Here is a 220,109-nt window from a genome sequence, read left to right as displayed (position 1 = left end):
TCGCTGATGGTCTATTCCGGATTCCGCTTCGTGCAGGCTGCCGCGGAACGCAAAATTCCGATTGCAGCAGTCAATCTCGGCCGCACCCGCGCCGACGATCTCCTGACGCTGAAGGTCGAGGAGCGCTGCGAGTCGGCGCTTGCATTCCTGCTCTGATCGCGCAGGCGTCGAACACGTCTTGCCTATTGCATAGGTGCCAAGCAGAATAGTCAGGCGCGGCGTTGTCCTCGTCGTCCATGGCATGGAAATTGCTGCGCTTTCGACCTCAGTCTTGACGATCAGCGCGGAGAATTTGGAATGCTTGAGGGAGCCGAGGTGCGGCTTGCCGTCGATATCGGTGGCACATTCACCGATATCGTGCTGGACGTGGGCGAGGCGCGCAAGACGCGCAAGGTGCTGACGACGCCGCAGCGGCCCGAGCAGGCGGTGCTGGACGGCATGCGCCTCATCCTCGCTGACGCGCGCGCGCATATCAGCGACATCGACGTCTTCATTCACGGCACCACGCTCGCGACCAATGCCATCATCGAGCGGCGCGGCGCGAAAACCGCGCTGATTGCGACGGAGGGCTTTCGCGACGTGCTCGATATCGGCACCGAGAGCCGCTACGACCAATATGACCTCAGCATCGACAAGCCGAAGCCGCTGGCGCCGCGCAGTCTGCGCTTCACCGTCCCCGAGCGTATCGACGCGCACGGTGCCGTTCGGCTCCCGCTGGACGAGACTGCTGTGCGCGCACTCGCGCCGAAATTGCGCGAGCGAGGCGTCGAGAGCGTCGCGATCGCCTTCCTGCACTCCTACGCCAATCCCGAGCACGAACGCCGCGCTGCCGCGATCCTGGGCGAGGAGATGCCCGGCATCTCCGTGACCGTGTCGTCGGCCGTGTGTCCGGAAATTCGCGAGTATGAGCGCACCTCCACCGCGGTTGCGAACGCCTATGTGCAACCCCTTATCGACGGCTATCTGGCCCGCATGGCGGACGCCTTGCAGGTCGAGCAGTTCCGCGGCGCCATCTATCTCGTCACCTCCGGCGGGGGCGTCACCTCGATCGAGACGGCGCGGCGCTTTCCAGTGCGTCTCGTCGAGTCCGGTCCGGCTGGCGGAGCGATTTTCGCGGCGCAGATTGCGGCGCGTCTTGGCGAGACCAAGGTGCTGTCCTTCGACATGGGCGGCACCACCGCAAAGATCTGCCTCATCGAGAAGTATCAGCCTGAGACCTCGCGCGTGTTTGAGGTCGATCGCGCAGCGCGCTTCCTCAAAGGCTCCGGCCTGCCGGTGCGCATCCCCGTGATCGAGATGGTCGAGATCGGCGCCGGCGGCGGCTCGATTGCCCATGTCGACGCGATGAAGCGCGTCACCGTGGGTCCGGAAAGTGCGTCATCGGAGCCGGGGCCGGCCTGCTACGGCCGCGGTGGCCAGCGTCCGGCCGTGACCGATGCGGACGTTGCGCTCGGCTTGATCGATCCCGACGCCTTTGCGGCGGGTACTATCAAGCTCGACCCGGAGCTTTCCAAACAGGCGCTGCTGCGCGATGTCGGCGAGCCGCTCGGCCTGTCTGCGGAAACCGCCGCTTATGCCGTGCACGAGGTCGTCTGCGAGAACATGGCGAGCGCGGCGCGCGTGCATGCGGTCGAGCGCGGCGCCGTGGTCGGCCAGCACACGCTGATCGCGTTCGGTGGCGCTGCACCGTTGCATGCGGCGCGCGTCGCCGAGAAGATCGGCGTCTCCCGGGTGATCGTGCCCTCGAATGCCGGGGTCGGATCGGCCGTCGGATTCCTCGCGGCGCCCATCGCTTACGAGCTGGTGCGCAGTCGTCATGTCCGACTCGATGATTTCGACACCGAGGCGGTCTCCGATCTCTTGCAGGAGACGGCGACCGAAGCGCGTGCGCTGGTCGAACCCGGCGCCGCCGGTGCGCCCGTGCGGGAGCGGCGCGCCGCTTTCATGCGCTATGTCGGCCAGGGCCACGAGATCTCGGTCGAGCTGCCGAACCGGCGGCTGACGACCGCAGATCTCGCCGGCCTGCGCCAGAAATTCGAGGCGGATTATGCTGCGATGTTCGAGCGGCCGATCCCGGGGGCGGCGATCGAGGTGTTGAGCTGGTCGGTGCTCGCGACCACCGAGGCGCGCAATCCAGCCGCGGTCGCGGCCGTCGCGCTCAAGCCCGCCGGAAAGGCAGCCGGCAGCCGCAAGTTCTTCGATGGCCGCGCAGGCGAGGTGATCGAGATCCCGCTCTATCGCCGCGAAGACATGGCGCCCGGCGCGACCATTGCAGGCCCTGCCGTGATCGCGGAGGACGAGACCTCCACCTTCGTCTCGACCAGTTTTGACGCCCATATCGATGGTGCCGGGAGCATCGTCATGGAACGAAAGGCGGCCTGATCATGAACAAGGCAAGCGGCGCGAGCCTGATCGACCTCCAGATCATGTGGCACCGGCTGATCGCCGTGGTCGAGGAGCAGGCGCAGGTCCTGCTCCGTACCGCCTTCAGTCCAATCGTGCGCGAATGCGGCGACCTCTCTGCCGGCGTGTTTGACCTCAAGGGCCGCATGCTGGCGCAGGCGGTGACCGGCACGCCCGGCCACGTCAATTCGATGGCAGAATCTGTCAAGCACTTCATCGCCCACTTCCCGCTTCAGACGATGAAGGAAGGCGACGCCTACATCACCAACGATCCGTGGATGGGCACCGGCCATCTCAACGACTTCGTCGTCACCACGCCGTGCTTCAAGGATGGCAAGGTCGTCGCACTCTTCTCTTGCACCAGCCATCTCATGGACATCGGTGGCATCGGTTTCGGTCCCGATGCCACCGACGTGTTCATGGAGGGGCTCTACATCCCCATGCTGAAGCTGATCGATCAGGGCGTCGTCAACGAGACGCTGATGGCGATGATCCGCACCAACACGCGGCTGCCTATAGACACCGAGGGCGACACCTATTCGCTCGCGGGCTGCAACGACGTTGGCTGCGAGCGCCTGGTCGAGATGATGACGGAGTTCGGCATCGATACGCTCGACGAGCTCGGCGACTACATCTGCGAACGCTCGCGCGAGGCCGTGCTGGCCGAGGTCGCGAAACTTCCGAAAGGAAGCTGGCGCAACACCATGGTTGTCGACGGCTATGACGCGCCGGTCACGCTTGCCGCGACCTTGACGATTTCGGACAAAGGCATTCACGTCGATTTCGACGGCACCTCGGCCGCCTCCAAGTTCGGCATCAACGTGCCCTTGTCCTATACCACGGCCTACACGGTGTTCGGCCTCGGCTGCGTCGTTGCCTCGCAGATCCCGAACAACGCCGGCTCGCTCTCGCCGCTGACGGTGTCGGCGCCGGCGGGTGCGATCCTCAATGCGCCGAAGCCGGCGCCGGTGGCCTCGCGCCACATCATCGGCCAGATGTTGCCCGACGTCGTGTTCGGCTGCCTGCGCCAGATCATCCCCGAGCGCGTGCCGGCCGAAGGCACCTCGTGCCTGTGGAATCTCAACGTCCGCGGACAGACGCGAAGCGGCGCCGGCGGCAATTACGGGTTCTCGATGGCGGTGACCTCCAATGGCGGCACCGGTGCGCGCTTCGACAAGGACGGGCTGTCGGCCACCGCCTATCCCAGCGGTGTGCGCGGCACGCCGGTCGAGATCGCAGAGACGCAGACGCCTTTGATCTTCTGGCGCAAGGAGCTGCGTCCGGATTCCGGCGGAGCAGGGCGCACCCGCGGCGGGCTCGGTCAGATCATCGAGGTCGGCAGCGGCGTCGATGCCCCGTTCGACATTCTCGCCGCGTTCGACCGTATCGATCATCCGCCGCGCGGTCGTGATGGCGGCAAGGACGGCGAGGCCGGCTATGTCGGCCTGAAGTCTGGAAAGAAGCTGCGGGGCAAGGGCTTTCAGCAGGTGCCGCCCGAGGATCGACTGGTGGTGCTGACACCGGGCGGTGCCGGGATCGGCGCGCCCATCGAACGCGATCGAGCGGCCGTCAAGGACGATGTCGAGAGCGGCCTCGTGTCTGCCGACAACGCGGTTGCAGTTTACGGGTACACGCGGTGACGCGTCAGGCGTCGCGCGCGTAGCGAACGGAGGGGTGCAATGATCACGCGACGAAGCTTCACCGCGGGCGCAGCCACGCTGCTTGCGGCCGGCCACATCTCCACTCGCGCCCGGGCGGCGGGCGTGAGCTGGGACATGTCGACGGTCTGGCCTGACGGCAATTTCCACACCCAGAACGCTTTTGCCTTCGCCGAGGAGGTGAAGAAGCAGAGCGGCGGCACGGTCAACATCACGGTGAAGGCCGGCGGCCAGCTCGGCTTCAAGGGCCCCGAGCATCTGCGCGCCGTGCGCGATGGCCTGGTGCCACTCGCCGACGTCCTCAACATCCAGCAGGTCGGCGACGAGCCCTTCATGGGCGTCGAGAGCATCCCCTTCCTGTGCGGCTCGATGGACGAGCTGAAGGTGCTGCACAAATATGTGCGGCCCGAATACGAGAAGGTCGTCGCCCGCAACAACCAGAAGATCCTCTACATCGTGCCGTGGCCGACGCAATATCTGCATCTCAAGGTCAAGGTCGCCAACGTCGAGGGCCTGAAGAACATCAAGATCCGCGTCCCCGACAAGAACGCCGTCGACATGCTGAACGCGATCGGCATGGCCGCGGTCATGATTCCCTGGGGCGAGACCATCCCTGCGCTCGCTTCCGGCGCGGTGGCCGGCGTCTCGACGTCGTCGGTGTCGGGTGTCGACGGAAAATTCTGGGAGTTCCTGAAATACGTCTACCCAACCAACCACGTCTGGTCGTCGCAGATGCTCACCGTCAATCTCGATTCCTGGAAGGCGCTCAGCGCCGATCAGCAGCAGCTCATCGCCGGCATCGCCGGCAAGATGGAGCCGGGCTTCTGGGCCAACTCGCTCAAGGCCGATGTAGACAGCCTCAATCGTCTGAAGGAGGGCGGCATGGAGGTGGTGCCGGTCTCGGACGCGATGATGACCGACATTCGGGCCAAGACCGCGCCGCAGCTCGACGCGTTCCTCAAACGCGTGCCGGCAGCCGACAAGCCGGTGCGGGCTTATCTCGCCGAAATGAAGCGTGGCTGATGGTGAAGGCGTCGTGAGCGTCTCGCCCGAAGCTCCGCAGAGCCTCAATGCAGCGGCGCCGGCGCCGCTGCGCATCCTGCTCGACGGCATCGACCGCCTCGGCCGGCTCGACGGCTGGATCGGCGGCGGCTGTCTGTTGATGCTGGCACTGCTGATGCTGTGCGAGGTCGCAACGCGCTTCCTCTCGAACTTCTTTTCATTCTTCCCGCCGTCGATCTCGATCGCCTGGGAATACTCGTCCTATCTGATGGCGGCGTCCTTCACTTTTGGCGCCGCGATGACGCTGCGTGTCGGCGGTCATATCCGAGTCGTCCTGCTGCTCAAGAACGCGCCGGCCTCGGTGCAGCGCGTACTCGAGGTCCTGTCGGCGGCTGCCGGCTTCGCTTTCATGGCGTTCCTGACCTCAGCCATGGCGAAGTTTGCCTTCGGCGCCTATGTGCGCGGCCAGGTCTCGACCTCGAGCGATACGCCGCTATGGTTTCCACAAGCCGTCGTTACGTTCGGCATGCTGCTCTTGACGCTTCAGTTCCTGGCGCGCGCGATCCAGGCCGTGCTCGGCCTGCCGCTGGAGGATCACCGCATGAAGGCCTCGCCCGTCGAATGATCGCCCACGCGCCAGCCTCCGGACAGCGGATCCCATGACCATCGAAGTCGTTGCCCTTTTCGTGATCCTGTTCGCGTTGCTGGCCTGCGGCGTTTGGATCGGCCTGACGTTGGCGCTCACCGCGACGCTGCTGCTCGCGATGTTCCGCTCGATCCCGCTCGACAAGCTGCTGCCGCAATATGCCTGGAACATCCTGACCACGCAGGAGCTGCTGGCGCTGCCGCTGTTCATCCTGATGGGCGAGCTGTTGTTTCGTACCCGCTTGTCGCGTTCGCTGTTTCAGGGACTCGCGCCGTGGGCTGGGCTTTTGCCCGGTCGCCTGCTGCATGTGAACGTGATCGGCTGTACCATCTTCGCCGCGATCTCAGGCTCGTCGGCCGCGACTACGCAGGTGATCGGCCGCATGTCGCTCAACGAGCTGCTGCGCCGCGGCTATTCGCGCGACATCGCGATCGGCTCGCTCGCCGGCGCCGGCACGCTCGGCTTCCTGATCCCGCCGTCCAACATCATGATCATCTACGGCGTGCTCGGCGACGTCTCGATTTTGAAACTGTTCACCGCCGGCGTGCTGCCCGGCTTCTTGCTCGCCGCCGCCTTCATGGCCTGGGTGATGCTGCACACGAGCCTCAACCGCAGCATGGTGCCGGAGACGGAAGCAAAGCTTTCGCAGTTGCCCTGGAGCGAGCGCTTTGCGGCGCTGAAGGATCTTGCGCCGGCCCTGTTCCTCATCGTCTGTGTGCTCGGCTCCATGTATGGCGGTCTCGCGACCCCGTCGGAAGCTGCGGCTGTCGGCGTCCTCGGCGCCGCGCTTGTCGCATGGGCGCAAGGAGCGATGTCGCAGCAGGTGATGCGGGACGTGCTGATCGGCTCGGTGGTCACCTGCTCGATGATCGCGCTGATCGTGCTCGGCGCCTCGATCCTCGGCAACGCGGCTGCCTTCCTCGGAATCCCACAGGCGATTGCCGCCTTCGTGAAGGGCTTGGGCCTGTCGCCCTTCATGCTGATCGTGGTGCTGGTCGTCTTCTATCTCGTCCTCGGCTGCTTCCTCGACGGCTTCTCGATGATCGTGATGACGCTGCCGATCGTGCTGCCGATCGTGAAGGCGGCGGGCTTCGACGAGATCTGGTTCGGCGTCTTCCTGGTGCTGGCCGTCGAGATGGCGCAGATCACCCCGCCGGTCGGCTTCAACCTGTTCGTGATCCAGGGCCTGACCGAAGATGGTCTCGGCTACATCGCCCGCGTGACGATGCCCTATCTGATGATCATGATCGGCTTCGTGCTGCTGCTGACGCTGTGGCCCGGCATTGTCACGCTGCTGCCGCGGGTGCTCTACGGATAGATTCGCGCCGTCCCGGCAGCTGTCGGGACGGCATTTCGATGCCTCAGGCTTACGCCGCGGCCTTCTTCCGCGCGAGCTCGGCCTTGTACAGCTCGAACTCCTCCGCGATCGCGCGTGCGATCGAGGGCCGCTGGCGCAGGCCCTCGTAATAGGCCTTCAGGTTCGGCCATTTCGCGAGCTCGATCGGCGGCGTCGCCATGGTCCAGTTGATGACCGTGACGAGATAGGCGTCGGCGACACTGAAATGGTCGAGCAGGAATTCACGTCCCTTGAGATGATTGTCGAGATAGTCGAGCCGCGACAGGTTCTTCTCCAGCGCATAGGCCTTGGCCTCCTGCGGCGCCTTGCGGTCGAGCAACGGGACGAACAGGGCTTTGTGCAGCTCGGTGCCGACAAAGCAGAGCCATTGATGCAGCCGCGTGCGCTCGATACCGGCGGCGGCGCCGAGGCCGGATTGCGGAAAACGATCGGCGACATATTGCAGGATCGCGGCGTTCTCGGTCAGCACCACGCCCTCGTCCGTGCGCAGAGTCGGCACGAGGCCAATCGGGTTCACGGTGCGGAAGTCGGAGCCGTCGCTCAGCACTGTCTTGGTCGGCGGATCGACTTCGAGATAGTTCGCTTCAGCGCCAGCTTCGTACAGCGCGACGCGGGTCGCCATCGAGCAGGCGAGCGGCGAGAAATAGAGATCCATCTGTAGCCTCCTGGGGCAATTCGTTCTGGGGTGTCGCTCAACCTGGCCAGATTGATTTTTATACTGTCTTGCATAATATAAGGCCGGTCAAGGATTATCTTGCGAAATGGTACAAAAATCGAAGCCGCCAGTTTCTGCCAGTGGACCCAGGCGCCGCGGCCGGCCGCGTGCCTATGAGCCCGGCGTCGCGCTTGGCAGGGCGCTCGACCTGTTCCGCAAGCAGGGCTTTGCCGCAACCTCGCTGGACGATCTCAGCGAAGCCACCGGCATGAACCGGCCGAGCCTCTATGGGGCGTTCGGCGACAAGCGCGAGCTCTACATCAAGAGCTACCAGCGCTACCGGGAGGAAGCGCGCGCGTCGATGGCGGAGATCTTTCGTCAGGAAATGCCGGTGCGTCAGCGCCTCGAGCGCATCTTCGCCTCCGCGCTAAACATCTATCTTTCGGGCGACACTGGTCCGCGAGGCTGCTTCACGGTGGTGACTGCGGCATCCGAGGCAGTGAGTGATCCCGAGATCCGCGCCATGGTGCTCGACGGTCTCACTGAACTCGACAAGGCCTTTGCCAGTTGCTTCCGCCGCGCCAAGGAGAAGGGCGAACTGCCTGATAGCGCCGAGCCGGCGGTGCTGGCGCAGGTCGCATCCGCGACCGTGCACACGATCGCCATCCGCTCCCGCGCCCACGTTCCGCGCAAGGAGCTGGAGGCGATCGTAAGCGGCGCGATCGACGTGATGGTGGGGACTGGGGCCAAAAACTGAGCCGTCCGGTGCAGGCCGGGACCATATCGAGGGTGAGGCGCGGTCGTGCGTCTTGCCAAACCGGACGGAGCGCTAATACCCTCTCGCCCGATGCACCACGTTCTCCAGCACGCCGCCCGCTTCGAACCGCGCGATCTGCTCGGCGACGTAGGCCGAGATCGCATCCGCGTCAGTGTCGGCCGCATTGTGCGGCGTCAGCAGCACCTTGGGATGGGCCCAGAACCGGCTATCCGCTGGCTGCGGCTCCTGGACGAAAACGTCGAGCGAGGCGGCGCCCAGCGTGCCGTCATCGAGGCAGGCCAGGATGTCGGCTTCGTTCTGCAAGCCGCCGCGGCCGGCGTTGATCAGCACCGGCGCGCCGAGCGGGCTGCTGCGGTTGAGCTTTGTGAAGACGTCGCCGTTGAGGATGCCGTGCGTGTCAGGCGTCAGCGGCAGCAGGCAGACCAGGATGTCGGTCGCGCGCAGGAACGCGTCGATTCCGGCTGCGCCGTGGAAGCATTCCACGCCCTCGATCGCGCGCGGGCTGCGGCTCCAGCCGGTGACGCGGAAGCCGAGCCGGCGCACCACGTCGGCCGCATCACTGCCCAGCGTGCCGAGCCCCATGATGCCCACTGTGACCGCGCTTGCAGGCCATTGATAAATCGGCTCCCAGCGCTTCTCGCGCTGGCACTGGCGCAAATAGAGTTCCTGGCGATGGTGCATCAGCACATGTAGCACGACATATTCAGTCATGCGGTTGGTCAGGTCGGGCACTGCGACGCGCACCAGCGGCACATCGGGCAGGCTCCTGTCGGCCATCAGCGCGTCCACGCCGGCGCCCAGATTGAAGATCGCACGCAGATTGGGGAAGGCACCGAGATCGCCCGGCACCGGTTTCCACACGGCGGCATAGTGCACCTCGGCCGGATCGAGCCCCGCATCAGGCAGCAGCACCACGGGACGGCCGCCGCAGACCGTCTCGAACCGGGTCTTCCAGCGCTCCGGCAGCCAGTTCTGCTGCGTGCTGTTGATCAGGACGGCCAGTGTGCCCAGGGTCATTCGAAGTGCCTCGTCGAGTTCCGCTTGAGAAGGCCCTCCTTGGCACGATCTGCCGGATTTTTCTTGCAAATTTTTTCCGCAGCCCTGTCGGGGCGAGGCATATTGGCGCGTCTTTAGAACAGACGAGGGAAGTGTCGCCTATGCTTTATGCCATTCTTTGCTACCACGATGAGGACTTCGTCGGCTCCTGGAGCAAGGACCAGGACGAGGCCGTGATGAAGAAGCTCGCCGTGGTGCAGGAGAAGCTCACCAAGCAGGGCCGGCTCGGGCCGGTGGCGCGGCTGTTGCCGACCACCGCGGCGGCGACGCTGCGCAAGGAAGACCCGCCGCTGGTGCTCGACGGCCCCTATGCGGAAACCAAGGAGCAACTCCTCGGCTTCTACATCGTCGATTGCAAGAACCTCGACGACGCGCTCGATGTCGCCCGCGACCTCGGCGCTGCCAATCCCGGCGGCGCCTATGAGGTGCGCCCCGTCGGCGTGTTCAGGCCCGGAGGGATCTGACGTGAGCGAGGCCGACACCGGCTGGATCGAGACTGCGCTGACCTCGGCGCGCCCTCAGGCGGTCGGCGCCCTGCTGCGCTATTTCCGCGATCTCGACACCGCCGAAGAGGCCTTTCAGAACGCCTGCTTGCGCGCGCTGAAAACCTGGCCGCAGAATGGGCCGCCGCGCGATCCCGCAGCCTGGCTGATCATGGTCGGCCGCAACGTCGCGATCGACGAGGTCCGCCGCGCCCGCAAGCAGCAACCGCTGCCAGAGGACGACCAAGCGATCTCCGATCTCGACGACGCCGAGGGCGCGCTCGCGGAGCGGCTCGACGGCTCGCACTACCGCGACGATATTTTGCGCCTGATGTTCATCTGCTGCCATCCGCAGTTGCCGGCGACGCAGCAGATCGCGCTGGCGCTGCGCATCGTCTCCGGTCTCACCGTGAAGCAGATCGCGCGCGCCTTCCTGGTTTCGGAAGCCGCAATGGAGCAGCGCATCACCCGCGCCAAGGCAAAGGTCGCCGACGCCGGCGTACCCTTCGAAGCGCCCGGCGCGGTCGAGCGTTCCGAGCGGCTCGCCGGCGTCGCGGCAATGATCTACCTGATCTTCAACGAGGGCTATTCGGCGAGCGGCGAAACCGCGGAGCTCCGCAAGCCGCTGTGTGAAGAGGCGATCCGGCTGGCGCGGCTGCTGCTGCGGCTGTTCCAGAGCGAGCCGGAGATCATGGGCCTGACGGCGCTGATCCTGTTGCAACATGCGCGCAGCGCCGCCCGCTTTGCCCCGGACGGGTCGCTGATCCTGCTGGAGGACCAGGACCGTTCGCTGTGGAACGGCACCATGATCGCGGAGGGCCTTGCCCTGATCGACAAGGCGATGCGCCACCGCCACAGCGGGCCCTATCAGATCCAGGCCGCGATCGCCGCGCTGCATGCGCGGGCACCGACGCCAGAGGAGACCGACTGGACGCAGATCGACCTGCTCTACGGCGCGCTCGAAGTGCTGCAGCCCTCGCCGGTGGTGACGCTCAACCGGTCCGTCGCGGTCTCCAAGGTGCGCGGACCGCAGGCCGCGCTGGACCTGATCGAGCCGCTGGCGCCGAAGCTTGCCAACTACTTCCATTTCTACGGCGTGCGCGGTGCCTTCCTGATGCAGCTCGGCCGCAACGACGAGGCCCGCATCGCCTTCGACCGCGCCATCGCACTCGCCAACACCTCCGCGGAAGCCGCCCACATCCGCATGCATCTCGATCGCCTGATCCGGGACAGCCAGCCGAAGCCGAAGGAAAGCGCCAAGGCGAAATAGGGCGCAAACCGTCGCGGTCGTCATGCCCGGCTTGTCCCGGGCATCCCTGTCTTGCCATCGGCGTCGAAGAACGTGGATGGCCCGGCCATGACGTGGGGCGGGCAGCGTGCCAAAAATTTCGTTTCGATCTTGTCGGCCGGGGCCTCGCTCGTTCGTCCTATACCTGTACCCCGGGAGCCATTCCATGCTGAAAGCCATTGCCGTCATCGCAATCGTCCTCGCGGCCGGAATTGCGGCCGTGCTCGTCTTTGCCCTGACGAAACCCGACACATTCCGTGTCGAGCGCACTCTCACCGTGAAAGCGCCGGCCGACGCGATCTATCCGCAGGTGGCCGATTTCCACCGCTGGACCGCCTGGTCGCCCTACGAGAGCCGCGATCCCGCCATGAGGCGGACCTTCGGCGGAGCCGCGGAAGGCAAGGGCGCGACCTATGCCTGGGACGGGAACAACAATGTCGGCGCCGGCCACATGGAGATCCTCGAGGCGAACGCGCCTTTGAGGCTCCGCATCAAGCTTGATTTCGAGCGCCCGTTCGAAGGCCACAACAGCGCCGAGTTCACCTTTGTGCCGCAAGGTGATGCCACACTGATCACATGGGCGATGTATGGTCCGGCCCCGTTCCTGTCCAAGCTGATGCAGGTGTTCATCAACATGGACAGCATGATCGGCAAGGATTTCGAGGTCGGCCTCGTCAGCCTGAAGAAGCTCACGGAGAAACAATAAGTCTCACTGGAAGCGAAGAGGAGAGAAACGATGCTCAATCCCTATCTGTTCTATCAGGACACCTGCGAAGCTGCGTTCAACTATTACGTCAAGGTTCTCGGCGGCAAGATCGATGCGATGATGCGCGCCTCGGACGCGCCGCCGGAGGTGCCCGCCTCGCCCGGGCGCGAGAAGATGATCATGCATGCGCGGATGTCGCTGCCCGACGGCAGCATATTAATGGCCTCCGACGCGCCGCCCGAGCATTTTCAAAAGCCACAGGGCTTCTCGATCTCGCTCACGGTCAAGGACCCCGGGGATGGCGAGCGCAAGTTCAACGCGCTCGCCGACGGCGGCAGCGTCACCATGCCATACAGCAAGACGTTCTGGGCCAAGGGTTTTGGCATGTGCGTCGACAAGTTCGGCATTCCCTGGATGGTGAACTGCCCGGCGGAAGGAATGTGACAGGCGCGATCGCCCACATGATCGATTGAATGTGATCCCCTCTCTCCAAAGCCGCGGGAGAGGGGACACATACACATAATGGATCGTACGGAGCGCGGAGCCGCTCCGTCACGCGCGGATCGGCCGTTCCCTCTCATCGGATTGATCCGGTCACGTCCGCGCCCGCCGGCGACGCTTGCACGCAGCGAGGGCAGATCACGAGCTTCGTGCCGAGCTGCCTGTCATTCTCCGCTTCGATCTCGTCATGGACCGCCCACCACGCCTCGGAGTATGGCCGCAGGGTGCCGAGCACGCGTTCCCGCTCCCGATTGGGATCATTTGCCGCGGGGACGGGATTCGTTGCGTGCCGTTTCGCGATGTGAGGGCGGTTCGGGCGTCTGTTGGGGTCTTGGCCGAGGCCATCCCACGCGATCGGGCGACGCTCCTGCGCCGGTGCGACTGCGCATCCAAGCAGCGTTGTGCAGGAAGTGAGCAAGATGAAGCCATGTCGTATCATGCCGGACCCGAAGTTCGGTGCGCGATGCGCAAGATCCGCGCGGGAAAACTTGCATCGCGTCGGTCAAATGGAACTTAAGGCAAACCAGTTGGCCGGCATGGCCGAGGAATGAATTGACGATTCGCATCACTTTGCGCGAGCAGTGAGGCCGCTTCGTGAAACGATGCGGACTGCATCGCACAACAATTGACGCAATATTGGGCTGTGATCTGCACGCCAGAATCGCTATTTGTGAGTCATAAAATCTACAAACTGGGATGGACGTCACTTGGAAGGGGAGCGACCGATGGCGGCGGCGCTACAGATCAATTTTGCTCTTTGGGGGATGCTCATCTGCGTCAGCATGAAGCTGGTGCCGGTGATTCAGACTCTCTTTTGAAGCCGGCCAGCGCGTGATGGCGAACGACCCCGGTGCGCACATAGCGTGCGAGCACAGGGAACCGGCCGTATGGCCTCGGACCAGCCGAGCCAAGGGCCGTTAGAGCGGCGGCTGCCAAATTCGTCAGCGGCAGCGCGGATAGATCGCGGCGAGATCACGCCCCTTGAGCAAGAGCAACCGCGAAGTGAGGCCGCCACGGCGGCTGATCCAGTCGCGCACCGGGCCGGGATAGGCGGCAAGCACCGCGACCGATGCCTCCGGCTCGGCATAGATGTGCCCCCGCCGGTCGACCGAACGCGCGGCATGGAAGCCGAGCACCGCGCGCTTGGTGACACAGATGCGCTCGCCTGGCACGATGCTCAGCACCAGGGTGCAGGCGGACAGGCAAGGACCGTCGATCACCACGCGCTCGCCGCTCTCGCGCACCTGCTCGAACAGGTCGAGGAACGGCCCGACCTGTCCGCCCGGCGATTGGATGATGCGGATCTCCGCGGCCGCGGGCGCAGAGGCGAGCAGAGCTGTCGCGAGCAGCCAGGTTTTGAAAGTGACGCGTCGCATGGCACTCTCCGAACTCTCGACATCATAGGGTGGCAAAGCCACCGGGTCGCGCGAATGCGCGCCCGATGACAGGCTCCGCGTGCCAGCATTGGCACCGCTAGTCCGGAACGAGGGTGGGCACGGCGCGTACGCCTTTGCCCACCTTACATATCCTGTGCCTACCCGTTGCGCCGCTGGCCGCGCAGTGTCGGCAGGCCGATACCCGCCGCATCGAAGCCGCCATCAACGGCTAAAATTTGGCCGGTGATGTAGCTCGCATTTGCCGAGCACAGGAAGTAGATCGCGTCCGCGAGCTCCTGTTCCAGGCCGTAACGATTGAGCGGAATGGCGTCGTGATAGTCGGCGCGGATCTCCTGGTGTGCACCTGCTTCGCCATTGCGGTGTCGACAGGCCCCGGAGCGACCGCGTTGACGCGGATATTGAAGGAGGCGAGCTCGACCGCGAGCTGCTTGGTGAGGTGCGCCAGCCCCGCCTTGCTGGTGCCGTAGGCCGAGCGCAGCGTTGAGGCGCGCACCGCCGAGATCGAGGTGATGTTGACGATGGCGCCGCCAATGCCGTCGCGCATCAAGGGCACCGCCGCCTTCGTGCAGAGGAACGGGCCGGTGAGGTTGACTTCGAGCACGCGGCGCCAGTCAGCCTCCGACGTCTCCATCAGCGGCGCGAACACCGCGATGCCGGCATTGTTGACGAGCGCATCCAGCCGGCCGAATTGCCGTTCGAGCGCGGCCATTGCAGTGCCGACCGCAGCTTTGTCTGAGACATCGCAGGTCAGCGCCAGCGTCGCCTCGCTCTGGCCGATCTCGGCGACCGCGCGGCCGAGCAGTTCGCTCTCGACGTCGAGCAGCGCCACGCGCCAGCCCTCGGCGAGGAACTTCTTCGCGGTCGCAAGCCCGATGCCGCGCGCGGCTCCGGTGACGAGGGCGACTTTTTGTGGGGCTTGCGGCATTGGCCGATCTGTCTTTCTGTCGGAAACGTAAGCCGCACGGCGGCCCATGCCTTTTACTTTGCTTTCGTTCCGACAAGAAGGGCAACCGACAGTCAATCCCCGTCACCTCGCGGTTGCCGGGGGGGGGGGGACGGGGGATCACTTGGTGCCGCCGATGCCGCGCCTGGCCTCGGTTCACCGGCATCAGGTCTTGTCAAGTTTCCCCGCGTGGCGGATCGAGGCTTCGCAAGGTCGAGTTCTTCACGTCGGAAACTGGGGCTCGGCCGCATCGACAGCCGTTTTCGCCGAAGCCGCGGCGACTGGCTTCCAGAGCGACCAAATTATCTCCAGCTCGGTGTCGGCTCGAGGAGATCGCATTCGTCTTACTTGGGAGCAGGGGCCGGACCGGCCCCCTTCCATGCATATCACGGAGCACGTCGATGCGTTTCATGGTGATCGTCAAGGCAAACCAGGATACCGAGGCCGGCAAGATGCCGAGCACGGAGATGCTGGCGGCCATGGGCAGGTTCAACGAGGAGATGGCCAAGGCCGGCGTGATCGAGGCCGGCGAGGGCCTGCATCCGACGGTGAAGGGCGCCCGGGTCAGATATTCAGCGCGGTCGGAGGCGAGCGTCACCCGCGGTCCGTTCGATCTCTCCCCCGATCTGATCGCCGGCTTCTGGCTGATCAAGACTGCATCGCTCGACGAGGCTATCGCCTGGATGAAGCGTGCGCCGTTCGACTCCGGCTCCGAGATCGAGATCCGCCAAGTGTTTTCGGCCGACGATTTTGGCGAAGCCTTCACCCCCGAACTGCGCGAGCAGGAAGAGCGCACGCGCGCCCATGCGGCGAAAAAATAGCTCTCCGCCGCCGTCATTCCGGGGCGCGGATAGCGCGGTCCGGAATCCGTTGCGCGGCAGCAATGGTGGATGAATGGATTCCGGGCTCGTGACTTCGTCGCGCCGCGGAAATGATAGCGAATAACGAGGAACTCTCATGCGATTTATGATGCTCATGATCCCGCTCGGTTACGAGAGCGCTCCGCCGGACGTGCAGCTCGATCCAGAACGCGTTGCTGCGATGATGCGCTACAACGAGGCGCTGAAGGATGCCGGCGTGCTGATCACGCTCGACGGCCTGCATCCGCCCTCGATGGGCGCACGGGTCTCGTTTGCGACCGGCGTGCCTGTCGTGACCGACGGGCCTTTCACTGAGGCCAAGGAGGTCCTGGGTGGTTACTGGATGATCGAGGTCGCCTCGCGCGAGGAAGCGATCGCATGGGCCAAGAAGTGTCCGGCCTCGCCGAACGAAATCATCGAGATCCGGCAGGTGCAGGAGATGAGCGACTTTCCCCCCGACGTGCAGCACGCCGCCGCCGGATTCGACGACCTGAAGAAGTAGCCACAGCGGGTCGCGATGAATCGCGGCTAGCGTCAATCGATCAACAAGGAGAGAACCGATGAGCACCGAACAGAAATTTCTCGCTGTCTATCTCGGCAGCATGACGGGTACGAAAATGGCGGCCTGGCGCGCGCTGCCCGAGGCCGAACGGAAAGCAAGGGAGCAGGAGGGCATGGCCGCCTGGCACGGCTGGGTCGAGAAGCACCAAGCCGTCATCGTCGAGATGGGCGGCCCGCTTGGCAAGACCCGCAGGATCGACGCGAGCGGCATCACCGAGGTCAGCAATGCCCTGACCGGCTTCACGGTCGTGCGGGCTGCCTCGCAAGAGGAAGCTGCCAGGCTGTTCGAGAACCATCCGCATTTTGCGATCTTCCCGGGCGAGGCGATCGAAGTCATGCCCGTGCTGCCCATTCCGCAGATGTAGCTTTCGGCCGAACTTCCTTCCGGGGCCCGATACTGACGCATCGGACCGGCCTGGACGTGCGAAATACGGGTTAATGATGCCTCATCGCCGCTAGTGACCTTCACGCCCGGCTCATGTAAAAGTCGTTCACATGAGCTGGCGCAAGGAGCAACGCCGCGCCGAGCGCGGCTATCACCACGGCAATCTGAAGGAGGCCCTGTTGCAGGCCGCTCTCGGGCTGATTGCCGAGAAGGGCGCGGCCGGCTTCACCTTTGCCGATGCTGCGCGCATGGCCGGGGTCAGCGCGGCGGCGCCCTATCGGCATTTTCGTGACCGCGACGAGCTGTTGTCCTCGATCGCCCAGCGCGGCTTCGAGCAGTTCGAGGCGCGCCTGACTTCGGCCTGGGACGATGGGCGTCCCGACACGGTCACCGCGTTCGAGCGCGTCGGCAAGGCCTACCTTGCCTTCGCCCGCGATGAGCCCGCTTTCTATAACGCGATGTTCGAGTCCGGCCTGCCGGTCGATGCCAATCCGGCGCTACAGGCCGCCAGCGAGCGCGCCTTCAACATCATTCGCGCCGCCGCGGAGCGGCTCGCGGCATTGGCGCCTCCTGGCACGCCGCGGCCGCCGGCGATGATGATGGCGCTGCACATCTGGTCGATGGCGCATGGCGTGGCCTCCTTGTTTTCCCGCGGCGATGCCGCGCGACGAAAACTGCCGATGTCGCCGGATGAACTGCTCGAAGCCGAGGTGCTGATCTATCTGCGCGGTCTCGGCTTCCCAACCGATCGCCGCCCGCAGAAGAAGAGCGCCGAGCCGCCGCCGGTGCCACCGGAGGCGTCCTCCGGTTCAGGCGTGCCGCCCGGCGGCCCCTGGGGCAAGCCGAAATAAAATTGCGCAAATAATTCGGCGCCCCTGTCTGGCGGCTGGCTTGACAAAATCGCGGGATGGTCTAGCTATGTAAATGTTATTTACATTCACAACGGCGCTGATGCCGTCATGGAGATGGAAATGGCCTACACCGCTGATGTCAATCGATGGCGCGGCCCCTCGGACCAATACCAACAGTACCAGCGTCCTCACATGCTGGAGACGCCCTGGCATCCCGGCTGGATCGCCGTGACCATTCTCGGCTTCATCATCTGGTGGCCGATCGGACTTGCCCTTCTCTTTTTCACACTCGGGAGCAGAAGAATGTCGTGCTGGAGCCACCAGGATCGCTGGCAGAACAAGATGGAGAAGATGCAGTACAGGATGGACCGCATGCGCGATCGCATGGAGCGCCGTGGCTTCGGCTTTGGCTTCGGCCCGCCGTCATCCGGCAACCGCGCCTTCGACGAATATCGCGCCGAGACGCTGCAGCGGCTCGAGGAAGAGCAGCGCGAGTTCAAGGATTTTCTGACCCGGCTGCGTCACGCCAAGGACAAGGAAGAGTTCGACCAGTTCATGGCGCAGCACAAGACGCGTCCGACCCCGCCGCCGACAGACCAGCAGCAGGGTTGACACCTCTCAAAGCCTTCAGGCGCATGCCCCCAAAGTCCTGATGGCCCCGAGCCGCCCGCCTGCGCAACCCGCAGGCGGGCGGTTTGGTTTTCAGGGAAGCGCGGCGGTCAGCCGCAACGTTCAGGTCGTGGTCGCGAGCTGCGCGCGGACCGACGCCAGGAAGTGTTCGTAGGCGTGGTCCACGATTTCGTTGAGCGATCGTGTTCGCGCGAACATCGCCTTGGCCTCGGCGAGAAACTCGTCCCGGCTCGGGATCTTCGGCAGATGCAGATGCGTCAGCGCATCGACGCCTTCGTGCGCGCGGTTGAGGATGTCGTGCAGCGTCGGCAGTTGCAGCTGGGCGAGGTCGGCCCGGCGCCGCGCCGACGAGATCGCATGCGCCAAGGTCTGCGCATCGAAACGTCCGGCAAGTTCGCGGGCCGCCCGATTGATGACCCGCGAGCCGAGCGGTTGCTCGTTGCGCAGCACCTGTTCGGGCGGCGCCTTCATGTTCCAGACGACGCCGACCCACGACAAGACCTTCAGGACGTAATAGGTCACGTCGATCTCCCACCAGCGAAAGCCTTGTCGCACGCTGCTCTGGTAGGCGTGGTGATTGTTGTGCCAGCCCTCGCCCAGGGTGAACAACGCCAGCAGCCAATTGTTGCGGGAATCATCACCCGTCACGTACCGCTTGCGTCCATGCACATGGGCGAGGGAATTGATGCAGAAGGTCGCGTGATAGACCAGCACCGTGCTCCAGAGGAAGCCGACGACCAGACCTGACCAGCCCGCCACCAGGAAGCAAAGCGCTGCAAGCACAAAGGCCGGCAGCAGCTCGAGCCGATGCAGCCACATCAGCTCCGGATAAGCGGCGAAATCGGCGATCTTGACGAGGTCGGTGGCGTCGTGCTGCCGGGAAAAAATCCAGCCGAGATGGCTGTAGAGGAAGCCGCGGTGACGCGGCGAGTGCACGTCGGTTTCCGTATCGGAATGCAGGTGATGGTGCCGATGCTTGGCCGCCCACCACAGGACGCTCTTCTGCGCGCTGCTCTGCGCGAGGCAGGCCAGGATAAACTGAAACACTCGGCCGGTCGCAAACGCCCGATGTGAGAAGTAGCGGTGGTAGCCGGCTCCGATCGCAAACATCCGCACGCAATACAGTAAGACGCAGATCACGAGTGCCTGCCAATCGATGCCTGACCAGATCGCTGCAACGCAGCCGAGATGGACCAGCAGAAACGGCAGGGCGGAGGGATACATGATGTCCTCATGCTGGTCGTCGGCGGCGGTGTTGGGCGACATGTTTTCAGAGTGACCTTGAACGAAGATGATGCGTTTCGCTCCGGCGGCGCCAAAGTCGGCCGCCTGTGAAAAACCCCGCTGATGGCGTGCCACCGCGGGGTCGCGAACGAGATGCTTTGCTGGTACATTCGGCCAAAGCAGTCGGCCGAAGCTCGACGAACATATGGTCCTGAATGCCTGCTATGCAAGCACGTAGTCTCACGGAAACGGCACCGAGCGCACGCCAGGTCGAGCGCAGCGGCCGATCGCCGAGGATTTCGACCGTGCCACCGGCATGATGATCGGCGCCAATGTGGCGATCGGCGGAGGTCACAAGCCTTTCAGAACATCAGCATCGGCACGGCGTCAGGCGGCCCGCCGGTGGCTCTCGCCGCCACGATGTGGCGTGACCGGCTCCGAACTGGTCTGGCCTGGCGCGTCCAGCACCGCGACGTGATGCCGATACACCATTTCCCAGCCCTTCCATCCCGTGAACAGGAGGATACCGACGACGATGAGCGACAGCACCACGCCCCACGGCTTGACCGCAGCTTCAGTGCCTTGCGCGTAGCGGAGATAGAAGTTCACCAGCGCCAGCACGACCGCCGCGAGATTGCCGACCATGTGGTACCAGGCATCATTCAGGCGGCGGATCCGGGGCTCGCTGAAGAAGTCCGTAAAGCCGGCCGCAGCAGCAACGAGCGCCATGACGATGCCGGCTCCGATCAGCCAGATCGCGGCGCGCGCCCAGAAAGTATCGCCGGTTCCGATGAATGCCAGATCGGCGATGGGCGCGCCGACCAGGAACGCGACGGGGAATGGAATCAGCATGGGGTGCAGAGGGTGGTCGCCGACTGCGGCGGTCGTTTTGGGGTTGATGCTCATGGAAAACCTCGCAAAAATGAATTTCTGGGACAACTTTTCCGGGCGAGAGCTGGTTCCTGCAGGCACGGGACGGAGGAGGCGGAACTCCCCTGTCCCGACGCCGCGGACCCTGCCTGCCTCCATCCCCCTGCGTTGCCTGCCTTTCCCGTAGCCAAACTCGCTGGCGGTAACCCGGCATTAACCAACGCCGGGCTCTGGTAATTGCGGACAGTCGCGCCCGAAGCCGTGTCGAAGCCCATAGTTTTGACATCTTGGCGGGGAATGCAGGCGACCGGCTTTGGAAGAGCCTTTGGACGAGCCCTGCACCCCAAAAAGACAAGGCTTTGAGCGGGCTTGCCAGCCGCGCCGGTTCTAGCGCGGCTGTTGGGGAACACCGGCAGCCATTTGCTGGCCGAAGGACGTCAGGTAACGATCGCCTTGAGAGGATACTGCTTATGAATCCGGCCGACGTGGCTCAGTCAGCCCTTCCGGTTGCTGCCTCCGCCGACGTGTCGCTGATTGCGCTGTTCTGGCAGGCTCACTGGATCGTGAAGGCGGTGATGCTGGGACTTCTGTCCTGTTCGGTCTGGGTCTGGGCGATCGCCATCGACAAGATCTTTCTTTACGCGCGCACGCGGCGCTCGATGGACCGATTTGAGCAGGCCTTCTGGTCCGGCGAATCGATCGAGGAGCTCTATCGCACGCTCTCGGCCAAGCCGACCCATTCCATGGCGGCCTGTTTCGTCGCGGCGATGCGCGAATGGAAGCGTTCCTTCGAGAGCCATGCCCGCTCGGTCGCGGGCCTCCAGATGCGCATCGACAAGGTGATGAACGTGTCGATCGCGCGCGAGGTCGAGCGGCTGGAACGCCGGCTCTTGGTGCTCGCGACGGTCGGCTCCGCCGGCCCCTTCGTCGGCCTGTTCGGCACGGTCTGGGGCATCATGTCGAGCTTCCAGTCGATCGCGGCGTCGAAAAATACCTCTCTGGCGGTGGTGGCTCCCGGTATTGCCGAGGCGCTGTTTGCGACCGCCGTCGGCCTTATCGCCGCCATTCCTGCCACTATTTTCTACAATAAGTTCACCTCCGAGGTGAACCGGCAGGCCCAGCGGCTCGAGGGCTTCGCGGATGAATTTTCCGCCATCCTGTCGCGTCAGATCGACGAGCGGGGCTGACCGACGGCATGTATAGTGTGAAGGGCAAATTGGGCACCAGACCATGGGCATGAACGTCGCGAGTTCGTCCGGAGGCGGCGGGCGCCGCAGCCGGCGCAAGCCGGTCATGGCCGAGATCAACGTCACTCCCATGGTCGACGTCATGCTGGTGCTGCTCATCATCTTCATGGTGTCGGCACCACTGCTCACCGTCGGCGTGCCGCTCGATCTGCCGCAGACCCAGGCGAAAAGCCTCGAGCAGAACGACCAGAAGCCGATCCAGATGTCAGTCGACATCAAGGGCAAGGTGTTCATCAACGACGCCGAGATCGCGATCAACGAGCTGGTGCCGAAGCTCAAGGCGATCACGGACGCCCGCGGAGGGCTCGAGGAACGCATCTATCTGCGCGCCGACAAGAAGGCCGATTACGGAACGGTTGCCAGGGTGATGGGCCTGTTATCCGGCGCGGGCTTCAAGAAGCTGGCGCTCGTCACGGAAGCGGATCAGGGGTAGGCCGTGAAGGTGAAGGTCGACAAGACACTCGTTGCGTCGATTGCTCTCCACGTCCTTGTGCTGGGATGGGGGCTCGTCACCTTTAGCAGCAAGGCCTATGTGGCGCCGGAAGAGTCGCTTCCGATCGACATCATCTCCTCGGATCAGCTCGCGAAGATGATGGCAGGGCAGAAGACCGGCGACAAGGACAAGCCGAAGCCGAAGGTGGAGAAGATCGCGGAGCCCAAGCCCGAGGAAGACGCTGTCGGCAAGGTCACCGAGAAGAAAGAGCTGATCAAGACCAACTCGACGCCCGAGCCGCCGCCAAAACCCGTCGAGAAGCCGGTCGAAAAGAAGCCCGAGCCGCCGAAGCCCGTTGCCGAGGCAAAGCCGAAGGAAGAGCCGAAGCCGCAGGAAAAGAAGCCTGATCCGGCCAAGGAAGATCCGATCGCCGAGCTCCAGAAGAAGCTGGAGACCAAGAAGCCGCCGCCAAAGCCGGTTGAGCAAAAGGTCGCGGCGGTGCAGCCGCAGCAGCAGCCGAAGCCCAAGGAGCGCACCTTCGATCCCGCCCAGATCCAGCGCGACCTCGACAAGCGCGCTGCCACCCGGCACGAGCTCGCCGGCTCGACGTTGAACGCGTCGGCCTCGCTAGGAGCGGCGACGGGGACGGCCGCCAACAACGTCGCGACCTGGCGTGGTGCATTCCAAGGCGCAGTCAAGCGCTGCTTCACGCCGACCTATAACGGGCAGGATGCCGAGCAGTATGAGGCCGACATCGACATTCCCATGAAGATCGATGGATCGCTCGCCTCCGAGCCGATCGTCGTCGCGGTGAGGGGACCGTCGCGGTCGATCGCCCAGGCGGTGGCGGAGAGCGCCAAGCGCGCCATCGTGCAGTGTCAGGTCTACTCGTTCATGCCGAAGCAGCAGTACGAGAGCTGGAAGCTCATTCCCATGACTTTCGGCCTGAAAGATATGTTGTGACATCCGAACAAAAGAATTTTGCAATGAATGACGTCCGATCGATGAACCGCCGCCGCTTCATGACCCTGACCGGATCGACGCTCGCGATGCTCGGGGGCGGCCGGGCCTGCGCGCAGGGCCAGGAGCCCCGCCTTCGCATCGATCCCACGGCGTTCCAGCCGATCCCGATCGCGATCACCAACTTCGTGCCGGGCTCGCCCGCCGACGGCGACGTCGGCAACGGCGTCACGCAGGTGATCACCAACAACCTGAAGCGCTCGGGGCTGTTCGCGCCGATCGACCAGGCCGCCTTCATCGAGCGCATCAGCAACATCGACGTCGCGCCGCAATTCCAGAACTGGAAGACCATCAACGCGCAGGCCCTCGTCACCGGCCGCATGACGCGGCAGCCCGACGGAAGGCTCAAGGCCGAATTCCGCCTGTGGGACGTCGTCTCCGGCCAACAGCTCGCCGGCCAGCAATATTTCACCTCGCCGGAATATTGGCGCCGCATCGCCCACATCATCTCCGATCAGATCTACGAGCGGATGACTGGCGAGAAGGGCTATTTCGACAGCCGCGTGGTGTTCGTGGACGAAACCGGGCCGAAGGAGCGCCGCGTCAAGCGACTTGCGATGATGGATCAGGACGGCGCCAATGTCCGCTACCTGACCCGCGGCTCCGACCTCGTGCTGACGCCGCGGTTCTCGCCCAACTCGCAAGAGATCACCTACATGGAGTTCGGCCAGGGCGATCCGAAGGTCTATCTCTTCAACATCGAGACCGGCCAGCGCGAGATCGTCGGCAATTTCCCCGGCATGACCTTTGCGCCGCGCTTCTCGCCGGACGGCCAGCGCGTCATCATGAGCCTGCAGCAGGGCGGCAATTCCAACCTGTTCGTGATGGATCTGCGCTCGCGCTCGACCACGCGCCTCACCGACACGCCGGCGATCGACACTTCTCCTTCTTATTCTCCAGATGGCAGCCGGATCTGCTTCGAATCCGATCGCGGCGGCAGGTCGCAGATCTATGTGATGGCGGCGGGCGGTGGGCAGGCGCAGCGCATCTCCTTCTCCAAGGACGACACCAACGCCAGCTATTCGACACCCGTGTGGTCGCCGAAGGGCGATTACATCGCCTTCACCAGGCAAGGCGGCGGGCAGTTCGCGATTGGCGTCATGAAGCCGGACGGCTCCGGCGAGCGGCTGCTCACCTCCGGCTTCCACAACGAAGGCCCGACCTTCTCGCCGAACGGCCGCGTGCTGATGTTCTTTCGCGACCCCGGCGGCAACAGCGGACCGTCGCTGTACAGCGTCGACATTTCGGGGCGCAACGAGCTGAAGGTGCCGACGCCAGGCTTCGCCTCAGACCCGGCGTGGTCGCCGCTATTGTCTTCGACGGCGGGCCAATAAAGAGTTACGCGGTCAGACGCGCAACGTTGTCGAAAATGCGGGCAGATTTTTTCGGCTTCGCTGAGGAAAGCAAGCTTTCCTTCGCCTTGCGCTCGGCAAGGCTTGCCTAGTAGCTTGAAATATCAGCAGAAATAGGTCCGCCATTGCCGAAAAACAACTCCACTTTAACGATGTTCCCTCAGAAAGGCTTCATCTGGGTTGAGTAAAACTACGCGCCAAACAGGACGCGCGTACAGATACAAATGCAGTTCGCAAGCCAGAGCGGAGAACCTGAGGAGCAGGCCTCGCCGACGATTTCGGCGGCGCTGACCGATTCGCTGTTCGAGGCTCCTGGCACGGTGCTTACCGGCATCATCTTCTCGGCGTTCGCGGCATCCTTGACGGCGCTGAAGACGGGACAGACGCTGATTTGGGGATTTGTTCCTCTTCTCATTCTCGCAGGAGCTATACGGGCCTTCGATTTGAGCCGGTACCAGGCCCGAAAATCGGTCCTGAGCGCGGAACAAGCGGCAAATCTGCAAATGCGCTACCAAGTCGGAGCGCTCATCCAGGCCGTCGTGATTGGTCTATGGTGCTCCACGACCCTGCTGAGCAATGACGACGCCATCGCTCACATGATTGCCCTCTCGGTCACCACCGGAATCGTGGCCGGAGGAGCGGGGAGAGCTTACGGACGGCAGTCGATATTTCGTCTGCAAGCCACCTTGATATTCGGCCCGGCTGTGGTCGCGCTGGCGCTGCGCGGCACGCCCTATTACGTGGCAATGTCCGTCGTGTGCGCCGCGTTCCTGCTCTCGGTCATGCGGCTCTCCGGCAATCTGCACAAGATATTTCTGCGCGCGGTTATCGCACGCGAGCGCGAGGCTGCGCTCGCCGGCCAGTTCGACACGGCCCTCAACAACATGCCGCACGGACTCTGCATGTTTCGCATCGACGGCCAACTCGCGGTGATGAACCACCGCTTTGGCGCGATGATGGACCTGCCCGACAATCTCGCCCAGAACGGCACGAGCGTGCGCGGCGTCGTCGCCGCATGCGTCGAAGCGGGATCGATATCGGCCGCGAGCGGCGACCTGATTATTGCCGACATCGAAACCGCGCAGGCGAAGGAAATCATCACCACCGACCCCGATCCGCGAAGGAACCGTTCGCTGTCATGGACCGTCCAGCCGATGGCTGATGGCGGCGCGGTGGTACTGCTCGAGGACATCACCGAGCGGCGCAACGCCGAGGCCAGGATCAGCCATCTGGCTCGCTACGATGACCTCACAGCGCTGCCGAACCGTGTCAATTTTCGCGACGAGATCGAGCGGTTGCTCGCCGTCGCGCGGAATTCAGCGCGTCTATCCGCTCTGCTGTTCGTTGATCTTGACCAGTTCAAGCAAGTCAACGATACGCTGGGCCATCCCTGCGGTGACCAGCTCCTGTGCGCGGTGGCCAACCGTCTGCGCGAGATGCTGCGCCCCGAGGATTTCGTCGCCCGTTTCGGCGGCGACGAGTTCGTCGTGTTCCAGCAGAACCTCTCCTCGCCCGAGGACGCAGCTGCGCTGGCCCGCCGTATCGTCGAGCGGCTGAGCGAGCGCTATCGCATCGACAACCATCTGGTCGAGATCGGCGCCAGCGTCGGCATCGCACTGACCTCGCCGGATGGCACCAGCGCCGATACGCTGCTCAAGAACGCCGATATGGCGCTGTACCGCGCCAAGGCCGACGGCCGCGGCACCTTCTGCTTCTTCCGCGACGAGATGGCGGCGACCGTCGAGGCCCGCCGCATCCTCGAGCTCGACCTGCGCAAGGCGCTCGCTCACGAGGAGTTCGAGCTGTTCTATCAGCCGCTGGTCAATCTGAAATCCGGCAAGATCACCACCTGCGAGGCGCTGCTGCGCTGGAATCATCCGGTGCGCGGCACGGTCTCGCCGGTCGACATCATCCCGGTTGCCGAAGACATGGGCCTGATCGTCGATCTCGGCCGCTGGATCCTGCGCCGCGCCTGCATGGAATGCGCGAAGTGGCCGGAGGGCGTCAGCGTCGCCGTCAACTTCTCGCCGCAGCAATTCCACCAGCGGGACGTGCTGAGCGAAATCCGCTACGCGCTCGAAGTGTCGGGCCTGCCGGCGCATCGGCTGGAGATCGAGATCACCGAGTCCTCGCTGCTGCGCAACACCCAGCTCACGCACGACATCCTGTCGCAACTGCATGCGCTCGGCGTGCGCATCTCGCTCGACGATTTCGGTACCGGCTACTCCAGCCTCAGCTATCTGCACAATTTCCCGATGCAGAAGGTGAAGATCGACCGCTCCTTCCTGGAGGGCATCGACGCCGACCGGCCGCTGACGCTTTTGCGCGGCGTGGCAAGACTGTCGGCGGACCTTGGCATGTCCGTCGTGGTCGAGGGAATCGAGACCAACGAGCAGCTCGAACTGATCAGTGCCGACGGTACGGTGACCGAGGGACAGGGTTATCTGTTCAGCCGGCCGGTACCGGCGGTGCGGGTGCGCCAATTGCTCAATGCCTCGCACGGCATTCGCGGCGGCAAGGATCAGGTGGTCGCCGTATCGCGATCGATCGCCTGACTTCCAGTTCTCAATATCCCTTCGTTTCCGCTCGTTCAGCATCACCGTAGTCGTACGGGGTTAACCGTAACCGATTCAAGTCTTTGCAATTCCGTTAATGAACCATTAATCTCTACCTACTCGCAGAGGTTGTTCGGAGCGTAGAGATTGCAGATGAAGTCCGGGGCCGAACCGCAGACGGCGCTCCTTCCGCGCGGAGCCGCGCTGTTCGATCGCATCGACTATCGCCTCCTCGAAACGCCGGAGGACAATGAAACCCTGTATCGGATGCGCTACCGCGCCTATCTGCAAGCAGGACTGATCCCACCGTCCGAGTCCCAGCGGGTAACTGACCGTTTTGATAGCGCGCCCAACGTTTGGAATTTCGGCGTCTACGTCGCAGACGAGCTTTGCGCTGCCGTGCGCATCCACGTTCTGACCTCCGAATGGCGGATGTCCTACACCACGGAGGTGTTCGGCGACGTCCTGCATCCTCGCCTGGACCGGGGCGAGGTTTTTGTCGATCCGTGTCGATTTGTTGCCGATCCCGAAATGCAGCAGCGGTTCCCTGAACTGCCCTATCTGACGGTGCGGCTGCCTTTCGTAGCTTGCGAGCATTTCAATGCCGATGTCGGACTTTCGATGGTGCGGACCGATCATCAGGCGTTCTACCGCCGCGTGTTCCTGTCCGAGACTCTCACTGAGCCGCGTTCATTTCCGGGCTGGCCGACGAAGAAAGCCGTCCTGATGGCCTCGAATTATCCCAAGGTCCGGGAAAAGATCCTGACGCGTTTCCCGATCATGCGCTCGAGCGCGTTTGAGCGGCGGATGCTATTTGAACGGGGCACCCACCGGATCGCCGCACCCAGGCCGGTTCTTGTTGCCGGCGCTGTGGCCGCCCAGGCCTGATCCCTCCGCCTCGTTTGTGGTTCATGTGTTTTCAGGCGCTGGCAGCGGGGGTTCTATCCTGGTGCAAGCGCGCGTTCTGGTCATAAGCACCGCTTGCCTTCACCCTTGCGCCACATTTACAACCCATTAACCATGACGGGTGCTTTTCGCTGGTTGGGGGCATTTGACTGGCTGAGGCAAGGTTCCGTCAAGGTTGACGGAACGTTCGCTTAACCAACCCCCTGTAGACCGGACAGCAGTGGACTAACGCGAGCGTGGAGGCTCCGGAATGAAACATCCTATGCGTATCCTCCAGGGATTGAAGCTGGTCGCGGTGCTTGCTGTCGCGCTGTCGATGGGCGCCTGCGCCAACAAGAATGCTGCGACGGATGCGATGGCCAACGCGGCGACGCCGGGCAGCCAGCAGGACTTCGTCGTCAACGTGGGTGACCGCGTGTTCTTCGAGAGCGACCAGACCGATCTGACCCCGCAGGCGATCGTGACCCTGGAGAAGCAGGCGCAGTGGCTGCAGACCTATCCGCGCTACAGCTTCACCATCGAAGGTCATGCCGACGAGCGCGGCACCCGCGAATACAACATCGCGCTCGGCGCCCGGAGAGCCCAGTCGGTGCGTTCGTTCCTCGCCTCACGCGGCATCGATCCGAACCGCATGCGCACGATCTCCTACGGCAAGGAGCGGCCGGTGGCCGTCTGTAACGACATCTCCTGCTGGTCGCAGAACCGGCGCGCCGTCACCGTCTTGAACGCGAGCTCCTGACGCTTCAGTCAGGTGCCGTTCAGCTTCAGAACTCGATTATGCCGGCGCCCTCTCGGGCGCCGGTTTCGTTTCAGCATTCTGTGACGGAAACCCCTTGGTACCAGTCACATTTTTGGCGTACTCCACTTCAATGTGTGGCGCGTCGAATGTTCCGTTGCAGGCCATTTCGCTTTTGTCGTCAGGGCAAGATGTCATCCAGATTTAAGGTCTTTACCGGCACCGCGGCGATTGCCGCGCTGCTCTCTTTGTGCTCGCCCGCACTTGCGCAGTCGGTCTTCGCGCAGTCGGATGATGCCGACCCCGAGATGCGGATCGAGCGGCTGGAGAACCAGCTGCGCCAGCTCACCGGCCAGAACGAGCAGCTGCAATATCGCAACCGCCAGCTCGAGGAGCGGCTGCGGGCGCTCGAAAGCGGCGCGCAAGCCCCGCCCGGACAGGCGCCCAGCGTCGCGGCGATGCCGCCTGCCCAGATCGCACCCAGCCAAGTCGCGCCGGGCTATCGCCAGCAGCAGCCGCAACAACCGGCCGTGCAGCCGAATTACGAGCAGCCGCAGATCGCGGCTCCCGCGCCGATCGTTCAGGAGCAGCCGGCGCCTGGCGCACCGGGCACGCGCCGCCGCGGCGATGCCTTCGATCCGAACCAGAACCCGACCGCGCCCGGTGCGCCACGTGCGCTCGGCGGTGGGCAGCAGCCTATGCCGGCAGGAGCACCGGGCGGACGCGGTGCCGGCGAGCCGCTCGATCTTGCCAACACCAGCCCCCGTTATCAGCAGCAGGCCGCTCCCCCGGCCGCCCAGCCCGGCTATCCGCCGGCCCAATCCGGCTATCCCGCGCCATCAGGCGGCGCTGGCCTGACGACGCTGCCGCCCTCGGCAACGCCGCGCGACGAGTTCGACCTCGGCATCGGCTACATGCAGCGCAAGGACTATGCGCTCGCCGAGCAGACCATGAAGAATTTTGCGCAGAAATATCCGAGCGACCCGCTGCTCGGCGATGCGCAATACTGGCTCGGCGAGAGCTACTTCCAGCGCCAGCAATATCGCGATTCCGCGGAAGCCTTCCTCGCCGTCACCACCAAATACGAAAAATCGGCCAAGGCGCCGGATGCCCTGCTGCGACTCGGCCAGTCGCTCGCCGCGCTGAAGGAGAAGGAGGCCGCCTGCGCCGCCCTCGGCGAGGTCGGCCGCAAATATCCGCGCGCCTCGGCCGGTGTCAAAGCCGCGGTCGATCGCGAGCAGAAGCGGGTGAAGTGCTGACGCCTGGCGTTTGAGTCCTGACAATGCGGATGGTGCTGCGCTAAACATCGCAATCATCCGCTGACGATTTCTGGGCCGCGTCATGTCAGACGACGACAATTCTCCGATCTCGGCACGTGAGGCGAGGCGGCTGTTCGCCGGCCTCAAAACTGCGTCGGCGCTGGTGCTCGCGGTCTCGGGCGGGCCCGACTCGGTCGCGCTGATGTGGCTCGCGGCCCGCTGGCGGCGCAGTCTTGCGCGCGGCCCGCAACTCACCGTTGTCACCGTCGATCACGGCCTGCGCCCGGAAGCGGCCCGCGAGGCGCGCGAGGTCAAGCGTCTCGCCGCCGAGCTCGGATTGCCGCACCGGACTTTGCGCTGGCGCGGTGCAAAGCCGAAGACGGGACTGCCTGCCGCGGCGCGCGAGGCCCGCTACCGTCTGCTCGCACAGGCCGCGCGCGCCGTCGGCGCAAGACATGTGCTGACCGCCCACACCCGCGATGATCAGGCCGAGACCCTGTTGATGCGAATGCTCCGCGGCAGCGGACTTGCCGGGCTCTCGGCGATGGCTGGTGTCAGCGAGCGCGATGGCATCGTGCTGGCGCGTCCGCTGCTCGACGTCCCGAAGGCGCAGCTGATCGCGACCTTGAAGCGGGCGAAGGTCGGCTTTGCCGATGACCCCTCCAACCGCGACACCGCCTTCACCCGGCCGCGGCTGCGCGCGCTGCTGCCACAGCTCGCGGCCGAGGGCGGCGATGCCCGCACGCTGGTGCGGCTCGCGTCAAGGCTGGCGCGCGCCAATGCGGCGGTCGAGGTGCTCGCCGACGGCGCCGAGCGCTTCCTCCGCTTGCGGGATCGCGACGTTGCGCCGCAGGCGGGCGTTCGGAGCTTCGAGGCCTCGGCATTTGCCGCCCTGCCGGAGGAGGTCCGGCTGCGGCTCCTGCTGCGGGCCATCGACGCGCTCGGGTACGAGGGGCCGGCGGAACTCGGCAAGGTCGAAAGCCTGATGGCCGTGCTCGATCGGGCCATCGCCGCAGGTCCCCGTGCCGCCGCAAATGGCCGGCCGGTTCTGAAGCAAACGCTCGCGGGAGCCTTGATCAGCCTGGCCGGCGGGCGTATCCGCATCGCGCCGGCGCCGTCGCGGCGCCGCAAGGGCGCTTGAACTGTGTATGAACGCTGCATGAGGTCGGGATCATGACACCGGCCGGTTCGGCTCTGCGCCTCAGGCGACCTTAACCAGGCGGGAAAAACCCCGGCTCGGGCGCCATTATTTCAGCGGGAATCGCGCTAAGATGGGATAAATAGTCCCATCTCGTTCCCTTGGCAGCGACCGGGGCGGCACCTAAATTGTATGCGTCTAACCGAGAGGATTCCTTGGGATTTCCTCGCATTGACCAAAGTAACTGCCCAAGGATCACGGCCGCGATCCGCGCGACCACGAAGGAAGATCGATGAACGCCAATCTGCGCAATTTCGCCCTCTGGGTCATCATTGTCTTGCTGCTGTTGGCGTTGTTCACGCTCTTCCAGAATCCGGGTCAGCGCGCTTCCTCGCAGGACATCGCCTTCTCCCAGCTGCTGAGCGAGGTTGACCGCGGCAATGTGCGCGACGTCGTGATCCAGGGTCCCGACATCCACGGCACCTTCACCAACGGCTCCAGCTTCCAGACCTATGCGCCGAACGACCCGACGCTGGTGAAGCGCCTCTATGACAGCAAGGTGCAGATCACGGCGAAGCCGCCCGGCGACAACGTGCCGTGGTTCGTCTCGCTGCTGGTCTCCTGGCTGCCCTTCATCGCGCTGATCGGCGTCTGGATCTTCCTGTCGCGGCAGATGCAGGGTGGTGCCGGCAAGGCGATGGGTTTTGGCAAGTCGCGTGCGAAGATGCTGACCGAAGCGCATGGCCGCGTCACCTTCGAGGACGTCGCCGGCGTCGACGAGGCCAAGCAGGACCTCCAGGAGATCGTCGAGTTCCTGCGCGACCCCGGCAAGTTCCAGCGCCTCGGCGGCCGCATCCCGCGCGGCGTGCTGCTGGTCGGCCCGCCCGGCACCGGCAAGACCCTGATCGCGCGTGCGGTCGCGGGTGAAGCCAACGTGCCGTTCTTCACCATTTCCGGTTCCGACTTCGTCGAGATGTTCGTCGGCGTCGGTGCTTCCCGCGTGCGCGACATGTTCGAGCAGGCCAAGAAGAACGCGCCCTGCATCATCTTCATCGACGAAATCGACGCCGTCGGTCGTCACCGTGGCGCCGGTCTCGGCGGCGGCAATGACGAGCGCGAGCAGACGCTGAACCAGCTGCTGGTCGAGATGGACGGCTTCGAGGCCAACGAGGGCGTGATCCTCATTGCCGCGACCAACCGTCCCGACGTGCTCGATCCCGCGCTGCTGCGTCCCGGCCGCTTCGACCGCCAGGTCGTGGTGCCCAATCCTGACGTCGTCGGCCGCGAGCAGATCCTCAAGGTGCATGTTCGTAAAGTTCCGCTGGCGCCGGACATCAATCTCAAGACCATCGCGCGCGGCACGCCCGGCTTCTCCGGCGCCGACCTCATGAATCTCGTCAACGAAGCCGCCTTGACCGCCGCCCGCCGCAACAAGCGGATGGTGACGCAGGCCGAGTTCGAGGAGGCCAAGGACAAGGTGATGATGGGCGCCGAGCGCAAGTCGCTCGTCATGACCGAGGAAGAGAAGCTGCTCACGGCCTATCACGAGGGCGGCCACGCCATCGTCGGCCTCAACGTGCCCGCGACCGATCCGATTCATAAGGCGACCATCATCCCGCGCGGCCGTGCGCTCGGCATGGTCATGCAGCTGCCGGAACGCGACAAGCTGTCGATGTCGCTGGAGCAGATGACCTCGCGCCTCGCCATCATGATGGGCGGCCGCGTCGCCGAAGAGCTGATCTTCGGCCGCGAGAAGGTGACCTCGGGCGCGGCCTCCGACATCGAGCAGGCGACGCGCCTTGCCCGCATGATGGTGACGCGCTGGGGCCTGTCGGAAGAGCTCGGCACCGTCTCCTACGGCGAGAACCAGGACGAGGTGTTCCTCGGCATGTCGGTGTCGCGCACGCAGAACGCCTCCGAGGCGACGGTCCAGAAGATCGATTCCGAGATCAAGCGCCTGGTCGAGGAAGGCTACAAGGAAGCAACCCGGATCCTCACCGAGAAGCGCGCCGACCTCGAGACGCTTGCCAAGGGCCTGCTCGAGTTCGAGACGCTGACCGGCGATGAGATCGTCGACCTGCTCAAGGGCAAGAAGCCGAACCGCGAATCCGTGCTCGAGCCGACCACGCCGCGCGCCTCCGCGGTGCCTCCGGCCGGCAAGCCGCGCCCGCGCCCCGATCCGGATCCCGGCCTGGAGCCGCAGCCGCAGGCGTAAGCTGCGAACGGCAGATCGACTCGAAAAACGCGGCGGCAACGCCGCGTTTTTTTTGTTGGTCGAGCGCGCGTTCGGGAGCGGACATTCTTGCCCGTCATTGCTGTCGATGTTCAATAATTCGCTGATTGGATCGCGGTGGTCTTGGTAGCGGCGAAGGCCTTGGGAGTTTGTCCTGCCAAGGCCTGATGGGGTCTGTGGTTGTTGTAGTATACGAGATAGTCGAACAGTTCGTTGGCGAAGTGGTCGCGCCAAGGCTGCCCCGACCACGAGCAGCAGAGGAAGCCAATTGGTGGACAGGCCCGGCTCCGCCGCCAGCACGACCACGCCGACGAAGGCCAGCAGCACTCCGGCGCAGGTGGTGAGAGACGGCCGCTCGCTGAGCAGCGGCCAGGCCAACAGCACGGTGAAGGGCGTGGCGAGCTGATAGGCGACGGCCGACATACTTCCCGAGCCGAGCCCAAGGCCGACATAGAAGAGGCCGAAGTTCAAAGCGCCAAGGAAAATCGAAATGCCCGCGATAGGACGGAGCTGCTCGCGCATGGGTCTTTTGACGAACGGAACGAGCACCAGCGCGATCGCCAGAAAGCGCAGCGCGAGGAAGAAGAGCGGCGGAAACTCCGCGACGCCGACCTTGATCGCCACGAACTGATAGCCCCAGAGCAGGGGGACGGCTACCGCGCAGACGATCTGGATGGCAGACATGGCGTGTTTTCTTTCAAGACCGATTGGTTCAAATATAGGCGCACCAATTGCGGTGCGTGCCTGAAGAGTCGTCTACCTGATGAAGCGATCGAGAAGAGCGTCAGCGATGGCTTGCGACGTGGTCCTTGCCGGCGCGGTTTTGCCAACGACGCGCAGCCCCTCGACGAAACAGACGAGAATCTTGGCGGCACTCGAGGGATCGACATCCTCCGCCAACTGGCCTGCTGTCTTTGCGCGGGATAGTGCGCTCGCCACCCTGGCCTCCATCGCCCTAAAGAAGCCCGCGACGCGGCGGTTTACTTCGGAATCCTGCCCGGCTAGCTCCATGGCCGTGGCCACCAGCAGGCACCCGCGCCGGCCGTTGGCACCGCTGGTGCGCTCGACGTAGCCGGCCAGAAAGGTTCGCAGGCCGTCGATCGGCCCCTTGCGAGGGCTGAGCTCGACATCCATCCGTGCCACCGCATCGGCAATGTAGCGATCGAGCGCGCGAAGGAACAGCGAGTGCTTGTCACCGAACGCGGCGTAAAGGCTACCACGCGACAATTTTGTGGCACGAAGCAGGTCCGGCAGCGCGGTGGCGTGATAGCCGCGCGACCAGAACGCGTTCATCGCGTGTTCGACGGCGGCGTCCACGTCGAAGCTTCGCGGGCGGCCGCGAGGCAATTGCGCTAGGGGCTGGCGGCTCATGCGTGATATATAGACCGATCGGTCCTCAAATTACAAGTGGCGGCGGCCAGGCTCTAGCTCAGGAAATCCGAGGACGTCTGGTCTTATGGGAACACAGCCGGGCAACTTACGTTGGAGATCATAGCTTATCGCGGGATACTCGGAGTGCGTCCCGACATGGCGACTTTTTTGGGCGTTGAGGCCTGCGACTTGGCCGCCGCGCTTCCGGCTGCCGACGTGATCTTGTTTGGCGCTTCAGATGCCACGCCTCATCTTGCAGGTCAGACGAGCCATGCCGCTAAGGCGCCGGATGTCATTCGTCGTGCCCTGCGCCACTATGAGAGCGATCTCACCCGTTGGGATTTTGATCAAGACGCCGAATTGCTCGAATCAGCAAGCATGAAGGTCCTCGACGGTGGGAACCTGCTGACGGACCCAACAACACCCGAGAGCAATCGAGACGCGATCAGAGCAACTACACAAGCAATACTTTCCGTCGGAGCTGTCCCGCTCCTGCTGGGCGGTGATGATTCGGTTCCGATACCCTTCTTCGAGGCATTCCATAAGACCAAAGACCTGACGATCCTGCAGATTGACGCCCATCTCGATTGGCGCGATCAGCGAGACGGATCAGGCTATACGTTCTCCAGCACAATGCGGCGAGCCAGCGAATTATCTTGGGTGAAGCGCATCGTCCAAGTCGGTTTGCGGGGCATTGGCGGCTCTGGTCGCGGTGAATTTGACGATGCGAAAGCATGGGGCGCGAAGATTTTCACTGCCAGAGAGCTCCGACGTCACGGAATCGCTAGCGTTCTCGAAGAAATAGAAGACGACGGTAAGTGCCTCATCACCATCGATTGTGACGGTCTTGATCCGTCAGTCGTCCCGGGTGTGCTCATCCCTCAGCCGGGCGGTCTGCACTATTTCGACGTTATTGAACTGCTGCAAGGTATTGCGTCAAAGTCTACGATCGTCGGATTAGACGTGGTCGAGTTCGTCCCGCATCGCGATTTGCAAAATATTGGAGCAACTACTGTCGCGCGAATTATCTGCAATGCGATAGGTTGCATGCGCAAACGGGCGGTGTAGCTGCTAGCCAGCCACCTGGGCCGGACGCCATCGGCTTACGTCCTCACTTCGTCAGCACCGCCGCCGAGCCTTCGGCATTCTCCCGCACGTGGATCACCGCGATGTCATCGGTGTAGATCCGCTTCCAGCCCTTGAGCTGGTCGAGGATCTGCGGGCCCGGCGCATCGGCGACCAATAGCGTTGCGTCGATCTTGTGCTCGTCGAGCAGGCGCGGCAGCAGATCCGGCTTCTTGCCCTCCGTTGCCTTGAAGAAGTCCATGACGAATTTCTCGCCATAGAGCTCGGCGCGGCCGTCGACGAAGACGGGGATGTCGCGCGAGATCAGATAGCCGCCGAACTGATAAGCGTTGAAGATGCGCTGCACCTTGCGCTGTTCGAGCAGGTCGACCGCTGCCACCGGCGTCTGCGTCATCGTGAAGCTGAAGCGGTGGTGCCCCATGTAGATCGAGGTTGAGCTCCAGCTTGCGGCCACGATCATCAGCGCGCCGAGCGCGGTGACGTAGCGGGCCGGCCAGCGGTCGCCATCAGTGGCGTCGATCTGCGGGCGCGAAAACATCTCGCCGAGCGGCTTTGCCAACACCAGCGGCACCAGAAAGGCAAAGGCCTCGATGCTCCGGACATGCGTCAGCGCACTCCAGGTCAGGAACAGAATCAGGAAGATCCTTGGCGCCGAGAGCACGAGGCCGCGATAGTAACCGAGAGCGATCAGACCGAGCAGCGCGCCTTCGAACGAGGTGAACGTGGCGAAATTCGCCGGCATCCATTCGAAGATCAGTGACAGCAGTTCGCCGAGGCTGAGGATGTTGGTAGCACCCATCAACGTCTTCCAGCCGTAAGGCGTGCAGCAGCTCGCGACCAGGGCGCCGATGCCGAATAGCACCCAGCGCAGGAACAGTTGGAGTCGTCGTCCCTTCTCGGCATGCTCGACCGCCTCGAGCGAGATCGGGCCGATCAGCGCCAGGCCCAGCACGAAGCCGCCGTGCAAATTCGCCCAGAGCGCCATCAGCGGCAGCCAGGCCCAGGACGGCGCGCTTCTGCGGTCGGCAGCGGCCATCAAGAGGCCGACCCACGCCACCATGACGGGCAACGCCAGGATGTGCGGACGCGCCAGCACGTGATGCAGCGACAACAGCAGTGCCAGCATCGCGAACAGCACCGCGCGCGGTGCCTCGATCTGGGCGTCGAGCAGATAGACGAAGATTGCGGCCGAGAGCGCGACCCCGACCGCGGTGAGGATCACGGGCCCGGCCCAGCCCCATTGCGCATAGCAGAACGCGAACATCACCTGCGACAGCCACGACGTCGAAATCCAGGGCGCGCCCGTCCGCGTGAAGGAATAGAAGTCGGTGGTGGGCACGGCGCCGTGATCGAGGATCCATTGCCCGATCTTGATCTGCCAGAACGAGTCGGAGTCCTGAAGCAGCGTGTCGCCGACGAAGAGGAAGAAGAGATAGGCGCCGGCACCGACGCAGAGCGGCGTCAGGGCTCGTGCGCGGCCCTGCACCGCGATGCCGTTGGCAAAGGAAAGGGACATGCCGCCTCGTCGTCCTGTTGTTTCTTGTCGGTCCGAGCATGATCCGCAAAAAGTGTGTAGCAGTTTTCCGGAAAGATCATGCTCGAAACAATAACTTGAAGCGCGCTGAACGATTCATCTGGTCGCGCTTCAGTCCGAGCGGGCGGCATTGGACCACGGCGGTGATAACTTCGGGTAAACTGGCGCCGGTCAGTCTCATCTCCCGACGATTTAACCGGTTGTTTTCAATTTCGGTTTACCATCGGCCAATACACGCAAACCGCTCCGTGTTTGCGCAGTCGAATTAACTGCGGCGAAATTCTTTGCCCCTAAGTTGGGTTTCATGGTCGGGCGGCGCTGGGAAGCCGAGAAGACCAGATTCAGTTATAGCCCGTATACTCTTTGGAGCAGTCTATGAAGAACCTCGTTTCGCGTTTCGTGAAAGACGAATCCGGCGCCACCGCCATCGAATACGGCCTGATCGCCGCCGGTATCGCGCTCGCGATCATCACCGTCGTCACCAACCTCGGCAGCACGCTGAACGGCAAGTTCGGCTCGATCTCGACCAGCCTGAAGTAAGACTGGACGACTTAAGAATTTCGAGAGCCCCGTCCCCGATGGGGCTCTTTTCTTTTGGGCGATGCAGCTGCAGTCGGACGACCGCCTAAGGTGTATCGTTCAAGTCGCCCGCTTGGCAGGCGCCTCACCATGCGGCTCAAATATCCCGCCGCAAACCACTTGAGAGTCCGCCCCAGACGGACGCTTCGAAGGAGAGCTGAAGGCAAGCTTCCGCCAGGGTTTTCTTCTTACGCGCAAGGTCGCGAGAGCCAGCGGCCTTGTTTGGCTCACCGTGACGCGGGAGGTAGCTGCACCGGTGCGTCATCGCGGACGTGAACCACGGCGATATCATCCGCATAGAGCTGCTTCCACCCCGGCAAATGGTCCATAATTCTAGCGGCGGGAATGCTGGTGTTCAGCAACGTCGCATCGATCCGGTAGGTCTCGAGCAGACGCAGCAGAGTCTCCACGTTCTTGCCCTCAACGGCATCGAAGTAGTCGAGCACAAACTGCTCTCCATACAGCTCGGCGCGGCCATCGATGAAGCTCTTGATGTTGCGGGTGATCAGATAGCCTCCGATCGGAGCGGTGCTGAAGATCCGCTGCGCGTGCCGCCGTTCGAGCAGGTCGACCGCAGCCGCGGGACTCTGATTGGCAATAAAAGCATACCGGTGCGGCGTCGCATAGGAGCGGGTGATGCTCCAGCCGGCGACGACGATCACGAGCGCCGCAATTGCGGTCATTGTAAAGGAGAACCGCGGTTCTTGCGCCACAGCTCTCGTCAGTCCCAATTGTCCGGCGAACGGCTTTGCGACCACGAGCGGGGTCAACAGGGCAAAGACCTCGATGTTTCTGACGTGGGTGAGTGCCGCCCAGGTCAGGCCTAGCAGCAGAAGAATGCGGGTCCACGGCAGCGTCAGTCCGCTGCAATAGCCGATAGCGATCAAACCGAGCAGGGCGGCTTCAAACGGGCTGAACGAGCTGAAGTCGGCCGGCATCCACTCCCAGATCAACGAGAGCAGCTTACCGAGGCTGAGGATTTTCGTGGCGCCGAGAAGCGTGTCCCAGCCGTAGGGCGTGCAGCAGCTCGCGGCAAGCGCAGCAAGTCCGAACAAGGCCCAGCGCGCCGCCACTGCAAACCGGTCGTTGCGATCTGCGGCCACGATTGCATCGAGGCCAATGGGGCCAATCAGGACCAGCCCCATGACGAAACCGCCGTGAAGATTGGCCCACAACGCCATCAAGAGCAGCAACAGCCAGGAGGGCGCAGTGCGCCGATCGGCGGCCGCCAGCAACCCGCCGACAAAGGCAAGCATGACAGGCAAGGCCAGCATGTGCGGGCGGGCGAGAAAGTGGCCGACCGACATCGCGAGCAGCGGAGTGAGGAGCAGAAAGGCGCGCGCAGGTTCCAGATAGGGCTCAAGCAGGTAGACGAAAATCGCCGCAGTCACACCGATCGCGAGCGATGTCAGGATCACTGCGCCCGACCAGTTCGATGGTTCGTAAACAAGCGCGAACAGCACTTGTGACAGCCAGGAACTCGAGATCCAGGCCTCGCCGGCCCGCGTGAAGGAATAAATGTCGTTGTAGGGAAGTGCGCGGTGTTCGAGGATCCACTGCCCGATCTTGATCTGCCACAGCGTATCGGAGTCGCGCAGCATGACGTCGCCGATGCCTAGAAAGAACACGTAGACAATGGCGCCAATGCAGAACGGCATGAGCCAGCGCGCAACGCCGCGGACGGGAACGCTGCTCGTGATGGAGATCGACATTGCACTCTCGGAGTTGAATGACCACGCACAACAGCGCGTCAGCACCTGAACATGATCGCCTTTAAGTTGAGGTAAACTGGACCGGCTTGCCGCGGCCCAGCGGTGCAAGGATGCTTTTACTACTACTTGCTTGCTTGCAGCCCAGTTGCGTGGCGCTCGTATGCTCATTTGTATCTTGTCATCCACCCTGAATAGTTGTTCAGTCCTTGCGGGGCAATTTGCATCTTTCGACGTGACGAAGCGTTCGGCCGCGGGGCGTGGCTGGCGCGTGGGGACAGGAAGCGCGCCATGGTTTATCGGCGGACGCATCAAGTGGTGAAGCGCCTTGCAGCCCGGCGCAGTGCGATATTGGCGGCGGCGCGGGAGGCTGCGGCCGAAGGCGGGATGGCGGCTGTGCAGATCGCGCCGGTCGCGCTCCGGGCCAATGTTGCGGCGGGGACGGTCTACCGCTACTTCCCCTCCAAGGCCGAGCTGATCTCCGAATTGATTGCGGAGGTTTCGCGCGACGAACTCGCCGCCATCCGGCGGGCGGCCGACGGCGCGCCGGGGCCGTCCTCGGCGCTGGCGGCCGCGGTCACCACCGTGGCGGTCCATACGCTGTCGCAGCGCAGGCTGGCCTGGGGCATCTTGGCCGAGCCCGTTGATGTCGATGTCAGTGCCTCGCGCCTTGCCAGCCGCCGCGAGATCGCCGGCGAGATTGCGTCACGGATCGACGCCGCCGTGCGCGCCGGCCATCTGCCGGCGCAGGAAACCGCGCTCGCTGCCACCGCGCTGCTCGGCGCGCTGCATGAAGCCCTGGTCGGGCCGCTCGCGCCCGACAATCTCGAGGATCCCGTCAAGATGCGCGACGCGGTGCAGACGGTGACGCTGCTGGCGCTGCGTGCGGTCGGCGTCATGGACGCCCGGGCCAGGGGGCTGGTGGTGCAGCAGACGTTGCTGCCGACCGCGAAGGCGCTGGTTGGGGCGTAAATCCGCCGCGCGATCGGGGCGGAGGCCTGATTGCGCTCAGGCCGTTGCTCGAACAGGGCTTTTCGAAAGACCGCAGCACGGGCGCCGAATGGGCCTTCTACTGTGCATGGGGTTGTTTTCGCAGTTTTTGTTTGAGCAGCCGGACTCAGATATGGGCATCGCCCTCGGGGCCGACCGAGGCGATGCGCACCATGTTGGTGGTGCCGGGGATGCCGAGCGGCACGCCGGCGACAATGATGACGCGCTGGCCGGCCCGGACGAAGCCGTCCCGGAACGCGATCTGGCCGGCGCGGCCGACCATGTCGTCCTGGTCGCGGGCATCCTCGGCCACGACGCAGTGCACGCCCCAGACGACGGCGAGGCGGCGGCCGGCCGTGATGTTCGGTGTAATCGCCACGATCGGCGGCTTCGGCCGCTCGCGCGCGACGCGCACGGCGGTTGAGCCCGAGCTGGTCCAGCAGATCAAGGCGGGCAGGTCGAGCGTCTCGGCGATCTGGCGCGCGGCGTCGGCGATGGCATCGCCGGCGGTCGATTCCGGCGCGGGGCGCTGCGCCATGATCACGGACCGATAGGTCGGGTCGCGCTCGACCTCCTCGCCGATGCGGTTCATGGTCGAGACCGCCTCGACCGGGAACTTGCCGGCCGCCGATTCCGCCGACAGCATGATGGCGTCGGCACCCTCGTAAACGGCGGTGGCGACGTCGGAGACTTCGGCCCGGGTCGGCACCGGCGACTGGATCATCGATTCCAGCATCTGGGTCGCGATCACCACCGGCTTGCCGGCGCGGCGCGCCATCCGCGTCATCTGCTTCTGCAGGCTCGGCACCCGCTCCAGCGGTAGCTCGACGCCGAGATCGCCGCGCGCCACCATCAGCGCATCGGAAGCCTCGATGATGTCGGCGAGGCGATCGATCGCCTGCGGCTTCTCGATCTTGGCCATCACCGCGGCGCGGCCACGGATCATCTTCTTGGCTTCGAGCACGTCGTCAGCCCGCTGCACGAAGGACAGCGCGATCCAGTCGACGCCGGTGACGAGCGCCGCCTCGAGGTCGGCGCGGTCCTTCGGGGTCATCGCCGAGACCGGCAGGTCGGTGTCGGGCAGGCTGACGCCCTTGCGGTCGCTCATCTTGCCGCCGACCACGACACGCGTCACCGCGTGCTCCTTCGTGGTCTCCTCCGCGATCAGCCGCACCTTGCCGTCGTCGAGCAGCAGCGCATGGCCGGGCCGGAGCGCGGCCAGGATCTCCGGATGCGGCAGGTGGACGCGCGTGGTATCGCCTGGCGCCTTGTCGGAATCGAGGGTGAAGGTCTGGCCGTTCTGGAGCTGGACCGCGCCGTCACTGAAGGCGCCGAGCCTGAGCTTCGGGCCCTGGAGGTCGACCAGAATGCCGATTGGCCGGCCGTAGCTCGATTCGACGTTGCGGATCGTCGCCACCAGCTCCCGCATCTTATCATGCGGTGTGTGGCTCATGTTGATGCGAAACAGGTCGGCGCCGGCCTCGAACAGGCGGCGGATCATCGCGAGGTCCGACGAGGCAGGTCCCAGGGTCGCGAGAATCTTGATACGGCGAAGGCGCCTCATTGCTTACTTCCAGACGGGGGCGAGGGCGCTGGCGGGAGGCCAGTCGCGGGCGGCGTACCACCGGGCGGGCTGTTGGGCAAACCGGGAACCCCGCCCGGGCCAACCGTGCCGGGCAGGCCAGGTACGCGTTGCTGCGCCGGTTGTTCGTTGGCGTCGGTGAGCTGGACCGTCCAAGCCCGCTGCTCGCCGGTATCGACCTCGAAATAGCCGGTGCGGTCGTAGCCGCGCGCCAGGCAATCCTCGGTGCCGCGGATGGTGAACTCCTTGTCGCGCGAGCACATGAAGGCTTGGCCCGACCATTCACCGCCACGGTCGTAGTCGATGGCATAGATGTAATAATAGCGGGCGACCAGCGTTCCCCGCAGCAGCGTCTCGCAGGTGCGCGACGAGATGTTCCACCAGCCCTCGGTGGTCCAGCCCTCGGCGTCCTTGTAGCCCAGCGCGATTCCGACCCGGCTCGATGTGTTGTTGCAGAGGCGGAAATCGGCGGACGCCGGGCTGGTCCAGAGGCACAGCAGCGCGACCGCCAGCACCGGGACCAACCGGGCGAGCACGCAAAGGGGGGAGCGGGGAGATTCGGCGATCATTGGCGCGGAAGCTATATCAGATCATTGACGATTTGGCGTGGCGCCGCAGAACCGCCCCAAGGAGCGGTAAGGCCGGCTGCCGGCTCGTTTGCGCCGTGATATGGCAAAATCTGTGACAGGACCCACCTGATCCCGTAAGGGTGACCGCCATCGGGCGGCAGAGCACAATTCAGGGCCAAGGAATCCAGCTATGGCAATCGACGACAAAACCAGAACGGAGCTCGAGGCGGCCGCTTTCCGCCGCCTGGTCGATCATTTGAGGACACGCACGGACGTCCAGAACATCGACCTGATGAACCTCGCCGGCTTTTGCCGCAACTGCCTGTCCAACTGGCTCAAGGACGCCGCCGACGCCCAAGGCGTCGCCTTGAGTAAGGACGAGAGCCGGGAGGCCGTCTACGGCATGCCCTACGAGACCTGGAAGTCGAAATACCAGGGCACAGCCACGCCGGAGCAGATCGAGGCGATGAAGAAAGTCCATCGCCACGGGCACTGAACGACGGCCTGCTGAGTCGCGCCACACAACAGCTTTCTTCAAGCAGCCGCAGGAAGGTGTGGGCGCGCTGTGGACGAGCGCGATGCTGCCTTGAACGCCGGGAGCGCCAACCCTAAGGGTCTACCCAGCACGCGCGGTAAGGATGCCGGCGTCACCTTGTTTTTGCCAGTTCCATTGGGAGTACCAAGATGGCCACCTCCGCCGCCGTCCGCGACGACGAGCCCGCGACGAAATTTGCCAAGGACCAGCTCAAATCCATCATCGAGCGCATCGAGCGGCTGGAGGAGGAGAAGAAGGCGATCTCGGACGACATCCGCGACGTCTATGCCGAGAGCAAGGGCAACGGCTACGACGTCAAGGCGCTGCGCACCATCGTGCGCCTGCGCAAGCAGGACCCTAACGAGCGCGCTGACGCCGAGACCATTCTCGAGACCTACATGCAGGCGCTGGGGATGATCTGAGGCGCCCGGGGGCGTTGCAGCGCACCAAGCTTGGGCGAAATCCCTTCATCTGCTAGAGTGCCCGGTGAAGGGACCGAGCGATGGATGTGCCGGGACCAGAGCGCAGGCTTGCCGCGGTCCTCGCCGCCGACATGGTCGGCTTTAGCCGGCTCATGGAAGTCGACGAGGCGGGTACCCTTGCGCGCCTCAAGACCCATCGGGTCGAGCTCATCGATCCGGCCATTGCCAAGAATCGCGGCACCATCATCAAGACGACGGGTGACGGCATGCTCGCCGAATTCCACAGCGTCGTCGATGCCGTGCTCTGTGCCGCCGAGGTTCAGCGCCGCATGGCGCGGCGCAATGCCGATGTCCCGCCGCCGCGATGGATACAATTCCGCATCGGCATCAATCTTGGCGATGTCATCGTTGATCAAAACGACATTTTCGGTGACGGCGTCAACGTCGCAGCACGACTGGAGGCGCTGGCCGAGCCTGGAGGGATCTGCGTTTCAGGCGCGGTGCGCGATCAGGTGGGCGACCGGCTCGACGGAGTTCAATTCGAAGATCTCGGCGAGCAGAACGTCAAGAACATCGCTCGCCCGATCCGCATCTTCCGCATGCGGCTGGCGGAAGGGCCTGCAAGCCTGCCAGAGGCGACGAAGGCTGTTACGTCACCAACTGTCTCAAAGAAGCCGTCCATCGCCGTGCTGCCGTTCGCCAACATGAGCGGCGATCCGGAACAGGAGTTCTTCGCCGACGGTCTCACGGAAGACATCATCACCGAGCTCTCGCGCTTCCACGACCTGCTCGTCATCTCGCGAAACTCGACCTTCGTCTACAAGGGCAAGGCCGTAAAGGTCCAGGACATCGGCCGTGAGTTCGGGGTCGACTATGTCATCGAGGGCAGCGTGCGGAAAGCCGGCGGGCGTGTCCGCGTCACCGTGCAGCTGATCGACGCGGAAACCGATCGCCACATCTGGGCTGAACGTTACGATCGCGAGCTCCAGGATATTTTCGCCATCCAGGACGAGATGACCCGCGCGATCGTCGCGACGTTGCCTGGTCGCGTCGAAGCGGCAGCGCATGACCGCACCAAGCGCAAGCCGACCGAGAACATGCGCGCCTACGAATGCGTGCTGGCTGCAAAGCTCCTGCATCACCGTTCAACACGCGAGGACAACGCGCAGGCGCAGATACTGCTCAACCGGGCGCTGGCGATGGATCCGAATTACGCCCACGCTCACGCCTGGAAGGCGTGTGTGCTCGGCCAGTGCTGGATTTATGGCTGGTGCGCTGACCGCGACGCGACTTTCGAGCAGGTGGCTGCAGAACTCGAGATCGCGTTGGCACTCGACGACAATGATGCAGATGTGCACCGCATCCTCGCCGCGCTCAATCTGACGCGCCACGACTATGAAAAAGCCACTTATCATCAGGAGCGTGCGTTGGCCCTCAACCCGAACTACGATCTGGTTGTCGTGCAGCAAGGAGAGCTCCTGACCTGGCTGGGCTTGCCTGAGGAGGGCATCGACTGGATCAGGAAAGCGATGCGGCTCAACCCTCATCATCCCGAGCGATTCTGGAGCCATCTCGGTCGCGCGTATTATTGCGCGGAGAAATACGCCGAGGCCGCCGAGGCGTTTTCAAGGATCACGCGGCCCGACTATACCCATCACGCGTTCCTTGCAGCGATATTCGCGCAGATGAACAATGCCGTCGCGGCTGGCGCTCACGCCGCGGAGGTTCTGAAGCGCGAACCCGGGTTCTCGGTGGCAGCCTATCTTGCAACCCTGCACTACAAGCGCGAGATCGATCGCGAGCGTCACGAATCCGGCCTCCTCAGGGCTGGCCTGCCGGCTTGATCGATACGCGCAGGAAGAACAGGGCAGGCGAGAGCTTGGCTGGGCCGCGGCTCTCAGCGCAGCGCGGCAGTGCGCATGACGAAGGACGTCGTCTCGAGCTTGGCGGTGGCGCTACCCGAGAAACTGTCGCAGGACAGGCCCTGCATCGGGTCCTCGACAAAGCCCATCGCGATCACGGCCTGCGGCTTGACGAAATAGCGGCGCAGCGCCGCCGTATCGAGCTCGCCCATCAGCGTCACCGACATCGCACGGCTGGCGCTCGGTGACAGCATCACGATCTTGAGCCAGATGCTGTCGCCCTTGGCCGCGGAGAGCCGGGTCGCGGTTGCGATCCTGCCATCGATGCTCTTGCCGACCACGGTGTTGATCTCGGCCTGAGCGAGGCTGCGCGTCGTGGAAGCGGGACGAGCGGAGCGCGGGATCGGGGCAGAGGCGGCGACGACATTGGCGCGGTCGACCGGCGAGGCGGAAGCGGGGGCAAAGGCCAGCGCCTGATAGGCCGCGCTGGAAACGCTCGCGGTGGCTTGCGGATCGGTGGCGGCGGCAAGTGCCTGGCGCGCCTTCAACGCTGCGACCTGTGCCGGCGTCGCCTGCTGCGGCGCGGCCGGTATATCATCCCAGAAACCGCGGGCATTGATGATGTCGGCCGGGGTCTCGGGCTTGGCATCGGCAGATTTGGCGGTCGCCGGCTTGTCAGCCCCCGGCTTCGGCTTGGGTGGCGCAACGATCTGCGCGTCGGCCGAGGCGAGCTGGAGCGTTGCAGCGATCTGCGGCTTGGCGCGCGGCGTCGGCACCGGCTCGGCGGACTTGGCCGCGGCGGCGACCACGGTCGGCGTCGCCGGTTTCGCGGCCGGCGCCGGTGCGCCCTCGTCATCCTCGTCGCTGCTGGCGGCCGGAGCCGCCGACCTGCCCTTGAACAAGGCGGCGAAGAAATTGGTCTTGCTGCCGGAATCGTCGCCGCTGCCGCGTCGCTCGATCTCGGCCTTGGCGAGCTCATAACCCTTCAGCGGAACGCCGTCGGTCGGCAGATGCACTGTTTTTCCGTCCGGGAAAACGCGGGCGAGCTGGTCATGCGTCATGCGCGGCCAGTGCCGGATGCTGCCGGTATCGAGGTGCACGAAGGGCGAGCCGGAGGTCGGATAGAAGCCGACGCCGCCGCGCTGGAGGCGCAGGCCGGCGAAGCGGATCTGCTCCAGCGGCACGCCGGGGATATAGAAGTCCATCGCGTGGCCCAGCATATGCTGGCTGAAGCGCGCCACACCGGAGGAGCGGCGGCGGAGCATGGCGTTGGTAGCGGGGGAGCGGTAGGAGGAGATGATCTGAATCGGCTGCTTGCCGTCGACGTCGCGATAGACTTCCCAGAGGATGTCGAACAGGCGACGGTCCATGACCGTCTCGTCCTGGGTGCGCCAGTCGCGCAGAAAGTGATTGAGCTGCTTCAGCGCGGCTTCGTCATACCGGCCGTCTCGTTTGAAGGTGACGGTGAGGTCTTCGCCGGAATGGGTGTGATGAAAGGAGAGCGTCTTGGTTTCGTTCAGCGCGGCGGCGTCATGAACCGAACCTGCGGCAGCAAGCAGCAGTGCAGCAGCGAGGCCGATCCTGGATCCGGCCTTCACTCCCGCATGGGACAACGACAGCACAGCGAATTGGCGTGCGAGACCAGTCAGCACGTATGAGCCCACCCAGTCGACGAGCGTTCAAAATGGACTCTCCCGCCAACCCCGTAGCAGCGCGAAAGAGGATGAACGCTTTCTTAAAGCGAGAAGGTTAATTCGAGGTTGACCTTCCCGCCCCCAAACCAAGTCAGAATACAATCCTAAACGGTTGACTGTGGCAAAAAAACGCCCGCTGTCCGGGCCGAGGTTGAGGGTGGTTAACGTTAAGCGACCCCGTCCAGGGACGGGGTCGCTGATTTTATTGCAGAATTTTACAGAGGGAGCTGAGCCTCAGCGGGTAAACACCCGCTGCGGGCGGCGGCCCACCGGTGCGGGCGGCGCGGTCGGGGCTGGTGCCCCAAACAGCCGCTCGAAGAAGTTCGGTCCGGACGAGCCGAAGCCACCGCCATTGTTGGCCACCGCCACGCCAGAGGGCAGCGTCGTCGCCGGGCGCGAATAGCTCGGCTGCGAATGCGCCACGACGGCCTCGAGGTCCTTGCCGCGGTTGTTCTTCAGGATGTTGATCATGGTCGCGTCGCGGCCATAGATATCCTTGCGAAACTGGAGCTTGCCGGCGTCATCCACGAACGCGGTCTGATAGGTGATGTTGACCGGGATCGGGGTCGGGAATTTCAGGTCGATCTCGCTCTTGCCGTACATGCTGCGGACGCGCTCGGGCGTGTACTTGTCGTTCGGCATGGTGATATTGAGCAGCACGGACGCGTACTGATCCGGATTCTGCACACGCATGCAGCCGTGGCTGAAGGCGCGCTCGTCCCGGGCGAACAAATGCTTGTCCGGCGTGTCGTGCTGATAGACCAGGAACTTGTTCGGGAAATTGAAGCGGATGCGGCCGAGCGCGTTGGCTTCACCCGGCGGCTGCGAGATGTGCACCGAGCCGTCGCGGTTCTGCTCGAGCTTGAGGCCCATGCGCTGAAGCACGGTCGGGTCCTGCTGAAGCGCCGGCAGATATTCGTTGTAGACGATCGACGGGGGCACGTTCCAGGTCGGATTGACCGTGATGTACTTCATCGTCTCGGTGAGGAGCGGCGTCGCATGCGTGCCCGGTTTGCCGGTGACGACGCGGGTGGTCCAGACCTGCTGGCCCCGCTGCATCACCTTCAGCGTATAGTCGGGAATGTTGAGGATGACATAGGCATCGCCGAGTGAGGGCGCCCCGAGGTCGCGCGGCAGCCAGCGCCAGCGCTCCATGTTCACCAGCACCACGTCGATCTGCTTGTCGCGCTTGGGGGTGTTGAGTGCCTTGACGGTCTTGTCGTCGAGTATGCCAGTCGCCTTCATCTCGGCGCCGCTCTGGAATCTGCGCACGGCGTCGGCGACCGCCGCGTCATAGCGGGTGTCGTTCGCGTTCTCGGTGATGCCGAGCTTGGCGCGCAGCTGCGGCACGCGCGCATCTTCCACGACGATCTCGGCCTGCTTCTTGCCGGCCGGGGTGTATTTCAGCGCCGGACCGTCGGCGATCTCGATCAACGGGCCGCTGCCGTGGCCGCGGAGCTCCGCGAGCTTGGCCTTCAGCTCCTTATAGAGCTTGTGCGGCGGGTTGTAGCTGTCGAGCGCGGCGGACGCATCCGTCGCGGTCGTGACCTTGGCAAGCACTTCGTTCGGGTCGACCGGGTGCTCGGGATAGAGGATGTCGCCGCTGACTTGCGACCAGTGCATGCGGCCACTCTGGGCGTGCCGCGCATAGTCGAACATGCTGGCGGTGAGTTTCAGCTCGGCATCGGCGAGCGTATCGGGCGTGGTCGCGGCGGCGAAATCCGGCACCGGATAGTCGGCCGGATTGAGGCCGTCGGAGGCCGCGTCCTTCAGCCGTGCGATCACACCCTTGGCTGCAGCGGTCAGGCTGCCGCCTTGAGTCCAGACCGGCGCGAAGTCGCGCGCACCGTAAAACTTCTCGATCGCCGCGCGCTCGTTCTTGCGGTCGAAATGGCGCGACGTCTTGGCGCCGATGATGTCCTTGAGCCTGTCGGCGACCGGCTGGTCGGCAGCGGGAACGTTGCTCGCGGCCTTCACCGGCTCGGCGGCCGGAGCCGCAGCGGGGGCCGCAGGCGCGACCGGCGTTGCCGTCGCCGTGTCTGCCTTGGCGGGCTCAGATGCGGCAGGCTCGGTCTTCGCAGGTTCGGTCTTCGCAGGTTCGGTCTTGGCCGTCTCGCTCGTCGGCGCCTCAGTGGCGGGCGAGGTGGCGACGTCGGAAGGCTTGGTCTCGACTTTGTCGGGCGCCGGTGCGACTTCGGTCTTCACGGGCTCCTTCGCAGTGGCCTGAACGGTGGCGGTGGTATCGAGCTTGATGTCGGAGGCGGTTGGGGGCGGGACGTTGGCCGGCTCGGGGCGCGGGATCGCGGCCTCGATCGCGAGCTCGGCGGCGCTGCTGCGCGCCTGATCCTGCGCCAGGGCTGAGCTGGCGGACACCGTGAGGAAGGTTGCCGCGACTGTCATCAAGACACGGTCAAAGCCTGCGCGGTGGTTCAAACAGTCACGCATTGTGTCACACCCCTCGGGTGAACTGTCCCTCGTGGAACAGCTTCGTTATCGTCGCTAAATCTTCGGCTGAACGCGCCGGCCTCTCGAGAGTCGCACGCCTGCACGCAACGATTCATACGCAGACGATATACGGGCCCCGTTTTTGCGGCCAGCGCTACCCGGGACAACTCACGACAAACTGACGTCAAGGCAGCCTTTTTGGCAACGAATTATGCGCATGCCCCACGCGCTTTTCCCTGTGTCTGTCACTTCCAGGTCACGGTTCACGTCGCGACGAAATTTCACCGTGTTGCGAAGGGCTTGCGGCCTCTTCGCGGCAACAGGCAATCCGCTGTGCAGATACGGCTCAGTGCGTCTCCTCGTCGCTTTTCCCGCCATGGCCAGGCACGCCTGCTTCGTCGAGTTTGCGGTAGAGCGTGGACCGGCCGATTTTGAGGCGGCGGGCGACTTCGGACATCTGCCCGCGGTAATGCGAGATCGCGAAGCGGATGATTTCGCTCTCCATGTCCTCCAGCGGGCGGACATCGCCGCTCGCGGTCAGCATGCAGAGAGTTCCCGCCGACGGGAGGGGAGCAATCGGTATTTCGTTACCCGACACCAAGGGAGGCGCCGCGATCGGCTCGAGCATCAGTGGCGCAGTCGGAATGTCGGTTGCGGGATGCGGCTGCGAAGCGAGCAGGGGAAAATCGCCGAGGCCAAGCTGGTCGCCGTCGCTCATCACCACCGCGCGGTAGACCGCGTTTTCGAGCTGGCGGATGTTGCCAGGCCAGTCGAGCTGGGCGAGGTGAGCCACCGCTTCGCCGCTGATGCCGGTGATGGTGCGGTTCTCCTCGGCGGCAAAGCGCGCCAGGAAATGCCGCAGCAGATGCGGAATGTCCTCGCGCCGGGCCCGCAGCGACGGGATCGTCAACGGCAGCACGTGCAGGCGATAAAACAGGTCTTCCCGGAAGTGCCCCTGTTTGACCCGCTCCAGGAGCTTGCGATTGGTCGCGGAGATGATGCGCACGTCGACCTTGACGGGCTTGCGGCCGCCGACCGCCTCGACCGCGCCTTCCTGGAGCGCGCGCAAGAGCTTGACCTGCGCCGTCAGCGGCAACTCGCTGATCTCGTCCAGGAACAGCGTGCCGCCATGGGCCTCGACGAACTTGCCCATGTGCCGCTCGGTGGCGCCGGTGAAGGCGCCCTTCTCGTGGCCGAACAGGATGGACTCGACGAGGTTGTCGGGGATCGCGCCGCAATTCACGGCGACAAAGGGTTTTGCCTTACGCTCGCCGCTGCCATGAATGGCGCGCGCGAACATCTCCTTACCGACGCCGGACTCGCCCTCGATCAGCACGGGAATCGAGGAGTTCGCCGCCTTCTGCGCGGTGCGCATCACGCCTGCCATCGCCTCGGAGCGGGTGATGATGTCGGAGAAGCTCAGACGGCCCTCGCGGCTGTGACGGATGCGCTGCAATTCGCCCTTCAGTGCGGAGGCGTTAAGCGCGTTGCGCAGTGAAACCTGAAGCCGCTCCAAGCCGACCGGCTTGACGACGAAATCCGCCGCGCCGGCGCGCATCGCCGAGATCACGTTGTCGATGCCGCCATGCGCGGTCTGCACGATGACCGGGATGCTGAGGCCCGCTTCGCGGATTTTCGCCAACACACCCATGCCGTCGAGGCCGGGCATCACGAGATCGAGGATGACGCCGTCGATGGCCGGGGCGTCGGGAGCGGTGAGGGCAGCGATCGCGGCGTCGCCGGAATCCACGACGACCGTCTCGTAGCCGCATTTCTGCACCATGTTTTCGACCAGCCGGCGGGCTACAGCGTCGTCGTCGGCGATCAAAATACTGGCAGCCATGGTTTTCCCTGCACGCTACAACTATCTGTCTCGAATCGGGGCACTCTGGCCGAAGCCGATTAACGCACTCTTAAACCTTGATGCCCACGCCCGCCGTCGCGACGGTTGAACACAGGTTTCCCGCACAATGAATTCGCGCTCCAAGCTCGCTCTCAAAAAGTCTGCTCTCAAGAAGCCCGTTTCCAGCAAGTCCGCTCCCCGCAAGCCGAGCACCAGGAAATCCGCCGCCAAAGCAAAGTCCTCCAGGCCTTCCGCAAAGTCTCCGCCTGCAAAGCCTGCAAGCAAGACCGGCAAGCTTCCGGAGTGGAACCTGGCCGATCTCTTTTCGGGGATCGAGGCGCCGGAAGTGGCGCGCGACCTCGACAAGATGGATGCCGATTGCGTCGCGTTCGAGACGGACTACAAGGGCAAGCTCGCGACAGGGACAGCAAACGAAGATGGCGGAAAATGGCTCGCTGAAGCCGTGCGACGCTATGAGGCGATCGACGACCTCGCCGGCCGTCTCGGCTCCTATGCCGGCCTGGTCCACGCCGGCGACAGCGTGGACCCTGCGATTTCAAAATTTTACGGCGACGTGTCCGAGCGCCTGACGGCGGCGTCGACACATCTTCTGTTCTTCGCGCTCGAGCTCAATCGGATCGATGACGATATTTTGAACCGCGCGATGCAGACACCGGAGCTGGCACACTATCGCCCCTGGATTGAGGATTTGCGCAAGGAAAAGCCGTATCAGCTCGACGACAAGCTCGAGCAGCTCTTCCTGGAGAAGGCGCAGACCAGCTATTCCGCCTTCAACAGGCTGTTCGACCAGACCATCTCGGGCCTGCGCTTCAAGGTGGGCGCAAAAGAGCTCGCGATCGAGCCGACGCTCAATCTGTTGCAGGACCGAGACGGCGCAAAGCGCAAGGCCGCCGCCGAAGCCCTGGCGAAGACCTTCAAGGCAAATGAGCGCACCTTTGCGCTGATCACCAACACGCTCGCGAAGGACAAGGACATTTCCGACCGCTGGCGCGGCTTTCAGGATGTTGCGGATTCCCGGCACCTCAACAACCGCGTCGAGCGCGAGGTGGTGGATGCGCTTGTCGCCTCGGTGCGCGCGGCCTATCCAAAATTATCGCATCGCTACTACGGGCTGAAGGCGAAGTGGTTCGGCAAGAAGCGGCTCGCTTATTGGGACCGTAACGCGCCGCTGCCCTTTGCCGCGACCGACGTCATCGGCTGGCCCGATGCGCGGAACATGGTGCTGACGGCCTATCGCGGCTTCTCGCCCAAGATGGCCGACATTGCGGAGCGCTTCTTCACCGATCGCTGGATCGACGCGCCGGTGCGTCCGGGCAAGGCGCCCGGCGCGTTCTCGCATCCGACCACACCGTCGGCGCACCCTTACGTGCTGATGAACTACCAGGGCAAGCCGCGCGACGTGATGACGCTCGCGCACGAGCTCGGCCATGGCGTGCATCAGGTGCTCGCCGCGAAGAACGGCGCGCTGATGGCACCGACGCCGCTGACGCTGGCGGAGACCGCGAGCGTGTTCGGCGAGATGCTGACCTTCCGGCGGCTGCTGGCGCAGACCAAGAGCGCAAAACAGCGCCAGGCGCTGCTCGCCGGCAAGGTCGAGGACATGATCAACACCGTGGTGCGGCAGATCGCGTTCTATTCGTTCGAACGCGCAGTTCATACCGAGCGCAAGAACGGCGAGCTCACCGCGACCCGGCTCGGCGAGATCTGGCTGTCGGTGCAGGGCGAGAGCCTGGGGCCCGCGATCGAGATCAAGGCGGGCTACGAGAACTACTGGATGTACATCCCGCACTTCATCCACTCGCCGTTCTACGTCTACGCCTATGCGTTCGGCGATTGTCTCGTGAACTCGCTTTATGCGGTCTACGAGAATGCGGCCGAGGGCTTTGCCGAGCGCTATCTCGACATGCTTGCCGCCGGCGGCACCAAGCACTATTCCGAGCTGCTGCGGCCATTCGGGCTCGACGCCAAGGACCCAAAATTCTGGGATGGCGGGCTCAGCGTCATCGCCGGAATGATCGACGAGCTGGAGAAGATGGCCTGAGTGGCTGGCTTCTTGCGGGGCGTAAAACGTCTGTTGAACCAAGAGTCCAGCAATGTTATACACCCGTATAACCGCTGGAGGTTAGCCATGAAGATCGAGATCAAGAAGATCGGCAATTCGGACGGGTTGTTGCTGCCCCGCGAGCTTATGCAGCGACTCGATCTCAAGCGCGGGCAGCAATTGCATGTCGTGGAATTGCCCGGTGGGGGTTTTCAATTGCTGCCTTACGACCCCGACTTCGAGCGGACGATGGAAATTGCCGATGAGGTGATGGATAAGTATCGCGATACGCTCGCTGCGCTGGCAAAATAGCGGCCGGCGCATGAGTGATCCTCAGGAGCCACTCTGGGTCACCTACGAGCAGGCTGTCGCAATTCATAGCCGACAGCTCCGGCGCTTCGGTGGCGCGCCCGGATTGCGCGACGAGGGCATGCTGCGTTCGGCGCTGGAGCGTCCGATCAACAAATGGCGCTATGAACAGGCGCCAATGGAAGAACTCGCTGCAGCATACGCGTTCGGCCTCGCGAAGAACCATGCATTTGTCGACGGAAACAAGCGCATCGCCTTCATGGCGATGATGGTCTTCCTTCACAAGAACGGCGTCGCCTTCAGTCCCGCTCCCGCGGAAGCGACAACGATGATCCTCTCGCTTGCCGCGGGCGAAGTCAGCGAGCAGAGCCTGGCGCGCTGGATCCGCGACAATTGGAATTCCAAATGACCTCATTTGCGGGAAAACCGCGCCCGCGTGCCGTTGCCCTGCCCGAAAGTTTGCGGTATCCCAGCCCAACAATTCGACTTTCGACTGGGGACATCCATGGCTGACCATAGCGAAGTGGCGTACACCACCGCCGACGGCAACGACTACGTTGCGCACGAGCAGACCTACGAGGGCTTCATCAAGCTGGTGAAGTACGGCACGGCCTCGGTCGCGCTCATCGTGATCCTGATGGCGATCTTCCTCACCTGATCGATCGGCAGCTGCACACGCCAGCGGCAGCAGCTGCCCAGAAAATTTGCATACAAACCGGTCCCAGAACCGGTATCGAACGCCGCGGGAGTAACGCTTTAGTTTGCGCGCGCGCTGTCCTGCGCCGCCGGAGGCCTCATGAAGATTGCCGTTGCCAAGGAAATCGATCCGTCCGAGCCGCGGGTCGCCGCTTCGCCTGATACGGTGAAGAAATTCAAGGCGCTGGGCGCCGAGATCGCCGTCGAGCCGGGCGCCGGCCTCAAGTCGGGCCTGCCGGATTCCGAATTCACCGCCGTGGGCGCGGCCGTCAGCACTGATGCGCTGAAGGACGCCGACATCATCATCAAGGTGAAGCGCCCCGAGGCGTCGGAACTCTCGCAATACAAGCGCGGCGCGCTCGTCATCGCCATCATGGATCCCTATGGCAACGAGGCGGCGCTGAAGGCGATGGCCGATGCCGGCGTCTCCGCCTTCGCGATGGAATTGATGCCGCGCATCACCCGTGCGCAGGTGATGGACGTGCTGTCCTCGCAAGCCAATCTTGCCGGCTATCGTGCCGTGATCGAGGGCGCCGAGGCCTTCGGCCGCGCCTTCCCGATGATGATGACGGCGGCCGGCACTATACCCGCGGCCAAGGTGTTCGTGATGGGCGTCGGCGTTGCCGGTCTCCAGGCGATCGCGACCGCGCGCCGTCTCGGCGCCGTCGTGACCGCCACCGACGTGCGTCCCGCCACCAAGGAGCAAGTGGAATCGCTCGGTGCGAAATTCCTTGCCGTCGAGGACGAGGAGTTCAAGAACGCGCAGACCGCCGGCGGCTACGCCAAGGAAATGTCGAAAGAATACCAGGCCAAGCAGGCCGCGCTCACGGCCGAGCACATCAAGAAGCAGGACATCGTGATCACGACCGCGCTGCTTCCGGGCCGGCCGGCGCCGAAGCTCGTCAGTGCCGAGATGGTCAAGTCGATGAAGCCGGGCTCGGTGCTAGTCGATCTCGCCGTCGAGCGCGGCGGCAATGTCGAGGGCGCCAGGGCCGGCGAGGTCGTTGATCTCGATGGCATCAAGATCGTCGGCTACACCAACGTCGCCGGCCGCGTCGCGGCCTCTGCCTCCAGCCTCTACGCACGCAATCTGTTCTCCTTCATCGAGACCATGGTCGACAAGAATGAGAAGAAGCTCGCCGTCAACTGGGACGATGAGCTCGTCAAGGCCACTGCGCTCACGAAAGACGGCGCCGTCATCCACCCGAACTTCCAGCCGAAGGTTTAAGGAGAGTCGCCATGGAGCATGCTGCACAGGTCGTCGACCCCTTCATCTTCCGGCTGTCGATCTTCGTTCTCGCCGTCTTCGTCGGCTATTTCGTGGTGTGGTCGGTGACGCCGGCGCTGCACACCCCGCTAATGAGCGTGACCAACGCGATCTCGTCGGTGATCGTGGTCGGTGCGCTGCTCGCGGTCGGCGTCGGCATGATCTCGAGCGGCTCGGGCTGGGCGCGCGGCTTCGGCTTCGTCGCGCTCATCTTTGCCTGCGTGAACATCTTTGGCGGCTTCCTTGTCACGCAGCGCATGCTTGCGATGTACAAGAAGAAGTCGAAGTAAGCGGCCACCTCGGGCTGAAGGGACAGATGGGGACCTGAGATGAACGCCAATCTCTCTGCATTCTTGTATCTCGTGGCGGGGGTGCTGTTCATCCTGTCGCTGCGCGGGCTGTCGAGCCCGGCGACGTCGCGCCAGGGTAATTTGTTCGGCATGATCGGCATGGGCATCGCGGTTGCGACCACCCTCGCCAGCCATCCGCCTGCGGACGGCGTCGCCTGGATCCTCGTGATCCTCGGTATCGCCATCGGTGGCGCGATCGGCGCCGTGATCGCCCGCCGCGTGCCGATGACCTCGATGCCGGAACTGGTCGCCGCCTTCCACTCGCTGGTCGGCATGGCCGCGGTGCTGGTCGCCGCCGGCGCGTTCTACGCGCCCGAGGCCTTCGACATCGGCACTCCCGGCAACATCCATCCGCAGAGCCTGGTCGAGATGTCGCTCGGCGTCGCCATCGGCGCGCTGACCTTCACCGGTTCGGTGATCGCCTTCCTGAAGCTCTCCGCACGCATGAGCGGCGCGCCGATCATCCTGCCGTTCCGCCACGTCATCAACATCGCGCTCGCCGTGGCGCTGGTGTTCTTTATCGTCGGCCTCGTGCTGACCGGCAGCGCGCTCGACTTCTGGCTGATCGTCATCCTCGCCCTGGTGCTTGGCGTGCTCATGATCATCCCGATCGGCGGCGCCGACATGCCGGTCGTGATCTCGATGCTGAACTCCTACTCCGGCTGGGCCGCTGCCGGCATCGGTTTCACTCTCGGCAATTCCGCGCTGATCATCACCGGCGCGCTGGTCGGCTCCTCGGGCGCGATCCTGTCCTACATCATGTGCCACGCGATGAATCGGTCCTTCATCTCGGTCATCCTCGGCGGCTTCGGCGGCGAGACCGCTGCGGCCGGCGGCGGTACGGGCGAGCAGAAGCCCGCCAAGCTCGGCTCGGCCGACGATGCTGCCTTCATCATGAAGAACGCCTCCAAGGTCATCATCGTGCCCGGCTACGGCATGGCGGTGGCGCAGGCCCAGCACGCGCTGCGCGAGATGGCCGACATCCTGAAGAAGGAAGGTGTCGAGGTGAAATATGCCATTCACCCGGTCGCCGGCCGCATGCCCGGCCACATGAACGTGCTGCTCGCCGAAGCCAACGTGCCCTATGACGAGGTGTTCGAGCTCGAGGACATCAACTCCGAATTCGCGCAGGCCGACATCGCCTTCGTGATCGGCGCCAACGACGTTACCAACCCGGCCGCCGAAGAGGACAAGACCTCACCGATCTACGGCATGCCCGTGCTCCAGGTCTGGAAGGCCGGCACCGTGATGTTTATCAAGCGCTCGCTCGCCTCCGGCTATGCCGGCATCGACAATCCGCTGTTCTATCGCGACAACACCATGATGCTGCTCGGCGACGCCAAGAAGGTCACCGAGAACATCGTCAAGGCGATGTAGGCGGAAGCAAACGGACCGTGGCCATCAACAAAGGAATGGCACCGGTCCCGTCGCATGCCTCCCAAAGCGATGCGCGCGCAGCGTGCAGCCGGCAGGCCGCCCGCAAGGCGGCGTGCCGCTGCCGCGATGTTCCGGCCAGCCTCCGGCCCCATGTCATGAAATTGCTGCGGAGCCGTCGCAAGCCGTGAGCCGAAAGGCCGGCCGCGTATCATGACCATCGTCAAGTGGATCGCCATCCTGCTCGCGGCCGTCTATTGCGCCGGTCTCCTCGTGCTGTATGTCCGGCAGCGCCAGATGATGTTTCCGATCCCGCCCGCCGGTCGCACCGCACCCGATGCCGCGGGCCTTCCCAAGGCGGAAGAGCATGTCCTGACCACGTCGGACGGCGAGAAGGTCATCGTCTGGCACGTGCCGGCGAAGCGTGGCCGTCCCGTGATCCTGTATTTTCCGGGCAATGGCGATTTTCTCGCCGGTCGCGTCAGCCGCTTCAGGGCGATGACGGCCGACGGCACCGGCCTCGTCGCGCTGTCCTATCGCGGCTATGCCGGCTCGAGCGGTGCGCCGAGTGAGGAGGGTTTGCTGCGCGATGCCGCAGCTGCCTACGATTTCACGTCGGGGCGCTATGCCGCGGAACGGATCGTCGCCTGGGGCTTTTCGCTCGGCACCGGCGTGGCCGTCGCGCTCGCATCCGAGCATCCGATCGGCAAGCTGATCCTGGAGGCGCCCTATACCTCGGCGGTCGATATCGCCGCATCGGCGTTCCGGTTCGTGCCGGTGCGCCTCCTGATGCGCGACCCGTTTCGCTCCGACGAGCGGATCGCGCGCGTCACGGTGCCGCTGCTGATCATGCATGGCACCAATGACCTTGTCATTTCGATCGTGTTCGGAGAGCGTCTGTTTGCGCTCGCCCGCGGACCCAAGCAGTTCGTTCGCTTCGCGGGCGGCGGACACGACAATCTCGATGCTTTCGGTGCGATCGAAACGGCAAGGCGCTTCATTGAATCCTAAGCAGTTCGTCACGTGGCCCTGGCGCCTGGCCTTCGCCGCGATCCTCGCGTTATCGCCGCAACACGCATGGGCAGCGACCGGGCTCGATGGTGCTGCCATGCGCTGGCCCTATGCGCTACCCTTTGCCGGCCTGTTGCTATCGATCGCATTGGGTCCGCTGCTGTTTCCAAAAATCTGGCATCATCACTACGGCAAGATCGCCGCGGCCTGGTCGCTGCTGGCACTCGCCGCGCTCGTCATCTTTGCCGGGAGCATGGCAACGCTGGCGGCGCTCGTTCACGCCATGCTCGCCGAATATCTCGGCTTCATCGTGCTGCTGTTCTCGCTCTATGTCGTGGCCGGCGGCATCCTCATCACCGGCGACATCAAGGCCACGCCGGCGACCAATTTCGGCATCCTCGCGCTCGGCACATTGGGGGCGAGCATTGTCGGCACCACGGGGGCCGCGATGATCCTGATCCGTCCCTTGATCCGCGCCAACCGGCTGCGGCGCCACAATACCCATGTCGTCATCTTCTTCGTCATCCTGGTTGCCAATGTCGGCGGCGCGCTGAGCCCGCTCGGCGATCCCCCGCTGTTCGTCGGCTTCCTGCATGGCGTCGATTTCTTCTGGACCACGCGTACCATCTGGTTGCAGACCGCAATCGTGGCCGGACTGCTGCTCGCCATCTTCGTCGCCATCGACGTCAGGCGCTTCCGCAGCGAGTCGCCGCCCGGCGACACAGGTTGCGGGGAGCCGCTGCGCATCCGCGGCCTTGTCAATTTGGTGCTGATCGCGGCCATCGTCGCGAGCCTGCTGGCGTCGGCGATGTGGAAGCCCGGCATTGCCTTCGACATTCTCGGCACCAAGCTGCAATTGGAGGACGTCGTCCGCAATTTGGTGCTGCTGGCCATTGCGGCCTTGTCGGTTTGGCTGACGCCGGACGAGCACAGACTGGCCAACGGCTTCACCTGGGAGCCGATCCGCGAGGTCGCGAAACTGTTCGCCGGCATTTTCGTCGCGATCATTCCCGTCATTGCCATGCTCAATGCCGGCCATCACGGTGCCTTCGCCTGGCTGTTGTCGGCGGTGACGGCGCCGGACGGTGCGCCGCGCGAAGTCGCCTATTTCTGGTTCACCGGCCTGATGTCGGCGTTCCTCGACAATGCGCCGACCTATCTGTTGTTCTTCGAACTCGCCGGCGGCGACCCGCAAGTGCTAATGCATGAACTCTCGGGTACGCTCGCCTCGATCTCCATGGGTGCGGTCTACATGGGTGCGCTCACCTATATCGGCAATGCGCCGAACGTCATGGTGAGCAGCATTGCCAGCGAGAACGGCATCGAGATGCCGAGCTTCTTCGGCTATATGCTGCGCGCCGGCGCCGTGCTGATTCCGCTGTTCCTGCTGCTGACGCTGCTGCCGGTCGCGCCGATCCTGCACTGGCATTGAATCTCACGCCTGATTTGCTACTGCTCATGCCAGCAAATGGAAGCGGTGGATGAGCGCACATAACCCGATGCCCCGGTCGGCCTGGACCTTCCCGGCGCTGGCCGTGCTGTTGTTCGCGGCTGTTAGCGCGACGGACTACGTGTTCACGCTGTCGCTCGGCGGGCTCGTCTTCGCCATTGTCCTTCTGATCATCCTGTTCGGCACCGTATTTTCCGCGGTTCATCATGCCGAAGTGATCGCTGAGCGGGTCGGCGAACCCTATGGCACGCTGGTGCTGACGCTCTCGGTGACCATCATCGAAGTGGCGCTGATCACCACGATCATGCTGGGCGACAAGCCCGCCCCGGCGCTCGCGCGCGACACCGTGTTCGCCGTGGTCATGATCGTCTGCAATGGCCTCGTCGGGCTCTGCATCTTCATCGGCGGTCTGCGTTATCGCGAGCAGGGTTTCCAGCTCTCCGGGGCCAACGTCTATCTCAGCGTCCTGTTTGCGCTTGCCACCATCACGCTGATCATGCCGAACTACACCACCACCACGCCCGGGCCGGTCTATTCGGCGGTTCAGCTCGGTTTCGTCGACGTGGTCACGCTCGCGCTTTATGCGGTGTTTCTCTACACCCAGACCGTCCTGCACAAGGATTACTTCGTTCATGAACGGGCGCAGGGCGAGGGCGGGGAGGTGCACCTGTCAAGTGGGGCGCTCGCGCTCACCGTGGCGCTGCTCTTGGTCTCACTTCTGGCGGTCGTGCTGCTCGCCAAGAAATTCTCGCTGGTGGTCGATGCCGTGGGCGCCAGGATCGGCGCGCCGCCGGCCTTCGCCGGCCTTCTGGTCGCGCTCCTGATCCTGCTGCCCGAGGGCGTCGCGGCCATCGCGGCTGCCCGCAAGAACGACCTCCAGAAGAGCATTAACCTCGCGCTCGGATCGTCACTCGCGACCATCGGGCTGACCATCCCGGCCGTCGGCGTCGCCACCTACGCGCTCGACAAGGAGCTCGAACTCGGCCTCAACGCCCAGGGCAGCGTGCTCTTGCTCCTCACCTTCTTCTTGAGCATGCTGACGTTCGGCACCGGGAGGACCAATGTCCTGTTCGGTCTGGTCCACATGGTGGTATTTGCCGTCTACGTGTTCATGGTCTTCGTGCCCTGAAGCGCGACAAGGAGAGTTCCCGATGCTTGCCGCCCAGTCCGAGGTTCAGGTCGACAACGCGCAGGTCCGCGTGACCGAGTGGCGACTTGCGCCGGGGAGCGCCACCGGGCATCACACGCACGGCATGGACTATGTGATTGTACCCGTGGTGGCGGGGGAGATGACCATCGTGGCGCCCGGCGGCGAGAGATCCAAGGCGCAGCTTGCGGCCGGGAAATCCTATTTCCGCAAGGCTGGCGTCCAGCATGACGTACTTAACGAAACCTCAACCGAGATCGTGTTCCTTGAAGTCGAGCTAAAACCGTAGGTTGGCGTTGCTGTTTGCCATCGATCCGTCGCAGTTGATCCCTCACAATGCCCCAAAGTTCCCGCATCAGATCGCGCGGGGAGTGGCCGAGAAATGCTGAAATACCTCGCTAAAATCTCGATGGATATTTTCCCCTCGGTGCTCGCGACGATCATCGGGGCTTACATCGTTAATCACTACATCAATGCCAAGCCCGCACCCGATACTCCTGCGGCCGTGGCGGTGCCTGCCCAGGCTGGCAGTGAGGGCAAGCCGGCGGATACCGCCAGCCTTCCCGCGCCCGGCGTCAAGGCCAAGGGTGTCTCCGAGAAGAGCGTCTCCGAGAAGAACGCTGCGGACAAGCCGGCGGCCGAGAAACCTGCCGATCATCAGCCTTCTGCCGAGACCAAGGCCGCAGACGTTGCTCCCGCCGAGACCAGCCCGCGCGGCCGCACCGCCGCGCGCGAAAAGGCGGCCGCCAAGTCCGCTCCGGCTGCTGCGGTTCCCGCCACCGCCCCGATGGTGGAGGCCAATTCGGCGCCGGCTGCGGCTTCCCCGGCCGCGGCCCCCGACGCCAACGATCTCGTGCGTGCCGCGATCGAGCGTCTGCGCAAGTCGCCTGAGGGCAAAGCCGCTGAGGCCAAATCAATCGAGACCAAGTCTTCCGAGACCAAGTCTTCCGAGACCAAGCCGGCTGAAAGGCCGGCAGAGCCTGCGATACGGGAAGCAACCCGTACCCCGGAGGCGCCGCGTGTGATCACCGCGGAGCCGTCCACGGTGCGTCCGCTGCCGCCGCCGATCACCGTGTCGACGCCGTCACCCGAGGCCTATGGCAATAGCGGCTCGTCGCCGCTCAACCCGCCTTACACGGCCTCGGTCGGAAATGACGACCCGAATCGGATCACGCCGCCGGCTGACATTCCCGTGCCGGTGATCGCACCGCCGCTCGATCTGCGCGCCGACGCCGCCGCGACCACGACCATGCGGCGGCCGAAGACCAATGTCGCCGATGAGATGCTGTCCGGCGTGAAGTCGATGTTCCACGCCGTTTTGCCAAAACCCGCCACTCCCGATTAGGACGGCATCTGAGCCGCGCTGTCAGCCGCCGACCCGGGCGAGGCCGCTGCGGGCGGCATCGTCGCGTGGGCGAAGCGAGACCGCCTTGGTGTAGGACGCCGCTGCCTTGGCCCTGTCGCCCAGCCGCTCATAGGCCTGTCCGCGGGTGGTCCAGACCTGGGCGTTGTGCGGATCGGACTCGGAGGCCTCGTCCAGATCGGCTGCGGCTTCCTTGATCTTGCCGAGCGCGAGATAGCTGGTGGCGCGGCCGAGCAGTGGCTCGACCTTCTGCGGGTTGAGCCCGCTCGCAGCGCTGAAATCGGCGATTGCGAAATCGTGCTGGTTATTGCCCTGATAGATCAAGGCACGGCCATAGAGCGCCTGCGCGTTGTAGGGATCGAGCCCGACCGCGCGATTGAATTCGTCGAGCGCAGCTGCGGCCTCGCCTGACTTCGCCAAGGATTGGGCCTTTGCCGTGTGCGCCTGAGCTTCGCTGACGTTGCCGGCGCTGACCGCGCTTTCGGCGGTCGCGATCGCCTTCGGCGCCTCCTGAGGCTTCTCCTTCTCCGGCATCAGCGATCCCAGATCGAAGGAGCAGCTGCACAGCGCAATCCCGATCAAAGCCAACACGAACGGTTGCTGCCAGATCTGGCGTAGCCGCGCCAAGCTGCGCTCGGGGAAAGGGGAGGCCATCTACGGTTCGCTCGCGCTAGAGCATGGTCCGAAAAAATGTAAAGCGGTTCTCCCTCGCGACAAACGCGGAAATGCGTTTGCGCGGAGATCATGCTCAAACAACAAACCAAAGCGCGATGACGTTCAATCCCAATCTCATCGTGCTTTAGTGCCGCATCGGTGGCGCCCCTGTCCCAGAATAGGCACCGCTCAAAACAATAACGCGGGCCAGGGGCCCGCGTTATCGAAGACTAAAGTCTTGCAAGATCCGCTAGATCAGCGCGGTCCGCGCGGACCTGCACCCGGGCCGCGACCGCCACGATCACCGCCCGGACCTGCGCCGAACACCGGCTTCGGCTTCATCGGCAGCAGGCCTTCGCGCTGCAGCTTCTTGCGGGCCAGCTTGCGTGCGCGGCGCACGGCTTCGGCCTTTTCGCGGGCCTTCTTCTCGGACGGCTTCTCGTAATGACCGCGGAGCTTCATCTCGCGGAAAATTCCCTCGCGCTGCATCTTCTTCTTCAGCGCCTTGAGGGCTTGATCGACATTGTTATCGCGGACGAGAACCTGCACGCGGCATCCTCTTCAGGTGGATCGGATTTGAATTCTGGTAAGAATTAAGGGGATGGCAAAACGCGCAAGCCCTTAACCTTGAGCGCGCGGATGTATCAGACAAAACTGCAGATGTCCACCGGCCAAGCGGGGTTTCGGGCCAATTTCGGCCACTAAATGCGGCGAAAATACCTCTGTGCGGCCCCGATTTGGGCGATTTGACGTCCATGGCGGGGTCGTTTCCGGAGCTTTGTTCCGGAAACTTGAAATCAGGGGACGACACATGGACATGAAAAAATACGCCGCCGAAGCCATCGGCACTTTCTGGCTCACATTCGCAGGCTGCGGCAGCGCCGTCATTGCCGCCGGCTTTCCCCAGGTCGGCATCGGACTGGTCGGTGTGTCGCTGGCGTTCGGGCTGAGCGTCGTCACCATGGCCTATGCGATCGGCCACATCTCGGGTTGCCACCTCAATCCGGCCGTCACGGTCGGCCTCGCTGCCGGTGGCCGTTTTCCGGCCGGCCAGATCCTGCCCTATGTGATCGCACAGGTGGCGGGCGCCATCGTTGCCGCGTCGCTGCTCTATGTCATCGCGAGCGGGGCGCCCGGATTTGACGTCACCAAGGGCTTCGCGTCGAACGGCTATGACGCGCATTCGCCCGGCCAGTACAGCATGATCGTGTGCTTCCTCACCGAAGTGGTGATGACCATGATGTTCCTGTTCATCATCATGGGCGCCACCCATGGCCGTGCGCCCGCGGGCTTCGCGCCGCTCGCGATCGGGCTCGCGCTGGTGATGATCCATCTCGTCAGTATCCCCGTCACCAACACCTCGGTGAACCCGGCGCGCAGCACCGGCCCCGCGCTGTTCGTCGGCGGCTGGGCGCTGTCGCAGCTCTGGCTGTTCTGGGTCGCGCCATTGATCGGCGGCGCGCTAGGCGGGGTGATCTACCGCTGGCTCAGCGAGGAGCCTACAGGTGTCGTCGCGGGCGCAAAGACGGCGTGATCGCAAGGGGATCGCAGCGATTGCTGCGGTCCCCTCATTTGGCTTTTGTCGGCCTGACTTCGGTGACGTGTCCCATCTTGCGGCCGGGGCGCGGCGCGCCCTTGCCGTAGATGTGCACCGTGGCGCCAGGAACCGTCAGCCACTTGTCGTAGTCATTGATCTCGTCGCCAATCAGATTGGTCATGGTGACGCATTCGCCGTGGCGCACGGGCTTGCCGAGGGGCCAGCCGGCGATGGCGCGGATGTGCTGCTCGAATTGCGACACGGACGCGCCGTCCAGCGTCCAGTGTCCGGAATTGTGCACGCGCGGAGCGATCTCGTTGACCAGCACCTTCGGTCCGGTGCCATTGGTGAGCACGAACATCTCGACGGCGAGCACGCCGACATAGTCGAGCGCGCTGGCGATCTTGCTGGCGATGCTGCGCGCTTCTTCGGCGAGCGAGTCCGCGATCGGTGCGGGCGCGCGCGATATCTTGAGAATGTGGTCGCGGTGCTCATTCTCGGTGACGTCGAAGCACTCGACCTGACCCGTCGCCGCGCGGGCGGCGATCACGGAAATCTCGCGCTCGTAGGGCACGAATGCCTCCAGGATCGCCGATTTGGTGGCGAGACTGGTCCACACCTTGGCGATATCGTCGCCCTCGCGGATGATGGCTTGGCCCTTGCCGTCATAACCGAAGCGGCGGGTTTTAAGCACGGCTGGAAGGCCGATCCCGACGATCGCCTCGCGCAACGAAGCCACCGAGGTGACGTCGGCGTAAGCGGCGGTGCCGATGCCGAGCCGGGTGACAAAATCCTTCTCGGCCAATCGATCCTGGGTGGTCTCGAGGATCTTGCGGTTGGGCAGCACCGGGCGGCGCGCGTCCAGCACCATCGCGGCGGCCGCCGGCACGTTCTCGAATTCGTAGGTGATGACGTCGACGTCGTTGGCGAACAGCTCGAGCGCCTCGACATCGGCATATTCGGCGCAGGTTGCATTGAGGACAACGTCGAAGGCCGGCGAGTCCGGATCGGGCGAGAAGACCTGGCAGCGCAGCCCGAGCCGCGCCGCAGCCATCGCCAGCATCCGGCCCAATTGTCCGCCGCCGAGGATTCCGATGGTGTCGCCCGGCTTCAGCGTCACCTGCTTTGCGTCAGTCACGCCTTGTCCTCCGGGCGCTCGGCAACTGCCTCGGTCTGCGCCTTGCGCCAGGCGGCAAGGCGACCGGACAGGGCGGGATCGGACAGCGCCAGCACGGAAGCTGCCAGCAGCGCGGCGTTGATCGCGCCGGCCTTGCCGATGGCGAGGGTGCCCACCGGGATACCCGCGGGCATCTGAACGATCGAATACAGCGAATCGAGGCCTTTGAGCGTCTTCGATTCGACGGGCACGCCGAACACCGGCAGCTCCGTCAGCGCCGCCGCCATGCCGGGCAGATGCGCGGCGCCGCCAGCGCCGGCGATGATGACCTTGTATCCCGCCGCCTTGGCGCCTTTGGCGAAGGCAAACAGGCGATCGGGCGTGCGATGGGCCGAAACGATGCGGGTGTCGGCGGCGACGCCGAGCGCGGCAAGCGTGTCGGCGGCATGCCGCATCGTGTCCCAGTCCGACTGGCTTCCCATGATGATGGCGATCGGCGCGGTCATGACGTCAATTGTGCCCGGAAAACAGAAAGATAGGCCAGATTAAAGGTTCCGGCCGGCGGCTCGCAAGGCGGTGGCAAGGAGAAGGGAATGCACTATCCTGTCTTGGTGAATCCCCGCAAGCCTTCATTGAGCAGGATGCCCATGAAGAAACCAAAAAGGGCGAGTGCTGCGAAGGCCGAAAAGGGCCGGAAGACCAGCGCCAGCCGTTCCAAAGCCGCTGCCAAGCCTCCGGCCAGACCGTCGCGGCGCCGAACGCAGGCCAATGGCGCCACGGAAAGCATCAAGGCGACCATCCGCGGCTTGCGGAGCAAGCTGAAGGCGGCGGAGCGGCGGGTCGCGGAGCTCGAAGCGGCCGCTGACACCGATTTCCTGCTCGAGATTCCGAACCGGCGCGGCTTCGAGCGCGAGCTCAACCGCGCCATCGCCTACATGAAGCGCTACCGCGCCAGCGGCGCGCTGATCGTGCTCGACGTCGATCGGCTGAAGCCGATCAACGATTCCTTCGGACACGCCGCCGGCGACGAAGTGCTCAAGGCGATTGCCGCGACCCTGACGCGGCAGGTCCGCGCCTCGGACGTGGTCGGCCGTCTTGGCGGCGACGAGTTCGCGCTGCTGCTGTGGAATCTCAGCGAGACCGACGCCAAAGCGAAGGCCGCCTCGTTCGAGCAGGCGATCGACGAATTGTCCTTCACCTTTCGGGGCCAGCACGTGGCTGCGGGCGCCTCCGCCGGCGTCGCGTTGCTGGGGGCGCAGTCCGACGCTGGCCGCGCCCTCGAGGAAGCCGATGCCGCCATGTATGTGCGCAAGGCGTGCCGGCGGCACGAGCCGCGGACCAGGTTGGCCGGGAGCTAATCCTACAGCGCGGTGAGATCTTGTGGCACATTGCCGAACTTGCGCAGCAATGTGGCGTCGCCGAATTCGCCGGTCATGGGATCGCCGCTGCGGCTGAACGCGATCGCGCCGATGTGACCAGCGCCGCGCGATAGGATTTCGGCGCGCCGCAACGCGGCCGTCGAGCTCTGGCACTCCTCTGCGGCGCCCGCGACGGGCGATCCGTCAGCATCGATCAGGAAGGGCATTGCAACGTAGTAGGTTACATCCGACATGGCGTTGCTCCGATGTTGAACTCAGGCGGCGCTGCTTTTGCTTCGCATCTTGCCGGGCGAGATCTCCGGAACGCAGCCGGCGGAAATCGCCGCCTGCAATTCCTCCAGCTCGGCTTCCAGATATTCATTGGCCATGATCAGCGCCTTGATGGTGCTGCGCAGATTGCCGTCGCACATCGCGATCGCCTGATCGCAGGCCTGTTCATAATGGCTGTTGTCGAGAAGGGCGGTTGCCGACATCTGCGTTGTCCTTGGCGTTTCCTGGGGCGTTGGAAGGCAGAATGTTCCTATTTTGTTCTCGTTGAGTCAAGCAGATTCACGCACCCGCAAGCCGCGGCAAGGCCGCCTTGCGGATCAGGCGATGATGTCGGGCGTGATCTGGTCTTCGATGAAGGCGATGCGGTCGCGCAACAACAGCTTGCGCTTCTTCAACCGTTGTAACCGCAACAGGTCGGGGGCGGGCGACTGATGCAGTGCATCGATCGCCGCATCGAGGTCTCGGTGTTCCTGCTGCAACCGGGTGAGCTCGGCTTCGAGCTCACGCTCGTCTTCATTGGTCATGTCTGCGGTGGCCGAAAACCGATAGCCGTGAGATCTGGGCTGTGGATGCCCTGTGGAAATTATCGTCCTTGCGCGGCGTGACCGCAAGCGATCTGCGGCCGCCGGCCGCCGATCTTCCGCAACATATTTCTGCGGGTCGCCGCGGCGCTGCGCAAGCGCATTGATATCATGGATTTTTTCTGCGTGGTTCCCTTACTCACGCTTCGTTACATATGAATTTTCAAAAATGACGGCGCAACCACGGATACCCATCGACAGAACGAATCGGTGATGTAGACTTCCCTCGTCCGGATCGAATCCTGAGGTTCAACCCTACCGAGGAGGTTTCGAATGACAATTCAGGCACATCTTGTTGAATTGGAACGGAAGCACAAACTTCTCGAAAACGAATTGCACGAAGCTCTCGTGCACCTTTCAACAGACGACCTGCAAATTGTTGAGTTGAAGCGCCGGAAGTTGATGGTCAAGGACCAGATCGAGCGTCTGAAGCAAGGCGACACGCTCCACTAGTGATCCCCGCAACAGCGTAGAGTTGATCGTACTCCTTAGGCAGGGATGAGCGCCTTTGCGCTCATCCCTGCTGCAAGGAGCGCGCGTCGTGCAAATTTGTGCGGCGTCAGCCTTTTGCTTCGACGCATTTTCTTGACGCAAACCGGTATCCGCTTTGCTCGAAACGCTCTAGATGTCCGCGAGCTCAGCGACGTGATCCGCGATTGCGAGCGACGACGTCAGTCCCGGCGATTCGATGCCGAACAGGTTGATCAAGCCTGCCACGCCGTGATCGCGCGGGCCCTGCATCAGAAAATCCTGCGTCGCCACCGCTGGCGGCACGATCTTCGGGCGAATGCCAGAATAGCTCGGCATCAACGCCCCGTCGGGCAGCGTCGGCCAGTATTTGCGGATCGCGGGATAGAAGCGCTCGGCGCGTGCCGGATCGACCTCGTAATTGATGGTCTCGATCCACTCGACGTCGGGGCCGAAGCGGGCCTGACCTGCCATGTCCAGCGTCAGGTGCACCCCCAACCCGCCGGGCTCGGGCACCGGGTAGATCAGGCGCGAGAACGGCGCCCTGGCACTGCAGCTGAAATAATTTCCCTTGGCGAGATAGGCCGGCGGAATCCGGTCCAGCGGCATGCCGTCGATGTTACGCGCCACATTCGTCGCCGAGAGTCCCGCGGCGTTGACGAGAAGGCTGCATTGCAGCGTCATCGGCGCCTCACCGCCGGCCTCGATCTCGATGCCGTCGGCGGCGGCCTTGGCACGGACCAGCGGCGTGTGGAACGCGAAGGCCGCGCCGGCCTCCTCGGCTTCGCCGCGTAGCGAGAGCATGTAGGCGTGGCTGTCGATGATGCCGGTCGACGGCGACAGCAGTGCGGCGTCGCAGGCGAGCGCCGGCTCCAGCGCGCGTGCGGCCTCGCCCGAAAGCAGTTGCATGTCGAGCACGCCGTTGGCTTCGGCATGCGCCTTGATCGATTGCAGCTTCTCGGTCTCTTTCGCGCTGGTCGCGACGATCAGCTTGCCACAATTCTTGTGCGGGATGCCGCGCTCAGCGCAGTAGCGGTACAGCGCCTGCTTGCCGCCGACGCACATGCGCGCCATCCAGCTCCCGGCGCGGTAGTAGATGCCGGCATGGATCACCTCGCTGTTGCGCGAGGAGGTGACGGTGCCGATGGCCTCGGCTTCCTCGAGCACGACGACCTCGCGCCCGGCCTGAGCGAGCCTTCGAGCCACCGCGAGCCCGATCACGCCGGCTCCGATGACGACGCAATCGACCCTATCCATGGTCGTGCAGGACGTCAGTTGGGAGAGCCGGTGGCAGTGGGCCTTGAGGCGACGGCGCGCGGCCGTTTTCCGTTAAGGAAGCATTTATCATGTCAGGGCAATTGCCGTGTTTCGCGTCACATTTTTCCGTTGCGCGTGCAGGCGTTTACCCGATCCAAACCCGCGAAGCCAGACAATCCGGCGTTGAAATCGCGGGTGGCGGATGGCTGAGAAAAACTGGCACGTGGGCAGTGCGCTTCCGATTGCTGTGCAGGCCGTCGTGTGCCTGGCTGGCGCGGTCGGCCCTGCGCACGCCTTTGCGCTGTCGGACAGCTTCACCGCTCCGAGTGATCTCGCCAAGCTCGATCCCAACGTGATCTGGGAAGTCCTGATCGCGAGCATCGTCGTCTGCTCGTTCCTCGCCGCGATCGCGCTATGGATCCATTCCTCGCTGCGGCGGACCAGGCGTTCGCAGATGCGGCGCAATGCCTTCGTCTCCTCGGCAATGAACAATCTCAACCAGGGCGTGGTGATGACGGATGCGCAGCGGCGCGTCATCTTCTGCAACGACCGCTATCTCGAGATCTATGGCCTGACGCGGTCGGATATCCGGGCCAACATGAACGGCTCCGAACTCCTCGAGCTGCGACGCAAGCGCGGGGTGCTCGGCGGCGCCTCCGTTGACGAGTTCTACGAGAAGGCGGCAAGCAGCAACGGTTTGATCACCGAGCTGCCGGATGGACGGGCCATCCTGGTGAAATTTTACGTGCTGCCGAACGGCGGCTCGGTGGCGACGCATCTCGACGTCAGCGAACAGCGGCGGCTTTCGCAACAGCTCGCCTCCACCAAGCAGTTCCTGGAAACCGTGCTGGACAATGTGCCGGCCTGTGTTGCCGCGAAGAGCATCGAGGACGGCCGCTACATCTTCGCGAACACCGCCTATGAGCGCTTCTGGGGCTTCTCGCGGGATCACGTGGTCGGCAAGAATGCGCGCGAGTTGTTTTCGCCCGCCTCGGCGGCCACTATCGAGGCGACCGACCAGGCCGCGCTCAACTCGCCGGACGGTCAATTCCGCAACGACTTCGAGGTCGAGCGTGGCGGGGAGCAGCGCATGGTCGCCTCGATCCGGATCGCGGTCCGCAATGAAAGCAACAGGCCCGGATTCCTGCTGCTGGTATTCGAGGACATCACCGACCGCCGCTCGCTGTCGCAGGAACTGGAGAGCACCAAGAAGTTCCTCGAGCTCGTGGTCGACAACATTCCGGTCGCGCTGATCGTCGAGCAAGTCAAGGACGGCCGCTATTTGCTCGCCAACCGCAGCGCCGAGACGATTCTCAACCGCAGGCGGGAGGAAGCCACGGGCCTGACTGCCGCGGATATCTTCAATCCCAAGGAAGCCAAGCTGATCATCGCGCGCGACGAGGCCGCAATCAAGAAGCGCGGGATGATCACCGAGGAGCATCCGATCTCCACTAAGGACGGCTTGCGTCTGTTCCTGACACGCCGCGCCACCGTGTTGAGCGATGCCGGCGAGCCGCAATATCTGATCAAGACCCATGAGGACGTCACCGATCGCCGGCAGACCGAGTCGCGCATGGCGCACATGGCCTATCACGACGGCCTCACCGATCTGCCGAACCGCGCCGCCTTCCTCCAGGCGCTGACCCAGATGATCGAGGCCTGCGAAGGCACGGTCGAGGAGTTTGCCGTCCTGTGCGTGGACCTCGACGGCCTCAAGGAGGTCAACGACGTCTTCGGCCATGCGCTCGGAGACAAGCTCCTGATCGAGGTGGCCCAGCGGCTCCAGGACTCCGCGCGCGGCGGCGTGGTGGCGCGCCTGTCGGGCGACGAATTCGGTCTCATCATCGACGGCAAGCAGCCGGACGCCGGAATGGCGCTGGCGCAGCAGATCGGCGAAGCCGTCGCCCGGGAATTCCAGATTGATGGCCGGCCGGTTCGCGCCGGTATCACCACTGGCATGTCGGTCTTCCCGCACAATGGCGCCGACGGCGCTTCGCTGCTTGCCAATGCCGGCGCGGCGCTGTTCCGCGCCAAGCAGAAGTCGCGCGGCACGATCAGCCTCTACCAGCCGGAGATGGACCAGCAGATCCGCGATCGCCGCGTGCTGCACCAGGACCTATCGATGGCGATCAAGAAGGGCGAGCTCTCGCTCGCCTTCCAGCCGCAGGGCGCCGCCGGCCACAGCGTCGCCGAGAGCGAGATCATCGGCTTCGAGGCATTGGCGCGCTGGCAGCATCCGGTGCGTGGCCAGGTCTCGCCGGCCGAATTCATCCCGATCGCGGAAGAGAGCGGCCTGATCGTCGAGATGGGCCAGTGGATCCTGCGCGAGGCCTGCCGTGAGGCGGCGTCCTGGCCAAAACCGCTCCAGGTCGCCGTCAATCTGTCGCCGGCGCAGTTCATGCACGGTGACGTGGTTGGCCTCGTCCATTCGATCCTGATCGAGACCGGCCTTGCACCCGGCCGGCTCGAGCTGGAGATCACTGAGGGCGTGCTGATCGAGGACTTTGATCGAGGCCTTGCGCTGCTGCGCCGGCTGAAGGCGCTCGGCGTGCGCATCTCCATGGACGATTTCGGCAGCGGCTATTCCTCGCTGAGCTATCTCCAGGCGTTCCCGTTCGACAAGATCAAGATCGACCGAGCCTTCATCATCAATCTCGGCCGCAACCCGCAATCGGCGGCAATCGTGCGCGCCGTGATCGATCTCGGCCACGGCCTCGAAATGTCGATCATCGCCGAGGGCGTCGAGACCACCGACCAGCTCGCCTTCCTTGCCAAGGAGGGCTGCGACGGCGTGCAGGGCTATCTGCTCGGCAAGCCCCTGCCGATCGGGAAATATGCCGGCCTCGTCGGCCGTGCTGAGGTCATGGAGCTTGCGCTCAAGACCGGCTAATGATGATGGGGCGCTTCGCTCCTTCTCGTCGGCTCATGGCGGATTACGACCTTGCGATCATCGGCGGCGGCCTGAACGGTGTCAGCCTCGCGCGCGATGCGGCTGGCCGTGGTCTGCGGGTCGTCCTGTTCGAGCAGGGCGATCTCGGCGCCGGGGCGTCGTCGGCGACGCCGCGGCTGATCCACGGCGATCTGTCGGTTCTGGAACGGCGCGGGTTCTGGCGGGTGCGCCGGGCGCTGATGGAGCGGCGGACCTGGCTCAGGATCGCGCCGCATCTGGTCCGGCCGATGCAGTTCGTCATTCCCGCCCATTCGGACGAACGTCCGCCATGGCTGCTGCGCGCCGGCCTATTCCTTTATGACAGCCTCTCCAGCCGGAGCGGGCTGCCTGTCGCGACAACCCTCGACATCACGCATCATCCGGTTGGCAACGCGCTGAAGCGTCCGTTCGGCATGGCGTTCGAATATTCGGATTGCGTCGTCGATGATTCCCGCCTGGTGGTGGTCACGGCGCTCGATGCCGCCGAGCGTGGCGCGGTGATCCGGACCGGCGCGCGTTGCGTCCGCGCCGATCGAACCGACGCCTGGCGGCTTGCGGTGGTCGATCGAGGCCAGCGCCGCACGATCACGGCCCGGGCACTGGCCAACGCGACCGGGGCCTGGACGTCGGTGGTGGCGGAGACTGTGCTGCGGCAGCCGTTGCTCGCCATGGCCGCCATGCAGATGAGCCAGATCATCGTGCCGCGGCTGTTCGAATCCGATAACGTCTACGTCTTGCAGAACAACGATGGACGGCTGATCTTTGCCCGGCCCTTCGAGCGCGACTTCACCCTGATCGGCACGGTCACGCGTGAGTTCACCGGCGATCCCGCGATCGTGGCGATGCCTGGGGCCGATATCAGCTATCTCTGCGAGGCGGCCAGCCGCTATTTCCGCGAGCGCGTTACCCCGTCCGACGTGGTCCGGACGGTCTCCGGCGTCAACCTGGCGCTGGCGTCCGCACGCAGACGTGATGGCACGACCCTGTTCCACGCGCGCCGGCGCAAGGCGCCGTTGATCACGATGTTCGGCGGCGACATTACGACGTCGCGCCTGCGCGCGGAGAGGGCGGTGACGAAGTTGGCGCGGTTCTATCCGATGTCGCCGCGCTGGACCGCCGGCGCAGCGCTGCCCGGCGGGGATTTTGCCTGGAATCGTTTTGACACCGAGGTCGATCTCGCGCGCGACCGGTGGCGCTTTCTCTCGGAGCCGCAGGCCCAGCGGCTGGTTGCCGCCTACGGCTCGCGGTTAGCGGCGGTGCTCGGCGAGGCCAAGATCCGTGAAGAGCTCGGTCCCGCCTTCGGTCCCGAGCTGACGGGGGCCGAGGTGCGCTATCTCATGACCCACGAATGGGCGCGCTTCCCAGAGGACATCCTGTGGCGCCGTTCCAAGCTTGGTCTGACCATGCCCGCAGCGGATCGCGACGCGCTGGCCGCGTTCATGGCGGGTGTGAACGATTCATCCCGAACCGGTTGAGCTAGGCAGGATCGGCCGCTAGCGTGCGGCGGAATCGGGGTTGGCAGGGAACATGACGGACGAGTTGCCCAGAACAGACGCCGCGGCGAATGCGGCCAGCGGAGATCAACATCCGGTGGCCGGGCAGCCGTTGCTGCGCATTGAGGGCGTCTCCAAGAACTTCGGGACGTTCCGTGCCGTGGACGGCGTGTCGCTCGACATCAGGGCCGGCGAGTTTTTCGCGCTGCTTGGTCCGAGCGGCTGCGGCAAGACCACGCTCTTGCGCATGCTCGCCGGTTTCGAGGCGCCGGACGAGGGGCGCATCCTGCTCGGGGGCAAGGATATCGCGCAGGCCTTGCCGCACGAGCGTCCGATCAACATGATGTTCCAGAGCTACGCGCTGTTCCCGCATCTGTCGTCACAAGACAACATCGCCTTCGGCCTGAAGCGCGCCGGTATGGCGCGCGCCGACATTGCCGCGCGCGTTGCGGAGATGGTCGCGCTGGTGAAGCTCGGGGGGCTGGAGAAACGCAAGCCCGACCAGCTCTCCGGCGGCCAGCGCCAGCGCGTCGCGCTCGCCCGTGCGCTGGCCCGCCGACCGCAGCTCCTGCTGCTCGACGAGCCCCTCGCCGCGCTCGACAAGAAGCTGCGCGAGAGCACGCAAGCCGAGCTGATGGAGCTGCAGCGCCGGCTCGGCATGACCTTCATCATCGTCACCCACGACCAGGAAGAGGCGATGACGATGGCGAGCCGGATCGGTGTGATGAACGCCGGCAAGCTGGCGCAGGTCGCGACCCCGCGCGAGCTTTACGAGGCGCCGCGCTCGCGCTGGATCGCCGAGTTCGTCGGCGACGTCAATTTGTTCGACGGCGAGTTCAGGCTGCGCGACGGGCATCGCCTGGTGATCGCCACCCGTGAAGCGGGCACGCTGGTAGCGGCGGAGCCGCGCGAGCCGGTGAGCGAGACGAAACTGTCGGTCGCAATCCGGCCCGAGAAGGTCAAGCTCTCACGCCGCGGGCCGGTGTTTGAGGCCGGCCGTGAAACGGCGATCAACAGTCTGGACGGCGTGATCGCCGACATCTGCTATCTCGGGGGCACCACCACCTATAAGGTGAAGCTCGACGACGGCGGAATGGTGCAAGCTTCAGTCGTCAACAGCGCGCGCCTCGACGTCGATGCCTACAGTGTGAACCAGAGAGTCATCGCCTGGTTTACGCCCGACGACTGCGTGGTGCTGTCGTCATGAGCTCCCGCCGTATCTTCGCGCGGCCGGCGCGTTTTGCTGCCATCGCGCCTTACCTCTGGATGGCGCTGTTCTTCCTGGTGCCGTTCGGCTTCGTGCTGAAGATCAGCCTGTCGCAGACGGCGATTGCTCAGCCACCTTACGAGCCCGTGTTCGACCTGACGGCGGGATGGGAAGCGCTGAAGACGGCCCTTGCTGCGTTGTCGATTGACAATTTCAGGCTGCTGATCTCCGACGACATCTACGTATTCGCTTATGCGCGCAGTCTCATCGTCGCGGTCACGGCGACCGCGCTCCTGCTCCTGATCGGTTACCCCATCGCCTATGGCATGGCGCGGCTGCCGAAGCGCTGGCAGGCGGTGGCGATGGTGCTGGTGATCGTGCCCTTCTGGACCTCGTTCCTGATACGCATCTATGCCTGGATCAACATCCTCCAGCACGATGGCCTGCTCAATCAGATCCTGCTGGCGCTGCATCTGGTCAGCCAGCCCGTGGTGTGGCTCTCCACGGACAGCGCGATGTATATCGGCATCGTCTATTCCTATTTGCCGTTCATGATCCTGCCGCTCTATGCCACGCTCGCCAAGATGGAGCGGGCGCTGGAGGAGGCGGCCGGCGATCTCGGCGCGCCGCCGTGGCAGGTGTTCTGGCTCGTCACATTCCCGCTGTCGCTGCCCGGCGTCGGCGCCGGCGTGCTCTTGTGCTTCATTCCGATCGTCGGCGAGTTCGTCATCCCGGATCTTCTCGCCGGCTCCAATTCGCTGATGATCGGCCAGACCCTCTGGCTCGAATTCTTCACCAACAAGGACTGGCCGGTCGCGTCCGCGGCGGCCATCGTGCTGCTGGTGATGCTGCTGCTACCGCTTCTGCTATATGAGCGGCTCCAGAAGCGGCAACTGGAACAGGGGCGCTGATACGATGCGCAAGCTCTCCCGTCTCTCCCGCTTCAACATCGCTTCGCTCGCGCTGGGGCTGGCGTTTCTCTATTTGCCGATCCTCATCCTCGTCATCTATTCCTTCAACGCCTCGCGTCTGGTGACGGTGTGGGGTGGCTGGTCGCTGCGCTGGTATCACGAGTTCTTCAATGACCGCGCCATGATCGAGGCGGCCTGGATGAGCCTGCGGGTTGCGGTCTCGTCTGCAACCATTGCCACGCTACTCGGCACCCTCGCAGCGGTCGCACTGTCGCGCGGTGAACGCTTCCGCGGACGTACGCTGTTCTCCGGCATGCTCTATGCGCCGCTGGTGATGCCGGAGGTGATCACCGGATTGTCGCTGCTGCTGTTGTTCGTCGCGCTCAACGCCGAGCGCGGTTTCTGGACGGTGACGATCGCCCACACCACGCTGACGATGTGCTTCGTCGCCGTGGTCGTGCAGTCCCGCCTCGGCTCGCTCGATCGCTCGCTGGAGGAGGCCGCGATGGATCTCGGCTGCGATCCCGTCCGCGCGTTCGTGGCCGTCACGCTGCCGCTGATCGCGCCGGCGATCGTCGCCGGCTGGATGCTGGCATTCACGCTGTCGCTGGACGATCTCGTGATCGCGAGCTTCACCACGGGTCCCGGCTCGGCGACGCTGCCGATCCGGATCTACTCCGAAGTGCGGTTGGGGGTGAAGCCGGAGATCAACGCGATCTGCACGCTGGTGATCGCCCTGATCGCGGTGGTCATCGTCATTGCCTCGCTCGTCTCGAAACTGTCGAGCTCACAGGGCGAGAGCGCGGCGCCGCTGTAGCGAAGGCATCATTCCGGGTGCACTGCGCGTGCACCGGAATGACCAGTTTGCCTACGACTTCACCGCACCCGCCGTCAGTCCGCCCACCATGTAGCGGCGGAAGGCGTAATAGACCGCGGCCGGCGGCAGCGCGTAGATGAAACCGGTGGTCATCAGCAGTTCCCACGGGGAATCGTCGGCGGCGAGGAAGTTGCCGAGCGCGACGGGGAGGGTGATCTCGCGGTCGTTGGAGAGCAGCAGGAACGCGTAGAGATATTCGTTCCAGGCGAGCAGCACCGCATAGGTGCCGATCGCGACCAGCGAGGGCATCATCAGCGGCAGGTAGACCAGACGGAAGATCTGCAGCGTCGTCGCGCCGTCCATCACGGCGGCTTCGTCCAGCTCGACCGGCAGCTTGTCGGAGGCCTGCTTGAGCACCCAGATCGCGTAAGGCGAGGCGATCGTCACCATGGCCAGGATCAGCGACCAGTGATTGTTGAGCAGGCCGTAATTGCCCATGGTGCGGTACATCGGCACGGCGAGGAACGCGGCGGGGATGAAATAGGTGAAGAGCGCCAGGTTCAGCACGGTGCGTCCGCCCGGCACCTTCAGCCGTGAGATGGAGAACGCCGCCGCGGTTGCGATGAACAGCGTCAGCACACCGACGGAGACGGCGATCACCGTCGAATTCCAGAACTGAACGTAAAAGTCGCGCAGAAAGTAATGCTGCTGCTTGAACACGATCTCGAAGTTATGCAGCGTCGGATGATCCGGCCACAGCTTGCCCGAGAACGCGTCCTCCTTCGGGGAGATCGCGAACAGGAACATGTGATAGATCGGGATCATCGTCCACAGGAAGACGGGGATGCCGATCAGCAGCAGCCGCGCTTCGGTCGCGACGTCACGCCAAGAAAATTCGCTTACGCCGGGGAGCTTCATCGCGACAACCGTTTCATCATGAAGTACACGAGCGGCAGGACGAACGGCATCGCGCAGACGATCGACGCCATGGCCAGCGAGAGCTGGTCGAGCCGGAGATAGCGGATGCCGAGCGTCGACAGCACGTGCGTGAGGTCGGCCGGGCCACCGCCGGTGAGCAGATAGACGCTGTTGAAATCGCCGAGCGTCCAAATCATCGAGAGCAGCGTGCAGGTGACGTACAGCGTCTGCATTGACGGCCAGGTGATGTAGCGGAATTTCTGCCACCAGCTCGCGCCGTCGACCTCGGCGGCCTCGAACAGATCGTGCGAGATCGCAAGTCGGCCGGTGATCAGGATCAGCGTCCAGAACGGCAGCGACTTCCAGATGTGCACGGCGATCGCCATGCTCAGCGCCACGGTCGGATCGTTCAGCCAGTTCGGGCCGTCATCGCCGGTGAAGGAAAAGATGAGGTGGTTGATCATGCCCCATTCGGGATTGAGCATGAAGCGTACCGACAGGATGGTCGGGATCGACGGCACCGCCCAGGGCAGGATGAAGATCACCGAGAGCCATTTGATCCAGGTGCGCTGCTGGGCGAAGAAGCCGGACAAGAACAGCGCGATCAGCATCTTGATATTGATGCCGATGACCAGGAAAATCAGCGTGTTGACCGCGGCGCGGGCGAAGATCGGGTCGTTGTACAGCGCGACGTAGTTCGCCGGAGCGCGCGCCAGCCACAGCCCATAGCAGACGGGATAAACGACGAAGGCCAGGAAAACGAGCAGGTAGGGCGCGAGCAGCACGATGCCCCAGACCTGCGCCGGGGTCAGCCGCGACGACAGAGGCGGGCCGGGAATTGCCTGATCGCCAGAGAGCGTGATCGCCATTCTTTTCGAACTCTTCAAAGAGAAGCCGGCCGCGAAACGCGGCCGGTGTTGTTCTTATACCTTTCCCCGCAACGCGGGGAGAGGGGCGGACGACTTAACCCGCGACCTGCTTGATGCGGGCAATCAGTTCGTCGACGGCCTTGTCGACCGGAACCTTCTCGCTCACCACCCGGTTCATCGCCTTCGCCCACACGTTCTCGTTGTTGAGAATCGTGAATTTCCAGTTCTTGGTGAAGTCGAACGCGGCGGTGCCGCCTTTGAACTGCGTGTAGACTGCCTTGCGGTGCTTGTCAGCCTGCCAGAACGGGCTTTCCTGGCTTTCCTTCGTCACCGGGAACCAGCGGCCGAGCGCGCCCTCGATATAGGGAGGGACGTTCTCTTCCTGGAGCAGGAAGCTGATGAACTGCTTGGCCTCGGCCTTGTTCTTGGCCGCGGTGAAGATCAGCCCGGTCTTGACGTCGGAGCGGTAGCGGATGGTCGAACCATCCGGCGCCTTGGGGAAGGACGCCGTGATGATGTCCTGTTCATAGGCCTTCTTGCCGGCGTCGCGCTGTTCCTGGGTGAGGGCCTGGTTCTGCGAATCCTCGAACCACTTCGCCGCGATCGAGATCGTGAAGTTGTGGGTCATCACGATCGTCTTGTTGTGGAAGGCAACGTTGTTGTCAGGATCCTTCCACGTCGTCGAGGACGGCGGCGTGCAGCCCTTGATGTACGTGTCGGTGTAGTCCTTCATCGCCTTGATCAGGTTCTCGCGGACCTTGGGATCATCGACCAGCAGCTTGCCGTCGTCGTCGACCAGCTTGACGTGGTAGGCGTCCATGAAGGTGTAGAACGACTGGAAGGCATCGGTGGATTCCACGCCCATCGGCTGGCCCACGGCATAGATGCGCTGGCCGGTCGCCTTGCGGATCGCCGGCTGCACCTTGTCGCACCAGAACGACCAGTAGCCCGTCCAATCGGTCGGAATGTCGCTCTGCTTGAAGCCGGCCTTCTCCAGCATGTCGTTCCAGATCTGGACGTGCATGCTCTGCTGCTTCAGCGGGAAGCCGTAATAGGCCTTCTTCTTGGTCACGTCGTTGTAGAGGATCGACGCGTCCAGCGTGTTCTGCACGAACCGGCCCTTGATCGGCTCCATGACATCCGTGAGGTCCTCGAGCTTGCCCTCGTATGCCCACTTGCCCTGCGCCTGCACGTCATAGGAGTCGGAGTAGGCAACGTCGGGCACCGTGCCGGCATCGAGCGCCGCGACCGTCTTCGGAATCATGTCCTGGATCGCGTACTGCGACAATTCGACCTTGATGCCGGTCTTGGCTTCGAACTTCTTGATCGTCTCGATCAGCGCGTCGTCTTCGGAGCGATAGAAGCCCTTGCCCCACCAGACCGTAATCGTCTTCTGCTGCGCAAAGGCGGGTGCAGTGGCGGCGAAAAGCCCAACCGCAGCGACCGCCAATGATACTGCGCCAATAACCTTGGATCTCACGTTTTTCTCCCTCAAACGGCCGGTGTTTTTAGCCGGCCGTCTAAAACACTAGCGCATGGCGGAAGTCTGATCTAGCGCCATGTTGTCAGACCAATGTCGTGGGATGGAGCCTCGCGGAGATGCTTGACCCGCGTATCGATCCAATCGCCGCATCAATTCGCAGCGATCAATTCGCCTTGTGCGTTCTGGCTTGGCCTGCCCATGCGCAGCTCCACACACCTGCTCGCCGCCAGCGAAAGACTCAGCTGTTGTAAGCGGTATGAGGACTGAACGCAACGCAGCCGGCTCGCAGCGACGCGGCGCTCCGGCTGCGGGAGCCAAAATGTCTCTGAAGCAAACGGGCCGATTGATCCAGGAACTCAGGTTCGTCGGGGAACGGACTTGCACCGCTTAGCGGGCAAACTGTCAGCGTTTCCCCTTCAGCCCTGTTGAAATGGCAGGCGTCACCGGCAGCGGCTTCGTCGCGCTTGTCGCGACCCTTTCGGTCATGCCGGATTTGCCGGTGCCCGGCCTGGCGCTGCTTGTTGGCATCGACCGCTTCATGTCGGAGGCGCGGGCGCTGACCAGCATGATCAGCAACTGTGTCGCGTCCATCACCATTTCGCTGTGGGAGGACGCCTGTGACCGCGAGGTGCTGGCCCGTGAACTGGGACAGAGCGGCACTATCAAGGTCGCGGCCGGGACGAAGATCGACGGGGCAACCATGGTGCACGAGGACAAGAGCTGGATCTCGACGACGCAATCGGCCGCTTGACGCCGCGTTTGCATGAAATCCGTCGCACTGTTGGATTTGGCAAATCGAGCCTGTCGCGCGCAGGCTGCCAAGCCTAAGAGAGCGAGGTTGATCACTCTAGTTGGACTTGGCGCCCTCCTTCGCGTTCTCCGCCGTCGGCGATCCGTCCTGCGCCGGGCGCTTTCCGCCACCGGTAATGCGCTGCTTCAGGAGATCGAGGAAGGGAGATGCTGCGGGCGACTGCCGGATCAGGCTTTCGGGGTCGGGGAAAATCAGGGGATCGTCCCAGGGCCCCTGCACCATGAAGGGCAATTGAAAGCCTGACGTCGTGTTGAGGCTCGCGACGCCCTTCATGTCGTATTCGCGTGTCGGCACGGAGGCGGTGCCGGTCAGCGTGATCTTCGCCGCGGGTCCTTCGATGCGGATGTCCTCGGCGGTGGCGATCCCGTCGGAGAATTTCACTGCGATGGTGAGCTTGTCGTAGGGGGTCGAGCCGTTGCGGAAATTGCCGCCGCCCGACAGCGGCCGCCGCTCCAGCCGCTTGAGCAGCTGCTCGGCATTGAAGCCGGAGATCGCGCCGTCATGCCCGGTGACGGTGGCGCTGCCGTCGAGCGACTGCACGAGGCCGAACGGGCTCGAGCCGGAGGCGAAGAGCGACACGTTGATGTTGCCGCGGCCGGACAGCTTGTTGAGGCCGAACAGTTCGGAGGCGCAAGCCTGGAGATCGACGTCGGTGAACTGGAATTGCGCCTTGATGTCGGCGACGCTGTCGGCGCGCGCGATGCCGAAAGAGCCCTTGGCGATGCCGCCATAGACCTGGGCCTCGCCAACCGAGAGCGCCAGCGTGCCGTTCCGCAAATTGGCGCCGATCGCAGTGCGGCCGAGCTTCGACGGGCCGACCGTCAGCTTTGCCGCTGACAGGCGCATGTCGAGGTCAGTGGTCGAGAGCCCGTTAAGATCGAACAGCTGCCTGTTCCAGTCGCGCGCGCCGCTCGCGAGCAGGCGGAAGGTCGAGATATAGGGTGTGAAGTCGAGCGCGTCGGCGGCGAGCGTCGCCTGCAGCGTCTGCCGGCCGTTATTGGCGTAGGTCATCACGCCCTCAGCGGCATTGCCGTCGAGTTCGACATTGACGTTGGTGAGCGCGATCGAGGCACCCACGACATTGGCGCGCGCCTTCAGCGCGAAACGGCCGAAGCCGCCGCTGGCGGGCTGCGGCTGGCCGGTCCAGCGCAGCGCATTGCGCAACGACGGGCTGTCGATGGTGAGCGTGCCTTCCATCATCGGGCTGGTGCGGTTGGCGACGCTGCCGTCGAAGGCGAGCTTGAGCGGCGCGCTCGCGATCCGCGCCTTCAATCCTGAGCGCTCGCCGGAGAGGGCGGCGACGAAATCGGAAAAGGTGATCGAGCCATCGACGCGCTCGCCGCGCCAGTCGAACTGTCCGGTCGCGGCGAAGGAGCGCGAGATCGAGGGCCAGGCCAGCGACAGGTCGATGTCCTCTAGCTTCTCGGTGGCGCGCGTGGCAACGTCCTCGTAATTGAGCACGCCGTCCTGGATCCTGATCTCGGAGAACGACACTTGATTGTCGGCGCCGGGCTTCATGGTGCGCGCAATGGTCTGGATGAAGGGCGTCCAGTTGCTCTCGCCGTCCGGCTTCAGGCTGACATGAATGCGCGGCCGCAGCAGCGTCAGGTCGGCGATTTCGAACCGTTGCAGCAGCAGCGGCAGCAGCCGCAAATTGGCGGTGAGGACGTCGACATGGAGCGCGGGATCGTTGGCGCCGCCGCCCTTGAGACCGACGTCGCGGAAGGAGATGTAGCTCGCCGGCAGGACCGAAATGTCGATGTTGCCTGCGACACTGAGCTCGAGCCCGGTCACGTCGCGGATCTGCGCTTCCACCGCCTGGCGCAGCGCGTCACGGTTAATGAGCCAGGAGGTCGCGATCAGGGCGATCAGCGCCAGGCCGAGCAGCGCCGCGATCGGCGTCCCGAGGCGCTTCATTCCTTGGGCCATGGTCAATGGCATGTCCTGATCGGGTTGGTCATTGGAGCCAGAAGGGCGGGTCGGGAAACCTGCGTGCCCATGCCCAAGCCTTATTATGTTAAGTCCCGCAACTTGATGGGTTTTCTTGTCGCTTTCAAGGCCGCGGACGATTCTGCCCACGGCGTGGGCAGCTTCTATCACCCGGCCACGGATCGGAGAACCCCGTATCATTGACGGCTTCGGAGAATTTCGCCTAATAATCGCCGCCAATAAGGCGCGACGCCCGCAAGCCGAAGGTTCAGTCGAAGGTCATTTGCATGAACAAGGTCTATCCCGACGCCAAGTCGGCTCTGTCAGGCATTCTGAAAGACAACATGATGATCATGTCGGGCGGCTTCGGCCTCTGTGGCATCGCCGAGGAGCTGTCGGACGCGATCCGCGAGTCCGGCGTCAAGGGCCTGACGGTGGTCTCTAACAATGCTGGCGTCGACGGTATCGGGCTCAGCCGCCTCTTGGAAACCCGGCAGATCAAGAAGATGATCTCGTCCTATGTCGGCGAGAACAAGCTGTTCGCCCAGCAATTCCTCGCCGGCGAGCTGGAACTCGAATTCAATCCGCAGGGCACGCTGGCCGAGCGCATTCGCGCCGGCGGCGCCGGCATCCCGGCCTTTTACACCAAGACCGGCGTCGGCACGCTGATCGCCGAAGGCAAGGAAGTAAAGGAATTCGACGGCGAGAAATATCTGATGGAGCGTGGCCTGTTCGCCGATCTCGCCATCGTGCATGCCTGGAAGGGCGACACCGCCGGCAATCTCATCTACCGCAAGACTGCGCGCAACTTTAACCCGATGATGGCGACCGCCGCCAAGATCACGGTGGCCGAGGTCGAGCATCTGGTTCCGGCCGGTGAGCTCAATCCCGACCACATCCACACGCCCGGCATCTTCGTGAAGCGCATCGTCGAGGTCGGCACGGCCAAGAAGCGCATCGAATTCCGCAACACCCGCCCGCGCCCCGCCGCTTAAGGCGCGCATGATCCGGAAAAGTGGATACCGATTTTCCGGCAAGATCATGCGCAATGAAGCACTACAGGAGAGTTAGATGGCCTGGACCCGTGAACAGATGGCCGCGCGCGCCGCGAAGGAACTGCGCGACGGCTATTACGTCAATCTCGGCATCGGCATCCCGACGCTGGTCTCGAACTACATCCCCGACGGCATTGACGTCAGCCTCCAAAGCGAGAACGGCATGCTCGGCATGGGCCCGTTCCCCTATGAAGACGAGGTGGACGCGGACCTGATCAACGCCGGCAAGCAGACCGTGAGCGAACTGCCCTCCACGTCTTATTTCTCGAGCGCCGATTCCTTCGGCATGATCCGCGGTGGTCACATGGATCTGTCGATCCTCGGCGCCATGCAGGTGGCCCAAAACGGCGACCTCGCCAACTGGATGATCCCGGGCAAGATGGTCAAGGGCATGGGCGGCGCGATGGATCTCGTCGCCGGCGTCAAGCGCGTCGTCGTGGTGATGGAGCATTCCGCCAAGGACGGTCCGAAGCTACTGAAGCAGTGCAACCTGCCGCTCACCGGCGAGCGCGTGGTCGACATGGTCGTCACCGATCTCGCCGTCTTCACCATCGACAAGCACGGCGACGGCGGCATGGCCCTGATCGAGCTCGCCGACGGCGTCTCGCTCGAGGAGGTCAAGGCCAAGACCGAAGCCGAATTCCGCGTTGCGCTGAAGAATACGTAAGGCCGTCGCAATGGAGGCGCGCATGACGATACGGTCAGCGCGTCCCGACGACGTCGGTGTTGTCGCACGAACCATTCTGACGTCGCAGCGCGGCTACCGCACGCGTGGCTGGTTCGACGTCGCGCTCGGCTGGCCCGAAGTGCAGTGCCTCGATTTCATCGCGCGCATCACCGTCGCAGACGCGGTGTCGATGTGGCACGTCTCGCAATTCCTGATCGCCGAGATCGATGGCATGCCTGCCGCCGCGCTATCCGCGCTGCCGGCGGCCGGCACCGGACCTTCGGCCTGGCGCGCGATCGAGGAAGTCGCCGCTGCAACCGGGCTCGCCGCGCCGGAGCTGGAAGCCATCCGTCGACGCGGCGCCTATACGCGCGCCTGCTGGGTTCAGGGCGGCGAGGGCGACTGGATGATAGAATATATCGCAACCGATCCCGCCTATCGCGGTCGCGGGCTGGTGCAGGCGCTGATCCGGCACGCGCTGGATAAAGGGCGGGCGGCTGGATTTGGCCGGGCGACGATATCGTTTCTGATCGGCAACGAGCCCGCCGAACGTGCCTATAGTAAGGCCGGATTCGTGTTCGCGGAGGAGAAGCGGGATCCCGATTTCGAGGCGCTGATCGGCGCGCCCGGCTTTCGCATGTTCATGCAGACAATCTAGCCTGCGGCGCGGCCGATTTCATCGGAAAGCCGTTCCGCGCCCGCGACATGGTCGATCGGATCGATGCTGCCGTTGACGAGTTCGCGCAAGCCCGGCGCGAACCGCCAGCGCTGGCTGGCCGGCTGCGAACCGCCGACCAAGCGCGCAGGCGACGGCTCGAACATCTCGCTGCGCGCCTCACCAACAAAAACCGTCGGCGCACGCATCTGAGCGCGCGGACGATCGAGGGCTACGGCGCCAGCGTGTTGCCGAAAGCCGCCCGCAACCCGGCCGATCTGCTTCGCCGCATGTTCGGTCAGGGCTCGGCTGCCCATGTCCGAGGCTTGGCGGGACCACAACGCGTTCCGCGGCCACCCTGCCGCCGCCGCAGCGTCCCACGGAAACCCCAATCGAACCGGTTCCTTCCCTGCCGCGTCTCATCACGATGGCGAGGCATCTTTTCGCGCGTCCGGCTGGTGACGCGTCGATATCGGCAGGGAGGAAATTTATGCGTACCATCGCGAAATATCTGGCGACGACGAGTCTGGTCCTGGTGGCCACGGCGGCGGCGTTGCCGTCATGGGCCGCCGACGTGGACGCCACATCGGCTATCGACACCGTCACCGTCTATCCCGATGGTGCCACCGTGACCCGGGTCATCGCGCTGGATCTGGCCTCTGGTGACAATACGCTGGTCGCGAAGGACTTTCCGCTCTCGCTCGATCCGTCCTCCCTCCGCGTCGAAGGCGAGGCGGGCGCCAAGCTGACCATCGGCACCATCGACGCGCGACCGCCGCGTGCGGCGCCGCCGGTGAACCTGCCGGAGCTCGACAAGCGCATAGAGGCGCTGAAGGATCAGCGCGCCGATCTGCAAGGTGTCATCGACTCGGCCACCGCCCGGCGCAAATTTGCGCAGCACTTTGCCGAAGCCTCGCCTGCCGGTCTCGGCGACAAGGGCGACGCCCGGCCGATCACCGAATGGCGCGCGGCCTTTGCCGCCGTCGCCGAGGAGATCGCGACCGCCGACACTGCGATCCGCGAGGCCGCGCGAAAACAGCGCGAGATCGATCGGCAGATCGCGCAGCTCGAGGCCGAGCGTTCGGCCAAGCCGCCGAGCAAGCTGGAGGTGCGGATCGACGTCGCCTCGGCAGCCGCGACCAAGGCGACGCTGCGGGTGACCTATACCGTGCGCAATGCGCGCTGGCTGCCGCTTTATGACGCCCGGCTCGACACCGGCGCCAAGGACCGCAAGCCGCAGCTCGAGCTGGTGCGCCGCGCCGAGGTCACGCAATCAACCGGCGAGGATTGGTCCAACGTCACGCTCGGCGTCTCTACCGTTCGCATCAGCCGCGGCGGCAGCGCCCCGGAGCTTAATTCGCTGGTCGCGCAATATCCGCAGGTGGCGAGACCGGTGGCTGCAGGAACGGTCTCAGATCCGGCGCGGCCCGCGCCGGTTGCACGTCAGATGCAACCCCATCTTTCGAAAATGGCCGAATCGGCCGAGCCGCGTGAACGCGCTGACGAGCAGCAGGCGGTTGCCGAGATCGGTGACTTCCAGGCCACCTTCAAGATTCCCGGGCGCGTCAGCCTCGGCGCCGCCGAAGGCGCCAAGAGCCTCCGTATCGCTTCGGTGAATGTGCCCGCCGATCTGGCGGTGCGGGCCGCCCCGGTGATGGACCCGACCGCCTTCCTCGAAGCCAGCTTCAGGCAGAGCGACGAGGCGACTCTATTGCCGGGCAAGGTCGCGATCTACCGCGACGGCGTCTTCGTCGGCCGCGGCAAGATCACGGCGTCGGCCAAGGACGACATCGTGCGGCTCGGCTTCGGCGCCGACGACAAGGTTAAGATCGAGCGCGCGGTGCTCAAGCGCAACGAGGGGTCGGCGGGTCTCCTTGTCACGACGTCGAAGACCGACGAGCGCGCGTTCAAGACGACGATCCGCAATGGACACGACTTCCCGATTAAGATTGCGATCGAGGATCAGCTTCCGGTCAGCGAGAACGAGGACATAGTGGTCGAGATGCTGCCCGCGAGCACGCCGCCCACCGCGAGCAACATTCGCGACAAGCGCGGCGTGCTGGAATGGTCGTTCGACGCCAAGCCCGGCGAGTCCAAGGACATCAACTTCGCCTGGCGCATCCGCTGGCCGAAGGACAAGAGCATGGTGATCGCACCGGCCGGCTAGACGGTGTCTCTTCACCTCTCCCGTAGGGACAGGTGAAGTGCGCCGCAAGCTCTGCGCCAACCAACTGGGCATCATCGCGCAGGCCCAGCCGCTCGCATCGATTGCGGCAGCACGTACGGTACGCCGTCGTCGCCTTGGTGCACGGCGGCATCGATCTCGAAGATGTCGCGGATGATCTCGCGCGTGACGACATCGGCCCGCGGGCCGTCGACGGCGAGCTTACCGCGGTTCAGCACGATCAGTCGGTCCGCGAAGCGGATTGCGAGGTTAAGGTCGTGCAGGATTGCGACCACGGCCGTGCCGCCTGCCGCGCGGCGGCGCGCGGCTTCCACGAGGTCGATCTGGTGGCGCAGGTCGAGGCTCGAGGTCGGCTCGTCCAGCAGCAGAAGTCCCGGGCCGTGCTCGGCCTCGCCGCAGGCGAGTTGCACCAGCACGCGGGCGAAATGGGCTCTCTGCTGCTCGCCGCCAGACAGTGTCGGCAATTGCCGGTCTCTGAAATGGGCGAGGCTAACCTCGTCCAGCGCGGCATCGACGAGCGCGCTCGCCTCGCGCGAGCTGCGATCGCCCGCGCCCATCAGCACGATCTCCTCGACGGTGAAGGGAAAGGTGACGTTGATGTGCTGGGACAGCATGGCGCGGCGCGCGGCGAGCTCGCGCGGCGTGAAGCTGCTGATGTCGCGCTGCTTCAGCCGCACCTCGCCCTCGCTCGGGCGGAGATCGCCGGAGAGCAGCCGCAGCAGCGTCGACTTTCCGGCGCCGTTCGGGCCAATGATGGCGACCATCTCGCCGGCCGCGACATGCAGGCCAACCCCATCGAGCAGCGTCGCGCGGCCGGCGTGCTTGCTTAAGGATCGCGCCTCGATCACGGCGCTCATAGCGAGGCGAGCCCACGCTGCCGCAGCAGGATGGCCAGGAAGACCGGCGCACCGACGGCCGCGGTCAAAATGCCGATCGGCATCTCCGCAGGCGCCACGATGGTGCGCGCCAGCGTGTCGGCGCCGACCATCAGAATAGCGCCAAGCAGCACCGAGGCGGGCAGCAGCAGGCGATGCGCCGGTCCGACGACGAGGCGGAGCAGATGCGGCACGACGATGCCCACGAAGCCGATGACACCGCTGATCGACACGGCAACGCCGGTCATGGCGGAAACCACGACGATCGAGATCCGTTTCAGGCGCTCGACGTCGACCCCGCCGTGAAAAGCGTCGGCTTCGCCGAGCACCAGGAGATCGAGCCCGCGCGCGATGAAGGCGCAGGCCGCAAGCCCGACGGCCAGGATCGGCGTGAGCACGGCGGCCTTGGTCCAGGTCGCGCCGCCCATCGAGCCCAGCAGCCAGAACGTGATGTCGCGGAGCTGGCGGTCGTCGGCGACGAACACCAGCAGCCCGATGCCGGCATTGGCAATGGCGACGCCGGCGAGCAGGAAGATCGCGATGGAGGTTCGCCCGGCACGGCTGGAGATGCCGTAGAGGATCGCGGTCGTCGTCAGCGAACCTGTAAAGGCCGCGAGCGGCAACAGCTCGGTCTGGAGGAAGCGCAGCGCTTCGCCGAAGCGTGAATCGGTGAAGACGATCGCACTCGCCGCCGCGAGCGCGCCGCCGCTGGAAACGCCGACCAGCGCGGGATCGGCGAGCGGATTGCGAAACAGCCCCTGCATGATCGCGCCGGCCGCGGCGAGCAGACCGCCAACCATCGCGCTCGCTGCGATCCGGGGAATGCGGATCGACCACAGCACGAGCTGGTCACGCGCCGTCATGGCGTCGGCGATCGTATTGCCGGCAAAGCCGAGCGCAGCAGGCAGTCGCGAGAGAGGAATACCGGCCGCGCCAACCGTCAGCGCAACGATGGCGGTGAGCACGAGTAGCACGACCAGAAGGGGAAGCGCGAACGATGCGGCACGTCGTCGTGCGGCGCGTCGTCGCCGGCTTTGCGCATCCGTCCCGACCGCCACACTCATTGCCGGCAATTCGCCGCCGACAGGGCCGACGTGAACGCGCCGCCCTGTTCGGCCAACGTCGGATAGAGCTTGACGGAGAGATCGCGAGCGGCCGCGGCCGTGCGCGGCCCGAACCCGAGCAGATAGAGTCCGTCCATGGTGATGAAACTCTTGTTGGACGCAACCGGCGTCAGCGCAAAGCCGGGATGGGCATAGACCGCTTCGGCCTGGAGCGAATCGTTGCCGCGCTCGATCGACAGCACGACATCGGGTTTGGCTGCCACGATCGCCTCGTCGCCGATGATCTTGTAGCCATCATAATCGTCCACGGCGTTGGCGGCGCCGGCGAGCTGGATGATCTCGTCGGCCGCGGTCTTGCGGCCGGCGACCATGGCGCGTCCGTTCTGGAGCGACATCACGAACATCACGCGCGCCGGCTTCGTCACCTTGGCACGCAACGCGCGGAGCTGCGCGAGATCGGTGCCGACCGCAGCGCTCAGGCATTCGGCGCGCGCATCGACGCCCATGGCGTGGCCGACCAGCTTGATCTTCTCGATCAGACCTTCCTCGGAGAAGGTCTCGGGCACCAGCACCAGCGGCACCTTCGCCGCCTCCAGGATGTTCATGGTCTCGCGCGGGCCCGATCCCTGGATCGCCAGGATCAGCGTCGGGTTGAGGCCCAGCACACCTTCGGCGGAAATCTGGCGCATGTAGCCGACATTGGGTTTGTCGTGCAGCGCCGCCGCCGGATAGAGGCTCGTCGTGTCGACGCCAACCAGCCGGCTCTCCAGGCCGAGTGCATAGAGGATTTCGGTGATGGCGCCGCCGATCGAGACCGTGCGTGCGAAATCGGTGATGGCGACGTCGCGATTGCGCGCGTCGTGCACCGTGATACCGGCGGCGTGCGCGCCGGACACGAGCGCGAACGTGCCGGAGAGCAGGAGGCTTGCAAGCGTGCGACAAAATGTCATTGCGTTCACTTGGTCAGGATCAGCTTGTTCTGCGAGGTCAGGCGCAGGCGATAGCTGTCCTCGCCATGCGCAATGATGATCTCGCGCTCGGCCGCAAACAGCTCGCGGCTGTCGATCCGGCTTCCTCGCATGGTGAGGGTTCTCGTTGCTGCAGAAGGGCCTCCTGCCGCCCCCGCCGCGCCGCTGCTGCTGTCTCCTGATGTTGCTGACATTGTTGGTGTGATGCGCTTTCGAAATTCAGATGCGTCTTGCTTTGTATAAGGGGCGCGAGGCGCATTCCAACGGCAGCAATTTACAATCGATATAAACTGTAACCGGATGTCATTGACGGTCAGAGTGTTGCCACGTAACCGATTATGGCAGTGGGGAGTGCCCCGCGTGCTTTCGAAAGACAGCCAGCCAGTCGTTCGCGTTGCGAACGCACGCCAGCCAATAAAACTCCAAAACTAAAGTGAAGTGCAGGCTGGGGCTGATATGGCTGACGGGGCTAGGTATTCGCGCGCCCTGATTTTGGGCGCGTCGGTGGTTTCAATCGCGGCAATGACGGCGGAGAGGGGGCTTGCACAGGCCGCCCAGCCGCAGGCCGAAAGTGCGTCGTCGGAATGGCCGAAGCAAGCGAAGCGCAAGCCGGTGAAGCCGCCAGTTGCGCAGCCGGCAGCGCCCGACGTCATGAACGCCCGCGCCCAGGCTGGAGGCGCGGCGCCTGTTCAGACGCTCGACACGATTACGGTCGCCGCGACCAAGACACCGCAGCGGACGATCGATGCGCTCGCGCCAGTCAGCTCGATTTCGCTCGACCAGATCCAGGGGCTTCAGCCCAACCGTTTGTCGGGCATCTTCTATGCCGTGCCCGGCGTGTCGTTCCAGGAGCGCGGCGACGATCCCGCAACCGTCATCAACATCCGCGGCTTGCAGGATTTCGGCCGCGTCGCGGTCGTGGTCGACGGTGCGCGGCAGAACTACCAGCGCACCGGCCACAACGCCAACGGCTCCTTCTTCCTCGACCCTGAATTGATCGGCGGGGTCGATGTCGTGCGGGGACCGACTGCCAATATCTACGGCTCCGGTGCGATTGGCGGCTTGGTCTCCTTCCGCCCCAAGGACATCAACGACGTGTTACGCCCCGGCGAGCGCTGGGGCGTCGATCTCTCCGGCTCCTACGGCTCCAATAACAATCGCGGCCTCGCTTCGGTCTTCGGCGGCGTGCGCGCCACGCCCGATATCGATGTCTTCGGCGGCGCGGTCTATCGCACGCAGGGCAATTACAAGGACGGCAATGGCACCGAGATCGGCAACACCGGTAACCAGGTCGAAAGCGGGCTGATGAAGCTCACGGTGCGGCCGGCCCTCGGTCACGAGGTCAAGTTCGGTGCCATCTTCCAGGATTATCAGTACGATATTGGTCAGTTCAACCGGGGCCCGGTGCTAACTGCGGCGCAGCGCGCGCTTTATCAGGGCTCCTCGGTTTACGCTTCCGACGCCAAGAATTACACCGGCACGATTACCTGGAATTATTCGCTGCCGAGCGACAATCTGTTCGATTGGCACATGTCGGTCTACGGCAACCGCGTCGACAACGACCAGACCAAGACCTATCACTATTCAACCGGAGGCGCGACCTATTGCGGCGCGGGCAATTTCGGCAACAACATCTCGGGCTGCGTCGGCGACAAACGCGGCTATGTCCTCAACACCTACGGCATCGACGTCAACAACACCACGCGCTTCAACGTCGGCGACTGGCGCAACGCCGTCACCTGGGGCGTCGACGCGTTTCAGGACGACGTCATCACGACCGACAGCCGCGGCAACTCCAACATCACCACGCCGAGTGGCATCCGTACTGTGTCGGGCGGTTTCGTTCAGTTGAAGCAGAACTACGGCACCTGGTTCGAGGCGGTGAGCGCGATCCGCTATGACCGCTACGACCTCGATTCCGGCAGGACTAGCGCCGGCGGCGACCGCTTCTCACCCAAGATCACCCTGGGCGTCACGCCGATCGCGGGCTTCCAGCCTTATGTCAGCTATGCCGAAGGCTATCGCGCCCCGTCGATCACCGAGACGGTGATTTCCGGCGCGCACGCGACCGGGGGCGGACCAGCGTTCTTTCCCTGCCCCGACGGCACCGTCGGCCTGTTCTGCTTCCTCCCCAACCCAAACCTTCGTCCCGAGGTCGGCAAGAACAAGGAAGTCGGTATCAACCTGAAGTACGACAACATCTTCAGCGCGTCTGACTCGTTCAGGGGAAAGATCAACCTGTTCCGCAACGATGTCAGCGACTATATCGACCTCGTCGCTTCGGCGGCGGTCCTGGTGCCGCCATTCGGCTCGTTCAGCCAATACTACCAGTATCAGAACATCGCCAATGCCCGCATCCAGGGCTTCGAGGCGGAGACGATGTACGATGCGGGCAGCTGGTTCATCGGTGTCGCCGGTCACTACATCCAGGGCAAGAACGTCGCCACCAATATCGGGCTTGCGACCATCAGCCCGACCAAGGTCGTCACCACCGGCGGTGTCCGCCTGCTTGATCGCACCCTGATCGTGTCGGCGCAGTGGGCTTCGTTCGGTCCGAACAACGACGTGCCGGCCAACTATATTCGCTCGACCGGCTACGATCTCGTCAATCTGTATCTGACCTACAATGCGACCAGGGATATCGTGTTCTCGGCCTCGATCGACAATCTTCTGAACCAGTATTACCGGCCTTATGCCATTCCCGGCAGCTCCACCGATGGCACCTCGCAGAACGACGTGCTGTGGACGAGCCCGGGACCGGGCAGGGTCTACAAGGCCGGCCTGAAGATCCACTTTGGGGGTGCGTGAGCCGCAGGGCACCGCAACACCACAACTTCCGCCGGGCCGCGCTGATGCTCCAGCGCGGCTTCGGCGCGTTTTCGTCTAGATCAGAAGAGGAGACTTTCATGTTCATCGCTATGAATCGTTTTCAGGTGAAGCTCGGCTCGGAAGCCGCGTTCGAGACCGTCTGGCGCAGCCGGGAGTCCTATCTCGGCAGCATGCCCGGTTTCGTCGAATTTCATTTGCTCAAAGGACCGGTGCTGGAGGACCACACGCTGTATTCCTCGCACACCGTGTGGGTCGACAAGTCCGCTTTCGAGGCCTGGACGCGCTCAGAGGAATTCCGCCGCGCACATGCGCGTGCCGACAACAAGACCGGCGCAAGCCTCTATCTCGGCCATCCCAAGTTCGAGGGGTTCGAGGTCATCATGACTGAGCGCAAGGCGAACGCGGCCGCCTGAGCCGGCCGATCATGAAGGGAGCTGGACATGTTGAGCACCGATCTCGCCGATCTCAAGGCGTATATGGCCGACAATCCCGACGCCGTGATCGAGGACGTTGCGCGCGAGCGCAAGGTCACCCCGCGCGCTGTGATCGAGGCGCTGCCGCCGTCCATGGTGCGCATGGGCGGCGGTGAGCATTTCGCCGCCGCCATGCAGGATATCGCCGAATGGGGCGAGGTCACGCTGATCGTCCACACGGACGATGGGATCTTCGAGTTCACCGGGGCGCTTCCCGCGGGGGAGATCGGCCGCGGTTACTTCAACCTGATGCAGCCGAAGGGATTGCACGGCCATCTCCGTCACGAGCGATGCGCGGCCGTCGTCTTCGTCGAGCGTCCCTTCATGGGCAAGACGTCCGCCTTCGTCGCCTTCGTCAATGCCGATGGCGGCATCATGTTCAAGGTCTTCGTCGGCCGCGACGAGACCCGTGCGCTGCGTGCGGACCAACTGGCGCGGTTCAGGCAGCTCGCGGACCGGATCGCGCCGCAGCCAACCGCGTAGCTTCTTCTGTCTGACGGGAGATCAGGATGCAAAGCAATTCCAGGCTTCGGCACATGATCGTAACATCCGTGCTGGCGCTCGCGCCGACACCGGCCTTCGCGATCGACGAAGCGCTGTTACCGCGCAATCTGTCGCCCTGGGGCATGTTCGTCAGCGCCGACATCATCGTGAAGACGGTGATGGTCGGCCTCGCCGTGGCTTCGCTGGTGACATGGACGGTGTGGCTTGCGAAGACCATCGAGCTGCGCCGCAAGGGCGCGCTGGCTTTGCACCGGACGCGCGCGCTCGAAGGCAACATGACGCTGGCCGAGGCCGCGGCACGGGCCGGCGATGCGCATGATGCGGTCGCCCAGCTTATCCAGTCCTGCGCCAAGGAGGCGGAGCTCTCCGGCGGCGTGCTCGATAACGGCCTTGAGGAGCGGGTGGCGCTGCGGTTGGAGCGGGTCGAGGCGGCCATGTCCCGGCAGATCGCGCGCGGCACCGGCGTGCTCGCGACCATCGGCGCCACCGCGCCGTTCGTCGGCTTGTTCGGCACGGTCTGGGGCATCATGAATTCCTTCATCGGCATCTCCGAGAGCCACACCACGAGTCTTGCGGTGGTCGCGCCCGGCATCGCGGAGGCATTGCTTGCCACCGCGCTCGGCCTCGTCGCCGCGATCCCGGCGGTCGTGATCTACAATCATCTCGTTCGCGGCATCGCCAATTACCGCGCGCTGCTCAGCGATGCCTCGGCACAGCTTACGCTGCTGGTGAGCCGCCAGCGCGACCACAGAGAATTCCGCCTGGCGCGGGCGGCGGAGTAGGGCCATGTCCGCAAAGCTCGGCGCAAGCTCCTCGGTCAGGTCGCGCGGTGACCCGGGTGATCTCGACGTGACCCACGAGATTAACGTCACGCCATTCATCGACGTGATGCTGGTGCTTCTGATCATTTTCATGGTGGCGGCGCCACTTGCCACCGTCGACATCGGGGTCGATCTGCCGGCGAGCGCCGCCGAGCCCGCGCCGCGGCCGGACAAGCCGATCTTCGTCACCGTGAAGCCGGATCTTTCGATTGCCGTCGGTGAGGATCTTGTGTCCCGCGATGCGCTCGGCACCTCGCTCGCTGCCGCCACCAAGGGCCGCAAGGACGAGCGCATTTATCTGCGCGCCGACAAGGCGGTCTCCTATGGCGACTTGATGGAGGTGATGAACAGCTTGCGCAATGCCGGCTACCTGAAGGTCGCGCTGGTCGGCCTCGACGGGCGCAGCTGATGACCTCCGCAAACGCGTTTGCCCTGCACGAGCCGCTCGGCGAAAGGGAAACCATGCGCTGGAGCCTATCGGCGGCCGTAATCGTGGCGCTTCACATGGCCGCGGCACTGCTTGCGATGAGCTGGCTCAAGTCGCAGCCCGAGCAAGGTGTGAGCCTGCCGGCGATCATGATCGACATGGCACCGGTGACTTCGGCGCCGCAATCGATGCAGGACGACATCGCGCCAGGGCCCGTGATGCAGGAGGCCGATGCTTCGCCGCCGCAGCCCGTGCAGCAGCAGATGGCCGAGGAGACGATCGCGCCGACGCCGCCGCAGGAAAAGCCGGACGTTGTCGCGCCACCCGAGCAGAGATTGGAGCCGACCCCGGCCAAGCCCGAGCCGGCGAAGATCGTCCCGGTCGAAAAGCCGGCGCCGGCGAAGCCGAAGGTGGTTCGCCGCGAGGCGAAAAAGCCGTCTGAGGCGCCGCCGGCGCCGCGCACCAGCGCAGCCCCGCGCGCGGAGCGCGAGGCGGCGATGGCATCAGCCCAGAGCGCCGGCGCGGTGGCCTCCGTGATCGCATCCTACAATCAGCGAATCCGCGCGCATCTGATGCGCTTCCACCAATATCCGTCCTCTGGCGGCGGTCAGCGTGGCATCGCGAGGCTGAGCTTTACGATTGCCCGTAGCGGGCAGGTCACATCCAGCCGCCTCAGTGGTTCGTCCGGCGTCGCCGCTTTCGACGCTCAGGCCATGGCGATGATCCGCCAGGCCTCGCCGTTTCCGCCGATCCCGGACGAGGTCAAGAACGGCGCGATGAGCTTTACGATTCCGGTGGAGTTTACGGTGCGATAAGTCTCCGTTGTCGTGCCCCGCGAAGGCGGGGCATCCAGTACGCCGCGGCATTTCCGTATCACACCGCCGCCGCGGCGGACTGGACCGCCCGGTCGAGCCCGGCGATGGCCGTATCGAGAGAGCGTCGCCTCACTTCGCCTTCAGGAAATCCGCGACCTCCAGCAGCATGAACTCGTTATCGTCGGCCTTGTTGGGGTCGCGGCTGGACGAGAACGGCAGATTGTTGTCGTTGCCGACGATGATGTGAGTGTCGTCGACGCGATCGACGTTCTCGATGGTGAAGAACGGGAAGGTGTAGACGCCGTCATTGAGCGGCTTCCTCGCCTTCTTGTCGGGATCCCTGATCTTCAAGAGGTCGATATAGCCGATCTTGCGCACGGGCTTGCCGACATTGGCATCGGTGAGCTCGATCTTGTAGATGCGCTTGAATTTGGCGAGGTCAGGAAAGCAGTTCTCGCCGCGGGTGCCTTGCGGGCAAGACTTGTCCGCGGTGCCTTCGCCGTTGTCGCGCTCGATGACGAGGCCGCTGGTCGGGTCGACCATGTTGAAGTCGCCGATGGCATTGCCGTTCTGTTCGAACACATACTGCCAGTAGCGTCCGGTGAATTTCTCGGCAGCGACGTCGAATTCGAGGATGCGGGAGGCTTCCTTGCCGTCGACCTTTTCCCAGTCCTTCTTGTCGGCGTCCCACAGCGGTCCTTCGAGCAGGCCGTAGAGGAATTTGCCGTCCTTGGACGATGCAAAGCCCTCAAAACCCTTGGAACGGCGGAGGTTGACATTAGTGTAGGTCGCGCCCGGCGCGGCCGGCGTTCCCACTGCCCAATTGTCCGGCGAGCGCACCGGCTTGCCATCGGCGACCGTCTCGAACACGGCCAAGATCTTGCCGGTTTTGTCGGCCTTTCAGGATATAGGGGCCGAACTCGTCGCCGATCCAGAAGCTGTCGGCGATGATCTGGAAGCCCTCGGTGTCGAAGTCCGAGCCGGTGAGATAGCGCTTCTGGGTATCCTCATGAACGATGCGGAACGGCACGCGTCTGTCGGGATCGTGCAGGAAGATGGTCTCCAGCCGCTCGATCTTGCCGCTCGTCCAATCCATCTTGTAGTGGTTCAGGTATAGCATCGAATCCGGCGAGTTGGCACGCGCGCCCATACCGTTGTCGGTGATCACCCAGAACGTGCCGTCCGGCATGGTCTTGATGCCGGAATGACCCTGCAGCGGCTGGCCCCTGAACGGCAGCGACACGCCCGTCGCCCGCTCATAGGACTTGCCCATCACGGTGCCGAGCGCGTCGACGCGCTTGCCCGTCGTGTATTTGCCCGAGGTCTTGAGATCGGCTGGCGCATCGGCGGGTGCGTCGATGAACGATTCGGCCGGCATCACCACGTGGCCGACGAGTTTGGCGGGGAATTCACCTTCGCTCTGCGCGAGCGCGGCGCTCGCGGTGAGAATGATCGTTGCGACGGTGCCGAGAAAAGTCGCGCGCATGTACGTCTCCTGTTGGCGGACGCACGCCTTATGCGGACGGCACATTGCAGTTTTGTGAAGCCGGGCCAAACGCCGCAGTTGCCCATCTACTCCTTTACCGCGCCCGTCAGCGACGACACGTAATAATCCACGAACAGGGAGTAGAAGATCGCAACCGGCAGCGAGCCGAGCAGCGAGCCGGCCATCAGCGCACCCCACTGATAGACGTCGCCGGTGACGAGCTCGGTCAGGATCGCGACCGGCACGGTCTTGTTGGCGCCGCTCTGGATGAAGGCGAGCGCGTAGATGAACTCGTTCCAGGACAGCGTGAAGGAGAAGATGCCGGCCGAGATCAAGCCGGGTACCGCCAGCGGCAGCGTGATCCGCCTCAGGATCTGCAGCCGCGTGGCGCCGTCGACCAGCGCGCATTCCTCGAGCTCGTAGGGAATCGACTTGAAATAGCCGATCAGGAGCCAGGTGCAGAACGGCACCAGGAAGGTCGGATAGACCAGGATCAGCGCAAGCGGTGAGTCGAACAGGCCGAACTGCACGACGACGGTGGCGAGCGGAATGAACAGGATCGACGGCGGCACGAGATAAGCGAGATAAATGCCGAGACCGACATAGGGACTGCCGCGGAAGCGCAGGCGTTCGATGGCGTAAGCGGCAAGCGTGCTCGCGATCAGCGACAGCGTGGTCGAGCCGATCGCGACCAGCATCGTCGTCCACAACCAATGCGGATAAGCGGTGTTGAACAAGAGGTGCTTGATGTGCGCCAGCGTGGGCGACGAGATCCAGAACGGATTGTGCTCCTTGTAATTCATCAGCTCCGCGTTCGGCTTGAACGAGGTGATCGCCATCCAGTAGAACGGGAACAGCAGGATAAGTACGAAGCAGCCGAGCGGCAGATAGATCATCATCAGCCGCCGCAGCCCGGAATCCCACGCCATCGTGTCGGGCGCTGCCTTCGCGTCGGCGACAGCCGGTTGGGCGACTGTATCAGTCATTGCTCTCTCCCTGCTGCCATTTGCGACGCGCCAGTCCGAAATAAGAGAACAGCGTCGCGAACACCAGGAACGGGATCATCGACACCGCGATCGCGGCACCCTCGCCGAGCTCGCCACCGGCGATGCCGCGCTGGAAGGCAAGCGTTGCCAGCAGATGGGTCGAGTTGCCGGGCCCGCCACGGGTGATGGCGTAGACCAGCTGGAAGTCGGTGAAGGTGAAGATGATCGAGAAGGTCATGACGATGGCGAGGATCGGCATCATCATCGGGAACGTGATGTAGCGGAAACGCTGCCAGGCGCTGGCGCCGTCGAGCATCGCAGCCTCGTAGAGCGAGGGCGAGATGGTCTGGAGCCCCGCCAGCAGCGAGATCGCGACGAAGGGAATGCCGCGCCAGATATTGGCGGCGATCAGCGAGAAACGGGCCGGCCAGGCCGAGCCGAGGAAGTCGATGTTGCTGGAGCGCCAATGCAGCACGTCGACCAGCAGATACGAGATGATCGAGAATTGCGGATCGTAGATCCACCAGAACGCCAGCGCCGACAGCACGGTCGGCACGATCCAGGGCAGCAGGATGATCGCACGCAGCACGCTCTTGAACGGAAAATGGTTGTTGAGCAGCAGCGCGAGCCAGAAACCGAGTGCGAACTTTCCGAAGGTCGCGACGGCCGTGTAGACCACGCTGTAGAACACCGCGTTCCACCAAAGGGAATCGGTGAGGAGATACTGGAAATTTTCGAAGCCGACGTAGATGCCACGCCGGCCGATCGTGGTGTCGGTGAAGGCGAGCCAGATGCCCAGGCCGAGCGGATAAGTCAGGAACACCGCGAGCAGCCCAATCGCAGGCGCCAGACACATCATGATCAGGAACGGCTTGTAGTCGAACAGCCGCACCAGCCAGTTCGGCTGCCGCTGCGCGAGAACGGGGGAGGAGAAGGTGGTCACGGACATCGGTTCGGCGTCCTGTCTTGGGCTGTCGCTACCGCAATCATTGCGAGCGAAGCGAGGCAATCCAGTCTGTCTCCGCGGTTACGGTCTGGATTGCGTCGTCGCTTCGCTCCTCGCAATGACGGCTGCCTTGTCGTGAGTTTTTACCGCCCCTGCCGCCGGAAGTACCGCTTGCACCGCTGCTCGGCTTCTGCGGCAGCCGCCTCCGGCGTGGCAGCGCCGGTCGCAACGGACGCGAACATCTGGATCAGCACGTAGTCGGCGCTGACGGCTCCCGTCGCTGTCGAGATCGGGCCCTTGTAGCCGTCGTAATAGGTGCTGTTCATCGTGTCCTTGAACAGCTTCACCTTGGGATCCTGCGACCACACGGCGGACTCGGCGTAGGCGGCCAGCGGCTGCGACCAGTAGCCGGAGTTGGCATTGAGCCACGGCTCGTACTGGTCCTTTTCCAGCATGTATTGCAGGAATGCCTTCGCCGCGTTGGGGTACTGGCTGTGCTTGAACACCATTGCGTTCAGCGTCAGGCCCGCCATCGGAGAGACCTTGGCCAGGCCCTTCGGCAGCAGCTGATGCTCGCTGTCCTCGGCGATCGCCTTGGTGGCAGGATCGTTCTTCAGCGAGAAGTACAGCGAAACGCCATTGGCGGTCAGGGAGATCTCCTGCGAGGAATAGGCGCGGTTGTTGCTGACGTCGTTCCACGACGTCGTGCCGGCGATGAAGGTCGGGTAGAGCTGCTTGACCCAGTTCAACGCGGCGATGGTCTCCTTGCTGTTGATCGTGACGTTGCCCTCTTCGTCGAGCAGGGATCCGTTGTGCGACCACAGCGCCCAGCTCGCAAAACCGTTGCCATCGCCCTTGGCATTGCCGAGCGCGAAGCCGGCCGGCTTGCCGGCCTTGTGCAGCTTCTGGCACAGGTCGAGGACGCCGGCATGGTCCTCCGGCACTTTGTCGAAGCCGACCGATTGCAGGACCGACTTGCGGTAGATGAGGGGGCCGGCGGTGGCGCCGAACGGCAGCCCGATCCACGTATCGCTCTTGTTCTTCTTGCCGTAGCGCTGCGCCAGCGGCAGCCAGCCGCCATAACGCTTGCCGAGATAGTCGGCGACATCAGTCAGCTCGATCAACTTGTCGATATAGATGTGCGGAGCATCGGAGAAGCCGATAATGATGTCGGGGCCGGCGCCGGAATTGGCGGTCACTGCGGTCTGCTGATTGATATCTTCCCAGCCGACGAAGTCGACCTTGACCTCGACCCCGGTATCCTTGGTGAACTTTGCCGCATTGGCGCGGAACACGTCCTCGTCGGCCTGGACGAAGCGTACCGGGCGCAGCATGCGCAAGGACGCGCCCTTCTCGATCGCGAGTTTCGGTGCCGCCACATCGGCAGCCTTGATCGTTGATGGCGTTGTTTGCGCTGCAGCACCGGTGGCCGCGAGCGTTGCAGCAGACAGGCCCAGCGCCAAGGCATCACGACGCGTGATGTCGTTCCTCATCAGTTCCTCCCTTGATGTCTCCCTCCCCGGCGTTGATCGCCGGTGAAGGGCCGTTCCGGTTTCCGGCGCCTTTGCGCCGGCCGCCTAGCTGTTCGGCCCGCGATCCATGCTGATCGGTTGCCAGCGGCGGAGCGCGGTGCTTTGCAGCACCGACGGATTGACGCAGCTTACTGGCCACATGCCCTGAAGCACCAGTGACAATTCGTAGCCCACGCGGCGCTTGCGCGCCTCGTCGAACCGTGCCGAGGCCGAAGCGACGTGGGCGGTCAGGGTCACGTTCTCCATGCCGAGCAGGGGATTGTTGTGCGAGGGCGGCTCTTTCTCCAGCACGTCGAGGGCGGCATGCGCGATCCAGCCCTCCTGGAGCGCCTTGATCAGGCTCTCCTCGTCCACCGTGGCACCGCGCCCGGTGTTGATGAAGATCGAGCCCTTCTTCATCTGCCGGAAGTGCTTCTCGGTCAGCATGTGATGGACCTCGGGCCGGGCGGGGGCGTGCATCGAGACGAAGTCGGATTGCGACAGCACCTCGTTCAGCGTCGCCGGGATCACGCCGTGGTCGTACATCAGCGTTTCCTGGATGAAGGGATCATAGGCCATCATGCGCAGGCCGAAGGGCGCTGCGCGTTTCGCAACCGCGCGCGCGACGCGGCCGAACGAGATGAAGCCGAGCGTCTGGCCCATCAGCCGCGGGATCTTGAGCAGCGCCGGCCGGCCCTCGGCCCAGCGGCCGTCGCGCACCATGCGATCCTGCTCGACCAGGCGACGGAAGCCCGCGAGCAACAGCATCATGGCGTGGTCGGCGACCTCCTCGATGAAGGTGTCGGGGATGTTGGTGACGGGAATTCCGCGGGCGGTGGCGGCCTTGACGTCGACGCTGTCGACGCCGACCGAGCCGAGCGTAATGACCTTGCAGTTTTCTAAGCTGTCGATGATGCTCTTGGTGATCGGGATGCCCTTGGCATAGATGGCGTCGGCGTTTTTCGCGGCGGCGACGAACCCGGCCTCGTCGGCCGGCGCCTCGACGATCTCTGCATCGATCGGATCGAGCGCCTCGCGCTCATAGGAGTAATCGCTGCCCGCGACCGTGAAGCTCGCGCCCTTCGGCGTCACCACCCTGTATTTCGGCATTTTCTGCTCCCGATTTGGTTTCTTGTTGTGGCCTGCCTTCGTGGCTGACCTTTGCGTCTTTTACGCGAAATCGACGCGGCCGCGTACAATTCCCGGTTGTTGGCGCGGAGATAAATTGCCGGTTTGTGCGGCTGCGTCCGGGCTTCTACGGATGACCGTAAGTAACTTGATAAGGGCTCACACATAAAAGTTGATTCGATTTTGATCGAACTGGTCGCGTGCCCGTATCCCGTCATTGCCGGAGCCACCCCGTGAAATTGAGCAATCTGAAGATCGCCCCGAAGCTCGGCATTCTTGTCGGGGTCACCTTGTTGGGCCTGTGCATCTCCGGTGTCCTTGCCGGCTACCTGATGAAGCAGGAGATGGTGAATGCACGCATCGATCAGGCCAAGGCTATCGTCGAGCTGGCATGCAACTACGCGGGCGCTCTGAAGAAGCGCGTCGATGCCGGCGAGCTGACCAAGGATGCGGCCCTGGCCGAACTTCGCCGCTATGGCAACGCGATGACCTATGACAACGGCGCGGGCTACCTGTTCGGCACGTCGTACGACGGCATCACCCAGCTTGCGCCCGATCCGAAGCAGATCGGCACCAACCGCATGGACGTCGTGACCAACGGCCGCAAGCTGTCGCTCGAGCTGATGGACGGCGTCAAGGCGAAGGGTTCGATCCTGCTGTATTATGAATATGTGAAGCCCGGCCAGGAGAAGCCGATCCGCAAGATCGGATATGCAGTCGCCGTGCCTGGCTTCGACATGTATCTCGGCACCGGCGCCTATCTCGACGACATCGACGCGAGAATGGGCCCGGTCTATTGGCTGCTCGGCCTGGCCTTGCTCGGCATCGTCATCGTTGCCGGCAGCGTCGCTTGGCTGATCGGCCGCGGCATCAGCCGTCCGCTGGCGCTGCTCGGCGCCCGTATGAAGGACCTCGCGGATGGCAAGCTCGAGGGCGACATTCCCGGCGTCGGCCGCGGCGACGAAGTCGGCGCGATGGCCTCGACCGTGCAGATCTTCAAGGACAATGCGGTCCGCATCCGCGACCTCGAGAAGACCGAGGCGGACGCCAAGGAGCGTGCCGCGGCGGAACGTCGCAGCGCGATGGAAGACATCGCCAACGACTTCGAACGCAGCGTCAACGGCATCGTCCGCTCGGTCTCCTCGGCCGCCGCCGGCATGCAGAGCACGGCGCAGTCGATGACCGCGACCGCGACCGATGCCTCCTCGCGTGCCGCAACGGTCGGCGCTGCCTCGCAAAAGGCCTCCGGCAATGTCGGCACGGTTGCCGCTGCCGCCGAAGAGCTGTCGAGCTCGGTTGCGGAAATCTCCCGCCAGGTCACCCGCTCGACCGAAGTCGCCAGCCGCGCCGTCAGCGACGCCGAGCGGACCAACGCCACCGTGCAGGTGCTCTCGACCGGCGCCGAGAAGATCGGCGAGGTCGTCAAGCTGATCCATTCGATCGCCGCGCAGACCAACCTGCTCGCGCTCAATGCCACCATCGAAGCGGCACGCGCCGGTGAATCCGGCCGCGGATTCGCGGTCGTCGCCTCTGAGGTCAAGGCGCTCGCCAACCAGACTGCGAAGGCGACCGAGGAGATCTCCGCGCAGGTCGCGGCGATGCAGACCTCGACCAGCGACGCGGTCACGGCCATCACCGGCATCACCCAGACGATCGCCGAGATGAGCGAAATCACCGCGGGCATTTCGGCATCGATCGAGCAGCAGGGCGAAGCGACCCGCGAGATCGCCCGCAACATCCAGTCGGTTGCGGCCGGCTCGAGCGAGATCAACGCCCATATCGGCAGCGTCACGTCGGCCGCGGAAGCGACCGGCAGTGCAGCCAGCGACGTGCTCACCAACGCCCGCGAGCTGGACAACCAGTCCGGCGCGCTGCGCAGCGCCGTGGACAGCTTCCTCGTCAAGGTGCGCGCGGCGTAAGCCCGTGCGCTGAACTCGTAGAGTGGGCAAAGACGCAAAGCGTCGTGCCCACCCTTTTCTCTCGACTGTCATGCCGCGCGAAGGCGGGGCATCCAGTACGCCGCGGCCTCTCGGTTCAAATACAGGCACCTCCGGAATACTGGATCGTCCGCCTCCGCGGACGATGACATCGTCCGAGGAGCACGCCTACTGCTTCTCGATCTTCGCGTTCGTGATCAGCTTCTCCCACAGCACGAGCTGCTCGTTCACGAAGGTGCCGAGCTGCTCCGGTGTGCCCGAGAAGGCGTCCATGCCGAGGGTGGCGAGCTTCGCCTTGATCTCCGGATTCTCGACGATCTTCCTGATCTCGGTATTGAGCCGCGTCACGATCTCCTTGGGCATGCCGGCCGGGCCGAAATAGCCCTGCCATGACGAGATGTCGAAGTCCGGCACGCCGGCCTCCTGCATCGAGGGCAGATGCGGCACCAGCGGCGAGCGCTCCTTGGTGGTGACCGCGAGCGCGCGCAGCGCGTTGCCGTTGACATGCGGCAGGCCGGTCAGGATGTCGACGAACATCATCGAGACGCGGCCACCCATGACGTCGTTGAGCGCCGGCGGCGAGCTCTTGTAGGGCACGTGCAACAGGTCGAGCCCGGCATTGTGGGCAAAGGTCGCGCCGGACACGATCGCCGAGGACGAGCCCGAAGCGTAGCTCAGCTTGCCCGGATTGGCCTTGCCATAGGCGACCAGCTCGCCGACAGTCTTGGCCGGCACTTCCGGGTTGACGACCAGCATGAAAGGCAGGTCGCCGGTGCGCGCGATCGGCGTGAAATCCTTGACCGGATCGTAAGTGAGGCTCTTGAGCAGATAGGGATTGGCCGAATGCGTGGTGTTGGTCGTCACCAGCAGCGTGTAGCCGTCGGGAGCGGCCTTCGCGACGTAGGTTGCGGCGAGCATACCATTGGCGCCCGCCTTGTTCTCGATCACGATGCCGACGCCGAGCGCCTGCGACAGATGCTGCGAGATCAGCCGCGTCGTGGTGTCGGTGCCGCTGCCGGCCGCGAACGGCAACACCAGCGTGATGTTGCGGCTCGGATAATTGTCGGCCTCGGCCGTGGATGCGGCGGCGAGGCACAATGCGGCCGCGCCGATGGCACGCAGGTTTCGAGTCAACGCTGAAATCATGTCTGGACGTTCCCTCTTTGTCGTTGGCGGGGAACCTAGCGTCTCCTCGTTGAAATCGGAAGCGGTGAGTTTGTCGCCGTGTCTCCGCGCCGCGGAATTTACTTCGCCGCCGAACCCTGGCGCGAGGCGATCACGACGCCGGCGAGCACCAGCGCGTAGCCGATCAGGTGGAACGGCTGGAGCTTTTCGCCGAGCAGCAGGATCGCCATCGCCGAGCCGAACACCGGCACTAGATGGAAGAACGGCGCGGCGCGGTTCGGGCCGATCAGCGCGACGCCGCGGTTGAAGAAGAGATAGGCCAGCGTCGAGGGGAAGATCAGGATATAGCCGAGCGTTGCCAGCGTCGTGCCGCCGAACTGCAGCACGCGGCCGCTTAGAGCCTCCCAGATCGCAGTCGGCAGCAGCATCGTCGCGCCGCAGCAGGTGGTGAAGGACAGGAAGGAGAGCTGGTGAATTTTTGGCCGGCGCGGGATGAAGGCCGAATAGAGACCGAACGCTACCAGGGAGGAGGCGAACATGATGTCGCCTCTGTTGAAGCTGATGCTCGCGAGTGCGGCGAGATCGCCGCGTAGGATGATGATCAGCACGCCGAGAAGCGAGATCGCGATGCCCGCGAACTGCGCACCGGTCAGCCGCACCCCAAACAGCACCAGCGACCACAGCGCCACGAACAGCGGACCTGCCGACTGGATCAGCAACGCGTTCAGCGCCTCCGTGTATTGCATTGCCCAGTACGAGATCGCGTTGTTGAAGGCAAATCCCACCAGCGACAGGAACAGCATCAGGGGCAGGCTGTTGCGCAAGGCAGGCCAGTCGCGCTTCAGATGCGGCCAGGCGAACGGCAACAGGATCAGGAACACGCCGAACCAGCGGATCGTGGTCACGGTCAGTGGCGGCACATGCGCGCCGACATGACGCGCGAGCACGATGTTGCCGGCCCAGAACAACGAGCTCAGGCTCAGCAGCAGATAAGGCTGGTTGTTGAGCCAACTGGCCGTATTGGAGGCCGCTGGCGCGGGGGAAGCGATCGTCATTGGCGTCGGATACGAGCTTGCGCCGGATTGCCGTCATGACACAAGTCACGCGGCCGCAATGCTACAATGCAGGCATGACCCGGGGACGCGTCATTGGCGGTTAATATGTTGGACGCAATGTGCTCATCCGCTCTCCCACAAGAGGAGAGGTGATGGCAGCGCTCCGCTTGGATACGTTGCTAACTCGCCTGCTTGCGTGACGCCACGAACACGCCCGCCAGCACCAGCGCGAAGCCGAGGAAATGGAAGACCTGCGGGTGTTCGCCCAGGAACACGATCGCCATGATCGAGCCGAACACTGGCACGACATGGAAGAACGGCGCGGCGCGATTGGCGCCAATCAGGCGGACGCCGCGATTGAAGCAGAGATAGGCGAGCGCCGAGGGGAACACTGCGACGTAGAATAGGGTCAGCAGGTTCGGCCCGTCGAGCTTCATCACGGGGCGCTCGATCAATTCCCAGATCTCCAGCGGAATGAGGCAGGCGGCGCCGCAGCCGAAGGTGAAGGCGAGGAAGGACAGGCCGTGCATCGGCGGACGCTTCAGGGTCAGTACCGAATAGAGCGCGAAAATGACCAGCGCGACGATGAAGATGAGGTCGCCCTTGTTGAACTCGATGTTCGACAGCGTGGTGAAATCGCCATGCAGCAGGATCGTGAGCACGCCGCACATCGACAGCAGCACGCCGAATGCCTGCGCCGCGGTGAGCCTGATCCCCAGAATGGCCAGCGACCACAGCGCCACGATCAGCGGGGCGGCAGACTGGAGCAGCAGCGTGTTCAGGGCCTGGGTATGCTCCAGCGCCCAATATTGCAGCGTGTTGAAGGCGCCGATGCCGGTGATCGAGAGCGTGATCATCAGGCCGAGCCGGCCGCGGATCGCGGGCCAGTCCTGCGCAAGATGTTTCCAGGCGAACGGCAGCACCAGCAGGAAGGCGAAGGACCAGCGCAGGAATGACAGCGTCACCGGCGGGATGTGGCCGGCGGCGAGCCGACCGACGATGGCATTGCCGGCCCAGCACAGCGCGGTGATGCTGAGCAGCAGATAAGGCTGGTTGGCAATCCAGGTTTGGCCGGCGGTTTCGGCGCCTGTGCTCTGGCCCGTGGCAGACATTGTGATGGCTATGGCCCCGCGTCATGCGCCGAGGCGTCCGGCCCGGCGAGATCCGGGCCGGTTCATAGCCCGGCGCCGTTCAAAGACACGGAAATCGAGGTTGCATCAATGGGGGACGGATGCATCGCGACCATGCAGCGGCCGAGATCGCGTCTAGCGCTTTGGTCGAGGCTTTGGCTCGGCTCTGGAAGGTCTCTGGATTTTCGGGGGATATCAAAGGCTTGGATGGCCTTCCGAGCCCCGAAAAAGCCCCGTTCTTGCTTGCTTAGAGGGGCTGCTTCCTTTATCCGGTTGGCTGCCTTGCGTGCGGGCGGCTCCGGCCGCCGATTGGGCTGGGCGCAGGCATGATCCCGGAAGAGTGGGCACCGGTTTTCCGCGAGGATCATGCCTCCTAGAGACAGATTGAACAGGGATTACCCGCGAATGGCCAATGTTGTCGTCGTCGGCGCCCAGTGGGGCGACGAAGGGAAGGGCAAGATCGTCGACTGGTTGTCGGAGCAGGCGGACATCGTCGTCCGCTTCCAGGGCGGCCATAACGCCGGCCACACGCTCGTGATCAACGGCAAGACCTACAAGCTCGCGCTGCTGCCCTCCGGCGTACTGCGCGAGGGCAAGCTGTCCGTGATCGGCAACGGCGTGGTGTTCGATCCCGCCGCCTTCCTCGACGAGGTCGCCAAGCTCAGGGCGCAGGGGGTCGATGTCAGCCCTGACAATCTGCGCGTCGCGGAAAACGTCACGCTGATCCTGCCGCTGCACCGCGAGCTCGATGCGCACCGCGAATCCGCCAGCGCAGCGACCGCGATCGGCACCACGCGCCGCGGCATTGGACCTGCCTATGAGGACAAGGTCGGCCGCCGCGCCATCCGCCTGATGGATCTTGCTGATCATCAGACGCTGCCGCACAAGATCGATCGCCTGCTGGCGCATCACAACGCGCTGCGCCGCGGCCTCAACCTGCCGGAATTCGACAGCGCGGTGATCCTGAAAGAACTGATGGCGATGGCGCCGCAGCTGCTGCCCTATGCCGAGACGGTCTGGCGGCTGCTCGATATCAAGCGGCGCGAAGGCAAGCGCATGCTGTTCGAGGGCGCGCAAGGCGCGCTGCTCGACGTCGATCACGGCACTTATCCCTACGTCACCTCGTCCAACACGGTGGCGGCGCAGGCGGCGACCGGCGCCGGCCTCGGGCCGGCCGCGGTCGGTTACGTGCTTGGCCTGTGCAAGGCCTATACGACCCGCGTCGGCCAGGGCCCGTTCCCGACCGAGCAGGACAACGAGACCGGCCGCAAGATTGGCGAGCGCGGCCGCGAGTTCGGCACCAATACCGGTCGGCCCCGCCGTTGCGGTTGGTTCGACGCCGTGCTGGTCCGCCAGGCGGTCCGGACCTGCGGCATCAACGGCCTGGCGCTGACCAAGCTCGACATCCTCGACGGCTTCGACACGATCGAGGTCTGCACCGGCTACAGGCTCGACGGCAAGGAGATCGACCATTTCCCCGCCGGTGAGGGCGCGCAAAGCCGGGTCGAGCCGATCTACGAGACGATCGAGGGCTGGAAGGAGCCGACCGCCAGCGCACGGTCCTGGGCCGACCTGCCGGCCCAGGCCATCAAATATGTCCGCCGGATCGAGGAATTGGTGGGGTGCCCGGTCGCGCTGCTTTCCACCAGCCCCGAACGCGAAGATACTATCCTGGTGCAAAATCCGTTTGAAGCTTAACGATATCTTACCAGGACGCGCGTATAGTTGAGTTGAAATGGCTGATTACTATCCGCTGATCGCCCGCGCTATTGCCGCCCTGGACCCCAACGCTCCCGGCGAAAGCCGTCGCGCGCTCTATGAGCGGGCGCGCACGGCGCTGATCGCGCAGCTCCGCAGCGTGCAGCCGCCGCTCTCCGAATCCGAGATCACCCGCGAACGGCTGTCGCTGGAAGAGGCCGTCCGCAAGGTCGAATCGGAGGCCGCCCAGCGCGCCCGCGAGGCCTCGCGCCCCGGTGGGGGCACTCGCCCTGGCGGCAGCGGCGATGCCTTCCGCCGGGCTAGCGCCCGCGCGGCCGAAGGCAACGCTCCCGCATCTCAGCCGGCCCCGCCGCGCGCGCGTCCGGCCCCGACGCCGCCGCGTGCCGACCGCCCGTCCTTTGGTGCTGACGATCAGGGCGACGCGCCGCGGCCGCCGCGTGCGCCGCGTTTCGACGCCCCGCGCCAGCCCGGCCCGTCCGCTCCGCCGCCGACGGCGGAGCCGCAGACGCCTCCACCGGCCGGACGCGATCGCGCGGGTGCGCGCCGCCCGCCGGACATGGGCCCGCCGCCACCGCTACCACCCGCACCGGGCGTGCGCGGCTTCCGCGACATCACGGCCGATGCCAACGATCTCGGCGGCGCCGCCGCGCAGGCGAGCCGCGCCGCGCGCCGCACCTACGCCAACGTGCCCTCGCCCTCGCCGGAGTTCGACCGGCTGGAGCCGAGCCTGGAAGACCGCACCGGCGAGTCCGAGGCGCCCTATTCCTACGACGAGTCGGTCGAGGAGGCCGAGCGCTACACGCCGCAGCCGCCGTCGCAGCGTGCGCGCATTGCAGCCGAGCGCGACGCCAAGAAGCGCGTCCGCACCGGCTCCGCCTTCCCGTTCAAGAGCGCGATCGCGGTCGGCATCGTGCTGATCCTGGTTGGGGCCGGCATCCTCTGGGGCAAGCAGCTGGTCCAGATCGTCAACGGCTTTCTCAAGCCGTCCGCGACCCAGGTGGTGGAGGCGCCGAATCCGGCCCAGCCGCAGACCAAGCCGAAGATCCCGGATCGGGTCGGCCAGCCTTCGGCGAGCGACCAGCCGGTCGCGCCGGTGGCGCAGAAGGTCGTGCTCTACGACGAGGATCCGTCCGATCCGAAGGGCAAGCAATATGTCGGCTCGGTGGTATGGCGGCTGGAGCCGATCAAGGCGTCCGGCAACCAGAAGGCCGACATCGCCGTGCGCGCCGACATCGAGATCCCCGACCGCAAGTTCAAGATGACGATGTCGTTCCGCCGTAACACCGATTCCTCGCTGCCGGCGAGCCACACCGCGGAATTGACCTTCATCCTTCCGCAGGACTTTCCGGGCGGCAGCGTCTCCAACGTGCCGGGCATCCTGATGAAGTCGAACGAGCAGGCGCGCGGTACGCCGCTCGCCGGCCTCGCCGTCAAGGTCACCGATGGCTTCTTCCTGGTCGGCCTTTCCAATGTCGACGCCGACCGCGCCCGCAACGTCCAGCTCCTGAAGGAGCGCTCCTGGTTCGACGTGCCGCTGGTCTACGCCAATCAGCGCCGCGCCATCATCGCGATCGAGAAGGGCGCCCCCGGCGAGCGCGTCTTCAACGACGCGTTCGCGCAGTGGGGCGATTGAGCTCTTCACCTCTCCCCAGCAGGGAGATCTCGGATTGCAGCAATCCGGGTGAGGGGCCGCGCCATTTTGTGAGACTGCAACCACTCACCCGGATCGCATCTGCGATGCGCTCCGACCTCTCCCTACGGGAGGTGAAGCGAGCTCTCTCGCGGTCAGCGGTGCAATCGAAATTGAACGGCCTTACTGCGCGGCGGCTTCCCGCTTGCGCGATGCGGCGTGCTCGCGGTCCATTACGGCGCGGCAGCCGGGACTGACATGTGCCTTGTTCCGCACCATGCAGGCCCTGATCCGGGGGATGTCGGGAATTTCACTGGAGCACAGCCGCATCGCATCGCCCGAGCACATCTGCTGCGCTTCGGACGAGAAGGCGAGACCAGGTGATGTCTGGAATGCGATGGCGGTGGCGGCGACGGCGAAGAGAGTTGCGATCGTCTGATAGCGTGTCATGCGGAATGGGTCCCCGAGTTCGTGGGCTTGAGCCACTTGATTTTGGGGCGCCGCACGCGGCTTGATCTGCCGCATGTCACAGCCTTCACGTCGGGAACTTTGGTCCCGCATGTGGTCGCTCGATTACTTGATGTTCGAATCGAAAGTGCTGCGCCGCCCGAGCGAAGTATGCGCCATTGTCACGGAGCTGCAATGGTCTGCGTGAAGGAATTTGCAATTGTTGCGCGCGAGTCACGCAAAGCCGGCGCGCGCGGTCAGATCAACCGATCAGGGCGAGGGCTCGCTTGCGCCGCATCGCTCGTGCCGAGTGATGCGGCGTGTTCTTCGACCGCGCTGACGCCCTTGGCCGTGAGTTCGAACAGATCGCCGTCCTTCATCACATAACCATCGGCGATCAGTTCGCCGATCTTGCCGTGGCGATCGTCGGCGAAGGCAACGGACTGGCTGATGTCCCGCAGGATCGAGAGTTGTTCATCGCGCAGCATGGCTTCACACTCCGTTCGCGGGTTCCGGTCCTCACATTCCGTGACTCTGAAACACCTTGCTGCAAGACTTCGACAGCTTGGCCCGGTTGGCTTGCAGGCAACTCTGAACCGCACCGTCATTGCCGAGGTCCTTGCGGCACAGGCGCGATGCATCCCGCGAGCAGGCCTTCTGCTCCTGCGGCGTGCCCATGTGGCCTTGGGCGAGAGCAGGTGCGTTCGACAGACCCGTCAGGGCTGCCAGCGCGAATGTCGCCAGAACAAGTCTACGGGGCATCGGGGCTCCAATCTGACAGGGACAATTCAGGTCCTGCATGAACTCGTCGCTTTGCCACTTGTTCCCTTCAGGCGCAGCCTGCGCCCCGCTATTCAAGGTTCCCGCCGGCGCTGCTATAAGGCTGTCGAAGTTAAGAGGGTGCTCGATGAAACGCTATCTGGTGTTTGCGCTGGTCGGTCCGTTCGTCGGCGGGTTCCTGCTGCTGCTCACGACGACCTATCAGTCCGGCTATTGGACCCAGACCAGCCTCGGCGAGGTCGGCAAGCTGTTCGCAGTCTTCTTCAAGACCCTGCAATACAGCTATCTGTTCGGCTTCCTGCCCTCGCTGATGATCGGCGCGGTCGACGACATCCTAATCCACATCAGACGGATCGGCCCGGTCCTGCGGATGCTGCTGGTCGGTCTGTTCGCCTTCGTCCTGGCCTCGATGACCTACAGCTCGCGCGGGCCGGATTCGGGCGCCGTGCAGTTCATCCTGTACGGCCTCGTCGGGTTCGTACCGGCAGTGATTTCATCCTGGTTCGTGCATAGATATGTCGAGGAGCCGCAGGCAGTGACCGCACCAACCTGAGTGCGCGACCTTCGGGCGCGGCCCAGCAACCTCCGCCGCCGCGGCGCGTTCTTTGGAAGCCATGTCCATGTCCGACGACGACATCCTTGCTCCGCGCCGATCCCGTTCGGGAAGCGGCTCGCATGCGACCTTTGCGGCTAAGCAAGCGCGCGGGCCGATCATCGACCAGGAGGGTCACGAGATCCGCCCTGAGACGCTGGAGCAGGGATTTCGCGAGTTTCGCTTCGAATTCGGGCAAGGCAATCCGTTCGGCAATCTGACGCGCGAGCAGCGGATCGCGCGGCTCGAGGCGATCGCAAAGTTGCTCGACGTTGCCTTCATCCTGCCCGGCACCAATATCCGCTACGGTATCGACGGGCTGATCGGGCTGATCCCGGTCGTCGGCGACATCATCACCACCGCGATCTCGTTGTGGCTGGTGCGCGAGGCGAGGGCGTTGGGCGCGCCCTGGTACATCACGGCGCGCATGCTCGGCAATGTCGCGGTTGACGGCGTGTTCGGCCTGGTCCCGTTCGCGGGCGACGCCTTCGACGTCATGTTCCGCGCCAACATGCGCAACGTGCGGCTGCTCCGCCGCTGGCTGGAGAAGCAGCCGCGGATTTAAGCGTCGCGCGCATTCTTCGCCCATCCCCGCAAGCGGGGCGGGGGGAAACGCAAAAAGCGCGACGGCCCTTCGGCCATCGCGCTTTCAGCGCACATTACTTTCAGCGCACATTACATGGCTTTACGAAAGCTTACGCCGCGTCACATGGCTTTACGAAAGCTTACGCCGCGTCGGCATCGGTCTCCGCCGGCTTGCGACGGCGGGGCAACGGGAAGGCCTCACTCTCATAGAGCGAGCGGATGCCGTTCTGGTCGAAGCGCGCTTCCTCGACCTGGAGATAGGCGCCGTTCAGCGAATCCGTCGGCAACTGCTCCATCGCGAACTGCACGGCTTCGGCCGCGGTGCCGAACCGGCGATAGGTGAAGCCCGCGCGCTTCTTCTTGCGGATCGCGGCGGGGAAGAGTTCGGCGGAGGTGTTGAAGTTGAACGGACGCAGTGGACGCATGGTCAAAGACCTCGTGATCTTCTCTGGGGCTTTAAGCGCGTGGGGTTGGGGAGGGCAGAGGCCGCAATCGAGCGGGCCCGCCGCACATGGCATTTTCGTCCACTAATATAGGCCGATTTGACAAAAATGCGACCCCCGCGATGCGAGATGATGAATCCGCGCATGGCAGCCCCGCGCGCGCGATAAATCAAACAATTTCAAAGCGTTGCATGATTTACAACTTGCCGAGAAGCAACAGCACGACCAGCACCACGAGCACGACGCCGCCGATCCCCATGCCGGAATGGCCGAGGCCATAGCCATAACCGCCGATCCGGCCGGAGAGCCCGCCCAGCAGGTAGATGATCACCAGGATGATCAGGATGGTCCCGAGTGACATGGCATTCTCCCCTGACAGGCGCCAAATGCGATGGCCGCACCGCCACGAAAGAAAAGCCCATTGCGTTCGCCGGGTTCCGTAACGGAACCGGTGATGCCCCGAGTTTATTTCGGCTCGAGCTTCAGCGCGGCGGAGTTGATGCAGTAACGCAGGCCGGTTGGCCCAGGGCCGTCGGGGAAGACATGGCCGAGATGGCCGCTGCACTTGGCGCACAGCACCTCGGTGCGGATCATGCCGTGGCTGGTGTCGCGCTCCTCGTCGATATGGCTCTCGACGGCGGGCTGGGTGAAGCTCGGCCAGCCGCAGCCGGAATCGAACTTGGCATCCGAAGAGAACAGCTCGTTGCCGCAGCCGGCGCAGACATAGGTGCCGGCGCGCTCGTCGTGCTCATATTCGCCGGAGAAGGGACGTTCAGTCGCCTTCTCGCGCAGCACCGCGTACTGCATCGGCGTCAGCTCGCGCCGCCACTGCTCTTCGCTCTTGATGAGCTTGTCGTCAGTTGTTTTCGTCTTGGGATCGGGCATGGGTCTCCCGTTTCTCGCTCATGTCGTGATCAGTTGGTGGCCTTGCTGGCATTCACCAGCGTCGGCTTTTCAATGTAATTATCCGCGAACAGTTTTTTCAGGTTCTCGACCTTGGGGATGTCGTTATAGGCGATGTAAGGCTGGTTCGGGTGCAGCGTCAGATAATCCTGGTGATAGGCCTCGGCCGGATAGAACGCCTCCAGCGCGCCGACCTTGGTTACGATCGGCTTGTTGAAGACCCGGGCCGCGTTGAGCTGGGCGATATAGGCCTCCGCCACCTTCTTCTGCTCGTCGGAGGTGGTGAAGATCGCCGAGCGGTATTGCGGGCCCACGTCAGGGCCCTGCCGGTTGAGCTGGGTCGGATCGTGCACCACCGAGAAGTAGATCTGGAGAATCTTTCCGTACGTAATCTTCTTCGGGTCGTACTTGATCTCGACGGACTCGGCGTGACCGGTGCGGCCGCTCGAGACGGTCTGGTAGTCGGCAGTCGCCTTGGTGCCGCCGGCATAGCCGGAGACGGCGTTGACGACGCCCGCGGTGTGCTGGAAGACGCCCTGAACGCCCCAGAAGCAGCCGCCGGCGACGACGGCGGTCTGGATTCCGCTCGCGGGCGCTGCATCCATAGCGGGAGCGGGGATCACGACCGCATCCTCCGCGGCCATCGACGGCACGGTGAACGAAAACGCCAATGCGGCGGTCGCGGCAAACAGGGACAGGGTACGGAAAGGAATTCGGCTCATGGCGCATCCTCGTTCGAAGGCGTTAGTGTAGGGCGATTGGCGTCAAGCGAACAGCCCGCTTGGCGGCAGTTCGTTACCCGAGATACGGGCCGGCCGGGCCATTATTACTTAATGCCGGACACGAGTCCGTGAAGTGAGCAACTCGTCATTCCGGGCGGCTCGAGATTCTCAGCTGCGCAAGTGCACGCCATAGTTCGAGCTGCTCGGAATGGCCAGTGTCACGACGCTTCGGCCCCGAACCTTAAACGACGATGGAGAGCCGCTTCGCCGCGCGCGTGATCCCCGTATATAGCCAACGCGCCCTGGAGTCCTGGAACGCAAAGCTCTCGTCGAACAGCACGACGTCGTCCCATTGCGAGCCTTGCGACTTGTGCACCGTGAGCACGTAGCCGTAGTCGAACTCGTCATAGGGCTTGCGCTGCTCCCAGGCGATCTGCTCGACGCCGCCCTCGAAGCAGTCGGCGCGCACCGAGACCTTCGTCACCTTGTGGCCGAAATCCTCGTCCGGCGACAGCCGCATGCTGAGAATGCGCGATTTCGAGCGCGACGTGTTGCGCGACTTCACGCGCCACAGGCCGCCGTTGAACAGGCCCTTCTTGCGGTTGTTGCGCAGGCACACCAGCTTGTCGCCGGCGACCGGAAAGGCGTCCTCGATGTTCTGGCGCTGGCGCACCCGCATGTTGTAGGCGCGTCGGGTGTTGTTGCGGCCGACCAGCACCTGGTCGGCGCCCATGACCCGGTCGGGATCGAGCTCCTTGCGCGACACCACCTCGCTCTCGCCGTAACGGCCGATGTCGAGCTCGCGGCCTTCGCGCACATCCATCGACATCCGCACGATCGGATCGTCCTGGGCCTGGCGATGTACCTCGGTCAGCATCGCGTCGGGCTCCGAATTGGTGAAGAAGCCGCCGCCCTGGATCGGAGGAAGCTGCGCGGGATCGCCCAGCACCAGCAGCGGGCAATCGAACGACATTAGGTCCCGCCCCAATTCGGCGTCGACCATCGAGCATTCGTCGATCACGATCAGCTTGGCTTTTGAGGCCGGCGCGTCGTCCCACAGCTCGAAGCTCGGCTGCTCCTCGCCGGATTCGCGGGCGCGATAGATCAGGGAGTGAATGGTGGAGGCATCGTCGCAACCCTTGTTGCGCATCACCAGCGCCGCCTTGCCGGTGAAAGCGGCAAACTTCACCTCACCGTCGACGCCCTCGGCGATGTGCCGCGCCAGCGTGGTCTTGCCGGTGCCGGCAAAGCCGAACAGGCGGAACACCGGCGGCGTGCCGCCGCGGCCGGGTTTTGCTTTCAGCCAATCGCCAACGGCCTTGAGCGCGGCGTCTTGATGCGGGGTGAATGTCGGCATGGCTTTCCAGGAAGAGCGGGCGCCACACTTAAATGAGTCGCCACTGGCAAACTAACCGTTCGTTCGCTGCAATCAAGTCATTCTCCCGCACGGCGGAATTGCTGCTCCGTAGACAGCGTTGCCTCACGCACTAAGATGAGGCCAACAAGAACAATGTGGGAGAGCGACGCCATGAAGTTCGGCATCTTCTACGAGCTGCAATTGCCGCGGCCCTGGGTGGCCGGTGACGAGCTCAGGCTCTACCAGAACGCGCTCTCGCAGATGGAGCTCGCCGACAGGCTCGGCTACGACCATGCCTGGGTGGTCGAGCATCACTTCCTCGAGGAATATTCGCACTCGCCCTCGCCGGAATCCTTCCTGGCCGCTGCAAGCCAACGCACGCAGAAGATCAGGCTCGGCCATGGCATCCTTCAGCTCACCACCAACCACCCGGCACGCGTCGCCGAGCGCGTCGCGGTGCTCGACCTGCTCAGCAACGGCCGCTGCGAATTCGGCATGGGCGAGAGCGCGTCGATCACCGAGCTCGAGCCGTTCGGGCGCGACATGGAAAGCAAGAAGGAGGTGTTCGACGAGGCCGTGGCCGCGATCTTCCCGATGTTCAAAGACGGCGGCAGCGAGCATCACGGCAAGTACTTCGACATCCCCTTGCGCAACGTCGTCCCGAAGCCGGTGCAGAAGCCGCATCCGCCGCTGTGGATGGCATGCTCGCAACTGCCGACCATCGAGCGCGCCGGCCGCCACGGCTTCGGCGCGCTCGGCTTTCAGTTCGTCAGCGCCGATGCCGCCCACGCCTGGGTGCACGCCTACTACAATGCGATGACCAAGCGGCTCACCAAGCTTGCCGATTACGAGATCAACCCGAACATGGCGCTGGTCTCGTTCTTCATGTGCGCCAAGACCGACGAGGAGGCGCGTGCCCGCGCCGACGGCGCCACCTTCTTCCAGTTCGCGCTGCGCTTCTACGGCGCCGCGCAGAACCGCCAGCGGCCCGCGCCCGGCACGGTCAACATGTGGGACGAGTACAACAAGTGGAAGCGCGACAATCCGCAAGCCCAGGAGGCGGCGTTGCGCGGCGGCCTGATCGGCTCGCCCGAGACCATCCGCAGGAAGCTGAAGCGATTCCAGTCTTCGCATATCGATCAGGTCATCCTGCTCAATCAGGCCGGCAAGAACAGCCACGAGCACATCTGCGAATCGCTCGAGCTGTTCGGCCGCGAGGTGATGCCGGAGTTCCAGAACGATCCGGCGCAGGCGGCCTGGAAGCAGGGCGTCATGAGCGGCGAGATCAAGCTGGAGGAAATCGACACGCAGGCCTTCACCGACCGCTACGGCAAGCTCGCGATCAACGTCGCCCCGGTGAGGGCCGCGGCGGGCTAGGCTGTAAGTCATGCTGCTGACGCAATCTCTGTCTTAGTCGGCGACAACCTAAAACACTGCGTGGGAACCGCTCTGGTTCCCCACGACGGTTCCATAGCCAAGGGGTTGGCACGAATCCGCAAAACATCGGCGCAAGCTTTATGAACGCTTCCGCGTTTGCTTGCTCTGTTTGCGGTGCCGGGAACCGGCGATCGAAAAAATCATAGGAGTTATGATGCTGTTCCGCTCGAGCGCCGCACTTTGCGGCGCCCTGGTTGCGCTTGCCGTTTCTGTTACCGTTGCTCGTGGTGAAACGCGGGGAGTTCACTCAAGCACCGTCGTCGATGCTAGCTCCGAGAATGCGCTCGTCGGCGCTGCCTCCATGTACAATCCCTTTAAGCCCGGCAAGGAGGAGGGCGGTCCGCGCACAGCCTCCGGCGAGCGTTATGATCCCTCTGCCTGGACGGCTGCCATCAAGACGAGTTTGCGTCGGAGATTTGGCGGGGTCCCATTTGGCGTGAGGCCAAAGTTTGCCCTCGTCGAGGCCGTCGGCAAGAAGATCATCGTCAAGATAAATGACGTCGGACCACTCAGGCCCGGCCGCATCATTGACTTCAACGAGCGGACGATGCGCCATTTCGATCCAAGCCTGGAGCTCGGAGTCATTAAGGACGTAAAAGTTAGTCCGCTTTCAGGGGACAATTGGACACTGGGACCGGTGGGCTGAGAATCCAAGTTGGAAGAGGCAGTGCACGTCCCGGGACGGCGGGGCCGCCTTGACGGTCTAAAGTCTACGCATATCGACCAGATCACCCTGCTCAAGCAGGCCGGCAAGATGAGCCACGAGCACATCTGCCAATCGCTCGAGCTGTTCGGCCGCGAGGTGATGCCGGAGCTCCAGAACGTCCGGCGCAGGCGGCGTGGAAACAGGCCGCAAGGAACGGCGAGATCAAGCTGGAGGAAGTCGATACGCAGGTCCTTCACCGGCCGCTGCGGCAAGCTCGCGATCAACGTCGCGGCGGGGAAGGCGGCGGCGGGTTAGCGGGCCTGTGCAGCTGAACCGGTATGCGGTGATCAGTGCACAAGCGCGGCGTTTTGACCCGGAGCAGACCTCGCAGCCCGTTTCGTATCCAATCATGGCTAGATGGCGATCATTGCAACTTTGTCCCCTTTGGGTTGTTGCGGAAATGGCGATGCCCACTGCGGCGCCTGACGCAATCGGCCCGTCAGACGGCCGCGATCAGCTTCGCGAGCCAACGCGCTGCCTCTAGCGGCGAGCTCGGTTGGCGCACGTCATCCTTGTTTAGCAATTCGAGCGTCGGCCGATATCGGCGCGCGTGGCGCGTGCTGTCGATCGAGAGCAAAGCGGCACGCACGAGCGCCTAGCCCTAACGCAATGCGCGTCTCCGACGGTCAACGTCGCTCCTTATCGCGCTGGTCTCCCCGCTCTCGTCGTCACCAGCAAGCGCCAGGCAGCGCGAGGAACGATTCAACAAAGCGTGAGTTCGACCCTAAATCCAAGAAATAAAGCAAGAGGGTAAAGGCGATGACACGATCTGTGGAGGAGTTGAGACGCGAGTCCGAGCGCAACCGTGCAGAACTGGCGGCTACGGTAGGGCGACTAAAGGAGCAGATATCGGACACCGCCGACGACATTCGCCACAAGGTCTCGCCGCAGCACATCAAATCCGAAGTCACCGAATACGTCAGCCACAAGACCCAGAGTTGGGTCGAAGGGCTCAAGCAACAGATTATGGACAATCCGATGCGCGCAGTGGCCGCGGGCGCCGCAGTGGGAGTTCCGTTGCTGCGGTTGGCGCGAGGTGTGCCGTTGCCACTTCTGATGATCGGCGCCGGGCTTGCCCTGACTTCGAAGACAGTGCGGGATCGCGCTGCAGACGCCGCCGGTCCGGTCATGGATAATGCGGGGCGAATGCTAGAGGAGGTGACGGAGGGCGCCCGGGCCATGCAGGGCGATGCCAAGGAGACGCTATCCTCCGCTCAAAGCCGAGCCGCCGAGATGGCTGGTGACGCGCAGGACAAGGCCGCTGGAATTGCCGCTGATCTGCGGGCGGGCGCGGCTCGGGCCGCCAGTTTCGCGGGTGAAAAGCTCAAGAGCGGCATGGATGCAACCAAGGATGCCGCTGCCAGCGCGCCTGACCAGGCCCGTCAGACCATTGGCGACAATGCCGCCCTCATCGGAGGCTTGGGGATCGCGGTCGGCGCCATCATTGCTGCGGCTCTTCCCGAGACCAGGGCTGAAGCCAAGGTCATGGGGAGAGCAAGCGACGGAGTGAAGCAGGCCGCGGCGGCTGCGGCGCAATCCGGATTCGAGGCAGCGAAAGACGCGACCACATCGGCAGCCGATGTTGCGGCGCAAAAGGTCGGCGAGGCTGATCTCGGCGCCCACGCCAGCCGTATGACGCAGAACATGGCGGACACATTGAAAGAGGCTGCCGGCGACGTGGTCAAAGCTGCCTTTAGTCCCTCTCAAACCAACACTTGAAGGAAAACCATCATGAGCGATTTGGACCCGCACAACGTAACGCAGTTCGCAAAGGACCAGGACAAAGGCACCGCGAAGGATCTGAAAGGACAGATCGGCGATGCCGGAGCGGAGATGAAGCAGCGCGCCGGTGATGCTCTCCAGGCATCGGCTGATCTTGCGCGTGACAAATTTAGTGAGGCCGCGGATGCAGCAAAGGGGGTCGCGGAGGGAACCGTGGACCAGATCCAGAGCCAGGCCCGTGAGCAGCAGCGGTCCGGCGCCGATTTCATCGAGCGCCTGGCGGGCAATATCCGCGAAGCCGGCCGAGCTTTCGAGACCGACGTACCGTTCGCGGCACGTGGCATCGATTCCGCTGCCGACTATGTCGAGGACGCCGCCCAGAAGATCCGGGAAGGGAGCTTCCGGGATCTCGTCGAAGGCGCAACCGACTTCGCCAAACGTCAGCCTGCGGCCTTCCTCGGAATATCGGTGCTGGCAGGCTTTGCGGCCGTCCGCTTCCTGAAGGCATCGGGCGGACACTCGTCATCCCCAGGGCAGCGCGACACGACGAACAGATCGTCGCCGGGAAGCGGTCAGAAGCCGGGCGGGACCTCGTTTTCGGCGGGAGAACAGACCTGGTCTCAGGGGTCCGTGCGGCGTGGCCCTAATCCCCAACAAACCTCATCCACGCAGGGCAACACAGTACCATGAGCATCGAGCGCGATATCAAAACCAGTCAAAGCGAGTTCAGGGCGATCTCGACCCTGCTCGGCGATGCCATGTCGCAGTTCGCCAAGCTCTTCCAGAACGAGATAGAGCTGGCAAAGGCGGAGGTTGGCGAAAAGCTTCAAAAGATCGGCAGCGCGCTAGGCTTGATCGTAGGCGGTGCCGTTCTGGTGATCCCGGCGATCGTCATGGCACTGTTCGCCCTGTCCGCCGCATTGATCTCCGCGGGATGGTCGGAGCCGGTCTCTTATCTGACGTCGGCAATTATCGCGGCGGCCATCGCCGCCGTGCTGGTCGCCGTTGGCATCAACCGGCTTGATGCGCGTCATCTGGCCCCCAGGGAAACGATCGGCCAGCTCGAAAAGGATAAGGACACTGTGAAGGGAATGGTGCGATGAGCAGCACAAAAACCAGCTTTATGGACAATTTGGTGGCCGCTGCCCGGGAAAACCCGCTTGCCGCCGCGCTGATCGGAGGTGGAGCGCTCTGGCTGTTGGCCGGCGACCGGCAGCTTAAGACTGCGGCGCGTTCGGCTGCGGATGCCGTCGCGCCTGTCGTCGACCTTGGGACGAGCGGTCTCAGGTCGGCGGCATCCGCGATCAAGCAGACCGAGGCTCCCCCAACCGCACCTGAAATGGACAACGATCGGTCGACGGGCGTCGGAGAAACCTTGGGAGGCGCGACCGCTGCCGCTTCCGATGCGGTCTCGGGAGCGGCCGACAACGTCCGAGATCGTTTCGACGAGGGCGTCGCTTTCGCGCAGGAGAAATTCAGCAGGCTCGGCAATGCGTTTCCGGACAGGGAGGCCATAAACAACGCGAAGTCATCACTCGCCAATATGCTCGAACGGCAGCCGCTCGTGCTTGGGCTCGTGGGCATCGCGATCGGTGCGGCGGTTGCGGGCGCGTTTCGCGCCTCCGAGATCGAGAACAAGTATATCGGCGAGGTCAGCGACGATGTGAAAGCCGACCTGAACCGGCGCGCCGGCGCGGTGTCGCAGGCCATGCGTGAGGCCTCGGACACGGTTGTCGCAGAAATCAGCGACACCAGCGCCGAAGTTGTGGACCGAGTTAAGCAGGCCGGCACGGACGCTGCGGCAGCTGCCCGTGCCGAGGTGAAGTCTCTTTGATGAGACCAGAAAGGGGGCGCGCTGGCCGTCAACGGCGCGCGCCCTTTGCTCAAGCTTGATCAGGCAGGATGCTTCGCACGCAGGTCGCTGCGAGAAAAGCCCGGCCTTTTGTTCTTCAAATCGTGCGCCGTTGTCGTCCGGCGATGAGGCCATACACAAAGAGCACGATGATGGCCCCGACCACGGCGCCGATGAGTCCGGCACCCTCTCCAGGACGGTACCAGCCAAGGGCTTGGCCGAGGTAGGTGGCTACGAAGGCGCCAACGATCCCGAGGATGGTCGTAAGGATGAACCCGGAGGGTTCGTTGTCACCTGGCATGATGAACTTTGCGATCACCCCCGCGATAAAGCCGATAATGATGGTCCAAATAATGCTCATTCTCCACTCCTCCTGAACAAACAACGACGATGGCAGTGCGAAGGCTATGAGGTGGGTAAACGCCCCTCAGGCGTGTACTTGTCGATTGCCTGGGGAAGCTCGCGCGATAACCTTGCGAGGATCTCCTCGTGAGACAGCCCGGTTTCCCGCTCCAGCTTGTCCAGCACGTCGGGGCCGATTGCTTCCCGCAACTGCGAGGGCGAGATGTCCTTGTTGGGACCTGAACTGACCCAAGACCGAGCCGCGTCCCCGTGGCCGTTTTGGTCGAATTTCTCCAGCAGCTCGCCAATTCCGCCCTGCAGTAATCCTCCGACACCCGCCCCGCTCAGCATGCCCGTGAGATTGCCGAGCAGGCCGCCCAGCGGCTGGCGGGTGTTGGCGGGTTCAAGCGAGCCAGATCCCGGTCCTCTGAGCAACTCCGCCAGCTTGTCGCGGTTCTGATACCCGGCGATGGCTAGCAGTCCGAGCAGTGCGGTCATGGACGGCATTCCGCGGCTCATCTTGTAACTCCGTGATAAGGTTAGACAGCTCGAACTCGGCCAGTCCGGTTCTGTTCCTAGGCGTGCATTCGCAGCTCGCCGGAGCCGGTGCAGGCGAAACAGAAGCGGGCGTGATGAGCGGCCAATCGAGCTGGCGCCGCGTCAGTTCAATCCCAATATGGAATAGCCGGGCGGGCGATCATCAGCCAAAAGATAGCCAGCACGGCTGCGAACGCCGGAAATCCAAAGGCGAACCACCACCGGAAGAGACGGTCATACTCGGCAGGCAGCTTGGCGTCGGTCTCGACCGCACGCACGGCGAGATCGCGCATTCGCATCTGCATCCACACCACCGGCAGCCAGAAAGCGCCGGTCACCACATAGAGTGCGATGGACGCCGCAATCCACCCCTCGCGAAGAGAATACCCGCTCGACCAAGCGAGCCATGTGCCGGTGATCGGCTGCAGGACCACGGCGCTCGCCGTGAACAGGAAGTCGGCCAGCACGACCGTCCGCGCCACCCCCGCGATCTCGCGCAGGTCGCCGCGCAGATGCGCCACCAACATGAAGAAAGCGATGCCGGCACCCGTGCCGAGCAGGACCGCAGCACCGATGATGTGCACCATCTTGACCAGAAAATAGAGCATCAGCGATCCTCTCGGATCGCCATGGCGACCAGATTGAGCATCAGCACCGGCCAGATCTTCAGCATCGGTCCGAGCGGATCGGCCCACAGCCGCGGCACCAGCGCCGTACCGATCATGACATAGGTCAGCGAGATGATCAGTGCTGCCCGGAGCCCGTAAAGGCTAGCCGGCCGCCACAGAATGGCGAGACCGATGACGATGTCGGCGAGGGCTCCCGCAATGACGGTGAGGGCAGCGAACCTTTCTCCCAATCCGCCTTCCCGGACGTACGACATGCCGATCTCCCAGCCCGGTCCCAGGGAGATGATGCCGGTGACGATCCAGAACAGACCGAAAACGCCGAATATCAGCGGCTTCAGCGCATACAGCCGCGCAAACCAACGCTCCTGCACCGAGGCGGGCTCGCTTGCGAGCGCGGCTGCAAGGTCACGCGGCACGATGCCCGTGGCCTGACGCCAGGGCTCGGGATCGCCGGTCGCGCCGCGCCGCATCTCGGCCTGCGCCGTCGAGTTGACGGGCGTTGCCCAGCCCAGCATCTGGGCAACGTCCCCGGCGCGGTAAGCTGCCGAAGCCGCCCAGGAAGGCAGGTGCAGCCGGTAAGCCGGCCTCCAGCGCAGCCACGAGCGAAACAGCGCGACCGCGTCGCTGAAGGCCATCCGCTGCGGACCGGCCAGATCGAGTGCGAGACGAGAAGGCGCGCCGGGTTGCAGGAAGAACAGGACCGTGTCGACGACGTCGTCGAGATGCACAGGTTGAATAGCTGCCGTATCGGGCATGATCGGTAGGACCGGCAGGGAGGCCAGTCCTCGCAACAATGCGCTGCCACCATAGGCGGGCCGCCCTACAACGACTGAAGGCCGCAGCACGACCCAATCGAGGTCCCGCGCCATCAAGGCGGCTTCGCCGTCGCGTTTGGTGCGCGAAAAATCGGTCCGGGCATCGCGATTGCTGCCGATCGCCGAGAAGAGGATGACACGGCGGACGCCGGCGCTTTCACACGCAGCATAAAGTGCCGCGCTGCCGGCGACATGAACGCCTTGCATGTCCTGCCCCTGCAGGGCACCCGCCGCATTGATGACGGCATCGACGCCCGCAAGAATGCCCTTCCACTTCGAAGCGTCGGTGGTCCGGGCAACATCGAGGGTGATGTGGTGCGCATTGGGTGCCGCCGGATGACGCGACACCAATACGCATTCATGCCCGTCGGCGGAGAGCCTGGCGTGGATTGCCGATCCAATAAGCCCCGTCCCCCCAACGAGCAGGATGCGCATCGACTGGTCCCTCAATTGGTCGCCCCGGGGAACGCAAACCGCTGATCAATTCTGAAGGCGCAGACGAATAAAGCAGGGCTGATGTAATGGTTCCTCGCGGCGGAACAGGTGAGTTTGGTGCAGACAGCGCCTTGTCGCGACCGCCCTTGCCGCAGATGTTGCGTCGCCATCGATATGAGAGGGTCGCCGCGCCGACGCTAGATTACCGGACGCGGCGGCGGCGCAGGACCTGTACGGAGAAGCGGGAAGGTGGCGATTCTCGAGCTGAAATAAAAATGTGCATCGCCGGAATTGCGTTTCTTGACCCAAGCCTCCGTATGACCTGGGGCGCCGCCGAGCACCTGATCGTCTCGAGTCTCAGTCCTGCAACAAGCGAACTCCTGGAATGGCCATGGCAAAACATCGGATCTACACAACGAGCTTCGCAAGCGTTTACCCACTTTACGTCGCGAAAGCAGAGAAGAAAGGACGCAGCAAAGCCGAGATCGATCAGATCATCTCCTGGCTGACGGGCTATGGTCAGAAGGAGCTGGAAGCTGAACTGGAAAAACAGACGGACTTCGAGACCTTCTTTGCAAAGGCCCCCAAGATCAATCCTTCCCGATCCCTGATCAAAGGCGTGATTTGCGGCGTCCGAGTGGAGGATATCAAAGAACCAACGATGCGAGAGATCCGGTATCTCGATAAGCTGGTCGATGAGCTGGCCCGGGGAAAAACGATGGACAAGATTTTGCGAAAGGAGTGATTCTCGAGCGCCTGATTGAGCTCTTTGCGAACCCATCGGCCCAACGGGCGGATACCGCTCCATCTGATCGCGAGGATGAGGCAGCAGCTGCTGGTGCAATACCGGCCGTGTTCCGCTCTCCAACTTCCGGCGAAATCCCGTTCCTGCTATCCTCCAACAAAAGAACATCTTGCGGAGGAAAACGATGCGGTCTCAGCCGGTGCCCGCATATCCAGCGGCTGGCGATACAACGTCGGCGGTGCTCGCCATCGGACGCCCCGATTTCCCAAATGTCCTGATCGATACGCTGCGGCGGCAGGCCGATGTCGGCCATTGCATGGTGTTTGCGCTGACCCGTGCCGGCGCTGCGCGCTGCCTGCTCGATGCCGGCAACATCCCGATCGGCGGCGATCTCGGCGCGGCCTATGCCGGACAGTTCCACGAATCCGATCCCAACCGCGATGCGCTGTTCGAGCGCGAGGGCGGCGCGCCGATCATGCTGCCTGCGTTCGCGCCGCGCATGTATGGCGCGCGCTACCGGAAAATCTTCTTCCAGGATTCGGGCATCGTCGACAAATGCGCGACTGCGATCTGGACTGGCGACACCTGCTTCTACGTCAACTTCTACCGCATCGCCGCGCAAGGTCGCTTCAGCGCCCTGCAGCGAGAGCGCCTTGAGGCGATCGCGCCGGCGATCGCCGCGAGCGTTGCCCGCCATTTTCAGCACACTGCAACGCCAGACCGGACGCTCGCCGGGTTGTTCGCGAGCTGCGCGCCGCTTGCCGCCCTCACGCCGCGCGAGCAGGAGGTCTGCCGGCGCATCCTCGCCGGCTTCAGCTCCGAGGCGATCTCGAAAGACCTCGGCGTCAGCCTGCATTCGACCCTGACCTATCGCAAGCGTGCCTATGAGCGGCTCGGCATCTCCTCGCAGAGCGAGCTGTTTGCGATCGTCCTGCGCCTGCTAGCGTGCAGTCTGAACTAAGGCGCGGACTCGGGGTCCGCGATATCCACTTGCGAGGTAAAGCGGATACGCGGTCCCGCCTCCGGGACCGTCGCCTCGCGACCCGCAGCCGACAACACTCCTCCGGCCTCCGGCGAGCCGCATTGAACTCTCCAGCTCCGCTCGCCATGTGTGGGAGACAGCTTGGAGCAAACAATGAAGCAGCTTTTCACCTGTGTGGCGACCGTGGGCTGCCTGGTCACCTTCCACTCCGTCGCGCAAGCCCGCTCTGCATTCGACGGATCCTGGGACCTCATTTTCGTGACGCAAAGAGGACCTTGCGATGCGACCTATAATTTCACCGTCAACATCACCGACGGAATAGTTACACATCCGAATCTAGTCAGGTTCAGAGGCCACGTGGCGCGTTCCGGCGCGGTTCGGGCCTCGGTGACAGTTCAGGACAAATTCGCCTCCGGCTCAGGTAGACTCTCGAGCAATGTTGGCCGCGGGACGTGGAGCGGCCATTCAGGAAACGCGCGCTGTTCAGGCTACTGGACCGCACAGCGCAATTGGGCGCGCTGAGCCAATGTCGGAGTGGCCCGCAGGGAGCAGAGAACGCTCGCTGATTGCCTATGGCCCGAGTAGAATCAATCGACGGTATGGTTGACAGTTTGCGAGGCTCCCTGCGAAGCCAACGTGCGCGGACGTACCTGTGGAATAGAGGACTGACTCGCTCTCGCTATCAGTCTCAAGACGGCCAAAGCACTTGGTGCGATCATTCGGCCACCGCCGGACAGCCGCACGAAGTTATCGGCTGAGATCTGGTGTTGGCCCGAATGCGAATTCCGGACGCAACGTTCAAGGGTCCGCTCATCAGGGAAAACCGGAAATGACAAGCCATTCGCGTGACCTGCGCTGTTGACCCGAAGCGGGCGTAATCAGAGCAATGGCTTCTTCATCAGAAAAGTCGATCCGTCCGGACGTTCTTCGAAGTGAACAAGTTCGTATCCGAGCTTTGTATAGAACGGTTTTGCCGTAATCGAGGACGATAACCAGAGCTCAGACAAGCCCTTGCCGACAGCATGTCTCTCCAGATACTCGACTGAGCGTCTTCCGATGCCTCCACCTTGGTGTTCCGGAGCGACGAACAAAGAGTGCAGCTTTCCCTGGCCAAGGCTGACCGTCCCGACAACGACGCAATCACTCGCGGCTACGAATACGTCCCGCTGCTCCATTTTTTCGATGACCCTGTCGAGCGCGAAATTCGCACAAATCAATTCAATGATCGCCTGATTGTAGTCGCGCGAATTCGATACGCGCACCGCATCTTGAATGAGCGTGCTCAGTGCACTTGCATCGGCCGTCGAGGCCTTTCGTATCTCGTGATGGATCATCAATATCAGTCACACTATGCAGCCTCCAGAGCCTCTACCTCAGCGCGCAAAGAACAGATGTCGCAAGTTCCTTTCGCAAGCAGAACAGCGTCTCATGTTGGCCCGTAGCTGCCTCGCCCAACCATCCAACGACCGTCTGCTTTCAGGTGGAGAGCGGATTAGGGCCGTGAAGTCTCTTCGCTTCAGCATGTGACCCCAAACCCGAAGTCGGCCCCTGGGGGGTGGTGCGCTTGCGGAGGCGAAGATCGGTAACCTCGAGATAAACGATCTCTGAACTGCCCGTTCGGCCGGCGTTCATATCATCCCTTTAGGATCTCCACACAGTAGTGAACCCCAGCCGTAGTTTGCAGCCGTGGAACCGAATCACGCGCTCGATAATTTGCGCAGGGACATACTCACAATGGAGGAGACACAATGAAGAAGCTTCTCATTTCGGCTGCTGCCGCTGCAATCATGACCGGCGCTGCCTCCGCCCAGACGGAATTTTATGTAGTGCAAGACACCTCCACGAAGAAATGCACGATCATGGACAAGAAGCCGACCACCACAACCGCCGTCATTGTTGGCGACGGCAAGGTGTTCAAGACACGCACTGAAGCTGAGACCGGGATGAAGACCATCAAGGTCTGCGCGCACTAAGGGAGCGGTGGCGAGAAGCGATGACTCCCACTCCGTCCGCTCCCATCGACAAGAGAGAGGCCGCCGAAGTGGCCCCCTCTATTCATCGGAACATACCAACTGGAGGATCAGCCATGTTGAAAGGAATGCGCAAGTATGCATTCAGCGCCGCAGCGGCAACTGCGCTTTTTGTAATCCCGATCTCGGCCTTTTCCCAATCCTTTGAGATTGGACCGGGAGGCGTCCGAGGGTACGACCGTCGAGGGGGCGGGCAATGCGAGCAATTGCGGCTTGCCTGCGAAAACAAGGACGCGCTAGGGGAACGGGGCGAAGGAAATTGCCGCAGGTATCGGGAGACCTGCCAAAGACCAGTACGCAGGGATGTGTGCGCCGAATTGAGACAGGCCTGCCTCTACAAGAACGAGCTGGGCGAACAAGGCGCAGGAAATTGCCGCAGGTACCGCGAGACTTGTCGGGGGCGCCTGTAAAGGTCTCGCCAATTTTCAGGGTGGCGGAGTGGTCCGGCATCGCTTGGCACTGCCCCGCGCACTCGTCATCGCGAAGGCCGCCTCAGTTGGCGGCCTCGTTCATATCAGGCCACCCGCGCCATGTCGCCTACTGGCCCGAATGCGAAGTCTAAGCGCCAAACAGTCTGCTTGTCGGGGGTGACCGGAAATGGCGATGCGCCCGCGAGCGATAGCCTTTGCGCTCGCGGCCGGTTGTTCAAGGACGTCCGACAAGCAATGGCAGCACGTCTGCACCGCCCGCCATGAGCGGATTCGACGGCTCGAAATGTTCCCGCAATTCTCGCTTCCGGACGAGTGAGCGCGCATCGAGAAACGCATCCTTCAGGCTGACGGCTTTCCGGAGCGCGACGTTGAAAAAAGCGTCGCCAAAATAGGTCCACTTGGCCTTGTCCTGGCAGCCGAACGACGAATGCTTGTCATCGGCCGCGGTGATGACCAGCACATCGGGAGTCGCCAGGCGCGGGATAAAAACCCCGGAATAACAAGCCGAGATCACCACCACCTTGTGTCGCACACCTGTCTTCGCGAGCATGTCGCGGAGATGAGATGGTGTGAGCGTTTGTGTGAGCCGCCCCGCCTTGATTGCAAGGCCATCAGGAGAGCCATGCGAGGTGAGAATCAAAAAGAGAACATCTTTCTCGGCATCCAAGCGGTTGGCTGCCGTCTGCAACGACTTGGCCAGAGCTTCGATCGTTGCATTTCCCCCTTTCTTGGAATTGTACTCCACGTTGATCGGTCCCGTCTCGAAACGGCCGGCCACGACCTGAGCCGCGCCGGTCGCCTCGGATCTAAACACGCCTTGATCCCCGTACAGGCCAAAGGACACCACGCCAACCTTTCCAGCGTCCGCAATCGCATGGACCGGAGGAACCAACGACCAGATGGTCAGAAAAAAAACGACGAGCGGCGCGCCGAGCCGCCTGATCGAGGACCTGGAGGTCATCGCGAACCTCGTTTCGAGATCGCCGCTACAGAACTGCGGCTCAACACAAAATAGCGGAAATCCAGTGAATTTCCATCCTTCGGAATGGCACGTGCAAGGGTCCGGATACGGCCCATTGCATCCTTTGACGCGGTGTAGCTAGGAGTCCGTTCACAGGGACAGGCCGGGAGTTCGCGTCCGAGGGCCGGATCGTGGGTCGACCGCAAACTGCCCAGTTCAACAGCTAATTATCATTGCCAACGAAACCTGAGCCCCACGATGAGCCCTCGACGGATGGATGAAGGCTTTTACGGTCCCATCCTCGCCGAAGCGGGATGTCCGGGCACCTGGAAGCGCTTGCCTGTGTCCGTGATGTTACTGCCATCGACCTTCAGAATGGAGAAGTCCTGCGTCAGATAGTTGCCGATGAGAAGGTACTTGCCGTCGGGCGTGAAGACAGCAGCCTCGGGCAAGCCGCCGACCTCGATGTCTGCGGTCTTGCTCACTTTCTTGCCGTCGATCTTGAGAACCGAGATGCTACCGTTCTTTTCGTAGAAGTATGCGTTCTTCATGTTGGAACCGCGCAGAATGACCGCAACCGCGACGTCGCCCTTGGGGCTGATTGCAAGCCCCTCGGGGCCGTCGCCCACCACCACGCGATCGATGATGCGTGGCGGATTGGCCTCCAAATCGATGACGCTCGTGGTATCCACACTTCCATCGGAAGCACCTGCGTTGCCGTTATCCGAGGTCAGGGCGATTTTCCCGCCGGGTGCGGCCGCGACATTGTAGGGCCACTGGCCGGCCGGCAGATCGATCTTGTTGTACGTCACCTTATCGCCCGCGATGTCCAGCATGGAGACTTTGTGAGCAGGGAAGCGGGCGACCAGGGCTCGCTTGCCATCAGGGGTGAACGTCACGTGCGATGGACTGTCCGGCATCGCAACGGTGTCCGTGATCTTCACGTCAGTGCCGTTCACGGAGAGGACGCTGATCGAATTGTCTCCGCGATTGGCGACCAGTGCCATCTTGCCATCTGGACTGAAGCTGAGCCCGGAAGGTTGTTTCCCGCCAGTGAGCGTTGCAGCCAGCTTGGGCGGATTGGCCTGCAGGTCGACGACGTAAATCTTGTTGTCCAGCACCTGTTTCAGCGTGTCGCCCTCCTTGACGACGTCGACCGAGTCGGCGACCAGCGCCACGGTTCCGCTGGGATCGATCGCAACGTTCACGGGCGGTCCGACCACTGAGTTCTTCAGCGGCAGGGCACCGATGATCTTGGGGGTTTCAGGAGAGGCGAGATCAACGATGAGAACCTGATCCTTACCAGGTGCAGACAGAACGGGCTTGCCGCTTTCGTCCCACAGAAGCTTCTCATCGAGGCCGACGATCAAGAGCGGCTTCGCGTGCCCAGTGCTAAAGCTCGTACTGAGCAGCATGACGGCCGCAAATGATAATCCTATGGCACGGTTACGCCACATCTTGGCATCCTCCCGAAAATGACGCCCGCCTCTGCAGGGCTGGTCTTAGCAGTTTACGAGGTGAGGCTTTCGTTCGCTAGTGGTGCCTCGTCTGATCTCCTGGCTTCTCGCCTGTCGCCCTCAGATGGTCATCGAGGGCTTGGCGGGTCGCCTCGGTAAGCTCGAATTTGACGGGACGACCGGTCTTCTTCTGGCGGACACTGGCTCGATCGGCCGCATAGCCGCTGGGTGCGATATCATCGACTTTGAGGGCGACAACGTCGCAACCACGAAGTTTGCTATCGATAGCGACGTTGAACAGCGCCAGATCGCGAATCCGACCTTCGACCTGGAGCTTTGTTCGAATGGACCAGACGTGCTTGGGACGGAGTGGCGGCTTCGCGCCAACGATCTTTCCCTTATTCCACGGTCGCCGCTTGGCGACGTTCACGTTGGGGCTTGGGACATCAGTCATGATGACCTCCTCAGTTGATGAGGCCGGTCATTTTCGGGCGAGCAACCTTTTGAACCTACGTCGGCTTATAGACAATTGCAGGCGTACTTTGGTCCTATTGGTTGGCCGGGTGGGTGCAAATGTCCCATAAGCGACATCGGGGCATTTACTGGCGGAGGGCGCGCAAATGCAGAAAGTAGGGTATGCGCTGCCAACGTCGGGCAGCACTGGACAAGACGGCATGTTCGGGAAGGGATGGCTCTCGAAGCATCTCGACTAAGAATCCCGCGCTCTCTAGCGCTAAGAAATAAGCTTCGATAGGGCGATGCTCGCTATGGAACGTCATCGCCAAACCGTCACGCTCGACCGCGTCAGCATATCGAAATGCACTGAGATAGTCGCCCTGGATGATGAAACGCGCTTCGGCGCTTGCCTGTTCGAATCTCCCAGCGGAATTGATCGGATGAACAATTGCCACACAAAATCTGCCACCCGGTTGCAACACACGCGCCGCTTCTCGGACGGCCGCAGGCATATCGCTGATATCTTGAAGTGACATGAAGGCGATTGCTAAGTCCGCGCAGGCGTCGTCAAGGGGTAGCGCCGTGGCGTCCCCCAAACGCACGTCCGTCGCCGGGTCGAACTCTCGCGCAGCTTCGACCATAGACGGCGAACTGTCGATTGCGACGACCCTGTGCCCAAGTCCCTTCAGGTCACGGGTTAGCCGTCCTTCGCCGCAGCCGATATCTACCGTTTGTCGTCCGGGCGCAGGCAACAGATGAAGGAATTGATCTCGGTGAAAGCGCCAGTAGCTATCATGTCCGGGAGCGCGCGCCCATCGTATCCAGTGACTGGCCTCGGCTTCCCAGCTGACATTTAGAGGCACAGCATCTGCAATCGTTCGTGTGATGCTCATGATGGGCCCTCTGGACCATCCAGACCTTTTGCCTCCGCTCGCGCAAACGTCGTCAGAGCCTTGGTCATGGGATATCCGGAACTGGTCCCAAATCCGCCGAGCGGCGGCCCATTTTCGACATAGCCGTTGGACACGTAAAATCGGCGCGCGGTCTCAGTGCTCGTCAAGCTACACTGGTTATTGCCTCTTTCTGCGGCTCGCGTTTCTAGCGCCCGCAGTAGGGCGCGGCTAACTCCCCAAAATCGCGCGTCGGGCGATACGTAATTGAGGCCAATCGTTCCGGCATCGGTTACTGACCCGACCGCGAGGATGTCGTTATTTTCGACAGCCACAAGCACCGAGTTGTCCGTCTGTTCGACCCAAGCACAGAAATTCTCATGCGTCTTATTGCCCAACCATCGTGCCAAGATGGAGGGGTCGCTTCGGTGGTCAGCTCCGCAAAGCTCCGCTATCGATCGCTGCAACACAATGCAGGCAGAAGGCGCATCTTCTGGTATAGCTTCTCGTATTTGCATCCAGTGATTTTGGCATACGGCCGATACCCGTGGCAATGGGCAGCCTCGCTGCAATGTCGCCCACTGGCCTCGTGCCGACCTCAGCTGAGAGCGCCGCGAGATCCGCTTGCTAAAGGTGACCCGAACAAGGCGATCCGAGCGGGCCAAGGCAGCCTTTGACCCGACTCCGACATTGCAACGTGCGTCGTCGTGCAGCCGATCAACTCGACTTTACGCCATTGGAGCATCCAAGCTGACGTTCGCCGCCGTGCCGCTGGTCTCGAAGGCACGGCGGCGTCCACGTGCGTCACCGCGCGCTGCCCGTGGTTAGCTCTTGCGAGTGCACCGGGATCATCAGGTGCTCATTGGGTTTGCCGGGGAACATGACGTAAGGCTGGGTCGCGTCCTTGACGTCCAGATCGCGCGGATAGGGACTGAGCATCTCACGTGCTGCGCCCCCGACAATCATCACGTGCGGGCCGGTCTGGACCCAATGCTTGTGCGTGTGCCGTTCGGCATGATCATGATTGCTCGTGCCGGTGTCCCCGGCCAGCATGAAAATCAGGCCGATCTTGTTCGGCGGCTCCTGTTTGGCCTGTAGAGCTTTGCGCCATTCCATGGCGTTCTGATCATCACATTCGGGCGTTCCGTCATTTCCGATAAAGCACGTGAAACCGTTCGATCCGGTTTGGACGGTCTTAGAAGACCCATCCGGCTGCATCATGGTGATCGTCGCGTTATTCACGACCGACGGCGGGGCGGCGGTCTTCACCTTGGCGATGTACTCTGGTTCGGTCTTCGGGATTTCCTCCGTTGGAAGAGCCGATGCCGACGTGACGAGCGCTGCCGAAGCTACGCAGAACCCAACCGACGCGAGAGCATAGAACCTGTTCATGGCTTACCTCCTGCAAAGTGGGCAACCGCACGAACTGTACACCGAAACCAACTGGGCGTATCTTCCGAGGTATGGCAGGGATATTTCCTTTCTCTATGTGACTCACCCAATCTATTGCTGCTTTGCGGGCACTCGACTCCGCCTCGCCACGCGGCGTCATCAGCTGCGCAGCGAGGCCTGGAGCTTTTCAGCGCCGTTAAGCCGAGGCAGGGAATGCGACGCTGGAACCGCCTTCCCACTGGCGCCTGAAGTGCTATCCTGAACGCACGGGTAAGCCACGCGGAGCGATAACTATGCGCACAGTAGTCCGAGCCGCAAATGTCATGTCGTTCTTCATGATGTTCTCCGTTGTAGCTTTGCCGGCGTGGGCTGCCGGACCAGAGGCGGAAGTGAAGGCGCTCCATGCCGCCGATCAGACCTGGCTAAAAGGCTTCACGGCCGCCGACGGCGATACGATGGCGAAGTTGTACGACGAACGCGCAGTGTTGATGCCTCCTAACGCGCCGGCTGTGACGGGTCGCGACGCCATTCGCACCTTCCTGGCGAACATGTCGTCGGAAGCAGCCAAGGCCGGCCTTGTGTTCAGTTTCGCCGACAAACAGGATGGCGGCGCAAACGGCAACCTGGGCTGGTCTTCGGGCTCCTATACGATCAAGGACAAGGCAGGGAATGTGGTCGAGACCGGCAAGTTCCTGTCAGTATCGAAAAAGGTCGGCGGCAAATGGCTCTACTGGCGCGACACTTGGAACGCTGACAGTCCGCCACCAAAATAAGTCCGCTACATCGCGCTTCAAGTTGCACTTCTCTTGCTGGACAGCGAGATCACGTTTTCGCGCGGCGTTGCGATCTCTCTGGATCGATTGACACGCCGAATGCGTCCCTGCGGTGTCCAAGCAGAATCTTTAATGTCGCCTCTTGGCCCGTCGCTGACCTTTGCTCAGACGGCTGCGAAGTCCCGTTTCGGGAGCTGAGCCGAACGCTTAGCACTCCGATGCGAGTGACGTTTTTCTCTATCGCTTTAGGATTGTGGCAATTAATTCACGCTATTGGCTCGGCCTATGGCCTTCGAGATGCCCACGGTTGGCGTTAAGGATAGTGTCTGATGTACTTCCTCACTGCCTGTCTGATCGTCGTCGTCGTGAGTGCCGCGGTATCGCTTCGTCGATCCAGAAATCTATCCCAGCCTCAGTGGGCTACCCCGGCCCAGCGGCTCGCAGCACGGCGGCGAGCGCTTTGGCCGACAATCTGCGCGGGGTTTTGTCTGCTGGGGCTGCTCGGATTTCATCATTTTCAACACGAGCCAGAACTTGGTCCCACCGCGACGACCTATCTCATGATGCTTGTTACCTCTTTCTTCGGCGGTTCGTTTCTTGGCGTCATTGGCGGGATGGATTGAGGTAGCGGGGATCAATGCAAGGCTAAAACGCGCCGGACTATGACAACTGACAAGCTGTCATGTCTTTGGCATCGTCCTGTTGGTGTCCGGGCCCTTAGCTCAGAGCGCCGCGAGGTCTACTTCCTGAAGGTGACCCGAACAGGGTCATGCAAGCTGGCCAAGGCCGTCTTTGACCCTGACCGGACATTGGACTTCTTTTGTTGAATGCTCAGGTGCCAGTCTGGTACCTTTTTTATTCCGGTCGGCTACGGCCTGGAAACCGCATCCGGAATTTCGATGGAGTCATCCCTGCATGGTGACAAAAAAATTTCACGAAGTTCGTTGCCTCGCCGAATCCGACGGTCTCGGCAATGGCCTCGATAGGCCACGGTGTGTACGCAATAAGCCGCTTCGCCTCGAGGATCACGCGCTCCTCGATCATCATCTTGGGCGGAAGACCACGCACCGCAACGCAGGCGCGACGCAACGCTTTGGTTGAACAGCCGAGCCTGTCGGCATAGTCTTCGACACGGCGCGTCCGCATGAAGTGGGCTTCGACCTCCGTGAGAAAGTGCCGGACTGTCCGATGATAACTCGAGAGCAACGGAGCTTCGTGCCGGTCCGAGCAGCGAGCGATCTGCAAGAGCAGGACGTGAAGCTGGTGCTGCAAGATGTTTGCGCAGGTCGTCGAGCCATCGCTACATTTGTACTCATCAATTATCGCGGCACACCCGGCGCAAACTCGCCCGTATGAATCCGCATCGAGGTTGATCGCTCCACTTGCCGCCGCATGATCGAGCGCCGAGCCCCGGACCAGCGGATGGTTCGCCGCCTCATCGGGCAGGACAAACTCGGGCGTAAAGAGAACGACCGTTGCCTCCACCTCTGCGCCGGGCACGAACTGCTGCACCTGGCCTGGGCGAACATGCAGAAGCGTCCCCGCCGTGCAGCGCAAACGCTCGAAGTCGAGGAAATGCGTCGTCGCCCCCGATGAGAATAGCATCAAAAGATGAAAGGCAGGACGTTGCGGGTGGTCAAAATGATCGGGCGGCACGCGCCTGAACAATTCCGACAACGCGAGCGGCTCGATTCCCAATTTTGGGAAGCGCCTGTTGAAGTAGTGGACCCCTTCAATGGGCTTCATCAGGAATCTCGCGCCGCATGGCCGACTGTCCGATTTTGATCATCTGACGGTACCAGACTGACCTAGCTATGCGCAATGCGATACGGCACGCTCTCGTATGCACAAGGAGGGCTTCACCATGCCGAACAAGCTGATCCGTATGATTGCCGCAACACTCAGTTTCATCACCCTCGCGCTCAGCCCGCCCGCGCCAAGCGCCGCAGCCGGCACGGAGAGCGCGGCGATCACATCCGCCAATCACGCCTTCGATGAGGCATTGTCTGCGCGTGACATCGCGGCGATGGACATGATCTGGGCGCACGAACCACATGTGGTCGCGGTTCATCCTGCAAGCAAAACGCCGATCATCGGCTGGGCCGCTGTGAGGCAGAGTTGGGAAGCGACGTTTGACCGCTTTGCCGAAATCTCGGTGTCGATGCAGGACCCGCAAATTCGCATCAATGAAAACGTCGCCTGGGTCGTAGGTCTCGAGGAGATTCGAGGCAAACTGAAAACCGGCGAGGCCGCAACCTTCATGGCTTTGACCACGAACATATTCGAAATGAGCGGCGGCCGCTGGCTAATGGTCCTGCACACGACCTCGCGCGTTCCACACTGACCTATGCAAGCCCAAGTTCAGTTACAGGGAGCGGAACAATCTGAAAGCGAGGTAGGTTGGCGACTGTCCTTGGTCCGTAGCTGCCTCGCCCGACCATTCAACGACCGTCTCCTTTCAGGTGGAGAGCGGATTAGGGCTGTGAAGTCTCTACGCTTCAGCATGTGACCCCATGGCCGACATCGCTGTGTTGAGCTATATTGGCGCAGGAGCCAACGTCACTTCGCGATCATCAGGATGAGTCAGGTCGGCGCTAGTGCGCCCGAGGTGTACCAACCGTAATACTGACAGGACCTGTTCCTCGAAACCGGGCGACCGCGTGATCGGCGTTGCTTAGGAGGACGGAGGTAAGCCTCGTCTCCATCCTCTATTCTAGGGAGGCATCAACAGCAGGGAGCTAACATCATGCGCACATTTGGAGCTGTATGTTTCTCATTATTGCTGTCAGCAATTCCTGCTACTGCAGCAGATCAAAATCTCAAGGAGGAAATTGGGAAGATGGCTTCAGCATACGAGCAGCACTTCAACAAACAAGATGCTGCCGGGATTACGGCACTTTATACGAAGAACTACCTGCGTGTTACTCAGAATGGAATTGAGCCCGATAATACCAAGTTTTATGAGGACGGTTTCAAAGCTGGACTTAATCGCCTCGAGGTAAAGGTGACCGAAGTTCAGCCATTGTCAGAAAACATGGCTCTGTCAACTGGCGAAGCTCACATTACTGGAAAGAGTGAGAAAGGCGATCCCCTAGAAATAAACGCGATTTGGACTGCTCTTGATGTTCGTGAGAATGGGCAATGGAAAATTCGTATGCTGACGTCGGCTCCTAAGGCACCGCCGCCGCAGCCGCAACAAGCGGGGACCACGGCGACTACAACGGGGAACGCGCCGAGTGGAAAATAGCGCCTACCCGAGAGAAGTTCGTCGTGACCGGCTTTCGCGCCCAAACGGGCGGAGGCAGCAACTGAAACGTAGGTCTGTCGGCCACGGAAGCCGACTCGCGTCCGCTGCGTGAGACCAAGGGGCCTCCCCTCTCGAAAAATGACGGGATAGCGCGGCTCCTTGATCGGACCGAGGATCAGCTTTTAGTGAAGACCGGACTGCAGCAAGTACAGCCCTGCAGGACCGAGTCTGGCCCTACGCGACGAAATGCGCCTATCACCTCCATGCCACCGGAGCTGATAGAGATCGGGCGAAAACTGGCGCGGTTGACCCTAAACGGAAATCGGGCGTCGCCTGATCGGATTCACAAAATCGCGCTCAATGTCGTTGCGACAAGATGCATGGTTTGCTCCCTAAATCGTGCGGGCTGTTCGCCACACGGGGTCAAGCTGAAGAACCCGGTTTCGTCTTGGAAGGATGTGCAGAGGATTCACTCGTTCAGAGATGAGCACGCGGCAATAGCCATCCCATGATCTTCTGATACGGATCGCGACGACTGCGAATGAATGCGTTCTCGTTCTGCTGAGCGGCGGTCCTGGCGAATTCAGAAATCCCCTCCAAAGACTGGCGTTTATCCTTCGGAAGCTTCGCCCATTGGCGAATGATCTTCCGGCGGGCTTCGCGTTGCTTTTCCCTTATGTCAGGCATCTGGAAGCTCCTTGAAGAGGATTATTCCGATCGACCTAGTATTGTTTGGGCTCACTAGAACTTCAACGTCCAATCAAGAACTCTTAGCCCCTCTGATCGTGAAGCTCTATACACGGGAGCCAGTCTCATATTGGCTTTACAGGCCCGCCGCCCTAGAATTGCGGCGATCGCAGGACGGGCGAAATGCAGTATGTTTGCGACGCACCGAAGGGCAAGACCTGGTTCCGTATCGAGACGGAAGGTGAAGCGATGCATGAGTCGCGCCTGATGGACCACACAGTTGAGAAATATTTCCGCCGCGAGCGGGAGAAGGCAGTCGAGTCCTGGCGTCCCGAGCGGCCCAACGCGATCGAGCGCGACATCGGCCTCGAGGCCCATGTACAGCGAGAGATGCCGCTTTTCCTCACGCTGCGCGACAGGGAGGGCAATGCACTGACTACAGCGATGCTGCCACCCGGCGGCAAGGATCGCGGCGGGTTCCGGATCATCATCGTTGCCGCATCCAATGCCGATCCCTATCCTCAGCAAGACGCGGCCATCGCTGCACTGGGAGCACATTTCGGTCTCACACTCGATCGCAATCGCTGCTTCCCCTACGGCCGCTAAGGAGCCTGATAAGTACCGCCGCTTGATTGAGCGATGTCGGCTCATGGACCCATAGCTGTCTCGACCGAAAGCGCTCTCCAAGGCCGCCCACGAAATTTTGCGAAATGCGGGTGGACGGTCGCTGCAGGAGTGCAAGCCTTTAGCTGATAATCTCCCTGACCTTGATGCCGCGCAAGGTCTCGATGCAGTCAGCTACCAAATGCAAGAGCTCTTGCCGCTTTATGCTCTTCACCTGACGACCTTCCATATTGATTAGTATGTATCTCGCCATGTCGTAGGCGACTTCAAACTGCGATTTGCCGGTAACCTCGACATTGATTCTTTCAGCCATTTCGCTCCCCGCTAGTTATAATTGGAAAGGAGAAGCCTATTGGAAAGCGCGTGGCCAAGTCGAGTCTGTCTTCCTTTGCGGTTAGATCATATCGGCCTGAAGGTCCGCTGGCGCTGCAACTCGAAATGCAGAGCATTAAACTAGTCCCGCTTTTGGCCCTCAACGAACATTCGCTTATGTCCGATGTTGTGGACAATGCGGGCTTCGCCATCGCACCCGCGCGTACTCGACTCTTGAAGACACGTCCTGAGGCCGCCTGTCCCAATCGCTGGGGACAGACGGCGGCTCCTGAAGGCGCTAACCTTGGCAGGCACATAGCAAGGGAGCGAAGTTTGAGCACCGCGCCGCGCATCGACATCGACCCGGCCGCATTCTGGGCCGATCCCTATCCGATGCTCGCGACAATGCGCAAGGAGGCGCCGATTGCCTTCGTGCCGCAGCTCGGCTCGACGTTGCTGACGAGCCGCGACGACATCTCGATTTCCGAGAAGCAGATCGACGTGTTCTCCTCGCACCAGCCCGCAGGTCTGATGAACCGGCTGATGGGCCATAACATGATGCGAAAGGACGGCGAGGCGCACCAGGTCGAGCGCCGCGCCATGTTTCCGACGGTGTCGCCGAAGACGGTGAAGGCGCATTGGACCGCGCAGTTCCAGGCCCATGCCGACCGCATCATCGATCGCATCGAACCGGGACGGATCGACCTCATGCGCGATTTCGCGCTGCCCTTCTCCGGCGAGTGCCTGAAGTCGATCACCGGCCTCACCAATATCGGCTTTCAGGACATGGATGCGTGGTCGCAGGGCATGATCGAGGGCATCGCCAATTATGCCGGCGATCCCGCGATCGAGGCGCGCTGCCACGCCGCGACGTCGGGCATCGATGCCGCGATCGACGACATCCTGCCGGTGATGCGCAAGCATCCGGACCAGAGCATTCTCGGCGTGCTCCTCGCCTCCGGCATGCCGATGGAGAGCGTGCGCGCAAATGTGAAACTCGCGATCTCCGGCGGCCAGAACGAGCCGCGCAAGGCCATCGCCGGCACGGTATGGGCGCTGCTGACCCATCCCGAGCAGCTCAATCTCGTGCGCAAGGGCGAAGTGTCCTGGCTGCAAGCGTTCGAGGAATATGCCCGCTGGATTTCGCCGATCGGCATGTCGCCGCGGCGCATCGCAAAGCCGTGGAGCATCCGCGACGTGTCATTCGAGCTCGATGAGCGCGTGTTCCTGATGTTCGGCTCGGCCAATCGCGACGAGAAGCATTTTGAGCGCGCCGACCAGTTCGACGTGAGACGAGACACATCCAAGAGCGTCGCCTTCGGCGCCGGTCCGCATTTCTGCGCCGGCGCCTGGGCCTCGCGCGCCATGATCGCCGACGTCGCGCTGCCGACCGTGTTCGCGCGCGCGGGGCAGCTCGAGATCGCCGATGACGAGGAGGTGCGGATCGTCGGCTGGGCGTTCCGCGGCCTGCAGAATTTGCCGGTCAATTGGCTTCATTAGGTCGGCCGGGGCCCCTCCATCCCGAGCCCCGCCATGATGCCATCTTGCTCCTGTTTTGCCCGACGAGTCAAACGAACTTCGGATAATGCGTAAGTCATTGTTTTCGCACGCCCTGGCTACTGTGCATGGGGTTGTTTTTGCGGTTTTGGTTCCGGCCGCGAGTCTCGAGACCGAACCCGCGCGGCCTTCACATCCGCGTGCAGAAAAATTCCATCTTCATTCGCTCCGCCGCTTGAAAGATTAATCACGCGCTTCGCCGCACGCGCAGTGTTCGCATCGCTATTTTCCTGAGCGTCTCGACAGCTTTCGTAGCGCGCCCCATCATTCACGAGACCTGAATGAATGACGGCCGCACGCGGCCGGGAGCTTGGAATGCATCGTCGCGACTTCTTGAAACTCTCTGCCGGAACTGCAGCCGCTGCTGCCTTCGTCTCGCGCGCCAATGCGCAAGGCGCAGTGAAGGAAATTCGCATCGGTTACCAGAAGACCGGCGTGCTCGTCATCGCGCGCCAGCAGGCCGCCCTGGAGAAACATTTTTCTCCGCAAGGCATCGAGGTGAAATGGATCGAGTTCTCCTCGGGCCCGCCGATGATGGAGGCGATGAACGTCGGCAGCCTGGACTTTGGTTCGGTCGGGGACTCGCCGCCGGTGTTCGCCCAGGCAGCGGGCGCCGCGATCGTCTATGCCGCCGGCCAACCCATCACCAACGGCCAGGGCATCTTGGTGCCGAAGGAGTCCCCGATCCGCACGATCGCCGACTTGAAGGGCAAGCGCATCGGCTTCACCAAGGGGTCCAGCGCGCACAACGTCGTGGTGCAGACGCTCGAGAAGGCGGGGCTCACCTATGCTGACATCACCCCGGTCTATCTGACCCCGCCGGACGCGGGCCCCGCCTTTGCCAATGGCAGCATCGAGGCCTGGGCGATCTGGGATCCGTATTTCGCGATCGGTGAGACCAAGCAGAACGGCCGCATCCTGATCAATTCGCGCGAGGTTACCAAGACCAACTCCTTCTACATCGCGAACCGCGAGTTCGCGAAGAACCACGGAGTGGTCCTGCAACAGATCGTCGATGTGACGACCGCGGCCGGTAACTGGGCCGAGCAGCACCGCGACGAGGTCGCCAAATCGCTTGCCGCGATCACCGGCGTCCCGCTGGACATCCAGACCGTCGCCGCCAACCGCGCGAACTTCGTGGTCGGCCCCGTCACCGACGACATCGTCGCGACCCAGCAGGGCGTCGCCGACCGCTTTCATAAGCTCGGCCTGATCCCGAAGCCGATCGTCATCCGCGACATCGTCTGGCGCAACCCGGCAGCCTGATCGTGCCCACCACTCTCCCATTTCAAAAGGTTTGAACATGAGGCGTATCATTCAGCGTCTGATCGCGGCCATCGTGCTGTCGATCGGCATCGTCGCCGCCGCGGTCGGCACCTCCTACGGGCAGGACAAGGTGATCCGCATCGGCTATCAGAAATACGGCAAGCTGGTGCTGCTCAAGAGCAAGGGCACGCTGGAACCGAAGCTCGCCGCCGATGGCTACAAGGTGGTGTGGACCGAATTCCCCTCCGGTCCGCCGCTGCTCGAAGCGCTCAATGTCGGCGCAATCGACTTCGGCAACACCGGCGAAGCTCCGCCGATCTTCGCGCAGGCCGCCGGCGCCCCGATCCAGTATGTCGCCTATGAGCCGCCGGCGCCGAAGGGCGAAGCGATCTTGGTGCCGAGGAACAGCCCGCTGAAGTCGGTCGCCGACCTCAGGGGCAGGAAGGTCGCGCTGAACAAGGGCTCCAACGTCCACTATCTTCTGGTCAAGGCGCTGGAGAAGGCGGGTGTCAAATATTCGGAAGTCGAGCCGGTGTTCCTGGCGCCGGCCGATGCACGCGCCGCGTTCGAGCGCGGCGCGGTCGATGCCTGGGTGATCTGGGATCCATTCCAGGCCGCAGCGGAAGCGGCCACCGGTGCGCGCACCTTGGCCGACGGCACCGACATCGTCGCCAACTACCAGTTCTATTTCTCCTCCAAGAAATTCCTCGAAGCCAACCCGAAGATCGTCGACACCGTGCTCACGGAGCTGAGCGCGGTCGACGACTGGGCCAGGGGCGACATCCATGCGGTGGCCGAGCAGCTCGCGCCGTCGATCGGCTTGTCGGTCCCCGTGGTCGAAGTGGCGCTGAAGCGGCAGGCCTACGGCGTCAAGCCGATCACCGATGCCGTCATCGCCGACCAGCAGCAGGTTGCCGACGCGTTCTTCGCGCTGGGCCTGATCCCCAAATCCATCAAGATTTCCGACCTGGCTCGGAAACCAGGATCATGAGCAACACCATGAGTAAGCAAGCGAACGCCAACATCCTCTGGTTTCTGCCGACCCACGGCGACGGCCGCTATCTCGGCACCGGCATCGGCGGCCGTGAGGTCAATTTCAACTATCTGCGCCAGATCGCCCAGGCCGCCGATCAGCTCGGCTATTTCGGCGTGCTGCTGCCGACGGGGCGGTCTTGCGAGGATTCCTGGATCGTTGCCTCCTCAGTGGCGCCGTTCACCGAGCGGCTGCGCTATCTCGTGGCCGTTCGTCCGGGCCTGCAATCGCCGAGCGTGGCCGCACGCATGCCGGTGGTGGTGGGATTCCGCGGTGATCCGCCAGAAGCCACGATTGCGCGCCAACCTCTTGTTGTAATTAACGGTTTTCCCGGTTATAGACTCCGCCACGCACCACCGCCCAACCCCCGAAAGTGCCGCAGTCCAGCGCCAAAGGTGGGGAAAAAGGTGGGGAAGAAAGGCGTGACTGGCACATGGCCCGACGACAGTTGCACAAGCTCTCCGCGAAGGAAGCGGAAACCATCTCAACGCCCGGCTACCACAGCGACGGCGGCGGCCTCTACCTCGCGGTGGGGACCGGCGGCGCCCGCTCATGGCTCTTCATTTACAAGGAGCGGGGCACGGGGAAGCGCAAGGAGCTTGGCCTAGGCTCCGCAGCCCGGAAGGGTGGCGTGAGCCTAGGGGACGCCCGCAAGCGCGCTGAAGGCTTCCGTGGGTTGCTCCATGAGGGCAAGGACCCGGCGGCGATCCGGAAGGCCGGAGCGAACGCGGGAATCACCTTCGGCGAATACGCGGACGCCTTCTTGGAATCGATCAAGGCGGGCTTCAAGGGGCGGAACACACACCGCGATTGGAAGCGGGAGTTGGAGGTGCACGCCAAATCGCTCCGCGGAAAGGCGCTCGCCGACATCACCACTAACGACGTGTTGGCCGTCATCTCGCCGCTGTGGCTCACCACCAACCGCACGGCGCGAGAGACCCGAAGCCGCATTGAGCGCGTGCTAGACGCCGCCGATTCCAACGGCCTCCGCAGCGGCCGCAACCCGGCGGAGTGGAAGGCGCTAAAGCCGTTGCTGCCGAAGGCGAAGAAGTCGAAGCGGCACCACAAGGCCGCGCCCTATAAGGACGTGCCCGCCATTGTGGCCGCGCTCCGTACGAAGCACGACGGCGCCGACACCGCCGTGAACCGGGCCGCCGAATTCATCATCTTGACGGCGGTGCGGACCGGCGAAGCGCGCTTCATGCGAGCGCGCGAAATTAATTTCAAGGACGCGCTTTGGACCGTCCCGCCGGAGAGGATGAAGACGGAAGACCACCCGGAAGGCAAGCCGCACGAAGTGCCGTTGTGCGCTCGCGCCGTCGCGATCTTGCGCGCGGTGATGCCGAAGGACTTGGAGCCCGACGCCTATGTGTTTGCCGGGCGGGGCTCCCGCGATCACAAGAAGCCGCTGGGGCCGAACGCCGTGCTCCACGCGCTGCAAAAAGTCTACCCTGCAATGACTGCGCACGGGTGCCGGTCCAGTTTCCGTGATTGGGCGGGCGACGAAACCCACTTCCCGCGCGAAGTCGCGGAGATGGCCCTAGCCCACAAGGTGGGCGACGAAGTGGAGCGAGCCTATCGCCGTGGCACCGCGCTCAAGAAGCGGCGCGAGCTTATGGAGGCATGGGGCCGCTACGTCGAAGGCGAGTCCAACGTCTTGAAGCTCGCGGCGGCCGGGTGAGCTATGGGCAACAAGGTGGTGCGCATCATCCCGCATGAAGAGAGCATCGAAGTGCGGGTGTCTACGTTCATCTATTTTGACGACGACCCCGGGCGCCGTTCAATCAACGGGCGGGTATCGCGGGACGACGCCGTGGAAGAGGCGAAGCGGATCGCGAGCGCGGAGCGCGATGGCTAAAAATGTAACGGACGGGAGAAGGGGCGATTAGGCCGCGTGCGCTACGGTGCTCTTGCAACCTTTGGAGTTCATACCATGCGCGCCCTTGCTCTCGCCCTTCTGATCGCCTCCGGCTCTTCGGCTCTCGCGGATTCGACCATTACGACGACTTCGCGGAAAAATTGGCAGGGCGGCACCACGACCACTTCCACGTCAAGCGCTGGCACCTACACCATCACCACCGGCAAAGACTATCGCGGCAACGTCACGGTGCAATCGGAGTGGAAGTCAAACGCGCCGGGTCGGTGCACCTACCAGCAAGCCGCGATGGGTTGCCGCTAGGCCAGCAACACGATTTGGTCGGATTTGCGCAAGGCCGCCTTCTCTCGCGCAACCTTGCACGCCGCCGGGTACGTCATCGCCTCTTCGGTGGTGAACTCAAAATCCTTCGCCGTGATCCGGGGCGAGATGATGCGGAAGGTCCAGAACTGGCGGCCGGTGGGCTTGCGGCCGTGCTCGCGCTCCCACCGTCGCGTGTCTATTGGAATCATTTGCCTTGCTTCAGGGCGTCGGCTTCCCACTCTAGGGCGGTGCGCCTTTGCGCGGCGTCATCGGTGAGCTTCCCGCCATATGTGGTCCGGCCGCTCCACCGACGCCCGGCGGCCGGGTCCACGTCGCCGGGGTTCGCCATAAAGTGGCCGTCCAGCGCGTCGCGGGCGATCTTGCCGCCGTCGCGCGTCACGTCTAGCAAATAGGCCGCGTCCTTCGGCTGGTATTCGTCGGGGTCGCCCTTGATGTGTTGATTGGGGCCGTTGTAGCGCGTCGGGTCCGCGTAGAAGCGCAAGGCGCGCTCCAAGTCTGCAACCCGGTGGAGCAACACGCGCGCTTCAATTGCGGAGAAGTCGGCTTCGGTGATCTTGGAATCGTTGTCCGTTGTGGTCATCAGCCAATCCGCCCATGACTTGCGCGGCGCGCCCGGAAGGCTTCGTCCGCGTTGTTGTCGTGGAACTCCTTCCACACGCTCTTAGAACAATACTCCGCGTCGCCTTCGGCGACAAGTTGCGCGGCGTCGTGGTCGCGCATGCGGTGCGGGATTCCCTGCCCGACGACTTGAACGCATTTCATGGCTGAAGCTCCAAGGCTTCGTGGTCCCCGTCGGCAAGCCATCCCAATTCGTCGTCGCGCATCTCCCGCCCGTGTTGGTCAAGAACGGCGACAAAGATCAACTCCGGCTTGCCCCGGCGCATCGCGGCCTTGAAGATGATTTGGTGCGGGCAAGGCTCGCGGAGCCGTGGGTGCCCTTCGACCCGCACGCGATCATAGCATAGCCACCCGTTGCTTTGCTTCGTACGCTTCCACGTCTCGCGCCACACGCCTTCCGCGCTGGACACGAATCCGGTGACAAGCTCGCCGCGCCGCCGAATGGTGGACGCGGCCACGTCGAAGCGCAGCGCCAAGCCGACTTGCGAGAGGTTGCCCACGAAGGGGTCCGGCCCGGCGGCGCTCCGCAAAACGTCCAGCTTGCCCCGGCGCTCAACTTCGGCCCGCGTTTCAGACATGACTTCAGCGAGCCGCTTGCCGCACGCGGCGCGTGATTGAGGCTTCGGCATCACGCCACCTTGCTCTTGTTCGCGTGGTGCCGCTCAAAGACGCGTTGCGCTTCTTCGTGGGACATCCGATTGCCCAACACTTCGTTGTCCCGCAAGCCCTTGGCGATGTCAAAGAGCCACCCGCCGAAGGTGCGAAGCTCGCGGCCGGTGCATTCGAAGACACGCTTGCCGTTCCCTAACTTCATGTTCAAGACGCCTTCGCGGTAGAAGCGCTGCACGGCTGCGTCGCGCTCTTCCTCGCGCCGCTTCCTCTCTTCGGGTGTTGCGCGCTGGGGCGCCGTGCGGGGCGCGGCCGTAGCCGCCGGGGCCTTGGAGACCACAGCGACGACGGAGCCCGAACGGCGGTCAACCCTCACCGCGACCCGCGCGAAGTTGCGGTCAAACCAATCGTTGAAAAAGGCTTCGGCGTACGTGTCCGGTGCGATGTTGAACTCAACACGGGCGGCGGCCCGGATGGTCTTTGGCGTCTCACCGTGATTGCTCTTCGCAACGTTGGAGAGAATCACCATAGGGTCTTTAAGCGTCTTCATGGTATGGGCTCCTAGATTAAGTTACAGGCTCTGGCGATGTGGTAGGCGATCCGGCGGCGCCCCTCCCGGTCCACGGAGGCGCGCGGGAGCGAATGCGGCGCAATTGCTTTGACGATGCGAACTGCGGCGCTCACCCGCTCTTGCCGACGCCTACTTTGGGCCGCCACGCGCTCGCGGTTGTTCTCTTGCCAACGCCTACTGTGGGCCGCCTTGCGCTCGCGGTTGTTCTCATACCAACGCTTATCGTTGGCCGCCGCGCGCTCGCGGTTGTTCTCATACCAACGCTTATTATTGGCCGCCTTGCGCTCGCGGTTGTTCTCACACCAACGCTTGACGGCGGCCCTCGCGCGCTCGCGGTTGTTCTCCCGCCAGCGCTTTTTTCTAGCGTCCCTTAACGTAGTGCGGCAAGAGGGGCGCGAGCACGTCTTCGCGGCCCCTCGCACTGTGAAGGGCCGGCTACACACAACACAAAGCTTCGTTGCCATTGCGCTGCCTCCTTCAGACCAGCTTGCAGGTTTTGGCGATGTGGTAGGCAATGCGGCGACGCGCGTTCCGGTCAACGGCGGATACCGGAAGCGCTCCCGGCGCAATTTTCGATACGATGGCAATGGCGTCTCCCACGCGCTTGTTAGCCCGTTTGATGCAGCCCATGTAACGCTCGCGGTTCGCCTCGCGCCAACGTTTGGTGCGGGCCTCGTTTCGCTCATAGTTCTTTTGGCGGCTCCGTTTAGCGTTGGCTGCGTCGCGCTCGCGATTCTCTTCCCGCCACCGTCGAATCCGGGCCGCGTGTCTTTTGGGATTGTTCTCGCGCCACCGCTTACATTTGAGCGCGTCCCGCTTGCGCTTAATCTTTGAGCGGCACTCGCCGGGGCACGCCTTCGCGCCGTTAAATGCTTCGAAGGGTTGGCTGCACACAACACAAAGCTTCGTTGCCATTACGCGGCCTCCTCGCACTTGCTGCGGTAGGCGTTGATTGCGCGGCCGGTGATCTTGCGCGAGCGCCCCGACTTGTAGGTGTCGATTTCCCCGGCGGCGATCAGTTCGAAATAGAACGACTCCTTAATGTCTAGCAGTTTGCAGGCCGCCTTGACTCCGAAGCTCCGCTCTTCGAACGGCACCCCGGACAAATCCACGTTGTGATCTAACATAGTTGGTAGCTCCAATTCCTTCCGTCGAAATAGTCGCGGCACCATCGCCAGTTCTTGCCGATGGCCCACCTAACGATGGGCGCCGCTGCGGTAACGCGGCCGTCACGCACGACGACGCCCGCGCAAAAGTGCGGCGCGTGGATTTGATAAAGCCACTCCACGCGCAAGCGGATCATGGGCGCAAGCCCTTCAGCCGGTGCTTCTTGTCGGCGCGGTGTTCGGGATTCGCGCGGCGCGTCTCCCGGTTGCCCCGTGGGTGCTGCCCGCCGTCCAAGTACGACTTGCGCTTTGACACCGGGCGCGAGCGCCGGACGATTTCGTGCGAAGGGCCGCCAAGGCCCAACGCAGCGACGGCGGCAAGGCCCGCCAAGAATCCAAAACGACTACGCATGTTTGACTCCTAGATGGTTTGCGCCCAGCGCATCGCGTCCACAATGGCGCGGTGCAAGCTGGCGGCTGTGGGGTGTGCGAGCGGCGCCGGAAGCGTCTTGATGATGCGAGCGGCGCGGGCGTCCATGGCCTCGCGCTCTTCGCGTTCGGCCCGCGCGAAGGCGGACCGGACTTCAAGACGCCGCGCACGGGCTTCAGCTTTGAGTTCGGCCGGGTCGCGCATCAACCGCCGCAAAATGGCGTCGTCAATCGCGTCGTGGACCGTGAAGGAGTCCTTGCCCGGCCGAATGCGGTAGGGCAGTTCGTGCCCGGACGCGTCCTTGAGGCGGTAGACGCCATGCGAAGAGCGGCACACGCTGCCCCAGCGCACGGCGCCGCGCATAATGTCCTTGTCGCCCTTGCTCCCCGGAATCGCCACTAATTCGATGTTCATCCCAAAGTCTCCCCTAGTTGCCGCTACGTCGCGGGCTCCATGTCTTCGGAGCACTCACCGCAAATGAGATGCACGCCCGGCTTGGCCCACGCGTTCGCCTCGCAGCCCGCGCACGTGTACTTGGTCTTGCTGGCGTTCTTCTTCTCGCGCTTCTTCTTCTCCGCCTCGCCCTCGCGCCACGCTTCGACGTAAAGCGCCGTGCCGTGCTTGGCCAAGAATTCGTCGCACGCCTTGTCATATGCGCCGCCGGGAATGATGTAGTGGGAGCACTGCCGCCCCGTCTCCTTGCCGCCGGGCTTGCCGGTGGTGGAGGGGTGGAGTCCAATCTCCTTCATCTTCGCGGCCCACTCCTTGTTGTGGTAGACGCCGCTAGGAGGCTTGCCAAAGTGCTGTTGCCACACGTGGGCTTGTTCGTGCGCGAGAGTCGAAAGCGTGTCCTTGTCGGTGCGCTCGCCGAAGTGCTGCGGGTTCAAAGCCACTTCGTCGGTGCTGTGCTTGCCGTCGCGCGATGCGAAGCGGCCCGCCGCGAAGTAGCCGTATGAGCCCTTGTGCCGCTGAAGGGTGAGAAGGCAATACGGGAGCTTGTCTTCAAAGAGTCGTGCGTTGAAGAATTCATAGGCCGCTTGCAAAAGCGGGTACGTGCTCGCGGTCGGGTCCGGGCGCTTCGCTTGCTGCGGATTGGCGCCGGTCTTCGCGGCGCGCACTTGAGTGGACTTCAGGGCCGTGACGCGAGCCATGGCTTAGCCCTCCACCGCTTCTTGCGCGAGGCTGATTGCGTTGTCCAAGTCGTTGATTGCGTCTTCAAGCTTCGACACGGCGTCGGAAGCCTTCTCGCCCTTCTCGCCATTCTGGAAGGCTTCGGGCATGTTGTCGTAATACTCTTGTTCTTCGTCGCGCGCCGTCTCTAGTTCGGCCTTCGCTTCTTCAAGCTTCGATATGGCGTCGTTGATGGCCTTGCGCCGCGCGTCGTTCATAGTTGGACTCTCCAATGTCTTTGAAGGCTTGGCCTTCGTTGCGAGCCGCGAGCTTCGCGGCGATCCGTTGGAGACATTCCCGCTCAAAGCGGGCCATCTCCAACACGATGTCGTCGGCGCTCACGGCGCCAGCAAAGCCAACCGGAGCTTGGCGCCGGGGCAGACTTTCGCCAGCACCAAGAGGCGGGCGCGCTGCACGTTCTCCGCGCGAGGCTTGGAAATCGTGCTCCACACAAGACCGTTGAAAGCTTGAATGACGTACATGGGGCGGGGTCCCTGTTTCTGAAAAGGACGATACCCGATTTGAAAAACGGGAGTCAATTCCAAAAAGGAGGCTCCCGTTTTAAAAAATGAGTCCGTTAACGGGTAGTTAACGGGGTGCAGTAGGTCCGGAGCTTGGACTCGAACTCCCCCACCGCGGCCTTGCGGACCTTGTGGCGAATGACGCGGTTGCGTTCGGCGTTGCCGGTGTCGTTGGCTTCGATCAACCGGCGCACGGCGAGCGCGCACGCGGCGAAAAGGACGCCCGCTTGCTGTTCGGCGTTGAGCCCGGACTCGGACACGGCGTTGTCCACGCTCATTAGAAGCATAGCGCGCGGGTTGTCGGTGACGGCCTTAACGGCCGCGATGTTCTCCGCCGACATTGACGGCGGTGGGAGTTCGCCGCCCATCAGAGCGGGGTTGATGTCGCGGGGGTCTTGCATGGTCTTCAGTCCTTCTTGTGGGTGGAGGTTGCTTCGGTGGGAAAGTGCTTCGGGTTGCGTGCGTAGAACTCGCGGTCGGTCATGCCCTCGCGGGCGACTTGCTCCGCAGTGACGGCGTTCGTGGCCCGGAGGTGCCGGGCGTACTCGGTGCGGTGATCGAACCACACGCACGCGAGAATGACGGCCGCGAAGACAGCGCCGGACAAAAAGCTTTTCATTTGCGGCCCTCCGGGAATTCCCAGCGGTCGCAAACGTCGTGCTCGTCCTCCATGGGAATGTACGTGTAGAGCGGAACGGAGCATCCATTGCCGCACGGTGTGGAGCCCACTTGAATGGGCATCAACCACGTGTAGCGCTCGCGGTGCGATTGAAGGCACCGGCCGCGATCAAGGCCGCACGATGCGAGCGCGAGGGCGAACGCGAGCGCAGCGCCCGCGAGTAGGAGTCTAGCTGACATGGGGCTTGCTCTTGCGGTGAGGGCGCTTCTGCGGAAGCTGGAACACTTGGAAACCGTCTAGCCCGTTGCGGGCGCGAAGCGCGGCGATCCGCAGCGCGCCCAACGTGGTCTTGCACCCGGGGTGCTTCTCCCTCACGCGCGCCAAGCATTCGACGTAGGGGAGCCCGACGGAAAGCAAGGTCTTGCGGTCGCGGTTCTTGGCTTCGCTGAAGGAGACCACCTTGCCGGTGTCGCGCTCCACGTAATGCGTGATGACCATCAGCGCTTCCACAAGCGCGGCGCGAATGGGCGTACCGCGCGAGCGACGTTGCAGCGGCGCGGGCGGGGGTGGCACTTCGGCGCCGGGGCGCACGGTGCGGAGAATGGAGACAAGTTCAAAGAGCTTGACGCGCGAACCCTTCCACCCCTTGAGCGGCGGAACGTTCCGGATTTTGGCGAGTCGGTTGTACTCTTGCACTAGCTCCGGGGCGTTCAATTTTGAGAGGGGTTTCGGCGGCATGTCGTAACGGCTTTCAAAATGTCTCTGCGTGAAAATGGATGCTTAAAAATGCCCGTGTTGACGCACTCCACGGCGAGCGCCGCTTCAAGTATTCCGGCCTTCAGCTTGTCGCCGACGTTGCCGGGCGCGAGGTACAGCACACGGTCGGAAGCCTCGCCGACTTGGAGGAGGAAGAACGCGTTGGCGCCAAGCTCCCACCGCGTGCGCAAGAACTTGATTTGTGCGTCTCGCTTTTGGAGCGCGAAGCGAACGGGCGTGGTTGGGCGCGCCGGGCGTGTGGTCGATTTCAATTCGAGTTGGAAGGCACCGTGCGGGCGCAAGTAGCCGTCCACGTCCGGGAAGCCCGCGCCTAGCATGTTCTCGACCCGCTCCATGTGGAGCACGTCGGGGAATTCAAGCCGGGCTTTGGAAAGCCAAGTCCACAAGGAGGATTCGCGGGCCATCACGCTTCCCCGAACACGTCGGCCACCGTGCAGTTGCGCGGCAAGCGAGGGGTGATGACGTTGCCCGCGAGGGTGTAGCCGATGCCGTGCTCGCGGTGGATGAAGTACCAATAGGAGAAAACGGCGGAGCGGGTGAGGTTGAGTTGCTGGACGGCCTCTCCGACTTTCACGCCGTCGGGGTGCTGAAGGAACCACCGTAGAATTGCGGCCCGCTTCTTGGAGCGCACGGGCTTCAAGAGCTTTGCGGTTGCGGCTTTGCCGCCGTCGCGCTGGTAGCGGGAAATAGGGCCGTCCGGCTCTTGCAATACTTGGACGCTAAAACGCGCCCCGGTGAGCCGGACGGCCCCACTAAATGCTTTGGTCATGAAAATGTCCGTCTGCAATATGCAAAACGGATATGGTGTTTTTAAAAACAGGTCAAGCGAATCTTAAAACAGAATCAGCTTGACTTTCGCTTCGCCTCCCGGTCCGTCGGGACCTTCGCGCCTTCGCTGCGCAACCGATTGCGATACCAGTTTACAGTAGGCAAGGACATGGTTGTGCGGGGGTGCGCGCGTCTAGCCGCCGCGAGCGCTTCGGCGTTCGTCTTGCCGCGCTTCAGCGCAGCAACCACCACTTCCGCAGCGCTCCGCATGGATCAGGTCGCCACGTTGGTGTTGACGCTGAAGCACTCATAGGACGCCGACAAGCGGTCCCACTTCAGCAACCGCACCACGCCACCCGTGCGCTTGCCTGCGATCATGACGGCCGCCGCGATGGCCACCGGATCGCCGACGGCCAAAAGGCAATCGCGCATGGAGTAGTCGGACATCACCCGCGCAATTTGCTTGGTGGCTTGGTCCATGCGGTCCTTGAAGATGTTGCCCGGCCCCAGCAAGTAGACAAGGCGCCCGTGCGCCGCTGCGGGGGTCAAGTCGTACTTCGGCACGAAGGTCTTCAACACGCGGTCAAAAACGGCGGGTTGCTGGACGACAAAAACGCGGCTCATAATTCAAGGCTCTTTAAAAAATCACGCAATCCCGTTCCTGCGATTGCTTCTGCAATGTCGATACGCTCTAAAATCTTGGACCTAATGTATTCGTCCGGACCGGGTGCTTCGAAGTCCAACACTTCGATGTTATGGCCTCCGATCTTCGTTGCCCGTTCCTCCGCTTGCGCCCGCAACCGGGCCTTGAAGGTGTGCGAATAGTTGATGACCTTATAGGCAACGGACATATCTAGGCCGCGCCCGCCGGATTGGATGTGCCCGATGATGGCTTTAACCTCCTTGTCATCTCGGAACGCTGTGAGGTTTCGTGGCTTAACATCATCGGGCACGCGGCCATGATAGCCAACGACCCGGTGCCCGTCCTGTAACAATTGCGCCTCTACCAAATCGATGTCCTTTTGGTACTGGCACCAAATAATCACCTTGCCGGGGCACAAATAGACTTCTTCCGAGATGGCCTCCAAGCGCGGGTTGCGGCCGGGGATTAGGTGCGTGCGCTTCTGTTCATCAATCACGAAGCCGGAGCAAATTTGCTGCAACTTGGTCAAGCGTTGCATGCGCTCGCCCAACGACACTTCTTCGTCCTCAATCTGCACAAGGAAGCTCTTGTGCACTTGGGCGTATAGCTCGCGTTGCTCCGGCGACAATTCGATGGGGCGCACGCTGCGGAACAACGCGGGCATGCCCTTCACGTCGTCGCGCGTGACCACCGAAGAGTATTGCGCGATCCGCTCGCGAAGCTCTTCTTGATTCCGGAAACCCAATAGCTTGCGGTACTGGCGCCCGGCGCGCGTGCTGGCCAACTCATATTCGGCATAGCGGGAATCGAAGTCGGAAAACTTGGTGTAGCCAAGCGCGCCTTCCTTCAGCAATTCGAACTGCGACCACGCCGCGAGCGGCGAGCCCGTGAGCAAGGTGCCGGTAAGGTCGCGCTTGTAGATCGCGCGGCGCGAGAGCGCGCGGGCCATCTTCGTGCGGATGGAGCCCGGGGACCCGAAGTCGTCGGACTCGTCGTACACGATCAGGCACCACCGCCACTTCAGGAAGCGAGCCACCGCGCGGCGCACGTCGTCACGCGTCATGCTCTCCGTGTTCACGGACATCCAAAAAAGCTTCTTGCTCTTGCGGATGGTCTTCAGCTTCTCCCACCACGCTTCTTGCTCCGCGGCCCACTTCGCAGCGGCGGCCTTGCTTAGCCGGTTGCCGCCCTTCTTCCCGGCCACGCGCGAGCGCCACACGATGGTTTCGCACTCCACGCCCGGCCAACAATGCTTCGGCAACTCGCGCTCTAACCAATTCGCGTGGACGCCGTTAGGAGCGAAGACCAACACGCCGTCAATCTTGCCAAGGTCCCCGCCGTTGACGAAGAGTTGGCACGCGGTGTCAATCGTCATTTTGGATTTGCCGGTGCGCATGGTCCACAACAGCGCGCGGGCCTCCTTGCCAACGTGCCGTTCGAACTCTTCGATTTGGTGGTCAAACGGCGGTTCGCGGAAAGGCGCCACGATCAAGTCCGCCGCGTAAGGGTACTCGGTCATTGCGCGAAGTCCTGCCATACGTTGTCAATCGGGAGCCCAAGCGCCGACGCGTATTCAATGCAATTCCACGTCCCGCCCGTCGTGCCGTCCCACAGCGCGCAAAGGCGGTTCGCGTTGTCACACATCCATGCATTACGGGCTTGCATCTTGTGGGCGCTATAGCCGGGCGGGCTAACCACGTGGATGTCCGCGGCGCGCGAGAGCAACACGCCGTAGTGCGCACGCGACGCGGCGGGCCACATAGCGTCCTGCCCTTCGAACGGCACGGCGGCGGTGAAGGGGATTCCTAGTTGGATTGCCGCTTCAGCGAAGGCTTGGTCCCACCCCAACGCCATGCCGCTGATGACTTCCGACGCGAGCGAAAGGCCAAGGTAGTTGCGCGCCACGGTGCGGAGCTTCTTCCGCACGTCGTCGCCGTAGCCGCCTAGCTTGTTCGGGCGGTGCCCGGTGGCTGCGATAATCATGTGCGGGCCGTCCTTCGGTTCATGGACGGCGTGGCCCAAGAGAGATTCCAACGCTCATTGCACAGCGACTCGCCGTTGCCGTGGTCGCCGATGGTGTGTAGTTCGGACGGTGGCAAGATGCCCATGCGCTCCGACAAGATCGCCTTGTGAAGCCACACGTGGATTTGCCGCCCGGCAATGCGGGTGTTGCGGCGTGCGTAGAACTTGCGCCCGTGCTTGTCGCGGACGAAGTGCCAGCGCCATTGCAACGCCCATTGGTAGTCTTCCGGGCTCACCGTGCAGAAGAGCCCGGCGCGGTCGTCCAGCCAAATGCGGCACGGCTCCGCCTTGATGATGGTTGCGAAGGTCCCGTGCATGGCTCACTTCCGGAACCGTTTGTAAAGCTCGCCTTCCGCCGTGATGGGGCATCCGTCGTACTCCGGCGGAAGATCAGCCATCACCGCTTCAAACGACTTCACGTCGCCCGCGCCTTCGTCGCACTCGGACAGAATTTGGTCGTGGATCGAAATCAATAGGTCGTAGATGTGGCCGTGTTTCTCCGTTAGCGAAATCTTCGCGTGGGCCATGATGTCCCGCGCGATGGCCTGCGTGATGTTCTCCGTGAGCTTGCCGCCGTAGGTCGCTTGCCGCACCCACTTGTTTGTCTTCTGATCGCGGCCCATGAAGCGGATTTGAGGGCGCGTCTCTCCCCACGAAGTCTTGGTGGGTTTAATCTCCGGGTCGCAATAGTTGAGCGTGCGGCCGGAGGGCAGGCGGCACTTCAGGAAGCGGCCTTCGATGTACCACACGACCACGCCGCACTGTACGCGGCGGCCCGGATGCTGAATCGCTTCGACGGCGGCGGCCTCTTGGGCCTTCCACATCTCCGGCACTTCGGAGTAGCGCGTGCGGTACGTGTCCACGGTGTACTTGCACAACGCGAGTTCGTGGAGCACGCCTTCCGGGTCTTCGCGTTCGTCGCGGAGCGCCCGGCGGCTCTTGGCGGCCTCGCGTTCGGCGAGCCTGTACTTGCGCCCATCATCGAAGTCTTCCGGCTTCGGAAAGAGCTTCTTCCGCACAATGCCTTCGTACTTCTCCAAGCGCTTGCGGCCCATCATCGCGAGCACTTCGGTGCGGGTGAGCACGATGTTGTAGGTGCGCAGCGTGATTAGGAACTTGAGGAAGCCCATTCCATAGCCAAGGCCCAACACGGCCACCTTGCCGAAGTCGCGCTCCGTGGCGCCCATTGCGTTGATGGGCTTCGCCGTCTCCTTCGTAATTTCCCGGCCGTAGATGCCGGACGCCATGTCGCAATAAATGTCTTTCTTTTCGCGGAAGACGTTCAACGCCGTGTCGGCGCCCGCCTCCCACAGCACGCACCGTGCCTCAATGGCGGCATAGTCGGCCGACACAAGGTCGCGGCCCTTGGGGGCAATGAGCGCGCCGCGAAGGCACGACGCAATCAAGTTCATGATGTCGCCGTGTACGGCTTCGCACCATTCAAGATCGCCCGACTTGATGTCTTCCACCGCAAGGTCTAGCGCGGTCTTCTTCGGCAGATGCTTCGCGAAGCGGCCCTTGGGCAAGTTCTGGACTTGGATTCCCTTACCCGCATAACGGCCCGTGCGCTCCGCGCCGCAGAAGGAGAGAAGGTCGCGGGCACGGTCGTCATCGTCCACGCATTCAAGCATGCGCTTAAACTTGTTGGTGGACGTGCGGTTCACCTCCTTAATGATGGTGAGCACGCGGCGAGCGCGCTGGGACAAGTCGGTGCGCCGGTCGAGATACCATTCAAGGGTCTTCGCGGTGGAGTCGGCAAGCTCCAACCCTTCATGCTCCGCAAGCCACTTCTTCAGGGCCTCGCGCTGCGATCCGGACTTAATGCCGGTGATGCTCTCCAACTCCGCGTTGATTTTGCGCTTGGCTTTATCAGCCATCCGCAGCGCCGCGCGTGCAAGCTCCGTATCAATGAGCACGCCGCGCCGGTTCATGCCCTGCGTGATATGCCAAAGCTTCTGTTCATTCGGGATAAGGTCGGGCAGGGCGTCCGAAAGGCACATCTCCGCGCGCACGTCTTGCTTGCAATATTCCCACCCGGTGGTGATGCCTTCGATGTCTTCGGCGAACTCAACGTAGTCTTCGCCCAAGGAGTCCCGCTCGCGCTTGGAGAGGCGGGCGGGCTGGCAATACTTCTTCACGAAGTTTTCGCCGCGCGGGTCCTTCTTCTGTGGGAGCCCCAACGCTTCGATTGCTCCTTCCAGCGAACGGGGCAGGGCGAGCGCGGCGCACTTCGCGGCGGAGCACATCCATTGGTCGTCCGGGATTTCGGGCCAATCGTGCTGCGGCAGCATCACGTTTTGCCAGAAGTTCTGTTCGAAGCCCGCGTTGTGCGCTTCGACCATGCCGCCTTCGGCGATCCATTGGAACAGGTCTTCCGGCGGCGCCGACTCTTCGATGCCAAGGGCGGGATAGGCGCGGTGCCACAACTTCACTTCGTCGGAGCCGGGCAGATGGTACGCCAAGCAATGGGCTTGCGTCGTACGATGCCGCGAATAGAGCCACGAACCGATGCGCTTCAGATTGCCAGCGGAACGGCCTTCGAAGTCGATAGTGGCGCGCGGCCGGACAATCTCCGGCCGGATCGCGCGTAGGATAGTGCGGGGGCTAACGTGCAACATCAGAAGTGCGGGTCCATCAACCCAACGAATGGCACGGTGCACACGTCACCGAATGACGACGTTAAAAGGGTCGATGTTTGCGCAGTGGGCAAGCCGCTAAGCGTTGCGGGCGCGGCGGTTAAATCACCGGGGAAGTACAGATAATCGACCGCTTGGAACGAAGCGCCGGGGAGGGCCAAGTAATTGCCGTCGGCCCAAAAGCCCGAAAGGGCGTTCAACACGGGCGCGCCCGTGAGCGCCGCGACGGCCATCACGAACCAATAGTAGCCGGGTGCGAGCACGGTTGCGGCGAGTGTGCCGCTCTTGCCGCCCGTGGAGCCGAAGGCGTTGGAAAGCGCCGAAGACGATGTGACCAGATCGCCGGAGTCGCTAAGCCCGTCGGCCGTGCGCTGCCCCAACTTATAAATCATGAAGCGCGCGTTGCCCGCGGTCCCGGCGGTGTTCACCGACATCCGGAAGCCGGTGATGCGCGTGGGGCGCGTGATGCGCACCGGGACCACATAGGCACGGTTAGACGCGAGCGATAGCGTCTTGGAGCGCATCGGGATAAATCCCGGCACGCTGTAGATGCTGGAGTCGCTCACGTTCAAGCCGAACGGTGGCGGGTCCATGTAGCGCGACACCGGATCAAACTGAAAGGTGATGTTGTCGCCGGACGCAAAGGACGCGGTGGCGCTATCGTCGCGGTAGAGCACGTCAAGTGTGATCTTGCGATAAGCGCCGGACGCGACAACGGCCGTAACGCGGCCGGTCACGCGCTTGGTGAACACCGTGGGCGTGGAGAAGTACAGCGTAACCAACTGCGTTGCGAAGGCGTCGCCCGCGCGCAAGCCGTCAAGCACGCTTGCCACGTTGTTGCCGTCCTTGTCCGTCGTGCTCACGTAAAGGACGACGCTATATTTTTCGATGGTGAAGGTGCTGTTGAGCCGGAACTTGCCCGCGCCCGGATCGCTATCCGTCGTTACGGCGTCGAAGGTCCACGTGTTGCGCGCCATTCCGCCGCCGCCAGCGCCTCCGCCACCGCCCGTTCCAGCGGGGCCTTTGATGTTGCCAACCTTCGACCACGCGCCCGCGGAGCGCGCGTAAACGTCGCCCGTCGCCGCGTCCAAGTATTCGTCGCCGTCGGCCTGCCCAGCGATGGTGCCGGGCGCGCCCGTACCGTTGTACCAAAGAGAGCCCCGCGCGCCCGTGTCGCCCTTGGGGCCGGTATCACCGGGCGCGCCGTCGGCGCCCGCTGGGCCTTGCGGCCCCCTGATGTTGCCGACAAGAGTCCACGCGCTCGCGCCGCGGCGGTAAACGTCGCCGGTGGTCGTGTTCAAGTAAACATCGTTTTGCGCTTGGCCGGTGATGACGCCCGGCGCGCCCGTGTTTTCATACCAAAGCGAACCGCGCGCACCGTCGGCGCCGTCCGTGCCGTTAAGGCCGTCGGCACCCGACGGGCCTTGCGGCCCTTTGATGCTGCCGACAAGAGTCCACACGGTCGCGTCGCGGCGGTAAACTTCGCCGTTGGTCGTGTTCAAGTAAACGTCGTTCGGCGCTTGCCCGCTGATGTTGCCGGGCGGACCCGCGTTTTCATACCAGAGCGAGCCGCGCGCACCGTCGGCGCCCGCCGGGCCGATGTCGCCCGCCGGACCCGCCGCGCCTGTATCGCCCTTGTCGCCCTTGTCCCCCTTCGGACCCATGGCGCCTTGCGCGCCCGCCGGGCCGATGTCGCCCGCCGGACCCGCCGCGCCTGTATCGCCCTTGTCCCCCTTCGGACCCGTGGCGCCTTGCGCGCCCGCGGGGCCAACGCTTCCCGTGTCGCCCTTGTCGCCCTTCGGGCCTTTGAGGTTGCCGCCCGTCGCGGTCCACACGCCCGCCGACTTCGCGAACGCGGCGCCGGTTACGGTGTTGATGAAAGAGTCGCCGTCGTTGCCAAGCTCCGGGGCCGGGTCGCTTGTGCCGGTGAGAACGTTCGCGCCGTTCTGGCCGCGGATGTTGGTTTGAAGCTCCCAATGCCCGGCGGTCTTTTTGTAAACGTCGCTTGTGGTTTCATCCACGTAGACTTGTGAGTCCACGCCGTCGGCGTCATCGGGCGGCCCCTCGCCGAAAAGAAGATCAGCGGTAATGACGACGGCTCCCGGGGCCCCCGGCAAGCCTTGCGGTCCTTGCACACCTTGCGCGCCCGTCGCCCCTTGCGGTCCGCGCAAGTTGCCTTGGAACACCCAAGCTCCTTCAACCTTGGCGTAATAATCGCCGTTGTCGCGGTCAATATACAGGTCGCCGTTGCTGCCCAAACTCATGATGGGACTCCACTTCCAACTAGAATCGATTGCCCGACCACGCCGCCTTCCGGGGGCGGGCCGAAGCCGGTGATGACCGAAGAGCCTTCGTCGCCCGTGATGATGGTGGTGCCGTTGCCGGTGCCCTTACCGGCCGGGCCGGTGAAGCCGCGCGGGCCGCGGATGTTGATGACGAAGCGCCACGTGCCGCCCTTCTGGAAAATGTCGGCGGTCTTGGTGTTGAGCCAAAGGTCGCCGTCCTTGCCGTCGTCGCTCTTCGGATCGCGCGGGCCGGTGAGCACGGCGGAGCCGTCCTTGCCGTCCTTGCCGTTGGCGCCGTCTTTGCCGTCCTTGCCACGCGGGCCACGCGGGCCGGGCTCGCCGTCCTTGCCGTCGGCGCCGTCGGCACCGTCGGCCCCGTCCTTGCCGTCGGCTCCGTCCTTGCCCGGAGGGCCGGGCGGGCCGCGCTCGCCGTCGAAGCCGTCCCAACCTTCCAAGCCTTCAGGTCCGCGTTCACCGGGCGCCCCGGGCTCGCCGTCCTTGCCATCGCGGCCCGGCTTGCCCGGGGCGCCGTCCTTCGGCTTTGGGATGGCAGCAAGCACGGCTTCAATAATCGACGCCTTCAGGTCGTCCGTGTTTGCCGCTGCGGCCTCTTGGCCGCGCGCCTTCTTCGCCGCGCGCTTGGCGCGGATCGCGCGTGCTTCCGCCGGGGTCGCGGGCCGGACAAATTTGAAATGGGTTGCCATAGCGCGCCCCGCTTAGATCGCGATGCCCTTCGGCACGCGCTCGCACTTGATTTCGAATTGGTAGCTCCGGCCGCGCTCGCCCTTGCCGTAGTGCCGGGAGAGCAACGCGCCCGCCTTCTTGTCGAAGGCGGGAATAGCGGCCTTGCATTCACGCGCCGTGTTGAACGCCTCTCCGGTGGAGAGCTTCACGACAGCGCCGGACGATAGGGCAATGATCAAAACGGGGATGAACATGGGACGCGCTTTCGAATTGGATGGGGCGTGGAAAAGCCCGCGCGGGTGGTGTGCCCGCGCGGGTTTGTTCGTGCTTATTCGAAATCGTCGCCGTCGTCGGAGCCGTTGTCGAAGTCGTTGTCGTCTTGGTCCAGCCAAGCCGAGTCAATGTCTTCGTCAAAGTCATCCGCCGCGGCAATGCGGTTATCAAGGCGCGGGCCGTCCTTGATCTTCTGGACGTTGAAGAGCCCCAGCGCCACGCCCTTGCCCTTCGAACCCTTCTTGAGCCCGTAGGAATAGACGTTGACGCTCGCGCGGCAGTAGCAACCCGGATAGATCAAATCGGCGTTGCCGTGCTCCGGCCCGATGTCTTCGCGGTCCTTGGTGATGACGCCCGGCCGCGAATGCGTGGTGATGTTGGCAAAGCGCGTGCCCTTGCCGTAACCCTCCATGCCCGCTTTGGCCGCGCCGTCGCGCACGCCGCGCTTCACGTTGTCCGGAAGCTCCTTCCACGGCGCGCCGAAGTCTTTCCGCGAAATCGCGTCAAGCTCCTTCATGATGTTGAGCCAAAGTTCTTTCTCGCGCGGCGTGAAGTTCGCCGGGGTCCAGATCGCGGACAGACCGAACTTGGCCTTTGCGTCCGGGTCGTCTTCGTTGCGCCGGGCAACGAACAGGTTGGGGAAGGAGAGGCGGAAGACGGGGGTGAAAAACTTCACCGTTTTCTTGTCACTATCAGCCATATCGGAATATCCTCAAATATCTATTTATCAATGTGGAAACTGCAAAAGCAGAAACGGCACCATCTTTTCAAAATGGCGCCGTTTCAAGTAACGAATGGGGATGTAATGAGGATTAGCCGAAGTCGTTTTCGTCGTCGTTGTCCGCGATCTTCGGCGCCCACTCCACGCGGGTGCCGTAGTCGCCGCGCTCGCGCGCCGCGCGATCAGGCCAGCAATACCAAGCATGGTTGAAGTATTGCGACTTGATCGGCTTGCCCTTCGGGCCTTCGAAGAAATAGACGCGATAGGGTAGGACGATGATTAGCTCCGGCGGCGTCACCAAGTGCAGCGAGTCGCAACGCCCGGAGCCCCACATAAAGCCCGACTGCAACAACATCGCCACCTTGCCGTCCGCAAGCTCAAGGGACTTCGTGGTGAAGAAGTCCGCCAAGCCGTCGCGGTAAGGCGGATTGGTGATGATGTCGCCCGCCCACGTCTTCGTGCGCTTGGTGTAGTCGTGGCCGGTCTTGATGTCGGTGCCGGTGATCCGGACGCCCGGAAAGGCTTCCTTCAACGCGCCGACAAGACGGCCGCTCCCGCACGCGGGCTCCAAGATGTTGCCCGACGGCTTGAAGAAGCGCGCGAGTTGCAGCCCCTCATGCGGCGGCGTTTCGTAGTCGTCCAGCTTGCGGCGCTTGCCTTGCTCCGGCGGCTTCTCCGCGCGAGCGGTGGACATGAGCTTCCAACGGTTGCGGGTCCCGGTCATCACGCGCACTCCGGAAAGAAGCACGGGCCGCCGTCGCGCGCTGCGCATGCCGTCGGGCAATCGTCCTGCGTGCGGTCGTGCTCAATCGCTTTGCCGGGCTCCGTGGTGCGCCAATCGGGCCATACGCGGCCTTCGTTCTTGGTTTGCTTGGCCTCCCACGCGCGGGCGATGGCTTCGGGCGAGTGGCCTTGCGAGAGCGCGCCTTCGCAACCCAAAATGATCAGGTCCACCCACTCTTCCAAGTCGGACGGCTTCGCTTCAATCTCGCGTACCTCCTTCTTGATGTGGTCAAGGACGCCTTCGGTGCGCAGCGGGCGCGAGTACGGGCCGAAGGTCCGCTCACTCCAATCCCGTTGCCGGTGCAAATGGTGGTGGACAATCAAATCACTCACGGGTTTCAATCCTTTCAATGCCGTACGTGCTTGCAATCTTCTTGGGTGAAATGTCCTTGCCGCGTGCCTTGAAATTGGCGCCCACCGTGTTGGTGAGCGCGTGAGCGACGCGGCGCCGGAGAGTCGCCGCAACGTCAAGCGGCTTGTCTCCGTCGTCTAGTTCGGCCTTCATCGAAACGAAGAAGTCCGTGCTTTGGTAGTCGCCTAAGTTCACGCGAACCGATTGCGACACCGTAACTTCGCTGATCTTCACGACACGCACTCCTTGCGGTTGCGGGTCTCAAAGAATCCGTTTAGTTCGGGGTGCGTCTCCATCGCCCACCGGGCGAGGGTCGAAGTCCAATTGTTGTTGCACTTGAATTCCCGGTCTTCCCGCTCAATTTGGAAATGCCAGCGGATGCGGTGCAAGATCGCGTCGGCGGAGTAGTGTTCGAATCCCCGCCGCTTGACCTTCAATGCGAGTTCGCAGAACTTCGCGCACACTGCCGAAGGGATGTGTCCAACCTCCGTCATCACCGCCGCTCCGCAGCGCGCCGCATGTCCTGAAGGACGGCGTAGTGCGTGCCGCTCAAGGTCCATTCGGGGTGGTAGCGTTCGTCGGCCGCGCGCCGCTTGAACACGAACGACATCACGTCTTCGCGTCCTAGGCGGCTCTCCGTGTCGTTCTCTTCGACGCAATCGAAGCCCAACGTGTCAAAGACGCCCTTGAGTCCGTAGGATGTGAAGTACCAACAATGTTCATCGGGCCGGAAGTGCTTGGACCGCCGCGCGTGAGTGGCGTCGCGGAAGATCGGGATGGAGACGAACACGAAGCGCTTGACGCGGTTAATGAGCGTTTCGAAGTTCGGGATGTGCTCCAACACGTCCCAACACGTGATCGCGTCCACGCTCTCGCATTCGTAGGGGTTCAGGAACAGCGTGTACTTCTTGAGCCACCGGACGCCCGCCGGATTCACGTCGTAGCCATATGTGGGCTGCAACCGCCCGCCGTAACGCCGTTCAATGAACGCGCCCGCGCCGATTCCGATGTCCACCACGGCGCCCTTGGTGTGGCGCTCCACGAAGTCGCACCGCGCCTTGTTGAGCGCGCGGCCCATGGGCGTGTCGGCCATCTCGCGGTAGCGCTCAAAATACGCTGCGTCGTACGGCGCAATGCCTGCCGTCACCGGGTAGAACCCGAAGCCAAGCTCCGGCCACCACGTAAATGCGGTCGCGGCGCTATGCGCTAGAATGGCCGGAAGCGCTTGTGGCGGAACGTATCCCACTTCAAGAGAAGGTCGGGAATCTCCTTGGTGCAATTGTGCTTCATGTCCGTGCATCTGCAATACTCCGTCGGGTGGGCAAAATAAATTTTGGACAAATCCATGCGCGGGTCGGTGATAAGTGCCGGGGCGTTGTGGCCACCGTGCCCGCCCAAGACGATGAAGGCGGAGCGACGCAGCGCGAGCGACGCGGGCACAATCCACCCGACGCCGCCAACGACGACTTCCGCAGCCGCCAAGAGGGCCAAAAGGGAGCGGACGGGCAGTTCACCGCGCAAGAATGCTTGGTGATGGGGCGGCAATTGCCCCTCTGCCCACTCCACTCCGTCTTCCAAGTCGGCCACCACAACGACGTGGTGGGTAGTCATCAACTCCGCTGCAATCGCTGCGATGTACTCGGGCTTGGGGTTGCGTGCGGAGTTGAACCATTCCCGGCGCACTGTTGCCGGGCGAACGAAGGCAACGGGTTTGCGCGCCGTGATTGGTGCGTCACCCGTCGGCGGAAGATCAAAGACGAACGGCGCGCCACGTAGCGGCAACGCGCTCTCAATTGACCGCGCGATGTTGATGCCGTTGCGGAACTGCACGGCGCCGTAGCTCACACGCACGGAGCGCGCTTGCGCTGGCGGGCGCACCCACCGGCCGCGCTGTTGCAGCGCCACGTTCTTGGCCTGCGTGCGGAGCCGCGTTCCGGGCTCCACGAACTGCACGGGCAGGTCTTCGAACAGTTCGGGCCACGGTGTCGCGAGATAGACCGGACCGCGAGCGCTCGCCGCGCGCACGAAGGGGCGCGAATAGATGTTGTCTCCTAAGCCGTGCTGGCAATTGATTAGGAGGGGCGCGGCCATCACCCAAAATCCATTTCGTCGTCTTCGTAGTCATCGAAATCATCGGCGGCGCCGCGGGAGACGGCCGGGCGTGGGTCGTCGGCAGGTGCCATCGTGAGCGCGCCTTCGGGCTTGTGGAGAAGGGCTTCGTTGAATTCCTTGCGGCGCTTCGCTGGCACCATCTTCTCAATCTGCGGGCCGCTCTTCAGCGCGGGCTTGTCGTACAGCTTGGACTTGTCGGCGACGTACGCGCCCTTGAGAATGGCGGCGACGATTTCGGCTTCGGTCATGCCGGGCTTGAAGACGCGGTTAGTCTTGCTGCGGACAAGCTTTTGGCCTTCGATTTCGAAGCCCGCTTCCATCTCGCGTTGGGCGTAGGCGGCCACGGATTTGAAGAAGGCGGCGAAGTGGGGCGCCCACTTCATGAGGTGCGCAACTTCGCGGCGGCGCCGCGAGTCGAAGTTGAGGGCGCGCGGTTCGTCGTCAAAATCGATCTTGGCTTGGGCCTGATGAAGCGAGCGCTTCGCCGGGCAAATGGCCGCCGCTTCGCAGAACGTGCAGTGGGTGCCCGCCTTCAGGTACTTGGCGGCCCAATCGTCATAGGCTTGTTCTTGGTAGGGCTCCTCCACCTTCTCCACTTCGGCGAAGGCGGCGTCGGCTTCGTCGCAGCGCTCCACGGCCTTGCGGTACATCGCTTGCCATTCAAGAAGTTCTTCGCGCGTGTATTCGATGGAGCGCGGCGCCCGCAACTCCGGGTCGCTGGCGTTCGGCTGAATCACCGTTGCCATGTAGCGTTCGTGGGAGAAGTCGTCTTCAAGCGCCTTTCCCAGCAAGTACGCAATAAGCTGATCGGACTCCGTTTCAACGACAATCCAGCCGTTCTTGAAGTCGGCGAGTTCAAGGAGCACGGGCCATGCGTCAATGGTCACGTCGGCCGTGCCGGAGGTGTCGTCGCGGTCCGGCAACGGGTTGGTGCGCGTTTCCAGTTGGAGCGCGCTTTCCGGAACGCCAAGCTCCTTGCACCGGCCGCGCACGTAGTCTGTTGCGACGGTGGCGCCTTCGATCATTTCAGCGTTGACGATGTAGAAGATGCGTCCGGGGCCGGGCGTCTTGGCGTTGGGCCGCAACATCGTGAAGGCTTCTTCCTCGCCGACAAGCTCCACGATGCGGTCTAGGAAGTCGGAAGGCTCCTTGCCCTCTTTCAAGCACTTCTCAATGAGCCCGTGCACACACGTGCCGATGCGGGCCGCTTCGCCGGAGACGTTCACTTGGTGGTCGGGCAGGGTGCCGATTAGGGCGAGGTTGCCGCTGCAACGAATCGTGCGCTTTGCTTTAGACGGAGAGCGTTTGCTGTGGGCAGACATTGCAGCGGCTTTCGATGTTAGCGGGACTTCCACGCGTCGCGAGCGTCGCGCCACGTTTCGGAAAGGGCTTCGACAGCGGTCACGACGCCCGCGGCGATGGCTACCGCGACGGCAAGCGGCATCACGCAGACGATGGCAACGCGGCGCCACGTGTTGGATTTGATTCTGTAGATCATGGGGCGGGTCCGGGTGAGGGAGAGAAGGTGCGGCGGGCACGGGCATGCGCCCGCCGCGAGTGAGCGCCTTGGAGGTGCGCTTACTTCTTCGCCTTCTTCGCCTTCGCGGTGGCTTCGTTCGCGGCCTTGACGACGGCGGCGAAGTTCTTCTCTTCAAGAGCCGACAGGCCCTTGCACTTGCCCGCCCTCTCAAGAACCTTCATCGCTTCGGCCTTGGAGGTGACGGCGGCGTAGTCGCGAAGAGCGGCCTGCACGTCGTTCTTGGTCACGGTGGTGGTCTCTTCCTCGCCGCCTTCGAAGTCGTCGTCGTCGGCCGCTTCGTCGCCGTCGGCGCTCGCGTCGGCCTCGCCGTCGGTGTCTTCGAATCCGTCATCGCCGGACTCGTCCGCGGCGGGCTCTTCGTTCTTCTTGGTGGCGGTGGCGTTCTTGCCCTTGCCGGTGGTGGCGCCCTTGCCCGCATTCTTCACAGCGGCTTCGGCAACGCCTTTGAGGCGGGCTTCAACTTCCGAGATGATCGCGTTGCGGTCTTCGTCCGAAAGCTTCAGTTCGATTGCAATTTTGGTGGACACTTGGAAACCTCTTAAATGGATGGGTACGTGTTGAACAATTCAACGACGTGGAGTCGTACCCATCCGTTTTTAGAATTCCAAGTAACAAATCGAAAAACGCGGATCGCGTTTTCGGAAACGCCTTATTCGGCGTGACGGCTCACCGGGGCCTTGCTGCAAAATGCGCCGTTAACCCGGACGGCGTAGCGCCTTGCTTCCACCTTCTGAGACTTCGTGCGGAAGGGCTTCCGGTTAGTGGCGTCCCGGCTCGCTTCCACTTCCGCGGTGGTCCGCGGATCGAAAAAGCGCGGTTTGTTAACGGATTTGGGCGTCTTCACCTTGTCAACTCCTTGAATTAAAATCTTAAATTCACCAAAATACGAATAGCCGCTGGACCCTTTCCGGAAACAGCGGTATCTTTTCAAAACTGCAACAACGAATTTGGAAATGCAAGGAACGATTTCAAAAAGAGCGCGTTAGCCGGAGCCTGCGTAATGCCGCGGCGCACCGGGAACGCCCGGAATTGAAAAACAGGTGGGTTCTAACCTAGGGTCGGAATTTCGACTTAGACTTTTGTTTAGTGTCGTGATTAGTGTCCAGCGCGCCCGGACAATAATCCTAACCAAATCGAATCAAGGAAGCCGGGCGCTTAGGAGCAAAGACAGTGAGAGGGGCGAGTCCGATGGACGACGCGCAAAAGGCCGCACTAGCGTGGGCGGCTATTTATGAGCGCATCAGCAAACACAAAAGCCTTAAGGGGCTTGAAAACGAATTAGCCGAAGCGATGAAGTTCGTGTCGTCGCGCGGCCCGCAGTCTGCAATTGACCTTTTCGAAGTGGCGCAGATGTTCAAGGGAAGGGGCGTCGGTCCGCTTCCCGTGCTACCGGCGAGTCCTCCTAAGAAGTACCCGACGCCCGTTTGGGCGATCCACAAGAACAAGGCGGGTAAGAAGGTGAAGTGGACTTCCACGTGGGAAGGCATGAAGCTTCGCGTGGAGCACACCACGGACAACGCTGGCCTAGTGGTGTTCTGCGGCTATATCGATGAAGAGCAAGTGGCCGCCGAAAAGACGTTGAAGGGCGCTCAAACGGAAGTCGCTTCGACGGCACTAGATCGGGCGAGGGCGCGCGACGCGTCCTAGCCCGCGAAGACACGATAGACGCAACCCACCATCAAGGCGGTTGCGCATAGCGGCGCGACAATCTGAAGCGTGAAGGGCCACAGGCCCGTCCGCAAGTTCTCTAGCATATCACTCCCCCTTTTCGAGAATGCGGCCGGGGCCGCGTTGGCCGTTCGCGAGGTAGCGCGCGACGGGTTGCGGAAACTTGTCGGCAAGCCGCACCATCTCCGCGCTGATCTTCTGAAGCCAACCCGGCGGCGACGGCGGCGGCCGGTCGTCCGTCCAATTGCCTTGGATCATGGAGTCGCGAAGCACGGTAAGCGACGCGATGGCCTTCGTGATGTGCGACAGTTGCGCGCCGCTCTCCGGGTCGATGTCCTCACCTTCCCAAAATTGCGCGAGGTGGCGGAACGTCGCGTCAACATAGACGGACGCGCGGACGCCCACGGCGCGGTAGTTATGCGCGCCATACTTGAAGCCGCCTTCAGCCATCCCGATTGCCGTTTCCAGCAAGACCGGGAGTGACACAAAGGAGATTCCGGCCTTCAGCACGCCGAACGCGTCCTTTGGATTGGACGGCTTGGCGTTGGTGCTCGCGTCGTGCTCCGGCTTCGGTGCGGGGGCCTCGCCTTGGTCCAGCGGCCACGACGGCTTCGTGTTGAGCCCGCACGTGCACGCCGCGCCACAGTAGGTCACGCAGTCCTTCGCGCGGGTCTCGCCGGTAGCGCGTCCTTCGGCGTCCCTAACGGCTTCGTGGCCGGGCGGGACGGTGAAGGTGTCGCGCCGCGCGTCGCGCTCGCGTGAAGCGCGGTCGTGCGCGTGGTAGCCCTCCGCGTGTTCGTCGCCCGGATCGCGCTGAAGCACGAAGGGCGCATCGGCCGGAGCGGCACGCAGAGGGTAGCCCGCTGCAAGTTCGCAGTTCGGGCAAGCCGTCGATTCATAATCGCAATGGTCCACAGTGGTCACAATACGGCGCGTCCCGCCGCAGCGTTCGCACCTAAAGGTGGGCGTGTAGTCGCTGCGCTTCGGGGCCTTAGACATTGCGGCCCCCAGCATACCCGCCGAAAATCCCGACGATCAGGCGCAAGGCGTCGTCCAGCGTGGAGAGCACGGGCCAAGACGGCTGTTGCGAGATAAAGGGGTGCTTCGTCAAGAACGGGTCTTGGGTGACGATGGCAACGGGCTTGCGCAGCGCGAAGGCCCACGACACTTCCCCGATGGTGCCGACGGAGGGGACCTTGCCGGGCTCCGTGTTCGGGAAATAAGCCAACGTCATGTCGCAGCGCTGAAGGTCCACGAAGTTCTTCGCGAGAATAGACTTTGGTTGCCCGAAGCACGGGTCGTCATATGCTACATCGTAGCGCTCGCCCACGATGGGTTCGCAACGAAGCGGAGAGATGCCGGTGATGCCGTGCTCTTCAAGCTTGTCCGCGAAGTCGGCGCGCCAGTTCTTCGCCTCGCCCTCGGTGCATCCGAAGATCGGACCCGCGAGGTAGATATAGGGACGTTGGAAATTCATAGGGACACCTAGACGCAATGTGGGGTTTGCAATGCGCCTAGGTAGTCAAATCGCCCGCGCGGATTCTAGTAACGAATGGAATCGCGCGTGCGTCGTACGACGTTCATGCCTCACCCCCACGGTTTGGGCGCGAGAGTGAAAGTGAGCGGATTTCTTGCGCGATCTCTTCCGCCATCGCGACCCGTGATGCGTTGTCGGGGCTTTCCTTCCCAAGACGCTCCGCGATTAGGGCGCACGCTTCATAGGCAATGTGCTGCTGCGCGCGAGTGAAGGCGGACAAGCGAGCGATTTCTCGCCAGAGAGCATCGGCTGATTGCTGCTGCCAGCCTCCAAGGCTGCGCAATTGCTCGATCATGTGCCACAGGTCGCCGTCCTGCGTCTCATAGGGCTTGCGCGCTTCCTGCGGTTGAGCGCGAGCCTCAATCAGCGCCTCGTTGGCATCAACGTATTTTTGGAAAGCCTCCCGCTCGGCAATGCGCAGTCGCTCAATCTCGTCTGCGGCTTCGTTTCTCGTCGCCATTGAGATTGCCCAGCCGCCAAGGCGCAGCCGTTCCACGATGTCGGCAGAACACCGGGTACTAGCCCCAGCAACAGGAACGTCATTCTGTTTAGTCATCGTAACCTCTCTATTGTATCATTGCTGCGAATTTTCGCGGAGTCGGCAATTGCGGCCTCACGGGATCGCGTGCGCGTTATCGCACGCGAAGCAAGTCACGTCTTCGGCGTCGGCGGGCACAAGTCGCTTCAAGTTGGCAAAGCATCGTGAGCAAATCGCAAGCTTCTTATCGTGGTGCACCACACGTTGAGCCACGAAGCTACAGCGGCGCACGGTGCGGCCCTTGTGCACTTCCTCCACCCAACAATGCGTCACGTCGGGCCACCGCCCAATGTGGTGATCGCGCTCCGCCGCCGCGCCGTCTTCGGTGGCGCTCTCGCTCCGGGGCCGCGTGTGCACGCGCCCCGGGCTGTTGCTTGTCATGTATCGTACGACGAAGTAGCTCATGGCCTGATCGCCCGCGCATGCGGTGATTTGCGCGCTTGCGCCGCTTCGTGTTCGGCCTCCGTGCACCAATCGGACGACCATGTTAGGACGACGCGGGAGCCGTGATAGAAGAAGCCGCGTTGGCCGCACGCGCATTCCACCTTGTGCACGGGGCGCGGCACGTGACGCGAGTTCGGGACCGGCGGAAAGTGCGTTCCGCTCCCGACAACCTTGAAGGCGTGGACATGCCCCGGCGCGCTCATAACTGCGATACCTCCGCGGAGTCGGCAATCGCGGCTTCAAGGAGCTTCGCGGCTTTGCGGTGTGCGTAGCTATCGCCCAACGCAAGGTGCATCACCCGCATTTGCACGATTTGGTTTTCGAGAATGCGGCGCGTGCGGATCGCTCCGGCTTCGCGGCGCGAGGCTCCGGCGCTCTTGACGCCGCTGCCCGTGGTTGGCGGAGTGGGGTAGCCAATTGTATTGCGGGGCATTACGAAAGCTCCCGGAGGTGCTGCCAAAGGTAATGGACTTGCGACACGCAGTCCGACACCGGATCATGCGCCACAAGGCCCGCTTCCTTTTGGGGCTTCATCGCCCGTTCTTCGATGACTGGGCACGTGCGCACGATGGTGCGGCAATCGCGGGCCGCGTCGTATTTCCACGGAGTGGAGAGCTTGACGGCTTGGAAGAGTGATTGGACGTTGGCAAGGTCAAACGTGATGCCGTGCGCCCACACCGTTACGGCGGGTTCCGGTGTGTTGACGAAGGCCCAAAGCTCACCCATCGCATCGGTGAGCTTCTTCACCTCGCCGTGCAGCCACGCGGACCGGGCGGCGTCCGTCTGAGTCTGCCACCACGTCATGGTGTCCTTGGAGACTTCGCGGCCAAGCGCCAATTGCTGGCGCGGATCAAGCACGGCGCACCACCGCTTGCTAATCACGGGACCGTCGTTGGTGAAGCCGAAGCGAACGGCCCCGATGGAGAGCACCAACGCGTTACCGGGGTTGGTGCTCATAGATTCGATGTCAAGCATAACGTGGTTCATTTCAAAATCTCCTAGCCAAAATCCATATCGTCGTCGGTGCTCACCGGGTCGGGCTCCGGTGTCGGTTTCATGGACGGCCCGCGCGGAGCACGGGTCATCTTGGCGCCCTTAAGTGCGGCGCAAAGTGCTTCAACCGGGTCTTTGCCGTGTGCGCTCGCGTGGCCGGAGCCGCTGGCGACACGGAAGACGGCATGGAAGCCGCGTTCGGTGGCGATCACGGAGAGGTGGTTAAGCTCCCCGCGCCGCACGGCGTCGGCGATTAGTTCTTCAAGGGACATGACTCGACTCCGACAAGGAAGAAGCCCTCCGGCACGAACGACGCGAAGAAGTTAGCGGCGTCACGACAACCGGGCGGCGGTGGCCTCATGCGCGCAAGCTCCAACGCGGTGATGTCGCGCCATTCGCCCTCCGCGTTGGGCTCCGCGAGCGGCACAAGCTTGATGCGGTATCCGGTCACGGGGACTCCTTGACGGGCAGGCACAGCGTGGACGCCCAAAACGTCGCCTTGATCTTCGCGGCGGCGGCCTCACATTCGGCCGCCGCGGTGTAGGTGTGCACGGTGTTGATTGCGGAAGACGAAGGGCCGGTGCCTTGGGTGAGCAAAAGCCAAACCGTTGCGAGCGTGATCATTGCGCGGCGGCCTTCCATGTTTCGCAAAAGGTGGCCGTGTCCAAGCGGATGAAGAGCGACTCCACTTCGTCGGCCGTGAAGTGCTCCGGCGCAATCGCGAGGTAAACGAGTAGTTCGGCGTAGCGGGAGCCGTTGTTCACGAAGTCCAATTCAGCGTCGAAGCGTGCGCCCGCTTCCGGATGCGAGTGAACAAAGGCCATGACGAATTCGAGGGCGCGGGCCTGATCAAGCACGGCTTCAAGAAGCGCGGGCTTGTGGTGCTGATGCGCGCGAAGGAAGATGTAGAAGCCATGGAGCTTGCACGCCGCAAAGGCGAATTGCCCGTCCATCAACGACACTTGCACCGACGGGAGCCACATCGATGCGATTAAGGAGAAGCGCTCAAACGTGGTTGGCTCCGCGTTCTTCAGGATTTGCGCGGTGCTCTTGCCCCGACGGTCAATTGTTGCTTCGAAGTCGCGCCAGAAGGGCAATGTGATTGCAAAGTCCATATTCCAATTCCCTGCCAAAGAATTTTAGTTGTGATGCTTCCGTGCGCGCTAGTCGGCGCGGTGGTCGTTGTCGGTGAAGAAGCAATGGGCGTGGCGCTTGCACACGTCGGGCGATGGGCAACCGCTGCACAGTGACGCCGCAATGGCTTGATAGGCGTCAACCGCTTTGAAGAGCTTGACCCCGTGTGCAATGCGCGAGGGTTGCTTTGCGAAGTCGATTGCCGCCGCAATGACGGCATCGCGCCGCGCGTCGCTGATCTTGTCGGCGTGGGCCATTTTCAGTTTGTCGGACATGCTGTTTCCTCTGTTGCATGGTCGGTGTGGGAGCGGGCGAGTTCGTCAAGGGCTTCTTCGGTATGGATGCGCGCGGCCTCCGCCAGTACGTTGGCCACATAGCGGTTGATGCGGGCCTTGTTTGCGCCGGGAAGACGTGCCTTCACGCGCTCATAAAGCGCGAGCCGCACAAGGTGGCCGGTCACGTTGTCGTCGTTGTGGACCGCGTTGAGCGCGCGGCTTGCATTCAAGATCAAGCGCGCGTCTTCGTGAATCTTCAGCGGGTCTCTAACCATTGCACTGTCTTCCTTGCTTAGTTGAAGTCGAAGTCGTCTTCGTAAACTTCATTCCAATCAGTCGGCGCCTTGATCATGTCATCGAAGCGGGAGCGGCAGTCTTGAAGGCTAGGAAGTTCGATGGCTTGGGCGCGGCCATCGCTGGCGGCCGGGTTCACCGTGGAGTCGTCGGGGACCTTCAGCCGCAAGCGCGTGCTCGCGTCCTTGAAGACTTCGGTGAATTCTTGGATGAAGAAGGCGGTGTTGTTGCGGTTCATGTTGCCCGCGGACACGCCGCTTTCCCGGCAGAACGCCCCAAACGCATTGCGCAAGTCTTCGTAGAAGAAGCGGATGGGGCCGCGCTCCCACTTCGCTTCGTTCAACACGGGCGTGGGCCAAATGCCCGAATAGCACGCATTGAACAAGAAGGTTTGCATAGCGGAGAGATTGCGGAGCTTCTGCCCCGTGAGTCCGGCGCTGTTGACGATGTGGCGCGGGTGCCAACCGTCGGGAAGCTTGTGGCTTAACAGGTCGTGCAGCATGCGACCGAAGCCGCCCTCGCGCATCTCCTTTTGCAGCGCTTCCCATTTGTCGTGCTTGCCCGCCCACTTGTCGTTGGCCTCGCTCACGACGTAGCGGCGTTCGTCGTCGCTCGCGCTGATGGCCCACTTTTCGTTGGTGGCCATCATCACGTGCAGCATGTTCTTGGCGTGGTGCGCGTTGACGCCCTTGGGCTCAATCTGAATCAGCGGCTCGCTGATAAGGTGCTTGATCTTGGATTCGGCGGCCTTGTCGAAGGGGCGCACCGCTTCGTCCGCGAACAAGAAGAGACAGTCTTCAAGGTGAGCGTTGAAGCGGCCGGTGAGCATATCGGGCGAGCCGATGCTAATTGCGTGGCGGCCAATGAGCTTCACCAACGTGTTGCCCAACGTGCCCTTGCCGATGCCCTTCTTGCCTTTGAACACAACAGCCGCTTCGGCGTGATGGCCCGGATGCTGGAAAAGGTAGGCCATCCAATTCATCACGTACTTATAGACAGCATCGTCACCGTTGCAGAGGCAAACGCGCGTCAACTCTTTGAGCCGGTCCCATGTGCCGCGCACGCTCGCTTCGGTGGCAAAGCCCGTCCACAAATTCAGCCATCCCGCGTGCTCGCGCTCCGGATCAAACACGATGCCCTTTACGGTGCGGCGGCCTTCCCACTCAATCCACGCTTTGCCTAACTGCACGGTGGGGGATGCGCCCTTCGCCAGATTAGACACGTCGCGTTCAATGCGACGGTTGGCGAAGAACTTCTCAAAGTCTTGCGAGCTATAGCGCTCCCATGTCGGGCGGTTCATCACCGGGTCCGGCTTGCACTCAAGGACGCGGAATTTTCCGCCTTCGAAGGTCGCGGTGTAGGTCTCGTTTAGGTCTTGGAGCACGCCCAACGATTTTGCGTCGTACTCGCCTTCCGGCTTTACACCGTCGTCTTCGTCATCACGGCGGGGCTTGGCCTTCTTCTTTGGCTTTGCGGGCTCTTCGCTCACGTCGTCTTCGCCGTTCTCTTCATCGAAGGCGGCGAACTCCGCCACCGCGGCGTCCTGATCGGGCGGCAGCGCATCAAGTGCGCCCTCTTCGGAGAGCATGTGGCGGACCGTGCCGATGGTCACGACGCCTTCCGCGCGCTGGCGGTGGAGGCTATCCCAGCGGCGGCCGATTTCTTCGGCGTTGTCTTTGTAGTCCGGGTCGCTGATGCACCAATCAACCCACTCTTGCCGCGCGTCGCCGCTGGAAGCGTGGTGCAAGCCCATCATGAGCTTTAACCAGCGGTCGTGATCGCGGAAGTGCTTCGGGTCAACCTTCGCCAAGAGCTTTTCGACTTGCTCTTGATCAAGCTGGCCACCGGCCTGCGACGGCGCGGCGCGCTGCGGGCGGCGGATGTGCACAAGGAGTTCGCTGGGGATGTCGGGCAACACTGAGGGGTCGTCGCCCTCGCGCCATTCGTAATATTTGCCGTTGGGGTGGATCGATCCTGCGGCGACGACTTGGCGGCCCTTGCTCTTGAACTCCACGCCCGGGAAGTCCTTGAGCGTGTCCACCACCGGCACGTCCGCGGGCTTGGCCAGATAGTAATGACGGCCGCCGCTCCCGGTGATGACGCAAGGCCACGTCTTGTCCACGTCGCCTAGTCCGAACTCCAAGCACAGGTTTTCCCACCCTTCATCGCCACCATTGCGCGGGTCAATGTCCACGACGACGACGGAGGCGGGCAGGCGAACGCCCACGTTGTGGTTGGTCTCCCGGCACCACGCCAGCACCTCGCGGGAGTTGTACTCGCGCTTGGTCCAATTGGAGTCGATGGGGCGCTTTCCGTCCTTGCGGATGGTGCCGTGTTTGGCGCTCTCTGCGTCGTAGCGGTGGAGGGGAATTAGGGTTCCGTGCGTAGCAGAGTAGCAGGCGAGGGCGGCTGAATTGATGTGTTTCATGATCTGGACTCCTATTTCGAAAAACGGGTTGAGTCAAATCTAAAAACGAATCCGCTGCTACGCTGCTACGCGAGGTTGACAAAAAGTCCAATGATTTCAGGGGTGCAGCGCCCCGCGTAGCGTAGCAGGACGCTAACTCCTTTATAACATCATCACCCCTTTTGAAAAATAGAAGGAGAGGGAAGGGGGATATATAGGGAGTTTGGGCCTTGCTACTTGCTACGCTCCGGAGGGCTAGGCGTTAGAAATTAATTTGAGAGCCCAACGTTCTAGGCGCCGTTATGTTCGGGGTGCATACCTCAGCACAACGCTATTGCCACCTTATCCCGAATTAATTTGAGGGTTTCATCCTCCAATGGTTTCGGGTGCGTAACCAAATTAATTTAGAGGCAACAAGCTTGCATGGGTCGAGTCCATACAATGCATCGCATCAAATTAATTTGGATGTTAGCGAGTGCATGGTCGGCAACTCAGCAATGCACATGCCGAATTAATTTGAATTTGAAGGAGCGGGTCCCTCTGCGTCGCGCGGCAATGCGGGCAGAACGGAGGCGCCGACGTTTCGCAGCTATAAATTAATTTGAAACGGCTTAGGGTATGCCTCACCGGGGCGCCCATGTTGGCGCGCTCGCGCATCAGGCCGCAAACGTTACTGGATCGCGCGCCGCTCCGTCGGCTACGAGTCGCGAATGCCTGACTACCGCCACGCGGTGGGTGGATCGAAACCACCCGGTAGTGACAAACACCGCGCGGAAACGGCCGATGGCATCGTGAGAGGCGGCCCGGTGGTTCGGATCACGAACACACCGGGCCGCTTGCCCTACCGGACACGGAGTCGTCGTGATGCGAGCTTGGGTCATTGACACCGCGTGCGTGCTCTTCCTCGCCGCCTTCCTGATCGCGGCGGGCTTCGTCATCCGCGAGGTGATGGACATGCCGTCGCTTCCCGCGCACGGCTTCTCCGGGATGCACATGGGTTAGTGCATCGTACGACGCACAATCCTTTCGTTACTGGAATCGACTCCGAGTCCGCGCGTATGACTCGCGGCCATGAGTGACACCGCCGACGAATTCGAATTTGAACCCGACGACGCCGCGCCGATTGCGCAGCCGTCGCGTGGTATGCTTGTCAACAAGTCGGAGCTTGCGAAGTTCTGCGGCCTCGCGCCCATGACGCTGGACAAGCTCTTCGCCGACGGCGCCCCCTTCGTGTCGAAGGGCTCGCGCAAGATCGGCTGGAAGATCAACACCGCCGAATTCTTCGGATGGTACGTCGCGCGCAAGGTCCATGAGGCGACGGGCGACGAAGACTCCGGCTCCTTCGACATCGCGAAGACGCGCGACAAGGAAGCGCAAGCCCGGCTCCGCGAGCTTCAGATTGCGGAGAAGGAAAGCACGCTCATTCCGGTGGACGAAGTGGTGGCCTACGTTGGCGACATGCTGGGGGTGGTGCGCTCGCGCTTCCTCGCGGTGGAGTCCCAAGTGATCGGCCTCACCCCGGAACAGAAGGACGCAATGAAGGTCGCGATTGCGGACGCGTTCGCGGACGTGTCCGGCGACAAGCGGGAAGATTGGACCGATGACGAACCTAGCAGCGATGACGATTCCGAAGCCGAAGCCCCGGATGACTTCGAGTCTCTTGCCGCGCCCGATGGTGCTGAAGGGTCTTCGGAAGATTGACGCAGCAGCGCGGCAAACGCTGAAGCCGCCGCCCATTCTCACCATCCCGCAGTGGGCCGACAAATACCGGCGCCTGTCCACGTCGTCCGGAGCCATCGGCGGCCCGTGGCGCACGTCGCGCGTAGAGGTGGCGCGCGGCCCCATGATGGCCGTGAAGGAACACGGCGTGCGCACGATCACGGTCATGTCGTGCACGCAGTTGATGAAGACTTCGCTTCTTGAAAACGTCATCGGGTATTACTCGCATCTTGACCCGTGCCCCATGCTGTTGACGCAGCCGAAGGAAGGCGCCGTGAAGGCGTTCTCCAAGGAGCGCTTGGTGCCGATGGCAAAAGCGACTCCGGTGCTGCAACCGATTCTAGGCGACACGAAGTCGCGCTCTTCCGACGATACGTTGCAGTACAAGGAATTCGCGGGCGGCTTCCTCGCGCTTGAGTCGGCGGGCTCGCCCACCAACCTAGCCATGCGCGCGATTCGTATCACGCTCTTGGACGAAATCGACAAATACGAAACGACGAAGGAAGGCGATCCGGTCTTATTGGCCGAAGAGCGCACGTCAACCTTCAACCTCACCAACAACAGTTTGCACATTCGCACGTGCTCGCCGACGATGGTTGAAACGTCGCGCATCTATAAATCCTATCTGGAGTCGGACCAACGGCGCCCGTTCGTGGAGTGCCCGCACTGCCGCTATTCGCAGGTGTTGGACTTCTTCAGGCACGTGCAATGGAACAAATCCGAAGACGGCGAGCACTACCCGTTCACGGCCGCCGTGTACTGCGAAAACTGCGGGTCGGAGTGGACCGAAGCGCAGCGCATGAAAATCATCACGACGCCCGGCGCGATCCGCTGGCGGCAAACACGGCCGTTCATTTGCTGCGACGAAAAGCAAGAGCCGCTGAAGACCCGCAAGTGGAAGTGGGACTCGCGCTTCCAAGTCGGCTACGCGTGTTGCCAGCGCTGCGGCAACAAGGCCGTGCCGAACGCGCACGCGGGCTTCAACGCGGGCAAGCTCCATTCGCCGTTCATCACCGTCCCGGAGCTTGCGGAAAAGTGGGTGTTGAGCAAGGACGACCCGGAGACGAAACAGACGTTCTACAACACGCAGCTAGGACTCCCGTACGAAACCACGGCGTTGAAGAAGCTTGAAGCTAACGCGTTGCTCTCGCGGCGCGAGGTGTTCGGCGCTCAAGTCCCGGCGGGCGGCGTCGTCTTGACCGCGGGCATTGACGTGCAAACCGGCGGCTCCGTGAACGAAGGCCGCTTGGAATGCGAAGTCGTCGCGTGGGGCGCGGGCGAAGAGTCGTGGTCGGTGGACTACAAGGTGTTTCACGGGGACCCGGCGCGCCCGGAACTGTGGGACGAACTGGACGCCTACTTGCTCACGCCGTTCCAACATGAGAGCGGCGGACAAATGGTGATCCGCGCGGCGTGCATCGACTCGGGCGGCAACAACCCGGAAGAAGTCTACAAGTTCGCTCGCGCGCGCATCGGCCGCAACGTGTGGGCCATCAAGGGCGCGGCGGATCGCTCCGGGCAGTGGTCGCCGGTTTGGCCGATTCCGAAGCTGGACCCGAAGAAGACTCGGCAGACCGGATACAAGCCCGTGATGCTTGGCGTTAACGCGGCGAAGGAATCGATTCGGCAAAAGCTCCTTGTCGAAGAACACGGCCCCGGCTTCTGCCACTTCCCGGCGGACCGGACGGAAGGCTACTTCGATCAACTCATGTCGGAAAACTTGGTGTTGGAGAAGAAGGCCGGTGTGACCATTCGCAAGTGGGTTGCGAAGAAGGGCCACGCCAACGAAGCGTTGGACACTCGCGTGTATGCTTACGGCGCGCTCGCCGGGCTCCGCGCCGTGCGCAAGTTCAACCTTGAACGCGCGGCGCAAATGGTCGCGGCCTACCGACACGAAGAGCGCCCGGAGAACGTGGACGGCGACAGCACAGCGGAAACCGCAATGCGGCTCAACGAAGCCTTGAAGCCGCAGCGCCCGGCACCGCCTCCGCCTCGCCAGCGCGGGCCGCGCCGGTCGTCGTTCGTGGGGTAGGGTCATTCGTTACTGGAATCGGGTTTTGCGGCTGCGGTACGGTTCGCGCTGATCAGGGGCGAACCGATGGCCGAAACGGCGGAACAGATTCAAGCGAAGCTAACGGCCCTCCGCGGCGCCCGCGACACGGGCGCGCTAACCGTCCGGCACGGCGACACCCAAACGACGTTCCGGAGTCTTCCGGAAATGAACGCTATCATTGCGGACCTAGAGTCCCAACTCGCGACAGTCCAAGGCACGGCGCCGCGCAAGCGCGTCAACTACATTCGGCAGAAGTGCAAAGGACTCTAGTTCATGTCGCGACCCACCGCGAAGAAGCGCGCTCCCGCTAAGAGCGCGGCGAAGCCGAAGGTTGCCGTTGCCCGGCGCGCCGTGTCGCGCATCCAACGCAAGGCCGCCCCGGCGAAGCCGAAGCGCGCCGCGACGAAGAGCGTCGTGGGCGCCCCGGCGCGCCGGACCTTCACGCGCGGCATGGACGCGGGCAAGACCGGGCGCCGCCTCACAGCCATCCCGACGAACGCCGCCGCGATCAACACGCAGATTCGGAAGTACGGGAAGAACGTGGTGGCGCGCTCGCGTTACCTCGCGCTCAACAACCCTTACGCCGCGATGGCCAAAGAAGCGTATGTGTCTGCGCTTGTCGGCTCCGGCATCAAGCCGTCGCCGCTGATCAAGGACTCTGCGATCCGGGAAGAGCTTAACCGCGTGTGGCGGTTGAGCACCGACGAAATGGACGCCGACAACTTGTCGGACTTCTACGGCATGCAAGCCACCATCGCTTCGGAGATGTTCGAAGCGGGGGAATGCTTCGTGCGCTTCCGCTCGCGCCGTCGCGAAGATGGACTCATTGTACCGATGCAACTGCAATTGTTGCCGTCGGAGATGTTGGACACCGGCCACAACGAAGTCTTACCGACCGGCGGGCGCATCGAATGCGGAATCGAGTTCTCGCCCATCGGCGCGCGTGTCGCCTATTGGTTCTATCGCCAGCACCCCGGCGAGTACGACGCGGCCGTGATGGGCAATCGCGAGAAGACGCGCGTGCCCGCCGAAGAAGTCATGCACCTTTTTCGCCCGGTGCGCGCTGGCCAAATTCGCGGCATTCCGCACACGCTCGCGGGCATGGTCACGCTTGCAATGCTGGACCTGTACGACGACGCGGAGTTGGAGCGCAAGCGCGTGGCCGCGCTCTTCGGCGCGTTCGTCACCCGCGACGGCGTGTCTGACGAAGAGAACCCCTTCGCTGGAACCGCCGAGTCCGACGTGGACGGCGGCGACTTCAGCTTGGAGCCCGGCGCGGTCGTGGACTTGAGCCCGGGGCAGGACATCAAATTTGCGGAGCCCGCCGACGTGGGCGCCACCTATGAGCCGTTCCAGTACCGCGCGCTTCTCCGCGCTGCGGCGGGCTTCGGCACCACCTACGCCGACATGACCGGCGATCTACGCATGACTTCCTACGGTTCGATTCGCGCGGGCCTTGTCGGCTTCCGGCGCCGGATCGAAGCGCAGCAACACCACGTGATGATTTTCCAATTCTGCCGCGTGGTGTGGAAACTGTGGTTTGAAACCGCCGTGCTCAATGCCGTCTTCAAAACCTTCACGGCCACGCTCTACGTCGCGGACCCGCTGAAGTACCGGGACGTGAAGTGGATTACGCCGAAGTGGGAGTGGATTGACCCGCTCAAGGACCGGCAAGCCGAAAAGCTCGCGGTGGACTCTGGCTTCAAGTCGCGAAGCGATGTCATCGAAGCCGAAGGGTACGACCCGGAGGAAGTGGACGCGCGGATTAAGGCGGATCAGGACCGCGCGGCCGGACTCGGCATCACCTTCATTCAACTGTCTTCGTCAATCGTCGTGGCGCCCGACGACGGAGATTCCTTCGGCACCGATCAAGCGGACATCGCACCGGCCGCGCCGGGCGTCACCGTAGACGAATAAGCAAGGGGGCCACTATGGCAAAGACTTGGTTCAGGGCGAAGGCCAACGGCGAGTCGTCGGCGGAAATCGCAATCTATAACGACATCGGCGCGTGGGGCGTTTCTGCGCAGAGCTTCTACGACGCGTTGAAGGGCGTCGGGCCGGTGGACAATCTGGACATCCTGATTTCGTCCGACGGCGGCGACGTAACGACGGGCTTTGCCATTTACGACATGCTGGCGCGTCACTCCGCCTACAAAGTCGCTCGCGTGCAAGGGCTCGCGGCGTCCATGGCTTCCGTCATTCCGATGGCCGCCGACGAAATCGTGATGCCCTCCAACTCGTTCATGATGATCCACAACCCGTGGGGCGGCGTCGTCGGCGAGAGCGAGCAAATCAAGAGCTTCGCCGAAGTGCTGGACATGATGCGCGACAACATCCGCGGCGCCTATCAACAGCGCACCGGACTCGACACGGCAAAAATCGCGAAGATGATGGACGCCGAAACGTGGCTTACCGCTGACGAAGCGGTCAAGCTTGGCTTCGCGGATCGCGTGGACAACCCGATGGAGGTTGCCGCCCGCTTCGATGTGGCCAAGTTCACCAAAGTCCCGAAATCGTTCGGGGCTCATTCGAAGGAAAAGACCATGACGACCAAGACGAATGACGCCGCGAACGGCGGCGGCGACAACGGCGGCGATTCCGCCACGAAGACCCGTGAAGAGATTGTCGCGGAGGCGAAGGAGATTCGCTCTCTGTGCAAGCTCGCGGGCAAGGCGGAACTTGCTGATAAGTTCATCGAAGACGGCAAGACCGTTTCCGATGTCATCGGCGAGCTTGCCAAGCTCCGCGACGCGGACACTGCGAAGGGCGAGTCGGAGTCGACCAACGCGCACCACACCACGACCAACGGACGCCAGTCTCAGGCCAAGACCGTGGACCCGGTGGACATCTTCGACCGCTTCAACAAGGCGTCGGGCAAGCGCTAAGGCGCTCGCCCACAGACTGCAACCCGGTTCAACAGAAAAGGAATCTTGAGCCATGACCACCGTTGTTAAGACCGAACCCCAGCACCGTGGGGAGTTTCTCGTTTCGGAGGCGAACGGCACCCGCTCGCGCGAAGTCGGCACGCTTTCGTCCGGCAACGTCGCGAAGGACGGCCGCGTGGTGAAGCTTGTCGGCGGGGAGCTTGTGCCCGCCACCGGCTCCAACGCTGCGGGCGTCTCCGATGAAGCCATTGTCGGCATCGTCTTGGGCGATCACGACGCCACCGCCGCCGATGTGAAGGGCGTGGTCTACCTCGCCCGCGACATCGAAGCGAAGGCGTCGGCCGTCACGCTGCACGATGTGACCGGCGGCGGTGCCGCAGCGGCCACCACGGCCGTGAAGGACGCGCTGGCCAAGCTCGGCATCATCCTGCGCTAAGCGGGGTATTCGTTACTTGATCCGGGGCCAAGGCCCCGGATAGGCTTCGGCCACCATGACAGTGAAATCAGCACAACGATTTTTCGCGCTAGGAGGCGCACACTGTCATGAATTTCGCGGATATTTTCGGCGACGACGCGTTCTCGCTGACCAGCATGATTGCTGCCATCAACGAAGTGGACCACGTTCCGTCCCGTGCGGGTGAGCTTGCTTTCGCGGGCACGGCCGAAGGCGTCAACACCACGTCCATCGTGATCGAACGCAAGGGCGAAGCGCTCACGCTTGTCCCGACTTCGCCGCGCGGCGGTCCGGCTCCGAAGGAGAAGGCCGACAAGGGGAATCTGCGGTCCACCGTCATCCCGCACATTCAGATCGAAGACACCGTGCGCGCCGATGAAGTGATCGGGGTCCGCGAGTTCGGCACCACCGATCAGATGCGCACCGTGCAGTCCGTCGTCAACGGCCGTCTGCGCAAGATGGCCTCGCGTCTGGACCTGACCTTGGAGCATCACCGCCTTGGTGCGCTGATGGGCCAGATTCTCGACTCGGACGGCTCCGTGCTTACGGACTTGTTCGAACTGTTCGGCGTCAAGAACTCCGCCGATGTCGTCGGCCCCGAAGTCTTCGATGTGGACTTTGACGGCCTCGCGTCGGAGAAGACGGACCTTCGCGTGAAGTGTCAGGTCATCAAGCGCTTCCTTCAGCGGAACGCCAAGACCGTGCTTCCGGCGGGCTGGACCCCGTGGGTGTTCTGCGGCGACAACTTCTTCGACGCGCTGGTTTCGCAGCCCGACGTGAAGGAAGTCTATAAGCAGACTTCGGAACAGGAACGGCGCCTTGGCGACAACTACGCCTTCGGCGTTTTCGAGTTCGGCGGCATCGTGTGGGAGAACTACCGCGGCACCGACGACAACACCACCGTGGGCATCAACACCGACGAAGCACGCGGCTTCATCGTCGGCGCGCCGGGGCTCTATTCGGAGTTCTACGCACCGGCCGACTACATGGAGACCGTGAACACGCTTGGCCTTCCGCGTTACGCCAAGCTCGCACCGGACACGAAGTTCAACAAGTTCGTGGACGTGGAAGCGCAGACCAACCCGCTTCCGCTGTGCATGCGGCCCAAGACGCTGATCAAGCTCGTTAAGTAACGGGCGCGAAGAGCTAACGCAGAGCGGGGGCGCTGCGTTGGGTGGGGAGGGGCCGGGCTGCGGGACACGCGCCCGGCCCCTTTTGTTTTGGGGCGTTCATCATGTCGCAATTCTACACGGTCCGGCCGGAATGGCTTGGGGCCACCGCATACATCATTGCGGGCGGCCCCAGCGTTCGGCGGCAGAACTTGAACATGCTCAAGGGCCGCCACGTGATCGTGGTCAATTCGTCGTACGAAGCATTCCCCGACGCGGACTTTTGCTTCTTCGCGGACTCGCGATGGTGGGAAGACCACAAGACGCGAGCGGGCATGCGGTCCTTCAAGGGCCGGGTGGTCGCAGCATCGCAATCCGTGGCCGGTGAGGGCTTGTTGCGCGTAAAGCGCATCTATCCACCGCCCGGCCTCGCGGACGCACCGGACACCGTGGCAACGCAGCGGACAAGCCTTCAAGGCGCGATGAATCTAGCGGTGCATTTGGGCGTGGCTCGGATCGTGCTGTTAGGCGCCGACATGGGGCGAGCGCCGGACGGTTCGTCGCACCATCACTCCCCGCACAAGTGGCCGAACAAGCCCGGCAATCAAACGTGGGACGTGCAGATGGCCCAATTTCGCACCATCGTGGAGCCGCTGAAGGCACGCAACGTGGACGTGGTTAACACGTCCCCGGATAGCCGGTTGCCGTGGTGGCCGAAGCGGCTGTTAAGCGAAGTGGTCTAGGGGCGCATTCGTTACTGGAATCCCCAGCCCGGGGCCGCTTCAATCCCGGCGCAATTCGGGACGGAGCCCATGGACTATCAAGCCGCCTTACTTGACCCGATCTACATCACCGTGGGCGTGCCGTGCACGCTCACCATTGGCGCCGTGGACCGCCCCGTGATCGCGCTGGACAAGACGGCGGGTTTTGCCCTGCCCGTCGGCAACGGCGAGGTGCAAACGGTTGCCCCCGCGGCCGTCGTGCGCATGCGCGAGCTTGCCGCGCTTGGCGTGGCGCCGGACGACGTGGACGACGCCGCCTTGTCGATTAACGGCGGCGTGTGGGTGGTCGTAAGCCATCAGATGAAACCCTCTCCGAAGGGCGAGGCGGACGGCGAAGTGATTCTCTTGCTGAAGAAGAAGCGCGCATGACGGACCCCCGGGAGAAGATTCTAGCGCGGCTCTTCGACGTGCTGACAACGGCGGCGGAAGCGGCGGGCGGACACGCGTTCCGCAACGTCGCCAAGGTGCCGGAACACAAGATGCCCGCTATTCGGCTCTTCGACGGCGACGAAGCGACGGATGAAGCCGCCTTCGGCCGGGGCCGTCCGGCGAGCGGCCCGCTGATCGTGGCCGCTACGCCCGAAATCTTCGTGACGCTCGCGAACGACACCGAAGCGCTGGGCACCGAAATCAACACGTGGCGCGCCAAGGTCATCAAAGCCGTGTTGACGGACGCAACGTTACTGGAATTGTGCCATAACGGTGATGTACGCTACCTAGGATGCTCTACCGCACTCGGTGAGGGGCGCGAGATGACCGGCGATCTAGGACTCGCCTTCGCGCTCAACTACGCGCTGCGGCCAGCGCAATTGCCATGACAGTGAAAATCAATCGCGATTTTTAAGCGCTAAGGAGGCGCAACTGTCATGGAGCCCACTTCACCGTCCATTCTCAATTACACCATCGGCAAGGGTATCGCTTCGCTGAAGCGGCTTGACCTTGCCGAAGCGGACTTCACGCCCATGGGCAACTGTCCCGCTTTCGAGTTTACCCCGGACCTTGAGACGCTGGACCATTTTTCGTCCATGGCTGGCGTCAAGTCGAAGGACCGCACGGTGGTCATTTCGAAGTCGGGTACGCTGAAGATCACGGCGGAAGAGTGGACCACGCGCAACATGGCAATTGCGCTCCTTGGCTCCACGTCCACCAATTCGGCCGGTCAGACTGTTATCGACATCTTCAGCGAGAACAGCATTCCGTGCGAAGTCAAGTTCACCGGCACCAACGACGTGGGCCAGAAGTACGAGTGGCACTTCCTGCGTGTCGAGTTCGTGCCGTCGTCGGCCATCTCGCCGATTTCGGACGAATGGGGCCAGCTTGAAGTCTCCGGCAACGTGGTTGCGGTCAACAGCAAGTTCGGCACCGTGACGCACATCGGCGGTGAGGGCGACAACCCGTCGGCCTAACGCCAACGACCGCCGCGCCCGAATTGCCGGGCGCGGCTTCCGCCCACCCTAGAATTTAGAACAAGGAATTTTGACAATGCCCGGCCTTCTTGACGTAGCCCCCTCTTTCGCCTCCCACTCCATCAACGGCACCGAAGTCACCGTGACGGGCGTTTCCGCCGCGGGCTTCGCCGTGCTCTTGGACCGCTTTCCGGAAGTTCGCGCGCTTCTCACCGGCAAGCCGGTGGATATGAGCCCCGAAGACATCATGGCCAAAGTTCCGGCCGCAATCGACGCGATCTTGGCTGCGGGCACCGGCAACCCCGGCGACCCGCGCGCCGAAGCCATCGCGCACAACCTCCCCGCGGGCGATCAGTTGGAGCTTCTGAAGAAGATCGTGGACGTGACGATGCCCAAAGGTGTTGGCCCTTTCGCGGACGCGCTCATGGCAATCATGGGCGGACTCGGCGTCGAATCTATCAGCATTCCGGGTATGAACTCGCCGCAGCCATCGAACGGTTGATTGCCTACGGGCATCGGCCGGACGACGCGTGGAGCTACACGCCCCGACAGTTGACCGCATGGCTATTCATTGCGGAGCAACGCAGGAAGGTGGAGCGCGCGGAGTTCATCAACAGTTCTTTGATGGCCTCGCGCGGCGATCCGAAGGAAGTGCAGAAGTACCTTAAGGCGGAGTTGGACCAATGAGCATGCGTTTCCGCGTGAACGACGTCGCCGAAGAGGTGCGTATGGCGTTCATCGCGGCACGCGTGCACGCGGACCCCTCCATGTTCTCACAGATCACGCGAGCCGCTACGGGTGCCGTGCGGCAAGCGGGTTTGCAGCTAAAAGCCGTCGGCCGCAGCAACATTGCAAACGCGGGCTTCTCCAAGCGGTGGCAAAACGCGTGGCGTGTCAACGTGTATCCGAAGAGCGGGTACTCACTGAAGGCGGCGGCGTTCGGCTTCCATAAGATTCCGTACGCCGACATTTTCGAGAGCGGCGGAACCATCAACGGCAAGGGCGGCTTGCTGTGGATCGCGCTTCCCACGGTGCCGAAGCTCGGGCGCGAGCGCGCGACGCCGCGCAAGCTCGCGCAACGGGGCGTGAAGCTTTTCACGCTGAAGCGGCCGGGCAGGACTCCGTTGCTCGCCACGAAGGTGCGTGGCGGCGTCACGGGCAAGGCGTCATTGGCGAAGCTCCGCCGCGGCTTGTCCGGCAAGCGTGGCTCCGTGCAGTCCGTGCCGCTTTTCTACGGCGTGCGCACCGTCACCATGCCCCGAAAGTTCAACCTCTCCGGCGCCGCCGACACCGTACGGGCGCGGCTCCCGGAACTCTACTTGGCACAGTTGGAGGCGTAAGCGATGGCCGGGAAGACAATCACGCAGCGCATCCAGCTTGTCGGCGGCGACGAAATCAAGCTCCAACTTCAGGGCATCGGCCGGGCCGGTGAGCTTGCCTTCACGCGTCTAACCGCTGCGGCGCAAGGCGCCAATCTCGCGAACGCCACGAAGGGTTCGGAGAATCTAACCGCCGCGGCGGCGCGGGCGGGCGAGCTTTCCGGCCGCCTCAAAGACTTGCAAGATTCAATCGGCAACCTCACGTCGAAGTTTCCCCAGCTTACGCAGGCCGTGGGCCGCTTTGCGCAGCGTATGGCTATCGCGACAGCGGGAGCCGCCGCGGCTGGCATCGGGCTCGCGAAGGCGGCGAGCAACATTGCAAAGCAAGTCGGCGGGCAGAACGACGCGTTGGAGAAACAGACGCAAGCGCAGATTGACGCGAACAACGAAGCGTTGGCTGCGGAGACGGCGCAAATCAACTTGGAGTCTGCCATCCGCAAGCTGAACCAACAGCTTGCAACCGGCAAGATCACATATTTGGAGTATGCGCAGCAAGTCCGCCAACTCAAGACTGACTTCCTCGAACAACAGCGCGTCGCTAACCAAGTGGCGGACGCGCAAAAGCGCGTGAAGGAAGAGAACGAACGGCTGCAAAAGCAACTGAAGGACCGGCAAGCGTATCAGCAACTCGCCGATACATTCGGCGGCCCGTTGTTGTCGTCGCTAATCCAGTTCGGAAATCAGGTGGACGCTATCCGCCAGAAGTTCGTTACGAACTTCAGCCCGGCGGCGGCGAAGCTCATTGACACCATTGCGGGCGTGGTCGCGGCGAACTCCGGCGCAATCAACAAATTCTTTCAAGACGCGTCCACGAAACTGGAAGCGTTGATTGGCCAGAACGGCCCGCAACTGAGGAAGTTTTTCGAGAACATCGGCGCCGCCGCCGCTGCGACGTTTAACGGCCTGATCGCGGCCGCCCCGGCGGTTATCGACTTCTTCAATAACCAAATCGTTCCGGCGGTAACGAAGGTTGTGGGCTTCTTCAACGGGCTGGCGAGCGTCATCAACTCTGTATTCGGCACGCGCATCACGGGCGGGTCTATTGTTATCGTCGCAATTCTTGCGCAGATGACCGGATCAATCCGCTTGCTGATGGCCGCGACGCGCACCCTTGGCGCGACGTGGGGCGCCCTTGGTGGCATCATCACTTCAGTGGGGCAGTTGCTTAACACGCTCTTCGGAGGCGGCGCCGCCACCGGGGCCATCATCCGCATGGGAACGGCCGTGGCAACGTCGGGCGGGCTCTTCAAGCTTATGTTCAACGTGCTGCGTGCTGGCATCCCCGTCTTTGCCGCGCTCGCAACGGCCGTTGCGTCCACCTTCGGCATCACGTTCGGCGCGGCCGTGGTCGTGGTTGGTGCGCTCGCCGCGGCGCTCGCGATCCTGCTAACGAAGGTTGACTGGGGCGCCTTCATGACCGCTGCGGGCAACGCAGTCACGGGCGTGCTTGCTTTCCTCGCGCAACTTATGCAAGGAGCGCAGAACATCGCGGCGGCCTTGATCGCTGTGCTAACCGCCGCGTGGGAAGGCATCACGGGGGCGGCTACCGCCGCCGGGCAAGCCGTCTCCGACGCGTGGGCCGCGGTCGTCCAGTTCTTCACGGACGCGTGGAACGGCATCACGCAGGGCGCGGCCGACATGATGACCGCGATTGTGGACGCGGTGACGACGGGTTTTCAAACCGCGCTTGCGCAAGTCAAAAGCTGGTTTGACGCCGTGGTGAACTTCTTCTCCGACATCATCGCGAAAGCTAAGGCGGTGGCCAGCGCGATTGCAAGCGCTGTGGGCGGCGGCTCCGACGGGGGCGGCGACGTGCAGTCCCACGCAGGCGGCGGCTACATTCGCGGGCCGGGCTCCGGCACAAGCGACTCCATCTTGTCGTGGCTCTCCAATGGTGAATTCGTCGTCCGCGCGGCGGCCGTCCGGAAGTTCGGCGTGGGCTTCTTCCAAGCGCTCAACGCGCTTCGCAACCCCGGCGGCTTCGCCAGCGGCGGCCTTGTGCGTGGCGTCGCCAGCGCCGTCCTTCCGCCCATCCCGCGCTTTGCTGCGGGCGGCCCGGTGATGGTGGGCGCGGGCGCGAGCGGCGGCCGTCCGTTCACGCTTCAGATTGGTGGCGAAGAGTTCACCGGACTCACCGCGGCGGACGACACCGTGAACAAGCTGGAACGCTTCGCGACGCGCAAGCAAGTGCGCAGCGCCGGGCGCAAGCCGAATTGGTATAGGGGCTAAGACAATGAGCAACGAAACCTTGTTGACCATCAGCGGGCCGGGCATGAACCCGTACGCAGCGCGCGGGCTCACGCAGACGCTGGACCCCATCAACGCGGCGGCGTCGCTGCGCCGTACGATTAACGGCAAGCTTCGCGATTTGTCGCAACCGCAATTTCGCAAGTACACGTCCACCATCACAAGCCGCGATCAGATCGCGCCGCCGCTGGACGGCGTGTGGCCCGGCGACTTGTTGACCGTCGGATGTGTCGCGGAGCTTTCCTACCCCACCGCTGGCGGCGCGCCGCAACGCACGCCCGTGGCGGGCTCTTCGCGCACAGACGGGAGCTATACGTTCTATCGCCCGTCGCTGTTGATGCGCGTCATGTCCTACACGACGCAGGAAGACGAATACGGCCGCGTGGTGTCGTGGTCGTTGGTGCTTGAAGAGGATTGATCCAATGGCGGACGGGCCTTTCTATTTCGCGTGGGTGGCGGCGGACGAAACCACCTTCGCCGCCGAACACATGCGCGTTGACGAAGAAATCTTCGACTTCGCGCTTAGCCACAGCGAAGGTGACTTCGCAACGCTCACGATCACGGTGGAGAACCCCAAGGTTGGCTTCCTCGCGCCCGGCCGCAATGTGTGGGCGTGGTTCGCTTTCAACCCCGTTTATGACCCGGACGCGGCGCCGTTGTTGGCTGATGTGGCGCCGCTGTTCTTCGGCCGCGTCGTCGGCATGCCTAACGACTTGGACAAGGAGACGGTTTCGATTCAGTTCGTCGCGCGCCCCGAAGACTTCGGCGCACAAAAAGCCGCGCTCGCGGAAGCGATGAAGGTTGCGCCGTATTGGGACCCCGTGTGGCTCTCCGAAGACGCACGGCAAGACCCCGACAGCGTGTTGGAGTCGCGCCCGCAGTTGTGGGCTATCGACCGCAAAACCTTGGCGGTGTCCGCGTCCGACATCATCAACGGCGAAGACGGAACCGTGACCTTTGACGAAGGCAACGTGTTCTACGACTCCGTGCAAGTCACTTATGAGGGCTCGCCGCTGCGCACCGTCAACGTGACCGGGACCGTTACGTGGACGCAGGCCGCGGCGGGCGAGGTGGACTTGTCGAGATACTGCAACCACGGCGCCGCCTACTCAATCGTGACCTACACGGGTGACGGACTTGAGAAGGCGTGGCCCAAGGCGGGCGCGAGCTTCGGCGGCGGCTGGAAAGTGGGGTCAAGCTCAATTCAGCAAATCGACGGTGCCAAGTCGATTTGGTCTTGGGGCAACAATGAGGCTACCGGCCTTCTCTTTCTCCCATGGGAAGGCAAGAACGTGCTGTGCCCGTCGTGGGCCTTTCCGCAAACCGTGCTCGCCACGCGCTTTCCCGGAAAGTATCTCCGCGTCGCGAAGCAAACGTGGTTGGGCAAGCTCACGGCCGCGTACGACGCGAAGCGCGACAAGGGGGAAACGGTGTCGTTCTCACTTACCGCCGACGTGCAAAAGGTCATCACGGAGCCCGACGACGGCGAGCACTTGGAACTGTCCTTCGCGTCATCAGACGTTGCGGCGGCTATCGATCCGGGAGGCGCGCTCCCCATCGGGTCCGTTGTCAAGCGCTCTTACTTCACGACGGAACGCGGAGCGCAGAGTCTCGAATATCTGTTGGCGTTAGCGCGCTCGCGGTTGATCGCAGCCGCCCGTTGCGTGCGCGTGGCCTTTGAGGTGCCCTTCGCCGACGCCGTAGCCGCGGACTTGTCGTTGCGCAAGAGTGCTGTACTCCATGACATCCGGCTTCCGGGCGCCGTCGCGGGCGGCAAAATCACAGCTTACGAACTCACCGGCAACGGCGATAGCGGCGAATTCAAGGGCGCCGTGACGCTGGCGTGCTCCGTCGGCCGGGGCGGCACCGTGGAGTCGGCGGCGGGCTCGCCCACCTACGTGGAAGAAGGCTATGTGGAAGCGCCGTGGCAACGCTACGAAGGGCAATACGTCATCCCCGGCCCGGGCGATGTAGCGTACGAATCAATTTTGGGCGGGCCGTACAGTGATGACGGCGGCTTCGATTTCGAAAACCTCACGCCGTCTTCCATCGTTAAGAAGGTGACGAAGACGAACACGTGGGACACGCAAGAGGCGGCCATTCCGGTGTCGGCCGATGAACCGGCCGCCGTCTTCGACAAGTTGAACGAATTCCCGTGCACGTTCCAAATCGACTTGAAGCCGATCACGTCCGGGCCGTTCGCCACAACCTTCAACGTTCAAACCACGGCCCTGAAGATTCCGAAGACAATCGACCTTGAAGCCGAAGTGGTGTCGTCATGAGTCTTGAAAAAGTTGTCCGCCCCTTCCAAGCCGGAGATGTGTTTGCGCCGCGGGTGATGCCCCCGACGCAACCCGCCGTCGTCATCACGGATGACGACCCCTCCACGCTGACGTGGGAAGCGAAGAACTCCGGGGACTACGACTTGGGCGAAGACCCGTGGCTTAGCGGCTTCAACGCTTCGTGGATTGAAGACAAGTCGCGGAGGCAAACGGAAACCGTGCGCGTGCAGAACCCGGACGACGACACGCAATATGTGGACATCGAACGCATCAACAAGGCGGTGTTCAAGCGTCGCGCGACCGGCGAAGAACTCGCAATTGGAATCGATTGGTGACGAGTCATGGCTCAGACGATTTACAAAGGGACGAAGGACGACCCCGGCCGCTTGGACCTTTGGCAAAATGTCAAGTTGGTGAATTGGGGTGACGGTACTTACATTTTGATTTCTGCGACCGTCACTACGTCGTTTTTGGTGAGCCCATCGGATTCTTCGTATGCGTTGGTATCCGACGCGCACGCTAATTGCTCCTTGCTTGATCTATCGGAGGGCTTCGACGTTACGTTGTCAATCAAAGGAGGGATTGACGTTACTGGCGACGTGCCGAACTTCACGGCTGGCGGCGAACCCTACACGCTCACCAAGACGGACGTGAAGGACCACGTGTCGTTGACGAACTACCGGCAAGGCGTCCCGCCCTTCACGCCGCTTGCACCGCCCGGTCTCGGATACGTGCAGCGGGTGACTCCCGTCGGCCCGTCGTTTTCCGTATCGGCGAGCGTGAACGCCGAACACAAAGTAGGTGCGGGCGTGGAGAGCTTTAGCGCTGCGGGCGTCACGGTTGCGCTAGTCAAACTGGAAAACTTCAAAACGGGCGCGAGCGTTGGCGGGTCCGGGGTGGCCATCAAAACAGTTTTGGCCAGCGGCGGCGTGAGCGCGGATGGTTTGAACGGGCCTTCATCGGCTTCCGGAATTATCACCTTCGACGCGACCACGCAGGAAATCACAGTGACCTAAAGGGCATTCGTTACTGGATTTGCAGCACGATAGGCGGTTGGAATCGGGCTTTCCCTCCTAGCAGGAATGTAGAGCCCATGCCGCCGTTTTCACCTACTATTGTTTATCGTACGACGGACCCGGCCCAATGGGGCACGGGCAAAGGCTCGCCGCTTCTTGCCGAAGAAGCGGACTCGAATTTCTACCAGCTTGTGCAAGCCATCGAGAGCGTGGCGGCATTAGAGCCGCACGAAATCACATCGATTGATGTCACGCCCGAAGGGGTGATGACCATTCACCTTGACGGTGGCGCGACGTTCGGCCCCTACACCTTGCCGGTTGCGTCGCTCACGTACCGCGACCAATGGGCGCCCGACACCACGTATTTTAAGAACGACTATTTCACCGAAGGGTCCGGCCTCTATCTGGTCTTGCAGAATCACACGTCCGAAGGCGTGTTCTCGCCCACGTCTGGAAACGGCCTCGGGCTGTTCTACAAGCTGATTCTCGCGGGCGCGTCGGGCGGCGGCATCGGCTCACGTTGGTATACCGGGAGCGGCGCGCCCAGCACGATCACGGGCCAAGCCGAAGGCGACTTGTACTTGGACGACACGACGGGCGACGTGTACGAATTCGCTTCGGAATGGTCCTTGGTGATGAACATCAAGGGGCCTTCGGGTCCGGCCGGCGCGGACGGCGCCGACGGTGCGCGCGGATCGCTGTGGTACGAAGGCACGGGCGCGCCGGGCACGATCACGGGGCAGGCCGACGGCGACGTGTATTTGGACACCGCGAGCGGCGACGTTTACAAGCGCGCGTCGGGCGCGTGGTCTCTCACGGGCAACATCAAGGGGCCGCAAGGCGACCCCGGCGGCCCTGAAGGTCCGGCCGGTGCCGACGGTGCGCGCGGATCGCTGTGGTACAACGGAAGCGGCGCGCCGGGCGCTATCGCCGGGCAGGCTGACCGCGACATGTATTTGGACGACGCATCGGGCGACGTGTACGCGCTTGCGTCGGGCGTGTGGGGCCTAGTCGGCAATCTCAAGGGTCCAGAGGGCGCGCCGGGCGGCGGCGGCGGTGGCAGCGGCACCGCGGATATTCTCTCGCCGGACAAGAAGACCGGGACGATTGCCTCGCAGAAGAAGGAATACGCATCTGTTGCCGGTTCGGCGACGGTGACGCTTGTTGACTACGCGGGGTTCGGCTACGTCGATACGTTGCTGTTCGCTGCGCAGTACAGCAATGGGGCGAGCTTAACCGGCGGCACGATCAACATCTACATTGACGGCAATAGCACCCCGGACATCTCCGTGGGCTTGGATGTGTTCTTCCAATCGCTCTACATGACCGGCGCGACGGCTCCCAACCGCTACTTCCAAAGCAAGTTCTTCAGCGTGAACACCGACGGCGGAAACGTGATGTCCTACATGTCACGGCTTCCGATTCCGTTCGCATCTCACGTCAAAATCGAAATCGTCAACGGCTCTTCTTCAGCAATGACCGTGTGGAGCACAGCGACAATCCAAACGGGCGTGGCCAACGATTGGCCGCGCACGCGTCGCCTACACGTGGACACCATTTTGGTGAACCCGGCGGCGAACGCCACGCTGATGCCGGTCAACGTGATCGGTAAGGGCCGCCTTGTCGGCATTTGGTGTTTGCAAGACGACTTCCCCAATTCTTTGGCTCCGAAGGGCGCCGCGTGGGAAGGCAATTGGCGGTTCTACATCGATAGCGCCACGAAGAAGTGGAAGGCGTCCACGGCGTTTTCGGCGGGAGACAAGATCATTGACGCCAACGGCAATTTGCAGACGGTTGCGACCGGCGGCACTACCGGCGGCACCACGCCCACTTGGAATCAAGCCGCGGGCGGCACGACGACCGACGGCGGCGTGACGTGGACGCAGAAGCCCGGCGCGCCCAATCAAGTGTGGCGAGCGTCCGCGGCGTTCGCGGCCAACATGTCCATTCTGGACCCCAACGGCAACGTGCAGCGCGTGACGACGGCGGGCACGTCCGGAGCCTCCGCGCCGACGTGGGCGACATCGGCCGGAGCGACGACCACAGACGGCGGCGTGACGTGGACGAACCAAGGAAGCGCCTACGAAGTCGCGAAGTATCAGTCCAGCGGCGGCGAAGACTACTTCGGCTTTGGCTTCTACGGCGCGGGCCTTGATGCCATGTCTTCGTCCAACGGCGAGATTGGCACCGGCTTCTGTCTTGCGAGTCCCATGGTTGCGACATCGCAGACGCGCGCCTTCTATCGCTACCATCTCGCGGACCCTATCACCTTCGACACGTCCTTGGTGATCACGTGGCAAGTGGGCGACACGTCGCAAGTGGCGTGGACCGCGGGCGGCCCGCGGATTTGGGTGACGGTCTATTACTACACCGAGACGTAGCGCTAAGGGCCGGGGCAATCGTTACTGGATTAGCCCCGGCGCGGTGCTCATAGTCGGGCCTCATTTTGAAAACGCAGGCGCGTTTAGCAAAAGAGGATTTCCCCATGGATGAGCCCGCTTCGATCCGCTACAAGAACCCCGGCGCAATGTGGGGCGGCAATGCCGTCTCCAAGAAATGGGGTGAGACGGGGAACGTCAAGCTCAACGACGGGAAGGGGCAGAACAACCACATCGCCGTCTTCCCCACTTACATTCAGGGCATTTGCGCGCAAATCGATTTGTGGCGCGGCCCGCGTTATCGGAACAAGCCGTTCGCCGCTGCCATTGCTGTTTGGTCCGGCGGCAATTCGGTTGAGTCCTACATCAAGTTCGTGCTCGACCGCGTGCCCGGCATGAAGCGCGATACCATCATCAGCGACGCGTTTCTGAATTCGCCGATGGGCCTTGCGTTCTTGAAAGCGCAGGCTTGGCATGAAGCGGGCAAGAAATACCCGGCGCCGGACTCCGACTTCGCGGAAGCGCAACGGCGGGTCTTCGGCGGCGTGAAGCCCGTGGCGTCCGCGGCCAAGAAGCTCGGTGGTGCAATCGCCGTCGGCACCACGTCGGGCGGCACTGCGGCCGGTTCGGGCATGTCGCCCGGTGTCGCGCTCGCGATCGGCCTTGCCGTCGCGTTCGTCGTCTTCATCGGTTGGAAGTGGTGGCAGTCCAAACACGCGGACAAGGCGGCGTCTCCCGCCGCGCCGGAGCCCGCACCCGAAGTGGACCCCGGCCATACCAGTGACCCGCAAGGCGCGGCGCGGGCCGCGTTGGGAGTCTGAAGCCATGTTGTCGGCCCAAACCCTGATGCTGTTGACCATCCCCACCATCATTGTGGTGTACGTCCTTGCCGTGCGCCCGGTGCTGCGTGAGCTTCCGCAGTTCAAAGCGCTGTACGCGGAGGCGGATGGCTTTTGGCAAAAGGTTTGGGCCGCGTGCGGCAAGAGCGCGCTTCTTGCCGGGTCGTATGTCGCGCAAGTCGTCGGCTGGATTTTTCAAGCGCTGGACCCCATGGCCGAACTCCTTGGCGATCCGGACCTAAAGCAGCGCATCGCCGACGCGTTGCAAACGAACCCGAAGGCGCTGGGCTTGGTCATGTCGATTATTTCGGCGGTCATCATCGCGGCGCGTTTGCGTTCGCTGTTCAAGGGGGCGTGACATGCTCACCGCTATTCTTGCATTCTTTCAGGCGGTCCCCGCGATCTTCAGCGGCGTAACCGCGTTCACGCAAGCTTACTACGACGCGAAGGTGCGGCTTGTCGCGATCCGAGTCGGCGGTGACGTTGACGTGGCGAAGCAAATCGTTTCGGGCGTCGTGGCCGAAGGGCAGACACGCATTCAGTTTTTGAACGCGGTGGCAAACAGCAAATTCCTGATGTTCATCGTGGGCGGCTTCGCGGCTCCTTGGATGTTCTATCAAGCCAAGGTGGTGATGTGGGACAAGATCATTTGCATGTGGGTGCTAGGCACCTACGGCTTCACGCCGCCGGTTGAAGGGACCGTGGGGACGTGGGCCGGATGGATCATTGGCGGCATCTTTGGAACGGGTGGCGCAATGGCCGTCGGCCAAATGTTTTTCAACAGGCGCGAACGATGACGGCGCGCAAGAAGGTGGCTACTCCCAAGATTGACCCGGCGATTCTGCGGGCGATTGAGGCAACGGCGGAGAAGGCGGCGAAACGCGCCGTTACCCGGGCCATGAAGCAATTCATGCTTCAGCTAGGCACCAATGCAATCACACCCGAAGGCATCAAGGAGAGCCAACAAGACGCGGCGTTCTTGCACCGTATGCGGGTGAGCGCGGAGTCGGCGCCGGGCAAGCTGGGGCTTGCGGCGCTTGGTGCGCTCCTTTCGTTGGTGGGCGGCGTCATTCTCTTCTTCTTCAAAAAGTATTTCGATCAGCATTTTAATTGAGTGTAGCGCCATGACCGAAGTTGCCGCCGACGAACTGAAGAAGGACGTGGAAGCCTACGTGGCGACCGGCGGCAATCGGTCCGCCGCCGCGCGCTTGCGGAAGCTCCCCCGCAAAACATACAACTACCGGCTTGAAGTCGCGCAAAAGAAGCTGGGGATTCAGCTAGGCAAGATCGTGGACGGCCGCGTGGACTACGTGCGCGCCGTCAAGCGCCCGCTTCCGAAGGGAAGGAGCGTCGCGCGCTACATCCTATCGTCGGTGCAGAACAACACGCACCCGCACCCGGGCTTCGCGAACTTGGAAGCATACGCGGAATGGCTGCGGAGCTTCGGCACGTGCGAAATCATCTTGGGTTCGTACAGCTACGCAATGGACGCCTACGGCGCGAAGGCCGTGAAGCGCGGCACCTATGAGAAGGCGGCGGACCGCGGCGCGCTTGGCAAGATGTGGTACGCGCCGGAGCTTGAACCGTATATCCGGGACGAGTCCTTGGAGCTTGCGCCCGGCTTGGTGTGGTGCGGCGAGATGAACATTTTGCCGACGGCGGCAAACCCGCTCACCGGACTCGAAGACTACAACGGCCGCAAGTCCAACATCATCCCGCACGCCAAGCACGCTTTGGAATCCGTGGCGTCGCTCGCCGACGAACCGACGAAATTCAACTATTCAACTGGCACCGTCACGCAGCGCAACTACATTCAAAAGCGGGTCGGCATCATGGCCGAACGCAAGCACAGTTACGGCGCCTTGCTTGTGGAAGTGGACGCGGGAGGCAATTGGTACGTGCGCCAACTGCAAATCGGCGACAAGGGCGAGGTGTACGACATCGGCCCGTCGGGCTATCGCGGCGTGCGCATCGAAGGCGGCAAGGTGGACGCGATCAAGATCACGGAGGCGCCAGCGCGCACGTTCCTTGAAGCGATCACGTGGGGCGACATCCACGCGGCGGAGATGGAACTTTGGGTCCGGCAACTCGCTTGGGCCGTCGGCGGCATGCTGGACCAACTGGCGCCGCGCAAGCAATTTTGGCACGACGTGTTTTCGATGCGCTCGCGCTCGCATCACGAAATGAAGAACTTCCACCGCACCTATGAGAAGTGGGTGAACGACGAAGGCAACGTGGAAGGCGAGATGCAAGTTACGGCGGATTTCATGACCGAAGGCCATCGCCCTTGGCTCGAAACGCTTGTGGTGCGTTCGAACCACGACCAACACTTGGACGTGTGGTTGAACACCGCGAAGATTGAGCGCGACCCGGAAAACGCCCGGTACTACGCGCTCCTTCAACACAAGATGCTGGAAGCTATCGACAACGGGGAGCGGGACTTCAACGTGCTGGAATGGGCGCTCCGGCGCTGCGGCATCCCGAAGGCCATCCGCTTCCTTGGTGAAGATGAATCCTATGTCATCTGCCGCACGCGCGACTTCGTAGGCATCGAATGCGGCTTGCACGGCCACCTTGGCCCGAACGGGGCGCGTGGCTCCACGCGGGCGCTGAAGAAGCTGGGGCGCCCTGCGAACAAGGCCCACGACCACAAGGCCACGTGGATGGACGCCACGTTGTCGGCCGGTGCGTGCTCGACCAAATTCCCGTACATGCGGGGACCGGGCGCGCATTCAATTTCGCACATCGGCACTTTCGAAAACGGCGCCCGGCAAATCCTCACCATGTGGGCCGGAAAGTTTCGCGCGTGATCTACCGGCGGCCACGCAGGCGGCCCCGGTGGATTGGCCTAACGAACCCGCTAACGGCGCTCGCGCTGTGGTTTCTGATCTTGGCGGAGTGCCGACGCAATAAGAGCCCCATACAGTGGGGCTCCATGCTTCGGGCTCTTGGGTCCCGGCCAGTCCGGAATAACGCACGGGCGGGGCGCGCTGCGAACGCTACCGCACCGAATCCGGGTTGACCTTCAGGCGATCCATAAGGCGCAAGAGCCGGGCGACGGGCTCCGGGATGGTCCCGCCGTTCGCGTAGCCGTTCACGGTCCGGAGCGTGACGCCGATGGACTCGGCGACGTGCTCTTGGTTCCGGAACTTCAGCCGCTCCACCACGGCGTTGAACTCGCGGGCGTCCATTATGTCACGGCCTCCTTCGCCTTGATGCGCTGGACGACGGTTTGCGCTTCGTCGTCATATTGGCTGTGCTCTTTCACGGTCGCGGAGATGCTGAAGCGCTCGCCCGCCTCCGCACGGAATGACGAAGACTTGGACACGATGCAATGCCCGGCGGCGTCGTACATCGTGACAATCCACACCGTATCCGTGGTCCACGGGGCGTTGAAGGCCGGGCGCTGGAAACTGGCAACGCGGGCCACCGTCACGTCCAAGCCCTTCAGGCGCTCGCCTACCTTGCCGACGTGGCGCGACGCGGCGCGCTGTGCCGCCCGCTCTTCGATCCGGGCCACGGCGTCCACAACCGCGGCGGCTTGCTTGAAGGTGATCGAAGCGCGCTCCGTGGCGCGGCCCATCACGTCGGCGATGAACTCAACGTCCATGTGCGGGGCGGCGATTTCATACAACTGCGCATAGTCGGCGCGGAAGGCGTCGCGGCGGCCCGCGCGTTCGGCTTCGATAGCGTCGGCGCGCTCCTTGGCCTTCGCCGCGCGGCGCGCGTCGGCCTTGTCCTTTGTCGCGTTGAGCTTCGCGAGGCGTTCGGCCGTGTAGAGCTTGACGACTTCCACACCGCCGTCACCGCTACCGCCGCAATCAAAACAGGTGTAGCCGGTGTGCGCCCACTTCTGCGCACGGCCCGCACCGCCGCAGCGGTTGCACTTGCGGCGGCGAGTGGTGTAGGCGGCGCCCTTGTCGTTGTAGCCAACGGCTCCGGTGTGGGGCTCGCCGTAGCGGGTAAAGAGTTGGTCGGCCATGGTCCCGCTCCTTACTGCACGCGGTCGTCGGCGGAGAGAACGGGCGACATGGAAAAGCGGCCCATGGGGTCGATTGCTTCCATGCCGTTGGAGATGCGGACCTTGCGGCGGGTCTCGCGGCCATCGCGCGAGCGAATGGTAACGGTCTTGTCGGTGCGGCCGACGACTTCGAAACGGAAGATGCAATCATGATCGCAAATGGAGCGGGTGGCATAAAAGCCGGTGGTGAACTTCAGAACGTTGTCGTTGGCGGCGGTGGTCATGTGACTGTCTCCCGTGTTGCTGGGAAGACCTTATTGCGCAACGGATGCGTACGCAATGGTTGCGTAGTGAGATGGTTAACGGCCGGTTAAACCGGCCGCCACTCCTTGTTGGCGTTGTCCCATTCGTGGGTTTTCTTCCACCCATCGAACCGCGCTTGCTGCGCTTCAATCTCTGCGGTCACGTTCTTAATGTCGGCGGCGCGGTCTTTAAGGTCCCGCTTCTTGATGGAGTCGAAGTCGTGCGCCCACGAATAGAGGCGGAGGGACACTTCGTTCTCCGCGCGGATCGCGGCGAAGGTCTCGCGCGTCACGTCGGCGGCCTTCTCCGGGCGGCGGCCCCACGCGTCGGCCTTCTCCGCGTAGTCCGTGAAGGTGATCCGCACCGGAGCTTCTTCCGCTTCGACGCTCGCGCGGGCCTTCACCGCGTCGGCCTTCCACTTCTTCAGGCCCTTAATCAAACCGCCCAAGCGGTCGCGGCTCACTTCGAACGGGGCGAACTTGGCGCCGCTGCACGATGCCGTTTGCCACCCGCCGCCCGGGCGCTGGTAGCCGTGATGGGCAATAGTGCCGGTGTTGGCCAAGAACTTCTTGCCGCAGCACTGGCAAGTCATCGTGGCGGCGTCGCGGGCCATCTGCGCTTCGCTCTTCACAACCGGAAGCTTCGCCGAACCGCGCTTGGCAACAAGGGGCTTCGCCTTCTGAATCAACTCATGGGCGGGGAGCCACGCGGCGATGAACGCGGTGTAGTCCTTCAGCGCCGGGACCTTGGACGCGCGCTTGTGCGCCGTCGGGAGCCCGGCCGCGCCGCGCACGAAGGCGTCCCCGTGGTAGGCGGCGAGCCACCAATCGGATTGGTGGTGCTTGTGTTCGTGCGGGCCGGTGGCCAAGAAGGCTTCGGCGCTCTCTTCGACGGCGCGGTTAAGCGTGTCCTTGGCGTCGGTGAAGTCAACGTTGCGGATCACGCCCGCCTTGATGCCGTCTTCAAGCTTGGTGATTGCGGCGTCCACCATCGCGGCGCGGCGTTCGGTGAGGTGGGTCTTAATGGTGGTGAAGTCCATGTCACTGTCTCCGGGTGATGCGAAGACTCTACTGCGCAACCGATGCGTACGCAACGGTTGCGTAGTACGATGGTTAACAGCCGATTAATCCCCGTAGGCGTCCCGGCAGAACTTGCGGTGGGCCTTCGCGTCGGCCTCCGCCTCATAGGCCACTTGCGAAAGGTAGCCGTCCAGTAACAAGGCGGCGTCGTACCGGCCCGTGGAGTCGCAGCCCCAAAAGCGCTTGGTGTCGCCGTCGAAGCCTTCGCACACCGTGCCGTGGTATTCGTCGGCTTGCTTCGCGTTGCCCGTCACGGTGCGTTCGTCCGGGCGGAAGTCGTACTTGGCGGCGATCCGGGCGACCGTCTCCGGGGTGAGGTGCTTATAGGCCATTGCGGGGGCTCCCTGTCGTTGCTATGTTCCGGATAACGGAGGGGCGTTCTGCCCCTCCGCCACCGGACTTTAGAAGTTCCAGAGGGTCAGGCTTATGGTGAGGCTGACCCTCTTTCCTTTCCAAGTCACGGAAAGCACCCACAGCATGGGGGCCTCCGTTTCCCCGGCGGGATTGCCGGGTGAGCGCATCGTACGGCGCATTTTTAAAAACACAAAGCTCTTTTCAAAAACGAAGGCGGGAGGGTTAACAGAACCCTACGGCCCGCGAGCGCTCGCGCCCGGCTGGACCCGCTAAGGTGGGGAAGAAGCGGAGGTGGGGAAGAAGGTGGGGAAGAGCCAGAAAGGCTGCGTATTTCCGCAGAAAAAAGCCTTTCGTGGCCGCACGCATGACGGCGACGCTCGATCGCATCTCGAACGGTCGGCTTCTCGTCAACGTCGTCACGGGCGGCGATCCCGTCGAGAACAAGGGCGACGGCATTTTCCTCGGCCATGACGAGCGCTACGAGGTCACCCGCGAGTTCCTCAACGTCTATGGCGATCTGCTCGCCGGCAAGACCGTCAATGCCGAGGGCAAGCATATCCATATCGAGGGCGGCAAGCTCTTGTTTCCGCCGGTGCAGTCGCCGCGCCCGCCGCTCTATTTCGGCGGTTCGTCGGATGCCGGCATCGATGTCGCGGTGGACACCGTGGACAAATATCTCACCTGGGGCGAGCCGCCGGCTCTTGTTGCCGAGAAGATCGCGAAGGTGAGGGACGTCGCCGCCGCGCGCGGCAGAAAATTGTCCTTCGGGATCCGGCTTCACGTGATCGTCCGCGAGACCAATGAAGCGGCCTGGCGTGCCGCGAACGAGCTGATCAAGCATGTCAGCGACGAGACCATCGCGCTGGCGCAGAAGAATTTTGCCCGTATGGACTCCGTCGGCCAGCAGCGCATGGCGCAGCTCCACGGCGGCAGGCGCGACAAGCTGGAGATCGCTCCGAACCTGTGGGCCGGCGTCGGCCTCGTGCGCGGCGGCGCCGGCACGGCGCTGGTCGGCGATGCCCAGACCGTCGCAACGCGCATCAGGGAGTATCAGGACCTCGGCATCGATACCTTCATCATGTCGGGCTACCCGCATCTGGAGGAAGCCTATCGCTTTGCCGAGCTGGTCTTCCCGCTGCTCTCGCTGGAGCAGCCCAGCAACGTGACGAAGCTGCACTTCAACGGCGGTCCCTTCGGCGAAACGGTCGGCAGCGATTTCCGTCCGCAGCATCGGGTGTCGCAATCATGAGCGTGATCGACAGCATTGCCCTTCCGCGCAGCGTACGCCTGCCGCGGGCAGACGGCCTCATTCAGTGGATCGTGCCGCTCGCCATCATCGCGATCTGGCAGGTCGCGAGCGTCACTGGCTTCGTGCCGACGCGGGTTCTGCCGGCGCCCAGCGACGTCATGCTCGCAGGCTGGAAGCTGCTGCTCTCCGGCGAGCTCGTCCGCAACATCTGGGTCTCGTTCTGGCGCGCCTCGATCGGCTTCTTGATCGGCGGCAGCATCGGCTTCGCGTTCGGGCTCGCCAACGGCCTGTCGCAGCTCTCGGCCAAGCTCACCGACACCACGCTGCAGATGGTGCGCAACGTGCCGCATCTGGCGCTGATCCCGCTGGTCATCCTGTGGTTCGGCATCGACGAGAGCGCAAAGCTGTTCCTGGTGGTACTCGGAGTCTTCTTCCCGATCTACCTCAACACGCTGCACGGCATACGCACGGTCGATCCGCAGCTGATCGAGATGGGCCGCATCTACGGCATGACCGATGGCGAATTGTTTCGCCGGGTGATCTTCCCGGGCGCGCTGCCCTCGATCTTCGTCGGCATCCGCTTCGCGCTCGGAATCATGTGGCTGACCCTGATCGTCGCCGAGACCATCGCGGCGTCCTCGGGCCTCGGCTACATGGCGATGCAGGCGCGCGAGTTCATGCTGATCGACGTCGTCGTGCTTTCGATCCTGATCTATGCCCTGCTTGGCAAGCTCGCCGACAGTGCCTCCCGCGTGCTGGAGCGCCTGACGCTCTCTTGGCACCCCGCCTTCCAGAAACGTTGAGAGTGACATGCAGACAGCGCTTCGTAGCTCCCTTCCGGAAACCGACCTCGCCAGCCGCGCCAATTTCGCGCCACATGCCCGTATGGTGCGCGAGGAGCGCCCGGCGACTGCCGCGGGTTTGCCGCTCAGCATCCGGGGCTTGCGCAAATCCTTCGGCGACAACGAGGTGCTGCGCGGCATCGATTTGCACATTCCCGCCGGCCAGTTCGTCGCCATCGTCGGCAAGAGCGGCTGCGGCAAGAGCACGCTGCTGCGCCTCATCGCCGGCCTGGAGAAGATCGACGCCGGCAGCATCAGCTTCGGCCAGGATATCCAGCCCGAGGACATCCGCGTCATGTTCCAGGAGCCGCGGCTGTTGCCCTGGGCGCGTGTGCTCGCCAATGTCGAGGTCGGGCTCGGCCGCGATCGCGCGTCGGAGGATGCGCATGCGCGCGCCGAGAAAGCCCTGAGCGAGGTCGGGCTGGCCGAGAAGCGCGACCAATGGCCCTCGGTGCTGTCGGGCGGCCAGAAGCAGCGCGTCGCACTCGGTCGCGCGCTGGTCTCCCGGCCGCGCGTGCTCGCCTTCGACGAGCCGCTCGGTGCGCTGGACGCGCTGACCCGGATTTCGATGCAGCGCCTTTTGGAACGCGTCTGGCGCGACCAGGGCTTTACCGCGATCCTTGTCACCCACGACGTCTCCGAGGCCGTCGCGCTCGCAGACCGGGTGCTGGTGATCGAGGAGGGCCGGATCGCTCATGACGTCACGGTTAACGCGGCCCGGCCGCGCCAGCGTGGCTCAGCTGAGCTTGCGGGCCTCGAAGGCTCGATCCTGAACCACCTGTTATCGGCGGACGATCGTACCTAAATACAGGGAACCCCGCTTGGGGGAGCAACGCCATGAATGTAGTGCCCCGCGATCTCATGACCGAAATCCCCGTCTCGTCCGCCGATTTCCGCGGCGCCTTGCGCCATCTCACCGGCGGCGTCAGCGTCATCACCGCCGGGCGGGGCAGCGACATCAGCGGCATGACGGTGACCTCGGTGACCTCGCTGTCGGTCGAGCCGCCGACGCTGCTGGTCAGCATCAATCGCGATGCCTCGTCCTTTCCGCTGATCCGCCGCCATGGTGCCTTCGGCGTGAATATCCTCAATGCCGATCAGCTCGATGTCGCCGAACGTTTTGCCGGCAAGGGCGGGTTGAAGGGCGCCGACCGTTTCGCGGGCGCCCAATGGGTGAGGGCGGTGTCGGGCGTTCCGCTCCTGGTCGGCGCCTTGTCGGCGTTCGATTGCGAGGTCGAGGAGATCATCGAGCGGCATTCGCACGGCATAGTCATCGGCCGTGTCAGGGATATCAAGAGCTCGAGGCGGACTGCGGCGCTGGCTTATTGGCACGGCCAGTACGTGGCCGTCGACCAGGACGAAGACGCGGTCAAGCTTGCAGACGTCAGCGTCCCTGCGCGCGCCCGGCGCGGCATTTGATCGCCGCCATCGCTCGCGCAAGGCTGGCGTTTTCCCCGCCACCGCTTTAGAAGCGCCTGAGCCTTCCGGATCGGGGGCGGCAATGGAGCGGATGGATGAAGCGCGTCGCGACCTGGGCCTTCTACGCCATCGGCGCGCTCGCGATTGCCTATCTCGTGCTCTACGCCTACGCGATGTTCAGCGGCGAACCGATCGTGCCGGGCGACCCCATCCACATCTTCCGCAGGCCCGACGCGCCGAGTTATTCGTAGAGTTTGGCGGGTCTCGTAGGGTGGGCAAAGCGAAGCGTGCCCACCACTTCTACCCAGCGAAGCCAAATGGTGGGCACGGCGCAGGCGCGCCTTTGCCCACCCTACGGCGCCTCCCTCACCCTCTTAGAATCGCCAGCGCGAGCGCCTGCGCGCGCGGCACGATGCTGTCGAGCTCGAGATATTCCTCCGGCGTGTGCGCGAGCCCGCCGACCGGGCCAAGGCCGCAGATGGTCGGCGTGCCCACCGCGGCGGTGAAGCCGGAATCGGCGCAGCCGCCCGAGAACTCGCCCTGGAGCGTGGCAAGGCCAACCTCTCTGGCGGCGGCCCGATAGCCGTCAAACAGCGCTTTCGACTCCGCGCTCTGCACCACCGGCACGAACTCGCCCTTGATGGTCAGCGTCGCGCTGGTGCCTGGCACATAGGGCGTCGCGATGATCTGCTCGATCGCGGTCATCACCGTCGCGCGGTCTGCGGGATCGACATAGCGCAGATCGATCTGGCCTTCCGCGTAAGGCGCCGTGGTGTTGACGGATTGTCCGCCCGAGACCAAGCCGACGTTGAGCGTGATACCCTTGTCGAGATTGGTCAGCGCGTGGATCTGCACGATCTTGTGCGCGAGCTCGCCGATCGCGCTGACGCCGGCGGCGAAATTGGCGCCGGAATGGGCGGCTTTGCCGGTGATGGCGAAATGCATGAAGATGCCGCCCTTGCGCCCGGTGACGATATTCCCCGTGGGGCGGCCCGGCTCGGCGTTGAACACGGCGCGCGCGGCGCGTCCTTCGCGCTCGATCACCGGCCGCGAGGAGGGCGAGCCGATCTCCTCGTCCGAGGTGATCAGCAGCTTGATTGGATGCGGATTGCCGCCGAACTTGTGGAAGGCGGTCGCCACGAACACGTTCATGACGAGCCCGGACTTCATGTCGGCCACGCCGGGTCCATAGGCGCGGCCGTCCCTGATGGTGAACGGACGCCGTCCGGCCTCGCCCTTGCCGAACACGGTGTCGCGATGCCCCATCAACAGCACCGGCTTCTCGTTGCTGCCGGGCTTTGCGACTTCGGCATGGATCGCGTCGCCAAACGTGCCGTGGCTTTCGCGGCGGAACGGAATGCCAAGCTCGGAAAAATGCCGCTCGAACCGCGCACCGACCGCATCGACACCTTCCTTGTCGTAGGATCCGGAATCGATGTTCACGACATCGCGCAACAGATCGATCATCGCCTGCCGCTGCGACGCCAGCCAGTCCGTGATTTGAGCTTCCGACATGTTTATCCTCGTGTGGTTCTCGCGGAGTTATAGTGCTTGGCGCGCGGATGGCCTAGCCACGGGACGCGGTTCCGTCATGCGAAGGATGCTCTTGAGGTTCGTCATTGCGAGCGAAGCGAAGCAATCCAGAGTGTCGCCGCGGAGGGATTCTGGATTGCTTCACTGCGCTCGCAATGACGAGGTTGGCAGCCTGCGTCAAACAAAGTGCCCGGGACCGGCCCGGGCATCTACATTCTCGATCAGCGTGAGCGCCGCCTACGCCCCTACCATCGGCATGCGCGGATATTCGCCCGGGGTGCCTGCGGGCGGGATCGGGATGCCGCCGTCGGCGTATTCGTTGAGCTTGTTGCGCAGCGTGCGGATTGAGATTCCTAAGATGTTGGCGGCATGGGTGCGGTTGCCGAGGCAGTGCTTCAGCGTCTCCAGGATGAGGTCGCGCTCGACATCGGCGACGGTGCGGCCCACGAGCGCACGTGTCACCTGCTCGGCGGCCATTGTCGCATGCGCCACGGCCGGCGCGGTCCTGGCGAGGTCGAGGCGGTCACCATCCGGCGTGATGATTGCGTCGGCGCCGATCTCGTCGCCCTGCGCCATCAGCACCGCGCGATGCATGGTGTTTTCGAGCTCGCGGACGTTGCCCTGCCAGCGGTTGGTGGAGAGCACGCGGCGCGCCTCCGCCGAAATCGGGCGCAGCGGCACGCCGTTGGCCTCGGCATATTTCTTCACGAAGTGCTGGGCGAGCTCGAGGATGTCGGCGGGGCGCTCGCGCAGCGGCGGGATCTTCAAATTCACGACGTTGAGACGGAACAGCAGATCCTCGCGGAACGTGCCTTCGCGCACGGCCTCAGCCAAATTGCGGTTCGAGGTCGCGATGATGCGGATGTCGACGGCGACAGGCTTGGTGCCGCCGACGCGATCGATCACGCGCTCCTGGATGGCGCGCAGCAGCTTCGATTGCAAGCGGACGTCCATCTCCGAGATTTCGTCGAGCAGCAGCGTGCCCCCCGTCGCCTCCTCGAACTTGCCGATGCGGCGGGCGATCGCTCCGGTGAAGGCGCCCTTCTCGTGGCCGAACAGCTCGGATTCCAGCAGATGCTCAGGGATAGCGGCGCAGTTGATCGAGATGAACGGACGCTTGGCGCGGGCCGAGCGGGTGTGGACGTAACGGGCCAGCACTTCCTTGCCGGTGCCGGACTCGCCGGTGATCATCACCGAGGCGTCGGAGCCTGCGATCTGCTGGGCAAGCTTGATCACCTTGGCCATCGCCTCGTCGCGATAGACCAGCTCGCGGGAATCGTTGGCAACGGCACCCAACACCGCCGCGATCAGCTCCGGATCCGGCGGCAGCGGGATGTATTCCTTGGCGCCGGCATGGATCGCGGCGACCGCGGCGCGGGCGTCGTTGGTGATGCCGCAGGCGACGATCGGAGCGTGGATGTGCTCCGCCTCCAGCCGAATCACGAGGTCGCGGATGTCGAGCGCGACGTCGACCAGCAGGAGGTCGGCCCCCTTGCCGCTGCGCAGGACGCGCATCGCCTGCTCGTGATCCTCAGCATGGGTCACGGTGGCGCCGTTCTCCATCGCGATCTTGGTGGCCGTGGTGAGCTGGCCCTTCAAGGTGCCAACGATGAGAAGCCGCATGTCAGTCTCCTGTCCGTCTGGTCGCGCCGTTGCGCGTCATTGTCTTTATTTGTGCTAACCGCGTTCGGTCTTGATGATTTCGGTCATGGTCACGCCGAGCTTATCTTCGACCAGCACCACCTCGCCGCGGGCGACGAGCCGGTTGTTGACGTAGATGTCGATGGCCTCGCCGACGCGGCGGTCGAGCTCGAGCACGGTGCCGGGCCCGAGCTTCAAGAGCTCGCCGACGTCCATCTTGGAGCGGCCGAGCACGGCCGAGACCTGCACCGGCACGTCGAACACGGCTTCGAGGTCGGCAGCAACGCGCGAGGCATATTCGTCCTCGGTGTAGCCGACATCGGTACCGGTCGGCGGCATCGGGCCGTTGAGATCGGGCAGCGGGACCTGTCCGTCGGTGTCGCTCATGGCTTAATTCCCCCTGCGGGACGCGATGTAGCGTCCGACCATTTCGTCGATCTTGGCCGCGATGGCGCCGCGCTCCAGCACGACGCCGCCATCGGCCCATTCGATTCGGCAGTCGCCGGTGGCAATCTCCGGCTCAGCCAGGATCACCAGCCGGCCCTCGAAGCCGCTCTGCTTGGCGAGCCGCTCGATCTTGTCGCGCGCAGCGTCGTAGAGCGCGTCGTTGATGCGGACGACGAGATGCGGCGTCGCCACCAAATGCGAGAAGCAGTCCTTGACGAGTGCGACGATCTCGCCGAGCGGCTCGGCGGCGACCAGATCGGCGCACAGTTTGCGGGCCACCGCGAGCGCGACGTCGACAGCCTCGGTCTCCATCTTGGACTCGATGTTGCCGATCCCGGAGGCGATGCCCCGGATCGCGATGTTGATCTCCTCCATGGCCAGCGCAACGCGGCGGTCGCTCTCGGCCTTGGCCTCGCGCTGGCCGGCGGCAAAGCCGTCCTGATAGGCGCGTGCCTCGGCTTCCGCGATCTTCTGGGCGATCTCGGCCGCCGTCGCGGGTTTCTCGCGGCTCGAGCGTTCGGGTGCGGCGAAGTCGGTATCGAACAGGAATTTTGCCGGAGCGCCCATCAGTACACCAGCTCGTCGTCGGCGCGGTTCTTGGTCAGCATGATCTCGCCCTTGGCGGCGAGGTCCTTGGCGAGGTTGACGAGCAGCGCCTGCGCTTCGTCGACATCACGCAGACGCACGGGGCCCATCGCCGCCATGTCGTCCTGGAGCATCTTGGCCGCGCGCGATGACATGTTGCCGAAGAAGAAGCTGCGGACGTCCTCGTTGGCGCTCTTGAGCGCGACGCCGAGCTTGTCCTTGTCGACATTGCGCATCAGGGTCTGGGCCGAGCCGGAATCCAGCTTGACGAGGTCGTCGAAGGTGAACATCAGCGCCTTGATGCGCTCGGCCGATTCCCGGTTGTCCTCTTCCAGCGACGTGATGAAGCGGGTCTCGGTCTGGCGGTCGAAATTGTTGAAGATTTCCGCCATCACCTCGTGGGCGTCGCGGCGGCGGGTCTGCGACAGGTTGGACATGAACTCGGTGCGCAGCGTCTTCTCCACGCTCTCGATCACCTCCTTCTGCACCGCTTCCATCTTCAGCATGCGGTTGACGACGTCGAGCGCGAGTTCCTCGGGGAAGATGCCGAGCACACGGGCGGCGTGCTCCGGCTTCAGCTTCGACAGCACCACCGCGATGGTCTGCGGATATTCGTTCTTGAGATAGTTCGCGAGCACCTCTTCCTGCACGTTGGAGAGCTTTTCCCACATGTTGCGGCCGGCGGGGCCGCGGATCTCGTCCATGATGCCGTTGACGCGCTCCGGCGGCAGGTACTGCTGGAGCAGCCGCTCAGTGGCGTCGAAATTGCCCATCAGCGCGCCCGAGGCCGACATGCGCGAGACGAATTCGAGCAGCATGTCCTCGACGGTGTCGACCTCGACGGTGCCGAGCGTCGACATCTCCAGCGAGAGCTGGCGCACCTCGTCGTCGTCGAGCAGCGACCAGATCTTGCCGCCATATTGCTCGCCCAGCGCCAGCATCAGGATCGCGGCGCGCTTCGGTCCGGACAATTGCTCGGCCGGCCTGCCGTCCTTGGCACGGGTGTTGGCCCGCTGACCGAGCGTGGAGATCACGCTGGTGATGTCGTTGCTGTTGGCGTTTTGCAATGCGGCGGCCATGTCAGATCACTTTTTGATTCAGTTGGCTGGGGTTATTTCGCGGGTTCGGTCAGCCACTGGCGGATGATGGCGACGGTTTCGTTGGGATTGCGCTCGGCGAGCTCGCCGACGCGATGAACAGACTGGGCGTGGACCTGGCCCTGGATGGTGGCGACGTCGATCGCGCTTGCGGCGGCGTTCGGCAGGAGCGGCTGGCCGGCGGGCACGGCCTCTTCGGAGCCCGCCGGGCCGCTGAGCACGCCGGAGATTGCGGCAGCCATCTCGTCGGAGGCCAGGATGCGCTTGACCAGCGGGCGGATCACCAGGAACAGCACGACCAGGCCGAGCAGCATCATCACGCCGAGCTCGACGAAGTACATGACGTCGTCCTTGGTGAACTGGAGCATGCCGAGGAAGCCGCCAGGCTCGCCGATCGGCGCTGTAGAGGGGGCGTCGGCAAAGCGCAGATTGACGACCTCGACCTGGTCGCCGCGCTTCTGGTCAAAGCCGATCGCCGAGCGCACCAGCGCTGCGATGCGGTCGAGCTGCTCCTTGGTGCGGTCTTGATAGGCGAGCTCGCCTTTGTCGTTTTTGGAGTAGATGCCGTCGACCAGCACCGCGACCGAGATGCGGTTCACCCGGCCGGCCTCGGTCACTTCGGTCTTGGTGATGCGGGAGATCTCGTAATTGTTGGTCTCTTCGCTCTTCTTGCTCTGGTCCTTGGCCGCGACGCCGTTGTTCTGCTGGTTGCCGGGCAGCTCGTTGTTGACGGTGACCTGGCCGTTGTTGTCGGCGGTCATGCTCTGCTCTTCACGAGTCTGGCTCGAGCGCAGCACGCGGCCTTCGGGGTCGAATTTGTCCGAGGTCTGGGTGACCTTGTTGAAGTCGAAATCGGCGGAGAGCTGCACGCGGGCGCGTCCCGAGCCGACCACGGAGGAGACGATGTCCTCGACCTGCTTGCGCATCCGCTTCTCGAAGGCGATGCGGCGCTCGTCGCCGACCGCCTGCTCCGGATCGGTCGCGGCGCCGTCGGCGAGCAGCTGGCCGGCCTCGTCGACGATTGAGACCCGCTGCGGCTTCAGCCCGTTGACGGCGGAGGCGACGAGGTGGCGGATGGCGCGGATCTGCTGGGCTTCCAGTGAGCCGCGGACGCGGACCACGATCGAGGCCGACGGCTCTGGCGCCTCGCGCGCGAACAGCGGGCGCTCGGGCAACACGAGGTGGACGCGGGCGGCCTGGATGCGGTCAATGGCGCGGATGGTGCGGGCGAGCTCGCCCTCCAGGGCGCGAAGGTGATTGATGTTCTGGACGAAAGAGGTGGTGCCGAGCGCGTCCGACTTGTCGAACACCTCGTAGCCGACGCCGCCCCCCTTCGGCAGGCCGCCCTCGGCGAGCTTCATCCGCAGGCGCGTGACCTTGTCCTTGGGCACCATGATGATGGAGCCCTCGTTGCGGATCTCGAACGGGATACCCTGGCGTTCCAGGTCCTTGATGATGCCCGAGGAATCCTCGACGCTGAGGTCCGTGAACAGGGTCGTCATCTGCGGCGTGGTCACGCGCATGATGACGAACGCGAAAAAGCCGATGAGCGCGGCGGTGACCGCGATCATCGCCCCGAATCGGGCGGCTCCGATACTTTTCAAAAAGTCCGCAAGACCTTGCAAGCAACCGCCCCAACCAGCTTCGGCCGCTTTCACTGGAAAGGCCGAGTGGGCAATTATTGCCTAGGTGATGGTTTCGATATGGTTAACGACGGTTAAGAGGTCGGACAAAAGTTAACGTCATGAAAAAAATCGGCCTCGCGAGGCCGATTTTCGTCAAAAGCCGCAGGTTTCCGGATCGCTTACTGGCGATATTGCTGGATGCGGGTGGTGCGAAGACCCGCCAGACCGTGCTGGTCGATGGAAAACTGCCAGGAGAGGAATTCGTCGACCGTCAGGGTATAACGGCTACAGGCCTCCTCGAGGGAGAGAAGTCCGCCACGGACGGCGGCGACGACCTCGGCCTTGCGGCGGATGACCCAGCGTTTGGTGCCGGGTGCAGGCAGATCCGCGATCGTCAACGGACTGCCGTCCGGCCCGATGACGTATTTTACCCTCGGGCGATGGGGTTCTGTCATGGCGTACTCACAAACTCTCAACCACTGAACTCACGCCAGTAACCCTACGCGTCGCGGCTTAAAAATCCGCTAAGCCTAAGGCTTCAATACAATTCTCGTTGAAACTGGCTGGAACGCGCTCGTCTCCGCGGGCGGGACGGGGGCGTCCAGGCCGGTCAGGAGGCATTTCGTAAATGCTTTACTAACGAACGAGGCCTGAGCGCGGGGTTGGGAGGCCCCGAATTGTCGTCCCGGCGAAGGTCGCGACCCCAGCAGCTTGGCGAGGACTCCTGGGTGAGAAAAGTGGTGCTGCTACCAGGGCCTCATCGATGGATCACGCGGTAAGGTCTTGGCTTTCGCCGGAACGACACCGAGTGTGTAGCGGCACCTCTCTTAATTGCTGGCGGTGGCGATGATGCTCTTCACCTGGCTCAGGGTGTAGCTGGCGCCGTCGATGGTGAGCAGCGGCGGCGACTGGGTCAGGTCGACCGACGATACCGTGCCTTGCACCTGCGCGGCGATGCCGACAGTGTTGTTCGCTACATCCTTGCCCGTGGCCGAGATCGTGTACTTGCCGTCGGGCCATTGCGTGCCGTCATTGCCCATGCCGTTCCAGGTGAAGGGGATGTCGGTGCCGGCGGCGGCGGTATATTTGCCGGTGAACACGGTCTGACCGCTGGCATTTGCGACGGTGATGTCGACGGTCGAATCGGAGGGCACGTTGAGATGCCAGGTCGCCGACGAGTTCTTCATGGTCGCGGTCGAGCCGTCGACCAGGGCGGTCTTGCCGACGAAGCCCAGCGCCTGGGTTGCCTGCGTGGTCTGCTGGAGGGTGACGAGCTGGGCCAGCGAATCGTTGGTCTTGAGCTGCTGCTCGACGCCGGCGAACTGCACCAGCTGCTGAGTGAACTGGTTGGTGTCGAGCGGATCGAGCGGGTTCTGGTTCTGCAGCTGCGTCGTCAGCAGCGTCAGGAACGTCTGGAAATTGCCGGCGAGCGTCGCGCCGGTGGACGAGCCCAGGCTCGAGCTCGACGAGGACTTGGGGATGTCGGTCGTCCCGGAGACGACGGAAGGGGCGGTGGCGGCATTCGTGGTGGCCATGTCGAACACTCCTTACACTCTGATGTCGACGCCGCTGCTCGATCCGAGCATGCGGCCGTAGCTGCGCCCGACGGGCACGGCTGCAACGGTTTCGTCCTCACTGATGATCAGCCGGCGGGCATTGCCGCCATTGTCGTTGTCCTGGCCGGAGTTCTGGTTGGATGAATTCTGGTCGCGCAGGCTGAAGGACAACCCGTTGCTGCCGGTCTTGAAGCCGGCATCGTCGAGCGCGCGCTGCAGTTGCGGCGCGTCCTGACGCAGCATTTGCAGGGTCTCCGGCTTCTCCACGGTGAGATGCGAGGTGACCTGGCCGTTGCGGTCGACATTGATGCGGACGTCGATCCTGCCGAGATCGATCGGATCGAGGCTGATGTCGAACCGCGACTTGCCGGCGCGTATCGCGGCCGCGATCTCGATCGGGACGCCGCTGATCGGCACCGTCGTGTGGCTTGCCGCGCTCGCGGTGAGCGTCGCGGTCGATGCGGTCGCAGCCGAGGTGGTATTGGTCAGCGGCGCCTGCACGGCCGAGGTGGCTTGTGCGCTGGTATCCGTCGTGGCGACAGTTGGCTGCGGCCCCGCATGAGCGTGCGTGGCGGACGCGCCGGATGCCGCATCAGCGGTGCGCTCGGTGCCGGCTGCCTTGGCGTCAGCCGTTCCGTCATCTGCCTGCGCCCTGGCGGCCTGCGGAGGCGCGGCGGCGTCGAGGGTCGCTGCGCCCGCTGCTGGTGGCGTGGCGGCGTTTGCCTTGCCGGTGCCCTGGCCGATATTGGAGATGTCGGTCTGGGCTTGCGCCGTGGCCGCGGCCTTGAACGAGGTCTTCGGCGTGCCCTGGTCCACGGCGATCAGGCCGCCATTGGCTTTCGCATCGGTCGCGGTGGCTTCGCTCGTGCCGGTCGCGGTCTCGCCGAGCGTGGTCGTGGTGTCCGCATCGACCTTGGCGCTCGCGGTCTTGGCGCTCTTGTCGCCCGCGGTGGCACTGTCGGTCTTGGCGCCCTGGATCTGTGCTGCGGTGGAGGCGCTCGCGGCGAGGCCGGCGGCGGCGATGGTCAAGGGGGAGGCCGCGTTGGTGGCCTGGTTCGCAGCCGGATCGACTGGCACGACCGGGGCGGCAGCGACGACCGCGTTCGGATCGGGCACGGCGATCTGGCTCGCATCGGTCGTTGCGGCGGTAGTCGCGTCGACGGCGGCGGTAAGAGTGTCGGTGCCGTCGGTCTTGTTTCCCTTGGTCTCGTCGGACTTGTCCGCCGATTCGGCGTCGGAGGCCTCCGCCTTGTCCTTGGTCTTGCCGGCGTCCTTGGCCGGATCGGCCATCGTGTCGCTCGTCTTGTCGTTCTCGTCATCGGTCTTGGCGGGCGCCGACGCGTCGGCGCCATCACTCGCCCTGCTCTGCGAGGGCTCGTCCGCGGACGAGGTGTCGCGCGCATTTCTGTCCAAGGAGGGCGACGAAGCAGAGTCGCTCCGGCGCGGCACGGTGTCCTGCGCCTGCGAGCCTGTATTGTTGCTGATTGCCTGGGTGTTGCTGTCGACCAGCGAGCCGAAGGAATCGGCCGCGGACGCGTCTTTCGCGGCTTGCGACCGGGCAGGCTTCTGCTGCGCGCTTTGGACTTGCACGCTTGCCACGACATCTGATGTCCGACCAACCACAGGAGACCCCTTGGAAACTTCTATGGCATGAGGGTAGCAAGGAGCGGGCCAGGGTCCCTTCCTGGGTGTTTCGGCAATAAAATCAATACTTTGATGTCTTGGTGCGGCCGCCGATCGCCTGCCGCGACCCCGTCATTTCTGCCTCCCCGGCAAGAATTGCCCTCAGCTGGCCGCCCGCGTGATTGCTTCACCGGAATGCCGCCTATATTAAAGAGGTCACTCTCAGCCGCTTTCGACCGGGGGCCCTCGTGCCTTTCGGGAACTGAAGTTCCCGGGGATCGCCGATGTCCCGCGAGAAGCAAGAAATCGCGGATGCGCCGCGCGCTGCCGTCAGAACCTAAGGCCGATGCTCAACAGTCTGGATCTCGAAGGCCGTCCTGAGGATACCAGGGTCGTCGTTGCCATGTCGGGCGGCGTCGATTCCTCGACGACGGCTGCGCTGCTCAAGGCTGAGGGCTACGACGTGGTCGGCATCACGCTCCAGCTCTACGATCATGGTGCCGCGACCCATCGCAAGGGCGCCTGCTGCGCCGGCCAAGACATCCACGACGCCCGCGACGTCGCCGCCAAGCTCGGCATTCCCCATTACGTGCTCGACTACGAGGACCGTTTTCGCGAATCCGTCATCGACAACTTTGCCGACAGCTACGCGCTCGGTGAGACGCCGGTGCCGTGCATCGAGTGCAACCGCTCGGTCAAGTTCCGCGATCTCCTGAAGACCGCGCGCGAACTGGGCGCCACCGCGCTCGCCACCGGCCATTACGTCGCCTCGCGGCGCCTCAATGACGGCTCGCGCGCGCTGGTCTGCGCAGCCGACAGCGACCGCGACCAGAGCTATTTCCTGTTCGCGACCACGCGCGAGCAGCTCGGCTTCCTGCGCTTTCCGCTCGGCGACATGACCAAGCCGCAGACGCGTGAGCTCGCGCGCCGGTTTGGGCTCGCGGTCGCCGACAAGCACGACAGCCAGGACATCTGCTTCGTGCCGACCGGGCGCTACACCGACATCATCACCCGGCTGCGGCCGAACGCGATGGATCCCGGCGACATTGTCGATCTCGACGGACGCGTGCTCGGCCAGCACAACGGCATCGCCAATTTCACCGTCGGCCAGCGCCGCGGCCTCGGCATCGCGGCGACCGCGCCGCTGTTCGTGGTGCGGCTGGATGCCGCAAACCGCCGCGTCGTGGTCGGTCCGCGCGATGCCCTGAAGATGCACCGCATCGTGCTGCGCGACGTCAACTGGATCGGCGATGGCGACATCGACGGCGCGATCGGCGGCGGCCTCGAAATGTTCGTGCGCGTGCGCTCGACCCGGAGCCCCCAGCCGGCGTGGCTGCGCGGCGGCAATGGTCATTACGAGGTCGAGCTCGTCGCCGGCGAGGAGGGCGTCTCGCCGGGCCAGGCCTGCGTGTTCTACGACGCACCTGGCGGACAGGCGCGCGTGCTCGGCGGCGGTTTTATTCAGAGCGCCGCGGCGAAACTTGCGAGCAGCACGGCAAGGCCGCTTGCTGAGGCGGTCCGCGGCTGACGGATGACGATATCAAGCACAACCGGTTGGTCTGGGTTCACCTCTCCCCGGAGGGGAGAGGTCGGATTGCGGCTGGCGATGCCAAGCATCGTCCAGGGCAATCCGGGTGAGGGGCCGCGGCTGTGATTAAGACCGCAACCCCTCACCCGGATCGCATCTTCCGATGCGATTCGATCTCTCCCTATGGGAGTGGTGGACTGAGCCCGCGGCCTTCACCAATTCAACCAGGACTCTTTTCGCTTTAAGTATCCGGGGCAGGGGCATGGCAGCAGACATCTCGCGGGCCGGGGTCGAGAAGGCCTATGGCCGCTGGGCGCCGGTCTATGATCTCGTGTTCGGCAAGGTGTTCGACGCCGGACGGCAGTCGACTATCGCGGAGGCCGACCGCATCGGCGGCCGCATCCTCGACGTCGGCGTCGGCACCGGCCTGTCGCTCTCGGATTATGCGCGCACCACGAAAATCTGCGGCGTCGACATCTCCGAGCCGATGCTGCGCAAGGCGCAGGCGCGTGTGCGTGCGCTCAGGCTCTCCAACGTCGAAGTGCTCTCGGTGATGGACGCGAAGAATCTCGCCTTCCCCGAAAATTTCTTCGACGCGGTGGTTGCGCAATATGTCATCACCGCCGTGCCCGATCCGGAAGGCACGCTCGACGAATTCGTGCGTGTCTTGAAGCCCGGGGGCGAACTGATCCTCGTCAACCACATCGGCGCCGAGAGCGGCCCGCGAAAGCTGTTCGAACTCGCCTTCGCACCTGTCGCCCGCCGCCTCGGCTGGCGCCCGGAATTCCCGTGGGCCCGCCTCGTCAGCTGGGCCGCAAGGCACGGCGGCGTCACGCTTGCCGAGCGCCGCCCCATGCCGCCGATGGGCCATTTTTCGCTGATCCGCTACCGCAAATCGTGATCGTGCGGGCAGGGAACGGGGCGCGCGAGACGCGCGTTTCCTTCCCATGCGCACGACATCAAACATCATCCTAGCGGGCCTGCTGATCGCCGCCTCTGGCAGCGCGATCGCGCAGGCCCCGCCCGCCCCGGCGACGCCGCCACAACAGACCGCGCCGCCATCCCCGCAACATGCGGCCAATTGTACACCGCAGGACCGCCCGAACCGCCCGGCTGACGGCACGACCACGGGCCAGTCCCGGGAACCGCTCGGCGACAAGCTGGCCAAATCCGAGGGCGTGCTCTGCCCGCCCTCCGGCATTGACCCCGAGATGCATGCCCCAGCGCCCGACACCGGCGGCAACACCCCGGTGATCCCACCCCCCGGCAGCCCTGGCGGCGACCCGAACGTGAGGCCGAAATAGGCCGATTCTTCGCCTCTCCCCCGCCTGCGGGGAGAGGCTCGAATCCGCGCAGAAAGCGCGGGATTCCGGTTGAGGGGACTTCCGCGAGTCTGGTGCGTTAAGCCGGACAATTCCGGGGGCGAAATCGACCGCTTTTCCACCTCGAGCGCCTTGGCGCGCCGAAGCTTTTAGCAAACGCGGATTGACTTCCCGCCGCCCCCTTCCTTATATGCCGCGCGTTCGCGAGATCGGCATTATGCGCCGCCGCGATCCCTGTGGCGGGGTAGCTCAGCTGGTTAGAGCACGGGAATCATAATCCTGGGGTCGGGGGTTCGAGTCCCTCCCCCGCTACCAGATCCAGCGTACACATTTGATTTCCCAAGACTTGGTCGATCGATATTTCGACGCGAGGGATGTCTCATTGATACATCCGGAACGGTCGCTCATCAATGTCAAGCTAAAGCGGGATGGGGTTTGGTTGAATCGATTTGGGATTCCCAAATCAGTTCGTTTCTGATTCACCATGCTGGCTGGGCGGGAGGCCAGCATGGATGG

240 protein-coding genes, 1 tRNA gene and 8 pseudogenes (1 of these 249 running past the window's edge) are annotated in these 220,109 nt (G+C 63.3%); 125 read left to right on the top strand and 124 right to left on the bottom strand.

Translation table 11 applies throughout. The features are described from left to right. The 6 genes from IVA91_RS28845 to IVA91_RS28820 form a co-directional block, all read left to right on the top strand. Positions 1-156 carry the final stretch of an NAD-dependent protein deacetylase gene (locus tag IVA91_RS28845; protein ID WP_247280223.1) on the top strand. 666 nt of this gene lie to the left of the window's left edge, so 156 of the gene's 822 nt are visible here — the last part of the coding sequence; its start codon lies beyond the left edge, outside the window; it ends in the stop codon at positions 154-156. A gap of 141 nt (positions 157-297) precedes the next feature. Then, positions 298-2,382 (top strand): hydantoinase/oxoprolinase family protein, encoded by a 2,085-nt coding sequence (locus IVA91_RS28840; RefSeq protein ID WP_247280222.1) that lies wholly within the window; start codon positions 298-300, stop codon positions 2,380-2,382. Between the two features lie 2 nt (positions 2,383-2,384). Then, positions 2,385-4,043, top strand: a complete 1,659-nt coding sequence (locus IVA91_RS28835) for a hydantoinase B/oxoprolinase family protein (RefSeq protein WP_247280221.1) — start codon at positions 2,385-2,387, stop codon at positions 4,041-4,043. A gap of 39 nt (positions 4,044-4,082) precedes the next feature. Next, positions 4,083-5,084 (top strand): TRAP transporter substrate-binding protein, encoded by a 1,002-nt coding sequence (locus tag IVA91_RS28830; protein WP_247280220.1) that lies wholly within the window; start codon positions 4,083-4,085, stop codon positions 5,082-5,084. Further along, on the top strand, positions 5,077-5,688 hold the full coding sequence (locus IVA91_RS28825; RefSeq protein WP_247280219.1) for a TRAP transporter small permease: 612 nt from the start codon (positions 5,077-5,079) through the stop codon (positions 5,686-5,688). Before IVA91_RS28830 ends, IVA91_RS28825 begins: the two co-directional genes overlap by 8 nt. 34 nt (positions 5,689-5,722) lie before the next feature. Beyond that, positions 5,723-7,027 carry a TRAP transporter large permease subunit gene (locus IVA91_RS28820; RefSeq protein ID WP_247280218.1) on the top strand — a complete coding sequence of 435 codons (1,305 nt, stop codon included), beginning with the start codon at positions 5,723-5,725 and terminating at the stop codon, positions 7,025-7,027. Between the two features lie 49 nt (positions 7,028-7,076). On the opposite strand, the gene IVA91_RS28815 is transcribed toward IVA91_RS28820, so the two are convergent. Next, on the bottom strand, positions 7,077-7,721 hold the full coding sequence (locus tag IVA91_RS28815; protein WP_247280217.1) for a glutathione binding-like protein: 645 nt from the start codon (positions 7,719-7,721) through the stop codon (positions 7,077-7,079). Between the two features lie 106 nt (positions 7,722-7,827). Here IVA91_RS28815 and IVA91_RS28810 point away from each other — a divergent pair, with 106 nt between their 5' ends. Beyond that, positions 7,828-8,478 (top strand): TetR/AcrR family transcriptional regulator, encoded by a 651-nt coding sequence (locus IVA91_RS28810; RefSeq protein ID WP_247280216.1) that lies wholly within the window; start codon positions 7,828-7,830, stop codon positions 8,476-8,478. 72 nt (positions 8,479-8,550) lie between these two features. On the opposite strand, the gene IVA91_RS28805 is transcribed toward IVA91_RS28810, so the two are convergent. Then, positions 8,551-9,516 carry a glyoxylate/hydroxypyruvate reductase A gene (locus tag IVA91_RS28805; protein WP_247280215.1) on the bottom strand — a complete coding sequence of 322 codons (966 nt, stop codon included), beginning with the start codon at positions 9,514-9,516 and terminating at the stop codon, positions 8,551-8,553. 140 nt (positions 9,517-9,656) lie between these two features. On the opposite strand from IVA91_RS28805, the gene IVA91_RS28800 reads away from it, so the two are divergent. The 4 genes from IVA91_RS28800 to IVA91_RS28785 all read left to right on the top strand — a co-directional run bounded on the left by IVA91_RS28800 (position 9,657) and on the right by IVA91_RS28785 (position 12,475). Then, positions 9,657-10,019, top strand: a complete 363-nt coding sequence (locus tag IVA91_RS28800) for a YciI family protein (protein WP_247280214.1) — start codon at positions 9,657-9,659, stop codon at positions 10,017-10,019. A gap of 1 nt (position 10,020) precedes the next feature. Beyond that, a complete protein-coding gene (locus IVA91_RS28795) occupies positions 10,021-11,307 on the top strand; it encodes an RNA polymerase sigma factor (protein WP_247416214.1) in 1,287 nt (428 codons plus the stop codon). Positions 11,308-11,491: 184 nt separating this feature from the next. Next, positions 11,492-12,031 carry an SRPBCC family protein gene (locus IVA91_RS28790; protein WP_247280212.1) on the top strand — a complete coding sequence of 180 codons (540 nt, stop codon included), beginning with the start codon at positions 11,492-11,494 and terminating at the stop codon, positions 12,029-12,031. 30 nt (positions 12,032-12,061) lie between these two features. Continuing rightward, positions 12,062-12,475, top strand: a complete 414-nt coding sequence (locus IVA91_RS28785) for a VOC family protein (RefSeq protein ID WP_247280211.1) — start codon at positions 12,062-12,064, stop codon at positions 12,473-12,475. 133 nt (positions 12,476-12,608) lie between these two features. Here the strand turns inward: IVA91_RS28785 and IVA91_RS28780 are convergent, their stop codons facing one another. The 3 genes and pseudogenes from IVA91_RS28780 to IVA91_RS28770 form a co-directional block, all read right to left on the bottom strand. Then, on the bottom strand, positions 12,609-12,971 hold the full coding sequence (locus tag IVA91_RS28780; protein ID WP_247280210.1) for a hypothetical protein: 363 nt from the start codon (positions 12,969-12,971) through the stop codon (positions 12,609-12,611). Between the two features lie 502 nt (positions 12,972-13,473). Further along, complete coding sequence (locus tag IVA91_RS28775; protein ID WP_247280209.1) at positions 13,474-13,908, bottom strand: hypothetical protein; 435 nt, start codon at positions 13,906-13,908, stop codon at positions 13,474-13,476. A 158-nt stretch (positions 13,909-14,066) separates the two neighbouring features. Then, positions 14,067-14,854, bottom strand: a pseudogene (locus IVA91_RS28770) (SDR family oxidoreductase). 419 nt (positions 14,855-15,273) lie between these two features. Between IVA91_RS28770 and IVA91_RS28765 the strand changes: the two are divergent. From IVA91_RS28765 to IVA91_RS28745, 5 genes are all read left to right on the top strand, one after another. Further along, positions 15,274-15,693, top strand: coding sequence for a YciI family protein (locus IVA91_RS28765; RefSeq protein WP_247280207.1), 420 nt, complete (start codon positions 15,274-15,276; stop codon positions 15,691-15,693). Between the two features lie 136 nt (positions 15,694-15,829). Continuing rightward, positions 15,830-16,234 (top strand): YciI family protein, encoded by a 405-nt coding sequence (locus IVA91_RS28760; protein WP_247280206.1) that lies wholly within the window; start codon positions 15,830-15,832, stop codon positions 16,232-16,234. A 58-nt stretch (positions 16,235-16,292) separates the two neighbouring features. After that, on the top strand, positions 16,293-16,658 hold the full coding sequence (locus IVA91_RS28755; protein ID WP_247280205.1) for a hypothetical protein: 366 nt from the start codon (positions 16,293-16,295) through the stop codon (positions 16,656-16,658). Positions 16,659-16,788: 130 nt separating this feature from the next. Beyond that, complete coding sequence (locus IVA91_RS28750; RefSeq protein WP_247280204.1) at positions 16,789-17,529, top strand: TetR/AcrR family transcriptional regulator; 741 nt, start codon at positions 16,789-16,791, stop codon at positions 17,527-17,529. 120 nt (positions 17,530-17,649) lie between these two features. Continuing rightward, positions 17,650-18,141: a DUF2852 domain-containing protein gene (locus IVA91_RS28745; RefSeq protein WP_247280203.1), complete on the top strand. Its 492-nt coding sequence runs from the start codon at positions 17,650-17,652 to the stop codon at positions 18,139-18,141. Positions 18,142-18,261: 120 nt separating this feature from the next. Here the strand turns inward: IVA91_RS28745 and IVA91_RS28740 are convergent, their stop codons facing one another. Next, entirely contained in the window at positions 18,262-19,425 is a 1,164-nt protein-coding gene (locus tag IVA91_RS28740) for a fatty acid desaturase (protein ID WP_247280202.1), read from the bottom strand. A 345-nt stretch (positions 19,426-19,770) separates the two neighbouring features. After that, on the bottom strand, positions 19,771-20,289 hold the full coding sequence (locus IVA91_RS28735; protein ID WP_247280201.1) for a DUF2231 domain-containing protein: 519 nt from the start codon (positions 20,287-20,289) through the stop codon (positions 19,771-19,773). A gap of 434 nt (positions 20,290-20,723) precedes the next feature. Here IVA91_RS28735 and tolQ point away from each other — a divergent pair, with 434 nt between their 5' ends. From tolQ to ftsH, 10 genes are all read left to right on the top strand, one after another. Then, positions 20,724-21,440: a protein TolQ gene (tolQ, locus tag IVA91_RS28730; protein ID WP_028180156.1), complete on the top strand. Its 717-nt coding sequence runs from the start codon at positions 20,724-20,726 to the stop codon at positions 21,438-21,440. Positions 21,441-21,483: 43 nt separating this feature from the next. Beyond that, positions 21,484-21,933, top strand: coding sequence for a protein TolR (gene tolR, locus IVA91_RS28725; protein ID WP_028173005.1), 450 nt, complete (start codon positions 21,484-21,486; stop codon positions 21,931-21,933). A 3-nt stretch (positions 21,934-21,936) separates the two neighbouring features. Further along, positions 21,937-22,896 carry a protein TolA gene (locus tag IVA91_RS28720; RefSeq protein ID WP_247280200.1) on the top strand — a complete coding sequence of 320 codons (960 nt, stop codon included), beginning with the start codon at positions 21,937-21,939 and terminating at the stop codon, positions 22,894-22,896. A 23-nt stretch (positions 22,897-22,919) separates the two neighbouring features. After that, a complete protein-coding gene (gene tolB / locus IVA91_RS28715) occupies positions 22,920-24,287 on the top strand; it encodes a Tol-Pal system beta propeller repeat protein TolB (RefSeq protein WP_247280199.1) in 1,368 nt (455 codons plus the stop codon). Between the two features lie 242 nt (positions 24,288-24,529). Beyond that, on the top strand, positions 24,530-26,860 hold the full coding sequence (locus IVA91_RS28710; RefSeq protein ID WP_247280198.1) for an EAL domain-containing protein: 2,331 nt from the start codon (positions 24,530-24,532) through the stop codon (positions 26,858-26,860). 153 nt (positions 26,861-27,013) lie between these two features. Continuing rightward, positions 27,014-27,748: a hypothetical protein gene (locus IVA91_RS28705; protein ID WP_247280278.1), complete on the top strand. Its 735-nt coding sequence runs from the start codon at positions 27,014-27,016 to the stop codon at positions 27,746-27,748. A 268-nt stretch (positions 27,749-28,016) separates the two neighbouring features. Next, positions 28,017-28,505, top strand: coding sequence for a peptidoglycan-associated lipoprotein Pal (gene pal / locus IVA91_RS28700; protein ID WP_035704649.1), 489 nt, complete (start codon positions 28,017-28,019; stop codon positions 28,503-28,505). Positions 28,506-28,693: 188 nt separating this feature from the next. Next, positions 28,694-29,761: a tol-pal system protein YbgF gene (gene ybgF / locus IVA91_RS28695; RefSeq protein WP_247280197.1), complete on the top strand. Its 1,068-nt coding sequence runs from the start codon at positions 28,694-28,696 to the stop codon at positions 29,759-29,761. A gap of 82 nt (positions 29,762-29,843) precedes the next feature. After that, a complete protein-coding gene (gene tilS / locus IVA91_RS28690) occupies positions 29,844-30,902 on the top strand; it encodes a tRNA lysidine(34) synthetase TilS (protein ID WP_247280196.1) in 1,059 nt (352 codons plus the stop codon). Between the two features lie 289 nt (positions 30,903-31,191). Next, a complete protein-coding gene (ftsH, locus tag IVA91_RS28685) occupies positions 31,192-33,114 on the top strand; it encodes an ATP-dependent zinc metalloprotease FtsH (protein ID WP_035998585.1) in 1,923 nt (640 codons plus the stop codon). Between the two features lie 252 nt (positions 33,115-33,366). On the opposite strand, the pseudogene IVA91_RS28680 reads toward ftsH, so the two are convergent. Together IVA91_RS28680 and IVA91_RS28675 are read right to left on the bottom strand one after the other, a co-directional pair. Further along, positions 33,367-33,816: pseudogene (locus IVA91_RS28680) on the bottom strand (DMT family transporter); the annotation flags it as partial. 72 nt (positions 33,817-33,888) lie between these two features. Next, positions 33,889-34,503: a TetR/AcrR family transcriptional regulator gene (locus IVA91_RS28675; RefSeq protein WP_247280195.1), complete on the bottom strand. Its 615-nt coding sequence runs from the start codon at positions 34,501-34,503 to the stop codon at positions 33,889-33,891. A 156-nt stretch (positions 34,504-34,659) separates the two neighbouring features. Between IVA91_RS28675 and IVA91_RS28670 the strand changes: the two genes are divergently transcribed. Then, positions 34,660-35,571, top strand: a complete 912-nt coding sequence (locus IVA91_RS28670; RefSeq protein WP_247280194.1) for an arginase family protein — start codon at positions 34,660-34,662, stop codon at positions 35,569-35,571. Positions 35,572-35,614: 43 nt separating this feature from the next. On the opposite strand, the gene IVA91_RS28665 is transcribed toward IVA91_RS28670, so the two are convergent. Continuing rightward, on the bottom strand, positions 35,615-37,105 hold the full coding sequence (locus tag IVA91_RS28665) for a hypothetical protein (protein ID WP_247280193.1): 1,491 nt from the start codon (positions 37,103-37,105) through the stop codon (positions 35,615-35,617). A gap of 393 nt (positions 37,106-37,498) precedes the next feature. Between IVA91_RS28665 and IVA91_RS28660 the strand changes: the two genes are divergently transcribed. Continuing rightward, a complete protein-coding gene (locus IVA91_RS28660) occupies positions 37,499-37,663 on the top strand; it encodes a Flp family type IVb pilin (protein WP_247280192.1) in 165 nt (54 codons plus the stop codon). Positions 37,664-37,929: 266 nt separating this feature from the next. On the opposite strand, the gene IVA91_RS28655 is transcribed toward IVA91_RS28660, so the two are convergent. Then, the gene (locus IVA91_RS28655; protein ID WP_346015534.1) at positions 37,930-39,600 is read right to left on the bottom strand and encodes a hypothetical protein; all 1,671 of its coding nucleotides are present in this window, start codon (positions 39,598-39,600) and stop codon (positions 37,930-37,932) included. 102 nt (positions 39,601-39,702) lie between these two features. Here IVA91_RS28655 and IVA91_RS28650 point away from each other — a divergent pair, with 102 nt between their 5' ends. Next, positions 39,703-40,383: a TetR/AcrR family transcriptional regulator gene (locus IVA91_RS28650; RefSeq protein ID WP_247280190.1), complete on the top strand. Its 681-nt coding sequence runs from the start codon at positions 39,703-39,705 to the stop codon at positions 40,381-40,383. Between the two features lie 145 nt (positions 40,384-40,528). On the opposite strand, the gene pyk is transcribed toward IVA91_RS28650, so the two are convergent. Both pyk and IVA91_RS28640 read right to left on the bottom strand, forming a co-directional pair. Next, on the bottom strand, positions 40,529-41,965 hold the full coding sequence (gene pyk / locus IVA91_RS28645) for a pyruvate kinase (protein WP_247280189.1): 1,437 nt from the start codon (positions 41,963-41,965) through the stop codon (positions 40,529-40,531). Further along, positions 41,962-42,552 (bottom strand): DUF1036 domain-containing protein, encoded by a 591-nt coding sequence (locus IVA91_RS28640; protein WP_247280188.1) that lies wholly within the window; start codon positions 42,550-42,552, stop codon positions 41,962-41,964. The genes pyk and IVA91_RS28640 overlap by 4 nt, the downstream gene beginning before the upstream one ends. 190 nt (positions 42,553-42,742) lie before the next feature. On the opposite strand from IVA91_RS28640, the gene IVA91_RS28635 reads away from it, so the two are divergent. The 3 genes from IVA91_RS28635 to IVA91_RS28625 all read left to right on the top strand — a co-directional run bounded on the left by IVA91_RS28635 (position 42,743) and on the right by IVA91_RS28625 (position 45,353). Beyond that, entirely contained in the window at positions 42,743-43,048 is a 306-nt protein-coding gene (locus IVA91_RS28635) for a DUF1244 domain-containing protein (protein ID WP_247280187.1), read from the top strand. A 188-nt stretch (positions 43,049-43,236) separates the two neighbouring features. Continuing rightward, entirely contained in the window at positions 43,237-43,509 is a 273-nt protein-coding gene (locus IVA91_RS28630; RefSeq protein WP_247280186.1) for a DUF2312 domain-containing protein, read from the top strand. A gap of 80 nt (positions 43,510-43,589) precedes the next feature. Continuing rightward, positions 43,590-45,353: an adenylate/guanylate cyclase domain-containing protein gene (locus IVA91_RS28625; RefSeq protein WP_247280185.1), complete on the top strand. Its 1,764-nt coding sequence runs from the start codon at positions 43,590-43,592 to the stop codon at positions 45,351-45,353. 53 nt (positions 45,354-45,406) lie between these two features. Here IVA91_RS28625 and IVA91_RS28620 read toward each other — a convergent pair whose 3' ends face one another. The 3 genes from IVA91_RS28620 to IVA91_RS28610 form a co-directional block, all read right to left on the bottom strand. Then, positions 45,407-47,023, bottom strand: coding sequence for a DUF882 domain-containing protein (locus IVA91_RS28620; protein ID WP_247280184.1), 1,617 nt, complete (start codon positions 47,021-47,023; stop codon positions 45,407-45,409). Positions 47,024-47,299: 276 nt separating this feature from the next. Further along, positions 47,300-49,510: a L,D-transpeptidase family protein gene (locus IVA91_RS28615; protein ID WP_247280183.1), complete on the bottom strand. Its 2,211-nt coding sequence runs from the start codon at positions 49,508-49,510 to the stop codon at positions 47,300-47,302. 346 nt (positions 49,511-49,856) lie between these two features. Continuing rightward, positions 49,857-51,353: a sigma-54 dependent transcriptional regulator gene (locus IVA91_RS28610; RefSeq protein WP_247280182.1), complete on the bottom strand. Its 1,497-nt coding sequence runs from the start codon at positions 51,351-51,353 to the stop codon at positions 49,857-49,859. A gap of 127 nt (positions 51,354-51,480) precedes the next feature. Here IVA91_RS28610 and IVA91_RS28605 point away from each other — a divergent pair, with 127 nt between their 5' ends. The 12 genes from IVA91_RS28605 (at position 51,481) to IVA91_RS28550 (ending at position 62,364) form a co-directional block, all read left to right on the top strand. After that, on the top strand, positions 51,481-53,415 hold the full coding sequence (locus IVA91_RS28605) for a M3 family oligoendopeptidase (RefSeq protein WP_247280181.1): 1,935 nt from the start codon (positions 51,481-51,483) through the stop codon (positions 53,413-53,415). An 87-nt stretch (positions 53,416-53,502) separates the two neighbouring features. Beyond that, positions 53,503-53,727, top strand: a complete 225-nt coding sequence (locus IVA91_RS28600; RefSeq protein WP_124162834.1) for an AbrB family transcriptional regulator — start codon at positions 53,503-53,505, stop codon at positions 53,725-53,727. A gap of 10 nt (positions 53,728-53,737) precedes the next feature. After that, positions 53,738-54,133 carry a type II toxin-antitoxin system death-on-curing family toxin gene (locus IVA91_RS28595; RefSeq protein WP_247451484.1) on the top strand — a complete coding sequence of 132 codons (396 nt, stop codon included), beginning with the start codon at positions 53,738-53,740 and terminating at the stop codon, positions 54,131-54,133. Between the two features lie 96 nt (positions 54,134-54,229). Beyond that, a complete protein-coding gene (locus tag IVA91_RS28590; protein WP_008136857.1) occupies positions 54,230-54,382 on the top strand; it encodes an aa3-type cytochrome c oxidase subunit IV in 153 nt (50 codons plus the stop codon). Positions 54,383-54,520: 138 nt separating this feature from the next. Further along, positions 54,521-55,648, top strand: coding sequence for a Re/Si-specific NAD(P)(+) transhydrogenase subunit alpha (locus IVA91_RS28585; RefSeq protein ID WP_247280179.1), 1,128 nt, complete (start codon positions 54,521-54,523; stop codon positions 55,646-55,648). Between the two features lie 11 nt (positions 55,649-55,659). Then, positions 55,660-55,977, top strand: coding sequence for a proton-translocating transhydrogenase family protein (locus IVA91_RS28580; protein ID WP_235543528.1), 318 nt, complete (start codon positions 55,660-55,662; stop codon positions 55,975-55,977). A 39-nt stretch (positions 55,978-56,016) separates the two neighbouring features. Then, complete coding sequence (locus IVA91_RS28575; protein WP_247280178.1) at positions 56,017-57,414, top strand: NAD(P)(+) transhydrogenase (Re/Si-specific) subunit beta; 1,398 nt, start codon at positions 56,017-56,019, stop codon at positions 57,412-57,414. A 210-nt stretch (positions 57,415-57,624) separates the two neighbouring features. Next, entirely contained in the window at positions 57,625-58,422 is a 798-nt protein-coding gene (locus IVA91_RS28570) for an alpha/beta hydrolase (RefSeq protein WP_247459707.1), read from the top strand. Beyond that, positions 58,376-59,854 carry a sodium:proton antiporter gene (locus IVA91_RS28565; protein ID WP_247459705.1) on the top strand — a complete coding sequence of 493 codons (1,479 nt, stop codon included), beginning with the start codon at positions 58,376-58,378 and terminating at the stop codon, positions 59,852-59,854. The genes IVA91_RS28570 and IVA91_RS28565 overlap by 47 nt, the downstream gene beginning before the upstream one ends. 49 nt (positions 59,855-59,903) lie before the next feature. Continuing rightward, complete coding sequence (locus IVA91_RS28560) at positions 59,904-61,001, top strand: ionic transporter y4hA (RefSeq protein ID WP_247280175.1); 1,098 nt, start codon at positions 59,904-59,906, stop codon at positions 60,999-61,001. A 22-nt stretch (positions 61,002-61,023) separates the two neighbouring features. Then, positions 61,024-61,308 carry a cupin domain-containing protein gene (locus tag IVA91_RS28555; protein ID WP_247280174.1) on the top strand — a complete coding sequence of 95 codons (285 nt, stop codon included), beginning with the start codon at positions 61,024-61,026 and terminating at the stop codon, positions 61,306-61,308. Positions 61,309-61,401: 93 nt separating this feature from the next. Continuing rightward, complete coding sequence (locus tag IVA91_RS28550) at positions 61,402-62,364, top strand: hypothetical protein (RefSeq protein ID WP_247280173.1); 963 nt, start codon at positions 61,402-61,404, stop codon at positions 62,362-62,364. A gap of 21 nt (positions 62,365-62,385) precedes the next feature. On the opposite strand, the gene IVA91_RS28545 is transcribed toward IVA91_RS28550, so the two are convergent. Together IVA91_RS28545 and rpsU are read right to left on the bottom strand one after the other, a co-directional pair. Continuing rightward, positions 62,386-63,036, bottom strand: a complete 651-nt coding sequence (locus IVA91_RS28545) for a tetratricopeptide repeat protein (RefSeq protein WP_247280172.1) — start codon at positions 63,034-63,036, stop codon at positions 62,386-62,388. A gap of 255 nt (positions 63,037-63,291) precedes the next feature. Next, a complete protein-coding gene (gene rpsU / locus IVA91_RS28540) occupies positions 63,292-63,585 on the bottom strand; it encodes a 30S ribosomal protein S21 (RefSeq protein ID WP_247280171.1) in 294 nt (97 codons plus the stop codon). A 262-nt stretch (positions 63,586-63,847) separates the two neighbouring features. Here rpsU and aqpZ point away from each other — a divergent pair, with 262 nt between their 5' ends. Next, positions 63,848-64,570: an aquaporin Z gene (gene aqpZ, locus IVA91_RS28535; RefSeq protein ID WP_247280170.1), complete on the top strand. Its 723-nt coding sequence runs from the start codon at positions 63,848-63,850 to the stop codon at positions 64,568-64,570. A gap of 34 nt (positions 64,571-64,604) precedes the next feature. Here aqpZ and IVA91_RS28530 read toward each other — a convergent pair whose 3' ends face one another. Together IVA91_RS28530 and purE are read right to left on the bottom strand one after the other, a co-directional pair. Continuing rightward, positions 64,605-65,711 carry a 5-(carboxyamino)imidazole ribonucleotide synthase gene (locus IVA91_RS28530; RefSeq protein ID WP_247280169.1) on the bottom strand — a complete coding sequence of 369 codons (1,107 nt, stop codon included), beginning with the start codon at positions 65,709-65,711 and terminating at the stop codon, positions 64,605-64,607. Further along, positions 65,708-66,196, bottom strand: a complete 489-nt coding sequence (gene purE / locus IVA91_RS28525) for a 5-(carboxyamino)imidazole ribonucleotide mutase (protein ID WP_247280168.1) — start codon at positions 66,194-66,196, stop codon at positions 65,708-65,710. Before purE ends, IVA91_RS28530 begins: the two co-directional genes overlap by 4 nt. 141 nt (positions 66,197-66,337) lie before the next feature. On the opposite strand from purE, the gene IVA91_RS28520 reads away from it, so the two are divergent. Continuing rightward, positions 66,338-67,048 carry a GGDEF domain-containing protein gene (locus tag IVA91_RS28520; RefSeq protein ID WP_247280167.1) on the top strand — a complete coding sequence of 237 codons (711 nt, stop codon included), beginning with the start codon at positions 66,338-66,340 and terminating at the stop codon, positions 67,046-67,048. A 2-nt stretch (positions 67,049-67,050) separates the two neighbouring features. On the opposite strand, the gene IVA91_RS28515 is transcribed toward IVA91_RS28520, so the two are convergent. The 3 genes from IVA91_RS28515 to IVA91_RS28505 all read right to left on the bottom strand — a co-directional run bounded on the left by IVA91_RS28515 (position 67,051) and on the right by IVA91_RS28505 (position 67,863). Next, complete coding sequence (locus IVA91_RS28515) at positions 67,051-67,302, bottom strand: hypothetical protein (protein WP_247280166.1); 252 nt, start codon at positions 67,300-67,302, stop codon at positions 67,051-67,053. A gap of 21 nt (positions 67,303-67,323) precedes the next feature. Next, positions 67,324-67,542, bottom strand: a complete 219-nt coding sequence (locus IVA91_RS28510; RefSeq protein ID WP_247280165.1) for a hypothetical protein — start codon at positions 67,540-67,542, stop codon at positions 67,324-67,326. Positions 67,543-67,656: 114 nt separating this feature from the next. Beyond that, on the bottom strand, positions 67,657-67,863 hold the full coding sequence (locus IVA91_RS28505) for a DUF465 domain-containing protein (protein ID WP_008546179.1): 207 nt from the start codon (positions 67,861-67,863) through the stop codon (positions 67,657-67,659). 330 nt (positions 67,864-68,193) lie between these two features. Here IVA91_RS28505 and IVA91_RS28500 point away from each other — a divergent pair, with 330 nt between their 5' ends. Then, positions 68,194-68,373: a DUF465 domain-containing protein gene (locus IVA91_RS28500; protein ID WP_025034152.1), complete on the top strand. Its 180-nt coding sequence runs from the start codon at positions 68,194-68,196 to the stop codon at positions 68,371-68,373. 168 nt (positions 68,374-68,541) lie between these two features. Here the strand turns inward: IVA91_RS28500 and IVA91_RS28495 are convergent, their stop codons facing one another. Next, on the bottom strand, positions 68,542-69,645 hold the full coding sequence (locus tag IVA91_RS28495) for an NAD(P)/FAD-dependent oxidoreductase (protein ID WP_247280164.1): 1,104 nt from the start codon (positions 69,643-69,645) through the stop codon (positions 68,542-68,544). Positions 69,646-69,847: 202 nt separating this feature from the next. Between IVA91_RS28495 and IVA91_RS28490 the strand changes: the two genes are divergently transcribed. From IVA91_RS28490 to IVA91_RS28470, 5 genes are read left to right on the top strand one after another with little or no spacing between them, the layout of a single operon-like run. Beyond that, positions 69,848-72,535, top strand: a complete 2,688-nt coding sequence (locus IVA91_RS28490; RefSeq protein ID WP_247280163.1) for an EAL domain-containing protein — start codon at positions 69,848-69,850, stop codon at positions 72,533-72,535. Positions 72,536-72,570: 35 nt separating this feature from the next. Continuing rightward, positions 72,571-74,049: a glycerol-3-phosphate dehydrogenase gene (locus IVA91_RS28485; RefSeq protein ID WP_247451481.1), complete on the top strand. Its 1,479-nt coding sequence runs from the start codon at positions 72,571-72,573 to the stop codon at positions 74,047-74,049. A 52-nt stretch (positions 74,050-74,101) separates the two neighbouring features. Further along, the gene (locus tag IVA91_RS28480; protein WP_247280162.1) at positions 74,102-75,274 is read left to right on the top strand and encodes an ABC transporter ATP-binding protein; all 1,173 of its coding nucleotides are present in this window, start codon (positions 74,102-74,104) and stop codon (positions 75,272-75,274) included. Continuing rightward, positions 75,271-76,185: an ABC transporter permease gene (locus IVA91_RS28475; protein WP_247280161.1), complete on the top strand. Its 915-nt coding sequence runs from the start codon at positions 75,271-75,273 to the stop codon at positions 76,183-76,185. Before IVA91_RS28480 ends, IVA91_RS28475 begins: the two co-directional genes overlap by 4 nt. 4 nt (positions 76,186-76,189) lie before the next feature. Further along, entirely contained in the window at positions 76,190-77,002 is an 813-nt protein-coding gene (locus IVA91_RS28470) for an ABC transporter permease subunit (protein WP_247280160.1), read from the top strand. Positions 77,003-77,053: 51 nt separating this feature from the next. Here the strand turns inward: IVA91_RS28470 and IVA91_RS28465 are convergent, their stop codons facing one another. From IVA91_RS28465 to IVA91_RS28455, 3 genes are all read right to left on the bottom strand, one after another. After that, positions 77,054-77,920 carry a carbohydrate ABC transporter permease gene (locus IVA91_RS28465; protein ID WP_247280159.1) on the bottom strand — a complete coding sequence of 289 codons (867 nt, stop codon included), beginning with the start codon at positions 77,918-77,920 and terminating at the stop codon, positions 77,054-77,056. Next, positions 77,917-78,789, bottom strand: a complete 873-nt coding sequence (locus IVA91_RS28460) for a sugar ABC transporter permease (protein WP_247280158.1) — start codon at positions 78,787-78,789, stop codon at positions 77,917-77,919. The genes IVA91_RS28465 and IVA91_RS28460 overlap by 4 nt, the downstream gene beginning before the upstream one ends. 94 nt (positions 78,790-78,883) lie before the next feature. After that, positions 78,884-80,269: an ABC transporter substrate-binding protein gene (locus IVA91_RS28455; protein WP_247459702.1), complete on the bottom strand. Its 1,386-nt coding sequence runs from the start codon at positions 80,267-80,269 to the stop codon at positions 78,884-78,886. Between the two features lie 436 nt (positions 80,270-80,705). Between IVA91_RS28455 and IVA91_RS28450 the strand changes: the two are divergent. Further along, positions 80,706-81,023: pseudogene (locus IVA91_RS28450) on the top strand (cation:dicarboxylase symporter family transporter); the annotation flags it as partial. Positions 81,024-81,119: 96 nt separating this feature from the next. On the opposite strand, the gene IVA91_RS28445 reads toward IVA91_RS28450, so the two are convergent. Next, complete coding sequence (locus tag IVA91_RS28445; protein WP_247280277.1) at positions 81,120-83,012, bottom strand: AsmA family protein; 1,893 nt, start codon at positions 83,010-83,012, stop codon at positions 81,120-81,122. A gap of 287 nt (positions 83,013-83,299) precedes the next feature. Here IVA91_RS28445 and IVA91_RS28440 point away from each other — a divergent pair, with 287 nt between their 5' ends. From IVA91_RS28440 to IVA91_RS28420, 5 genes and pseudogenes are all read left to right on the top strand, one after another. Next, complete coding sequence (locus IVA91_RS28440; RefSeq protein ID WP_008546160.1) at positions 83,300-84,007, top strand: CoA transferase subunit A; 708 nt, start codon at positions 83,300-83,302, stop codon at positions 84,005-84,007. A gap of 76 nt (positions 84,008-84,083) precedes the next feature. After that, positions 84,084-84,734, top strand: a complete 651-nt coding sequence (locus IVA91_RS28435; RefSeq protein WP_247280156.1) for a CoA transferase subunit B — start codon at positions 84,084-84,086, stop codon at positions 84,732-84,734. 22 nt (positions 84,735-84,756) lie between these two features. Next, complete coding sequence (locus tag IVA91_RS28430; RefSeq protein WP_247280155.1) at positions 84,757-85,392, top strand: GNAT family N-acetyltransferase; 636 nt, start codon at positions 84,757-84,759, stop codon at positions 85,390-85,392. Between the two features lie 5 nt (positions 85,393-85,397). Then, positions 85,398-85,697, top strand: a pseudogene (locus tag IVA91_RS28425) (DNA-binding response regulator); the annotation flags it as partial. 182 nt (positions 85,698-85,879) lie between these two features. Continuing rightward, positions 85,880-87,556 (top strand): mucoidy inhibitor MuiA family protein, encoded by a 1,677-nt coding sequence (locus IVA91_RS28420; RefSeq protein ID WP_247280154.1) that lies wholly within the window; start codon positions 85,880-85,882, stop codon positions 87,554-87,556. 71 nt (positions 87,557-87,627) lie between these two features. Here the strand turns inward: IVA91_RS28420 and IVA91_RS28415 are convergent, their stop codons facing one another. From IVA91_RS28415 to IVA91_RS28400, 4 genes are read right to left on the bottom strand one after another with little or no spacing between them, the layout of a single operon-like run. Then, positions 87,628-88,431 (bottom strand): heme ABC transporter ATP-binding protein, encoded by an 804-nt coding sequence (locus IVA91_RS28415; RefSeq protein WP_247416277.1) that lies wholly within the window; start codon positions 88,429-88,431, stop codon positions 87,628-87,630. Next, on the bottom strand, positions 88,428-89,513 hold the full coding sequence (locus IVA91_RS28410) for an iron ABC transporter permease (protein WP_247280152.1): 1,086 nt from the start codon (positions 89,511-89,513) through the stop codon (positions 88,428-88,430). The genes IVA91_RS28415 and IVA91_RS28410 overlap by 4 nt, the downstream gene beginning before the upstream one ends. After that, positions 89,510-90,463 (bottom strand): hemin ABC transporter substrate-binding protein, encoded by a 954-nt coding sequence (locus tag IVA91_RS28405; RefSeq protein ID WP_247280151.1) that lies wholly within the window; start codon positions 90,461-90,463, stop codon positions 89,510-89,512. Before IVA91_RS28405 ends, IVA91_RS28410 begins: the two co-directional genes overlap by 4 nt. A 5-nt stretch (positions 90,464-90,468) precedes the next feature. Further along, the gene (locus IVA91_RS28400) at positions 90,469-90,675 is read right to left on the bottom strand and encodes a hemin uptake protein HemP (protein WP_247280150.1); all 207 of its coding nucleotides are present in this window, start codon (positions 90,673-90,675) and stop codon (positions 90,469-90,471) included. Between the two features lie 262 nt (positions 90,676-90,937). Between IVA91_RS28400 and IVA91_RS28395 the strand changes: the two genes are divergently transcribed. The 6 genes from IVA91_RS28395 (at position 90,938) to IVA91_RS28370 (ending at position 96,350) form a co-directional block, all read left to right on the top strand. Then, the gene (locus IVA91_RS28395) at positions 90,938-93,289 is read left to right on the top strand and encodes a TonB-dependent hemoglobin/transferrin/lactoferrin family receptor (protein ID WP_247459700.1); all 2,352 of its coding nucleotides are present in this window, start codon (positions 90,938-90,940) and stop codon (positions 93,287-93,289) included. Between the two features lie 98 nt (positions 93,290-93,387). Continuing rightward, positions 93,388-93,723 carry an antibiotic biosynthesis monooxygenase gene (locus IVA91_RS28390; RefSeq protein ID WP_247280148.1) on the top strand — a complete coding sequence of 112 codons (336 nt, stop codon included), beginning with the start codon at positions 93,388-93,390 and terminating at the stop codon, positions 93,721-93,723. Between the two features lie 27 nt (positions 93,724-93,750). Further along, the gene (hutX, locus tag IVA91_RS28385; RefSeq protein WP_247280147.1) at positions 93,751-94,266 is read left to right on the top strand and encodes a heme utilization cystosolic carrier protein HutX; all 516 of its coding nucleotides are present in this window, start codon (positions 93,751-93,753) and stop codon (positions 94,264-94,266) included. A 26-nt stretch (positions 94,267-94,292) separates the two neighbouring features. Next, complete coding sequence (exbB, locus tag IVA91_RS28380) at positions 94,293-95,069, top strand: tonB-system energizer ExbB (protein WP_247280146.1); 777 nt, start codon at positions 94,293-94,295, stop codon at positions 95,067-95,069. A 4-nt stretch (positions 95,070-95,073) separates the two neighbouring features. Then, on the top strand, positions 95,074-95,517 hold the full coding sequence (gene exbD, locus IVA91_RS28375; RefSeq protein WP_247280145.1) for a TonB system transport protein ExbD: 444 nt from the start codon (positions 95,074-95,076) through the stop codon (positions 95,515-95,517). Further along, positions 95,517-96,350, top strand: coding sequence for an energy transducer TonB (locus IVA91_RS28370; protein WP_247280144.1), 834 nt, complete (start codon positions 95,517-95,519; stop codon positions 96,348-96,350). Before exbD ends, IVA91_RS28370 begins: the two co-directional genes overlap by 1 nt. 129 nt (positions 96,351-96,479) lie before the next feature. Here the strand turns inward: IVA91_RS28370 and IVA91_RS28365 are convergent. The 5 genes and pseudogenes from IVA91_RS28365 to IVA91_RS28345 all read right to left on the bottom strand — a co-directional run bounded on the left by IVA91_RS28365 (position 96,480) and on the right by IVA91_RS28345 (position 102,389). Next, positions 96,480-97,836: pseudogene (locus tag IVA91_RS28365) on the bottom strand (esterase-like activity of phytase family protein). Positions 97,837-97,922: 86 nt separating this feature from the next. Beyond that, the gene (locus IVA91_RS28360; protein ID WP_091888289.1) at positions 97,923-98,822 is read right to left on the bottom strand and encodes a carbohydrate ABC transporter permease; all 900 of its coding nucleotides are present in this window, start codon (positions 98,820-98,822) and stop codon (positions 97,923-97,925) included. After that, positions 98,815-99,771: a sugar ABC transporter permease gene (locus IVA91_RS28355; protein ID WP_247280143.1), complete on the bottom strand. Its 957-nt coding sequence runs from the start codon at positions 99,769-99,771 to the stop codon at positions 98,815-98,817. Before IVA91_RS28355 ends, IVA91_RS28360 begins: the two co-directional genes overlap by 8 nt. Before the next feature lie 140 nt (positions 99,772-99,911). After that, positions 99,912-101,261: an extracellular solute-binding protein gene (locus IVA91_RS28350; RefSeq protein WP_247280142.1), complete on the bottom strand. Its 1,350-nt coding sequence runs from the start codon at positions 101,259-101,261 to the stop codon at positions 99,912-99,914. An 84-nt stretch (positions 101,262-101,345) separates the two neighbouring features. After that, on the bottom strand, positions 101,346-102,389 hold the full coding sequence (locus IVA91_RS28345; RefSeq protein ID WP_247280141.1) for a C-terminal binding protein: 1,044 nt from the start codon (positions 102,387-102,389) through the stop codon (positions 101,346-101,348). Between the two features lie 251 nt (positions 102,390-102,640). Between IVA91_RS28345 and IVA91_RS28340 the strand changes: the two genes are divergently transcribed. Further along, positions 102,641-104,326: a methyl-accepting chemotaxis protein gene (locus IVA91_RS28340; protein WP_247280140.1), complete on the top strand. Its 1,686-nt coding sequence runs from the start codon at positions 102,641-102,643 to the stop codon at positions 104,324-104,326. Between the two features lie 186 nt (positions 104,327-104,512). Here the strand turns inward: IVA91_RS28340 and IVA91_RS28335 are convergent, their stop codons facing one another. From IVA91_RS28335 to IVA91_RS28325, 3 genes are all read right to left on the bottom strand, one after another. Continuing rightward, entirely contained in the window at positions 104,513-105,490 is a 978-nt protein-coding gene (locus IVA91_RS28335; RefSeq protein ID WP_247280139.1) for a tripartite tricarboxylate transporter substrate binding protein, read from the bottom strand. Between the two features lie 98 nt (positions 105,491-105,588). Next, positions 105,589-106,524, bottom strand: a complete 936-nt coding sequence (locus IVA91_RS28330) for a DMT family transporter (RefSeq protein ID WP_247459698.1) — start codon at positions 106,522-106,524, stop codon at positions 105,589-105,591. A gap of 179 nt (positions 106,525-106,703) precedes the next feature. Beyond that, positions 106,704-107,636, bottom strand: coding sequence for a DMT family transporter (locus IVA91_RS28325; RefSeq protein ID WP_247280137.1), 933 nt, complete (start codon positions 107,634-107,636; stop codon positions 106,704-106,706). A 423-nt stretch (positions 107,637-108,059) separates the two neighbouring features. Between IVA91_RS28325 and IVA91_RS28320 the strand changes: the two genes are divergently transcribed. Then, a complete protein-coding gene (locus IVA91_RS28320) occupies positions 108,060-109,352 on the top strand; it encodes an adenylosuccinate synthase (protein WP_247280136.1) in 1,293 nt (430 codons plus the stop codon). Between the two features lie 37 nt (positions 109,353-109,389). Beyond that, the gene (locus tag IVA91_RS28315) at positions 109,390-111,006 is read left to right on the top strand and encodes a hypothetical protein (RefSeq protein WP_247280135.1); all 1,617 of its coding nucleotides are present in this window, start codon (positions 109,390-109,392) and stop codon (positions 111,004-111,006) included. Positions 111,007-111,186: 180 nt separating this feature from the next. Here IVA91_RS28315 and IVA91_RS28310 read toward each other — a convergent pair whose 3' ends face one another. From IVA91_RS28310 to IVA91_RS28300, 3 genes are all read right to left on the bottom strand, one after another. Continuing rightward, positions 111,187-111,528 carry a hypothetical protein gene (locus tag IVA91_RS28310; protein ID WP_247280134.1) on the bottom strand — a complete coding sequence of 114 codons (342 nt, stop codon included), beginning with the start codon at positions 111,526-111,528 and terminating at the stop codon, positions 111,187-111,189. Between the two features lie 179 nt (positions 111,529-111,707). Beyond that, the gene (locus IVA91_RS28305) at positions 111,708-111,938 is read right to left on the bottom strand and encodes a hypothetical protein (protein ID WP_247280133.1); all 231 of its coding nucleotides are present in this window, start codon (positions 111,936-111,938) and stop codon (positions 111,708-111,710) included. A gap of 31 nt (positions 111,939-111,969) precedes the next feature. Further along, a complete protein-coding gene (locus IVA91_RS28300; RefSeq protein WP_247280132.1) occupies positions 111,970-112,212 on the bottom strand; it encodes a hypothetical protein in 243 nt (80 codons plus the stop codon). Between the two features lie 145 nt (positions 112,213-112,357). Here IVA91_RS28300 and IVA91_RS28295 point away from each other — a divergent pair, with 145 nt between their 5' ends. Then, positions 112,358-112,783 carry a DUF5413 family protein gene (locus tag IVA91_RS28295; RefSeq protein WP_247280131.1) on the top strand — a complete coding sequence of 142 codons (426 nt, stop codon included), beginning with the start codon at positions 112,358-112,360 and terminating at the stop codon, positions 112,781-112,783. A 61-nt stretch (positions 112,784-112,844) separates the two neighbouring features. Next, positions 112,845-113,387 (top strand): DUF4112 domain-containing protein, encoded by a 543-nt coding sequence (locus IVA91_RS28290; RefSeq protein ID WP_247280130.1) that lies wholly within the window; start codon positions 112,845-112,847, stop codon positions 113,385-113,387. 160 nt (positions 113,388-113,547) lie between these two features. Here the strand turns inward: IVA91_RS28290 and IVA91_RS28285 are convergent, their stop codons facing one another. From IVA91_RS28285 to IVA91_RS28265, 5 genes are all read right to left on the bottom strand, one after another. Continuing rightward, positions 113,548-113,832, bottom strand: a complete 285-nt coding sequence (locus IVA91_RS28285; protein WP_247280129.1) for a hypothetical protein — start codon at positions 113,830-113,832, stop codon at positions 113,548-113,550. A 214-nt stretch (positions 113,833-114,046) separates the two neighbouring features. Continuing rightward, positions 114,047-114,211 carry a DUF3309 family protein gene (locus tag IVA91_RS28280; protein WP_060737078.1) on the bottom strand — a complete coding sequence of 55 codons (165 nt, stop codon included), beginning with the start codon at positions 114,209-114,211 and terminating at the stop codon, positions 114,047-114,049. A 104-nt stretch (positions 114,212-114,315) separates the two neighbouring features. Then, positions 114,316-114,735, bottom strand: a complete 420-nt coding sequence (gene msrB / locus IVA91_RS28275; protein WP_247280128.1) for a peptide-methionine (R)-S-oxide reductase MsrB — start codon at positions 114,733-114,735, stop codon at positions 114,316-114,318. Positions 114,736-114,764: 29 nt separating this feature from the next. Next, positions 114,765-115,475 (bottom strand): peptide-methionine (S)-S-oxide reductase MsrA, encoded by a 711-nt coding sequence (gene msrA, locus IVA91_RS28270; protein ID WP_247280127.1) that lies wholly within the window; start codon positions 115,473-115,475, stop codon positions 114,765-114,767. A 241-nt stretch (positions 115,476-115,716) separates the two neighbouring features. Beyond that, positions 115,717-116,832 carry an ATP-dependent RecD-like DNA helicase gene (locus IVA91_RS28265; RefSeq protein WP_247280126.1) on the bottom strand — a complete coding sequence of 372 codons (1,116 nt, stop codon included), beginning with the start codon at positions 116,830-116,832 and terminating at the stop codon, positions 115,717-115,719. A 171-nt stretch (positions 116,833-117,003) separates the two neighbouring features. Here IVA91_RS28265 and IVA91_RS28260 point away from each other — a divergent pair, with 171 nt between their 5' ends. From IVA91_RS28260 to IVA91_RS28230, 7 genes are all read left to right on the top strand, one after another. Then, complete coding sequence (locus IVA91_RS28260; RefSeq protein WP_247280125.1) at positions 117,004-118,209, top strand: LLM class flavin-dependent oxidoreductase; 1,206 nt, start codon at positions 117,004-117,006, stop codon at positions 118,207-118,209. A 211-nt stretch (positions 118,210-118,420) separates the two neighbouring features. Continuing rightward, complete coding sequence (locus tag IVA91_RS28255) at positions 118,421-118,915, top strand: septal ring lytic transglycosylase RlpA family protein (RefSeq protein ID WP_247280124.1); 495 nt, start codon at positions 118,421-118,423, stop codon at positions 118,913-118,915. Positions 118,916-118,936: 21 nt separating this feature from the next. Beyond that, entirely contained in the window at positions 118,937-119,230 is a 294-nt protein-coding gene (locus IVA91_RS28250; RefSeq protein WP_247280123.1) for a hypothetical protein, read from the top strand. Positions 119,231-119,746: 516 nt separating this feature from the next. Continuing rightward, the gene (locus tag IVA91_RS28245) at positions 119,747-120,694 is read left to right on the top strand and encodes a DUF3618 domain-containing protein (protein ID WP_346015533.1); all 948 of its coding nucleotides are present in this window, start codon (positions 119,747-119,749) and stop codon (positions 120,692-120,694) included. Positions 120,695-120,706: 12 nt separating this feature from the next. Further along, positions 120,707-121,387, top strand: a complete 681-nt coding sequence (locus IVA91_RS28240) for a hypothetical protein (RefSeq protein ID WP_247280121.1) — start codon at positions 120,707-120,709, stop codon at positions 121,385-121,387. Beyond that, complete coding sequence (locus tag IVA91_RS28235) at positions 121,384-121,800, top strand: phage holin family protein (RefSeq protein ID WP_247280120.1); 417 nt, start codon at positions 121,384-121,386, stop codon at positions 121,798-121,800. The genes IVA91_RS28240 and IVA91_RS28235 overlap by 4 nt, the downstream gene beginning before the upstream one ends. Next, complete coding sequence (locus IVA91_RS28230; RefSeq protein ID WP_247280119.1) at positions 121,797-122,531, top strand: hypothetical protein; 735 nt, start codon at positions 121,797-121,799, stop codon at positions 122,529-122,531. Before IVA91_RS28235 ends, IVA91_RS28230 begins: the two co-directional genes overlap by 4 nt. A 115-nt stretch (positions 122,532-122,646) precedes the next feature. On the opposite strand, the gene IVA91_RS28225 is transcribed toward IVA91_RS28230, so the two are convergent. The 4 genes from IVA91_RS28225 to IVA91_RS28210 form a co-directional block, all read right to left on the bottom strand. Then, positions 122,647-122,910: a GlsB/YeaQ/YmgE family stress response membrane protein gene (locus tag IVA91_RS28225; protein WP_247280118.1), complete on the bottom strand. Its 264-nt coding sequence runs from the start codon at positions 122,908-122,910 to the stop codon at positions 122,647-122,649. A 44-nt stretch (positions 122,911-122,954) separates the two neighbouring features. Continuing rightward, positions 122,955-123,410, bottom strand: a complete 456-nt coding sequence (locus IVA91_RS28220) for a YidB family protein (protein ID WP_247280117.1) — start codon at positions 123,408-123,410, stop codon at positions 122,955-122,957. 146 nt (positions 123,411-123,556) lie between these two features. Next, positions 123,557-124,036 (bottom strand): DUF2269 domain-containing protein, encoded by a 480-nt coding sequence (locus IVA91_RS28215; RefSeq protein ID WP_247280116.1) that lies wholly within the window; start codon positions 124,034-124,036, stop codon positions 123,557-123,559. After that, positions 124,036-125,307, bottom strand: a complete 1,272-nt coding sequence (locus IVA91_RS28210) for an SDR family oxidoreductase (protein ID WP_247280115.1) — start codon at positions 125,305-125,307, stop codon at positions 124,036-124,038. Before IVA91_RS28210 ends, IVA91_RS28215 begins: the two co-directional genes overlap by 1 nt. Positions 125,308-125,698: 391 nt before the next feature. Here IVA91_RS28210 and IVA91_RS28205 point away from each other — a divergent pair, with 391 nt between their 5' ends. Both IVA91_RS28205 and IVA91_RS28200 read left to right on the top strand, forming a co-directional pair. Beyond that, a complete protein-coding gene (locus IVA91_RS28205) occupies positions 125,699-126,052 on the top strand; it encodes a DUF2200 domain-containing protein (RefSeq protein ID WP_247280276.1) in 354 nt (117 codons plus the stop codon). A gap of 184 nt (positions 126,053-126,236) precedes the next feature. Beyond that, positions 126,237-127,013, top strand: coding sequence for a helix-turn-helix transcriptional regulator (locus tag IVA91_RS28200; protein ID WP_247280114.1), 777 nt, complete (start codon positions 126,237-126,239; stop codon positions 127,011-127,013). Between the two features lie 899 nt (positions 127,014-127,912). On the opposite strand, the gene IVA91_RS28195 is transcribed toward IVA91_RS28200, so the two are convergent. Continuing rightward, positions 127,913-128,368 carry a GNAT family N-acetyltransferase gene (locus tag IVA91_RS28195; RefSeq protein WP_247280113.1) on the bottom strand — a complete coding sequence of 152 codons (456 nt, stop codon included), beginning with the start codon at positions 128,366-128,368 and terminating at the stop codon, positions 127,913-127,915. Between the two features lie 414 nt (positions 128,369-128,782). Between IVA91_RS28195 and IVA91_RS28190 the strand changes: the two genes are divergently transcribed. After that, on the top strand, positions 128,783-129,007 hold the full coding sequence (locus IVA91_RS28190) for a hypothetical protein (RefSeq protein ID WP_247280112.1): 225 nt from the start codon (positions 128,783-128,785) through the stop codon (positions 129,005-129,007). A gap of 702 nt (positions 129,008-129,709) precedes the next feature. Here the strand turns inward: IVA91_RS28190 and IVA91_RS28185 are convergent. The 6 genes and pseudogenes from IVA91_RS28185 to IVA91_RS28160 all read right to left on the bottom strand — a co-directional run bounded on the left by IVA91_RS28185 (position 129,710) and on the right by IVA91_RS28160 (position 134,651). Continuing rightward, positions 129,710-130,456, bottom strand: a complete 747-nt coding sequence (locus tag IVA91_RS28185) for a C13 family peptidase (RefSeq protein ID WP_247280111.1) — start codon at positions 130,454-130,456, stop codon at positions 129,710-129,712. A gap of 287 nt (positions 130,457-130,743) precedes the next feature. After that, complete coding sequence (locus IVA91_RS28180) at positions 130,744-131,871, bottom strand: beta-propeller fold lactonase family protein (RefSeq protein WP_247459695.1); 1,128 nt, start codon at positions 131,869-131,871, stop codon at positions 130,744-130,746. A 175-nt stretch (positions 131,872-132,046) separates the two neighbouring features. Beyond that, positions 132,047-132,367 (bottom strand): annotated as a pseudogene (locus IVA91_RS28175) (integrase); the annotation flags it as partial. A 145-nt stretch (positions 132,368-132,512) separates the two neighbouring features. Further along, positions 132,513-133,262: a class I SAM-dependent methyltransferase gene (locus IVA91_RS28170; RefSeq protein WP_247280392.1), complete on the bottom strand. Its 750-nt coding sequence runs from the start codon at positions 133,260-133,262 to the stop codon at positions 132,513-132,515. Beyond that, positions 133,259-133,777, bottom strand: a complete 519-nt coding sequence (locus tag IVA91_RS28165; protein ID WP_247280391.1) for a GNAT family N-acetyltransferase — start codon at positions 133,775-133,777, stop codon at positions 133,259-133,261. Before IVA91_RS28165 ends, IVA91_RS28170 begins: the two co-directional genes overlap by 4 nt. Positions 133,778-134,063: 286 nt before the next feature. After that, complete coding sequence (locus IVA91_RS28160) at positions 134,064-134,651, bottom strand: hypothetical protein (RefSeq protein WP_247280390.1); 588 nt, start codon at positions 134,649-134,651, stop codon at positions 134,064-134,066. A gap of 323 nt (positions 134,652-134,974) precedes the next feature. On the opposite strand from IVA91_RS28160, the gene IVA91_RS28155 reads away from it, so the two are divergent. Next, positions 134,975-135,424 (top strand): DUF4440 domain-containing protein, encoded by a 450-nt coding sequence (locus tag IVA91_RS28155; RefSeq protein ID WP_247280389.1) that lies wholly within the window; start codon positions 134,975-134,977, stop codon positions 135,422-135,424. A 329-nt stretch (positions 135,425-135,753) separates the two neighbouring features. Beyond that, the gene (locus IVA91_RS28150) at positions 135,754-136,047 is read left to right on the top strand and encodes a hypothetical protein (RefSeq protein ID WP_247280388.1); all 294 of its coding nucleotides are present in this window, start codon (positions 135,754-135,756) and stop codon (positions 136,045-136,047) included. Positions 136,048-136,279: 232 nt separating this feature from the next. On the opposite strand, the gene IVA91_RS28145 is transcribed toward IVA91_RS28150, so the two are convergent. Further along, complete coding sequence (locus tag IVA91_RS28145) at positions 136,280-137,170, bottom strand: AraC family transcriptional regulator (RefSeq protein ID WP_247280387.1); 891 nt, start codon at positions 137,168-137,170, stop codon at positions 136,280-136,282. Between the two features lie 118 nt (positions 137,171-137,288). On the opposite strand from IVA91_RS28145, the gene IVA91_RS28140 reads away from it, so the two are divergent. Beyond that, complete coding sequence (locus IVA91_RS28140) at positions 137,289-137,768, top strand: nuclear transport factor 2 family protein (RefSeq protein WP_247280386.1); 480 nt, start codon at positions 137,289-137,291, stop codon at positions 137,766-137,768. 402 nt (positions 137,769-138,170) lie between these two features. Further along, on the top strand, positions 138,171-138,671 hold the full coding sequence (locus IVA91_RS28135) for a nuclear transport factor 2 family protein (RefSeq protein WP_247280385.1): 501 nt from the start codon (positions 138,171-138,173) through the stop codon (positions 138,669-138,671). A 477-nt stretch (positions 138,672-139,148) separates the two neighbouring features. Here the strand turns inward: IVA91_RS28135 and IVA91_RS28130 are convergent, their stop codons facing one another. Continuing rightward, a complete protein-coding gene (locus tag IVA91_RS28130; protein ID WP_247280384.1) occupies positions 139,149-139,358 on the bottom strand; it encodes a hypothetical protein in 210 nt (69 codons plus the stop codon). Between the two features lie 183 nt (positions 139,359-139,541). Between IVA91_RS28130 and IVA91_RS28125 the strand changes: the two genes are divergently transcribed. Next, the gene (locus tag IVA91_RS28125; protein ID WP_247280383.1) at positions 139,542-139,964 is read left to right on the top strand and encodes a hypothetical protein; all 423 of its coding nucleotides are present in this window, start codon (positions 139,542-139,544) and stop codon (positions 139,962-139,964) included. Between the two features lie 139 nt (positions 139,965-140,103). Here IVA91_RS28125 and IVA91_RS28120 read toward each other — a convergent pair whose 3' ends face one another. Continuing rightward, on the bottom strand, positions 140,104-140,295 hold the full coding sequence (locus IVA91_RS28120; protein ID WP_247280382.1) for a hypothetical protein: 192 nt from the start codon (positions 140,293-140,295) through the stop codon (positions 140,104-140,106). A 332-nt stretch (positions 140,296-140,627) separates the two neighbouring features. Here IVA91_RS28120 and IVA91_RS28115 point away from each other — a divergent pair, with 332 nt between their 5' ends. The 7 genes and pseudogenes from IVA91_RS28115 to IVA91_RS28085 all read left to right on the top strand — a co-directional run bounded on the left by IVA91_RS28115 (position 140,628) and on the right by IVA91_RS28085 (position 146,329). Further along, entirely contained in the window at positions 140,628-141,794 is a 1,167-nt protein-coding gene (locus IVA91_RS28115) for a cytochrome P450 (protein WP_247280381.1), read from the top strand. A 372-nt stretch (positions 141,795-142,166) separates the two neighbouring features. Beyond that, on the top strand, positions 142,167-143,117 hold the full coding sequence (locus IVA91_RS28110) for a sulfonate ABC transporter substrate-binding protein (RefSeq protein WP_247280380.1): 951 nt from the start codon (positions 142,167-142,169) through the stop codon (positions 143,115-143,117). Positions 143,118-143,154: 37 nt separating this feature from the next. Next, the gene (locus IVA91_RS28105) at positions 143,155-144,108 is read left to right on the top strand and encodes a sulfonate ABC transporter substrate-binding protein (protein WP_247280379.1); all 954 of its coding nucleotides are present in this window, start codon (positions 143,155-143,157) and stop codon (positions 144,106-144,108) included. Next, positions 144,105-144,401: pseudogene (locus tag IVA91_RS28100) on the top strand (LLM class flavin-dependent oxidoreductase); the annotation flags it as partial. The gene IVA91_RS28105 and the pseudogene IVA91_RS28100, both read left to right, overlap by 4 nt. 182 nt (positions 144,402-144,583) lie before the next feature. Then, complete coding sequence (locus IVA91_RS28095; RefSeq protein ID WP_247459693.1) at positions 144,584-145,831, top strand: site-specific integrase; 1,248 nt, start codon at positions 144,584-144,586, stop codon at positions 145,829-145,831. 3 nt (positions 145,832-145,834) lie between these two features. Further along, positions 145,835-146,008 (top strand): hypothetical protein, encoded by a 174-nt coding sequence (locus IVA91_RS28090; RefSeq protein WP_247459691.1) that lies wholly within the window; start codon positions 145,835-145,837, stop codon positions 146,006-146,008. A 75-nt stretch (positions 146,009-146,083) separates the two neighbouring features. Continuing rightward, a complete protein-coding gene (locus IVA91_RS28085) occupies positions 146,084-146,329 on the top strand; it encodes a hypothetical protein (protein WP_247459689.1) in 246 nt (81 codons plus the stop codon). Here the strand turns inward: IVA91_RS28085 and IVA91_RS28080 are convergent. The 35 genes from IVA91_RS28080 to IVA91_RS27910 form a co-directional block, all read right to left on the bottom strand. Then, positions 146,326-146,538 (bottom strand): hypothetical protein, encoded by a 213-nt coding sequence (locus tag IVA91_RS28080; RefSeq protein WP_247459687.1) that lies wholly within the window; start codon positions 146,536-146,538, stop codon positions 146,326-146,328. The genes IVA91_RS28085 and IVA91_RS28080 overlap by 4 nt on opposite strands. After that, complete coding sequence (locus IVA91_RS28075; RefSeq protein WP_247459686.1) at positions 146,535-146,930, bottom strand: hypothetical protein; 396 nt, start codon at positions 146,928-146,930, stop codon at positions 146,535-146,537. The genes IVA91_RS28080 and IVA91_RS28075 overlap by 4 nt, the downstream gene beginning before the upstream one ends. Continuing rightward, positions 146,930-147,070 (bottom strand): hypothetical protein, encoded by a 141-nt coding sequence (locus tag IVA91_RS28070; protein ID WP_247459684.1) that lies wholly within the window; start codon positions 147,068-147,070, stop codon positions 146,930-146,932. The genes IVA91_RS28075 and IVA91_RS28070 overlap by 1 nt, the downstream gene beginning before the upstream one ends. 38 nt (positions 147,071-147,108) lie before the next feature. Next, positions 147,109-147,597, bottom strand: coding sequence for a hypothetical protein (locus IVA91_RS28065; RefSeq protein ID WP_247459682.1), 489 nt, complete (start codon positions 147,595-147,597; stop codon positions 147,109-147,111). Continuing rightward, positions 147,597-148,127 carry a hypothetical protein gene (locus IVA91_RS28060; protein ID WP_247459680.1) on the bottom strand — a complete coding sequence of 177 codons (531 nt, stop codon included), beginning with the start codon at positions 148,125-148,127 and terminating at the stop codon, positions 147,597-147,599. Before IVA91_RS28060 ends, IVA91_RS28065 begins: the two co-directional genes overlap by 1 nt. Positions 148,128-148,625: 498 nt before the next feature. After that, complete coding sequence (locus tag IVA91_RS28055; protein WP_247459678.1) at positions 148,626-149,063, bottom strand: hypothetical protein; 438 nt, start codon at positions 149,061-149,063, stop codon at positions 148,626-148,628. After that, complete coding sequence (locus IVA91_RS28050) at positions 149,063-149,275, bottom strand: helix-turn-helix domain-containing protein (RefSeq protein WP_247459676.1); 213 nt, start codon at positions 149,273-149,275, stop codon at positions 149,063-149,065. Before IVA91_RS28050 ends, IVA91_RS28055 begins: the two co-directional genes overlap by 1 nt. A gap of 400 nt (positions 149,276-149,675) precedes the next feature. Then, positions 149,676-150,098, bottom strand: coding sequence for a hypothetical protein (locus IVA91_RS28045; protein WP_247459675.1), 423 nt, complete (start codon positions 150,096-150,098; stop codon positions 149,676-149,678). Between the two features lie 23 nt (positions 150,099-150,121). Further along, positions 150,122-150,835, bottom strand: a complete 714-nt coding sequence (locus tag IVA91_RS28040) for a SprT-like domain-containing protein (RefSeq protein WP_247459673.1) — start codon at positions 150,833-150,835, stop codon at positions 150,122-150,124. 3 nt (positions 150,836-150,838) lie between these two features. Beyond that, the gene (locus IVA91_RS28035) at positions 150,839-151,072 is read right to left on the bottom strand and encodes a hypothetical protein (RefSeq protein WP_247459671.1); all 234 of its coding nucleotides are present in this window, start codon (positions 151,070-151,072) and stop codon (positions 150,839-150,841) included. 120 nt (positions 151,073-151,192) lie between these two features. Continuing rightward, positions 151,193-151,336 carry a hypothetical protein gene (locus IVA91_RS28030; protein WP_247459669.1) on the bottom strand — a complete coding sequence of 48 codons (144 nt, stop codon included), beginning with the start codon at positions 151,334-151,336 and terminating at the stop codon, positions 151,193-151,195. 95 nt (positions 151,337-151,431) lie between these two features. Next, the gene (locus IVA91_RS28025; RefSeq protein ID WP_247459667.1) at positions 151,432-151,776 is read right to left on the bottom strand and encodes a hypothetical protein; all 345 of its coding nucleotides are present in this window, start codon (positions 151,774-151,776) and stop codon (positions 151,432-151,434) included. Positions 151,777-151,781: 5 nt separating this feature from the next. Continuing rightward, positions 151,782-151,994 carry a hypothetical protein gene (locus tag IVA91_RS28020; RefSeq protein WP_247459665.1) on the bottom strand — a complete coding sequence of 71 codons (213 nt, stop codon included), beginning with the start codon at positions 151,992-151,994 and terminating at the stop codon, positions 151,782-151,784. A 228-nt stretch (positions 151,995-152,222) separates the two neighbouring features. After that, positions 152,223-152,690 carry a hypothetical protein gene (locus IVA91_RS28015; RefSeq protein WP_247459663.1) on the bottom strand — a complete coding sequence of 156 codons (468 nt, stop codon included), beginning with the start codon at positions 152,688-152,690 and terminating at the stop codon, positions 152,223-152,225. Between the two features lie 14 nt (positions 152,691-152,704). Continuing rightward, the gene (locus IVA91_RS28010; protein WP_247459660.1) at positions 152,705-153,175 is read right to left on the bottom strand and encodes a hypothetical protein; all 471 of its coding nucleotides are present in this window, start codon (positions 153,173-153,175) and stop codon (positions 152,705-152,707) included. Then, positions 153,175-153,540 (bottom strand): hypothetical protein, encoded by a 366-nt coding sequence (locus tag IVA91_RS28005; protein WP_247459658.1) that lies wholly within the window; start codon positions 153,538-153,540, stop codon positions 153,175-153,177. The genes IVA91_RS28010 and IVA91_RS28005 overlap by 1 nt, the downstream gene beginning before the upstream one ends. A 272-nt stretch (positions 153,541-153,812) precedes the next feature. After that, complete coding sequence (locus tag IVA91_RS28000) at positions 153,813-154,163, bottom strand: hypothetical protein (protein ID WP_247459656.1); 351 nt, start codon at positions 154,161-154,163, stop codon at positions 153,813-153,815. Continuing rightward, entirely contained in the window at positions 154,160-155,701 is a 1,542-nt protein-coding gene (locus tag IVA91_RS27995; RefSeq protein ID WP_247459654.1) for a helicase-related protein, read from the bottom strand. Before IVA91_RS27995 ends, IVA91_RS28000 begins: the two co-directional genes overlap by 4 nt. After that, positions 155,698-156,165, bottom strand: a complete 468-nt coding sequence (locus IVA91_RS27990) for an SLOG family protein (protein ID WP_247459652.1) — start codon at positions 156,163-156,165, stop codon at positions 155,698-155,700. Before IVA91_RS27990 ends, IVA91_RS27995 begins: the two co-directional genes overlap by 4 nt. Further along, positions 156,162-156,521, bottom strand: a complete 360-nt coding sequence (locus IVA91_RS27985) for a hypothetical protein (protein WP_247459650.1) — start codon at positions 156,519-156,521, stop codon at positions 156,162-156,164. Before IVA91_RS27985 ends, IVA91_RS27990 begins: the two co-directional genes overlap by 4 nt. A gap of 3 nt (positions 156,522-156,524) precedes the next feature. Continuing rightward, positions 156,525-158,822 (bottom strand): DNA polymerase, encoded by a 2,298-nt coding sequence (locus IVA91_RS27980; RefSeq protein ID WP_247459649.1) that lies wholly within the window; start codon positions 158,820-158,822, stop codon positions 156,525-156,527. After that, a complete protein-coding gene (locus tag IVA91_RS27975) occupies positions 158,822-161,104 on the bottom strand; it encodes a collagen-like protein (RefSeq protein WP_247459648.1) in 2,283 nt (760 codons plus the stop codon). Before IVA91_RS27975 ends, IVA91_RS27980 begins: the two co-directional genes overlap by 1 nt. Then, positions 161,101-161,829: a hypothetical protein gene (locus tag IVA91_RS27970; protein ID WP_247459647.1), complete on the bottom strand. Its 729-nt coding sequence runs from the start codon at positions 161,827-161,829 to the stop codon at positions 161,101-161,103. The genes IVA91_RS27975 and IVA91_RS27970 overlap by 4 nt, the downstream gene beginning before the upstream one ends. 12 nt (positions 161,830-161,841) lie before the next feature. Further along, complete coding sequence (locus IVA91_RS27965) at positions 161,842-162,063, bottom strand: hypothetical protein (RefSeq protein WP_247459645.1); 222 nt, start codon at positions 162,061-162,063, stop codon at positions 161,842-161,844. A 74-nt stretch (positions 162,064-162,137) separates the two neighbouring features. Continuing rightward, on the bottom strand, positions 162,138-162,782 hold the full coding sequence (locus IVA91_RS27960; RefSeq protein WP_247459643.1) for an ssDNA-binding protein: 645 nt from the start codon (positions 162,780-162,782) through the stop codon (positions 162,138-162,140). Positions 162,783-162,894: 112 nt separating this feature from the next. Further along, a complete protein-coding gene (locus IVA91_RS27955; RefSeq protein ID WP_247459641.1) occupies positions 162,895-163,527 on the bottom strand; it encodes a class I SAM-dependent methyltransferase in 633 nt (210 codons plus the stop codon). Further along, the gene (locus IVA91_RS27950) at positions 163,527-163,919 is read right to left on the bottom strand and encodes a dATP/dGTP pyrophosphohydrolase domain-containing protein (RefSeq protein WP_247459639.1); all 393 of its coding nucleotides are present in this window, start codon (positions 163,917-163,919) and stop codon (positions 163,527-163,529) included. Before IVA91_RS27950 ends, IVA91_RS27955 begins: the two co-directional genes overlap by 1 nt. After that, a complete protein-coding gene (locus IVA91_RS27945) occupies positions 163,912-164,172 on the bottom strand; it encodes a hypothetical protein (RefSeq protein WP_247459637.1) in 261 nt (86 codons plus the stop codon). Before IVA91_RS27945 ends, IVA91_RS27950 begins: the two co-directional genes overlap by 8 nt. Further along, a complete protein-coding gene (locus IVA91_RS27940) occupies positions 164,169-164,432 on the bottom strand; it encodes a hypothetical protein (protein ID WP_247459635.1) in 264 nt (87 codons plus the stop codon). The genes IVA91_RS27945 and IVA91_RS27940 overlap by 4 nt, the downstream gene beginning before the upstream one ends. Continuing rightward, on the bottom strand, positions 164,432-165,085 hold the full coding sequence (locus IVA91_RS27935; RefSeq protein ID WP_247459633.1) for a methyltransferase domain-containing protein: 654 nt from the start codon (positions 165,083-165,085) through the stop codon (positions 164,432-164,434). The genes IVA91_RS27940 and IVA91_RS27935 overlap by 1 nt, the downstream gene beginning before the upstream one ends. Positions 165,086-165,144: 59 nt before the next feature. Beyond that, positions 165,145-166,029, bottom strand: a complete 885-nt coding sequence (locus IVA91_RS27930; protein ID WP_247459632.1) for a hypothetical protein — start codon at positions 166,027-166,029, stop codon at positions 165,145-165,147. Next, entirely contained in the window at positions 166,029-167,372 is a 1,344-nt protein-coding gene (locus IVA91_RS27925) for a DUF2800 domain-containing protein (protein WP_247459628.1), read from the bottom strand. The genes IVA91_RS27930 and IVA91_RS27925 overlap by 1 nt, the downstream gene beginning before the upstream one ends. 17 nt (positions 167,373-167,389) lie before the next feature. Continuing rightward, positions 167,390-167,548: a hypothetical protein gene (locus tag IVA91_RS27920; protein ID WP_247459626.1), complete on the bottom strand. Its 159-nt coding sequence runs from the start codon at positions 167,546-167,548 to the stop codon at positions 167,390-167,392. An 80-nt stretch (positions 167,549-167,628) separates the two neighbouring features. After that, the gene (locus tag IVA91_RS27915) at positions 167,629-168,117 is read right to left on the bottom strand and encodes a hypothetical protein (protein WP_247459624.1); all 489 of its coding nucleotides are present in this window, start codon (positions 168,115-168,117) and stop codon (positions 167,629-167,631) included. 122 nt (positions 168,118-168,239) lie between these two features. Further along, positions 168,240-168,434, bottom strand: a complete 195-nt coding sequence (locus IVA91_RS27910; protein WP_247459622.1) for a hypothetical protein — start codon at positions 168,432-168,434, stop codon at positions 168,240-168,242. Positions 168,435-168,778: 344 nt separating this feature from the next. Between IVA91_RS27910 and IVA91_RS27905 the strand changes: the two genes are divergently transcribed. Beyond that, on the top strand, positions 168,779-169,237 hold the full coding sequence (locus IVA91_RS27905) for a hypothetical protein (RefSeq protein WP_247459620.1): 459 nt from the start codon (positions 168,779-168,781) through the stop codon (positions 169,235-169,237). Positions 169,238-169,345: 108 nt separating this feature from the next. Here IVA91_RS27905 and IVA91_RS27900 read toward each other — a convergent pair whose 3' ends face one another. From IVA91_RS27900 to IVA91_RS27840, 13 genes are all read right to left on the bottom strand, one after another. Beyond that, complete coding sequence (locus IVA91_RS27900) at positions 169,346-170,257, bottom strand: dATP/dGTP diphosphohydrolase domain-containing protein (RefSeq protein WP_247459618.1); 912 nt, start codon at positions 170,255-170,257, stop codon at positions 169,346-169,348. Continuing rightward, entirely contained in the window at positions 170,250-170,735 is a 486-nt protein-coding gene (locus IVA91_RS27895) for a nucleoside 2-deoxyribosyltransferase (protein ID WP_247459616.1), read from the bottom strand. The genes IVA91_RS27900 and IVA91_RS27895 overlap by 8 nt, the downstream gene beginning before the upstream one ends. A 103-nt stretch (positions 170,736-170,838) precedes the next feature. Continuing rightward, on the bottom strand, positions 170,839-171,351 hold the full coding sequence (locus tag IVA91_RS27890; RefSeq protein ID WP_247459614.1) for a hypothetical protein: 513 nt from the start codon (positions 171,349-171,351) through the stop codon (positions 170,839-170,841). 57 nt (positions 171,352-171,408) lie between these two features. Further along, the gene (locus tag IVA91_RS27885) at positions 171,409-171,738 is read right to left on the bottom strand and encodes a hypothetical protein (protein ID WP_247459612.1); all 330 of its coding nucleotides are present in this window, start codon (positions 171,736-171,738) and stop codon (positions 171,409-171,411) included. A 238-nt stretch (positions 171,739-171,976) separates the two neighbouring features. Then, positions 171,977-172,210: a hypothetical protein gene (locus IVA91_RS27880; protein ID WP_247459611.1), complete on the bottom strand. Its 234-nt coding sequence runs from the start codon at positions 172,208-172,210 to the stop codon at positions 171,977-171,979. Continuing rightward, a complete protein-coding gene (locus IVA91_RS27875; RefSeq protein WP_247459609.1) occupies positions 172,210-172,764 on the bottom strand; it encodes a 3'-5' exonuclease in 555 nt (184 codons plus the stop codon). The genes IVA91_RS27880 and IVA91_RS27875 overlap by 1 nt, the downstream gene beginning before the upstream one ends. 11 nt (positions 172,765-172,775) lie before the next feature. Continuing rightward, complete coding sequence (locus IVA91_RS27870) at positions 172,776-173,042, bottom strand: hypothetical protein (RefSeq protein ID WP_247459608.1); 267 nt, start codon at positions 173,040-173,042, stop codon at positions 172,776-172,778. After that, positions 173,024-173,221, bottom strand: a complete 198-nt coding sequence (locus tag IVA91_RS27865; RefSeq protein ID WP_247459606.1) for a hypothetical protein — start codon at positions 173,219-173,221, stop codon at positions 173,024-173,026. Before IVA91_RS27865 ends, IVA91_RS27870 begins: the two co-directional genes overlap by 19 nt. Beyond that, positions 173,218-173,394 carry a hypothetical protein gene (locus IVA91_RS27860; protein WP_247459604.1) on the bottom strand — a complete coding sequence of 59 codons (177 nt, stop codon included), beginning with the start codon at positions 173,392-173,394 and terminating at the stop codon, positions 173,218-173,220. The genes IVA91_RS27865 and IVA91_RS27860 overlap by 4 nt, the downstream gene beginning before the upstream one ends. After that, positions 173,391-173,885: a hypothetical protein gene (locus IVA91_RS27855; RefSeq protein WP_247459602.1), complete on the bottom strand. Its 495-nt coding sequence runs from the start codon at positions 173,883-173,885 to the stop codon at positions 173,391-173,393. Before IVA91_RS27855 ends, IVA91_RS27860 begins: the two co-directional genes overlap by 4 nt. A 48-nt stretch (positions 173,886-173,933) precedes the next feature. Then, positions 173,934-174,179: a hypothetical protein gene (locus IVA91_RS27850; RefSeq protein WP_247459600.1), complete on the bottom strand. Its 246-nt coding sequence runs from the start codon at positions 174,177-174,179 to the stop codon at positions 173,934-173,936. Then, on the bottom strand, positions 174,164-174,454 hold the full coding sequence (locus tag IVA91_RS27845; RefSeq protein ID WP_247459598.1) for a hypothetical protein: 291 nt from the start codon (positions 174,452-174,454) through the stop codon (positions 174,164-174,166). The genes IVA91_RS27850 and IVA91_RS27845 overlap by 16 nt, the downstream gene beginning before the upstream one ends. A gap of 17 nt (positions 174,455-174,471) precedes the next feature. Further along, positions 174,472-176,901, bottom strand: a complete 2,430-nt coding sequence (locus tag IVA91_RS27840) for a bifunctional DNA primase/polymerase (RefSeq protein ID WP_247459596.1) — start codon at positions 176,899-176,901, stop codon at positions 174,472-174,474. An 843-nt stretch (positions 176,902-177,744) separates the two neighbouring features. Between IVA91_RS27840 and IVA91_RS27835 the strand changes: the two genes are divergently transcribed. From IVA91_RS27835 to IVA91_RS27720, 24 genes are all read left to right on the top strand, one after another. Next, the gene (locus IVA91_RS27835; RefSeq protein ID WP_247459594.1) at positions 177,745-177,882 is read left to right on the top strand and encodes a hypothetical protein; all 138 of its coding nucleotides are present in this window, start codon (positions 177,745-177,747) and stop codon (positions 177,880-177,882) included. Between the two features lie 69 nt (positions 177,883-177,951). After that, the gene (locus IVA91_RS27830; protein ID WP_247459592.1) at positions 177,952-178,581 is read left to right on the top strand and encodes a terminase small subunit; all 630 of its coding nucleotides are present in this window, start codon (positions 177,952-177,954) and stop codon (positions 178,579-178,581) included. After that, entirely contained in the window at positions 178,499-180,631 is a 2,133-nt protein-coding gene (locus IVA91_RS27825; protein WP_247459590.1) for a terminase gpA endonuclease subunit, read from the top strand. Before IVA91_RS27830 ends, IVA91_RS27825 begins: the two co-directional genes overlap by 83 nt. A 294-nt stretch (positions 180,632-180,925) precedes the next feature. Beyond that, positions 180,926-182,569 (top strand): phage portal protein, encoded by a 1,644-nt coding sequence (locus tag IVA91_RS27820; RefSeq protein ID WP_247459581.1) that lies wholly within the window; start codon positions 180,926-180,928, stop codon positions 182,567-182,569. Between the two features lie 14 nt (positions 182,570-182,583). Next, positions 182,584-183,537: a head maturation protease, ClpP-related gene (locus tag IVA91_RS27815; RefSeq protein ID WP_247459580.1), complete on the top strand. Its 954-nt coding sequence runs from the start codon at positions 182,584-182,586 to the stop codon at positions 183,535-183,537. A gap of 52 nt (positions 183,538-183,589) precedes the next feature. Beyond that, positions 183,590-183,973: a head decoration protein gene (locus IVA91_RS27810; protein ID WP_247459578.1), complete on the top strand. Its 384-nt coding sequence runs from the start codon at positions 183,590-183,592 to the stop codon at positions 183,971-183,973. 107 nt (positions 183,974-184,080) lie between these two features. Beyond that, a complete protein-coding gene (locus IVA91_RS27805; RefSeq protein ID WP_247459576.1) occupies positions 184,081-185,124 on the top strand; it encodes a major capsid protein in 1,044 nt (347 codons plus the stop codon). Between the two features lie 101 nt (positions 185,125-185,225). Continuing rightward, positions 185,226-185,843, top strand: a complete 618-nt coding sequence (locus tag IVA91_RS27800; protein ID WP_247459575.1) for a hypothetical protein — start codon at positions 185,226-185,228, stop codon at positions 185,841-185,843. A 69-nt stretch (positions 185,844-185,912) separates the two neighbouring features. After that, positions 185,913-186,251: a hypothetical protein gene (locus IVA91_RS27795; protein ID WP_247459573.1), complete on the top strand. Its 339-nt coding sequence runs from the start codon at positions 185,913-185,915 to the stop codon at positions 186,249-186,251. Continuing rightward, positions 186,248-186,700, top strand: coding sequence for a hypothetical protein (locus IVA91_RS27790; protein ID WP_247459571.1), 453 nt, complete (start codon positions 186,248-186,250; stop codon positions 186,698-186,700). Before IVA91_RS27795 ends, IVA91_RS27790 begins: the two co-directional genes overlap by 4 nt. Positions 186,701-186,748: 48 nt before the next feature. After that, the gene (locus tag IVA91_RS27785) at positions 186,749-187,288 is read left to right on the top strand and encodes a hypothetical protein (RefSeq protein ID WP_247459569.1); all 540 of its coding nucleotides are present in this window, start codon (positions 186,749-186,751) and stop codon (positions 187,286-187,288) included. 76 nt (positions 187,289-187,364) lie between these two features. Next, positions 187,365-187,790 (top strand): hypothetical protein, encoded by a 426-nt coding sequence (locus IVA91_RS27780; protein WP_247459567.1) that lies wholly within the window; start codon positions 187,365-187,367, stop codon positions 187,788-187,790. A gap of 181 nt (positions 187,791-187,971) precedes the next feature. After that, on the top strand, positions 187,972-188,628 hold the full coding sequence (locus IVA91_RS27775) for a DUF6441 family protein (RefSeq protein WP_247459565.1): 657 nt from the start codon (positions 187,972-187,974) through the stop codon (positions 188,626-188,628). Between the two features lie 3 nt (positions 188,629-188,631). After that, on the top strand, positions 188,632-190,896 hold the full coding sequence (locus tag IVA91_RS27770) for a hypothetical protein (protein ID WP_247459564.1): 2,265 nt from the start codon (positions 188,632-188,634) through the stop codon (positions 190,894-190,896). Between the two features lie 4 nt (positions 190,897-190,900). Beyond that, on the top strand, positions 190,901-191,332 hold the full coding sequence (locus IVA91_RS27765) for a hypothetical protein (protein ID WP_247459563.1): 432 nt from the start codon (positions 190,901-190,903) through the stop codon (positions 191,330-191,332). A gap of 4 nt (positions 191,333-191,336) precedes the next feature. Continuing rightward, the gene (locus IVA91_RS27760; protein ID WP_247459562.1) at positions 191,337-193,196 is read left to right on the top strand and encodes a hypothetical protein; all 1,860 of its coding nucleotides are present in this window, start codon (positions 191,337-191,339) and stop codon (positions 193,194-193,196) included. Next, entirely contained in the window at positions 193,193-193,531 is a 339-nt protein-coding gene (locus IVA91_RS27755) for a hypothetical protein (protein ID WP_247459561.1), read from the top strand. Before IVA91_RS27760 ends, IVA91_RS27755 begins: the two co-directional genes overlap by 4 nt. Positions 193,532-193,537: 6 nt before the next feature. After that, a complete protein-coding gene (locus tag IVA91_RS27750; RefSeq protein ID WP_247459560.1) occupies positions 193,538-194,212 on the top strand; it encodes a hypothetical protein in 675 nt (224 codons plus the stop codon). A 77-nt stretch (positions 194,213-194,289) separates the two neighbouring features. Then, on the top strand, positions 194,290-196,593 hold the full coding sequence (locus tag IVA91_RS27745) for a DUF2961 domain-containing protein (protein WP_247459559.1): 2,304 nt from the start codon (positions 194,290-194,292) through the stop codon (positions 196,591-196,593). A gap of 65 nt (positions 196,594-196,658) precedes the next feature. Then, complete coding sequence (locus tag IVA91_RS27740) at positions 196,659-197,411, top strand: hypothetical protein (protein WP_247459558.1); 753 nt, start codon at positions 196,659-196,661, stop codon at positions 197,409-197,411. Between the two features lie 4 nt (positions 197,412-197,415). Then, positions 197,416-197,787: a hypothetical protein gene (locus IVA91_RS27735; RefSeq protein WP_247459556.1), complete on the top strand. Its 372-nt coding sequence runs from the start codon at positions 197,416-197,418 to the stop codon at positions 197,785-197,787. A 1-nt stretch (position 197,788) separates the two neighbouring features. After that, a complete protein-coding gene (locus IVA91_RS27730; RefSeq protein ID WP_247459554.1) occupies positions 197,789-198,226 on the top strand; it encodes a hypothetical protein in 438 nt (145 codons plus the stop codon). Beyond that, positions 198,223-198,543 carry a hypothetical protein gene (locus tag IVA91_RS27725; RefSeq protein WP_247459553.1) on the top strand — a complete coding sequence of 107 codons (321 nt, stop codon included), beginning with the start codon at positions 198,223-198,225 and terminating at the stop codon, positions 198,541-198,543. The genes IVA91_RS27730 and IVA91_RS27725 overlap by 4 nt, the downstream gene beginning before the upstream one ends. A 10-nt stretch (positions 198,544-198,553) precedes the next feature. Then, positions 198,554-200,239 carry a helix-turn-helix domain-containing protein gene (locus tag IVA91_RS27720; protein WP_247459551.1) on the top strand — a complete coding sequence of 562 codons (1,686 nt, stop codon included), beginning with the start codon at positions 198,554-198,556 and terminating at the stop codon, positions 200,237-200,239. Between the two features lie 189 nt (positions 200,240-200,428). Here IVA91_RS27720 and IVA91_RS27715 read toward each other — a convergent pair whose 3' ends face one another. The 5 genes from IVA91_RS27715 to IVA91_RS27695 all read right to left on the bottom strand — a co-directional run bounded on the left by IVA91_RS27715 (position 200,429) and on the right by IVA91_RS27695 (position 203,104). Beyond that, the gene (locus IVA91_RS27715) at positions 200,429-200,620 is read right to left on the bottom strand and encodes a helix-turn-helix transcriptional regulator (protein ID WP_247459549.1); all 192 of its coding nucleotides are present in this window, start codon (positions 200,618-200,620) and stop codon (positions 200,429-200,431) included. After that, positions 200,620-201,411 (bottom strand): hypothetical protein, encoded by a 792-nt coding sequence (locus IVA91_RS27710; protein WP_247459547.1) that lies wholly within the window; start codon positions 201,409-201,411, stop codon positions 200,620-200,622. The genes IVA91_RS27715 and IVA91_RS27710 overlap by 1 nt, the downstream gene beginning before the upstream one ends. Before the next feature lie 11 nt (positions 201,412-201,422). Next, the gene (locus IVA91_RS27705; RefSeq protein ID WP_247459545.1) at positions 201,423-201,674 is read right to left on the bottom strand and encodes a hypothetical protein; all 252 of its coding nucleotides are present in this window, start codon (positions 201,672-201,674) and stop codon (positions 201,423-201,425) included. Positions 201,675-201,760: 86 nt separating this feature from the next. After that, positions 201,761-202,732, bottom strand: coding sequence for a hypothetical protein (locus IVA91_RS27700; protein WP_247459543.1), 972 nt, complete (start codon positions 202,730-202,732; stop codon positions 201,761-201,763). Positions 202,733-202,816: 84 nt separating this feature from the next. Then, a complete protein-coding gene (locus IVA91_RS27695; RefSeq protein WP_247459541.1) occupies positions 202,817-203,104 on the bottom strand; it encodes a hypothetical protein in 288 nt (95 codons plus the stop codon). 374 nt (positions 203,105-203,478) lie between these two features. Between IVA91_RS27695 and IVA91_RS27690 the strand changes: the two are divergent. From IVA91_RS27690 to IVA91_RS27670, 5 genes and pseudogenes are all read left to right on the top strand, one after another. Next, a pseudogene (locus IVA91_RS27690) lies at positions 203,479-204,375 on the top strand (LLM class flavin-dependent oxidoreductase); the annotation flags it as partial. Beyond that, on the top strand, positions 204,372-205,178 hold the full coding sequence (ssuC, locus tag IVA91_RS27685; protein WP_247280377.1) for an aliphatic sulfonate ABC transporter permease SsuC: 807 nt from the start codon (positions 204,372-204,374) through the stop codon (positions 205,176-205,178). The pseudogene IVA91_RS27690 and the gene ssuC, both read left to right, overlap by 4 nt. Positions 205,179-205,185: 7 nt before the next feature. Next, positions 205,186-206,022 carry an ATP-binding cassette domain-containing protein gene (locus IVA91_RS27680; RefSeq protein WP_247280376.1) on the top strand — a complete coding sequence of 279 codons (837 nt, stop codon included), beginning with the start codon at positions 205,186-205,188 and terminating at the stop codon, positions 206,020-206,022. Between the two features lie 32 nt (positions 206,023-206,054). Beyond that, positions 206,055-206,636: a flavin reductase family protein gene (locus IVA91_RS27675; protein ID WP_247280375.1), complete on the top strand. Its 582-nt coding sequence runs from the start codon at positions 206,055-206,057 to the stop codon at positions 206,634-206,636. Between the two features lie 95 nt (positions 206,637-206,731). Then, a complete protein-coding gene (locus IVA91_RS27670) occupies positions 206,732-206,887 on the top strand; it encodes a hypothetical protein (protein WP_247280374.1) in 156 nt (51 codons plus the stop codon). 115 nt (positions 206,888-207,002) lie between these two features. On the opposite strand, the gene IVA91_RS27665 is transcribed toward IVA91_RS27670, so the two are convergent. The 9 genes from IVA91_RS27665 to IVA91_RS27625 all read right to left on the bottom strand — a co-directional run bounded on the left by IVA91_RS27665 (position 207,003) and on the right by IVA91_RS27625 (position 216,743). Then, positions 207,003-208,151: a M20 family metallopeptidase gene (locus IVA91_RS27665; protein WP_247280373.1), complete on the bottom strand. Its 1,149-nt coding sequence runs from the start codon at positions 208,149-208,151 to the stop codon at positions 207,003-207,005. Positions 208,152-208,406: 255 nt separating this feature from the next. Further along, complete coding sequence (locus IVA91_RS27660; RefSeq protein WP_247280372.1) at positions 208,407-209,792, bottom strand: sigma-54 dependent transcriptional regulator; 1,386 nt, start codon at positions 209,790-209,792, stop codon at positions 208,407-208,409. 54 nt (positions 209,793-209,846) lie between these two features. Next, positions 209,847-210,197 carry a flagellar motor switch protein FliN gene (gene fliN, locus IVA91_RS27655; RefSeq protein WP_247280371.1) on the bottom strand — a complete coding sequence of 117 codons (351 nt, stop codon included), beginning with the start codon at positions 210,195-210,197 and terminating at the stop codon, positions 209,847-209,849. Positions 210,198-210,200: 3 nt separating this feature from the next. Then, complete coding sequence (locus tag IVA91_RS27650) at positions 210,201-210,824, bottom strand: FliH/SctL family protein (protein WP_247280370.1); 624 nt, start codon at positions 210,822-210,824, stop codon at positions 210,201-210,203. Beyond that, positions 210,824-211,921 (bottom strand): flagellar motor switch protein FliG, encoded by a 1,098-nt coding sequence (gene fliG / locus IVA91_RS27645; RefSeq protein ID WP_247280369.1) that lies wholly within the window; start codon positions 211,919-211,921, stop codon positions 210,824-210,826. The genes IVA91_RS27650 and fliG overlap by 1 nt, the downstream gene beginning before the upstream one ends. Positions 211,922-211,953: 32 nt before the next feature. Beyond that, positions 211,954-213,564 carry a flagellar basal-body MS-ring/collar protein FliF gene (gene fliF / locus IVA91_RS27640; RefSeq protein ID WP_247280368.1) on the bottom strand — a complete coding sequence of 537 codons (1,611 nt, stop codon included), beginning with the start codon at positions 213,562-213,564 and terminating at the stop codon, positions 211,954-211,956. A gap of 179 nt (positions 213,565-213,743) precedes the next feature. Next, positions 213,744-214,019 carry a DUF1153 domain-containing protein gene (locus IVA91_RS27635; RefSeq protein WP_002714638.1) on the bottom strand — a complete coding sequence of 92 codons (276 nt, stop codon included), beginning with the start codon at positions 214,017-214,019 and terminating at the stop codon, positions 213,744-213,746. Positions 214,020-214,391: 372 nt separating this feature from the next. After that, positions 214,392-215,099, bottom strand: coding sequence for a flagellar hook capping FlgD N-terminal domain-containing protein (locus IVA91_RS27630; RefSeq protein ID WP_247280367.1), 708 nt, complete (start codon positions 215,097-215,099; stop codon positions 214,392-214,394). A gap of 12 nt (positions 215,100-215,111) precedes the next feature. Beyond that, complete coding sequence (locus IVA91_RS27625; protein WP_247280366.1) at positions 215,112-216,743, bottom strand: flagellar hook-length control protein FliK; 1,632 nt, start codon at positions 216,741-216,743, stop codon at positions 215,112-215,114. A gap of 346 nt (positions 216,744-217,089) precedes the next feature. Between IVA91_RS27625 and mnmA the strand changes: the two genes are divergently transcribed. The 4 genes from mnmA (at position 217,090) to IVA91_RS27605 (ending at position 219,908) form a co-directional block, all read left to right on the top strand. After that, the gene (mnmA, locus tag IVA91_RS27620) at positions 217,090-218,271 is read left to right on the top strand and encodes a tRNA 2-thiouridine(34) synthase MnmA (protein ID WP_247280365.1); all 1,182 of its coding nucleotides are present in this window, start codon (positions 217,090-217,092) and stop codon (positions 218,269-218,271) included. Between the two features lie 262 nt (positions 218,272-218,533). After that, entirely contained in the window at positions 218,534-219,172 is a 639-nt protein-coding gene (locus IVA91_RS27615) for a class I SAM-dependent methyltransferase (RefSeq protein WP_247280364.1), read from the top strand. 46 nt (positions 219,173-219,218) lie between these two features. Next, a complete protein-coding gene (locus tag IVA91_RS27610; protein WP_247280363.1) occupies positions 219,219-219,575 on the top strand; it encodes a hypothetical protein in 357 nt (118 codons plus the stop codon). Between the two features lie 256 nt (positions 219,576-219,831). After that, positions 219,832-219,908 (top strand) — tRNA-Met (locus IVA91_RS27605). Positions 219,909-220,109: the final 201 nt, after the last annotated feature.

Origin of the sequence: Bradyrhizobium sp. 153, assembly GCF_023073835.1 — a bacterium.
In the GTDB taxonomy this organism is placed as follows: Bacteria; Pseudomonadota; Alphaproteobacteria; order Rhizobiales; family Xanthobacteraceae; genus Bradyrhizobium.
The sequence above is the reverse complement of the archived record's forward strand: the minus strand, read 5'-3'. Positions and strand labels throughout refer to the sequence as shown.

Coding starts and splice junctions, on each gene's coding strand:
- IVA91_RS28840 (WP_247280222.1), top strand. CDS start 298: ATGCTTGAGGGAGCCGAGGTGCGGCTTGCCGTCGATATCGGTGGCACA.
- IVA91_RS28835 (WP_247280221.1), top strand. CDS start 2,385: ATGAACAAGGCAAGCGGCGCGAGCCTGATCGACCTCCAGATCATGTGG.
- IVA91_RS28830 (WP_247280220.1), top strand. CDS start 4,083: ATGATCACGCGACGAAGCTTCACCGCGGGCGCAGCCACGCTGCTTGCG.
- IVA91_RS28820 (WP_247280218.1), top strand. CDS start 5,723: ATGACCATCGAAGTCGTTGCCCTTTTCGTGATCCTGTTCGCGTTGCTG.
- IVA91_RS28815 (WP_247280217.1), bottom strand. CDS start 7,721: ATGGATCTCTATTTCTCGCCGCTCGCCTGCTCGATGGCGACCCGCGTC.
- IVA91_RS28810 (WP_247280216.1), top strand. CDS start 7,828: ATGGTACAAAAATCGAAGCCGCCAGTTTCTGCCAGTGGACCCAGGCGC.
- IVA91_RS28805 (WP_247280215.1), bottom strand. CDS start 9,516: ATGACCCTGGGCACACTGGCCGTCCTGATCAACAGCACGCAGCAGAAC.
- IVA91_RS28800 (WP_247280214.1), top strand. CDS start 9,657: ATGCTTTATGCCATTCTTTGCTACCACGATGAGGACTTCGTCGGCTCC.
- IVA91_RS28790 (WP_247280212.1), top strand. CDS start 11,492: ATGCTGAAAGCCATTGCCGTCATCGCAATCGTCCTCGCGGCCGGAATT.
- IVA91_RS28785 (WP_247280211.1), top strand. CDS start 12,062: ATGCTCAATCCCTATCTGTTCTATCAGGACACCTGCGAAGCTGCGTTC.
- IVA91_RS28780 (WP_247280210.1), bottom strand. CDS start 12,971: ATGATACGACATGGCTTCATCTTGCTCACTTCCTGCACAACGCTGCTT.
- IVA91_RS28775 (WP_247280209.1), bottom strand. CDS start 13,908: ATGCGACGCGTCACTTTCAAAACCTGGCTGCTCGCGACAGCTCTGCTC.
- IVA91_RS28765 (WP_247280207.1), top strand. CDS start 15,274: ATGCGTTTCATGGTGATCGTCAAGGCAAACCAGGATACCGAGGCCGGC.
- IVA91_RS28760 (WP_247280206.1), top strand. CDS start 15,830: ATGCGATTTATGATGCTCATGATCCCGCTCGGTTACGAGAGCGCTCCG.
- IVA91_RS28755 (WP_247280205.1), top strand. CDS start 16,293: ATGAGCACCGAACAGAAATTTCTCGCTGTCTATCTCGGCAGCATGACG.
- IVA91_RS28750 (WP_247280204.1), top strand. CDS start 16,789: ATGAGCTGGCGCAAGGAGCAACGCCGCGCCGAGCGCGGCTATCACCAC.
- IVA91_RS28745 (WP_247280203.1), top strand. CDS start 17,650: ATGGCCTACACCGCTGATGTCAATCGATGGCGCGGCCCCTCGGACCAA.
- IVA91_RS28740 (WP_247280202.1), bottom strand. CDS start 19,425: ATGTCGCCCAACACCGCCGCCGACGACCAGCATGAGGACATCATGTAT.
- IVA91_RS28735 (WP_247280201.1), bottom strand. CDS start 20,289: ATGAGCATCAACCCCAAAACGACCGCCGCAGTCGGCGACCACCCTCTG.
- tolQ (WP_028180156.1), top strand. CDS start 20,724: ATGAATCCGGCCGACGTGGCTCAGTCAGCCCTTCCGGTTGCTGCCTCC.
- tolR (WP_028173005.1), top strand. CDS start 21,484: ATGGGCATGAACGTCGCGAGTTCGTCCGGAGGCGGCGGGCGCCGCAGC.
- tolB (WP_247280199.1), top strand. CDS start 22,920: ATGAATGACGTCCGATCGATGAACCGCCGCCGCTTCATGACCCTGACC.
- IVA91_RS28710 (WP_247280198.1), top strand. CDS start 24,530: ATGCAGTTCGCAAGCCAGAGCGGAGAACCTGAGGAGCAGGCCTCGCCG.
- IVA91_RS28705 (WP_247280278.1), top strand. CDS start 27,014: ATGAAGTCCGGGGCCGAACCGCAGACGGCGCTCCTTCCGCGCGGAGCC.
- pal (WP_035704649.1), top strand. CDS start 28,017: ATGAAACATCCTATGCGTATCCTCCAGGGATTGAAGCTGGTCGCGGTG.
- ybgF (WP_247280197.1), top strand. CDS start 28,694: ATGTCATCCAGATTTAAGGTCTTTACCGGCACCGCGGCGATTGCCGCG.
- tilS (WP_247280196.1), top strand. CDS start 29,844: ATGTCAGACGACGACAATTCTCCGATCTCGGCACGTGAGGCGAGGCGG.
- ftsH (WP_035998585.1), top strand. CDS start 31,192: ATGAACGCCAATCTGCGCAATTTCGCCCTCTGGGTCATCATTGTCTTG.
- IVA91_RS28675 (WP_247280195.1), bottom strand. CDS start 34,503: ATGAGCCGCCAGCCCCTAGCGCAATTGCCTCGCGGCCGCCCGCGAAGC.
- IVA91_RS28670 (WP_247280194.1), top strand. CDS start 34,660: ATGGCGACTTTTTTGGGCGTTGAGGCCTGCGACTTGGCCGCCGCGCTT.
- IVA91_RS28665 (WP_247280193.1), bottom strand. CDS start 37,105: ATGTCCCTTTCCTTTGCCAACGGCATCGCGGTGCAGGGCCGCGCACGA.
- IVA91_RS28660 (WP_247280192.1), top strand. CDS start 37,499: ATGAAGAACCTCGTTTCGCGTTTCGTGAAAGACGAATCCGGCGCCACC.
- IVA91_RS28650 (WP_247280190.1), top strand. CDS start 39,703: ATGGTTTATCGGCGGACGCATCAAGTGGTGAAGCGCCTTGCAGCCCGG.
- pyk (WP_247280189.1), bottom strand. CDS start 41,965: ATGAGGCGCCTTCGCCGTATCAAGATTCTCGCGACCCTGGGACCTGCC.
- IVA91_RS28640 (WP_247280188.1), bottom strand. CDS start 42,552: ATGATCGCCGAATCTCCCCGCTCCCCCCTTTGCGTGCTCGCCCGGTTG.
- IVA91_RS28635 (WP_247280187.1), top strand. CDS start 42,743: ATGGCAATCGACGACAAAACCAGAACGGAGCTCGAGGCGGCCGCTTTC.
- IVA91_RS28630 (WP_247280186.1), top strand. CDS start 43,237: ATGGCCACCTCCGCCGCCGTCCGCGACGACGAGCCCGCGACGAAATTT.
- IVA91_RS28625 (WP_247280185.1), top strand. CDS start 43,590: ATGGATGTGCCGGGACCAGAGCGCAGGCTTGCCGCGGTCCTCGCCGCC.
- IVA91_RS28615 (WP_247280183.1), bottom strand. CDS start 49,510: ATGCGTGACTGTTTGAACCACCGCGCAGGCTTTGACCGTGTCTTGATG.
- IVA91_RS28610 (WP_247280182.1), bottom strand. CDS start 51,353: ATGGCTGCCAGTATTTTGATCGCCGACGACGACGCTGTAGCCCGCCGG.
- IVA91_RS28605 (WP_247280181.1), top strand. CDS start 51,481: ATGAATTCGCGCTCCAAGCTCGCTCTCAAAAAGTCTGCTCTCAAGAAG.
- IVA91_RS28600 (WP_124162834.1), top strand. CDS start 53,503: ATGAAGATCGAGATCAAGAAGATCGGCAATTCGGACGGGTTGTTGCTG.
- IVA91_RS28595 (WP_247451484.1), top strand. CDS start 53,738: ATGAGTGATCCTCAGGAGCCACTCTGGGTCACCTACGAGCAGGCTGTC.
- IVA91_RS28590 (WP_008136857.1), top strand. CDS start 54,230: ATGGCTGACCATAGCGAAGTGGCGTACACCACCGCCGACGGCAACGAC.
- IVA91_RS28585 (WP_247280179.1), top strand. CDS start 54,521: ATGAAGATTGCCGTTGCCAAGGAAATCGATCCGTCCGAGCCGCGGGTC.
- IVA91_RS28580 (WP_235543528.1), top strand. CDS start 55,660: ATGGAGCATGCTGCACAGGTCGTCGACCCCTTCATCTTCCGGCTGTCG.
- IVA91_RS28575 (WP_247280178.1), top strand. CDS start 56,017: ATGAACGCCAATCTCTCTGCATTCTTGTATCTCGTGGCGGGGGTGCTG.
- IVA91_RS28570 (WP_247459707.1), top strand. CDS start 57,625: ATGACCATCGTCAAGTGGATCGCCATCCTGCTCGCGGCCGTCTATTGC.
- IVA91_RS28565 (WP_247459705.1), top strand. CDS start 58,376: ATGCTTTCGGTGCGATCGAAACGGCAAGGCGCTTCATTGAATCCTAAG.
- IVA91_RS28560 (WP_247280175.1), top strand. CDS start 59,904: ATGAGCGCACATAACCCGATGCCCCGGTCGGCCTGGACCTTCCCGGCG.
- IVA91_RS28555 (WP_247280174.1), top strand. CDS start 61,024: ATGCTTGCCGCCCAGTCCGAGGTTCAGGTCGACAACGCGCAGGTCCGC.
- IVA91_RS28550 (WP_247280173.1), top strand. CDS start 61,402: ATGCTGAAATACCTCGCTAAAATCTCGATGGATATTTTCCCCTCGGTG.
- IVA91_RS28545 (WP_247280172.1), bottom strand. CDS start 63,036: ATGGCCTCCCCTTTCCCCGAGCGCAGCTTGGCGCGGCTACGCCAGATC.
- aqpZ (WP_247280170.1), top strand. CDS start 63,848: ATGGACATGAAAAAATACGCCGCCGAAGCCATCGGCACTTTCTGGCTC.
- purE (WP_247280168.1), bottom strand. CDS start 66,196: ATGACCGCGCCGATCGCCATCATCATGGGAAGCCAGTCGGACTGGGAC.
- IVA91_RS28520 (WP_247280167.1), top strand. CDS start 66,338: ATGAAGAAACCAAAAAGGGCGAGTGCTGCGAAGGCCGAAAAGGGCCGG.
- IVA91_RS28515 (WP_247280166.1), bottom strand. CDS start 67,302: ATGTCGGATGTAACCTACTACGTTGCAATGCCCTTCCTGATCGATGCT.
- IVA91_RS28510 (WP_247280165.1), bottom strand. CDS start 67,542: ATGTCGGCAACCGCCCTTCTCGACAACAGCCATTATGAACAGGCCTGC.
- IVA91_RS28505 (WP_008546179.1), bottom strand. CDS start 67,863: ATGACCAATGAAGACGAGCGTGAGCTCGAAGCCGAGCTCACCCGGTTG.
- IVA91_RS28500 (WP_025034152.1), top strand. CDS start 68,194: ATGACAATTCAGGCACATCTTGTTGAATTGGAACGGAAGCACAAACTT.
- IVA91_RS28495 (WP_247280164.1), bottom strand. CDS start 69,645: ATGGATAGGGTCGATTGCGTCGTCATCGGAGCCGGCGTGATCGGGCTC.
- IVA91_RS28490 (WP_247280163.1), top strand. CDS start 69,848: ATGGCTGAGAAAAACTGGCACGTGGGCAGTGCGCTTCCGATTGCTGTG.
- IVA91_RS28485 (WP_247451481.1), top strand. CDS start 72,571: ATGGCGGATTACGACCTTGCGATCATCGGCGGCGGCCTGAACGGTGTC.
- IVA91_RS28480 (WP_247280162.1), top strand. CDS start 74,102: ATGACGGACGAGTTGCCCAGAACAGACGCCGCGGCGAATGCGGCCAGC.
- IVA91_RS28475 (WP_247280161.1), top strand. CDS start 75,271: ATGAGCTCCCGCCGTATCTTCGCGCGGCCGGCGCGTTTTGCTGCCATC.
- IVA91_RS28470 (WP_247280160.1), top strand. CDS start 76,190: ATGCGCAAGCTCTCCCGTCTCTCCCGCTTCAACATCGCTTCGCTCGCG.
- IVA91_RS28465 (WP_247280159.1), bottom strand. CDS start 77,920: ATGAAGCTCCCCGGCGTAAGCGAATTTTCTTGGCGTGACGTCGCGACC.
- IVA91_RS28460 (WP_247280158.1), bottom strand. CDS start 78,789: ATGGCGATCACGCTCTCTGGCGATCAGGCAATTCCCGGCCCGCCTCTG.
- IVA91_RS28445 (WP_247280277.1), bottom strand. CDS start 83,012: ATGGCCCAAGGAATGAAGCGCCTCGGGACGCCGATCGCGGCGCTGCTC.
- IVA91_RS28440 (WP_008546160.1), top strand. CDS start 83,300: ATGAACAAGGTCTATCCCGACGCCAAGTCGGCTCTGTCAGGCATTCTG.
- IVA91_RS28435 (WP_247280156.1), top strand. CDS start 84,084: ATGGCCTGGACCCGTGAACAGATGGCCGCGCGCGCCGCGAAGGAACTG.
- IVA91_RS28430 (WP_247280155.1), top strand. CDS start 84,757: ATGACGATACGGTCAGCGCGTCCCGACGACGTCGGTGTTGTCGCACGA.
- IVA91_RS28420 (WP_247280154.1), top strand. CDS start 85,880: ATGCGTACCATCGCGAAATATCTGGCGACGACGAGTCTGGTCCTGGTG.
- IVA91_RS28415 (WP_247416277.1), bottom strand. CDS start 88,431: ATGAGCGCCGTGATCGAGGCGCGATCCTTAAGCAAGCACGCCGGCCGC.
- IVA91_RS28410 (WP_247280152.1), bottom strand. CDS start 89,513: ATGAGTGTGGCGGTCGGGACGGATGCGCAAAGCCGGCGACGACGCGCC.
- IVA91_RS28405 (WP_247280151.1), bottom strand. CDS start 90,463: ATGACATTTTGTCGCACGCTTGCAAGCCTCCTGCTCTCCGGCACGTTC.
- IVA91_RS28400 (WP_247280150.1), bottom strand. CDS start 90,675: ATGTCAGCAACATCAGGAGACAGCAGCAGCGGCGCGGCGGGGGCGGCA.
- IVA91_RS28395 (WP_247459700.1), top strand. CDS start 90,938: ATGGCTGACGGGGCTAGGTATTCGCGCGCCCTGATTTTGGGCGCGTCG.
- IVA91_RS28390 (WP_247280148.1), top strand. CDS start 93,388: ATGTTCATCGCTATGAATCGTTTTCAGGTGAAGCTCGGCTCGGAAGCC.
- hutX (WP_247280147.1), top strand. CDS start 93,751: ATGTTGAGCACCGATCTCGCCGATCTCAAGGCGTATATGGCCGACAAT.
- exbB (WP_247280146.1), top strand. CDS start 94,293: ATGCAAAGCAATTCCAGGCTTCGGCACATGATCGTAACATCCGTGCTG.
- exbD (WP_247280145.1), top strand. CDS start 95,074: ATGTCCGCAAAGCTCGGCGCAAGCTCCTCGGTCAGGTCGCGCGGTGAC.
- IVA91_RS28370 (WP_247280144.1), top strand. CDS start 95,517: ATGACCTCCGCAAACGCGTTTGCCCTGCACGAGCCGCTCGGCGAAAGG.
- IVA91_RS28360 (WP_091888289.1), bottom strand. CDS start 98,822: ATGACTGATACAGTCGCCCAACCGGCTGTCGCCGACGCGAAGGCAGCG.
- IVA91_RS28355 (WP_247280143.1), bottom strand. CDS start 99,771: ATGTCCGTGACCACCTTCTCCTCCCCCGTTCTCGCGCAGCGGCAGCCG.
- IVA91_RS28350 (WP_247280142.1), bottom strand. CDS start 101,261: ATGAGGAACGACATCACGCGTCGTGATGCCTTGGCGCTGGGCCTGTCT.
- IVA91_RS28345 (WP_247280141.1), bottom strand. CDS start 102,389: ATGCCGAAATACAGGGTGGTGACGCCGAAGGGCGCGAGCTTCACGGTC.
- IVA91_RS28335 (WP_247280139.1), bottom strand. CDS start 105,490: ATGATTTCAGCGTTGACTCGAAACCTGCGTGCCATCGGCGCGGCCGCA.
- IVA91_RS28330 (WP_247459698.1), bottom strand. CDS start 106,524: ATGACGATCGCTTCCCCCGCGCCAGCGGCCTCCAATACGGCCAGTTGG.
- IVA91_RS28325 (WP_247280137.1), bottom strand. CDS start 107,636: ATGTCTGCCACGGGCCAGAGCACAGGCGCCGAAACCGCCGGCCAAACC.
- IVA91_RS28320 (WP_247280136.1), top strand. CDS start 108,060: ATGGCCAATGTTGTCGTCGTCGGCGCCCAGTGGGGCGACGAAGGGAAG.
- IVA91_RS28315 (WP_247280135.1), top strand. CDS start 109,390: ATGGCTGATTACTATCCGCTGATCGCCCGCGCTATTGCCGCCCTGGAC.
- IVA91_RS28310 (WP_247280134.1), bottom strand. CDS start 111,528: ATGCGGCAGATCAAGCCGCGTGCGGCGCCCCAAAATCAAGTGGCTCAA.
- IVA91_RS28305 (WP_247280133.1), bottom strand. CDS start 111,938: ATGCTGCGCGATGAACAACTCTCGATCCTGCGGGACATCAGCCAGTCC.
- IVA91_RS28300 (WP_247280132.1), bottom strand. CDS start 112,212: ATGCCCCGTAGACTTGTTCTGGCGACATTCGCGCTGGCAGCCCTGACG.
- IVA91_RS28295 (WP_247280131.1), top strand. CDS start 112,358: ATGAAACGCTATCTGGTGTTTGCGCTGGTCGGTCCGTTCGTCGGCGGG.
- IVA91_RS28290 (WP_247280130.1), top strand. CDS start 112,845: ATGTCCATGTCCGACGACGACATCCTTGCTCCGCGCCGATCCCGTTCG.
- IVA91_RS28285 (WP_247280129.1), bottom strand. CDS start 113,832: ATGCGTCCACTGCGTCCGTTCAACTTCAACACCTCCGCCGAACTCTTC.
- IVA91_RS28280 (WP_060737078.1), bottom strand. CDS start 114,211: ATGTCACTCGGGACCATCCTGATCATCCTGGTGATCATCTACCTGCTG.
- msrB (WP_247280128.1), bottom strand. CDS start 114,735: ATGCCCGATCCCAAGACGAAAACAACTGACGACAAGCTCATCAAGAGC.
- msrA (WP_247280127.1), bottom strand. CDS start 115,475: ATGAGCCGAATTCCTTTCCGTACCCTGTCCCTGTTTGCCGCGACCGCC.
- IVA91_RS28265 (WP_247280126.1), bottom strand. CDS start 116,832: ATGCCGACATTCACCCCGCATCAAGACGCCGCGCTCAAGGCCGTTGGC.
- IVA91_RS28260 (WP_247280125.1), top strand. CDS start 117,004: ATGAAGTTCGGCATCTTCTACGAGCTGCAATTGCCGCGGCCCTGGGTG.
- IVA91_RS28255 (WP_247280124.1), top strand. CDS start 118,421: ATGATGCTGTTCCGCTCGAGCGCCGCACTTTGCGGCGCCCTGGTTGCG.
- IVA91_RS28240 (WP_247280121.1), top strand. CDS start 120,707: ATGAGCGATTTGGACCCGCACAACGTAACGCAGTTCGCAAAGGACCAG.
- IVA91_RS28235 (WP_247280120.1), top strand. CDS start 121,384: ATGAGCATCGAGCGCGATATCAAAACCAGTCAAAGCGAGTTCAGGGCG.
- IVA91_RS28230 (WP_247280119.1), top strand. CDS start 121,797: ATGAGCAGCACAAAAACCAGCTTTATGGACAATTTGGTGGCCGCTGCC.
- IVA91_RS28225 (WP_247280118.1), bottom strand. CDS start 122,910: ATGAGCATTATTTGGACCATCATTATCGGCTTTATCGCGGGGGTGATC.
- IVA91_RS28220 (WP_247280117.1), bottom strand. CDS start 123,410: ATGAGCCGCGGAATGCCGTCCATGACCGCACTGCTCGGACTGCTAGCC.
- IVA91_RS28215 (WP_247280116.1), bottom strand. CDS start 124,036: ATGCTCTATTTTCTGGTCAAGATGGTGCACATCATCGGTGCTGCGGTC.
- IVA91_RS28210 (WP_247280115.1), bottom strand. CDS start 125,307: ATGCGCATCCTGCTCGTTGGGGGGACGGGGCTTATTGGATCGGCAATC.
- IVA91_RS28205 (WP_247280276.1), top strand. CDS start 125,699: ATGGCAAAACATCGGATCTACACAACGAGCTTCGCAAGCGTTTACCCA.
- IVA91_RS28200 (WP_247280114.1), top strand. CDS start 126,237: ATGCGGTCTCAGCCGGTGCCCGCATATCCAGCGGCTGGCGATACAACG.
- IVA91_RS28195 (WP_247280113.1), bottom strand. CDS start 128,368: ATGATCCATCACGAGATACGAAAGGCCTCGACGGCCGATGCAAGTGCA.
- IVA91_RS28190 (WP_247280112.1), top strand. CDS start 128,783: ATGAAGAAGCTTCTCATTTCGGCTGCTGCCGCTGCAATCATGACCGGC.
- IVA91_RS28185 (WP_247280111.1), bottom strand. CDS start 130,456: ATGACCTCCAGGTCCTCGATCAGGCGGCTCGGCGCGCCGCTCGTCGTT.
- IVA91_RS28180 (WP_247459695.1), bottom strand. CDS start 131,871: ATGCTGCTCAGTACGAGCTTTAGCACTGGGCACGCGAAGCCGCTCTTG.
- IVA91_RS28170 (WP_247280392.1), bottom strand. CDS start 133,262: ATGAGCATCACACGAACGATTGCAGATGCTGTGCCTCTAAATGTCAGC.
- IVA91_RS28165 (WP_247280391.1), bottom strand. CDS start 133,777: ATGCAAATACGAGAAGCTATACCAGAAGATGCGCCTTCTGCCTGCATT.
- IVA91_RS28160 (WP_247280390.1), bottom strand. CDS start 134,651: ATGAACAGGTTCTATGCTCTCGCGTCGGTTGGGTTCTGCGTAGCTTCG.
- IVA91_RS28155 (WP_247280389.1), top strand. CDS start 134,975: ATGTCGTTCTTCATGATGTTCTCCGTTGTAGCTTTGCCGGCGTGGGCT.
- IVA91_RS28150 (WP_247280388.1), top strand. CDS start 135,754: ATGTACTTCCTCACTGCCTGTCTGATCGTCGTCGTCGTGAGTGCCGCG.
- IVA91_RS28145 (WP_247280387.1), bottom strand. CDS start 137,170: ATGAAGCCCATTGAAGGGGTCCACTACTTCAACAGGCGCTTCCCAAAA.
- IVA91_RS28140 (WP_247280386.1), top strand. CDS start 137,289: ATGCCGAACAAGCTGATCCGTATGATTGCCGCAACACTCAGTTTCATC.
- IVA91_RS28135 (WP_247280385.1), top strand. CDS start 138,171: ATGCGCACATTTGGAGCTGTATGTTTCTCATTATTGCTGTCAGCAATT.
- IVA91_RS28130 (WP_247280384.1), bottom strand. CDS start 139,358: ATGCCTGACATAAGGGAAAAGCAACGCGAAGCCCGCCGGAAGATCATT.
- IVA91_RS28125 (WP_247280383.1), top strand. CDS start 139,542: ATGCAGTATGTTTGCGACGCACCGAAGGGCAAGACCTGGTTCCGTATC.
- IVA91_RS28120 (WP_247280382.1), bottom strand. CDS start 140,295: ATGGCTGAAAGAATCAATGTCGAGGTTACCGGCAAATCGCAGTTTGAA.
- IVA91_RS28110 (WP_247280380.1), top strand. CDS start 142,167: ATGCATCGTCGCGACTTCTTGAAACTCTCTGCCGGAACTGCAGCCGCT.
- IVA91_RS28105 (WP_247280379.1), top strand. CDS start 143,155: ATGAGGCGTATCATTCAGCGTCTGATCGCGGCCATCGTGCTGTCGATC.
- IVA91_RS28095 (WP_247459693.1), top strand. CDS start 144,584: ATGGCCCGACGACAGTTGCACAAGCTCTCCGCGAAGGAAGCGGAAACC.
- IVA91_RS28090 (WP_247459691.1), top strand. CDS start 145,835: ATGGGCAACAAGGTGGTGCGCATCATCCCGCATGAAGAGAGCATCGAA.
- IVA91_RS28085 (WP_247459689.1), top strand. CDS start 146,084: ATGCGCGCCCTTGCTCTCGCCCTTCTGATCGCCTCCGGCTCTTCGGCT.
- IVA91_RS28080 (WP_247459687.1), bottom strand. CDS start 146,538: ATGATTCCAATAGACACGCGACGGTGGGAGCGCGAGCACGGCCGCAAG.
- IVA91_RS28075 (WP_247459686.1), bottom strand. CDS start 146,930: ATGACCACAACGGACAACGATTCCAAGATCACCGAAGCCGACTTCTCC.
- IVA91_RS28070 (WP_247459684.1), bottom strand. CDS start 147,070: ATGCGCGACCACGACGCCGCGCAACTTGTCGCCGAAGGCGACGCGGAG.
- IVA91_RS28065 (WP_247459682.1), bottom strand. CDS start 147,597: ATGCCGAAGCCTCAATCACGCGCCGCGTGCGGCAAGCGGCTCGCTGAA.
- IVA91_RS28060 (WP_247459680.1), bottom strand. CDS start 148,127: ATGAAGACGCTTAAAGACCCTATGGTGATTCTCTCCAACGTTGCGAAG.
- IVA91_RS28055 (WP_247459678.1), bottom strand. CDS start 149,063: ATGGCAACGAAGCTTTGTGTTGTGTGCAGCCAACCCTTCGAAGCATTT.
- IVA91_RS28050 (WP_247459676.1), bottom strand. CDS start 149,275: ATGTTAGATCACAACGTGGATTTGTCCGGGGTGCCGTTCGAAGAGCGG.
- IVA91_RS28045 (WP_247459675.1), bottom strand. CDS start 150,098: ATGAACATCGAATTAGTGGCGATTCCGGGGAGCAAGGGCGACAAGGAC.
- IVA91_RS28040 (WP_247459673.1), bottom strand. CDS start 150,835: ATGGCTCGCGTCACGGCCCTGAAGTCCACTCAAGTGCGCGCCGCGAAG.
- IVA91_RS28035 (WP_247459671.1), bottom strand. CDS start 151,072: ATGAACGACGCGCGGCGCAAGGCCATCAACGACGCCATATCGAAGCTT.
- IVA91_RS28030 (WP_247459669.1), bottom strand. CDS start 151,336: ATGTACGTCATTCAAGCTTTCAACGGTCTTGTGTGGAGCACGATTTCC.
- IVA91_RS28025 (WP_247459667.1), bottom strand. CDS start 151,776: ATGCAAGACCCCCGCGACATCAACCCCGCTCTGATGGGCGGCGAACTC.
- IVA91_RS28020 (WP_247459665.1), bottom strand. CDS start 151,994: ATGAAAAGCTTTTTGTCCGGCGCTGTCTTCGCGGCCGTCATTCTCGCG.
- IVA91_RS28010 (WP_247459660.1), bottom strand. CDS start 153,175: ATGGCCCGCGAATCCTCCTTGTGGACTTGGCTTTCCAAAGCCCGGCTT.
- IVA91_RS28005 (WP_247459658.1), bottom strand. CDS start 153,540: ATGACCAAAGCATTTAGTGGGGCCGTCCGGCTCACCGGGGCGCGTTTT.
- IVA91_RS28000 (WP_247459656.1), bottom strand. CDS start 154,163: ATGAGCCGCGTTTTTGTCGTCCAGCAACCCGCCGTTTTTGACCGCGTG.
- IVA91_RS27995 (WP_247459654.1), bottom strand. CDS start 155,701: ATGACCGAGTACCCTTACGCGGCGGACTTGATCGTGGCGCCTTTCCGC.
- IVA91_RS27990 (WP_247459652.1), bottom strand. CDS start 156,165: ATGATTATCGCAGCCACCGGGCACCGCCCGAACAAGCTAGGCGGCTAC.
- IVA91_RS27985 (WP_247459650.1), bottom strand. CDS start 156,521: ATGCACGGGACCTTCGCAACCATCATCAAGGCGGAGCCGTGCCGCATT.
- IVA91_RS27980 (WP_247459649.1), bottom strand. CDS start 158,822: ATGTTGCACGTTAGCCCCCGCACTATCCTACGCGCGATCCGGCCGGAG.
- IVA91_RS27975 (WP_247459648.1), bottom strand. CDS start 161,104: ATGAGTTTGGGCAGCAACGGCGACCTGTATATTGACCGCGACAACGGC.
- IVA91_RS27970 (WP_247459647.1), bottom strand. CDS start 161,829: ATGGCAACCCATTTCAAATTTGTCCGGCCCGCGACCCCGGCGGAAGCA.
- IVA91_RS27965 (WP_247459645.1), bottom strand. CDS start 162,063: ATGTTCATCCCCGTTTTGATCATTGCCCTATCGTCCGGCGCTGTCGTG.
- IVA91_RS27960 (WP_247459643.1), bottom strand. CDS start 162,782: ATGGCTGATAGTGACAAGAAAACGGTGAAGTTTTTCACCCCCGTCTTC.
- IVA91_RS27955 (WP_247459641.1), bottom strand. CDS start 163,527: ATGACCGGGACCCGCAACCGTTGGAAGCTCATGTCCACCGCTCGCGCG.
- IVA91_RS27940 (WP_247459635.1), bottom strand. CDS start 164,432: ATGACGGAGGTTGGACACATCCCTTCGGCAGTGTGCGCGAAGTTCTGC.
- IVA91_RS27930 (WP_247459632.1), bottom strand. CDS start 166,029: ATGGCCGCGCCCCTCCTAATCAATTGCCAGCACGGCTTAGGAGACAAC.
- IVA91_RS27925 (WP_247459628.1), bottom strand. CDS start 167,372: ATGTCTGCCCACAGCAAACGCTCTCCGTCTAAAGCAAAGCGCACGATT.
- IVA91_RS27920 (WP_247459626.1), bottom strand. CDS start 167,548: ATGATCTACAGAATCAAATCCAACACGTGGCGCCGCGTTGCCATCGTC.
- IVA91_RS27905 (WP_247459620.1), top strand. CDS start 168,779: ATGGACGACGCGCAAAAGGCCGCACTAGCGTGGGCGGCTATTTATGAG.
- IVA91_RS27900 (WP_247459618.1), bottom strand. CDS start 170,257: ATGTCTAAGGCCCCGAAGCGCAGCGACTACACGCCCACCTTTAGGTGC.
- IVA91_RS27895 (WP_247459616.1), bottom strand. CDS start 170,735: ATGAATTTCCAACGTCCCTATATCTACCTCGCGGGTCCGATCTTCGGA.
- IVA91_RS27890 (WP_247459614.1), bottom strand. CDS start 171,351: ATGACTAAACAGAATGACGTTCCTGTTGCTGGGGCTAGTACCCGGTGT.
- IVA91_RS27885 (WP_247459612.1), bottom strand. CDS start 171,738: ATGAGCTACTTCGTCGTACGATACATGACAAGCAACAGCCCGGGGCGC.
- IVA91_RS27880 (WP_247459611.1), bottom strand. CDS start 172,210: ATGCCCCGCAATACAATTGGCTACCCCACTCCGCCAACCACGGGCAGC.
- IVA91_RS27875 (WP_247459609.1), bottom strand. CDS start 172,764: ATGAACCACGTTATGCTTGACATCGAATCTATGAGCACCAACCCCGGT.
- IVA91_RS27870 (WP_247459608.1), bottom strand. CDS start 173,042: ATGTCCCTTGAAGAACTAATCGCCGACGCCGTGCGGCGCGGGGAGCTT.
- IVA91_RS27860 (WP_247459604.1), bottom strand. CDS start 173,394: ATGATCACGCTCGCAACGGTTTGGCTTTTGCTCACCCAAGGCACCGGC.
- IVA91_RS27855 (WP_247459602.1), bottom strand. CDS start 173,885: ATGGACTTTGCAATCACATTGCCCTTCTGGCGCGACTTCGAAGCAACA.
- IVA91_RS27850 (WP_247459600.1), bottom strand. CDS start 174,179: ATGTCCGACAAACTGAAAATGGCCCACGCCGACAAGATCAGCGACGCG.
- IVA91_RS27845 (WP_247459598.1), bottom strand. CDS start 174,454: ATGGTTAGAGACCCGCTGAAGATTCACGAAGACGCGCGCTTGATCTTG.
- IVA91_RS27840 (WP_247459596.1), bottom strand. CDS start 176,901: ATGAAACACATCAATTCAGCCGCCCTCGCCTGCTACTCTGCTACGCAC.
- IVA91_RS27835 (WP_247459594.1), top strand. CDS start 177,745: ATGCGAGCTTGGGTCATTGACACCGCGTGCGTGCTCTTCCTCGCCGCC.
- IVA91_RS27830 (WP_247459592.1), top strand. CDS start 177,952: ATGAGTGACACCGCCGACGAATTCGAATTTGAACCCGACGACGCCGCG.
- IVA91_RS27825 (WP_247459590.1), top strand. CDS start 178,499: ATGACGATTCCGAAGCCGAAGCCCCGGATGACTTCGAGTCTCTTGCCG.
- IVA91_RS27820 (WP_247459581.1), top strand. CDS start 180,926: ATGTCGCGACCCACCGCGAAGAAGCGCGCTCCCGCTAAGAGCGCGGCG.
- IVA91_RS27815 (WP_247459580.1), top strand. CDS start 182,584: ATGGCAAAGACTTGGTTCAGGGCGAAGGCCAACGGCGAGTCGTCGGCG.
- IVA91_RS27810 (WP_247459578.1), top strand. CDS start 183,590: ATGACCACCGTTGTTAAGACCGAACCCCAGCACCGTGGGGAGTTTCTC.
- IVA91_RS27805 (WP_247459576.1), top strand. CDS start 184,081: ATGAATTTCGCGGATATTTTCGGCGACGACGCGTTCTCGCTGACCAGC.
- IVA91_RS27800 (WP_247459575.1), top strand. CDS start 185,226: ATGTCGCAATTCTACACGGTCCGGCCGGAATGGCTTGGGGCCACCGCA.
- IVA91_RS27795 (WP_247459573.1), top strand. CDS start 185,913: ATGGACTATCAAGCCGCCTTACTTGACCCGATCTACATCACCGTGGGC.
- IVA91_RS27790 (WP_247459571.1), top strand. CDS start 186,248: ATGACGGACCCCCGGGAGAAGATTCTAGCGCGGCTCTTCGACGTGCTG.
- IVA91_RS27785 (WP_247459569.1), top strand. CDS start 186,749: ATGGAGCCCACTTCACCGTCCATTCTCAATTACACCATCGGCAAGGGT.
- IVA91_RS27780 (WP_247459567.1), top strand. CDS start 187,365: ATGCCCGGCCTTCTTGACGTAGCCCCCTCTTTCGCCTCCCACTCCATC.
- IVA91_RS27775 (WP_247459565.1), top strand. CDS start 187,972: ATGAGCATGCGTTTCCGCGTGAACGACGTCGCCGAAGAGGTGCGTATG.
- IVA91_RS27770 (WP_247459564.1), top strand. CDS start 188,632: ATGGCCGGGAAGACAATCACGCAGCGCATCCAGCTTGTCGGCGGCGAC.
- IVA91_RS27765 (WP_247459563.1), top strand. CDS start 190,901: ATGAGCAACGAAACCTTGTTGACCATCAGCGGGCCGGGCATGAACCCG.
- IVA91_RS27760 (WP_247459562.1), top strand. CDS start 191,337: ATGGCGGACGGGCCTTTCTATTTCGCGTGGGTGGCGGCGGACGAAACC.
- IVA91_RS27755 (WP_247459561.1), top strand. CDS start 193,193: ATGAGTCTTGAAAAAGTTGTCCGCCCCTTCCAAGCCGGAGATGTGTTT.
- IVA91_RS27750 (WP_247459560.1), top strand. CDS start 193,538: ATGGCTCAGACGATTTACAAAGGGACGAAGGACGACCCCGGCCGCTTG.
- IVA91_RS27745 (WP_247459559.1), top strand. CDS start 194,290: ATGCCGCCGTTTTCACCTACTATTGTTTATCGTACGACGGACCCGGCC.
- IVA91_RS27735 (WP_247459556.1), top strand. CDS start 197,416: ATGTTGTCGGCCCAAACCCTGATGCTGTTGACCATCCCCACCATCATT.
- IVA91_RS27730 (WP_247459554.1), top strand. CDS start 197,789: ATGCTCACCGCTATTCTTGCATTCTTTCAGGCGGTCCCCGCGATCTTC.
- IVA91_RS27725 (WP_247459553.1), top strand. CDS start 198,223: ATGACGGCGCGCAAGAAGGTGGCTACTCCCAAGATTGACCCGGCGATT.
- IVA91_RS27720 (WP_247459551.1), top strand. CDS start 198,554: ATGACCGAAGTTGCCGCCGACGAACTGAAGAAGGACGTGGAAGCCTAC.
- IVA91_RS27715 (WP_247459549.1), bottom strand. CDS start 200,620: ATGGACGCCCGCGAGTTCAACGCCGTGGTGGAGCGGCTGAAGTTCCGG.
- IVA91_RS27710 (WP_247459547.1), bottom strand. CDS start 201,411: ATGGCCGACCAACTCTTTACCCGCTACGGCGAGCCCCACACCGGAGCC.
- IVA91_RS27705 (WP_247459545.1), bottom strand. CDS start 201,674: ATGACCACCGCCGCCAACGACAACGTTCTGAAGTTCACCACCGGCTTT.
- IVA91_RS27700 (WP_247459543.1), bottom strand. CDS start 202,732: ATGGACTTCACCACCATTAAGACCCACCTCACCGAACGCCGCGCCGCG.
- IVA91_RS27695 (WP_247459541.1), bottom strand. CDS start 203,104: ATGGCCTATAAGCACCTCACCCCGGAGACGGTCGCCCGGATCGCCGCC.
- ssuC (WP_247280377.1), top strand. CDS start 204,372: ATGAGCGTGATCGACAGCATTGCCCTTCCGCGCAGCGTACGCCTGCCG.
- IVA91_RS27680 (WP_247280376.1), top strand. CDS start 205,186: ATGCAGACAGCGCTTCGTAGCTCCCTTCCGGAAACCGACCTCGCCAGC.
- IVA91_RS27675 (WP_247280375.1), top strand. CDS start 206,055: ATGAATGTAGTGCCCCGCGATCTCATGACCGAAATCCCCGTCTCGTCC.
- IVA91_RS27670 (WP_247280374.1), top strand. CDS start 206,732: ATGAAGCGCGTCGCGACCTGGGCCTTCTACGCCATCGGCGCGCTCGCG.
- IVA91_RS27665 (WP_247280373.1), bottom strand. CDS start 208,151: ATGTCGGAAGCTCAAATCACGGACTGGCTGGCGTCGCAGCGGCAGGCG.
- IVA91_RS27660 (WP_247280372.1), bottom strand. CDS start 209,792: ATGCGGCTTCTCATCGTTGGCACCTTGAAGGGCCAGCTCACCACGGCC.
- fliN (WP_247280371.1), bottom strand. CDS start 210,197: ATGAGCGACACCGACGGACAGGTCCCGCTGCCCGATCTCAACGGCCCG.
- IVA91_RS27650 (WP_247280370.1), bottom strand. CDS start 210,824: ATGGGCGCTCCGGCAAAATTCCTGTTCGATACCGACTTCGCCGCACCC.
- fliG (WP_247280369.1), bottom strand. CDS start 211,921: ATGGCCGCCGCATTGCAAAACGCCAACAGCAACGACATCACCAGCGTG.
- IVA91_RS27635 (WP_002714638.1), bottom strand. CDS start 214,019: ATGACAGAACCCCATCGCCCGAGGGTAAAATACGTCATCGGGCCGGAC.
- IVA91_RS27630 (WP_247280367.1), bottom strand. CDS start 215,099: ATGGCCACCACGAATGCCGCCACCGCCCCTTCCGTCGTCTCCGGGACG.
- mnmA (WP_247280365.1), top strand. CDS start 217,090: ATGCTCAACAGTCTGGATCTCGAAGGCCGTCCTGAGGATACCAGGGTC.
- IVA91_RS27615 (WP_247280364.1), top strand. CDS start 218,534: ATGGCAGCAGACATCTCGCGGGCCGGGGTCGAGAAGGCCTATGGCCGC.
- IVA91_RS27610 (WP_247280363.1), top strand. CDS start 219,219: ATGCGCACGACATCAAACATCATCCTAGCGGGCCTGCTGATCGCCGCC.